The organism is Pseudomonas sp. B15(2017) (genome assembly GCF_002113215.1).
GTDB lineage: Bacteria > Pseudomonadota > Gammaproteobacteria > Pseudomonadales > Pseudomonadaceae > Aquipseudomonas.
This window is the reverse complement of sequence record NZ_NEJZ01000003.1, coordinates 284,319-489,017: the sequence shown is the minus strand read 5'-3', so window position 1 is coordinate 489,017 and position 204,699 is coordinate 284,319. Positions and strand designations below refer to the sequence as shown.

At 60.9% G+C, this 204,699-nt stretch carries 198 protein-coding genes, 1 other RNA gene and 1 pseudogene (1 of these 200 cut by a window edge); 83 read left to right on the top strand and 117 right to left on the bottom strand.

Annotated features, from left to right (window positions below):
* Positions 1-182 precede the first annotated feature (182 nt).
* The 3 genes from CAF73_RS07770 to CAF73_RS07760 all read right to left on the bottom strand — a co-directional run bounded on the left by CAF73_RS07770 (position 183) and on the right by CAF73_RS07760 (position 2,899).
* On the bottom strand, positions 183-1,154 hold the full coding sequence (locus tag CAF73_RS07770) for a thymidylate synthase (RefSeq protein WP_011336420.1): 972 nt from the start codon (positions 1,152-1,154) through the stop codon (positions 183-185).
* Between the two features lie 50 nt (positions 1,155-1,204).
* Positions 1,205-2,020 carry a prolipoprotein diacylglyceryl transferase gene (lgt, locus tag CAF73_RS07765; protein WP_007953463.1) on the bottom strand — a complete coding sequence of 272 codons (816 nt, stop codon included), beginning with the start codon at positions 2,018-2,020 and terminating at the stop codon, positions 1,205-1,207.
* A 96-nt stretch (positions 2,021-2,116) separates the two neighbouring features.
* Positions 2,117-2,899, bottom strand: coding sequence for a sulfite exporter TauE/SafE family protein (locus CAF73_RS07760; protein ID WP_085702385.1), 783 nt, complete (start codon positions 2,897-2,899; stop codon positions 2,117-2,119).
* 131 nt (positions 2,900-3,030) lie between these two features.
* On the opposite strand from CAF73_RS07760, the gene CAF73_RS07755 reads away from it, so the two are divergent.
* Complete coding sequence (locus tag CAF73_RS07755; RefSeq protein WP_085702384.1) at positions 3,031-3,777, top strand: NRDE family protein; 747 nt, start codon at positions 3,031-3,033, stop codon at positions 3,775-3,777.
* A gap of 54 nt (positions 3,778-3,831) precedes the next feature.
* Here CAF73_RS07755 and ptsP read toward each other — a convergent pair whose 3' ends face one another.
* Together ptsP and CAF73_RS07745 are read right to left on the bottom strand one after the other, a co-directional pair.
* The gene (gene ptsP / locus CAF73_RS07750) at positions 3,832-6,111 is read right to left on the bottom strand and encodes a phosphoenolpyruvate--protein phosphotransferase (RefSeq protein ID WP_085697894.1); all 2,280 of its coding nucleotides are present in this window, start codon (positions 6,109-6,111) and stop codon (positions 3,832-3,834) included.
* A 22-nt stretch (positions 6,112-6,133) separates the two neighbouring features.
* The gene (locus CAF73_RS07745; RefSeq protein ID WP_053163553.1) at positions 6,134-6,613 is read right to left on the bottom strand and encodes an RNA pyrophosphohydrolase; all 480 of its coding nucleotides are present in this window, start codon (positions 6,611-6,613) and stop codon (positions 6,134-6,136) included.
* Between the two features lie 143 nt (positions 6,614-6,756).
* Here CAF73_RS07745 and CAF73_RS07740 point away from each other — a divergent pair, with 143 nt between their 5' ends.
* Positions 6,757-7,413 (top strand): HAD family phosphatase, encoded by a 657-nt coding sequence (locus tag CAF73_RS07740; protein ID WP_085702383.1) that lies wholly within the window; start codon positions 6,757-6,759, stop codon positions 7,411-7,413.
* 118 nt (positions 7,414-7,531) lie between these two features.
* Here the strand turns inward: CAF73_RS07740 and CAF73_RS07735 are convergent, their stop codons facing one another.
* Positions 7,532-7,957, bottom strand: a complete 426-nt coding sequence (locus CAF73_RS07735) for a DUF2269 family protein (RefSeq protein WP_085702382.1) — start codon at positions 7,955-7,957, stop codon at positions 7,532-7,534.
* Positions 7,958-7,996: 39 nt separating this feature from the next.
* Positions 7,997-9,511: a threonine ammonia-lyase, biosynthetic gene (ilvA, locus tag CAF73_RS07730; protein ID WP_085702381.1), complete on the bottom strand. Its 1,515-nt coding sequence runs from the start codon at positions 9,509-9,511 to the stop codon at positions 7,997-7,999.
* Positions 9,512-9,659: 148 nt separating this feature from the next.
* Here ilvA and rpiA point away from each other — a divergent pair, with 148 nt between their 5' ends.
* Complete coding sequence (gene rpiA, locus CAF73_RS07725) at positions 9,660-10,334, top strand: ribose-5-phosphate isomerase RpiA (protein WP_085697898.1); 675 nt, start codon at positions 9,660-9,662, stop codon at positions 10,332-10,334.
* Positions 10,335-10,481: 147 nt separating this feature from the next.
* Here the strand turns inward: rpiA and CAF73_RS07720 are convergent, their stop codons facing one another.
* The 4 genes from CAF73_RS07720 to CAF73_RS07705 all read right to left on the bottom strand — a co-directional run bounded on the left by CAF73_RS07720 (position 10,482) and on the right by CAF73_RS07705 (position 14,738).
* Positions 10,482-11,399, bottom strand: coding sequence for an SdiA-regulated domain-containing protein (locus tag CAF73_RS07720; protein ID WP_085702380.1), 918 nt, complete (start codon positions 11,397-11,399; stop codon positions 10,482-10,484).
* 118 nt (positions 11,400-11,517) lie between these two features.
* Positions 11,518-12,441 (bottom strand): SdiA-regulated domain-containing protein, encoded by a 924-nt coding sequence (locus CAF73_RS07715; RefSeq protein ID WP_085702379.1) that lies wholly within the window; start codon positions 12,439-12,441, stop codon positions 11,518-11,520.
* A 196-nt stretch (positions 12,442-12,637) separates the two neighbouring features.
* The gene (locus CAF73_RS07710; protein WP_085697901.1) at positions 12,638-13,303 is read right to left on the bottom strand and encodes a fumarylacetoacetate hydrolase family protein; all 666 of its coding nucleotides are present in this window, start codon (positions 13,301-13,303) and stop codon (positions 12,638-12,640) included.
* Positions 13,304-13,343: 40 nt separating this feature from the next.
* On the bottom strand, positions 13,344-14,738 hold the full coding sequence (locus tag CAF73_RS07705; RefSeq protein ID WP_085702378.1) for an FAD-binding oxidoreductase: 1,395 nt from the start codon (positions 14,736-14,738) through the stop codon (positions 13,344-13,346).
* Positions 14,739-14,942: 204 nt separating this feature from the next.
* Here CAF73_RS07705 and serA point away from each other — a divergent pair, with 204 nt between their 5' ends.
* Positions 14,943-16,172 carry a phosphoglycerate dehydrogenase gene (gene serA, locus CAF73_RS07700; RefSeq protein WP_007953487.1) on the top strand — a complete coding sequence of 410 codons (1,230 nt, stop codon included), beginning with the start codon at positions 14,943-14,945 and terminating at the stop codon, positions 16,170-16,172.
* A 61-nt stretch (positions 16,173-16,233) separates the two neighbouring features.
* Here serA and CAF73_RS07695 read toward each other — a convergent pair whose 3' ends face one another.
* Positions 16,234-16,659, bottom strand: coding sequence for a DUF4399 domain-containing protein (locus CAF73_RS07695; RefSeq protein WP_007953489.1), 426 nt, complete (start codon positions 16,657-16,659; stop codon positions 16,234-16,236).
* 132 nt (positions 16,660-16,791) lie between these two features.
* Here CAF73_RS07695 and CAF73_RS07690 point away from each other — a divergent pair, with 132 nt between their 5' ends.
* Positions 16,792-17,376, top strand: a complete 585-nt coding sequence (locus CAF73_RS07690; RefSeq protein ID WP_085702377.1) for a transporter substrate-binding domain-containing protein — start codon at positions 16,792-16,794, stop codon at positions 17,374-17,376.
* A 118-nt stretch (positions 17,377-17,494) separates the two neighbouring features.
* On the opposite strand, the gene CAF73_RS07685 is transcribed toward CAF73_RS07690, so the two are convergent.
* Together CAF73_RS07685 and CAF73_RS07680 are read right to left on the bottom strand one after the other, a co-directional pair.
* Complete coding sequence (locus CAF73_RS07685; RefSeq protein ID WP_085702376.1) at positions 17,495-17,980, bottom strand: DUF523 domain-containing protein; 486 nt, start codon at positions 17,978-17,980, stop codon at positions 17,495-17,497.
* 1 nt (position 17,981) lies between these two features.
* Positions 17,982-18,614, bottom strand: a complete 633-nt coding sequence (locus CAF73_RS07680; RefSeq protein WP_085697905.1) for a 2OG-Fe(II) oxygenase — start codon at positions 18,612-18,614, stop codon at positions 17,982-17,984.
* Between the two features lie 108 nt (positions 18,615-18,722).
* Here CAF73_RS07680 and CAF73_RS07675 point away from each other — a divergent pair, with 108 nt between their 5' ends.
* Complete coding sequence (locus CAF73_RS07675) at positions 18,723-19,475, top strand: DUF2059 domain-containing protein (RefSeq protein WP_085697906.1); 753 nt, start codon at positions 18,723-18,725, stop codon at positions 19,473-19,475.
* A 101-nt stretch (positions 19,476-19,576) separates the two neighbouring features.
* On the opposite strand, the gene CAF73_RS07670 is transcribed toward CAF73_RS07675, so the two are convergent.
* Positions 19,577-20,530 carry an alpha/beta hydrolase gene (locus CAF73_RS07670; protein WP_085702375.1) on the bottom strand — a complete coding sequence of 318 codons (954 nt, stop codon included), beginning with the start codon at positions 20,528-20,530 and terminating at the stop codon, positions 19,577-19,579.
* A gap of 359 nt (positions 20,531-20,889) precedes the next feature.
* Between CAF73_RS07670 and CAF73_RS07665 the strand changes: the two genes are divergently transcribed.
* Together CAF73_RS07665 and CAF73_RS07660 are read left to right on the top strand one after the other, a co-directional pair.
* Complete coding sequence (locus CAF73_RS07665) at positions 20,890-21,468, top strand: DUF6436 domain-containing protein (protein ID WP_085702374.1); 579 nt, start codon at positions 20,890-20,892, stop codon at positions 21,466-21,468.
* A gap of 103 nt (positions 21,469-21,571) precedes the next feature.
* Positions 21,572-23,983, top strand: a complete 2,412-nt coding sequence (locus tag CAF73_RS07660) for a penicillin acylase family protein (protein ID WP_085702373.1) — start codon at positions 21,572-21,574, stop codon at positions 23,981-23,983.
* Between the two features lie 7 nt (positions 23,984-23,990).
* On the opposite strand, the gene CAF73_RS07655 is transcribed toward CAF73_RS07660, so the two are convergent.
* Positions 23,991-24,956: a GlxA family transcriptional regulator gene (locus tag CAF73_RS07655; RefSeq protein ID WP_085702390.1), complete on the bottom strand. Its 966-nt coding sequence runs from the start codon at positions 24,954-24,956 to the stop codon at positions 23,991-23,993.
* A 190-nt stretch (positions 24,957-25,146) separates the two neighbouring features.
* On the opposite strand from CAF73_RS07655, the gene CAF73_RS07650 reads away from it, so the two are divergent.
* Positions 25,147-25,788: an HD domain-containing protein gene (locus tag CAF73_RS07650; RefSeq protein WP_085702372.1), complete on the top strand. Its 642-nt coding sequence runs from the start codon at positions 25,147-25,149 to the stop codon at positions 25,786-25,788.
* 142 nt (positions 25,789-25,930) lie between these two features.
* Here CAF73_RS07650 and CAF73_RS07645 read toward each other — a convergent pair whose 3' ends face one another.
* The 8 genes from CAF73_RS07645 to CAF73_RS30445 all read right to left on the bottom strand — a co-directional run bounded on the left by CAF73_RS07645 (position 25,931) and on the right by CAF73_RS30445 (position 34,749).
* Positions 25,931-26,821, bottom strand: coding sequence for an ABC transporter permease subunit (locus tag CAF73_RS07645; RefSeq protein WP_085696933.1), 891 nt, complete (start codon positions 26,819-26,821; stop codon positions 25,931-25,933).
* The gene (locus CAF73_RS07640) at positions 26,818-27,699 is read right to left on the bottom strand and encodes an ABC transporter permease subunit (RefSeq protein WP_234206559.1); all 882 of its coding nucleotides are present in this window, start codon (positions 27,697-27,699) and stop codon (positions 26,818-26,820) included. Before CAF73_RS07640 ends, CAF73_RS07645 begins: the two co-directional genes overlap by 4 nt.
* 35 nt (positions 27,700-27,734) lie before the next feature.
* Positions 27,735-28,877, bottom strand: a complete 1,143-nt coding sequence (locus tag CAF73_RS07635) for an ABC transporter ATP-binding protein (protein WP_085689847.1) — start codon at positions 28,875-28,877, stop codon at positions 27,735-27,737.
* A 72-nt stretch (positions 28,878-28,949) separates the two neighbouring features.
* On the bottom strand, positions 28,950-30,047 hold the full coding sequence (locus CAF73_RS07630) for a polyamine ABC transporter substrate-binding protein (protein ID WP_085696931.1): 1,098 nt from the start codon (positions 30,045-30,047) through the stop codon (positions 28,950-28,952).
* Between the two features lie 187 nt (positions 30,048-30,234).
* Positions 30,235-31,347 (bottom strand): polyamine ABC transporter substrate-binding protein, encoded by a 1,113-nt coding sequence (locus CAF73_RS07625; protein WP_085696930.1) that lies wholly within the window; start codon positions 31,345-31,347, stop codon positions 30,235-30,237.
* 171 nt (positions 31,348-31,518) lie between these two features.
* Positions 31,519-32,883 carry an aspartate aminotransferase family protein gene (locus tag CAF73_RS07620; RefSeq protein ID WP_085696929.1) on the bottom strand — a complete coding sequence of 455 codons (1,365 nt, stop codon included), beginning with the start codon at positions 32,881-32,883 and terminating at the stop codon, positions 31,519-31,521.
* Positions 32,884-32,939: 56 nt separating this feature from the next.
* On the bottom strand, positions 32,940-34,298 hold the full coding sequence (locus CAF73_RS07615) for a glutamine synthetase family protein (protein WP_085696928.1): 1,359 nt from the start codon (positions 34,296-34,298) through the stop codon (positions 32,940-32,942).
* Between the two features lie 94 nt (positions 34,299-34,392).
* On the bottom strand, positions 34,393-34,749 hold the full coding sequence (locus tag CAF73_RS30445) for a gamma-glutamyl-gamma-aminobutyrate hydrolase family protein (protein ID WP_234206126.1): 357 nt from the start codon (positions 34,747-34,749) through the stop codon (positions 34,393-34,395).
* Positions 34,750-35,027: 278 nt separating this feature from the next.
* Between CAF73_RS30445 and CAF73_RS07605 the strand changes: the two genes are divergently transcribed.
* Both CAF73_RS07605 and CAF73_RS07600 read left to right on the top strand, forming a co-directional pair.
* Positions 35,028-36,404 (top strand): glutamine synthetase family protein, encoded by a 1,377-nt coding sequence (locus CAF73_RS07605; RefSeq protein WP_085702371.1) that lies wholly within the window; start codon positions 35,028-35,030, stop codon positions 36,402-36,404.
* A gap of 118 nt (positions 36,405-36,522) precedes the next feature.
* A complete protein-coding gene (locus CAF73_RS07600) occupies positions 36,523-37,149 on the top strand; it encodes a TetR/AcrR family transcriptional regulator (protein WP_085702370.1) in 627 nt (208 codons plus the stop codon).
* A gap of 177 nt (positions 37,150-37,326) precedes the next feature.
* Here CAF73_RS07600 and CAF73_RS07595 read toward each other — a convergent pair whose 3' ends face one another.
* The 11 genes from CAF73_RS07595 to argE form a co-directional block, all read right to left on the bottom strand.
* Positions 37,327-37,542, bottom strand: coding sequence for a molybdopterin-binding protein (locus tag CAF73_RS07595; protein WP_065259896.1), 216 nt, complete (start codon positions 37,540-37,542; stop codon positions 37,327-37,329).
* 27 nt (positions 37,543-37,569) lie between these two features.
* A complete protein-coding gene (gene ssuB / locus CAF73_RS07590; protein ID WP_085702369.1) occupies positions 37,570-38,376 on the bottom strand; it encodes an aliphatic sulfonates ABC transporter ATP-binding protein in 807 nt (268 codons plus the stop codon).
* Positions 38,373-39,155, bottom strand: a complete 783-nt coding sequence (ssuC, locus tag CAF73_RS07585; protein ID WP_085702368.1) for an aliphatic sulfonate ABC transporter permease SsuC — start codon at positions 39,153-39,155, stop codon at positions 38,373-38,375. Before ssuC ends, ssuB begins: the two co-directional genes overlap by 4 nt.
* Positions 39,156-39,164: 9 nt before the next feature.
* Complete coding sequence (gene ssuD / locus CAF73_RS07580; RefSeq protein WP_011336452.1) at positions 39,165-40,313, bottom strand: FMNH2-dependent alkanesulfonate monooxygenase; 1,149 nt, start codon at positions 40,311-40,313, stop codon at positions 39,165-39,167.
* 25 nt (positions 40,314-40,338) lie between these two features.
* Positions 40,339-41,319, bottom strand: a complete 981-nt coding sequence (locus tag CAF73_RS07575) for a sulfonate ABC transporter substrate-binding protein (RefSeq protein WP_085696922.1) — start codon at positions 41,317-41,319, stop codon at positions 40,339-40,341.
* 90 nt (positions 41,320-41,409) lie between these two features.
* Entirely contained in the window at positions 41,410-42,003 is a 594-nt protein-coding gene (gene ssuE, locus CAF73_RS07570) for an NADPH-dependent FMN reductase (protein WP_085696921.1), read from the bottom strand.
* Positions 42,004-42,351: 348 nt separating this feature from the next.
* Positions 42,352-42,990, bottom strand: coding sequence for a peroxiredoxin (locus CAF73_RS07560; protein ID WP_085702366.1), 639 nt, complete (start codon positions 42,988-42,990; stop codon positions 42,352-42,354).
* Positions 42,991-43,297: 307 nt separating this feature from the next.
* The gene (locus tag CAF73_RS07555; protein WP_085702365.1) at positions 43,298-44,650 is read right to left on the bottom strand and encodes an OprD family porin; all 1,353 of its coding nucleotides are present in this window, start codon (positions 44,648-44,650) and stop codon (positions 43,298-43,300) included.
* A 417-nt stretch (positions 44,651-45,067) separates the two neighbouring features.
* Positions 45,068-46,396: an OprD family porin gene (locus tag CAF73_RS07550; RefSeq protein ID WP_085696917.1), complete on the bottom strand. Its 1,329-nt coding sequence runs from the start codon at positions 46,394-46,396 to the stop codon at positions 45,068-45,070.
* A gap of 553 nt (positions 46,397-46,949) precedes the next feature.
* On the bottom strand, positions 46,950-48,248 hold the full coding sequence (argA, locus tag CAF73_RS07545) for an amino-acid N-acetyltransferase (protein ID WP_085696916.1): 1,299 nt from the start codon (positions 48,246-48,248) through the stop codon (positions 46,950-46,952).
* A gap of 135 nt (positions 48,249-48,383) precedes the next feature.
* Positions 48,384-49,532 (bottom strand): acetylornithine deacetylase, encoded by a 1,149-nt coding sequence (gene argE / locus CAF73_RS07540; protein ID WP_085702364.1) that lies wholly within the window; start codon positions 49,530-49,532, stop codon positions 48,384-48,386.
* A gap of 156 nt (positions 49,533-49,688) precedes the next feature.
* Here argE and CAF73_RS07535 point away from each other — a divergent pair, with 156 nt between their 5' ends.
* Positions 49,689-51,059, top strand: a complete 1,371-nt coding sequence (locus tag CAF73_RS07535) for an inorganic triphosphatase (protein WP_085702363.1) — start codon at positions 49,689-49,691, stop codon at positions 51,057-51,059.
* A gap of 150 nt (positions 51,060-51,209) precedes the next feature.
* Here the strand turns inward: CAF73_RS07535 and CAF73_RS07530 are convergent, their stop codons facing one another.
* Complete coding sequence (locus CAF73_RS07530; RefSeq protein ID WP_007951785.1) at positions 51,210-51,680, bottom strand: Lrp/AsnC family transcriptional regulator; 471 nt, start codon at positions 51,678-51,680, stop codon at positions 51,210-51,212.
* Between the two features lie 126 nt (positions 51,681-51,806).
* On the opposite strand from CAF73_RS07530, the gene CAF73_RS07525 reads away from it, so the two are divergent.
* From CAF73_RS07525 to CAF73_RS07515, 3 genes are all read left to right on the top strand, one after another.
* Positions 51,807-52,145: a hypothetical protein gene (locus CAF73_RS07525; protein ID WP_085702362.1), complete on the top strand. Its 339-nt coding sequence runs from the start codon at positions 51,807-51,809 to the stop codon at positions 52,143-52,145.
* Between the two features lie 90 nt (positions 52,146-52,235).
* Positions 52,236-54,020: a GspE/PulE family protein gene (locus tag CAF73_RS07520; RefSeq protein ID WP_085702361.1), complete on the top strand. Its 1,785-nt coding sequence runs from the start codon at positions 52,236-52,238 to the stop codon at positions 54,018-54,020.
* A 69-nt stretch (positions 54,021-54,089) separates the two neighbouring features.
* Positions 54,090-54,407, top strand: a complete 318-nt coding sequence (locus tag CAF73_RS07515; RefSeq protein WP_085702360.1) for a DUF2388 domain-containing protein — start codon at positions 54,090-54,092, stop codon at positions 54,405-54,407.
* Positions 54,408-54,510: 103 nt separating this feature from the next.
* On the opposite strand, the gene gcvP is transcribed toward CAF73_RS07515, so the two are convergent.
* From gcvP to CAF73_RS07465, 10 genes are all read right to left on the bottom strand, one after another.
* Positions 54,511-57,384 carry an aminomethyl-transferring glycine dehydrogenase gene (gene gcvP, locus CAF73_RS07510; protein WP_085702359.1) on the bottom strand — a complete coding sequence of 958 codons (2,874 nt, stop codon included), beginning with the start codon at positions 57,382-57,384 and terminating at the stop codon, positions 54,511-54,513.
* 134 nt (positions 57,385-57,518) lie between these two features.
* A complete protein-coding gene (gene gcvH / locus CAF73_RS07505) occupies positions 57,519-57,902 on the bottom strand; it encodes a glycine cleavage system protein GcvH (protein WP_085702358.1) in 384 nt (127 codons plus the stop codon).
* Between the two features lie 49 nt (positions 57,903-57,951).
* Positions 57,952-59,034 (bottom strand): glycine cleavage system aminomethyltransferase GcvT, encoded by a 1,083-nt coding sequence (gene gcvT, locus CAF73_RS07500; protein ID WP_085696909.1) that lies wholly within the window; start codon positions 59,032-59,034, stop codon positions 57,952-57,954.
* Between the two features lie 157 nt (positions 59,035-59,191).
* Positions 59,192-60,808: an iron ABC transporter permease gene (locus tag CAF73_RS07495; RefSeq protein ID WP_085702357.1), complete on the bottom strand. Its 1,617-nt coding sequence runs from the start codon at positions 60,806-60,808 to the stop codon at positions 59,192-59,194.
* Positions 60,809-60,964: 156 nt separating this feature from the next.
* On the bottom strand, positions 60,965-61,969 hold the full coding sequence (locus CAF73_RS07490; protein WP_085696907.1) for an extracellular solute-binding protein: 1,005 nt from the start codon (positions 61,967-61,969) through the stop codon (positions 60,965-60,967).
* Between the two features lie 137 nt (positions 61,970-62,106).
* Entirely contained in the window at positions 62,107-63,324 is a 1,218-nt protein-coding gene (locus CAF73_RS07485) for a 2-octaprenyl-3-methyl-6-methoxy-1,4-benzoquinol hydroxylase (RefSeq protein WP_176247713.1), read from the bottom strand.
* Between the two features lie 9 nt (positions 63,325-63,333).
* Positions 63,334-63,819 (bottom strand): DUF4442 domain-containing protein, encoded by a 486-nt coding sequence (locus CAF73_RS07480; RefSeq protein WP_085696905.1) that lies wholly within the window; start codon positions 63,817-63,819, stop codon positions 63,334-63,336.
* Entirely contained in the window at positions 63,812-64,999 is a 1,188-nt protein-coding gene (ubiH, locus tag CAF73_RS07475) for a 2-octaprenyl-6-methoxyphenyl hydroxylase (RefSeq protein ID WP_085702355.1), read from the bottom strand. Before ubiH ends, CAF73_RS07480 begins: the two co-directional genes overlap by 8 nt.
* Positions 64,996-66,330: a Xaa-Pro aminopeptidase gene (gene pepP / locus CAF73_RS07470; protein ID WP_085696903.1), complete on the bottom strand. Its 1,335-nt coding sequence runs from the start codon at positions 66,328-66,330 to the stop codon at positions 64,996-64,998. Before pepP ends, ubiH begins: the two co-directional genes overlap by 4 nt.
* A gap of 27 nt (positions 66,331-66,357) precedes the next feature.
* Complete coding sequence (locus tag CAF73_RS07465; RefSeq protein ID WP_085696902.1) at positions 66,358-66,918, bottom strand: YecA family protein; 561 nt, start codon at positions 66,916-66,918, stop codon at positions 66,358-66,360.
* 125 nt (positions 66,919-67,043) lie between these two features.
* Here CAF73_RS07465 and CAF73_RS07460 point away from each other — a divergent pair, with 125 nt between their 5' ends.
* From CAF73_RS07460 to CAF73_RS07445, 4 genes are all read left to right on the top strand, one after another.
* Positions 67,044-67,253: a TIGR02449 family protein gene (locus tag CAF73_RS07460; protein ID WP_007940359.1), complete on the top strand. Its 210-nt coding sequence runs from the start codon at positions 67,044-67,046 to the stop codon at positions 67,251-67,253.
* On the top strand, positions 67,250-67,567 hold the full coding sequence (locus CAF73_RS07455) for a cell division protein ZapA (protein WP_007951811.1): 318 nt from the start codon (positions 67,250-67,252) through the stop codon (positions 67,565-67,567). The genes CAF73_RS07460 and CAF73_RS07455 overlap by 4 nt, the downstream gene beginning before the upstream one ends.
* Positions 67,568-67,597: 30 nt before the next feature.
* A non-coding RNA gene (ssrS, locus tag CAF73_RS07450) (6S RNA) lies at positions 67,598-67,776 on the top strand.
* A gap of 80 nt (positions 67,777-67,856) precedes the next feature.
* Positions 67,857-68,462, top strand: a complete 606-nt coding sequence (locus CAF73_RS07445) for a 5-formyltetrahydrofolate cyclo-ligase (RefSeq protein ID WP_085696901.1) — start codon at positions 67,857-67,859, stop codon at positions 68,460-68,462.
* 35 nt (positions 68,463-68,497) lie between these two features.
* On the opposite strand, the gene CAF73_RS30140 is transcribed toward CAF73_RS07445, so the two are convergent.
* Complete coding sequence (locus tag CAF73_RS30140; protein WP_007911192.1) at positions 68,498-68,653, bottom strand: hypothetical protein; 156 nt, start codon at positions 68,651-68,653, stop codon at positions 68,498-68,500.
* Between the two features lie 197 nt (positions 68,654-68,850).
* Here CAF73_RS30140 and CAF73_RS07440 point away from each other — a divergent pair, with 197 nt between their 5' ends.
* The 4 genes from CAF73_RS07440 to CAF73_RS07425 all read left to right on the top strand — a co-directional run bounded on the left by CAF73_RS07440 (position 68,851) and on the right by CAF73_RS07425 (position 74,222).
* Positions 68,851-69,300, top strand: coding sequence for an EVE domain-containing protein (locus CAF73_RS07440; RefSeq protein ID WP_085696900.1), 450 nt, complete (start codon positions 68,851-68,853; stop codon positions 69,298-69,300).
* 121 nt (positions 69,301-69,421) lie between these two features.
* Entirely contained in the window at positions 69,422-70,387 is a 966-nt protein-coding gene (locus CAF73_RS07435; RefSeq protein ID WP_085702354.1) for an HlyD family secretion protein, read from the top strand.
* The gene (gene rbbA, locus CAF73_RS07430) at positions 70,384-73,104 is read left to right on the top strand and encodes a ribosome-associated ATPase/putative transporter RbbA (RefSeq protein ID WP_085702353.1); all 2,721 of its coding nucleotides are present in this window, start codon (positions 70,384-70,386) and stop codon (positions 73,102-73,104) included. The genes CAF73_RS07435 and rbbA overlap by 4 nt, the downstream gene beginning before the upstream one ends.
* Positions 73,104-74,222: an ABC transporter permease gene (locus CAF73_RS07425; protein WP_085702352.1), complete on the top strand. Its 1,119-nt coding sequence runs from the start codon at positions 73,104-73,106 to the stop codon at positions 74,220-74,222. Before rbbA ends, CAF73_RS07425 begins: the two co-directional genes overlap by 1 nt.
* A 16-nt stretch (positions 74,223-74,238) precedes the next feature.
* Here CAF73_RS07425 and CAF73_RS07420 read toward each other — a convergent pair whose 3' ends face one another.
* Positions 74,239-74,646, bottom strand: coding sequence for a flagellar basal body-associated protein FliL (locus CAF73_RS07420; RefSeq protein WP_027610485.1), 408 nt, complete (start codon positions 74,644-74,646; stop codon positions 74,239-74,241).
* Between the two features lie 150 nt (positions 74,647-74,796).
* Here CAF73_RS07420 and CAF73_RS07415 point away from each other — a divergent pair, with 150 nt between their 5' ends.
* Positions 74,797-75,774: an NADPH:quinone oxidoreductase family protein gene (locus tag CAF73_RS07415; RefSeq protein ID WP_085696896.1), complete on the top strand. Its 978-nt coding sequence runs from the start codon at positions 74,797-74,799 to the stop codon at positions 75,772-75,774.
* 51 nt (positions 75,775-75,825) lie between these two features.
* Here CAF73_RS07415 and CAF73_RS07410 read toward each other — a convergent pair whose 3' ends face one another.
* Positions 75,826-76,434: an energy transducer TonB gene (locus CAF73_RS07410; protein ID WP_085702351.1), complete on the bottom strand. Its 609-nt coding sequence runs from the start codon at positions 76,432-76,434 to the stop codon at positions 75,826-75,828.
* Between the two features lie 326 nt (positions 76,435-76,760).
* On the opposite strand from CAF73_RS07410, the gene glpT reads away from it, so the two are divergent.
* Entirely contained in the window at positions 76,761-78,110 is a 1,350-nt protein-coding gene (glpT, locus tag CAF73_RS07405) for a glycerol-3-phosphate transporter (protein ID WP_085696894.1), read from the top strand.
* On the opposite strand, the gene CAF73_RS07400 is transcribed toward glpT, so the two are convergent.
* From CAF73_RS07400 to CAF73_RS07370, 7 genes are all read right to left on the bottom strand, one after another.
* Positions 78,086-78,754 (bottom strand): gamma-glutamylcyclotransferase, encoded by a 669-nt coding sequence (locus CAF73_RS07400; RefSeq protein WP_085696893.1) that lies wholly within the window; start codon positions 78,752-78,754, stop codon positions 78,086-78,088. The two genes, glpT and CAF73_RS07400, sit on opposite strands and share 25 nt — an antisense overlap.
* 197 nt (positions 78,755-78,951) lie before the next feature.
* Positions 78,952-79,920, bottom strand: coding sequence for a CDP-6-deoxy-delta-3,4-glucoseen reductase (locus tag CAF73_RS07395; RefSeq protein WP_085702350.1), 969 nt, complete (start codon positions 79,918-79,920; stop codon positions 78,952-78,954).
* A complete protein-coding gene (gene ubiD, locus CAF73_RS07390) occupies positions 79,920-81,386 on the bottom strand; it encodes a 4-hydroxy-3-polyprenylbenzoate decarboxylase (RefSeq protein WP_085696891.1) in 1,467 nt (488 codons plus the stop codon). Before ubiD ends, CAF73_RS07395 begins: the two co-directional genes overlap by 1 nt.
* 80 nt (positions 81,387-81,466) lie before the next feature.
* Positions 81,467-83,422, bottom strand: a complete 1,956-nt coding sequence (locus CAF73_RS07385; protein WP_085702349.1) for an acyltransferase family protein — start codon at positions 83,420-83,422, stop codon at positions 81,467-81,469.
* 134 nt (positions 83,423-83,556) lie between these two features.
* Positions 83,557-84,816 carry a transcription termination factor Rho gene (gene rho / locus CAF73_RS07380; protein ID WP_007951825.1) on the bottom strand — a complete coding sequence of 420 codons (1,260 nt, stop codon included), beginning with the start codon at positions 84,814-84,816 and terminating at the stop codon, positions 83,557-83,559.
* A gap of 249 nt (positions 84,817-85,065) precedes the next feature.
* Positions 85,066-85,398, bottom strand: coding sequence for a thioredoxin TrxA (gene trxA, locus CAF73_RS07375; protein ID WP_085696889.1), 333 nt, complete (start codon positions 85,396-85,398; stop codon positions 85,066-85,068).
* 120 nt (positions 85,399-85,518) lie between these two features.
* Positions 85,519-86,226 (bottom strand): FadR/GntR family transcriptional regulator, encoded by a 708-nt coding sequence (locus tag CAF73_RS07370; RefSeq protein WP_007951828.1) that lies wholly within the window; start codon positions 86,224-86,226, stop codon positions 85,519-85,521.
* A gap of 256 nt (positions 86,227-86,482) precedes the next feature.
* Between CAF73_RS07370 and CAF73_RS07365 the strand changes: the two genes are divergently transcribed.
* From CAF73_RS07365 to ppx, 5 genes are all read left to right on the top strand, one after another.
* Positions 86,483-87,268, top strand: a complete 786-nt coding sequence (locus tag CAF73_RS07365) for a transporter substrate-binding domain-containing protein (protein ID WP_085702348.1) — start codon at positions 86,483-86,485, stop codon at positions 87,266-87,268.
* 21 nt (positions 87,269-87,289) lie between these two features.
* Complete coding sequence (locus CAF73_RS07360) at positions 87,290-87,970, top strand: amino acid ABC transporter permease (protein WP_085702347.1); 681 nt, start codon at positions 87,290-87,292, stop codon at positions 87,968-87,970.
* Positions 87,967-88,617 (top strand): amino acid ABC transporter permease, encoded by a 651-nt coding sequence (locus tag CAF73_RS07355; RefSeq protein ID WP_085696886.1) that lies wholly within the window; start codon positions 87,967-87,969, stop codon positions 88,615-88,617. The genes CAF73_RS07360 and CAF73_RS07355 overlap by 4 nt, the downstream gene beginning before the upstream one ends.
* The gene (locus tag CAF73_RS07350; protein ID WP_085702346.1) at positions 88,604-89,341 is read left to right on the top strand and encodes an amino acid ABC transporter ATP-binding protein; all 738 of its coding nucleotides are present in this window, start codon (positions 88,604-88,606) and stop codon (positions 89,339-89,341) included. The genes CAF73_RS07355 and CAF73_RS07350 overlap by 14 nt, the downstream gene beginning before the upstream one ends.
* Positions 89,342-89,587: 246 nt before the next feature.
* Complete coding sequence (gene ppx, locus CAF73_RS07345; RefSeq protein WP_085696885.1) at positions 89,588-91,090, top strand: exopolyphosphatase; 1,503 nt, start codon at positions 89,588-89,590, stop codon at positions 91,088-91,090.
* Positions 91,091-91,157: 67 nt separating this feature from the next.
* On the opposite strand, the gene ppk1 is transcribed toward ppx, so the two are convergent.
* A complete protein-coding gene (gene ppk1, locus CAF73_RS07340; protein ID WP_085696884.1) occupies positions 91,158-93,383 on the bottom strand; it encodes a polyphosphate kinase 1 in 2,226 nt (741 codons plus the stop codon).
* Between the two features lie 18 nt (positions 93,384-93,401).
* Positions 93,402-94,415, bottom strand: coding sequence for a porphobilinogen synthase (gene hemB, locus CAF73_RS07335; protein WP_085696883.1), 1,014 nt, complete (start codon positions 94,413-94,415; stop codon positions 93,402-93,404).
* A gap of 208 nt (positions 94,416-94,623) precedes the next feature.
* Here hemB and CAF73_RS07330 point away from each other — a divergent pair, with 208 nt between their 5' ends.
* A complete protein-coding gene (locus tag CAF73_RS07330) occupies positions 94,624-95,280 on the top strand; it encodes a DedA family protein (protein ID WP_085702345.1) in 657 nt (218 codons plus the stop codon).
* On the opposite strand, the gene CAF73_RS07325 is transcribed toward CAF73_RS07330, so the two are convergent.
* The gene (locus CAF73_RS07325; RefSeq protein ID WP_085696881.1) at positions 95,261-96,496 is read right to left on the bottom strand and encodes a sterol desaturase family protein; all 1,236 of its coding nucleotides are present in this window, start codon (positions 96,494-96,496) and stop codon (positions 95,261-95,263) included. The genes CAF73_RS07330 and CAF73_RS07325 overlap by 20 nt on opposite strands.
* Before the next feature lie 115 nt (positions 96,497-96,611).
* Between CAF73_RS07325 and elbB the strand changes: the two genes are divergently transcribed.
* Complete coding sequence (gene elbB, locus CAF73_RS07320; RefSeq protein ID WP_085702344.1) at positions 96,612-97,280, top strand: isoprenoid biosynthesis glyoxalase ElbB; 669 nt, start codon at positions 96,612-96,614, stop codon at positions 97,278-97,280.
* A 139-nt stretch (positions 97,281-97,419) separates the two neighbouring features.
* Here elbB and CAF73_RS07315 read toward each other — a convergent pair whose 3' ends face one another.
* Together CAF73_RS07315 and CAF73_RS07310 are read right to left on the bottom strand one after the other, a co-directional pair.
* Complete coding sequence (locus tag CAF73_RS07315; RefSeq protein ID WP_085696946.1) at positions 97,420-97,875, bottom strand: YaiI/YqxD family protein; 456 nt, start codon at positions 97,873-97,875, stop codon at positions 97,420-97,422.
* A 4-nt stretch (positions 97,876-97,879) separates the two neighbouring features.
* A complete protein-coding gene (locus CAF73_RS07310) occupies positions 97,880-99,775 on the bottom strand; it encodes an FTR1 family protein (RefSeq protein ID WP_085702343.1) in 1,896 nt (631 codons plus the stop codon).
* A 151-nt stretch (positions 99,776-99,926) separates the two neighbouring features.
* On the opposite strand from CAF73_RS07310, the gene CAF73_RS07305 reads away from it, so the two are divergent.
* The 5 genes from CAF73_RS07305 to CAF73_RS07285 all read left to right on the top strand — a co-directional run bounded on the left by CAF73_RS07305 (position 99,927) and on the right by CAF73_RS07285 (position 104,658).
* Complete coding sequence (locus CAF73_RS07305) at positions 99,927-101,300, top strand: COG3014 family protein (protein ID WP_085696878.1); 1,374 nt, start codon at positions 99,927-99,929, stop codon at positions 101,298-101,300.
* Positions 101,301-101,502: 202 nt separating this feature from the next.
* Positions 101,503-102,897, top strand: a complete 1,395-nt coding sequence (locus tag CAF73_RS07300; protein WP_085606055.1) for a COG3014 family protein — start codon at positions 101,503-101,505, stop codon at positions 102,895-102,897.
* A 15-nt stretch (positions 102,898-102,912) separates the two neighbouring features.
* Positions 102,913-103,287: a YcfL family protein gene (locus CAF73_RS07295; RefSeq protein ID WP_085696877.1), complete on the top strand. Its 375-nt coding sequence runs from the start codon at positions 102,913-102,915 to the stop codon at positions 103,285-103,287.
* A gap of 36 nt (positions 103,288-103,323) precedes the next feature.
* Entirely contained in the window at positions 103,324-103,911 is a 588-nt protein-coding gene (lpoB, locus tag CAF73_RS07290; protein WP_007951848.1) for a penicillin-binding protein activator LpoB, read from the top strand.
* 3 nt (positions 103,912-103,914) lie between these two features.
* The gene (locus tag CAF73_RS07285) at positions 103,915-104,658 is read left to right on the top strand and encodes a penicillin-binding protein activator LpoB (RefSeq protein ID WP_085696875.1); all 744 of its coding nucleotides are present in this window, start codon (positions 103,915-103,917) and stop codon (positions 104,656-104,658) included.
* A gap of 60 nt (positions 104,659-104,718) precedes the next feature.
* On the opposite strand, the gene CAF73_RS07280 is transcribed toward CAF73_RS07285, so the two are convergent.
* The 3 genes from CAF73_RS07280 to abc-f form a co-directional block, all read right to left on the bottom strand.
* Positions 104,719-105,351, bottom strand: a complete 633-nt coding sequence (locus tag CAF73_RS07280; protein WP_064600316.1) for a LysE family transporter — start codon at positions 105,349-105,351, stop codon at positions 104,719-104,721.
* A 115-nt stretch (positions 105,352-105,466) separates the two neighbouring features.
* Positions 105,467-106,048, bottom strand: a complete 582-nt coding sequence (locus CAF73_RS07275) for a mechanosensitive ion channel family protein (RefSeq protein ID WP_011336505.1) — start codon at positions 106,046-106,048, stop codon at positions 105,467-105,469.
* The gene (gene abc-f, locus CAF73_RS07270) at positions 106,048-107,958 is read right to left on the bottom strand and encodes a ribosomal protection-like ABC-F family protein (protein ID WP_085702342.1); all 1,911 of its coding nucleotides are present in this window, start codon (positions 107,956-107,958) and stop codon (positions 106,048-106,050) included. Before abc-f ends, CAF73_RS07275 begins: the two co-directional genes overlap by 1 nt.
* Positions 107,959-108,008: 50 nt before the next feature.
* Between abc-f and CAF73_RS07265 the strand changes: the two genes are divergently transcribed.
* Positions 108,009-108,470: a TIGR02444 family protein gene (locus CAF73_RS07265; RefSeq protein WP_085696873.1), complete on the top strand. Its 462-nt coding sequence runs from the start codon at positions 108,009-108,011 to the stop codon at positions 108,468-108,470.
* Here the strand turns inward: CAF73_RS07265 and CAF73_RS07260 are convergent.
* Positions 108,467-109,687 carry an AlgP family protein gene (locus CAF73_RS07260; protein ID WP_085702341.1) on the bottom strand — a complete coding sequence of 407 codons (1,221 nt, stop codon included), beginning with the start codon at positions 109,685-109,687 and terminating at the stop codon, positions 108,467-108,469. The two genes, CAF73_RS07265 and CAF73_RS07260, sit on opposite strands and share 4 nt — an antisense overlap.
* 192 nt (positions 109,688-109,879) lie before the next feature.
* Between CAF73_RS07260 and CAF73_RS07250 the strand changes: the two genes are divergently transcribed.
* On the top strand, positions 109,880-110,545 hold the full coding sequence (locus tag CAF73_RS07250; RefSeq protein WP_085702340.1) for an FKBP-type peptidyl-prolyl cis-trans isomerase: 666 nt from the start codon (positions 109,880-109,882) through the stop codon (positions 110,543-110,545).
* Between the two features lie 59 nt (positions 110,546-110,604).
* Here CAF73_RS07250 and CAF73_RS07245 read toward each other — a convergent pair whose 3' ends face one another.
* The 7 genes from CAF73_RS07245 to CAF73_RS07215 all read right to left on the bottom strand — a co-directional run bounded on the left by CAF73_RS07245 (position 110,605) and on the right by CAF73_RS07215 (position 117,005).
* Positions 110,605-111,063 (bottom strand): Rsd/AlgQ family anti-sigma factor, encoded by a 459-nt coding sequence (locus CAF73_RS07245; RefSeq protein WP_007951863.1) that lies wholly within the window; start codon positions 111,061-111,063, stop codon positions 110,605-110,607.
* 185 nt (positions 111,064-111,248) lie between these two features.
* Positions 111,249-111,800: a disulfide bond formation protein B gene (locus tag CAF73_RS07240; RefSeq protein ID WP_085696870.1), complete on the bottom strand. Its 552-nt coding sequence runs from the start codon at positions 111,798-111,800 to the stop codon at positions 111,249-111,251.
* 220 nt (positions 111,801-112,020) lie between these two features.
* On the bottom strand, positions 112,021-113,259 hold the full coding sequence (locus CAF73_RS07235) for a heme biosynthesis protein HemY (RefSeq protein WP_085696869.1): 1,239 nt from the start codon (positions 113,257-113,259) through the stop codon (positions 112,021-112,023).
* The gene (locus tag CAF73_RS07230) at positions 113,256-114,398 is read right to left on the bottom strand and encodes a uroporphyrinogen-III C-methyltransferase (RefSeq protein ID WP_085696868.1); all 1,143 of its coding nucleotides are present in this window, start codon (positions 114,396-114,398) and stop codon (positions 113,256-113,258) included. The genes CAF73_RS07235 and CAF73_RS07230 overlap by 4 nt, the downstream gene beginning before the upstream one ends.
* A gap of 16 nt (positions 114,399-114,414) precedes the next feature.
* A complete protein-coding gene (locus tag CAF73_RS07225; RefSeq protein WP_085696867.1) occupies positions 114,415-115,182 on the bottom strand; it encodes a uroporphyrinogen-III synthase in 768 nt (255 codons plus the stop codon).
* Positions 115,179-116,120, bottom strand: coding sequence for a hydroxymethylbilane synthase (gene hemC / locus CAF73_RS07220; protein ID WP_085696866.1), 942 nt, complete (start codon positions 116,118-116,120; stop codon positions 115,179-115,181). The genes CAF73_RS07225 and hemC overlap by 4 nt, the downstream gene beginning before the upstream one ends.
* A gap of 138 nt (positions 116,121-116,258) precedes the next feature.
* Entirely contained in the window at positions 116,259-117,005 is a 747-nt protein-coding gene (locus tag CAF73_RS07215; protein ID WP_085696865.1) for a LytTR family DNA-binding domain-containing protein, read from the bottom strand.
* Positions 117,006-117,479: 474 nt separating this feature from the next.
* Here CAF73_RS07215 and argH point away from each other — a divergent pair, with 474 nt between their 5' ends.
* Positions 117,480-118,874 carry an argininosuccinate lyase gene (gene argH / locus CAF73_RS07210; RefSeq protein WP_085702339.1) on the top strand — a complete coding sequence of 465 codons (1,395 nt, stop codon included), beginning with the start codon at positions 117,480-117,482 and terminating at the stop codon, positions 118,872-118,874.
* 126 nt (positions 118,875-119,000) lie between these two features.
* Here the strand turns inward: argH and CAF73_RS07205 are convergent, their stop codons facing one another.
* Positions 119,001-119,660 (bottom strand): glutathione S-transferase family protein, encoded by a 660-nt coding sequence (locus CAF73_RS07205; protein WP_085702338.1) that lies wholly within the window; start codon positions 119,658-119,660, stop codon positions 119,001-119,003.
* A gap of 123 nt (positions 119,661-119,783) precedes the next feature.
* On the opposite strand from CAF73_RS07205, the gene CAF73_RS07200 reads away from it, so the two are divergent.
* The 3 genes from CAF73_RS07200 to CAF73_RS07190 all read left to right on the top strand — a co-directional run bounded on the left by CAF73_RS07200 (position 119,784) and on the right by CAF73_RS07190 (position 123,534).
* Positions 119,784-120,068 carry a hypothetical protein gene (locus tag CAF73_RS07200; RefSeq protein ID WP_085702337.1) on the top strand — a complete coding sequence of 95 codons (285 nt, stop codon included), beginning with the start codon at positions 119,784-119,786 and terminating at the stop codon, positions 120,066-120,068.
* Between the two features lie 181 nt (positions 120,069-120,249).
* Positions 120,250-120,495, top strand: coding sequence for a TIGR02647 family protein (locus CAF73_RS07195; RefSeq protein ID WP_085696861.1), 246 nt, complete (start codon positions 120,250-120,252; stop codon positions 120,493-120,495).
* Positions 120,496-120,690: 195 nt separating this feature from the next.
* Positions 120,691-123,534 carry a class I adenylate cyclase gene (locus tag CAF73_RS07190; RefSeq protein ID WP_085702336.1) on the top strand — a complete coding sequence of 948 codons (2,844 nt, stop codon included), beginning with the start codon at positions 120,691-120,693 and terminating at the stop codon, positions 123,532-123,534.
* Between the two features lie 6 nt (positions 123,535-123,540).
* Here the strand turns inward: CAF73_RS07190 and rnk are convergent, their stop codons facing one another.
* The 3 genes from rnk to cyaY form a co-directional block, all read right to left on the bottom strand.
* The gene (gene rnk / locus CAF73_RS07185; protein WP_085696859.1) at positions 123,541-123,951 is read right to left on the bottom strand and encodes a nucleoside diphosphate kinase regulator; all 411 of its coding nucleotides are present in this window, start codon (positions 123,949-123,951) and stop codon (positions 123,541-123,543) included.
* A 128-nt stretch (positions 123,952-124,079) separates the two neighbouring features.
* The gene (locus CAF73_RS07180) at positions 124,080-124,304 is read right to left on the bottom strand and encodes a DUF1289 domain-containing protein (protein ID WP_085696858.1); all 225 of its coding nucleotides are present in this window, start codon (positions 124,302-124,304) and stop codon (positions 124,080-124,082) included.
* A 4-nt stretch (positions 124,305-124,308) separates the two neighbouring features.
* Entirely contained in the window at positions 124,309-124,641 is a 333-nt protein-coding gene (gene cyaY / locus CAF73_RS07175) for an iron donor protein CyaY (RefSeq protein ID WP_085696944.1), read from the bottom strand.
* A gap of 239 nt (positions 124,642-124,880) precedes the next feature.
* Here cyaY and CAF73_RS07165 point away from each other — a divergent pair, with 239 nt between their 5' ends.
* From CAF73_RS07165 to CAF73_RS07140, 6 genes are read left to right on the top strand one after another with little or no spacing between them, the layout of a single operon-like run.
* Complete coding sequence (locus CAF73_RS07165; RefSeq protein ID WP_085696945.1) at positions 124,881-125,054, top strand: lipoprotein; 174 nt, start codon at positions 124,881-124,883, stop codon at positions 125,052-125,054.
* Positions 125,055-125,063: 9 nt separating this feature from the next.
* Complete coding sequence (gene lysA, locus CAF73_RS07160) at positions 125,064-126,311, top strand: diaminopimelate decarboxylase (protein ID WP_085702335.1); 1,248 nt, start codon at positions 125,064-125,066, stop codon at positions 126,309-126,311.
* Positions 126,312-126,315: 4 nt separating this feature from the next.
* Positions 126,316-127,146, top strand: coding sequence for a diaminopimelate epimerase (gene dapF, locus CAF73_RS07155; protein WP_085696856.1), 831 nt, complete (start codon positions 126,316-126,318; stop codon positions 127,144-127,146).
* Between the two features lie 13 nt (positions 127,147-127,159).
* Positions 127,160-127,885, top strand: a complete 726-nt coding sequence (locus CAF73_RS07150; RefSeq protein WP_007951894.1) for a DUF484 family protein — start codon at positions 127,160-127,162, stop codon at positions 127,883-127,885.
* Between the two features lie 2 nt (positions 127,886-127,887).
* Positions 127,888-128,787, top strand: a complete 900-nt coding sequence (gene xerC / locus CAF73_RS07145) for a tyrosine recombinase XerC (protein WP_085702334.1) — start codon at positions 127,888-127,890, stop codon at positions 128,785-128,787.
* On the top strand, positions 128,784-129,488 hold the full coding sequence (locus tag CAF73_RS07140) for an HAD family hydrolase (RefSeq protein ID WP_085696854.1): 705 nt from the start codon (positions 128,784-128,786) through the stop codon (positions 129,486-129,488). The genes xerC and CAF73_RS07140 overlap by 4 nt, the downstream gene beginning before the upstream one ends.
* A 65-nt stretch (positions 129,489-129,553) precedes the next feature.
* On the opposite strand, the gene sutA is transcribed toward CAF73_RS07140, so the two are convergent.
* The 4 genes from sutA to glnK all read right to left on the bottom strand — a co-directional run bounded on the left by sutA (position 129,554) and on the right by glnK (position 132,336).
* Positions 129,554-129,880, bottom strand: coding sequence for a transcriptional regulator SutA (gene sutA / locus CAF73_RS07135; protein WP_007951900.1), 327 nt, complete (start codon positions 129,878-129,880; stop codon positions 129,554-129,556).
* Positions 129,881-129,982: 102 nt separating this feature from the next.
* Positions 129,983-130,408: a secondary thiamine-phosphate synthase enzyme YjbQ gene (locus CAF73_RS07130; RefSeq protein ID WP_085696853.1), complete on the bottom strand. Its 426-nt coding sequence runs from the start codon at positions 130,406-130,408 to the stop codon at positions 129,983-129,985.
* A gap of 214 nt (positions 130,409-130,622) precedes the next feature.
* On the bottom strand, positions 130,623-131,960 hold the full coding sequence (locus tag CAF73_RS07125) for an ammonium transporter (protein WP_007951904.1): 1,338 nt from the start codon (positions 131,958-131,960) through the stop codon (positions 130,623-130,625).
* A gap of 37 nt (positions 131,961-131,997) precedes the next feature.
* Entirely contained in the window at positions 131,998-132,336 is a 339-nt protein-coding gene (gene glnK / locus CAF73_RS07120) for a P-II family nitrogen regulator (protein ID WP_002555808.1), read from the bottom strand.
* Between the two features lie 398 nt (positions 132,337-132,734).
* Between glnK and CAF73_RS07115 the strand changes: the two genes are divergently transcribed.
* Both CAF73_RS07115 and CAF73_RS07110 read left to right on the top strand, forming a co-directional pair.
* Positions 132,735-132,995: an accessory factor UbiK family protein gene (locus tag CAF73_RS07115; RefSeq protein WP_011336527.1), complete on the top strand. Its 261-nt coding sequence runs from the start codon at positions 132,735-132,737 to the stop codon at positions 132,993-132,995.
* 394 nt (positions 132,996-133,389) lie between these two features.
* On the top strand, positions 133,390-133,917 hold the full coding sequence (locus CAF73_RS07110) for a Bro-N domain-containing protein (RefSeq protein ID WP_085696852.1): 528 nt from the start codon (positions 133,390-133,392) through the stop codon (positions 133,915-133,917).
* Here CAF73_RS07110 and CAF73_RS07105 read toward each other — a convergent pair.
* Positions 133,912-134,181 (bottom strand): HigA family addiction module antitoxin, encoded by a 270-nt coding sequence (locus tag CAF73_RS07105; protein ID WP_085702333.1) that lies wholly within the window; start codon positions 134,179-134,181, stop codon positions 133,912-133,914. The genes CAF73_RS07110 and CAF73_RS07105 overlap by 6 nt on opposite strands.
* A gap of 495 nt (positions 134,182-134,676) precedes the next feature.
* On the opposite strand from CAF73_RS07105, the gene CAF73_RS07100 reads away from it, so the two are divergent.
* Entirely contained in the window at positions 134,677-136,170 is a 1,494-nt protein-coding gene (locus CAF73_RS07100) for a YifB family Mg chelatase-like AAA ATPase (protein ID WP_085702332.1), read from the top strand.
* A 105-nt stretch (positions 136,171-136,275) separates the two neighbouring features.
* On the opposite strand, the gene CAF73_RS07095 is transcribed toward CAF73_RS07100, so the two are convergent.
* Positions 136,276-138,252 (bottom strand): methyl-accepting chemotaxis protein, encoded by a 1,977-nt coding sequence (locus CAF73_RS07095; RefSeq protein ID WP_085696849.1) that lies wholly within the window; start codon positions 138,250-138,252, stop codon positions 136,276-136,278.
* A 184-nt stretch (positions 138,253-138,436) separates the two neighbouring features.
* Positions 138,437-139,357: a LysR substrate-binding domain-containing protein gene (locus CAF73_RS07090; protein ID WP_085685856.1), complete on the bottom strand. Its 921-nt coding sequence runs from the start codon at positions 139,355-139,357 to the stop codon at positions 138,437-138,439.
* A 158-nt stretch (positions 139,358-139,515) separates the two neighbouring features.
* Here CAF73_RS07090 and CAF73_RS07085 point away from each other — a divergent pair, with 158 nt between their 5' ends.
* On the top strand, positions 139,516-140,910 hold the full coding sequence (locus CAF73_RS07085) for a NorM family multidrug efflux MATE transporter (RefSeq protein ID WP_085702389.1): 1,395 nt from the start codon (positions 139,516-139,518) through the stop codon (positions 140,908-140,910).
* 42 nt (positions 140,911-140,952) lie between these two features.
* On the opposite strand, the gene CAF73_RS07080 is transcribed toward CAF73_RS07085, so the two are convergent.
* Positions 140,953-142,623: a bifunctional diguanylate cyclase/phosphodiesterase gene (locus CAF73_RS07080; RefSeq protein WP_085696847.1), complete on the bottom strand. Its 1,671-nt coding sequence runs from the start codon at positions 142,621-142,623 to the stop codon at positions 140,953-140,955.
* 264 nt (positions 142,624-142,887) lie between these two features.
* On the opposite strand from CAF73_RS07080, the gene rep reads away from it, so the two are divergent.
* Positions 142,888-144,897 (top strand): DNA helicase Rep, encoded by a 2,010-nt coding sequence (gene rep / locus CAF73_RS07075; protein WP_039765244.1) that lies wholly within the window; start codon positions 142,888-142,890, stop codon positions 144,895-144,897.
* A gap of 57 nt (positions 144,898-144,954) precedes the next feature.
* A complete protein-coding gene (locus CAF73_RS07070; protein ID WP_075946495.1) occupies positions 144,955-145,527 on the top strand; it encodes a xanthine phosphoribosyltransferase in 573 nt (190 codons plus the stop codon).
* Between the two features lie 67 nt (positions 145,528-145,594).
* On the opposite strand, the gene CAF73_RS07065 is transcribed toward CAF73_RS07070, so the two are convergent.
* From CAF73_RS07065 to dadA, 6 genes are all read right to left on the bottom strand, one after another.
* Positions 145,595-147,517, bottom strand: a complete 1,923-nt coding sequence (locus CAF73_RS07065) for an acetyl-CoA hydrolase/transferase C-terminal domain-containing protein (protein WP_085702331.1) — start codon at positions 147,515-147,517, stop codon at positions 145,595-145,597.
* Positions 147,518-147,653: 136 nt separating this feature from the next.
* Positions 147,654-148,070: a cytochrome c5 family protein gene (locus CAF73_RS07060; protein WP_039765242.1), complete on the bottom strand. Its 417-nt coding sequence runs from the start codon at positions 148,068-148,070 to the stop codon at positions 147,654-147,656.
* Positions 148,071-148,251: 181 nt separating this feature from the next.
* A complete protein-coding gene (locus tag CAF73_RS07055; RefSeq protein WP_003229444.1) occupies positions 148,252-148,800 on the bottom strand; it encodes a cupin domain-containing protein in 549 nt (182 codons plus the stop codon).
* Between the two features lie 88 nt (positions 148,801-148,888).
* Entirely contained in the window at positions 148,889-149,962 is a 1,074-nt protein-coding gene (gene alr / locus CAF73_RS07050) for an alanine racemase (protein WP_085702330.1), read from the bottom strand.
* A gap of 95 nt (positions 149,963-150,057) precedes the next feature.
* Positions 150,058-150,411: a RidA family protein gene (locus CAF73_RS07045; RefSeq protein WP_085696845.1), complete on the bottom strand. Its 354-nt coding sequence runs from the start codon at positions 150,409-150,411 to the stop codon at positions 150,058-150,060.
* The gene (dadA, locus tag CAF73_RS07040) at positions 150,383-151,687 is read right to left on the bottom strand and encodes a D-amino acid dehydrogenase (RefSeq protein WP_085696844.1); all 1,305 of its coding nucleotides are present in this window, start codon (positions 151,685-151,687) and stop codon (positions 150,383-150,385) included. Before dadA ends, CAF73_RS07045 begins: the two co-directional genes overlap by 29 nt.
* Before the next feature lie 154 nt (positions 151,688-151,841).
* On the opposite strand from dadA, the gene CAF73_RS07035 reads away from it, so the two are divergent.
* Positions 151,842-152,330: an Lrp/AsnC ligand binding domain-containing protein gene (locus CAF73_RS07035; RefSeq protein ID WP_003177284.1), complete on the top strand. Its 489-nt coding sequence runs from the start codon at positions 151,842-151,844 to the stop codon at positions 152,328-152,330.
* Positions 152,331-152,334: 4 nt separating this feature from the next.
* Here the strand turns inward: CAF73_RS07035 and CAF73_RS07030 are convergent, their stop codons facing one another.
* Entirely contained in the window at positions 152,335-152,688 is a 354-nt protein-coding gene (locus tag CAF73_RS07030) for a YkgJ family cysteine cluster protein (RefSeq protein ID WP_085696843.1), read from the bottom strand.
* Between the two features lie 145 nt (positions 152,689-152,833).
* Here CAF73_RS07030 and CAF73_RS07025 point away from each other — a divergent pair, with 145 nt between their 5' ends.
* Positions 152,834-154,144 carry an FAD-binding oxidoreductase gene (locus CAF73_RS07025; protein ID WP_085696842.1) on the top strand — a complete coding sequence of 437 codons (1,311 nt, stop codon included), beginning with the start codon at positions 152,834-152,836 and terminating at the stop codon, positions 154,142-154,144.
* 108 nt (positions 154,145-154,252) lie between these two features.
* Here CAF73_RS07025 and CAF73_RS07020 read toward each other — a convergent pair whose 3' ends face one another.
* Positions 154,253-154,498, bottom strand: a complete 246-nt coding sequence (locus tag CAF73_RS07020) for a DUF1127 domain-containing protein (protein ID WP_085696841.1) — start codon at positions 154,496-154,498, stop codon at positions 154,253-154,255.
* Between the two features lie 179 nt (positions 154,499-154,677).
* Between CAF73_RS07020 and CAF73_RS07015 the strand changes: the two genes are divergently transcribed.
* Positions 154,678-156,099, top strand: coding sequence for a PLP-dependent aminotransferase family protein (locus CAF73_RS07015; RefSeq protein ID WP_085702329.1), 1,422 nt, complete (start codon positions 154,678-154,680; stop codon positions 156,097-156,099).
* On the opposite strand, the gene CAF73_RS07010 is transcribed toward CAF73_RS07015, so the two are convergent.
* The 8 genes from CAF73_RS07010 to CAF73_RS06975 all read right to left on the bottom strand — a co-directional run bounded on the left by CAF73_RS07010 (position 156,096) and on the right by CAF73_RS06975 (position 165,222).
* Positions 156,096-156,623: a hypothetical protein gene (locus CAF73_RS07010; protein ID WP_085702328.1), complete on the bottom strand. Its 528-nt coding sequence runs from the start codon at positions 156,621-156,623 to the stop codon at positions 156,096-156,098. The two genes, CAF73_RS07015 and CAF73_RS07010, sit on opposite strands and share 4 nt — an antisense overlap.
* A 13-nt stretch (positions 156,624-156,636) precedes the next feature.
* On the bottom strand, positions 156,637-159,060 hold the full coding sequence (locus CAF73_RS07005; protein WP_085702327.1) for a fimbria/pilus outer membrane usher protein: 2,424 nt from the start codon (positions 159,058-159,060) through the stop codon (positions 156,637-156,639).
* The gene (locus CAF73_RS07000; RefSeq protein WP_085696837.1) at positions 159,060-159,770 is read right to left on the bottom strand and encodes a fimbria/pilus chaperone family protein; all 711 of its coding nucleotides are present in this window, start codon (positions 159,768-159,770) and stop codon (positions 159,060-159,062) included. Before CAF73_RS07000 ends, CAF73_RS07005 begins: the two co-directional genes overlap by 1 nt.
* 101 nt (positions 159,771-159,871) lie before the next feature.
* Positions 159,872-160,522 carry a DUF1120 domain-containing protein gene (locus CAF73_RS06995; protein ID WP_085696836.1) on the bottom strand — a complete coding sequence of 217 codons (651 nt, stop codon included), beginning with the start codon at positions 160,520-160,522 and terminating at the stop codon, positions 159,872-159,874.
* Between the two features lie 221 nt (positions 160,523-160,743).
* Positions 160,744-161,286, bottom strand: coding sequence for a hypothetical protein (locus tag CAF73_RS06990; protein ID WP_085702326.1), 543 nt, complete (start codon positions 161,284-161,286; stop codon positions 160,744-160,746).
* 13 nt (positions 161,287-161,299) lie between these two features.
* A complete protein-coding gene (locus tag CAF73_RS06985; RefSeq protein ID WP_085702325.1) occupies positions 161,300-163,723 on the bottom strand; it encodes a fimbria/pilus outer membrane usher protein in 2,424 nt (807 codons plus the stop codon).
* A complete protein-coding gene (locus CAF73_RS06980) occupies positions 163,723-164,430 on the bottom strand; it encodes a fimbria/pilus chaperone family protein (RefSeq protein WP_085702324.1) in 708 nt (235 codons plus the stop codon). The genes CAF73_RS06985 and CAF73_RS06980 overlap by 1 nt, the downstream gene beginning before the upstream one ends.
* 129 nt (positions 164,431-164,559) lie before the next feature.
* On the bottom strand, positions 164,560-165,222 hold the full coding sequence (locus CAF73_RS06975; RefSeq protein WP_085696832.1) for a DUF1120 domain-containing protein: 663 nt from the start codon (positions 165,220-165,222) through the stop codon (positions 164,560-164,562).
* A 344-nt stretch (positions 165,223-165,566) separates the two neighbouring features.
* On the opposite strand from CAF73_RS06975, the gene CAF73_RS06970 reads away from it, so the two are divergent.
* Positions 165,567-167,135: a phospholipase D family protein gene (locus tag CAF73_RS06970; protein ID WP_085702323.1), complete on the top strand. Its 1,569-nt coding sequence runs from the start codon at positions 165,567-165,569 to the stop codon at positions 167,133-167,135.
* A gap of 21 nt (positions 167,136-167,156) precedes the next feature.
* Here CAF73_RS06970 and CAF73_RS06965 read toward each other — a convergent pair whose 3' ends face one another.
* Positions 167,157-168,302, bottom strand: a complete 1,146-nt coding sequence (locus CAF73_RS06965; protein ID WP_085696830.1) for an MFS transporter — start codon at positions 168,300-168,302, stop codon at positions 167,157-167,159.
* A gap of 183 nt (positions 168,303-168,485) precedes the next feature.
* Positions 168,486-169,979 (bottom strand): aldehyde dehydrogenase, encoded by a 1,494-nt coding sequence (locus tag CAF73_RS06960; protein ID WP_085696828.1) that lies wholly within the window; start codon positions 169,977-169,979, stop codon positions 168,486-168,488.
* Between the two features lie 235 nt (positions 169,980-170,214).
* On the opposite strand from CAF73_RS06960, the gene CAF73_RS06955 reads away from it, so the two are divergent.
* Both CAF73_RS06955 and CAF73_RS06950 read left to right on the top strand, forming a co-directional pair.
* Positions 170,215-170,577, top strand: coding sequence for a cupin domain-containing protein (locus CAF73_RS06955; RefSeq protein WP_085696827.1), 363 nt, complete (start codon positions 170,215-170,217; stop codon positions 170,575-170,577).
* Positions 170,578-170,658: 81 nt separating this feature from the next.
* Positions 170,659-170,874 (top strand): hypothetical protein, encoded by a 216-nt coding sequence (locus tag CAF73_RS06950; protein WP_085696826.1) that lies wholly within the window; start codon positions 170,659-170,661, stop codon positions 170,872-170,874.
* Positions 170,875-171,029: 155 nt separating this feature from the next.
* On the opposite strand, the gene rpmG is transcribed toward CAF73_RS06950, so the two are convergent.
* From rpmG to CAF73_RS30135, 3 genes are all read right to left on the bottom strand, one after another.
* Positions 171,030-171,185, bottom strand: a complete 156-nt coding sequence (gene rpmG, locus CAF73_RS06945; RefSeq protein WP_003177274.1) for a 50S ribosomal protein L33 — start codon at positions 171,183-171,185, stop codon at positions 171,030-171,032.
* Between the two features lie 11 nt (positions 171,186-171,196).
* Entirely contained in the window at positions 171,197-171,430 is a 234-nt protein-coding gene (gene rpmB / locus CAF73_RS06940; protein ID WP_003229474.1) for a 50S ribosomal protein L28, read from the bottom strand.
* A 199-nt stretch (positions 171,431-171,629) separates the two neighbouring features.
* Positions 171,630-171,797, bottom strand: a complete 168-nt coding sequence (locus tag CAF73_RS30135; RefSeq protein WP_176247712.1) for a hypothetical protein — start codon at positions 171,795-171,797, stop codon at positions 171,630-171,632.
* A gap of 79 nt (positions 171,798-171,876) precedes the next feature.
* Here CAF73_RS30135 and CAF73_RS06935 point away from each other — a divergent pair, with 79 nt between their 5' ends.
* Positions 171,877-173,463: an ABC transporter substrate-binding protein gene (locus tag CAF73_RS06935; RefSeq protein ID WP_085696825.1), complete on the top strand. Its 1,587-nt coding sequence runs from the start codon at positions 171,877-171,879 to the stop codon at positions 173,461-173,463.
* 36 nt (positions 173,464-173,499) lie between these two features.
* Here CAF73_RS06935 and radC read toward each other — a convergent pair whose 3' ends face one another.
* Positions 173,500-174,174, bottom strand: a complete 675-nt coding sequence (radC, locus tag CAF73_RS06930) for a DNA repair protein RadC (RefSeq protein ID WP_085696824.1) — start codon at positions 174,172-174,174, stop codon at positions 173,500-173,502.
* A 135-nt stretch (positions 174,175-174,309) separates the two neighbouring features.
* Between radC and coaBC the strand changes: the two genes are divergently transcribed.
* The 7 genes and pseudogenes from coaBC to CAF73_RS06895 all read left to right on the top strand — a co-directional run bounded on the left by coaBC (position 174,310) and on the right by CAF73_RS06895 (position 179,588).
* Positions 174,310-175,518, top strand: a complete 1,209-nt coding sequence (gene coaBC, locus CAF73_RS06925) for a bifunctional phosphopantothenoylcysteine decarboxylase/phosphopantothenate--cysteine ligase CoaBC (RefSeq protein WP_085696823.1) — start codon at positions 174,310-174,312, stop codon at positions 175,516-175,518.
* A gap of 5 nt (positions 175,519-175,523) precedes the next feature.
* Positions 175,524-175,979, top strand: a complete 456-nt coding sequence (gene dut / locus CAF73_RS06920) for a dUTP diphosphatase (protein ID WP_085702322.1) — start codon at positions 175,524-175,526, stop codon at positions 175,977-175,979.
* 262 nt (positions 175,980-176,241) lie between these two features.
* Positions 176,242-177,618: pseudogene (locus CAF73_RS06915) on the top strand (phosphomannomutase/phosphoglucomutase); the annotation flags it as partial.
* A 24-nt stretch (positions 177,619-177,642) separates the two neighbouring features.
* Complete coding sequence (gene argB, locus CAF73_RS06910) at positions 177,643-178,548, top strand: acetylglutamate kinase (RefSeq protein ID WP_007954443.1); 906 nt, start codon at positions 177,643-177,645, stop codon at positions 178,546-178,548.
* Between the two features lie 202 nt (positions 178,549-178,750).
* Positions 178,751-178,963: a hypothetical protein gene (locus CAF73_RS06905; RefSeq protein ID WP_085702321.1), complete on the top strand. Its 213-nt coding sequence runs from the start codon at positions 178,751-178,753 to the stop codon at positions 178,961-178,963.
* A 161-nt stretch (positions 178,964-179,124) separates the two neighbouring features.
* A complete protein-coding gene (locus CAF73_RS30440; protein ID WP_256574641.1) occupies positions 179,125-179,391 on the top strand; it encodes a hypothetical protein in 267 nt (88 codons plus the stop codon).
* Positions 179,392-179,402: 11 nt separating this feature from the next.
* Positions 179,403-179,588: a hypothetical protein gene (locus CAF73_RS06895; protein ID WP_371918963.1), complete on the top strand. Its 186-nt coding sequence runs from the start codon at positions 179,403-179,405 to the stop codon at positions 179,586-179,588.
* Between the two features lie 64 nt (positions 179,589-179,652).
* Here CAF73_RS06895 and pyrE read toward each other — a convergent pair whose 3' ends face one another.
* The gene (pyrE, locus tag CAF73_RS06890) at positions 179,653-180,297 is read right to left on the bottom strand and encodes an orotate phosphoribosyltransferase (protein WP_007954442.1); all 645 of its coding nucleotides are present in this window, start codon (positions 180,295-180,297) and stop codon (positions 179,653-179,655) included.
* A gap of 82 nt (positions 180,298-180,379) precedes the next feature.
* On the opposite strand from pyrE, the gene CAF73_RS06885 reads away from it, so the two are divergent.
* A complete protein-coding gene (locus CAF73_RS06885) occupies positions 180,380-181,159 on the top strand; it encodes an exodeoxyribonuclease III (RefSeq protein WP_007920349.1) in 780 nt (259 codons plus the stop codon).
* 80 nt (positions 181,160-181,239) lie between these two features.
* Here CAF73_RS06885 and gltS read toward each other — a convergent pair whose 3' ends face one another.
* The 3 genes from gltS to rph all read right to left on the bottom strand — a co-directional run bounded on the left by gltS (position 181,240) and on the right by rph (position 183,957).
* Positions 181,240-182,448, bottom strand: a complete 1,209-nt coding sequence (gene gltS / locus CAF73_RS06880) for a sodium/glutamate symporter (RefSeq protein WP_085702320.1) — start codon at positions 182,446-182,448, stop codon at positions 181,240-181,242.
* 388 nt (positions 182,449-182,836) lie between these two features.
* Positions 182,837-183,205, bottom strand: a complete 369-nt coding sequence (locus tag CAF73_RS06875) for a DUF4870 domain-containing protein (protein WP_085696819.1) — start codon at positions 183,203-183,205, stop codon at positions 182,837-182,839.
* A 29-nt stretch (positions 183,206-183,234) separates the two neighbouring features.
* A complete protein-coding gene (gene rph, locus CAF73_RS06870) occupies positions 183,235-183,957 on the bottom strand; it encodes a ribonuclease PH (protein WP_003229494.1) in 723 nt (240 codons plus the stop codon).
* Positions 183,958-184,224: 267 nt separating this feature from the next.
* Here rph and CAF73_RS06865 point away from each other — a divergent pair, with 267 nt between their 5' ends.
* The 6 genes from CAF73_RS06865 to CAF73_RS06840 all read left to right on the top strand — a co-directional run bounded on the left by CAF73_RS06865 (position 184,225) and on the right by CAF73_RS06840 (position 189,542).
* Complete coding sequence (locus tag CAF73_RS06865; RefSeq protein ID WP_085696818.1) at positions 184,225-185,088, top strand: YicC/YloC family endoribonuclease; 864 nt, start codon at positions 184,225-184,227, stop codon at positions 185,086-185,088.
* A 13-nt stretch (positions 185,089-185,101) separates the two neighbouring features.
* Positions 185,102-185,722, top strand: a complete 621-nt coding sequence (gene gmk / locus CAF73_RS06860; RefSeq protein ID WP_085696817.1) for a guanylate kinase — start codon at positions 185,102-185,104, stop codon at positions 185,720-185,722.
* A 168-nt stretch (positions 185,723-185,890) separates the two neighbouring features.
* On the top strand, positions 185,891-186,160 hold the full coding sequence (rpoZ, locus tag CAF73_RS06855) for a DNA-directed RNA polymerase subunit omega (protein ID WP_065258182.1): 270 nt from the start codon (positions 185,891-185,893) through the stop codon (positions 186,158-186,160).
* A 57-nt stretch (positions 186,161-186,217) separates the two neighbouring features.
* Positions 186,218-188,323: a bifunctional GTP diphosphokinase/guanosine-3',5'-bis pyrophosphate 3'-pyrophosphohydrolase gene (gene spoT, locus CAF73_RS06850; RefSeq protein ID WP_085696816.1), complete on the top strand. Its 2,106-nt coding sequence runs from the start codon at positions 186,218-186,220 to the stop codon at positions 188,321-188,323.
* Between the two features lie 24 nt (positions 188,324-188,347).
* On the top strand, positions 188,348-188,728 hold the full coding sequence (locus CAF73_RS06845; protein WP_085685905.1) for a RidA family protein: 381 nt from the start codon (positions 188,348-188,350) through the stop codon (positions 188,726-188,728).
* A 73-nt stretch (positions 188,729-188,801) separates the two neighbouring features.
* Positions 188,802-189,542 (top strand): hypothetical protein, encoded by a 741-nt coding sequence (locus CAF73_RS06840; protein WP_085696815.1) that lies wholly within the window; start codon positions 188,802-188,804, stop codon positions 189,540-189,542.
* A gap of 63 nt (positions 189,543-189,605) precedes the next feature.
* On the opposite strand, the gene CAF73_RS06835 is transcribed toward CAF73_RS06840, so the two are convergent.
* Positions 189,606-190,463: an NAD-dependent epimerase/dehydratase family protein gene (locus tag CAF73_RS06835; RefSeq protein WP_085702319.1), complete on the bottom strand. Its 858-nt coding sequence runs from the start codon at positions 190,461-190,463 to the stop codon at positions 189,606-189,608.
* Between the two features lie 188 nt (positions 190,464-190,651).
* Here CAF73_RS06835 and exbB point away from each other — a divergent pair, with 188 nt between their 5' ends.
* From exbB to CAF73_RS06805, 6 genes are all read left to right on the top strand, one after another.
* Positions 190,652-191,605: a tonB-system energizer ExbB gene (gene exbB / locus CAF73_RS06830; RefSeq protein WP_085702318.1), complete on the top strand. Its 954-nt coding sequence runs from the start codon at positions 190,652-190,654 to the stop codon at positions 191,603-191,605.
* 6 nt (positions 191,606-191,611) lie between these two features.
* Positions 191,612-192,040: a TonB system transport protein ExbD gene (gene exbD, locus CAF73_RS06825; RefSeq protein ID WP_064379836.1), complete on the top strand. Its 429-nt coding sequence runs from the start codon at positions 191,612-191,614 to the stop codon at positions 192,038-192,040.
* A complete protein-coding gene (locus CAF73_RS06820) occupies positions 192,037-192,786 on the top strand; it encodes an energy transducer TonB (RefSeq protein WP_085702317.1) in 750 nt (249 codons plus the stop codon). Before exbD ends, CAF73_RS06820 begins: the two co-directional genes overlap by 4 nt.
* A 276-nt stretch (positions 192,787-193,062) precedes the next feature.
* Positions 193,063-193,992, top strand: coding sequence for a hydrogen peroxide-inducible genes activator (locus tag CAF73_RS06815; protein ID WP_064379831.1), 930 nt, complete (start codon positions 193,063-193,065; stop codon positions 193,990-193,992).
* Positions 193,993-194,001: 9 nt separating this feature from the next.
* The gene (recG, locus tag CAF73_RS06810; protein ID WP_085702316.1) at positions 194,002-196,077 is read left to right on the top strand and encodes an ATP-dependent DNA helicase RecG; all 2,076 of its coding nucleotides are present in this window, start codon (positions 194,002-194,004) and stop codon (positions 196,075-196,077) included.
* A 79-nt stretch (positions 196,078-196,156) separates the two neighbouring features.
* The gene (locus tag CAF73_RS06805; protein WP_085702315.1) at positions 196,157-197,557 is read left to right on the top strand and encodes an aminoacyl-tRNA deacylase and HDOD domain-containing protein; all 1,401 of its coding nucleotides are present in this window, start codon (positions 196,157-196,159) and stop codon (positions 197,555-197,557) included.
* Between the two features lie 120 nt (positions 197,558-197,677).
* Here the strand turns inward: CAF73_RS06805 and CAF73_RS06800 are convergent, their stop codons facing one another.
* Positions 197,678-198,064 carry an SCP2 sterol-binding domain-containing protein gene (locus CAF73_RS06800; RefSeq protein WP_085696809.1) on the bottom strand — a complete coding sequence of 129 codons (387 nt, stop codon included), beginning with the start codon at positions 198,062-198,064 and terminating at the stop codon, positions 197,678-197,680.
* Positions 198,065-198,651: 587 nt separating this feature from the next.
* Between CAF73_RS06800 and CAF73_RS06795 the strand changes: the two genes are divergently transcribed.
* Positions 198,652-199,029 (top strand): DUF6124 family protein, encoded by a 378-nt coding sequence (locus CAF73_RS06795; RefSeq protein WP_085702314.1) that lies wholly within the window; start codon positions 198,652-198,654, stop codon positions 199,027-199,029.
* 500 nt (positions 199,030-199,529) lie between these two features.
* Here CAF73_RS06795 and CAF73_RS06785 read toward each other — a convergent pair whose 3' ends face one another.
* The 5 genes from CAF73_RS06785 to CAF73_RS06770 all read right to left on the bottom strand — a co-directional run.
* On the bottom strand, positions 199,530-200,129 hold the full coding sequence (locus tag CAF73_RS06785; protein WP_085702313.1) for a lysozyme inhibitor LprI family protein: 600 nt from the start codon (positions 200,127-200,129) through the stop codon (positions 199,530-199,532).
* Positions 200,130-200,240: 111 nt separating this feature from the next.
* On the bottom strand, positions 200,241-200,486 hold the full coding sequence (locus CAF73_RS29650) for a hypothetical protein (RefSeq protein WP_139834818.1): 246 nt from the start codon (positions 200,484-200,486) through the stop codon (positions 200,241-200,243).
* A 53-nt stretch (positions 200,487-200,539) separates the two neighbouring features.
* Positions 200,540-201,448 carry a type IV pilus biogenesis/stability protein PilW gene (locus CAF73_RS06780; protein WP_085702388.1) on the bottom strand — a complete coding sequence of 303 codons (909 nt, stop codon included), beginning with the start codon at positions 201,446-201,448 and terminating at the stop codon, positions 200,540-200,542.
* Positions 201,438-204,575, bottom strand: coding sequence for an EF-hand domain-containing protein (locus tag CAF73_RS06775; RefSeq protein WP_176247710.1), 3,138 nt, complete (start codon positions 204,573-204,575; stop codon positions 201,438-201,440). The genes CAF73_RS06780 and CAF73_RS06775 overlap by 11 nt, the downstream gene beginning before the upstream one ends.
* A gap of 18 nt (positions 204,576-204,593) precedes the next feature.
* Positions 204,594-204,699 carry the end of a tetratricopeptide repeat protein gene (locus tag CAF73_RS06770; RefSeq protein ID WP_085702312.1) on the bottom strand. It continues 914 nt past the right edge of the window, so only the last 106 of its 1,020 coding nucleotides appear in the window; the start codon falls outside the window, past its right edge; the stop codon is at positions 204,594-204,596.

Sequence of the window (204,699 nt, the reverse complement as noted above, 5' to 3'; positions counted from 1 at the left end):
GAAATCTCCCACGGATCTGTACTGCGCCAACAGTCAGAATCGAGCCTTGTCCCTCCTCCTCCCTTCAAGTACCAGCATACAAGCGAGCTTGCTCGCGAAGGCGGAGTGTCAGTTGGTAAAAATATCGACTGACCCGACGCTTTCGCGAGCAAGCTCGCTCCCACAGTTTTTTACATTGCCTGTCAGACCGCCATCGGCGCGGTCATCGGCGCATGGTGCTCGTAGCCTTCCAGCGAGAAGTCGCTCGGCTCTACCAGCTCCAGCCACTCCGGCTGATACACGCCCGTCTTGGCAAATTCCGGCACACGATCCGAAATCTTCAGCTTCGGCATGGCGAACGGCTCGCGCTTGAGCTGTTCGTTGAGCATGTCCAGGTGGTTTTCGTAGACGTGGGCATCACCGATGAAATAGGTGAACCAGCGCGGCGTGTAGCCGGTCAGGCGACCGATCAGGCTCAGCAGCGCGGCGCCTTCGGTGAGGTTGAACGGCGTGCCCAGGCCCAGGTCGTTGGAGCGGATGTAGAGGGTCAGAGAGATCTCTTTGGTCTCGACATTCGGGTGGAACTGGTACAGCAGATGGCACGGCGGCAAGGCCATTTCATCGAGCTGGGCGCAGTTCCAGCCGTGGAACAGGATGCGGCGGCTGCCCGGGTCCTTGATGATCGTGTCGACGCACTGGCGCACCTGATCGATGGCTTTGTACAAGACCACGTAGGCCTGGCCGTCTTCTTCGCCCTGGGCAATCTGCTTGTAGCCGTTGCTCAGGGTCTGTTCGATGGCGGCGGTGTTGCTCAGCGGAATCTGCTTGTAGGCCGGCCATTTGCGCCATTGCACGCCGTAGATTTCGCCGAGGTCGTCTTCACCCTGGCGGAACGGGTTGGCCAGCCACTGGGCGTTTTCGTTGGCGTTCTGATCCCAGACCTTGCAGCCCAGCGCACGGAATTCGGCGGCGTTGTTCACGCCACGCAGAAAGCCGCACATCTCGCCGATGGCCGATTTGAAGGCCATCTTGCGGGTGGTGATCGCCGGGAAACCTTCCTGCAGATCGAAGCGCAGCATGGCGCCCGGAAAGCTGATAGTGTTCACGCCGGTACGGTTGGCCTGTTTGGTGCCGTTGTTGATGACGTGCGACACCAGATCGAGATATTGCTTCATGAGTTACCTGTGTCCTTGAGCCCCGGCAAACATCGCCGGGGTTCGAATGTTTAAGCTGTCGGTGCAACCGGCGCCGCCGGGGCGCGGTGGTAGGCCAGCCAGATCAGGAACAGCCCGCCGATGATCATCGGTACGCAGAGTACCTGCCCCATGGTCAGCCAGTTCCAGGCCAGATAGCCCAGTTGCGCGTCCGGCACGCGAACGAATTCGACGATGAAACGGAAGATGCCGTAGAACAGCGCGAACATGCCGGAGACCGCCATGGTCGGCCGGGGCTTGCGCGAGAACAGCCAGAGGATCAGGAACAGCGCCACGCCTTCGAGCGCGAACTGATACAGCTGCGACGGGTGACGCGGCAGTTGCGCCGGGTCGCTGAACGGCGGAAACACCATGGCCCACGGCACGTCGGTGGCCTTGCCCCACAGCTCGGCGTTGATGAAGTTGCCGATGCGCCCGGCGCCCAGGCCGATCGGCACCATCGGCGCCACGAAGTCCATCAGCTGGAAGAACGACTTGCCGTTACGCTTGCCGAACCACAGCGCGGCCAGCATCACGCCGATGAAACCGCCGTGGAACGACATGCCGCCCTTCCACACCTCGAAAATCAGCGTCGGGTTGGCGATGTAGGCGCTCAGGTCGTAGAACAGCACATAGCCCAGACGTCCGCCGACAATCACCCCCATCGACAGCCAGAACACCAGATCGGAGAGTTTCTCCTTGGTCCAGGTCGGGTCGAAACGGTTGAGCCGGCGCGATGCCAGCAACCACGCGCCGCCGATGCCGACCAGGTACATCAGGCCGTACCAGTGGATTTTCAGCGGACCGATGGCCAGGGCCACCGGATCGATCTGCGGGTAAGGCAGCATTGCGACTCCTCGTTAGCATTCAAATCTTCAAAAATTCCCGGGCGACGCTGTCACCACAGGATTAACCCAGGATTGCGACCTGCCAAAACAGACGGTTCAGAACAAAAAGCTCAAGCCCACGCAAAACAGCAAAGCCGCGAACAGCCGTTTCAGCAACTTCGGCGACAACCTGTGCGCCAGCCGCGCGCCGAGACGGGCGAATACCATGCTGGTCAGGGCAATGCCGAGCAGCGCCGGCAGATACACAAAACCGAGACTATGAGCCGGCAGTAACGGATCATGCCAGCCCAGAATCATGAAACTTATTGCACTGGCCACGGCAATCGGCAGGCCGCAGGCCGACGAGGTCGCCACCGCCTGCTGCATCGGTAGGCTGCGCCAGGTCAGGAACGGCACGGTCAGCGAGCCGCCGCCGATCCCGAAAATCGCCGACGCCCAGCCGATCACACTGCCGGCCACGGTCAGACCGAGTTTGCCCGGCACCGTTCGGCTGGCCCTGGGTTTGACATCCAGTGCCAACTGCGCCGCGATCACCAGGGCAAACACACCGATGATCTTTTGCAGGTTGGGCCCGGAGATCGCCTCGGCGGTCAGCGCACCGAAACCGGCGCCGAGCAGGATGCCGACGGTCATCCAGCGGAAGATCGGCCAGCGCACCGCGCCGCGTCGATGATGTTCACGCACGGCGTTGACCGAGGTGAAGATGATCGTCGCCAGGGACGTGCCGACCGCCAGATGGGTCAGGATCGACGGATCGAAGCCCTGCAAGGTGAAACTGAACACCAGCACCGGCACGATGATGATCCCGCCGCCCACTCCGAACAGCCCGGCCAATACGCCCGCACAGGCGCCGAGCGCCAGATAGAGCAGAAATTCCATGACTGCCTCCCAAGGCGCGTCCCCAAAACCGGAGCGGCATGGTAACGGATGGATACCCTTCGGCTCCACTGGCGATGGATGCACGGACAATGTCTGCGTAGAGTGGGCAAAAAACACACAAGGACCACCTTATGTGCCTGATCGTTTTCGCCTGGCGGCCGGGGCATGCCCAGCCGCTGATCGTTGCGGCCAACCGCGACGAGTTCTACGCCCGGCCCAGCCTGCCGCTGGCGCAGTGGCCCGAGTCGCCGCATGTTCATGCCGGTCGGGATCTGGAGGCTGGGGGCACCTGGCTCGGCCTGGGCGCCAACGGTCGTTTTGCGGCGCTGACCAACATTCGCGATCCGCATCAACCGCCGGCCCGACGCTCTCGGGGCGAGCTGGTGGCGGGATTTCTGACCGGAAACCTGTCGATCGATGACTATTTGTCCGACGTTGTCGCCCGCTCCCCGGAATATGCCGGCTTCAACCTGCTGCTGGGCAATACCAACGAGCTGTGGCATTTCAATGCGCGGTCATCGGAACCGGTGATGTTGCAGCCCGGCGTTTATGGTTTGTCCAACGCCGGGCTGGATACGCCATGGCCGAAACTGCTCAAGGCCAAGGCAGCGTTGAGTGGCGTGCTGGATGATCCGCAGCCCGAGCGGTTGTTGGCGTTGTTGGGGGATGCGCAAACGGCGCCGTTTGCCGAGCTGCCGGATACCGGCGTGGGGCTGGCGACCGAGTCGTTGCTGTCGAGTGTGTTTATTGCCAGCCAGAGCTACGGGACACGGGCGAGTACGGCGTTGATTGTGCAGGCTGACGGGACGCGGCGGATGGTGGAGCGCAGTTTCGGGCCGTATGGCGGGCACTTGGGGGAAGTGGAAATTCTGATTTAGGCGTTGCTATACGGGCGCCATCGCTGGCTTGCCAGCGATGAGGCCCTCAGAATTTCAGAGCGGGTTGGCTGCCGCCGGATTGACCATCTTCGCCAACCCGAGTTTCTTCAACGCCAGTTGCAGCGAGCTGTGGATCACCTGCGGGTTGTCGATGGTCATCAACTCCGCCAGCAGTTCCTTGGCCTTGCTCAGGTTGATCTGGCGCAACATCCATTTCACCTTCGGCAGGTTGGTGGCGTTCATCGACAGGCTGTCGAAGCCCATCGCCATCAACAGCACCGCCGCCGCCGGGTCACCGGCCATCTCGCCGCAGATGCTCACCGGCTTGCCTTCGGCATGGGCGTCGCGCACCACGGTTTGCAGGGCTTGCAGCACCGCCGGGTGCAGGTAGTCGTAGAGATCGGCGACCCGCGGGTTGTTGCGATCCACGGCCAGCAGGTACTGGGTCAGGTCGTTGGAGCCGACCGACAGGAAGTCCACCATCCGCGCCAGCTCTTTGGTCTGGTAAACCGCCGCAGGAATTTCGATCATCACACCCACTGGCGGCATCGGCACGTCGGTGCCTTCGTCGCGCACTTCGCCCCAGGCACGGTGAATCAGGTGCAGCGCTTCTTCGAGCTCGTGGATGCCGGAGATCATCGGCAACAGGATCCGCAGATTGTTCAGGCCTTCGCTGGCCTTGAGCATCGCGCGGGTCTGCACCAGGAAGATTTCGGGATGATCGAGGGTGACGCGGATCCCGCGCCAGCCGAGGAACGGGTTGTCTTCCTTGATCGGGAAGTACGACAGCGACTTGTCGCCGCCGATGTCCAGGCTGCGCATGGTCACCGGTTGCGGGTGGAACGCGGCAAGCTGCTCGCGGTAGATCGCCAGTTGTTCCTTCTCGCTCGGGAAGCGCTGGTTGATCATGAACGGCACTTCGGTGCGGTACAGACCGACGCCTTCGGCGCCACGCTTCTGCGCCCGCGCCACGTCTGCCAGCAGGCCGGTGTTGACCCACAGCGGCATGCGGTGGCCGTCGAGGGTCACGCACGGCAGGTCGCGCAGGGAGTCGAGACCCAGCGCCAGTTGCTTCTCTTCTTCCACCACCTCGGCGAACTGCTTGCGCAGCACATCGCCGGGGTTGGTGTAGACCTCGCCGCGATTACCGTCGACGATCAGTTCGATGCCGTCGACCTTGGCATACGGCAGGTCGACCAGGCCCATTACCGTCGGGATGCCCATGGCCCGGGCCAGGATCGCGACGTGGGAGTTGCCCGAACCGAGTACCGACACCAGACCGACCAGCGTGCCTTCCGGCACCTCGCCGAGCATTGCCGGCGTCAGTTCTTCGCTGACCAGAATGGTCTTTTCCGGATAGACCAGGTTCTGCTGACGCTCTTCCTGCAGGTAGGCGAGCAGGCGACGGCCCAGGTCCTTGACGTCCGACGCCCGCTCACGCAGGTATTCGTCGTCCATCAATTCGAAACGGTTGACGTGATCGGTCACGACCTGGCGCAGCGCGCCCTGGGCCCACTGGCCGGTCTTGATCACGGTGGTGATTTCGCTGCCCAGCGAGGCATCGTCGAGCATCATCAGGTAGACGTCGAACAGCGCGCGCTCTTCCGGACGCAGCTGGGTCGCCAGTTTGGCCGACAACGCACGCATGTCGGCCCGCACGCCTTCGATGGCGGTCTTGAACAGCGCGAGTTCCGCGTCGATGTCGGTGATGGTCTTGTCCGGCACCACGTCCAGATCCGCCGGCGGCAGCATGACCACCGCGGTACCGACCGCCGCACCCGGCGAACCCGGCACGCCGACGAACTTGGCTTCCTGGATGCCCTTGCCCTGACGGCCAAGGCCACGGATCGAGCCGGTAGCCTCGGCGTGAGCGATGACGCCCGCGAGTTGCGCGCTCATGGTCACGAGGAAGGCTTCTTCACCTTCATCGAACTGGCGGCGTTCTTTCTGCTGGATGACCAACACGCCGACGACGCGGCGGTGGTGAATGATCGGCGCCCCGAGGAACGAGGCGTAGCGCTCCTCGCCGGTCTCGGCGAAGTAGCGGTAGCGCGGGTGATCCGCGGCGTTTTCGAGGTTCAGGGGTTCTTCACGCGTGCCGACCAGGCCGACCAGACCTTCGTTGGGTGCCATGCTGACCTTGCCGATCGAGCGCTTGTTCAAGCCCTCGGTGGCCATCAGCACGAAGCGGTTGGTCTCTGGATCAAGCAGGTAGACCGAGCAGACCTGGCTGCCCATGGCCTCTTTGACGCGCAACACAATAATCCCCAACGCCGCCTTGAGATCCTTGGCGGAGTTAACTTCCTGGACGATCTTGCGCAGCGTATTGAGCATGGCTCGGGGTCGAACTCCGTCGTCAGTCGCGCGCTAAAAGGCGCGGGGCAAGCTCTTTGAGAGCGCGGCGATACACTTCGCGCTTGAATGTCACCACCTGGCCCAACGGATACCAATAACTGACCCAGCGCCAGCCATCGAACTCCGGTTTACCGGTCAAATCCATCCGCACCCGCTGCTCGTTGGAGACCAGGCGCAGGAGAAACCATTTCTGTTTCTGGCCGATGCACAGCGGTTGGCTGTGGGTTCGCACCAGACGTTGCGGCAAACGATAGCGCAACCAGCCCCGGGTACAGGCGAGAATTTCAACATCTTCGCGTTCCAGGCCAACTTCTTCGTTCAGCTCGCGGTACAAGGCGTCTTCCGGCGTCTCCTCGGGATTGATTCCCCCTTGCGGAAACTGCCAGGCATCTTGATTGATACGGCGAGCCCATAGCACCTGGCCGGCGTCATTCGTCAGAATGATCCCGACATTAGGGCGGAAACCATCGGGGTCGATCACGGCAACAACCTCGCAAACGCATGTCGCCGCATTGTTCCACAAAGGTTGTGAAGGCGGCAACGAAGGTTCCGAGCTTATGTGCACTCTTGTGAAAAGACCGTATTCTTGTGGCCTTTTTACTGACTTTTCAGCGGGTAACTGCAATGCGCCTGGCTTTATTCGATTTGGACAACACCCTTTTGGGCGGCGACAGCGACCACGCCTGGGGCGATTATCTGTGCGAACGCGGCTTCCTTGACCCGATCGCCTACAAGACGCGCAATGACGAGTTCTACCAGGATTACCTGGCCGGCAAACTGGATAACGCCGCCTACCTGAACTTCTGCCTGGAGATTCTTGGCCGCACCGAGATGGCCGTGCTTGAGCAGTGGCACAACGATTACATGCGCGACTGCATCGAACCGATCATGTTGCCAAAGGCCGTTGAGTTGCTGAACCAGCACCGCGACGCCGGCGATAAGCTGGTGATCATCACCGCCACCAACCGCTTCGTCACCGCACCGATTGCTGCGCGCCTGGGCGTCGAAACCCTGATCGCCACCGAATGCGAGATGCAGGACGGCCGCTATACCGGACGCAGCACCGACGTGCCGTGCTTCCGTGAAGGCAAGGTGACGCGCCTGAACCGCTGGCTGGAAGAAACCGGGCATTCGCTGGAAGGCAGCTATTTCTACAGCGACTCGATGAATGACCTGCCGCTGCTGGAGCAGGTGGTGAATCCGGTCGCAGTCGACCCGGATCCGAACCTGCGGGCCGAAGCCGAGAAACGCGGCTGGCCGGTAATCAGTCTGCGCGACTGACTACGCCTTCGTCGGAACGCCGCCCGGACCAAGCCCGCCCCAACATTGGATCTGTGTCGCACACAATCCCCTGTGGGAGCGGGCTTGCTCGCGATTGGGGTCGACTCGATCCCGGGCCTTAAACCGGCTTGGCGCCCATCAAACCGGCAATCGCGATAAAGCAGACCAGCCCGAACAACGCCAGCCCCAGACTGAACCGGCCCACGCCGCCCGGCGCCTTGCGCAACCGGTTCAAGCGCACCAGCAGCCAGAACCACGCCAGTGCGGCCACGGTGTACAGCACGCTGGAAGCCAGAACCCACGTCTGCCCCAGCGGCCAGCCCACCAGATGCACCATCCACCAGCCGGTGAACGGCATGCTCACCAGCGCCAGTACGATCAACAACCAGACAAACAGCCATGGCCGCTGCAACGTGCGGCTGCCCGCCGTCGCATCACCGTTGCGCCGTGCGCGCCAGACGCCTGTTCCGAGGCCCAGCGCACCGAGCAGCAACACCGCGGTCGCCAGCATGTGCGCCGCTTTCAGGGCGGTTAACGTTTCCATGATCCGATTTCCTTATGGCCTGCCCATCAGCGTAGCCGTTCAGCCAAGAAACAGCTTATAGGCCGGGTTGTCGCTTTCGTCCCAGTACGGGTAGCCGATTTCCTCAAGGGCTGCGGGCACCAGATGACGTTCGTCGTGGGGCACTTGCAGGCCCGCCACCACACGGCCGTCCGCCGCACCGTGGTTGCGGTAGTGGAACATCGAGATGTTCCAGCGACCGCCGAGTTTGTTGAGGAAGTTGAACAGCGCACCCGGACGCTCCGGGAACTCGAAGCGCAGCACCACTTCATCGACCACGTGCGCCGCACGTCCGCCGACCATGTGACGGATGTGCAGCTTGGCCAGCTCGTTGTCGGTCAGGTCGAGCACCGGGAAACCCTGCTCGGTCAGGCTCGCCAGCAACGCACTGCGCGGGTCGTTGTCCGGGTGCGTCTGCACGCCGACGAAGATGTGCGCTTCGCTGCCATTGTTATAGCGGTAGTTGAATTCGGTGATCTGGCGCTTGCCGATGGCCTCGCAGAATGCCTTGAAGCTGCCGGCCTTCTCCGGGATGGTCACGGCGATGATCGCTTCACGACCTTCACCCAGCTCGGCGCGCTCGGCGACGTGGCGCAGACGGTCGAAGTTGACGTTGGCCCCGGAATCGATGGCCACGAAGGTCTGGCCGCTGACGCCGCGCTGCTCGACGTACTTCTTGATACCGGCCACGCCCAGGGCGCCGGCCGGTTCGGTGATCGAACGGGTATCGTCGTAGATGTCCTTGATCGCCGCGCAGATTTCGTCGGTACTGACGGTGATCACTTCGTCGACGTAATCCTTGCAGATGTCGAAGGTGTGCTGGCCGATCTGCGCCACTGCCACGCCGTCGGCGAAGATGCCCACGGTCGGCAGCACCACGCGCTCGCCCGCAGCCATTGCCGCTTGCAGGCAGTTGGAGTCGTCGGGCTCGACGCCGATGACCTTGATGTCCGGGCGCAGGTATTTCACATACGCCGCGATGCCGGCGATCAGACCGCCGCCGCCCACCGGAACGAAGATCGCATCCAGCGGCTGCGGGTGCTGACGCAGGATTTCCATCGCCACGGTGCCCTGCCCGGCAATGGTGTGCGGATCGTCGTACGGGTGGATATAGACGTAGCCTTTTTCATCGACCAGTTTCAGCGAGTAGGCCAGCGCTTCCGGGAAGGAATCGCCGTGCAGCACCACCTTGCCACCACGGGAGCGCACGCCTTCGACCTTGATTTCCGGGGTGGTCTTGGGCATCACGATGGTCGCCTTCACGCCCAGCACTTTCGCCGCCAGGGCCAGGCCCTGCGCGTGGTTGCCCGCCGACGCGGTGACCACGCCACGGGCGCGCTCTTCGTCGCTCAACTGGGTCAGCTTGTTGTAGGCGCCGCGAATCTTGAACGAGAACACCGGCTGCAAGTCTTCGCGCTTGAGCCAGATGTCGTTGCCCAGCCGCTCGGAGAGCTGGCGGGCGTTCTGCAGCGGCGTTTCTACGGCAACGTCATAAACGCGCGAGGTGAGGATCTTCTTGACGTACTGTTCGAGCATCGGAAAGCATCACTGAGCGGGTTGGGCAGGGCCAACGAGTCTAACCCGGCTTTTGGGCGCACGACCACACGAATCCAGAGGTTTTAGCCCGGCTTGAGGCTATAATGCCGGCCTTTCCGTTCTTACCTTGCCCGCTTCCGGAGCCCGCATGACCCAGGATCAACTCAAACAGGCCGTGGCCCAGGCCGCCGTCGACTTCATCCTTCCGAAACTCGACGACAAGAGCATCGTCGGCGTCGGCACCGGCTCCACCGCCAACTGCTTCATCGATGCCCTGGCCCAGCACAAGGGCGCATTCGATGGCGCGGTCGCGAGCTCCGAAGCCACCGCCGCGCGCCTCAAGGGCCACGGGATTCCGGTGTACGAGCTGAACACCGTGAGCAACCTGGAGTTCTACGTCGACGGCGCCGATGAAAGCGACGAACACCTGAACCTGATCAAGGGCGGCGGCGCAGCACTGACCCGCGAGAAGATCGTCGCGGCCGTGGCCAAGACCTTCATCTGCATCGCCGACGCCAGCAAACTGGTGCCGGTGCTGGGCGCGTTCCCGCTGCCGGTGGAAGTGATCCCGATGGCCCGCAGCCACGTGGCCCGCCAGCTGGTGAAGCTGGGCGGCGACCCGGTCTACCGCGAAGGCGTGCTGACCGACAACGGCAACATCATCCTGGACGTGCACAACCTGCAGATCACCAATCCGGTGGAGCTGGAAGCGCAGATCAACGCGATCGTCGGCGTGGTCACCAACGGCCTGTTCGCGGCACGCCCGGCGGATCTGTTGTTGCTGGGTACTTCCGAAGGTGTGAAAACACTGAAGGCTGAATAAGCCGAAACTACCCACATCTTTGTGGGCAGATGAAAAAACCTGTGGGAGCTAGCTTGCTAGCGATAGCGGTGTGACAGTCGACATGTTTGGCGACTGACCCTCCCTCATCGCGAGCAAGCTCGCTCCCACAGTGTTTTGGGGTTTTGGTTAGTTCTGCGCAGGCCTCTTGAAGACGTAGAACAGATTCGGCTCACTCACCAGATACAACGTCCCGTCGTCATCCATCGCGATACCTTCCGCCTGCGGCACGGTTTTCTTCAGGCCCTGTCGACCACCGCTCAACGACATCGTGCTCAACGGGCGCCCGTCCACATCCAGTTCCAGAATCAACCGCGATTCATCGGACAGAGCCAGCAAATGGCCGCTGCGCTCGTCGTATTGCAGGCTCGACAGATCTCGCACGAACATCCCGGCATCGCGTTTGGGATTGTTGATTACGTGTACCGCGTAGGATTTTTCCGGGTTGAAGTGCGGAAAACCGTGCACTTCATAGATCAGCATCGGGTCCCGTTCCTTGGCCACGAACAGGCGCTTGCCCACCGAGTCGTAAGCCAGACCTTCAAACCCCTTGTTGCCGCTCATGTGCACACCAAGGGTCATCTGCTCGGCGTCCGCCGCATCGAGGAACGTAGTGTCGTGCTCCAGATGGATCTTGATCAGCCGTTGCTGGCGCTCATCGGTGATTACGTAGGTATCGGCGCTGATGAACTCCACCGCCTCCGGATCGCCGAAGCCGATCAAGGCAACACGGCGCAGGATCGTGCCATCCAGTGACAGCTCGATCAGCTCGGCATTCTTGTTGGTCACGGTGAACAGGCTCTTGCGCACCGGATCGTAGGTCAGCGCCGAGACGTCGTCGTTCAGTCCGTCAATGACCTTCGCTTCGATCGCTACCCGATATTGATCCAGCCCGATGGCCTCGCTGTTCATCGGCTGCCAGAGCGTATGCAGGTTGAACCAGGCACGCTCGAACAGGCGCATGTATTGGCCAATCGCAATCAGCGCGATCAGGGCAATCACCGACAGGATGATGAACAGAGGCTTGGGACGGGCAAGTCGACGCATTCGGGGCAGGCTCGGAATCAAAACAGGCGGATGAAATATCACGCCTGTCTGAACTGAAGCTTAATGGCCACTTGCCTCAAGCCACAACTCCACAGATCTGCAATTGCTGCGGGAGCAATTACTTCTGCTTTTCGAAGCGGTAGAACAGGTTCGGCTCGCTGACCATGTACAGCGTGCCCGCCTCGTCCATGGTCACGCCTTCGGCGCGGGGAATGGTGTTCTTCAAGCCGTTGAAACCGCCGAGCAGGGTCATGAAGCTGACTTGTTCGCCCTTCTCGTCCAGCTCCAGCAACAGGTGCGAATCGGCGGACAGCACCAGGGTGTGACCGGTGCGCGGGTCAATCGCTAATGCTGAAAGGTTGCGCAGGTCCAGCTCATCGCTGTCGAGTTTCTGCTTGTCGCCTTTGAGCGTCTGGCTGCCGTCGCTTTTCCAGGTGAACAGCGCAGGCGGACGCTCCTCGCCCAGCAGCAGTTGCTGATTGCGAGCGTCCCAGGTAATGGCTTCGAAAGCTTTGTTCTGGTCTTTCGACGGGCCGAGGTCGTATTTGGGGAAATCGTCGCGTTTAAGCTCACGGGTGTCAGCATCGACCTTGACGATGGAGAGCATATGCGCGCGCTCGTCGACAATCGCCATCAAGCCGTTTTCCATCACCGTCAGGCCTTCCGGATTGCTCCAGCCCACCAGCGGCATCTTGCGCAGCACGTCGCCCTGCAGAGTCAGCTCGACCAGAAACGGGTTCTTGCCCATCACCGAAAACAGGGTTTTGGTCTGCGGGTTATAGGACAGGTCCGAAGCTTCGTCCTTCTCCATGCCAGGCAGCAGTTTGGCGTCGATGACCGCCCGGTAGTCCGGAAGCCAGACGCTTTCCTGCTTCTCGGTCGAACTCTCGAAGCGCTCCAGCACCCACAACAGGCCACGGTCATCCCAATGCATGGCAAACGCCAGCCCGTACGTAGCGGCGGCTACCAACAATAGCCAGGAATACCAGCGCAGGGCGAAGCGTGAACGACGAGCGGGTTTGAGCTGAGTTTGAGATGACATCAAAGGACGCGTTCCGAAAATTCAGGCTACGGGTAATAGCACAAAGAGGCCGGCTCAGACGCCAGAATGACCGGAATTATCCGGACTAAATGTGAAAAAAACGGCAAATGGCCGGAACGCCTTATGTGTTTGCGAGCTGAAACACACAAACAAATGTGGGAGCAAGCTCGCTCCCACATTTTTTTCAGAGTTGCCGTCAGCGAACGCTGCTGGTGAAGCGACTGGCGCCCGGCAGTTCCAGCACGATTTCATCGCCAACGTTCAGCGGACCGACGCCCACCGGTGTGCCGGTGAGAATCACGTCACCGGCCTGCAGCGAGAAGCAGCCGGCCATGTGCTGGATCATCGGCACGATCGGGTTGAGCATCGCGCTGCTGTTGCCGTCCTGGCGCACTTCGCCGTTGATGGTCAGGCGAATGCCGATGTCGGTCAGGTCGGAAAAGGTACTGCCGACCACAAACGGTGCAATCACCGCCGCGCCGTCGAACGACTTAGCGATTTCCCACGGCAGCCCTTTCGACTTGAGCTCGGCCTGCTTGTCGCGCAGGGTCAGGTCCAGCGCCGGGGCGAAACCGGAGATCGCGTCCAGCACTTCTTCACGGCTCGGCTTGGTCGACAGTGGCTTGCCGATCAACACAGCGATTTCCGCTTCGTAATGCACCGAGCCACGCTCGGTCGGAATGCTGAAACCGCCTTCCAGCGGTACCACGCAACTGCCGGGTTTGATGAACAGCAACGGCTCGGTAGGCACCGGGTTGTCCAGTTCCTTGGCGTGTTCGGCGTAGTTACGGCCGATGCACACCACTTTTCCCAGCGGAAAATGAATCCGCGTACCGTCGACATACTGGTGCTGATAGCTCATTACCGACTCCTGCCTTCATTGATTCATCAGGGATTGCCAATCAAACCGCGAAGATCTTGCCCGGGTTCATGATGCCGTTCGGGTCGAACACCGCCTTGACCGCTTTCATGTATTCGATTTCCACCGGCGAGCGGCTGTAGGTCAAGTAGTCGCGTTTGGTCATGCCCACGCCATGTTCGGCTGAAATCGAACCGTTGTACTTCTCGACGGTTTCGAACACCCACTTGTTGACGGTGGCGCACTTGGCGAAAAACTCGTCCTTGCTCAGGTTGTCCGGCTTGAGGATGTTCAGGTGAAGGTTGCCGTCACCGATGTGGCCGAACCAGACAATTTCGAAATCGGGATAGTGTTCACCGACGATCGCGTCGATTTCCTGCAGAAATGCCGGGACTTTCGAGACGGTGACCGAGATGTCGTTCTTGTACGGCGTCCAGTGGGAAATGGTTTCGGAAATGTATTCGCGCAACTTCCACAGGTTCTGCAACTGGGTTTCGCTCTGGCTCATCACGCCGTCCAGCACCCAGCCCTGCTCCACGCAATGCTCGAAGGTTTCCAGCGCGGTATTGGCCACTTCTTCGGTGGTCGCCTCGAATTCCAGCAAGGCATAGAACGGGCAGTCGGTTTCGAACGGCGCCGGGACGTCTCCACGGCCCATGACCTTGGCCAGGGCCTTGTCGGAGAAAAATTCGAACGCGGTCAGGTCGAGCCGGCCCTGGAATGCGTGCAGCACCGGCATGATCGAATCGAAATCAGCCGTGCCGAGGACCATCGCGGTCAGGTTTTTCGGCGAACGGTCCAGGCGCATGGTCGCCTCGACCACAAAACCCAGTGTGCCTTCGGCGCCGATGAACAGCTGCCGCAGGTCATAACCGGTGGCGTTCTTGATCAGGTCTTTGTTCAGTTCCAGCACATCGCCCTTGCCAGTCACCACTTTCATGCCTGCGACCCAATTGCGGGTCATGCCATAGCGAATGACCTTGATCCCGCCGGCATTGGTGCCGATATTGCCGCCAATCTGGCTGGAACCTGCCGAGGCGAAGTCGACCGGGTAGTACAAGTCATGTTCTTCGGCGGCATTCTGCAATTGCTCGGTGACCACGCCCGGCTGACAGACGGCGGTGCGGTCGGTGAGGTTGATATCGAGAATCTGGTTCATGTAGTCGAACGACACGACCACTTCGCCATTGGCGGCCACGGCGGCGGCGGAAAGCCCGGTGCGCCCGCCCGACGGCACCAGCGCCACTTTATGTTCGTTGGCCCAGCGCACGACGGCCTGCACCTGCTCGATGGTCTTGGGGAACACGATGGCGCTGGGCGCCGGGGCGAAATGCTTGGTCCAGTCCTTGCCATAAGCGTTCAGGGAGTCGGCATCGGTCAGGACCTTGCCAGGCTCGACCAGGGTCTTCAGTTCATCAATCAGGGCAGGATTGGTCATCGACGGAACTCTCGAACAATTCATGGTCATCCTGAGAACGCTTCACGTCGCAGGAATGAGTGATTAGCGGGGTGGCTATGCTAGCATACCGACCCCGCAGGCCAGTGCCCCAGGCCGGTTCTGCGGTGACGGCTTTCTTGTCGTCCAGGTCAATGTCTGTTGACCATTTCCTGCCATTTTTCTCCGGGATACAGGTTTACGCAGATGAGCAAGACTTCTCTCGATAAGAGCAAGATCAAGTTCCTTCTTCTCGAAGGCGTCCACCAATCGGCTGTCGACGTCCTCAAGGCGGCGGGCTACACCAGCATCGAATACCTGACAGGCTCCCTGCCGGAAGCCCAGCTCAAGGAAAAGATCGCTGACGCTCACTTCATCGGCATTCGCTCGCGCACCCAGCTGACCGAAGAGATCTTCGATCACGCCAAGAAGCTGGTCGCTGTCGGCTGTTTCTGCATCGGCACCAACCAGGTTGACCTGGAAGCGGCCCGCGAGCGCGGCATCGCCGTGTTCAACGCGCCGTACTCCAACACCCGCTCCGTGGCCGAGCTGGTGCTGGCCGAAGCGATCCTGCTGCTGCGCGGCATCCCTGAGAAAAACGCTTCCTGCCACCGTGGCGGCTGGATCAAGTCCGCAGCCAACTCCTTCGAGATCCGTGGCAAGAAACTGGGCATCGTCGGTTACGGCTCGATCGGTACTCAGCTGTCGGTCCTGGCGGAAGGTCTGGGCATGCAGGTGTTCTTTTACGACACCGTGACCAAGCTGCCACTGGGCAACGCGACCCAGGTCGGCAACCTGCACGAGCTGCTGGGCATGTCCGACATCGTCACCCTGCACGTTCCGGAAACCGCTGCGACCCAGTGGATGATCGGCGAGAAGGAAATCCGCGCCATCAAGAAGGGCGGCATCCTGATCAACGCTGCACGCGGCACCGTGGTCGAGCTGGATCACCTGGCCGCCGCGATCAAGGACAAGCACCTGATCGGCGCCGCCATTGACGTGTTCCCGGTCGAGCCGCGCTCCAACGACGAAGAGTTCGAAAGCCCGTTGCGCGGCCTGGACAACGTGATTCTGACCCCGCACATCGGTGGTTCCACCGCTGAAGCGCAGGCCAACATCGGTCTGGAAGTAGCAGAAAAACTGGTCAAGTACAGCGACAACGGTACCTCGGTATCGTCCGTGAACTTCCCGGAAGTGGCCCTGCCGGCTCACCCTGGCAAGCACCGTCTGCTGCACATCCACGAGAACATCCCGGGTGTGATGAGCGAGATCAACAAGGTCTTCGCCGAAAACGGCATCAACATTTCGGGTCAGTTCCTGCAGACCAACGAGAAGGTCGGCTACGTGGTGATCGACGTCGACGCCGAGTACTCGGAACTGGCGCAAGAGAAGCTGCAACACGTCAACGGCACCATCCGTAGCCGCGTGCTGTTCTGATCCGGCGCTGAGCGACAAAAAAGGGAGCCTTCGGGCTCCCTTTTTCATGCACGCGAGAACGTCATTCGACGTTGACGGTGATCTTCTTCGACACGATCGGCGGATCGAACGCCATGTGACCGCTGTCACCCAGCTCCAGTTGCAGGGTGTGCTTGCCCGGCGCGAGTTTGATGTCGGCCTGGGTCTGCGCCTTGCCGAAATGCATGTGGTTGGCGTCGGTCGGTACAACGGAGCCGGCCGGAACGATTTCCTTGGCATCGATCAGCAGATGGTGATGACCGGTGTTCTTGGTGACGTCACCGGCCGGCGCCAGCGCGATGTCCTTTACACCGAACTTGACCGTGAAGGTCTGCGGAACCGTGGCTCCGTCCTCGGGAGAAACGATGAACACTTCGGCGCCCTTCGGTGCCGGAGTGGCCGCACTGGCCAGTACCGAAACACCCATCAGCACACCGGCCAACGCTGCACGTGACATAAAGCTTTTCATTTTCTTCTCCAGTTTTTCCGTAAAATCCGCACGGTCATGACAACTTCATGACCATTCGTTGTCGAAGGCACTCGACAACCATAGCAAAGCGAGCCTGGAAAACAGGCCGATATCGATTTCAAAGGAGTGACCATGCGTTTTCTGCCTGGCCTGATCTGTCTGCTTCCCCTTCTGAGCCCTCTGGCTCACGCCGAACTGATTGATGACGTCAACGACCGTGGCGAGTTGCGCATAGCCCTTGAGGCTAATACACCGCCCTTCAATTTCAAGGACGGCGACACGCTCACGGGGTTCGAGGTCGAGCTTGGGCAACTGCTGGCCAACGAACTGGATGTGCGGGCCGACTTCATCGTCACCGACGAAGCCGATCTGCTCCAGGGCGTCGAAAGCGGCAAGTACGACGTCGCGCTCAACCACATAGCACTGACACCTGAGCTCAAGGAACGTTTCGACATGAGCGAGCCTTACACGCAGGTGAATGCACAATTGCTGGCGAAAAAGGACGAGCAGCCCCGGCCGATGGTACTGGCCCAGACACTGACCGAAGAGAAACCGAAGGTCGGGCCGCCGGTGGATCTGGCGATTCCGTTTCAGAAGGGTAACCCGGCGTTCCACGCAAGCCTGGAAAATGCCTTGCAGCGGATCAGGGCGGATGGGCGGCTGGAAGCGTTGTCGAAAAAGTGGCTGAGCGTGCAGGCCTCTGAAGACCTGAAGTGAACACAACTTCCATGTGGGAGCGAGCTTGCTCGCGAAAGCGGCCTGTCAGCCACCGATATCGGTACTGACAATACGCAATCGCGAGCAAGTTCACTCCCACAGTGTTGTAGGTGTGTGATTAGTCGAGTTGTGTCAGCGCTTGTGCAGCCTGCGGCAATTCGAGCTCGCTGAAGACCTGCACTCCATGGCGCTTGAGCAACGCTGCAGTAACCCCCTCGCCACTCACCTTCACCCCACTGAACGTCCCGTCATAGGTCAACAGGTTTCCGCACGAAGGACTGTTGGCCTTGAGCACCGCCACCCGAATCCCGTGCTTGTGCACCAGCGCCAACGCCTGCCGCGCGCCGTCGAGAAACTGCGCGCTGACATCTTCGCCCTCGGTGGTGATCACCGAGGCGAGTCCGTCCAGTACTTCGCTGCCCTGCCCGCCCGGAATCTCTGCCGCCGCTCGTGGCGTCGGCAAGCCGCCGGCGACCTCCGGACACAACGGCACCACGCGCCCTTCGGCAATCCACTGTTCCAGCAGATCGAACGGCCCGCTGGCCCCACCGTCATAACGCACGCGATGGCCCAGCAGGCAGCGACTGACCAGAATCCTGTGCATCTCAGAACGGCTCGTTGCCACGGCGGCGGAACCAGCCTGTCAGCGACAGCCGCTCGCGCTGTGCCGGCAGAACCTCGTGGGGGACTTCACCGGAGAGAAACACCACCAGACAACCGCCCGTAGGCTGTACGTCATGAACGCGGTCGTTCTCCAGGTACATGCGCAGCTGCCCGCCATCCTCCGGCAACCAGCCGTCGTTGAGGTAGATCACCGCCGAGACCATGCGTCGGTCATCGTCGCGGAAACGGTCGACATGCTTGCGGTAGAACGCGCCCGGCGGGTACAGGGCGAAATGGCATTCGAAATCTTCCAGACCGAGGAACAGTCCGCGATTGAGGGCCTCGCGCAAACTGTCCATCAGGTTCAGATAACGGTCGCTGGCCTCGGCCTGGCCGGGATCGATCCATTGGATATGGTCGCCGCGAATGCCCTCGCGAACCTCAGAAAACGGCCCGCGTCCGACGCCCGCCGGCGCCAATTCACCTTCGGCGTCACGTTTGCGGCACTCGGCCGCCAGCGCGCGGGTCAAATCCGCAGGCAGGAAAATGTTCTGCTGCGACCAGCCGCGCTCGGCCAGGTCGTCGACGATACGTAACAGCAGCGGGTGATCAGAGGATATTTGCATGGCGCGCATAGTATGCCTGCGGCAAGAAATCCGACAGAGCCACGCGGCGGCTTGATACGAATTCTCGACAAGTACTGGCACCGCACGGAGAATAGTCGGCTGCCGACAGGAGTCCTTATGCGCCGTTTGCTTTTTTCACTGTTGATGTTCTGCGTTTTGCCCGCCTGGGCGGACGACCACGACCAGTTGTACAAGGTCGCTGGCTGGCCAGAACAACGCGCGCATTTCAACGACGCCCTGAGTGCCGCGCAGCAGCGTTACCAGAACAGCCTGCCGCCCGCGGTGTTTCAAGCGCTGGTGAACAACAGCAACCAGCGCTTCGCCCCCCAGGCCGTGGATCAACGCGCCGAAGCGCAACTGCGCAAGAACCTCGCCGATCCGCAACCGGCCCTGTCGTTCTTTCAGTCACCGCTGGGCAAGAAGATCGTCGCCGCCGAGCTGCTGGCGACCCGCCGCGATCAACTGGCGAAAAACGCCAAGGGCCTGCCGAAGATGCCGGCCAGCGACAGTCGTTTGCTGATCATCGGCCACCTCGCCCAGGCCCTGCCCGCCCGTGAAGCCGGTGCCGAAGTCAGTCTGGCGATTGCCGGCGTGGCGGCGGACAGTCTGAGTTCGATGATCCCCGGCCTGCTCGGCGGCGGTCAGGCCCAGGGCATGTTGAACGGTCAGCGCCAGCGGCTGATGGATCAGATCGGCGCCGACCTGAACAACACGCTGCTGTACGTCTATCGCGACCTGTCGGATGAAGAGCTGGAAGAGTTCGCGACCTTTGCCGAATCCACTGAAGGCAAGGCCTACTATCAGGCCGCGCTGGCCGCGATCCGCGCCGGGCTGGCCGTCGGCCAGAGCACCTCGAACCTGAATCAATAAATCTCTGCTGCCTGACCGACCGCCTTCGCGAGCAAGCTCGCTCCCACAAAGGATTGCGATCTATTGTGGGAGCGAGCTTGCTCGCGAAGGGGCCCTCAGGATCACGAGTGATACCGGCCTTTGATCCGCTTGCTCAGAAACTCGAAATACTCCTCGCGCATTTCCGCCGTTTCGTTGGCCAGGTGATGGCGCGCGTCGGCCAGCAACAAAATCTGCGGCCGGTCGAACTTCCACTTCATCACTTGCAGGTTGTGCTGCCAGTCCACGGTCATGTCCGCCTGGCCCTGCACGATCAGTGGCCGGCGCGGACTTTTCTTCGCGTATTCCACCCGGTTGATCCAGCGTGACAGCGCACCGACCCACGCGGTCGGCAGACGCTTGGGCTGCAACGGATCGGCCTGCAGGAACGACAGGAAATCCGGGTCGTTGGAGTTTTCGCTGAAACGTCGGGCGATGCCCCTGACAAAGGGCCGCAGCAGGTAGTAACTGAACTGCGACCAGCCCCAGGCGCGCGGCCGCACCAGCGGCGCCAGCAGAATCAACTGCCCTTGGGCCGGGCTGTTTTCACCATGGTTGAGCACATGATCGACAATGATCGCCCCGCCGGTGCTTTGCCCGCACAGGTGCCATGGCTGCGGCAACGCAATCGAGCGCGCCTCGGCGAACAGGCCTTGCAGCGCATCCTGATATTCGGCGAAATCACGGATGCTAGCCCGCTCGCCGCTGGACAGACCATGCCCCGGCAGATCGCAGGCAATCACGGCGAAGCCCTGATCCAGCGCCCACTCGATCACATGCCGGTACAGGCCGGTGTGGTCATAAAAACCGTGCACCAGAAACAGCGTGGCCTTGGCCGTTTCCGCCGGCCACCAGCAATGACTGACCAGTTGATAGCCATCAATGTCGAACCGGCCCATTCCTCGCCAGACATCACGCTCCGGAAAGTCGGTCTTGTAGAACCGCTGATAAGCCTTCGCCTCCTCGGACAACGGCTGCCACTCGGCCAACGGCTTGAGGCTCGCGCGCAGATGATCGGGATCGAAAGCAACAGACATGGGCAATTCCAGAACGGTAAACAGACTTTATCGGCCTGCGATATTCATCTGTAGAAGCAAGCATGGCAAGCTTGGGGGCGCTCTCGACTGATTTCCCCACCGCGTTGTCGCCTTAAAGCGAGCCAGGCAAGGCGCAGGCCGCGGGGAATGGTGTTCCCTTTCCAAGGCCTGCAACGCAGGCTGGCTCGCTTTAAGGCACAACACGAAGGGCCGGGCCTGCTGTTGTGCAGGGCTGCTTTGCTCGAAGCTTATTTGGAACAACCAAACCGCGCTTCTCGCGCCTTGCCCTGCACAACAGCAGACCCGGCGCGGCGGGGAAATCAGTCGAGAGCGCCCCCAGCCTCTGAGGAACCAAATCCATGCGCCCGCCCTACCGCACCGCACTGTTTGCCAGCCTGCTCGCCATCGTGTGTGCCGGCGTGCTGTGGGCCGCGTACGACTGGTTTCAGGGCCGCTACCTGCGGGCCTTCAGCGAGCACACGGCAGTGTTCTCCGGCGACCCGTTGCGCCTGCCCGACGACCTCGCCGGCCCCGGCAACATCCGTCTGGTGCACTTCTGGGATCCGGCCTGCCCGTGCAACGTCGGCAATCAACAGCACCTGACCGAGATGGTCGAACAGTTCGGCCCCAAGGGCGTCGAGTTCTTTGCCGTGCAGAAGGCCGGCAGCCACGGCCAGTTGCCCGCCACGCTCAGCAATCTCAAGACCATCGCGGTATTGCCCGGCGCCGAACAGATTCCCGCGAGCCCCGCCGTAGCGATCTGGGATCGCAGCGGCAAACTGGCGTATTTCGGGCCTTACAGCGAAGGGCTGACCTGTAATTCCAGCAACAGTTTTATCGAACCGATCCTGCGAGCCTTGAGTGACGATCGTCCGGTCAATGCCACCCATACGCTGGCGGTTGGTTGCTACTGTCCGTGGCCGGCAGAGACGAAGTAAGGCATTCCGGACATTTCAAGGACGGCGATGCGCAGCACACGAAGCGTGTGCTAATTGTTTGCAGCCCGCACGGGCGGCAATCCCGAATGCACAAGGAGTCACCATGAAACGCGTCTTCACCGTTCTTGCCTTGCTCATCGTTGTCCTGCTCGCCGCCGGCGGGTGGTATGTCTACAGCAAGCAACCGACGCGTCAGGGCCAGGTGGAACTGCGCAACCTGCAAGGTTCGGTGACCGTGCGTTACGACGAGCGCGGCGTGCCGCACATCCGCGCCGAAAACGAGGCCGACCTCTACCGCGCCCTCGGCTATGTGCACGCCCAGGATCGCCTCTTTCAGATGGAAGCCATGCGCCGTCTCGCCCGGGGCGAACTGGCCGAAGTGTTCGGACCAAAACTGCTCGACACCGACAAACTGTTCCGCAGCCTGCGCATCCGCGAGCGCGCCGCCAGTTACGTGGCCGGCCTCGACAAGCAGTCACCGGCGTGGAAGGCCCTGCAAGCCTATCTGGACGGCATCAATCAATATCAGGACTCGCACGCCGCCCCTGTCGAGTTCGACGTGCTGGGCATCCCCAAGCGGCCGTTCACCGCCGAAGACAGCATCAGCGTCGCCGGCTACATGGCTTACAGCTTTGCCGCCGCGTTTCGCACCGAACCGCTGCTGACCTACGTGCGCGATCAACTGGGCGCCGACTACCTCAACGTCTTCGACCTCGACTGGCAGCCCAAGGGCGTGCTCGCCAAGGGTCACGCCGGCATGGCGTCGGCCCTCGCCGCCGAAGACTGGAAAGACCTGAACACCCTCGCCCGCGTCAGCGAACAGGCGCTGATCGATAACGGCCTGCCGCAGTTCGAAGGCAGCAACGCCTGGGTGATCGCTGGCAGTCGCAGCAAGAGCGCCAAGCCCTTGTTGGCCGGCGACCCGCATATCCGTTTCTCGGTACCGTCGGTGTGGTACGAAGCGCAGCTGTCGGCGCCGGGCTTTGAACTCTACGGCCATCATCAGGCGCTGGTGCCGTTTGCGTTCCTGGGGCACAACCTGGATTTCGGCTGGAGCCTGACCATGTTCCAGAACGATGACCTGGACCTGATCGCCGAGAAGGTCAATCCGGACCACCCGGATCAAGTCTGGTATCGCGGCCAGTGGACCGACATGGTCAAGACCGAGCAGCAGATCGCGGTGAAAGGCCAGGCCCCGGTGACCATCACCCTGCGCCAGTCGCCCCACGGCCCGATCGTCAACGACGCCCTCGGCAGCGCCGCCGGGAAAACCCCGATTGCGATGTGGTGGGCATTTCTCGAAACGCCAAACCCGATCCTCGAAGGTTTCTACCAGCTCAACCGCGCCGACACCCTGGCCAAGGCTCGCGCCGCTGCCGCCAAGGTGCAGGCGCCGGGGCTGAACATCGTCTACGCCAACGCCAAGGGCGATATAGCGTGGTGGGCCTCGGCACTGTTGCCCAAGCGTCCGGCCGGGGTGAAGCCTGGCTTCATTCTCGACGGCAGCAGCAATCAGGCGGACAAGGACGGCTACTTCCCGTTCAGCGCCAACCCGCAGGAAGAGAACCCGGCGCGGGGCTATATCGTCTCGGCCAACTTCCAGCCCGTGTCGCCGACCGGCATGGAGATCCCCGGTTACTACAACCTCGCCGACCGTGGCCAGCAGCTCAACCGCCAGCTCGCCGACAAGAGCGTGAAGTGGGACAACGAGGCCAACCAGAAACTGCAACTGGGCACCACCACCGGTTATGGCCCGCGTCTGCTGGCGCCGTTGCTGCCGGTACTGCGTGAAGTGGCGGGCAATCCCGCCGAGCAGAAGCTGATCGAACAACTGGCCCAATGGCAAGGCGACTATCCGCTGGATTCGGTCAGTGCGACGGTGTTCAACCAGTTCCTGTTCAACCTTGCCGACGCGGCGATGCGTGATGAGCTGGGCAATGACTTCTTCGAGACCCTGCTGTCGACCCGAGTGATCGATGCAGCCCTGCCCCGGCTCGCGGCGAATGCCGATTCGCCGTGGTGGAACAACCGCAGCACGCCGGCCAAGGAAACCCGCGTCGACACCGTACGCGCCGCGTGGCAGGCGAGCATGGCGCACCTGAAGTCGACTCTCGGCGATGATGCGTCCGGTTGGCAATGGGGCAAGGCGCACGCGTTGACCCATGGTCATCCGCTGGGGCAGCAGAAGCCGCTGGATCGCATTTTCAACGTCGGCCCGTTCGCTGCACCAGGCTCCCATGAAGTGCCGAACAATCTCTCGGCGAAAATCGGCCCGGCGCCATGGCCGGTGACTTACGGCCCGTCGACGCGGCGGTTGGTGGACTTCGCTGATCCGGCTCACAGCCTGACCATCAACCCGGTCGGCCAAAGCGGCGTGCCGTTCGACAGTCACTATGACGATCAGGCGGAGGCGTATGTGGACGGGATGTATGTGCAGGCGCATTTCAGTGATGAAGAGGTAACGGCGAATACGCGCAGTACCTTAAAGCTGTTGCCGGCGCGAGCGGCGCAATAAGCGCCGCTCAAACCATCGCCGCAAAATTCAGCCGGAATTGCTGCGGCGTCACCCCCAGCCGCCGGTTGAACACGCTGCGCATGTGTTGCGCATCGCGAAACCCGCATTGATAGGCCACCGTCTTCAGCGGCGCCGTGGTGCTTTCGAGCATCACCCGCGCCGCATCCACCCGAGCCCGTTCGACGAACTCCGCCGGGGTGACTTTCGCCTCTCTCGCAAACACCCGGGAGAAATTCCGCGCACTCATGTTCGCCGCATTCGCCAGGTCGGCGATGGTCAGGTCGCCGGTGAGATTGGCCAGCACATACAGCTGCACCCTCGCCACCGCCGACGTAGGCTCTGCATGGGGCGCGAGAAACGGGCTGAACTGCGACTGCCCGCCCGAGCGCTGGGTAAACACCACCAGCCGCTTGGCCACGCTCAGCGCCACCTCGGCCCCGTAGTCACGCGCCAGCAGGTACAGCGACAGATCGATCCCCGCCGTCACCCCCGCCGAGGTGTAGAGCTGGCCATCCTCGACGTACAACCGATCCGCCTCGACCCGGCTCGACGGACACAACTGCGCCAGTGCTTCGGCGTCGTTCCAGTGCGTGGTGATCGTGCGCCCGTTCAGCAATCCCGCACGGGCGAGCATGAACGCGCCGTTGCAGATCGAGCCAAAACGCCGCGCCCGTCCACAAGCCTCACGCAGCCAGGCATCGAACGTCTCGCCGAAATCCAGAAACGGCAACTGTGGCCCGCCCGCCACCAGCAGCAAGTCATAAGCCTCCTGCACTTCGCTGAAATGCCGATGCGCGCTCAGGGTCAGCCCGTTGGAACACGCCATCGACCCGCGCTCAACGCCGATCACCTCAAGCCGGTAATGATCCTCTGGTGCCAGGAAGCGGTTGGCCTCGGCAAACACGTCCATCGGCCCGCTGACGTCCAGCGCCTGCACGCCGGGGAACACCACAATGGCGACGGTTTTGTTCATGGTGATGTGGGCTCCCGGGGAATGACGGATCAGCGCCAACCCTAGCCAATCCTCACCGCAGAAGCGAGCTGGCACGATTTGCAGGTGCAATGGCAAGGATCGCAGCCATGGATCGATTGTCCGGTTTTGCCCCCGGGAACAGACTTTCTCCATCAGCGCCACGACGGCGTTTTCGACGAGGAAGCTCAACATGACCACGACCATCGCCGGTATCCGGATCCCCGACAGCGCCCTCGCCCGGGCCACCACCGAATACATTCGCGACATCGAATCCGACCTGCTTTACCACCACTCGCGCCGGGTGTTTCTGTTCGGCGCCTTGAGCGGCGAACGCAAGCAACTGGCCTATGATCCGGAGCTGCTGTACGTCGGCGCGATGTTCCACGACCTGGGGCTGGTCGAAGGTCACCGCAGCGATGACGAGCGTTTCGAAGTCGATGGCGCCAACGCAGCTGCCGAATTTCTCAAGCCATACGGCTTGAGCGATGACGACATCGAGCAGGTCTGGCTGTCGATCGCCCTGCACACCACGCCGGGGGTGCCGAAGCATTTGCGTCCGACCGTGGCGCTGGTGACGGCGGGTGTCGAGATGGATGTGCTGGGCATGGACTACGCGGCGTTCACCACGGTGCAGCGCGAGGCAGTGGTGCATGCGCATCCGCGGGGCGAAGGCTTCAAGGAGTGCATCATCTGCGCGTTTGCCGACGGCTTGCGTCATCGTCCGCAGACCACGTTCGGCAACGTGAAAACCGATGTGCTGAAAGATCAGATGCCGGGGTTCAAGCCGATGAACTTTGTCGAGGTCATCCGCAGTTCTCCTTGGTCGGCCTAAAACCAACTGTGGGAGCGAGCTTGCTCGCGAAGGGGGCGTATCTGCCAACATGGATGTTGAATGACACACCGCTTTCGCGAGCATGCTCGCTCCCACAGTTTGGATTGGGGTTGATCACAGAGTTGTGATCAACCCCACTGGCTCAAGCCGCTTCCGGCGTCGGCGCCCGGCGCACGTCCGGTTGCTTCCACGAATCCGCAGCGCCTTCTTCGATGGCTTGCTGGATCGCTTTCTTGCGGGCTTCTTCGGCACGGCGGCTGAAGAACCAGACCAGGAAGGTCACCAGCGACACCGCCAGCAGAATCAGGCTGGCCACGGCGTTGATCTCCGGCTTCACGCCCAGACGCACCGCCGAGAACACCTCCATCGGCAGGGTCGTCGAACCCGGGCCGGACACGAAGCTCGCCAATACCAGGTCATCCAGCGACAGGGCGAACGACATCATGCCGCCCGCAGCCAGCGACGGCGCGATCATCGGGATGGTGATCAGGAAGAACACCTTCCACGGACGCGCACCGAGGTCCATCGCCGCTTCTTCGATCGACAGGTCCAGCTCGCGCAGACGCGCCGACACCACCACCGCCACGTAGGCCGCACAGAACGTGGTGTGGGCGATCCAGATGGTGACGATGCCGCGCTCCTGGGGCCAGCCGATCATCTGCGCCATCGCCACGAACAGCAGCAACAGCGACAGACCGGTAATCACCTCAGGCATGACCAGCGGCGCGGTGACCAGGCCGCCGAACAGCGTGCGGCCCTTGAAGCGGGTGATGCGGGTCAGCACGAAGGCTGCCAGCGTACCCAGCGCCACGGCGGCAACCGCGGTGTAGCAGGCGATTTCCAGCGAACGCACCACCGAGCCCATCAGTTGGGTGTTGTCGAGCAGGCCGACGTACCACTTCACCGACCAGCCGCCCCAGACCGTCACCAGTTTGGAGGCGTTGAACGAGTAGATCACCAGGATCAGCATCGGCAGGTAGATGAACAACAGGCCGAGCACCAGCATCAGGCTGGAGAAACGGAAGCGCTTCATTCTTTACCCTCCATTTCCTTGGCCTGACTGCGGTTGAACAGGATGATCGGCACGATCAGGATCGCCAGCATCACCACCGCCAGGGCGGACGCCACCGGCCAGTCACGGTTGTTGAAGAACTCTTGCCAGAGCACTTTACCGATCATCAGGGTTTCCGGGCCGCCGAGCAGTTCCGGGATCACGAACTCGCCCACCACCGGGATGAACACCAGCATGCAGCCGGCGATGATGCCGTTCTTGGACAACGGCACAGTGATTTTCCAGAAGCTGTTGAAGGTGCTCGAACCCAGGTCGGACGCAGCCTCCAACAGGCTCGGATCATGCTTCACCAGGTTGGCGTACAGCGGCAGGATCATGAACGGCAGGTACGAATAGACGACGCCGATGTACACCGCGAGGTTGGTGTTGAGGATCTGCAGCGGCTCGTCGATCAAGCCCATGCTCATCAGGAAGCCGTTGAGCAGACCGTTGTTGCTGAGGATGCCCATCCACGCATACACGCGGATCAGGATCGCGGTCCAGGTCGGCATCATGATCAGCAGCACCAGCACCGTTTGCACTTCCTTGCGGGCGCTGGCGATGGCGTAGGCCATGGGGTAGCCGATCAACAGGCACAGCAACGTGCTGAAAAACGCCATTTTCAGCGAGCCGAGGTAGGCGGCGATGTACAGCTCGTCGTCGCCGAGCATCGCGTAGTTGCCCAGGTTCAGCAGCAGTTGCAGCTTCTGTTCGGCGTAGGTGTAGATCTCGGTGTACGGCGGGATGGCCACGTCCGCTTCAGCGAAGCTGATCTTCAGGACGATGAAGAACGGCAGCATGAAGAACAGGAACAGCCAGATGAACGGGACCCCGATGACCAGTTGACGGCCACCGGGAATTATTCGATTGAGCCGGCGTTTGAATTTGCGCATGTTCATGAGCGAAGTACCACGCCGCTGTCGTCTTCCCACCACACGTAGACCTGATCGCCCCAGGTCGGACGTGCGCCACGGCGCTCGGCGTTGGCCACGAACGACTGCACCAGCTTGCCGCTCGGCAACTCGACGTAGAACACCGAGTGACCGCCGAGGTAGGCGATGTCATGCACCTTGCCGCTCGACCAGTTGTACTCGCAGGTCGGCTGGTCGGCGGTGACCAGCAGTTTTTCCGGACGGATCGCGTAGGTCACGGACTTGTCCTGCACCGAGGTGCTGATGCCGTGGCCGACGTAGATCTGCCGGTCGAGGTCCTTGCAGGTGATGGTCGCGTGGCCTTCGGCGTCGTCGATCACCTCGCCTTCGAAGATGTTCACGTTGCCGATGAATTCGCAGACCAGACGGCTGGTCGGGGTTTCGTAAATGTCGATCGGGCTGCCGATCTGGGCGATCCAGCCCAGGTGCATGATCGCGATGCGCTCGGCCATGGTCATGGCCTCTTCCTGGTCGTGGGTCACCATCACGCAGGTCACACCCACGCGCTCGATGATCTCAACCAGCTCAAGCTGCATCTGCGAACGCAGTTTCTTGTCCAGTGCACCCATCGGTTCATCGAGCAGCAGCAGTTTCGGCCGCTTGGCCAGCGAACGCGCCAATGCAACACGCTGACGCTGGCCGCCGGACAACTGGTGCGGCTTGCGCTTGGCGTACTGGCTCATCTGCACCAGTTTGAGCATCTCGGCCACGCGGGCGTCGATCTCGGCTGCCGGGATCTTGTCCTGCTTGAGGCCGAACGCGATGTTCTGCGCCACGGTCATGTGTGGGAACAAGGCGTACGACTGGAACATCATGTTGATCGGTCGCTCGTACGGCGGCATGTCGGTGATGTCGACGCCGTCGAGGAAAATGCGCCCCTCCGTGGGCCGTTCGAACCCTGCCAGCATCCGCAGCAGAGTGGATTTGCCCGATCCCGAACCGCCGAGCAGGGCGAAGATCTCGCCCTTCTTGATTTCCAGGGACACATCGTCCACGGCAACCGTCTCGTCGAACTTCTTCGTGACCCGGTCGATTTTGACCAGCACCTGTTTCGGTGTCTGATCGCCCTCGAGGGCTTTCTTATAGGCGCCGGAGGCAACTGCCATTTACAAAACTCCCAGAAAAAAGAGTGCAGTTCGCCCACGCAAGACGAACCCAGGATAGTTTGTACGTTGAAGCTATTTACCCGACTTGACCTTGGTCCAGCTGCGGGTCATCAAACGCTGAATGTTCGGCGGCAGCTCGATCGACACGTAGGTCTTGTCGAGTACGGCCTGCGGTGGATAAACCGACTCGTCGGTGCGGATGGACTGCTCCATCAGCTTGTCCGAACCCGGGTTGGGGTTGGCGTAACCGACGTAATCACTGACCTGGGCGATCACCTCAGGTTTCAGCAAATAGTTGATGAAGGCGTGGGCCTCTTTGACGTTGGCCGAATCCTTCGGAATCGCCAGCATGTCGAACCACAGCGCGCCACCTTCTTTCGGGATCGAGTAGGCGATGTTCACGCCTTTCTTGGCTTCTTCGGCGCGGTTCTTCGCCTGGAAAATGTCGCCGGAGAAACCGATGGCCACGCAGATGTCGCCGTTGGCCAGGTCGCCGATGTATTTCGAAGAATGGAAGTAGGTCACGTAAGGACGCACCGCCAGCAACTTGGCCGTGGCCTTCTCGTAATCCTTTGGATTGGTGCTGTTGGCGTTCAGGCCCATGTAGTTGAGCACGGTCGGCATCATTTCATCGGCCGAATCGAGGAACGCCACGCCGCAGCTGTGCAGCTTCTTGATGTTCTCCGGCTCGAACAGCACGCTCCAGGAATCGATCTTGTCGACGCCGAGGACTTCCTTGACCTTGTCGACGTTGTAGCCGATGCCGTTGGTGCCCCACAGGTACGGCACAGCGTACAGGTTGCCCGGATCGTTCTGCTCCAGGCGCTTGAGCAGCACCGGATCGAGATTGGAATAGTTCGGCAACTGCGCCTTGTCGAGCTTCTGGAACGCGCCCGCCTTGATCTGCTTGCCGAGGAAGTGGTTCGACGGCACGACCACGTCGTAACCGGTCCGCCCGGCGAGCAGCTTGCCTTCCAGGGTTTCGTTGGAGTCGAACACGTCGTAGACCGGTTTGATCCCGGTTTCTTTCTGGAAGTCGGCCAGAGTGGTCTCGCCGATGTAATCCGACCAGTTATAAATATGCACAGTACCGGCGGCTTGGGCACCGACAGCGAACGTCAGGCCGGCGGCAGCCAGCAAGGCATTGCGCAAAGAAGAAAAAATAGGCAAGTGGAGGTCCTCTGATTTAGTTGGGCCCAAGTTGCCCCGTGCTGCATGACAGTCACGGTTGCCCGGCAACAAAACCGGCGCGCAACTTACCTTCGAAAAACCGTTCCAGCAAAACTTTCTGTCATTTAATTGCACCGCTGGCCGCCCGGATGAAGGCGACGGCCAGCGATGACTGCTTCAAACCGGCTTATTTACCGGATTTGATCTTGGTCCAGCTGCGAGTGATCAGACGCAGGGTGGCTGCGTCCAGATCGCTGATCGCATAGAGCTGCTTCTTCACTTCAGCCGAAGGGTAGATGCTCGGATCGCTGGTGATTTCCTTGTCCACCAGCGCCGTGGCCGCCTTGTTGCCGTTCGGGAAACGCACGGCGTTGGTGATTTCGGCCATCACTTTCGGCTCGAGCAGGTAGTTCATGAACTTGTAGGCGGCTTCGACGTTTTCGGCATCCTTGGGAATGGCGACCATGTCGTAGAAAGTACCGGCACCTTCTTTCGGAATGGTGTAGGCCAGTTTGACCTTGTCACCGGCTTCCTTGGCGCGGGTCTTGGATTGTTCCAGGTCACCCGAGTAACCGACCGCCACGCAGATGTTGCCGTTGGCCAGGTCCGAGATGTACTTCGAGGAGTGGAAGTAGGCAATCGAAGGACGCACTTTGAGGAACAGGTCCTCGGCGGCTTTCAGGTCAGCCTTGTCTTTGCTGTTGGTCGGTTTGCCCAGGTAGTGCAAAGCCGCCGGAATCATTTCGGTCGGAGCGTCGAGGAAGCTCACGCCGCAGCTTTTCAGCTTCTCGATGTTTTCAGGCTTGAACACGATGTCCCAGGAATCGATCTTGTCGATGCCCAGCGCGGCCTTGACCTTCTCCGGGTTGTAACCGATGCCGATCGAACCCCACATGTACGGGAACGCGTGCTTGTTGCCCGGGTCGCTGGCGTCGCCAACGGCCTTGAGCAGGTCTTCGTCGAGGTTCTTCCAGTTCGTCAGCTTGGACTTGTCCAGTTCCTGATAAACGCCGGCCTTGATCTGCTTGGCCAGGAAGTTGTTGGAAGGCACCACGATGTCGTAACCGGACTTGCCGGCCAGCAGCTTGGCTTCCAGGGTTTCGTTGCTGTCGAAAACGTCATAGACGACCTTGATGCCCGTCTCTTTTTCGAAATTGGCAACCGTGTCCGGCGCGATGTAGTCGGACCAGTTGTAAACGTGCAACACCTTGTCGTCCGCCTGAACCGCACCCGCCATCACGCCCATCAGGGACATGGCGAGCAGAGTCTTGCCAGCGAGCTTTTTGCCTAATGCCTTCATGCGTTAATGCTCCAAATTTTCTTTTTTGAACCACTTTGTTCAGCGGCCGAACCCGGACAACTGGAACCGCGACTAGTCTGGCAAGATCCGAGGCGGTCTTTCAAGAAAAGACCAGCCTTTCTGACAGTTCCGAGCGACTTCGCAACAGCTCCATCGCTCTGAGCCTAGCACTTAGCCCTGCAACGCACTCAGGGTCAGATCCAGGCACTTGCGTGCCTTTGTAACCAGCTCGTCGATCTCCGCCTTGCTGATCACCAGCGGCGGCGCGATGATCATGGTGTCGCCCACGGCACGCATGATCAGCCCGTTGTCGAAGCAGAACTGGCGGCAGATCATGCCCACACCCTTGCCTTCGTAACGCTTGCGAGTGGCCTTGTCCTGCACCAGCTCGATGGCCCCCAGCAGACCGACCCCGCGCACTTCACCCACCAACGGGTGATCGTTCAGTTCGCGCAGACGTTTCTGCAAATACGGTGCCGTTTCTTCGTGGGCGCGTTCGATGATTTTCTCTTCGCGCAGAATCCGGATGTTTTCCAGACCCACCGCCGCCGCCACCGGGTGACCGGAGTAAGTGAAGCCGTGGTTGAAATCGCCGCCCTCGTTGAGCACCGCCACCACTTCGTCACGCACGATCAGGCCACCCATCGGGATGTAGCCGGACGTCAGGCCTTTGGCGATGGTCATCATGTGCGGCTTGAGGTCGTAGAAATCACTGCCGAACCATTCGCCGGTACGGCCGAAACCGCAGATCACTTCGTCAGCCACGAACAGGATGTCGTACTTGGCGAGGATTTCCTTGATGCGCGGCCAGTAGGTGTCTGGCGGAATGATCACGCCGCCGGCGCCCTGGATCGGCTCGGCAATGAAGGCACCGACGTTGTCCACGCCGACTTCGAGAATCTTCTCTTCCAGCTGATTGGCCGCCCAGATCCCGAACTCTTCCGGGGTCATGTCGCCGCCTTCGGCAAACCAGTACGGCTGGGCGATGTGGACGATGCCCGGAATCGGCAAGTCGCCCTGTTCATGCATGTAGGTCATGCCGCCCAGGCTCGCGCCGGCCACGGTGGAGCCGTGGTAGCCGTTCTTGCGGCTGATGATGACTTTCTTGTTCGGCTGGCCCTTGATCGCCCAGTAGTGGCGAACCATGCGCAGCATGGTGTCGTTGCCTTCGGAGCCGGAACCGGTGAAGAACACGTGGTTCATGCCTTCCGGCGCCACGTCGGCGATGGCCTTGGCCAGTTCCAGCGCCGGCGGGTGCGCGGTCTGGAAGAACAGGTTGTAGTAAGGCAGTTCGCGCATTTGTCTGGCGGCCGCATCGGCCAGCTCATCGCGTCCATAACCGATCGCCACACACCACAGACCCGCCATGCCATCGAGGATCTTGTTGCCCTCGCTGTCCCACAGGTACACGCCCTTGGCGTTGGTGATGATCCGTGGACCCTTTTCTTTCAGCTGCTTGAAGTCGCTGAAAGGGGCCAGGTGGTGATCGCTGCTGAGGGCTTGCCACTCACGGGTTTGCGGGTTGTTGCTGGTCATGCCAATTCTCCTTGTTATCGGTGAAGGCGCGGCGGCTGGCCACCGCGCCCGGCGTATCAGACGGCGAAGAGCAGGTATTCACGCTCCCAGGAACTGATCACGCGCTTGAAGTTTTCATGCTCGGCCCGCTTGACCGCGACGTAGCCGGTGATAAAGGTCTTGCCCAGATATTTCTCGATGGTCGCGCTGTTTTCCATGCGCTCCAGGGCGTCCTCGATGGTCAGCGGCAGGCGCAGGTTGCGGCGCTCGTAACCACGGCCCACGACTGGCGCGCTCGGGTTGATGCCTTCGACCATGCCGATGTAGCCGCAGAGCAGGCTTGCGGCAATCGCCAGGTACGGGTTGGCGTCCGCGCCCGGCAGACGGTTTTCCACCCGACGGTTCTGCGGGCCGGCGTCCGGGACGCGCAGGCCCACGGTGCGGTTTTCTTCGCCCCACTCCACGTTCACCGGCGCCGAGGTGTCCGGCAAGAAGCGGCGGAACGAGTTGACGTTCGGAGCGAACAGCGGCAGCAATTCAGGGATCAGCTTCTGCAAGCCACCGATGTGGTGCAGGAACAGCTGGCTCATGGTGCCGTCGTCATTGGAGAACACGTTCTTGCCGGTCTCGATGTCGACGATGCTCTGGTGCAGGTGCATCGCACTGCCCGGCTCGCCGGTCATCGGCTTGGCCATGAAGGTCGCGGCCACGTTGTGCTTCAGCGCGGCCTCACGCATGGTGCGCTTGAACACAAGAATCTGGTCGGCCAGCGACAACGCATCGCCGTGACGGAAGTTGATTTCCATCTGCGCCGTACCGTCCTCGTGGATCAGCGTATCGAGGTCCAGCTCCTGCAATTCGCACCAGTCGTAGACGTCTTCGAACAGCGGATCGAATTCGTTCGCCGCTTCGATGGAGAACGACTGGCGACCGATCTCCGGACGTCCGGAACGGCCGACCGGCGGCTGCAACGGATAGTCCGGGTCGTCGCTGCGCTTGGTCAGGTAGAACTCCATTTCCGGCGCCACGATCGGCTGCCAGCCCTTGTCGGCATAGAGTTTCAGGACTTTTTTGAGGACGTTGCGCGGCGACAGCTCGATCGGGTTGCCTTGCTTGTCGTAGGTGTCGTGGATCACCTGGGCGGTCGGCTCGATGGCCCATGGCACCAGGTACACGGCGTTCTGGTCGGGACGGCAGATCATGTCGATGTCGGCCGGGTCGAGCAGTTCGTAATAGATGTCGTCTTCGACGTAGTCGCCGGTCACGGTCTGCAACAGAACGCTCTCTGGCAGACGCATGCCTTTTTCGGCGATGAACTTGTTGGTCGGCGAGATCTTGCCCCGGGTGATGCCGGTCAAGTCGCCGATCATGCATTCGACTTCTGTGATCTTGTGGTCTTTCAACCAATCGGTGAGCTGGTCGAGGTTGTTACTCATAAATGCCTCTGGGCTGAGTCTCCTGACAGATGTCAGGCAATGTTTGACGCACCAGGCGTCGCGTTAAAGGGCCTTGCTCGCGCGCAGTGCCGGCTTACGCCTGGCACCGCGCATAGACAATGAAGGAGGAGCTTACCTGCCCTTTACGCTGGTGTTGCATTTCCTGTGCACATTCCGGGTGTGCAGAATCACGGGCACGGCGACGGACGCGATGCAGGCCGGGAGCGGGAAAGAGATCTATATTGAAAGTAGAACCGTTAAAGAGGATGCCCTCGCACACGTCCGGAATATCGGACGCTGCCGCTCGATCTGCCATGGGCAGGGAGATCGCTGGCACGTTGCAGGCCTTGCGGGCCGCGCTGCGGACGGACGTGTCGCCACTGATGTGATAAGCATGCAGACCGGACTGCAAAGAGCAGTCGGTGACGCCGATTAACGGCAGGCGAGACATGAAGCACCCCGGTATTATTGCTGTTATGGGTTTGACCCGAGCTTAGCCTTGTTCATTTTTTTACACAACACCCCCGTAAAAAATACAACACGGCCTGCTCAAGCCTGCGGGTGGCGCGTCCTTCACGGATAAAAAAATGCCCCAAAGTGCCCCATAAATGCCCTCGTGGCGCTTTTTCAGGGCAGAAAAGGCCTCGCTTGACTTCGGCAGGCCGTTCGGGTTGACTGAAACCAGAAAAGATCAATGATTGATATTTTTAACAACAAAGGTGTTGCATCATGTCGGTACCCCCGCGTGCCGTTCAGCTTAACGAAGCGAACGCGTTCCTTAAGGAACATCCTGAGGTTCTGTACGTTGACCTTCTGATTGCGGATATGAATGGTGTGGTGCGCGGCAAGCGCATCGAACGCACCAGCCTCCACAAGGTTTACGAGAAAGGCATCAACCTGCCGGCCTCTCTATTTGCTCTGGATATCAATGGTTCGACGGTGGAAAGCACCGGTCTGGGCCTGGACATCGGCGACGCCGACCGTATCTGCTATCCAATCCCCGATACCCTGTGCAACGAGCCATGGCAGAAGCGCCCGACCGCGCAACTGTTGATGACCATGCACGAACTCGAAGGTGACCCTTTCTTCGCCGATCCGCGCGAAGTGCTCCGTCAAGTTGTTGCAAAGTTTGACGAGCTTGGCCTGACCATCTGCGCCGCATTCGAACTCGAGTTCTACCTGATCGACCAGGAAAACGTGAACGGCCGCCCTCAGCCGCCACGCTCGCCGATCTCCGGCAAACGTCCGCACTCGACCCAGGTCTACCTGATCGACGACCTCGACGAGTACGTCGACTGCCTCCAGGACATTCTGGAAGGTGCCAAAGAGCAAGGCATCCCGGCTGACGCCATCGTCAAGGAAAGTGCCCCGGCGCAGTTCGAAGTGAACCTGCACCACGTCGCCGACCCGATCAAGGCGTGCGACTACGCAGTCCTGCTCAAGCGTCTGATCAAGAACATCGCCTACGACCATGAAATGGACACCACTTTCATGGCCAAGCCGTACCCGGGCCAGGCAGGCAACGGTCTGCACGTCCACATTTCGGTTCTCGACAAACAAGGCAAAAACATTTTTGCCAGCGAGGATCCCGAGCAGAACGCCGCGCTGCGTCACGCGATCGGCGGTGTGCTCGAGACCCTGCCCGCGCAGATGGCTTTCCTCTGCCCGAACGTCAACTCCTACCGTCGTTTCGGCGCACAGTTCTACGTGCCCAACTCGCCGAGCTGGGGCCTGGACAACCGCACCGTGGCCCTGCGCGTACCGACCGGCTCCGCCGACGCGGTCCGTCTGGAACACCGCGTGGCCGGCGCCGACGCCAACCCGTACCTGCTGATGGCATCGGTGCTGGCGGGCGTGCACCACGGTCTGACCAACAAGATCGAGCCACCGGCCCCGACCGAAGGCAACAGCTACGAGCAGAACGAGCAGAGCCTGCCGAACAACTTGCGCGATGCCCTGCGCGAGCTGGACGACAGCGAGGTGATGGCCAGGTACATCGATCCGAAATACATCGATATCTTCGTCGCCTGTAAAGAGAGCGAGCTGGAGGAGTTCGAACACTCCATCTCCGACCTCGAGTACAACTGGTACCTGCACACCGTTTAAGCGGATTGCAGCAAACGAAAACGCCGTTGGCTTCTCAGCCAGCGGCGTTTTTTTATTGGCCTCTGTGGCAGAGATTCAAGCTCTGCGTACAATGCCCGCTGCCCCGCAGGAGACTTTCATGACGCGTCCCGCCCCCGTCCGCAAACCCCGTGCCCGCAGTCAGGCGCGGATCGATTCGATACTCGACGCCGCACGCACGCTGCTGGCCGCCGAGGGCGTGGCGAGCCTGTCGATCTACAGCGTGGCCGAGCGCGCGCAGATTCCGCCCTCCTCGGTCTACCACTTCTTCGCCAGCGTCCCGGCGCTGCTTGAAGCCCTGACGGCGGACGTGCACGCAGCCTTCCGCGCCTGCCTGCAAGCGCCGATCGACCACGCCGCCCTGCGCAACTGGCGTGACCTGTCGCGGCTGGTCGAAGAGCGGATGCTGCAGATCTACGGCGAGGATGCCGCCGCCCGGCAACTGATCCTCGCGCAACACGGTCTGACCGAAGTCACCCAGGCCGACCGCCAGCACGACCTCGAACTCGGCGACCTGATGCACAAGCTGTTCGATCATCACTTCGAACTGCCGCGCCTGCCGGATGACGTGGATGTGTTCGCGCTGGCCATGGAACTGGGCGACCGCGTCTACGCCCGTTCGGTGCAGCAGCATGGGCAGATCACCCCGCGCATGGCCGAAGAAGGGATGCGGGTGTTCGATGCCTATATCGGGCTGTATCTGCCGCCCTATCTGCCCAAACGCTGAGACATGATCGTTCCCACGCTCTGCGTGGGAATGCCTCTGGGGACGCTCCGCGTCCAGTGACGCGGAGCGCCACGGGCTGCATTCCCACGCGGAGCGTGGGAACGATCACTCGACCGCACTGACCATAAAAAACCCCGAAGGGCTCACACCCTTCGGGGTTGTTTTTTACTCACAGACTTACAACTTGGCGATGGACACCTCGGTGGATTTCACGAAGGCGATCACTTCGCTGCCGACCTCCAGCTCCAGTTCCTTGACCGAACGGGTGGTGATCACCGACGTGACGATGCCGGAAGCGGTCTGCACGTCGATTTCCGACAGCACGTCGCCGAGAACGATCTCCTTGATCGAGCCTTTGAACTGGTTGCGTACGTTGATGGCTTTGATAGTCATGGCATTGATTCCTGTCGTTTGCTTGAGTTATTGAGCCCAACGCAGTTGCGTCGGCAAGGGTGAAACGGGTTCCGGCGCCGGCGGCTCGCCGGGCAGGGACAACACACGATTGAGTACTTCGGTTTCCAGCGCGGCCAGGCGATGTGAGCCTCGTACCCGAGGGCGCGGCAGCTCTATTGGCAGATCGAGACCGATTTCGCCGTCCTCGATCAGAATCACCCGGTCGGCAATCGCCACCGCTTCGCTGACGTCGTGGGTCACCAGCAACACGGTGAAACCATGTTGTTGCCAGAGACGTTCGATCAGTTGCTGCATCTCGATCCGGGTCAGCGCATCCAGCGCACCCAGCGGCTCGTCGAGCAGCAACAGACGCGGTTGATGAATCAGCGCCCGAGCCAGCGCCACGCGCTGCTTCTGCCCGCCGGACAGCGCCGCCGGCCACTCATTGGCGCGATCGGCAAGACCGACTGCATCCAGCGCCTGCAAGGCCTGCGGGCGCCAGTCGCCCTTGAGGCCGAGACCGACGTTGTCGATGATCTTTTTCCACGGCAGCAGCCGCGCTTCCTGGAACATCAGCCGGGTGTCATCCCGGGCATCGCTGAGCGGTGCAGCACCCGCCAGCAGATCGCCGCCGGTGGGTTGATCGAGGCCGGCCAGCAAGCGCAGCAAGGTGCTTTTGCCGCATCCGCTGCGCCCGACCACAGCGACGAACTGCCCCGCCGGAATGTGCAGATCGATGTCTCGCAGCACCTGCCGCGCGCCGAAGGTCTTCTGCAGGTTGCTAACCACCAGCGGAATCCCGCGCAGCAGGCGTGGAGGTTGTTGAGCCGTCATGCCGCACCTCCTTTGGCCACTTGATAGGCCGGATGCCAGCGCAGCCAGACGCGCTCAAGTCCCCGGGCCGCGAGATCGGCCAGCTTGCCGAGCACCGCGTACAGCAGAATCGCCAGCACCACCACGTCGGTCTGCAAAAACTCCCGGGCGTTCATCGCCAGGTAACCGATGCCGGAACTGGCAGAAATGGTTTCCGCCACAATCAGCGTCAGCCACATGAAGCCAAGGGCGAAGCGCACACCGACCAGAATCGAAGGCAGCGCGCCCGGCAGAATCACCTGCCAGAACAGGCTGAAACCGGACAGGCCATAACTGCGCGCCATCTCCACCAGCGCCGGATCGACGTTGCGGATGCCGTGATAGGTGTTGAGGTAGATCGGGAACAACGTGCCCAACGCCACCAGAAAAATCTTCGCCGACTCGTCGATGCCGAACCACAGAATCACCAGCGGAATCAGCGCCAGGTGCGGCACGTTGCGGATCATCTGCACCGAGCTGTCGAGCAGACGCTCGCCCCACTTCGACAGACCGGTGATGAACCCCAGCACCAGGCCGATGCTGCCACCGATGGTGAAGCCCAGCGCGGCGCGCCAGCCGCTGATTGCCAGGTGCGTCCAGATTTCGCCGCTGCGCACCAGACTCACGCCGGCTTCGATCACCGCCACCGGTGCCGGCAGAATCCGCGTCGACAACCAACCGGCCGACACCGACAACTGCCACACCCCCAGCAACAACACCGGCAACGCCCAGGGCGCGAGGCTGTGGATAAATTTCTTCATGGCAGCGCCTCAGCTCTGGGACGCGGCTTTGGGAAGAATGTCGTTGGCCACCATCTCGCCGAACGGGCTGACGTAACCGGCGCTTTTCGGCAGTTCCGGGCGCTCGACGTCGAGGTGCGGAAACAACAGCTCGGCCACGCGATAGGATTCTTCGAGGTGTGGATAACCGGAGAAGATGAAGGTATCGATGCCCAGATCCGCGTATTCCTTCACCCGTGCCGCCACGGTCGGGCCGTCGCCGACCAGCGCCGTACCGGCACCGCCGCGCACCAGACCGACGCCGGCCCACAGGTTCGGGCTGACTTCGAGGTTGTCGCGGCTGCCGCCGTGCAGCGCGGCCATGCGTTGCTGACCGACCGAATCGAACCGCGCCAGCGAGGCCTGGGCACGCTTGATGGTGTCGTCGTCCAGATGAGAAATCAGACGATCCGCCGCTTGCCAGGCTTCGGCGTTGGTTTCCCGCACGATCACATGCAGCCGGATGCCGAAGCGTACGGTGCGGCCGAGCTTGGCAGCCTTGGCGCGAACCTGTTCGATCTTCTCGGCGACTGCCGCGGGCGGCTCGCCCCAGGTCAGCACCATTTCCACTTGCTCGGCGGCCAGATCCTGCGCGGCTTCCGACGAGCCGCCAAAGTACAGTGGCGGACGCGGTTGCTGGATCGGCGGATAGAGCAATTTGGCGCCCTTCACGCTGATGTGCTCGCCGTCGTAATCCACGGTTTCGCCCTCCAGCACACGGCGCCAGATCCGGGTGAATTCCACCGAGGCCTGATAGCGCGCTTCGTGATCGAGGAACAGACCGTCACCCGCCAACTCTTCCGGATCGCCACCGGTCACCAGGTTGAACAGTGCACGGCCGCCGGACAGACGATCCAGGGTCGCGGCCTGACGCGCCGCCACCGTCGGGGAAATGATCCCGGGGCGCAGGGCGACGAGGAATTTCAGACGCTGGGTCACCGGGATCAGCGAGGCCGCCACCAGCCACGAGTCCTCGCAGGAACGGCCGGTGGGAATCAGCACGCCGCCGAAACCCAGTCGATCCGCCGCTTGCGCGACCTGTTGCAGATAACCGTGGTCGACGGCGCGGGCGCCTTCGGCGGTGCCAAGGTAATGGCCGTCGCCGTGGGTCGGCAGGAACCAGAAGATGTTGAGGCTCATGGAGTGGTCTCCTTGGGGATTCGAATTACTGGGCCTGGGTGGCCGAGCTTTGGGCCACAGCGGCCGGTGGGGTCCAGATCACGTCCTTGATGCTCAGCGGCTTGGGAATCAGCTTGAGCTGGTAGAAGGTGTCGGCGATTTTCTGTTGTGCGGCGACCACTTCCGGGGTCAGGAACAGCGCGCCATAGCCCTGGCGTTTCACCGAGGTCAGGGTGATGTCTGCCGGCAGGCCGAGCAGCGGCGACACCTGTTGGGTGACGTCTTGCGGGTTGGCTTTGGACCACTCGCCGACGGCGCGCACTTCGTCCACGAGGGTCTTGATCACCTCGGGATTTTTCTGTGCATAGGGTTTGGTCGCCAGGTAGAACTGGTGGTTGTCGACGATGCCTTTGCCGTCACGCAGGGTGTGCGCTTGCAGCTGTTTCTCGGCGGCAGCCTGGTAGGGGTCCCAGATGACCCAGGCGTCGACGCTGCCACGTTCGAACGCGGCGCGGGCATCGGCCGGCGGCAGGAATACGGTTTGAATGTCGGTGTACTTGAGGCCGGCGTCTTCCAGCGCACGCACCAGCAGGTAGTGAACGTTGGAGCCTTTGTTCAGGGCGACTTTCCTGCCCTTGAGATCCGCCACCGATTTGATCGGCGAATCTTTCGGCACGAGGATCGCTTCGCTGTTCGGCGCTGGTGGCTCGTAGGCGACGTAGAGCAGGTCGGCACCGGCTGCCTGGGCGAAGACCGGTGGGGTTTCGCCGGTGACACCGAAGTCGATCGAGCCGACGTTCAGGCCTTCCAGCAATTGCGGGCCGCCGGGGAATTCAGTCCATTGCACGTCGACGCCTTGGGCGGCGAGGCGTTTTTCCAGGGTGCCCTTGGCTTTGAGCAGCACCAGGGTGCCGTACTTCTGATAACCGATTCTTAGCGTCTCGGCTTGAGCTTGAGTGATGGCGCCGAAGGACACAGCCGCAGCAAACAGAGCGACCAGACCACGACGCAAAAATACAGTGCGCATAGCGCTCTCCTTTTTTGCTGTTGGGTTTTGGCTGCACCTGCTTGCCCGTTGGCGGGCGAGTAAGGCCAGTACTTCAAATTTCGATGTGGCTCAAATGCTCCAGCGAGCACTCAACAAACGTTCGTTCAACAACCCCGGCTCCAGTGGCTTCGGCCGACGGGCCATGGCGCTGACAAACTGGTCCAGCGCTTCATGCAACCGCTGCTCCAGCGCCGGTGCCAGCTGCGCCTGGGCACTGCCCTCGCCGTAGGCGATCTGGCTGTCCTCGGCAAAAATACCTTGCAGCATTTCCTGGGCTTTCAATGCCGACAGCACAGGTTTGAGGGCGTAATCGACCACCAGCATGTGGGCGATGCTGCCGCCGGTGGCCATCGGCAAAACAATCTTGTGGTTCAGCGCACGTTCGGGCAGCAGATCCAGCACGGTCTTCAGAGCGCCGGAAAACGACGCCTTGTACACCGGCGTGGCGATCAGCAGGCCATCGGCGTTTTCAATCTGTTGCAGCAGGTGGAGCACCTTCGGGCTGTCGAAGCGGGCGTGGAGCAGGTCTTCAGCCGGAAAGTCCCGCACCTGATAACTCACCACTTCCACCCCTTGCTGCTGCAACCAGCGTTGCGAGCGCTCCAGCAACACCCCGGAGCGGGAACGTTGACTGGGACTGCCACCGAGTGAGACGACCAGCATTCAGAAGATTCCTTGCGCGTTACAGGCGATTCGCGGGTTGCGGTCTCGCTTCAATGACAGTGACCTTACCAGCTCATTTATATATCCATAAATCATATTTATTCATTTGGTTATTCTCTAAAGAGATATGTATTTCACTTTCCTGCGGGCAAAAAAACAGGCCGTGAAAACGGCCTGAAACCCTGCATCGTGTTCGTACTAATCGCTCCCTAGCACTGATGATCGTTCCCACGCTCTGCGTGGGAATGAATCCATGGACGCTCCGCGTCCACTGTGACGCAGAGCGTCACGGGCGGCATTCCCACGCGGAGCGTGGGAACGATCTGCAACGAGGTGTGCCCGGTCAGATCACTTGTTCGGCTGTGGGGTCAGGCGCAGATACGGTTTCACCGCGCGGTAGCCCTTCGGAAAGCGTTGCTTGATTTCGTCTTCGTCCTTGAGCGACGGCACGATCACCACGTCTTGCCCGTCCTGCCAGTTGGCCGGGGTGGCCACCTTGTAGTTGTCGGTGAGCTGCAGCGAATCGATCACCCGCAGAATCTCGTGGAAGTTGCGCCCGGTGCTCGCCGGGTAGGTGATGGTCAGGCGGATCTTCTTGTTCGGATCGATCACGAACAGCGAACGCACGGTCAGGGTGTCGTTGGCGTTCGGATGGATCAGATCGTACAGATCGGAGACCTTGCGATCGGCGTCGGCCAGGATCGGGAAGTTGACGATGGTGTTCTGGGTTTCGTTGATGTCTTCGATCCACTTGTGGTGCGAATCCACCGGATCGACCGACAGCGCAATGGCTTTCACGCCACGTTTGCTGAACTCATCCTTGAGCTTGGCAGTGAAGCCCAACTCGGTGGTGCAGACCGGGGTGAAGTCCGCCGGGTGAGAAAACAGCACGCCCCAGCTATCGCCCAGCCATTCGTGGAAACGAATCTTGCCGGCGCTGGAATCCTGTTCGAAATCGGGGGCGATATCGCCAAGTCTGAGGCTCATGGTGCGGCTCCTGATGAGTTGTTGGAGACCTCAACTGTAGCTCGGGATTTGTTCTTCTGAAAAAGAATAAATAACGAGATATTTATATCGTTATTGAATATTAAACATCTGTTCACTGGACGCCCCGCAGCATCGCGACGAACATCGCCCACAAGGTTCGAGAAGGCCTTGAGTTGCTGTAAAGAGGGGAACATCGGGAAAGGCTTACGGGGGTGAGCCGGACCCGAAACGCAAAAGCCCCGTCCGGCGCGATGCCGGACGGGGCTTTTTTACATCGGGCTTTTTACATCAGTGCAGGAGCGCGCTATTACAGCAGCGGGATCGAGTAGCTGACGATCAGGCGGTTTTCGTCCTGGTCACGCTGACCTGGAATGTCGTTGCGCCAGGTAGCGTTTTTCCACATCAGACCCAGGTTTTTCAGCGGGCCTTCTGGTACCACGTAACCAACAGTCAGGTCGCGTTCCCACTCGGAAGCACCGGTACCGTTCTCCCGACGGTTGGAGCCTACGGTGTCGATGTCGTCACCGCGCAGGTAAACCACACCGGCAGTCAGGCCTGGCAGGCCGACTTTGGCGAAGTCATACGAGTAGCGAGCTTGCCAGGTTTTCTCGCCGGCACGACCGAACTTCTGGATCTGCATGTCGGTGATGGTGTAGTTCGACGAACCGTCGCCCTGGTTCAGCCAAGGGAAGTCGGAGCTGCCGTTGGAAACCTGGTAGCCGCCACCAAAAGTGTGACCCTCAACGGTGTACAGGAACAGGCCGCTGTACAGGTTGTTGTCGATCGGGCCTTTGCCGCTGACGTTGCCAACATAGTTACCGTTGCCGAAGTAGGCCGCGGTGTTGTTGTTGGCGCCATCGTCGCTGCTGTGGAAGTAACGGAAGTCAGACTTCAGCACGCCCGGGCCGATTGCCCAGTTGTGAACCAGACCCAGGAAGTGTTGCTTGTAGAAGTCTTCCAGGTTGCCGTAGTAGTACTGGGCAGTCAGGTCTTTGGTGATCTTGTAGTCACCACCGGCGTAGTAGAACTTGTTGCTGTTGGCTACGCGAGCATTCGCACCGCCGATGGACAGGTTCTCGTTGTTGCTGGAGTTACGACCTTTCACAGCTTCGATTTGACCAGCGACCAAAGTCAGGTCCTTGATCTCGCCGGAAGTGATCTGACCGCCCTGCCAGGTTTGTGGCAGCAGACGGCCATCGTTGGTCACGATAACCGGGTTCTTCGGCTGCAGAGTACCCAGCTTCAGTTCGGTCTGGGAGATCTTGGCCTTGGCAGTCAGGCCCAGGCTGGAGAAATTATCAACCGCTTCACCGTTGGACTTGCTTGGGAACACGGTGCCGCCGTAAGAAGCGCCAGTGGCGCCGTTAGTGCCGCCACCCGAATCCAGACGAACGCCCAGCAGGCCGATAGCATCAATACCGAAGCCTACGGTGCCTTGGGTGTAACCGGAGATGAAACGCAGATCGAAGCCTTGGCCCCATTCTTCGTTCTTGCTCTGCACGCCGGAGGCGGTTTTGGCAGCGCTGTCGCGGTTGTCAGTGTTGATGTAGAAGTTACGCAGCCCCAGGGTGGCCTTGCTGTCTTCGATGAAACCGGCGGCGCCTGCCTGCTGCGCCAAAACCCCTACGGCCACGGCCAGGGCCAAGGTGGACTTGTTCATGTTTCGCTCCTCTCGTTTCTATTTCTTTTGCTTTTTTTTGCTGTCGGCTCCGGATCAATTGCCCGAAAACCTGGAACACCTAACGCTGCGGATCTCTTAGCCCCGTCAAAGCCGCGGAAGCATACCTCGTCATAATCTCGAAAAGAATTGTTCCACTCTTTTTAAGAACGTCGAGACATATACAAACGCGCGACAGAATCGAGGTATCGGCTCAAACGCCGATTCCTGAACCCTTTAGATTGTCGAGGGACAAAAATGCCAAAACACCGCAGCGCATTCCGGACATCGGACGGTCTACTCTAGACTGACGCCGAAAAACACAAAAAGAATAAAAAACACTCAATAAGTAACATTCAGGAATATGGAATAAAAGGCAAAAAAAACCTTGCCGAGCGGCAAGGTCTTTTTCAGCATTTTTTACAGGAAGCTATAGGTGTAGTTGAAGATCAGACGGGTCTGATCCTGATCGGCAATATTGATCTGGCTGCCACGATAAACACCATTGCGCAGTGTCACGCCGAAGCCTTTGAGTACGCCCTCTTGAACGGTGTAATCAATACGCATGTCTCGCTCCCACTCGGACATGTCGCTACCGGTACCGTTCGTTGCCTTGATGTTTTCGCCATGCAGATAAGCGATCGAGGCTTTGAGGCCCGGTACGCCCAGACCTGCGAAGTCATAGGAATACTGTCCGAAGGTAGTGTTTTCACCGGCACGGACAAAACCGTTAACCATGGCGTCAGTGAACAAATAGAAACTGGTTCCACCGGCACCTTCAGGACGACCGTTGCCATCCACCACGTTGCCTTGGTTCAAGTAGACGAAACCACCGTCATCGTTGACGCGTTGATGGCCGAGCAAGAACGCGTTGCCACCCAAGGTGTATGTGAACATGGCGCTCCAGGTCTTGTTATCGACCTCGCCCGGGTTCCTGGCATAACCACCGTTGTTATTGAAGCGGTAGCCTGCTTCCCCGTTCTTGCCATCGGAGCTGCTGTCAAAATAGCGGATATCGGTCTTGAACGACTGGTTGGTGCCGATCGGAAGAACATGCACCAGGCCGAAGAAGTTCTGCTTGTAATAATCCTGCAGGTTGGAGTGGTAGTACTGCAGGGTCAGGTCTTTGGTGACCTTCCAGTCGGCGCCTGCATAGCGGAACTGATTGCTGTCCTGCGTACCACCAGCCACTGCCAGGCCAGTGCTGTTTGTCGAGGCACGACCCACTGCATGCTCGAGCTGACCGGCGTTGAAGGTGACGTTGTCGATTTCCTTGGAGGTGACCGTGCCACCCTCGAAGGTTTGAGGCAGCAGGCGGCTATCGTTCGCGACCAGAATCGGCAAGTTAGGTTGCAGAGCACCACCCAAGTGAGCTTCGGTCTTGGACAGACGTGCCTTGACGTTACCCGCTATGCGGCTCCAGGAATGTGTTGCCGAGCCGTCGGAATCACTTGGGGAGAACGTGTTGCTGTCCGGGTGGTGCCCACGTCCACCATCCAGGTGAATGCCGCTGATCGCCTGCACATCCAGACCAAACCCGACCGTGCCCTGAGTGAAACCGGAGAGGTAATCGAACTTGAAGCCCTGCGCGGTCTCTTTCTGATCGGCGCCGCCATCACGGTTATCGTTGTTGTAGTACATGGTGCGGGAGCTCAGGGAAGCCTTGCTGTCTTCGATGAAACCCGCGGCACCTGCCTGCTGCGCCAATACCCCAAAGGCCACAGCCACGGCCAAGGTGGACTTATTCATTGTCAAGCTCCTCTCGTTTCTAATTCTTGTTTTCCCGGCCCGGATCGACGCCCGAGTCCCAAGGTTAGCGATTAGCGCCAGAGCGTGACCCACAAGTCAATCGTAACCATGTGTGTCTACGACCATAGTCTAATCTCCGGTTTTTGGTCCATGCAGTTTCATGAGTTCGTCATGAATCCGAAAAGAATTGATGTCTTCTTTTCTAATACCCTTTAGGAATTTAAACACCGCGTTTAAAGGCTCGAGTGCTCCCCACGCGAACGCGACGATCAATTTCTGAAGAGTATTTGAATCACCCTGTCGAGAGTGATTTGTGCTGAAGCAATCCGGAAACATTTCCATCACAACAACCGCCAACCCGCGCAATATCCAGATCAATTGTTACAGTTTGTGTATCGGGATATTTTTTTCACGCACAACGCATCCGCCTTGCCGAATTGACCTGGCTCGATGCAGCAATTGTGTTCAGTGACGTTGAATCAGGAGGAGTACTGCAGAAAGCGGCTGAGTGGGGAGCTTGCGGCCTGCATCAGCTGCCCCACAGCCTGATGAGTCAAAGCGTCTTTTCGAAGATCTTCGAATTGCGCTGATAGTTATAGAGCGAAGCCCGCGCCGCCGGCAGGCGCTCGACGCTGCTCGGTTCGAAACCGCGCTCGCGGAACCAGTGGGCCGTGCGGGTGGTGAGGACGAACAGGGTCTTCAGGCCCTGCGCCCGGGCGCGGGTTTCGATGCGCTCGAGCAGTTCGTCGCCACGACCGCCATGGCGATACTCGGGATTCACCGCCAGGCACGCCAGCTCGCCGGCATCCGAATCGGCAATCTGATACAGCGCCGCACAGGCGATGATCATTCCTTCACGCTCGACCACGCTGAACTGCTCGATTTCACGCTCCAGCACTTCACGGGAGCGACGCACCAGAATCCCCTGCTCCTCCAGCGGGCTGATCAGATCGAGCAAGCCGCCGACATCTTCAATAGCCGCCTCGCGCACCAGTTCGAATTGCTCCTGGGCCACCAGCGTACCGCCACCGTCACGGGTGAACAGTTCGGTCAGCAGCGCACCGTCCTCGGCATAACTGACGATATGGCTGCGCGCCACGCCGCCACGACAGGCTTCGGCGGCAGCATCCAGCAGTTCCGCCTGATAGTTGCTGCCCAGACGCTGCAAGTGCGCCGGCACCTGTTGCGGGCGCAGCTCACGCACCAGTTTGCCGTTTTCGTCGATCAGACCGGGGTCGGCACCGAACAGCAGCAGCTTGTCGGCACCCAGATCGATCGCAGCACGGGTCGCCACGTCTTCACAGGCCAGGTTGAAGATTTCACCGGTCGGCGAATAGCCCAGCGGCGACAGCAGCACGATGGAGCGCTCGTCAAGCAGGCGGTTGATGCCCTTGCGGTCGACCCGGCGTACTTCGCCGGTGTGGTGATAGTCGACACCTTCCAGCACGCCGATCGGCCGTGCCGTCACGAGGTTGCCGCTGGCCACCCGCAGACGCGAGCCCTGCATCGGCGACGAAGCCATGTCCATCGACAGGCGCGCTTCGATGGCGATGCGCAGCTGACCGACCGCGTCGATCACGCACTCCAGCGTCGCGGCATCAGTGATGCGCATGCCGTGGTGGTAGTGCGGGGTCAGGCCGCGGGCGGCGAGACGGGTTTCAATCTGTGGGCGAGAACCATGAACCAGCACCAGCCGCACGCCGAGGCTGTGCAGCAGCACGATGTCGTGGACGATATTGCCGAAATTCGGATGCTCGACGCCGTCGCCCGGGAGCATGACGACGAAGGTGCAATCGCGGTGAGCATTGATATAGGGAGACGCGTGGCGAAGCCAATTGACGTATTCGGGCATGAACCTGGGCCTGTAATAAATAGCAGCCGGAAAAGGGGCGAAACGGAAAACGCACAGCGGGCTGATGGTTATCGTCGGAACAGGCTTGGCGACACGCGCGCTCTCCTCATGAATACGGGTGGGTGTGTGGGCAATTTATACAGCTTTGAGACAGTAATGTTCGATCAACTGCCGCAATAGATGCACGGTAGGCTGCAAACGTGACATTTCGAGGTACTCGTCCGGCTGGTGCGCACAAGCGATGTCGCCGGGACCGAGGACGATGGTTTCGCAGCCAAGGCGCTGAAGATAAGGCGCTTCGGTGCCGAACGCTACCGCTTCGGCCGTGTGGCCGGTGAGTTTTTCGGCAATTCGCACCAGTTCCGCGTCTTCGGCCTGCTCGAACGGCGGCACTTCGGGAAACAGCGGTGCGTAATCGATCTTCACCTGATGGCGTTCGGCGACCGGATTGAGCCTGTGCAGAATCTCGCTGCGCAAGACCTTGGGGTCCATCCCCGGCAGCGGCCGCAGGTCGAACTCCAGTGAACACTGGCCGCAGATGCGGTTGGGGTTGTCGCCACCGTGGATACAGCCGAAGTTCATGGTCGGCTGCGGCACGCTGAACTGCGGGTTGTTGAATTCGCGCTGCCACAACAGGCGCAGGCCGCGCAGTTCGCCGATGGCGTCGTGCATCGCTTCGAGAGCGCTGAGTCCCAGACGCGGATCCGACGAATGGCCGCTCTGCCCGAGGATATCGATGCGCTCCATCATGATGCCCTTGTGCATGCGGATCGGCTTGAGCCCGGTCGGCTCGCCGATCACCGCCGCCCGGCCCAGCGGCCGCCCTGCTTCAGCCAGCGCCCTGGCACCGGACATCGAGCTTTCTTCATCGCAGGTGGCAAGGATCAGCAGCGGTTGCTTGAACGGCTGGTCGAGCAGCGGTTGCACGGCTTCGATGATCAGAGCGAAAAAGCCCTTCATGTCGCAACTGCCGAGGCCGACCCAGCGGCCATCGACTTCGGTGAGTTTCAGCGGGTCGGTTTTCCACAGCACATCGTCGTACGGCACCGTGTCGCTGTGCCCGGCCAGCACCAGCCCGCCGGGGCCGCTGCCGAAACTGGCGAGCAGGTTGAATTTGCCGGGGCTGACCTGCTGGATGTCGCAAGCGAAACCGAGGTCGCCGAGCCAGCCCGCGAGCAGGTCGATCACCGCCCGGTTGGACTGATCGAGGCCCGGCTGGGTGCAACTGACCGACGGCGCGGCGATCAGTGCAGCGAACTGGTCTTGCATGGACGGCAAAGGCATCGCTGACTCCAACTCCCGGATTGAGGTTCATCATAGAACCATCCGGCGCCGAGAATAAACCGCCGCAAAGCGTAGGAAGGTTCAGTCCTGTACACTGCACGACCTTGGCAGCCACACATTCCCCCGGCTGCGCTCCCGATCCTGGATTTTCCGGCCATGCAGAAAGAAACCGAAATCAAACTCCGCGTCAGCCGCGAAACCCTCGCCGCCCTGCGCGAGCACCCTCTCCTGAAAAAACGCAACAAAAGTGGCTGGGAACGCCGTGAGTTGATGAATCAATACTTCGACACGCCCGAGCGTGACCTGGCCCGGGCCAAAGTTGCCCTGCGCCTGCGCAAGGACGGCGAAGAAGTGATTCAGACCCTCAAGACCCGTGGCCAGAGCGTCGCCGGCCTGTCCGAGCGTAACGAGTACGACTGGCACCTGCCCAAAGCCAAGCTCGACGTGAAGAAACTCGACGGCGAGTGCTGGCCCGAGTCCCTTGCCGAGCTGGACAAGAAAACCCTGAAGCCGATCTTCACCACCGATTTCGTCCGCGAACGCGCCGAAATCGCCTGGGGCCGTGGCAAGACCAAAGTGGTCATCGAAGCCGCGCTGGACTTGGGCCACGTGGTGGTCGGCAAGCAGAAAGAAGAAATCTGCGAGCTGGAACTGGAACTGCGCGAAGGCGAACCTGCCGCACTGCTGGAACTGGCCGCCGAACTGGCCGAAACCCTGGCCCTGATGCCGTGCGACATCAGCAAGGCCGAGCGCGGTTATCGCCTGTACGACGCCAACAGCTACTCGCTGAGCCTGCCGGCGCCGGTCATTACCGCCGAAACGCCGCTGGACGACGCCTTCGCCGCCCTGGCCTGGCACTTGCTCGGCAGCAGTCAACGTCTGGCCGAACAGTATCGTTTCAACGGTCACTGGCGCCTGCTGCAGGACTGGGTCGAGAACCTTGCGGAAATGCGCGCCCTGCTGAGCAGCCTCGGCCAGGCCGCGCCCCGTCAGTCGACCCACGACTTGCGCGTTGCGTTGGATGCACTGCTGGAAGACTGGCGCCCGCTGGTACAGGTCGGCATCGAAGACGAAGACGTGCGCAAAGCCGCGCCGGAGCAGTTCCTCGAAGAACTGGAAGACCCGCGCTGGGGCCTGTTCTCGCTGAACGCTTCGCGCTGGTTGCTGGCCCGCACCTGGACGGCTGACCGCAACACCCGTGGCAATCGCCAGGGTGCCGCGCAGTTGCAAAGCTGGCTGCCGCGCCTGCTGGGCGAAGAAGCCACTTCGCTGCAATTGCAGCGTTATCAGCAGCAACCGGAAGATCTGGCCGAGCAACTGCCGCGCATCGAGCGCATCCAGGTCTGGCTGCACCACGCGCGCAACGTGCTGGACATCCCGGAAATGGATCGTCTGTACGGCGAGCTGAACAAACTGGCGCAACTGGCCAACGAGCCGACCATCACTGACGAACTGCTCGATGCACGCAAGCATCAGGCGATTGCGGTGTACCAGAATCGCGCCTGGAAAATGCTGCTGCGCATGTAACACCGCCATCGCCAGCAGACTGTGATCGTTCCCACGTCGAGGCGTCGAACCGTCTGCGTGGGAATGCCTCAATGGACGCTCTGCGTCCGCTTTGGGACGCGGAGCGTCCCGGGCTGCATTCCCACGCAGAGTGTGGGAACGATCATCAAATCAGCGCAGTACCGGCAGGCTCGTCGTCGACTTGATCTCCGACAACGCCACAATCGAATTCACTTCCTGAATCCCCGGCACCAGCGACAGCTTCTCGAAGAAGAATCGCTCATACGCCTCGATATCCGCCGCGACGATCCGCAGCAGGAAATCCACCGCCCCCATCAGCACATAACACTCCAGCACTTCGGGAAAGCCGCGAATCGCCTCGGTGAACTCAGTGAAGTTCGAGCGCCCATGGGCGTTGAGTTTGATCTCGGCGAAGATCTGCGTGTTCAGGCCGATCTTCTTGCGATCGAGCAAAGTCACCTGACCCCGAATGATCCCCTCCTCCTTCATCCGCTGAATTCGCCGCCAGCAGGGCGACTGCGACAGACCCACCTGTTCGGCAATCTGTGCGCTGGACAGGGAAGCGTCCTCTTGCAGCAACGCGAGAATGCGTCGGTCGTAGCTGTCCAGCTCACTGTGCATAAATAATCCTCGGAATCAGCCAATAGCGAATTGATCCAGCCGATCAATCGCGGAATCGGCTCATCTTAGATAAGAAATGCCCGGCATCGAATGTAAAAATTTCTCCACTGACTCCGGAGACCTGCCATGCCACACCTCGAAGCCGTCAACACCCCCGCGCCCCGTGCCGATGTGTGGAACGCCAGCAACCCTCATTGCCTTGCGCAATACCGGATCCTGGCCGAGGCCGAGCCGGATGTGCTGGTGCGGGTGCTGAACCTGTTCGGCTTGCAGTTCCTCACCCCGGAACAGGTCAATGTCCAGCGAATGGACGATTTGCTATCGATCGACATCGTCATGGGTGGCCTGAGCTGGCACCGCGCCCAGGTGATCGCGGAAAAACTTCGTAACCTGATCAGCGTCTGCTCGGTAAACCTGCAAAACCCCGACGCGGCGTGGGATGCGCCGGCGCAGGCGACCGGCTGACAAGAGCCGAAACGTCTTCGTCGGGTAGTGGCCCAACGGTCGGCGGGGCCACGACTATCCTTTGCGCACTGTCGTTCAAAAGGAGTCCGCATGCCCGTTCAACTTGCCACTCAGGACCGCTGGCTGGATCTCAATGAGGTACTGCGTGAACTGGTCGCCCAGGGTTTCATCTGCCAGGACTCGGCCGAGCAGGCGCTGAATGCCCGGCGCCGGCATGCCGCCCACGGTCAGAAGCACCCGCTGGAATTCATCGCCAGCCAGCAACTGGACGACCTCAGCCGTCCGGGCAAACACCTCGACCTGGAAAGCCTGACCCTGTGGCTGGCGCAGCAGGCCGGCCAGCCGTATCTGCGGATCGATCCACTGAAGATCAACGTCGCCGCCATCACACCGCTGATGTCCTATGCGTTTGCGCAGCGCCACAAGATCCTCGCGGTGTCGGTCGACCGCGACGCGGTCACTGTGGCCAGCGCCCAGCCCTACGTCAGCGGCTGGGAGGCGGATCTGACTCACGTCCTGAAACTGCCGATCAAACGGGTGGTGGCCAACCCCGCCGACATTCAGCGTTTCAGCGTCGAGTTCTTTCGTCTCGCCAAATCGGTCAGCGGCGCCAGCAATGCCGATGCGCAGGGCGGCAATCTCGGCAACTTCGAGCAACTGCTCAATCTCGGTGCCAGCGATCAGGAACCCGACGCCAACGACGCCCACATCGTCAATATCGTCGACTGGCTGTTCCAGTACGCCTTCCAGCAGCGGGCCAGCGATATCCACATTGAGCCCCGGCGCGAGCAAGGCACGGTGCGCTTTCGCATCGACGGCGTGCTGCACAACGTCTATCAATTTCCGCCGCAGGTGACGATGGCCATCGTCAGCCGCCTGAAAAGCCTCGGCCGGATGAACGTTGCCGAGAAGCGCAAACCCCAGGACGGCCGGGTCAAGACCAAGACCCCGGACGGCGGCGAAGTCGAGCTGCGCCTGTCGACCCTGCCCACCGCGTTCGGCGAAAAAATGGTGATGCGGATCTTCGACCCGGAGGTGCTGCTCAAGGATTTCGACCAGCTCGGGTTTTCCGCCGACGACCTGCGGCGCTGGCAGGACATGACCCGCCAGCCCAACGGCATCATTCTGGTCACGGGCCCGACCGGTTCGGGCAAGACCACCACGCTCTACACCACACTGAAAAAACTGGCGACCCCGGAGGTCAACCTCTGCACCATCGAGGATCCGATCGAGATGGTCGAGCCGGCGTTCAACCAGATGCAGGTCCAGCACAACATCGACCTGACCTTCGCCGCCGGCGTGCGCGCGCTGATGCGGCAGGATCCGGACATCATCATGATCGGCGAGATCCGTGACCTAGAGACCGCCGAAATGGCAATCCAGGCGGCATTGACCGGGCACCTGGTGCTCTCGACCCTGCACACCAACGATGCGCCGAGCGCCATCAGCCGCCTGCTGGAACTCGGCGTGCCGCATTACCTGATCAAGGCCACCGTGCTCGGGGTGATGGCGCAGCGACTGGTACGAACCCTGTGCCCGCACTGCAAGGCGCCGCTGACTCTGGACGAAGAAGACTGGCAAACCCTGACCCGGCCGTGGCAGGCGCCGCTGCCGGGCAATGCGCAACGGGCCATCGGTTGCCTGGAATGCCGCGACACCGGTTATCACGGTCGTGCCGGGGTCTACGAAATCATGCAACTGAGCGACAGCCTCAAGGCCTTGATCAGCACCGACACCGATCTCACCGCGATCCGCCGGCAGGCGTTCAAGGAAGGCATGCGCAGCCTGCGATTGTCCGGCGCACAGAAAGTCGCGGCAGGGCTGACAACCCTTGAGGAAGTGTTGCGGGTGACACCCCAGAGCGAGCAGAAATAGCCGCTCACGGAACCGGATCGGGGAAACGGCGATCCAACCGGTTATTCAACACCAGTGGAGTCACCCAACATGCATCTCAAACTTGCTGTCGCCACCCTTGCCCTGCTGTCTCTGCCTGTTGGTTCGGCAATGGCCGACAGCTTTTGGCGTAACGTCATTTCGTCCGGTGCCACCACCGGCTCGACCTACCTGACCTTCAAGGATCACAAACTGATCGTTGCCGCCCAGGACGATGCCGGCAGCTTCGTCGCCAGTGACGGCGGTATCCGTGGCCCGTACCTGGAAGCGGCGATGCAGAAAGTCCGCGCCGACAATCCGGGCCTGCAGGCAACGGACATGGAACTGGCGAACGCGATTCTGGCGAAGAACGCCGTGGCGTCGGAATAACTTTCCGGACAGACAAAAATGCCGCTCACACGAGCGGCATTTTTGTGCCCGCAGTTTCCGGTTCGCCCTGACCCGCTCCCACGGTCGAGGCATACGCGAAAGATCAGCGGTAATCGTCCACCGGCACGCAGGCGCAGAACAGGTTGCGGTCGCCGTAGACGTTATCGACCCGGTTCACCGCCGGCCAATACTTGTGCGCCTTGGTGTGAGCATCCGGCGTGATGCCCTGCTCGATGCTGTAAGGCCGATCCCACACGCCGGTGATATCGGCCAAGGTGTGTGGCGCCCGCTTGAGCGGGTTGTCTTCGGCCGGCCAGTTGCCGTTCTGCACCTCGGTGATTTCTGCGCGGATGCTCAGCATGGCGCCGATGAAGCGATCCAGTTCGGCCTTGGACTCACTTTCGGTCGGCTCGACCATCAGGGTGCCCGGCACCGGGAACGACATGGTCGGCGCGTGGAAGCCGTAATCCATCAGGCGTTTGGCGACGTCTTCCTCGCTGATGCCGGTGGCGGCCTTGAGCGGCCGCAGATCCAGAATGCATTCGTGGGCGACCCGCTCGTTGCGCCCGGTGTACAGAACGGGGAAAGCGCCGGACAGGTGCTGCGCCAGGTAATTCGCCGCGAGGATCGCCACTTCGCTGGCGTCCGCCAGTTGCGGCCCCATCATCGCGATGTACATCCAGCTGATCGGCAGAATGCTCGCACTGCCCCATGGGGCGGCGCTGACCGCTCCATTCTGCGGTTGCGGCCCGTCGATCGGAATCACCGGATGGTTGGCAACAAATGGCGCCAGATGCGCACGCACGCCAATCGGCCCCATGCCCGGCCCGCCTCCGCCATGGGGAATGCAGAAGGTCTTGTGCAGGTTCATGTGTGATACGTCGGCGCCGATGTCCGCCGGCCGCGCCAGCCCGACCTGGGCGTTGAGGTTGGCGCCGTCCATGTACACCTGGCCGCCGTGCTTGTGGATAACTTCGCAGATTTCGTTGATGCCTTCCTCGTACACGCCGTGGGTCGACGGATAGGTCGCCATCAGGCACGACAGCCTGGCGCCAGCCTCGGACGCCTTGGCTTTCAAATCTTCCAGATCAACGTTGCCGGCCTCGTCGCACTCGACAATCACCACGTGCATCCCGGCCATCTGCGCCGAGGCCGGGTTGGTGCCGTGGGCCGAGGAAGGAATCAGACAAATATCCCGCCCGCCCTGCTGGCGGCTCTCATGGTATTTGCGGATCGCCAGCAACCCGGCGTACTCGCCCTGGGCGCCGGAGTTGGGCTGCATGCAGATCGCATCGAACCCGGTGATCGCGCACAGCCAGCGCTCCAGCTCTTCGATCATCAGCGTGTAACCGACAGCCTGCTCCCGGGGAACGAACGGGTGCAGATTGGCGAACTGCGGCCAGGTGATCGGGATCATCTCGCTGGTGGCGTTGAGTTTCATGGTGCAGGAGCCCAGCGGGATCATCGACTGGTTGAGCGCTAGATCCTTGTTTTCCAGTTGCTTGAGGTAGCGCAGCATCTCGGTTTCGCTGTGGTGGGCGTTGAACACCGGGTGGCGCAGGTACGGCGTGCTGCGTTGCAGCGTGTCGGGAATGCCGGAGACCAGCGTTTCGCCGTCGAGATCATCGACGCTCAACCCGTGATCGGCGCCCAGCAGCACATCGAACAGCCTGGCCACGGTGGTTTCATCACAGGCCTCGTCGAGGCTCAGCCCCAGTTGGCCACGACCGAGGATGCGCAGGTTGATCTGCGCGGACCGGGCACTTTCAATGATCGCGGTTTGCGCCCCGCCGACGTCCAGCGTGAGGGTGTCGAAGAAGTGTTCGTTGAGGCGCTTGATGCCATGGCGTTCAAGTCCGGCGGCGAGAATGCAGGTCAGCCGGTGCACGCGCTGGGCGATTCGTTTCAGTCCTTCCGGGCCGTGATAGACCGCATAGAAACTGGCGATGTTGGCCAGCAACACCTGGGCGGTGCAAATGTTCGAATTGGCTTTCTCCCGGCGAATGTGCTGCTCGCGGGTTTGCAGGGCCATGCGCAGCGCGACGTTGCCACGGGCATCTTTCGACACGCCGATGATCCGCCCGGGAATTGCCCGTTTGTATTCCTCGCGACTGGCGAAAAACGCCGCGTGCGGGCCTCCATAACCCATTGGTACACCGAAGCGCTGGGATGAGCCGAACACCACGTCCGCACCCAGTTCGCCCGGCGGGGTCAGCAGCAACAGGCTGAGCAGATCCGCCGCCACGCAGGCCAGCGCCTGCTGCGCGTGCAGGTGGTCGATCAGCGGCCGCAGGTCGCGAACTTCGCCGTGGGTGTCGGGGTATTGCAGCAGCGCGCCGAACACCTGGTGCTGCTTCAAGTTATCCACAGTGTCGACGATCAGCTCGAAACCGAAGCCTTCGGCGCGGGTCTGCACCACGGAAATGGTCTGGGGATGACAGTTTTCGTCGACGAAGAACAGATTGCTTTTTGACTTCGCCACCCGCTTGGCCAGAGCCATGGCTTCCGCGGCGGCAGTGGCTTCATCGAGCAGGGAGGCGTTGGCCAGTTCAAGGCCGGTGAGGTCGATGGTCAGTTGCTGAAAGTTGAGCAACGCTTCGAGCCTGCCCTGGGCGATTTCCGGTTGGTAAGGCGTGTAGGCGGTGTACCAGCCGGGATTTTCCAGCACGTTACGCAGGATGACGGTCGGCGTCAGGGTGCCGTGGTAGCCCATGCCGATCAGGCTGGTCCAGACCTGATTCTGTTCGGCATAACCGCGCAGCTTGGCCAGCGCCGCCTGTTCGTCCAGCGCCGGCGGCAGGTCCAGCTCGCGGTTGAGGCGAATGCCCGGCGGCACGGTCTGTTCGATCAGTTCGACCCGGCTGCCGAGGCCGAGGCTGTCGAGCATCGCCTGCTGCTCGGCGGCATCCGGGCCGAGGTGGCGGCGCAGGAAGGCATGGGGATCGCGTAACTGGCTCAGGGATGGCAACTGGGACATGACGGGCTCTCTCTTGGCTGGCGGCTCGGCGTCAATGCAACACGGTCAAACCAGCATAGCAGCCACCCCGACGGCAAAAGTCCCGGGCAGAAAAAAGCCCCGACGGGTCGGGGCCTTGGGATCTGGCCTGCAGCTTATTCGCCGATGGCGGCCTTGTAGGCGGCAGCGTCGAGCAGTTTGTCCAGCTCGGACTTGTCGCTTGGCTTGAGCTTGAAGATCCACGCGGCGTACGGATCGTTGTTCAGCTCTTCCGGCGAACCGGCCAGGTCTTCGTTGACGGCAATCACTTCGCCACCAACCGGGGAATAGATGTCGGAAGCAGCCTTGACCGATTCGACGACGCCGGCGGCATCACCGGCGGCGAACACCTTGCCCACTTCTGCCAGCTCGACAAACACCACATCACCCAACGCTTCCTGGGCGTGATCGCTGATGCCCACGGTGACAGTGCCGTCGGCTTCCAGGCGCGCCCATTCATGACTTTCGGCAAAACGCAGTTCAGCTGGGATGTTGCTCATGCTCGGTGTCCTCAAGAAATTGTCAGCGGTCGTGCCCGCCGGAAAAGGTTTAGATCAAGGTTTTGCCGTGACGGACAAAGGTCGGTTTGACCACGCGTACCGGATACCACTTGCCACGGATTTCCACTTCGGCGCGGTCGGCAGTCGCCATCGGTACACGCGCCAGGGCAATCGACTTGCTAAGCGTAGGAGAGAAACTACCACTGGTGATCTCTCCTTCGCCAACATCTGCGATACGAACCACCTGATGCGCACGCAAAACCCCGCGTTCCTCAAGCACCAGGCCGACCAGTTTGTGCTGCACGCCGGCGGTTTTTTCCGCTTCCAGCGCATCACGTCCGATGAATCGGCGCGTGGCCGGTTCCCAGGCGATGCTCCAGGCCATGTTCGAGGCCAGTGGCGAAACGTCCTGATGGATGTCCTGACCGTAGAGGTTCATCCCCGCTTCCACCCGCAAGGTGTCGCGAGCGCCGAGGCCAATGGGAGAAATGCCGGCGCCCACCAGATCGTTGAAAAATCCCGGAGCCTGATCGGCCGGCAGGGCGATTTCCAGACCGTCCTCACCGGTATAGCCGGTGCGCGCAATGAACCAGTCGCCGTCGACGTGGCCTTCAAAAGGCTTGAGCATCTGGATCAGATTGGCGCGGGACTGGGTCACCAGTTCGGCAATCTTGTGCCGGGCATGGGGGCCTTGAATGGCGAGCATCGCCAGCTCGGAGCGTTCGTGCATTTGCACATCGAAGCTGCCCAACTGTGCCTGCATCCAGGCCAGATCCTGATCGCGGGTGGAGGCGTTGACCACCAGGCGATAACCGTCCTCGAGACGGTAGACGATCATGTCGTCGACGATACCGCCGCGCTCGTTGAGCATGGTGCTGTACAACGCACGGCCGGGGCTGTGCAGACGTTCGACGTCGTTGGCCAGCAAATGCTGGAGCCAGACCTTGGCCTGGGGGCCGGTGACATCGATCACGGTCATGTGGGAAACATCGAACACCCCGCAATCGCGACGCACTTCGTGATGCTCCTCGACCTGCGAGCCGTAATGCAGGGGCATGTCCCAACCGCCAAAATCGACCATCTTCGCGCCAAGGGCGAGATGCAGGTCATACAGAGGCGTACGCTGTCCCATGGGTTTCTCCTTCCGGGCGTGGCGAAGGTGCGGAACGCTGCTGCACGGATCGGAAAACCCCGTAAAAAAGGGCTTTCAGCCGATTTCAGCGACAGGGTCTGTCAGACGGACCGCACCGAATGCCGCGCATTGTAGCCGCATGATTCAGGACTCACTACTAAGTGTTTCGATGCGCCGAGCGGCGAATAAGTCCGACAACCGGCAACAGACCGACCAGCACCAGGGTCAATGCCGGCAGCGACGCCCTCGCCCATTCGCCTTCGCTGGTCATTTCGAAGATCCGCACCGCCAGCGTGTCCCAGCCAAACGGGCGCATCAGCAGGGTCGCGGGCATTTCCTTGAGCACATCGACGAACACCAGCAACGCGGCGCTGAGCGTGCCGGGCAGCAACAGCGGCAGATACACTTTGAAAAACAGTCGCGGCCCACTGACACCCAGGCTGCGTGCCGCTTCAGGCAAAGAAGGCCGTATACGCGCCAGACTGCTTTCCAGCGGCCCATAGGCCACCGCCACGAACCGCACCAGATACGCCAGCAGCAACGCCGCCAGACTGCCCAGCAGCAAGGGTTTGCCCGCACCGCCAAGCCAGCCGGACAGTGGAATCACCAACTCCCGATCCAGATAACTGAACGCAAGCATGATCGACACCGCCAGCACCGAGCCCGGCAAGGCATAACCGAGATTGGCCAGACCGACCGCAGAGTTGATCGTCCGGGTTGGCGCCAGACGCCGGGCGAACGCCAGCAACATCGCAACGCCGACCGTGATCAGCGCCGCCATGCCGCCCAGATATAACGTGTGGAGAATCAGCCCGGCGTAGCGCTCATCCAGATCGAATCGCCCGCGCTGCCAGAACCACACCACCAGTTGCAGCACCGGAATGACAAACGCACAGGCGAACACCAGACCGCACCAGCCGCTCGCCGCCCAGGCCTTTGGCCCGCGCAAGTGATACAGCGCCTTGACCCGTGGTCGCTCGTTGCTTGCCCGATTGGCGCCGCGCGCGCGACGTTCGCCGTACAGCACCAGCATCACCACCAGCAACAACAGGCTGGCCAGTTGCGCGGCGCTTGGCAGGCTGAAGAAGCCATACCAGGTCTTGTAGATCGCGGTGGTGAAGGTGTCGAAGTTGAACACCGAGACCGCACCGAAATCCGCCAGGGTTTCCATCAACGCCAGCGCTACACCGGCACCGATGGCCGGCCGCGCCATCGGCAATGCCACGCGCCAGAACGCCTGCCACGGCGACTGGCCGAGCACTCGCGCGGCTTCCATCAAGCCCTTGCCCTGCGCCAGGAACGCGGTGCGCGCCAGCAGGTAAACGTAGGGATAAAACACCAGCACCAACACCAGAATCACGCCACCGGTGGAGCGCACTCGCGGCAGGCGCAGGCCGCTGCCGAACCATTCGCGCAGCAGGGTCTGCACGGGACCTGCGAAGTCCAGCAGGCCGACGAAGACGAACGCCAGCACGTAGGCCGGGATGGCGAACGGCAGCATCAGCGCCCAGTCGAGCCAACGTCGTCCGGGGAATTCGCAGAGGCTGGTGAGCCAGGCAAGGCTCACGCCGATCAGCGTCACACCGACACCGACGCCGAAGACCAGCGTCAGCGTATTGCCCAGCAGGCGCGGCATCTGGGTTTCCCACAGGTGCGACCAGATCTGCTGATCGATGGTTTGCCATGAGAGCAGGAGCACGCTGAGAGGGAGCAACACCAACGCGGCGATGGCGAAGACGATGGGGTACCAGCGGCGTTGGGCGGGGTGGGCCAATGAAACAGTCTCGTTCAAATGTGTGTGCCCACGCTTTGCGTGGGCACACATCCTGTGACGCTCCGCATCACGCTATCGTTGATGCGACGCAGAGCGTCGGGGCCTGCATTCCCACGCAGTCGGTTCGACGTGGGAATGATCAAAAAAAGTGAAAACTCAGTTCCAACCCGCCCGATCCATCATCCGGATCGCTTCAGCCTGACGCTTGCCCGCCACTTCAACCGGCAGCGTATCAGCCACGAACTCCCCCCAAGCCGCCACTTCGTCCGAAGGCTTCACCGCCGGATTCGCCGGAAACTCCTGGTTCACATCGGCAAAGATCTTCTGCGCTTCAGGCGTGGTCATCCACTCGACCAGCGCCTTGGCCGCTTCCGGGTGTGGTGCGTGTCTGGTCAGGCCGATACCCGACAGATTGACGTGTACACCGCGATCCGCCTGGTTTGGCCAGAACAGTTTCACCGGCAGTTCCGGCTTCTGCTTGTGCAGGCGCCCGTAATAGTAGGTGTTGACGATGCCGACGTCGCACTGGCCGGCGTTGATCGCTTCCAGCACCGCGACGTCGTCGGAGAACACGTCGGTGGACAGGTTGTTGACCCAGCCCTTGAGGATCTTCTCGGTCTTCTCGGCGCCGTGCACTTCGATCATGGTGGCGGTCAGCGACTGGTTGTAGACCTTCTTCGCCGTGCGCAGGCACAGGCGGCCTTCCCAGTTCTTGTCGGCCAATGCTTCGTAAGTGGTCAGTTCACCCGGTTTCACCCGTTCGGTGGAATAGGCGATGGTCCGGGCGCGCAGGCTCAGGCCGGTCCAGGCGTGGCTGGACGAGCGGTATTGCAGGGGAATGTTGGCGTCGATGGTTTTCGAGGTGAAGGGCTGGAGAATGCCCATCTGCTCGGCCTGCCAGAGGTTGCCGGCATCGACGGTCAGCAGCAGGTCGGCGGTGGCGTTCTCGCCTTCGGCCTTGATCCGCTGCATGAGCGGCGCTTCCTTGTCGGTAATGAACTTGATCTTCACCCCGGTCTTGGCGGTGTAGGCATCGAACACCGGTTTGATCAGTTCATCGATACGCGAGGAGTAGACCACCACCTCGTCGGCGGCCTGGGCGGCAGTGCTGCCGATCAGGGTCAGGGCCAGTGCGGTCAGAACACGCTTGGATGCCAACATGGGAGCGGTCTCTCGGTCGGGAAAAGTGGCCCAAATGATAAGGACTCACATTTGCGAGCTCAATCGAACACTTTCCCAAGGAGTTACCAGATGTTGCACAGCCCGAAACTTCCGGCGCCGTCAGCCTCAATAGAGCACTAAGGTTTAGCCAGGACTGGAAGGTCCCCAGTCAGCCCCAATGCTTCACGCACAAACAGCGCCTTGGCCTCTGGCATCTGCTCGACGATTTTCAGGCCGGTGTTGCGCAACCAGCGCAATGGCAATGGATCGGCCTGGAACAACCGCTCGAACCCCTCCATCGCCGCCATCAGTGCCAGGTTGTGCGGCATGCGCCGGCGCTCGTAGCGGCTCAGGACTTTCACGTCCGCCAGGCGTTCGCCGCGTTCGTGCGCTTGCAGCAGCACTTCAGCCAGCACGGCGGCATCGAGGAAGCCGAGGTTCACGCCCTGCCCCGCCAACGGGTGAATGGTGTGCGCCGCATCGCCGATCAGCGCCAGGCCTTCGGCCACGTAACGTTTGGCGTGGCGTTGACGCAGCGGCACGCACAGGCGCGGGTCGGCGCTGATGACTTCGCCAAGGCAGCCTTCGAACGCTCGCTCCAGCTCACGGCAGAAATCCGCTTCATCCAGCGCCATCAATCGCTCGGCCTCGCTCGGCGTGGTCGACCAGACGATCGAGCACCAGTCCTGCTGACCGTTACGCTCAAGCGGCAGAAACGCCAGCGGCCCGTGATCGGTGAAACGCTGCCACGCGGTCATCCGGTGCGGTTTGCTGCTGCGCACGCTGGTGACGATGGCGTGATGCAGGTAATCCCACTCACGGGTGGCGACGCCGGTCAGACGGCGCACGGCGGAATTGGCCCCGTCCGCCGCAATCACCAGCGGTGCGCGCAAAGTGCGGCCGTCGGCCAGGGTCAGCAGCCAGTCGTCACCGGAGCGGCGCATCTGCTCCAGCCGCGCGTTGGCCAGCAGGCCCATGTCGCAATCGTGCAGACGGTCGAGCAAGGCATCCTGGACCACGCGGTTTTCGACGATATGCCCGAGCACATCGGCGTGTACGCTGCTGGCCGAGAAGTGAATCTGGCCGGTGCCGCTGCCGTCCCAGACGTGCATGTCGGTGTAAGGGCTGCTGCGTCGGTTGACGATGCCGTCCCACACGCCGAGGCGATCGAGGATGCGCTGGCTGGCCGCCGACAGTGCGCTCACCCGTGGCTCGAACGGCGCGTCGCCATTGAAGGGTTTGACGCTCAACGGGCTACCGTCGAGCAACAGCACTTCCAGTCCGCTGCCCTGCAACGCCAGCGCCAGGGCACTGCCGACCATTCCGGCTCCGACAATCAGCACATCCGCGCGCATTTCCATGCTTTAAGCCTGTCTCGCTGGCGGCTTGAGCCGCACGTAAAGGGTTTTACCGACCCGCGCCACCAGGTTGCCGGCGCCGTCATGAATATCGACCTGCAACTGCGGCAGGTACTTTTCGCCACTGGCGGTCTGCCGACGGATCTCGTCGAGCAACGTGTCGTCGATGTGGAACCGGGCGAACACCGGGCCTTTGCCTGGCGCTATGAAATCAATGTCAGCGGCCTTGTCCCAGACGATGTACCGCGAGCCGAGGTTTTCCATGAGCATCAACATGAAGAACGGATCGACCATCGAATACAGACTGCCGCCGAACTGGGTGCCGACATAATTGCGGTTGTACCAGCCCAGGCCCATCGAGACCTGAATGTCCCGAAAGTCATCGCTGATGTGCTTCACCCGGACACCCGCGCCGAAGTATGGCGGGTAGAACGTCATGATCCAGCGCATCAGCCGCGCCTTGCCAAATAGTTTGATCAGCCACTCACGCATCCGGCCGCGTCCCCAGCCCCATGGCCTGACGGGCGAACCAGCGTTTGGCCGGCGGCAGCAGATCGAGGCCGAGCAGGCCGATGTTGCGTCCCAGTGATACCAGCGGCTGGGTACTGCCGAACAGCCGCGTGACCTGATCGGAGAAGCCGACGGTGAGGTCCTGATCGAGACGCTGACGCTCGCGATAAGCCTGCAACGTGGCGAAATCCCCCAGCGGTTTGTCGCTGGTCAGCAGCGCGGCGGCCAGCGCATCGGCATCGCGCAGGGACAGGTTGAAACCCTGCCCGGCAATCGGGTGCAGACTGTGGGCGGCGTTGCCGAGAACGGCCAGATGCGAACGCACCTGCTCTTCGGCTTCCACCAGCGCCAGGGGGTACAGATGCCGTGCGCCGACCTGTTTCAGGGTGCCGAGGCGATAACCGAACACGCCTTGCAGTTCGCTGAGGAAATCCCGCTCGCTCAGGTCCGCCAGACGTTGCGCGTCCATGCCCAGACGGGTCCAGACCAGCGCGCAACGGTTTTCCGGCAGCGGCAGCAGCGCCATCGGGCCTTCGTCGGTGAAGCGTTCGAACGCCATGCCGTTGTGGGCTTCGCTCGGGGTGATGTTGGCGATCAGTGCGCTCTGGTTATAGGGGCGCTTGCGTACGTTGATGCCCAGTTGCTCACGCAGACCGGAACGGCCGCCATCGGCGAGCACCGCCAGATCGCACTCGACCGTGGTCTCATCGTTGAGGGTCAGGCGATAGCCGTCCGGCAACGGTTCCATGCGGGAGACTTCTGCCGGGCAGCGCCAGCTGATCACGTCTTTGTCGAGGTGCTGCCACAGGCACTGACCGAGCCAGGCGTTTTCCACTACATAACCAAGTGCCGGAACGCCCTCTTCCATCGCCGACAGGCGAGCGGTGGAAAAGCGCCCACGGTCGGACACGTGAATCTGTTTGATCGGCTCGGCGCGGCGGGAGATTTCCTGCCACACGCCCAGCCGCTGATAAATCTGTCGCGAGCCGAAGGACAGCGCCGAGGAACGCGCGTCGTAGCTTGGCTGCCAGGTGTTCCCGGGGGCGAACGGTTCGATCAGCACGATCTTCCAGCCACGGGCCTTGGCCCCGGCCTGCAAGGCCAACGCCAGACTGGCGCCGACCAGACCGCCACCGATGATTGCCAGATTGACCCGGCTCATGCCGCGCAGGTCCGTGCTTGCGCCATCAGGGCTTCGATCTCGGCGACGGTTTTCGGCACGCCGCCGGTCAGGATTTCACAACCGCTCTTGGTCACTACCACGTCATCCTCGATGCGCACGCCAATGCCGCGCCATTTTTTCGCTACGTTCTGATTGTCCGGGGCGATGTAGATGCCCGGCTCCACGGTCAGCGCCATGCCGACTTCCAGCACCCGCCATTCACCGCCGACCTTGTACTCGCCGACGTCATGCACATCCATCCCGAGCCAGTGGCCGGCGCGGTGCATGTAAAACGCCTTGTAGGCCTCGGAGGCGATCAATTCGTCGACTTCGCCCTGCAACAGCCCCAGCTTCACCAGCCCGGCGGTAATGACCCGGACCGTGGCTTCGTGCGCCTGGTTCCAGTGTTTGTTTGGAGCGATTTCGGCGAACGCTGCTTCCTGCGAGGCCAATACCAATTCGTAGATCGCTTTCTGCTCGGCGGAAAACTTGCCGTTGACCGGCCAGGTGCGGGTGATGTCGCTGGCGTAGCAGTCGATTTCGCAGCCAGCGTCGATCAGTACCAGATCGCCGTCCTTGAGCAACGCGTCATTCTGCTGGTAATGCAGGATGCAGCTGTTGCGCCCGGCAGCGACGATCGAACCGTAGGCCGGCATTTTCGCCCCGCCCTTGCGGAACTCGTAATCGAGCTCGGCTTCGAGGCTGTACTCGTACAGGCCGGCACGGCTGGCCTGCATTGCCCGGATGTGGGCCTGGGCGGAAATCCGCGCCGCTTCGCGCATCACCTTCACTTCTGCCGCCGATTTATACAGACGCATGTCGTGCAGCAGGTGATCCAGGGCAACGAATTCGTTCGGCGGCTGGGCGCCGAGATGCGCCTTGGAACGAATCACGTTGATCCAGTCCATCAGGTGGCGGTCGAACTCCGGGTTGCTGCCCATGGCCGAATACACCCGGTCGCGGCCTTCAATCAGGCCCGGCAGGATGTCGTCGATGTCGGTGATGGGGAAAGCGTCGTCGGCGCCAAAATCGCGTATCGCGCCTTCCTGGCCGGCGCGCAGACCGTCCCAGAGTTCGCGTTCGGCATTGCGTTCACGGCAAAACAGCACGTACTCGCCGTGTTCGCGACCGGGCATCAGGACGATGACCGCCTGTGGCTCGGGGAAACCGCTGAGGTACTGGAAGTCGCTGTCCTGGCGATAGACATGCTCGACGTCGCGGTTGCGGATGGCGACCGCGGCGGCAGGCAGGATCGCGATGCTGTTGGGTTCCATCTGCGCCATCAGCGCCTTGCGGCGCCGGGCGTATTCCGCTTTCGGGATATGGATCATGGGCAGATGGCTTTCCCTGGCACGCGATCAGTGCAGCGACGGCTTGGCCGCTGGCGGCACGTCGGCCTTTTTGGTTTCGGAGAACAGCAGCAGCGGCGCTACACGCAGGTACTCCATGACTTCCATATAGTCGCTTTCGCCGTCTTCGGACTCTTCCAGTGCGTCTTGCACCTGGGAGATTGCTGCAAGATCCTGCAACACTTCGGTGGCTTCGGTACTCAGCATGCTGCTGTCGCGGCAGTTCAGGCCGAAACCGGTGAGGAAGCCCTGGCACCATTCGCCCAGCGCGGCGGCGCGCTCGGTCAGCGGAGCGTCATCGTTCGGCAGCAGCAGAACCACGGTGATATCGTCGCCGGTGAGTTCGCTCTTGACCATCTCCTGCAGACCGATCAGCGCGTTGCGGACGTTGTCCTGCGGCTCGCTTTCGAGCAGCTCGGCAGCATCGATCAGCCATTCTTCGGCATTGAAGCCGGCGCCGGCGCAACTGCGACCCAGCAACAGGCCGTGCAGTTCGGCAGGCGAAACGGAGTGACCGCTGGAATTGAGCAGGGTGGCAAAGCCTTGGTACGGGGAATTCTGAATGGGCATGGGCAGCTAGGCGCCAGACGGCGCTATGTCTAGAATGAAGGCCTTGTATCCTACATCGACAGACTCGCCAAGACCATTAAAGGCTGTCCGCCAGCCAAACCCATCAGACCGAATCAGTGGACACAATGGAAGACACCGACCTGCAAGCGCTGATGGCCAGACTCGAACTGCTGATTACCCGAGTCGAGCAACTAAAAAGTCAAAATGCACTCTTACTTGCTCAGGAAAAGACCTGGCGCGAGGAACGCGCGCACCTCATTGAAAAAAACGAAATCGCCCGGCGTAAGGTCGAATCGATGATTTCGCGCCTCAAGGCCCTGGAGCAAGACTCATGAGTTCAAGCAATAGCGTTACCGTGCAGATCCTCGACAAAGAGTATTCGATCATCTGTCCCCAGGAAGAGCGCAGCAATCTGATCAGCGCCGCCCGCTACCTGGACGGCAAGATGCGCGAGATTCGCAGCAGCGGCAAAGTCATCGGCGCCGACCGCATCGCCGTGATGGCCGCGCTGAACATCACCCACGATCTCTTGCACAAAGAAGAGCGTCCGGACATCCAGGCCAGCGGTTCGACCCGTGAACAGGTGCGTGACTTGCTCGATCGTGTCGATCTGGTGCTGGCCGACGATCCGGACATCAGCAAGGGCTGATTCACCAGGCCGCTTGAGTTATACTCGCCGCACTCCCTGGGGTGCTTGCCAGTTGACGATGTCCCTGAGCCGATTTGCACTACCCTGGGGGTTGCACGTTGGGCTGGTGTGCATGTCCGCCAGACGGAAAGCCTTAAAGCCTACTGCATCCTCCACCTTGAACTCTCGGGTTCAAGGGCTAAGTCGACAGCGGCTCATCCGGGGAGCCTGATTCGAATCCGATGCCGGTGCATGCCGGCATCGGATTTTTTATGCGTACGTTTTCGTCCCATCCTGCCGAAGCCGAACCATGACCGAACCCGCGTTGCTGCCCCGCCCCCAACTGCGCCGCCTGCTGCGCAAGGCCCGCCGCTCTCTGACGCCAAGCCAGCAACGCCAGGCCGCCGAAGGCCTGTACAAGCAACTGGCACAAGACCCGCACTTTCGCCGGGCCAAACACATTTCCCTGTACCTGCCCACCGACGGTGAAATCGACCCGCGCCTGTTGCTGCGCGCGGCCCAGCGGCGTGGCAAGAAAACCTACCTCCCGGTGCTCAGTGCCTGGCCGAGGACCAAAATGGTCTTTCAACAGATCCGCCCAGGCGAAAAACTCAAGCCCAACCGTTTTCGCATCCTTGAGCCGCGCGCCAATCTGGCCCGTCAGCGCAAGGTCTGGGCACTGGATCTGGTGTTGTTGCCACTGGTGGGATTCGACGATGTCGGCGGGCGCCTGGGCATGGGCGGCGGATTCTACGACCGCAGCCTGGCGTATCTGGCCCGACGCCAGAACTGGCGCAAGCCTACACTGCTGGGTCTGGCCCATGAATGTCAGAAAGTCGGACGTCTCGCGCAAGCGAGCTGGGATGTACCGTTGCAGGGAACGGTGACAGACAAGGCATGGTATTTCGCGGGATAGACGCCCCGCGGATCAGCGGCGTCGAAAAGGCAGTTTCAGCGTTTGAAGGCTGTCGACTGTTGTACTTGTTGCGCCACTTCAATCGGAGCATCGGCCTTGTTGGCCCACAGACTTTGCGCATAACCGGTGGTCACGACGCCCAGACCGAACAAAATAACCAAAGTCCACAGCAAATCCGGTTTGCGTTTCATCGATTGCCCCCCTCAAGGCACATCATCACGATGACAGCAGCGGTTTCCATTCGTAGGCCGTGCAGCAGCGTCAAGCTTTAAAGGCCGGCATTTTGCGACAACGTGAACCGCTGCGCAAATGCTGACGTCAACCGACCGTCGGTTTGTCATAAAATTGCCCGACAACCTGCCCAACGACCGCTTGAGGAGCACACACCATGGCCTACTGGCTGATGAAATCCGAGCCCGACGAACTCTCGATCAAGGGTTTGGAAAAGCTCGGCAAAGCGCGCTGGGACGGGGTTCGCAACTATCAGGCACGCAATTTCCTGCGGGCCATGGCAGTAGGGGACGAATTCTTTTTCTACCACTCCAGCTGCCCGGAGCCGGGAATTGCCGGGATCGGCAAAATCATTCAGGCAGCGTACCCGGATCCCACCGCAATGGATCCGCAAAGCCATTATTTCGACCCGAAAGCCACGCCAGAGAAAAACGCCTGGAGCGCGATTGACGTCGCCCATGTGGAGACGTTCAGCCGGGTCTTGAAGCTGGATTATCTGAAACAGCAGACCGCACTGGCCGAAATGCCGCTGGTACAAAAGGGCTCGCGACTGTCGGTGATGCCAGTGACGGCCGAGCAGTGGGCGGCAGTACTCGGTTTGCGCTGAGAGACCTCGGCCCTTGCGGCTGACATGACTCAGCGCTGCTGCTTCGCCGACATTTGACCGACATCAAGCGATGCCATCGCTTAACCCGTCAGACTGAACGCCCAAGACGCAGGATGCCCTCATGTCAACGCATCGACGCTCCTCTCTGATATACGCCGGCGCCCTCATTCTGTTGTTGATGGCGGCCGGAGGCTTCGGTTACTGGAAGTCCATGAGCAACCGCCTTCCCGAGGGGCTCCACAGCGCAAACGGGCGACTTGAGGCAACGCAAGTGCAGATCGCCAGCAAGACCCCGGGACGTCTCGCCGAGGTCTTGGTCGACGAAGGCGACAAGGTCAGCAAAGGGCAACTGCTTGCGCGAATGGACACCCGAACCCTCGAGGCCCAGCGTAATCAGGCCGAAGCCGAGGTTATCCGCGCCCGCGAGAACCTCGCCGCCGCCCAGGCCAACGTGCAGCTGCGCCTGAGCGAGCAACTGCTGGCCCAGCAAGAACTTGGCCGCTCGCAGTCGTTGTTCAAGCACGGTTTTGTCAGCGCGCAGGTCATCGATCAATTGCAATCAAGGATCGGCACCGCTAACGCTGCTGTGACTGCTGCCCGGGCGCAGGTCGCTGCAGTCAGCGCGGCCATCGGTGCAGCCCAGGCCCAGGTTGCGCAACTGGCCAGCGAGATCGATGACAGCCGTCTGCGCGCGCCGATCGACGGGCTGATCCAGTTGCGCATGGCCGAACCCGGCGAAGTGCTGGGTGCCGGCGGCCGAGTCCTGCTGCTGATCGATCCCGGCGACCAATACATGAATCTTTACTTGCCGGCTTCCGTCGCCGGGCGTCTGGCGGTCGGCGATGAAGCGCGGATCCTGCTCGACGCCCTGCCCGATCAGGCCTTGCCGGCGAAAGTCAGTTTCGTGGCGGCCAAATCACAATTCACACCCAAAGAGGTCGAAACCCGCGACGAGCGACAAAAACTGGTCTTTCGCGTCAAGCTGCGCCTGACCCGACCTGGCGACGTCCCCCAGGCCAAGCCCGGCATGCCCGGCGCAGGCTATGTGCGCACCGCGCCGATCGACTGGCCGGCCAATCTGCAATGAACAGCGTCGCGGTTCACGCGAACGCCATCACTCACCGCTATGGCGAGCGGCAAGCCCTGAATGGCATTGCGTTCGACCTGCCGACCGGTACCCGCTGCGGCTTGATCGGCCCTGACGGCGCAGGCAAATCCAGTCTGTTGGGGCTGATTGCGGGCGTGAAAACCCTTCAGCAAGGGCAACTGGAAGTGCTTGGCGGTCCGATCCAGGATCGCAGCCACCGCAACACGCTGTACGCGCGCATCGCTTTCATGCCGCAAGGATTGGGCGGCAACCTGTACCCGGAACTGTCGATCCGCGAGAACGTGCATTTTTTCGCCACCTTGTTCGGCCTCTCTGCAGACGAAAGCGCCCAGCGCCTGCACAACCTGTTGCTCGCGACCGATCTGCTGAGGTTCGCCGATCGACCAGCCGGCAAACTTTCCGGCGGCATGAAACAGAAACTCGGACTGTGTTGCGCACTGATCCACGAACCGGATCTGCTGATCCTCGACGAGCCGACCACCGGCGTCGATCCGCTTTCACGCCGCAAGTTCTGGGAGTTGATCGACGATGTTCGACGCCAACGACCGCAGCTGACCCTGCTGGTCGCCACGGCCTACATGGAGGAAGCAGAGCAGTTCGAGCATTGCCTGATGCTCGACGGCGGGCGGATGATCGCCACCGGTTTGAGCCGCGAACTGGCCGCTGTAACGCCCAGCGGCAAGCTGGATGACGCCTTTACTCATTTCCAGGGTGACAGCCGTCACACCACTCAACCACTGCAGATCCCGCCTCGCACCGGCAACGCCGATATTGCCATCGAAGCTCATGACCTGACGTTGCGTTTCGGCGACTTTACGGCCGTGGATCACGTCAGCTTCGCCATCGGGCGAGGCGAGATTTTCGGTTTCCTTGGCTCCAATGGCTGCGGCAAGACCACCACAATGAAAGTCCTGACCGGACTGATGCCTGCCAGCGAAGGTAGCGCAACGCTGCTGGGCAATCCGGTGGATGCGAAGGATCTGGCCACGCGCAAACGGGTCGGATTCATGTCTCAGAGCTTTTCGCTGTATGGCGAACTCAGCGTCCGGCAGAACCTTGAACTGCACGCACGCCTGTTCGACTTGCCGAAAACCGAGAGCGCCCAGCGCATCGACGCGCTGATTCAACGCTTCGATCTGCACGGTGTCGCCAATCAATCGTCCGGGGCCTTGCCGCTGGGAATACGCCAGCGCCTGTCACTGGCGGTGGCGGTCTTGCACGGCCCGGAAGTGCTGATTCTGGATGAGCCGACCTCCGGAGTTGATCCCGCGGCGCGAGACGATTTCTGGCGCCTGTTGATCGAGCTGTCCCGTGATCAAGGCGTGACCATTTTCCTCTCCACCCATTTCATGAACGAAGCTCAGCGTTGCGACCGCATTTCGCTGATGCACGCGGGCAAAGTGCTGGCCTGTGACACGCCGACGGCACTGCAACAACAGTTTGGCGGCAAGTCCCTGGAGGCAGCGTTCGTGAGCTGCCTTGAACAGGCTCAGGGCGACGCCGAAACCGCCCCGCCCCCCGAGCCGTCACCGGCCCCGAAAGCGCCGGCCGGTTCCGTCAAGGAACGGGTTTTCAGTTTCGGTCGTCTGACGGCAGTGGCTCGCCGCGAAGGCAAAGAGCTGGTCCGCGACAAAGTGCGCATGGCGTTTGCACTGCTGGGTGCGATTTTCATGATGGTGATTTTTGGCTTCGGGATTTCCCTGGATGTGGAGAACCTGGCCTTTGCCGTGTATGACCAGGATCAAACGCCACAAAGCCGCGCCTATCTGGAGGCCTTTCGCGGCTCCCGCTATTTCGCCGAACAGCCGCCCATCGAAGATCCACAGGCTCTGCACCGTCGGCTGCAACGTTCGGAAATCAAACTGGCGCTGGAGATCCCGCCCGGCTTCGGCCGCGACCTGTACGCCGGGCATCGGCCGGAGGTCGCGGCGTGGCTGGATGGCGGCATGCCCTTTCGCGCCGAGACCAGTCGCAACTACGTCGAGGCCGTTCATCTGGTCAATCTTGAGCAACTTGCCGAACAAAGCAGCCCGGCCTTGACCCTGTCAGCCCCGGCCACGCTGCAGACCCGCTTTCGCTATAACCAGGATGTGGTCAGCGTCAATGCCATCGGTCCCGGCGTGATGGCGCTGATTCTGGCCTTCATTCCGGCGATGCTGACGGCGCTCGGCATCGTGCGCGAGAAAGAGCTGGGCTCAATCACCAACTTCTACGCCACGCCCCTGACCCGCCTCGAATTCCTCCTGGGCAAACAAATGCCTTATCTGCTGGTCAGCCTGGTCAACCTCGCCGTGCTCACGGCCATGAATCGCTGGTTGTTCGGCGTGCCCTTCAAGGGCAGCCTGCCGACCCTTGCGTTCGGCGGGCTTTTGTATGTACTGGCCACCACCAGCATGGGCCTGCTGATTTCAGCGTTCACCCGAACACAGATTGCGGCGATCCTCGGCACCATGATCATCACCAGCCTGCCGACCATTCAGTTCTCGGGTCTGATCGTGCCGCGTTCTTCGCTGGAAGGGGCCGCCGCCGTGATGGGCGTGCTGTTTCCGGCCGGTCACTTCCTCGACATCGCCGTAGGAACGTTCACCAAAGCTCTGGACCTGCGCCAGCTCTGGCCACAATGCCTGGCGCTGGGCGGCTTTTTTATCGGGTTCACCGGTTTGAGCCTGATCATGCTGAAAAAGCAGGAGGCCTGATGCACAAGCTCGCACATATCCTGCGATTGGGCCTCAAGGAGCTGACGAGCCTGCGCCATGACAGCGTACTACTGCTGTTCCTGTTCTATGCCTTCACCGTGGCCATCTATATGCCAGCCGCCGGTTCGGTGATCGGCGTGCATAACGCCAGCGTGGCGATTGTCGACGAGGATCACGGCGCCCTTTCGCGCCAATTGGCCGAAGCGCTGCAACCTCCGGAATTCCAGACGCCGGTACCGCTGCCCTACGAGCAACTGGATGAAGTCATGGATAGCGGCCGATACACATTCGTCATCAACATCCCCGCCAGTTTTCAGACAGACCTGCTCGCGGGTCGCCAGCCAGCCCTGCAGGTCAACGTCGACGCCACCGCCATGAGTCAGGCGTTCATGGGCGCCGGCTACATCAGCCGGATATTTCAACGTGAGTTATTGGCTTACTCAGGCCAGGGTGATGTGCAGACCGGGTCTGCGGTGCAACTGACGACTCGAGCCCTGTTCAATACCAATCTTGAGGGCGGTTGGTTTCTGGCCGTGATTCAGATCGTCAACAACATCACTATTCTGGCGATTGTTCTGACCGGCACCGCGCTCCTGCGCGAGCGCGAACACGGCACACTGGATCATTTGCTGGTGCTGCCGCTGACCGCACTGGAAATCATGCTGGCGAAAGTCTGGAGCAATCTGCTGGTGGTGGTGCTATGCACCTGGCTGTCCCTGGAAGTGATTGTCAAAGGTGCGTTGGGCGTACCTTTATCCGGCTCATTGAGCCTGTTCTTGCTGGTTACGGCCGTTTATCTGTTCGCCAGCACCGCGCTGGGCATATTTCTGGCAACGCTGGCGCGTTCGACACCGCAGTTCGGCCTGCTGGCCATCCCGGTGATTATCCCGATGTTGCTGTTGTCCGGCGGCAGTACACCACTGGACAGCATGCCGCAGTGGTTGCAATGGGTCATGCAAGGGTCACCGTCCACCCACTTCGTCAGCCTCGGCACCGCGATCCTGTTCCGCGACGCCGGGCTGAGCGTGGTGTGGCCTGACTTGCTGGCGCTGGTCGTCATCGGTTTGCTGTTCTTTTTCATCGCCCTGGCACGGTTTCGCAAGAGCCTGGCGTCCTGAACAACCGCGACAACATTTACTGAATGATCAGGTTGTTGAACAACAGATCCTCGACCACCGGCTTGCCGGTCTCGTCATTCATCACTTGCTGGGTCTGCTTCAAGGCTTCCTGACGCAGTTTTTCCTTGCCTTCGATGCTGCCCATCGCTTCGGTGGTTTGCTGAGTGAACAGCGCCACCAGTTGATTGCGAATCAGCGGCTCGTTGGCCTTGACCAGTTTGGTCGCCTCTTCGCCGGTCACCCGCAGTGCCACGTCGGCCTTGTAGACCTTCAGCTTCGGCGTGCCATCCAGCCCGTAGTTGCCCACGAACGGCGGGCTCAGGGTGATGTAGTTGACCTTCGGCGCCTCGCCCTCTTTGGCTTCTTCGGCCAGCGCTGCCACAGGCAGAGACAGGGCCAGCAACAACATGATCCACGCTTTCACAATTCGCTCCTTATCCGGTTTGCGGCCTAGCATAACGACCCGCCGCGCAAGCACAAGCTTATGGCGGACTATCAGGGCCGGGCATGCTCGTTGACCCGTTGACTGCCACACCTACACTTATCGGCCATCACTCCCAAAGGAATAGCCCTGATGAAAGCCGTGCTGTGCAAAGCCTTCGGCCCTGCCGAATCGCTGGTGCTGGAAGACGTCGCCAGTCCTGTCGCCAAGAAGAACGAAATCCTGCTGGACGTGCACGCCGCCGGGGTCAACTTCCCGGACACGCTGATCATCGAGGGCAAGTACCAGTTCAAGCCGCCCTTCCCGTTCTCCCCGGGTGGGGAAGCCTCCGGCGTGGTCAGCCAAGTGGGTGAAAAGGTCAGTCACCTGAAGGTCGGCGACCGGGTCATGGCCCTGACGGGCTGGGGCAGCTTTGCCGAGCAGGTCGCAGTGCCGGGCTACAACGTGCTGCCGATCCCGCCGTCGATGGATTTCAACACTGCCGCCGCGTTCAGCATGACCTACGGCACGTCGATGCACGCCCTCAAACAGCGCGGCAACCTGCAACCGGGTGAAACCCTGCTGGTACTCGGTGCCTCCGGCGGCGTTGGTCTCGCCGCCGTGGAAATCGGCAAAGCCATGGGCGCCCGGGTGATTGCCGCCGCCAGCAGCGCGGAAAAACTCGCCGTCGCCAAGGCTGCCGGTGCTGACGAACTGATCAACTACAGCGAAACCAGCCTCAAGGACGAGATCAAACGCCTGACCGACGGCCAGGGCGCCGACGTGATCTACGACCCGGTCGGCGGCGACCTGTTCGACCAGGCTATCCGCGCCATCGCCTGGAACGGCCGCCTGCTGGTCGTCGGCTTCGCCAGCGGACGCATTCCCGAACTGCCGGTCAACCTCGCCCTGCTCAAGGGCGCGGCGGTACTCGGCGTGTTCTGGGGTTCCTTCGCCCAGCGCCAGCCGCAGGACAACGCCGCAAACTTCCAGCAACTGTTCGGCTGGTTTGCCGAGGGCAAGCTCAAGCCGCTGGTGTCGCAGGTCTACCCGCTGGGCAATGCCGCGCAGGCGATCAATGATCTCGGGCAGCGCAAGGCTGTGGGCAAGGTTGTCGTCAGCGTGCGCTAAACGGAAAAAGCTGTCTGGTCATGTACCTGACCAGACAGGCATGCACTGTTCTCATAAAACCTTGCGAATGTCTTCCGGCAGAAGGGTGACGTATTTAAGGCCTGGACTCTTTTGGCAGCGCGTCACAATGCTGGGAACACGCTTGTTCATTTTGGCAACCATGGCCAGGCGTTGCTCCATCGGGATCTGTCCCTGGAAAAACGTATTTGCCAGATAACCGCGCACATAATGAAACGGTGCAGCATCCACCCAGGCATGTCTTGGATAGTGCGCCAGCAAACTGTTGAACTCGCGGCATTTGAGATCCTTCAGCCACAGATTGACACCGTCGGGAGAGTCGAATCCGAACGTCATCGGGGCGATTATTTCCTGCTCTGGCGGGCGTTCTCCTTCAACAGTCCACGGTTTAAAGCGCCATTGCGCCAGCGCTTTTTTGACCGCATCGGACAGTTCGGCATGATCGCTTTTCAAAATGCCGACCTTACTCACCGCTCCGTCTGCACTGACGGTAAAGCTTACTTTGACGCCTCCGGTAAACCCGGCCCGTTGCAGCCCCGGAGGGTAGATTGGTTTCGGATGATGTTCCGGAATCAAAAATACCTCGGCCGCCCAGGTACTGCCCGCCACCAACAGCAAAACCAACAACGTACACCAGCGCATGATTCCTCCCCTCGCGACCCGAATGCCCGATCAGGCATCTGCGAAAAGGTTAAGGCGCGCCCCTCCAAAATAGAACGTCGCCGCTTCTGCGTTGCAAGCAGGAGATTTCCTCAAAACTTGCCCTACGTCTCGCTGAAACCCTGCAGGAAGCCGCCGAAGTAACCTTTCCCACAGCGCCCCTCACTTATATCTGAGCGACATGTTCATAAAGGAACGTGCGACTTCCAACATTTCCACTGTTTTGTCGATGGGAAGCGGTGCTATTTTCGGTAACGAAACTGTAACATTCGCATCCGCAGTCAAAACAAGAAATCTGGAGCTCTTGAATGTTTGCTTTCTTTCGTCCTGCCGCACATCAGGCTCCATTGCCTGAAGAAAAAATCGACAGCACCTACCGACGCCTGCGTTGGCAGATCTTCGCCGGCATCTTCTTTGGCTACGCGGGTTACTACCTGCTGCGCAAGAACTTCTCGCTGGCCATGCCGTACCTGATCGACGAAGGCTACAGCCGTGGCGATCTGGGCCTGGCGATGTCGGCGATCGCCATTGCGTATGGCTTGTCCAAGTTCCTCATGGGCCTGGTCTCCGACCGCTCCAACCCGCGTTACTTCCTGCCCTTCGGCCTGCTGGTATCGGCCGGGGTCATGTTCATTTTCGGTTTCGCGCCTTGGGCAACGTCCAGCGTGACCATGATGTTCATCCTGCTGTTCATCAACGGTTGGGCCCAGGGCATGGGCTGGCCGCCGAGCGGACGCACGATGGTGCACTGGTGGTCGCAGAAGGAACGTGGCGGCGTGGTGTCGGTGTGGAACGTGGCGCATAACGTCGGGGGCGGCCTGATCGGCCCGCTGTTCCTGGTCGGCATGGGCCTGTTCAACGACTGGCACGCAGCGTTCTACGTTCCGGCCGCTGTTGCTCTGGCGGTAGCGGTGTTCGCGTTCGTGACCATGCGCGACACCCCGCAATCGGTTGGCCTGCCGCCGATCGAGAAGTACAAGAACGACTATCCGGAAGGCTACGACGCCAGCCACGAAGACGAATTCAGCGCCAAGGAAATCTTCGTCAAATACGTGCTGCGCAACAAAATGCTCTGGTACATCGCCATGGCCAACGTCTTCGTTTACCTGCTGCGCTACGGTGTACTGGACTGGGCGCCGACCTACCTGAAGGAAGCCAAGGGTTTCACTGTAGATAAAACCTCGTGGGCCTATTTCTTCTACGAATGGGCGGGGATTCCAGGCACGCTGCTGTGCGGCTGGATGTCAGACAAGATCTTCCGTGGCAACCGTGGCCTGACCGGCATGGTGTTCATGGCGCTGGTGACCGTGGCGACCCTGGTTTACTGGCTGAACCCGGCCGGCAACCCGACCATCGACATGATCGCGCTGTTCTCCATCGGCTTCCTGATCTACGGCCCGGTAATGCTGATCGGCCTGCAGGCGCTGGAGCTGGCACCAAAGAAAGCCGCCGGTACTGCTGCGGGCTTCACCGGTCTGTTCGGGTATCTGGGTGGTTCGGTCGCGGCCAGTGCAGCGATGGGCTACACCGTGGACCATTTCGGCTGGGATGGCGGTTTCGTGTTGCTGGTGGGCGCTTGCCTGCTGTCGATGGCCTTCCTGGCCCCGACCCTGTGGCACAAGCAAGTCGCCAGTCAGACCCGCGAAGCAGTCGCCTGATCGGCCTTTGACCTGCAGCGCTTGAGCCGCGCCTCCAGATTCCGGTCTGGCATGGCGTGGCTGCGCAGGGCGTGAGCGGTCTGCTCGACATAATCGCGAGTCGTGCCGTAACGCCCGCAAGCGCTTTCGAACACCTGGCTCAGCACATGATCCGGCAAGTTGCCGGCATAGCTGGGCAGGTGTCGCTCCAATACGAATCCCAAGGCCTGAACCTGGCTGCCATCTTCGAGTCGGCAGTTGAGCCAGTGTGGGCGATAGGACGGGAACGGCATCTCGCGCTTCCACAACGCATACAGCGCGCTGTCCAGGTTGTCTTCCGGCAACCGGTAGGCGAAGCCGCTGCACGAACCGCCCCGGTCCAGACCAAAGACCAGACCCGGCATTTCCGGCGTGCCGCGATGCTCGTGGGACCACAGGTACAAGCCACGATGGTAGCCATGCACTCGACCGCGCACACGCTCGACGGCGGTGCATTCCGGCCGCCAGATCAGCGATCCGTAGGCGAACAGCCACACCGGCCCGCCCTTGTGGCGCGCCATGGTCGATTGCATGGAAGCGAGAAGTTGTTCGTGCGTCAGCTGCGGCCCGAGATCGAGCCGCGGAGGGTAAGCCAGGTTCAGAAAAGCGTTCTCAATGGCGCTCATGGCGAATAGCGTTCAGCTCCCCGCGGGTGAAGAATTACTTAATAGAACGCACCGCTGTAACAATAAGGCACATATGTTTTAAAGCAATTGGAGTGCCATGGCACAGTTCTTAATTTATTGCCTGATTGATATATAACCTACCGGCATTTATGCAATTACATAAATACCGATCGGCTATATAGAGAGTTATAAAGAATTCAGGAACGGGGCGCGTAAGCGAACACATCCGCACGCATCTGATGGGCATCCATCCCCGCTTCCACCAGCGCATCCAGCGTGCCGTAGACCATGGCCGGCGAGCCGCTGGCGTAGACGTGCAGCGGTTTCAGATCGGGAAAATCCTCACACACCGCCTCATGCAACATGCCGCAGCGCCCTTCCCAACCGCATTGATCACTGACGACCTTGTGCAGGAACAGGTTGGGCAACTTCAGCCATTCGTCCCAATGTTCGATTTCGTAGAAGTCTTCCGGGCGACGCACGCCCCAGTACAAGTGCACCGGCTGTTTGAAGCCGTTGGCCCGGCAATGTTCGATCAGGCTGTGGATCTGACCCATGCCGGTGCCGGCGGCGATCAGCACCAGCGGCCCGTCCGGCAATTCCGCCAGATGGGTGTCGCCGAACGGCAGTTCGACCCGCACCATCGGGTTGCGCCTGAGCTGATCGATCAGGTTCAGCGCACTGGATTCGCGCGCCAGCACATGGATTTCCAGATCGCGCCCGCCGTGGGGCGCCGAGGCCATGGAGAACGCCGACTTCTCGCCGTTCTCGCGCTCGATCATCAGGTACTGACCGGCGTGATAGCGCGGCGGCTTGCCGGCCGGTGCCCGCAGGCGCACACGAAAGGTATCGCCACCGACGTCCCGGCATTCGATGACCTGACACGACACACTGCGCACGGGCAGTTCTCCCAGCGCGAGCACGCCATCCCACAGCACGATGCAGTCTTCCAGCGGCTCCGCTATGCAAGTGTAGAACTCACCGTGGTCGTGCACCTTGCCGGCCTGTTCGACCCGGCCTTCCACCAGCAGCGCCGCACACACATGGCAATTGCCGTTGCGGCAGCTCTGCGGGCATTCATAGCCCAGGCGCCGCGCACCATCGAGAATCCGCTCTCCGGGCCGTATCTCGAGCACCGCTCCGGAGGGCTGCAGGGTTACACGCATCAATCTATTCCTAACTGATTCCAGATGGCATCGATCCGTTGGGTGACGGCATCATCCTTGACGATGACGCGGCCCCACTCGCGAGTGGTTTCGCCCGGCCACTTGTGGGTGGCATCCAGGCCCATCTTCGAGCCGAGCCCCGACACTGGCGAGGCAAAGTCGAGGTAGTCGATCGGCGTGTTGTCGATCATCACCGTGTCGCGCTTGGGGTCCATGCGCGTGGTGATGGCCCAGATCACGTCGTTCCAGTCACGCGCGTTGATGTCGTCGTCGGTGACGATAACGAACTTGGTGTACATGAACTGTCGCAAAAACGACCAGACACCCAGCATCACGCGCTTGGCATGGCCCGGATACGCCTTCTTCATCGTCACCACGGCCATGCGGTACGAGCAGCCTTCCGGCGGCAGGTAGAAGTCGGTGATCTCCGGGAACTGCTTCTGCAGGATCGGCACGAACACTTCGTTCAACGCCACGCCGAGAATCGCCGGCTCATCCGGCGGACGGCCGGTGTAGGTGCTGTGGTAGATCGGTTTGATCCGGTGGGTGATGCGCTCGACGGTGAACACCGGGAAGCTGTCGACTTCGTTGTAGTAACCGGTGTGGTCGCCGTACGGGCCTTCATCGGCCATTTCGCCCGGATGGATCACGCCTTCGAGGATGATTTCAGCGGTGGCCGGCACTTGCAGGTCGTTGCCACGGCACTTCACCAGTTCTGTGCGGCTGTCGCGCAGCAGACCGGCGAAGGCGTATTCGGAGAGGCTGTCCGGCACCGGGGTGACCGCGCCGAGAATGGTCGCAGGATCCGCACCGAGGGCCACGGACACCGGGAACGGCTGACCCGGATGCTTCTCGCACCACTCGCGGAAATCCAGCGCGCCACCCCGGTGGCTGAGCCAGCGCATGATGACCTTGTTGCGGCCGATCACTTGCTGACGGTAGATGCCGAGGTTCTGCCGATCCTTGTTCGGGCCCTTGGTGACGGTCAGGCCCCAGGTAATCAGCGGTGCCACGTCGCCCGGCCAGCAGGTCTGCACCGGTAACATCGCCAGATCGACGTCGTCGCCTTCGATGACCACTTCCTGGCACGGCGCGTCTTTGACGACTTTCGGCGCCATCGCAATGATCTTGCGGAAGATCGGCAGCTTCGACCACGCATCCTTCAAGCCCTTCGGCGGCTCCGGCTCCTTGAGGAACGCCAGTAGCTTGCCGATTTCGCGCAGCTCGCTGACCGACTCGGCGCCCATGCCCATCGCGACCCGCTCGGGAGTGCCGAACAGGTTGCCGAGCACCGGAATGTCATGGCCGGTCGGTTTCTCGAACAGCAGCGCCGGGCCCTTGGCCCGCAGCGTGCGGTCGCACACCTCGGTCATCTCCAGCACCGGCGAGACGGGAATCTGGATGCGTTTCAACTCTCCGCGCTGCTCAAGCTGCTGCACGAAATCCCGAAGATCCTTGAATTTCATTGACGATGGCACCCTCAAAATAGGCGTACATCCTACCTGCTCTGACGGGCAAACAGCAGCCCGTCAGCGTCAGGCCTCGCTCAATTGTGGCTCGTACCCAGCAGCAGAGGCGCAAACAGCGGGCTCAGCCGGGAGCTCCCCGCGTCCGAAAGATGATCCTCATCCTTGTACTGCGAATGACCGTTGACCTCGATGCTGCAGACGCCGTTGGCGCACATCAGCGGCGTTGGATCGATCACGTGCACACCCGGATCAGCGGCGCTCATTGAGTCGAACAGGCTGCTGAGGAAATGCTGGCGCGCCAGATGTTCCTCAAGCGGACGACCCAGCCCTTCGGCTGACCTTCCGATCCGCGCCAGGCTGGTCAAGCGGTTGACGATGCCTTTGCGTTGCAGCGGCACCTCCTTGAACAGCCAGACTTGCGCCCCCGTCGCTCTCAATGCGGCAACTCGCGCTTTCAGCGCTGCGGCCATGCGTTGCTCGGCCTGGACGGTATCGTCTTGCGAATTGAGCAGCACCTTCTTGTCGCCGTCTTCGCGGCCATACACGTAAAGGCTCCAGTTGGACGCCAGCACCACATCCTTGATGCCGAGACTGCGCACGCGTTCCATGGTCCGTTCGTTGAAATCCTTGCAGCGCTGACGCGGGTCGTCGCTGAGAATCGGCGGGCACGCGCTCATGCTGTACAGCCAAACCGGACGCCCCTCGCGACGGGCATTATTCTCGATAGCCGGCAGCAAGGCGGCGGCGTGGCTGTCGCCCCAGAACAATTGCGTGGCCGGAACATCCCCACTGCCACCCACCAGACAGGCCTTGTCCAGCTCTTTATCCTGAGTCACCAACATGCATTTCATCTGCCCCGCATGCCACTCACGGGACTGTGCATACTCCAGCGCTTTACCGGTCAGACGTTGAGGGACGCCACCGGCGGAACGGATCGCTGACCCCGTCGCCACAAGTGCAACGATGGCCGCCAGACTGCCTGCCAGCACTGCATTACGCGAGGCGAGCAAGCGTTTTTCGCGAAACGGCAGCTCGATATAGCGCAGACTCAGCCAGGCCAGACCCAGCGCCAAGGCTATCCAGCCGATTGCTTCAACAGGCTGAATGCCATCGATGGAAATCGCGTTGGCATAGACAAACACAGGCCAATGCCAAAGATAGAGCGAATACGAAAGCAAGCCGACCCAGACCAACGGCCGCAGACTCAAGAGCCGCCCGGTGAGGCTCGCACCTTGCGCGCCCGACCAGATCAACGCCGTCGTCCCCAGTACCGGCAACAAGGCTGCCCAACCCGGAAACACGGTGGACTTGTCAAAAGTGAACACCGCAACCAGTACTGCCACCAGACCGGCCAGCCCCACAGCCTGATACAACCAGGGACGCACCGCCTGTTTCGGCGCCGGCATGACCGCGAGCATCGCGCCGCAGAGCAACTCCCAGGCCCGGGTAGGCAGCGAGAAGAAGGTGAATTCCGGCTTGTGTCCGATGTTGGCGATGTTCAAGCCGAACGATACCAGCAACACGGCGAACAGCATCCAGCGCCAATGGCGGAAATAGCGGATCAGCACCGCCATCAACAGCGGAAAGAAGATGTAGTACTGTTCTTCTACCGCCAGCGACCAGGTGTGCAGCAGCGGCTTCAGATCCGAGGCTGGCTGAAAGTAGCCGTCCTCTCGCATGAACAGAATGTTGGAGATGAAAAGCGACTGATAGCGCACTGTTCGCCCGAGTTCGGCGAAGTCCTTGGCCGTCAGCAGCAACCAGCCAAATGCCAGCGTCACCAGCATGACCACACTCAGGGCAGGAATGATGCGACGGGCACGGCGTGCCCAGAAATCAATGAAGCTGAAGCGCTGAGAGCTGATTTCGCGGAACAGGATCGTTGTGATCAGGAAGCCGGAAATGACGAAAAAAACGTCAACCCCGACAAAGCCGCCACTGAATGTACTGAATCCGAAATGAAACAGTACGACCGGAATAACCGCCAGAGCTCGTAATCCGTCGATATCACGGCGATTGCCAAACGTGTGCATGATCTTTCTCGTTCTGGATACAGAGTCCTTGGAAAGCGCGAAAGTTATCAGCCACGTACATTTCAATCCAGATACAAATAATCCGTTGCAAAAAAAAGCGCCCTTATAGGGCGCTTTATTCAAACAACAGCGAATTACTTGCGCTTCATCGACAAGAAGAATTCGTCGTTGGTCTTGGTCGTTTTCAGCTTGTCGACCAGGAACTCGATGGCCGCCACTTCGTCCATCGGGTGCAGCAGTTTGCGCAGGATCCACATACGCTGCAGCTCATCGTCGGCAGTCAGCAGCTCTTCGCGACGGGTACCGGACTTGTTGATGTTGATGGCCGGGAACACACGTTTCTCGGCGATACGACGGTCCAGTGGCAGCTCCATGTTGCCGGTGCCCTTGAACTCTTCGTAGATCACTTCATCCATCTTCGAGCCGGTTTCAACCAGCGCGGTGGCGATGATGGTCAGCGAGCCGCCTTCTTCGATGTTGCGCGCGGCGCCGAAGAAACGCTTCGGTTTCTCCAGGGCGTGGGCATCGACACCACCGGTCAGCACCTTGCCGGAGCTCGGGATCACGGTGTTGTAGGCACGGGCCAGACGGGTGATGGAGTCGAGCAGAATCACCACGTCCTTCTTGTGTTCGACCAGGCGCTTGGCCTTCTCGATCACCATTTCAGCCACTTGTACGTGACGGGTCGGCGGCTCGTCGAAGGTCGAGGCAACCACTTCGCCGCGCACGGTGCGCTGCATTTCGGTCACTTCTTCCGGACGTTCGTCGATCAACAGCACGATCAGGTGAACTTCAGGATTGTTACGGGCGATGTTCGCCGCGATGTTCTGCAGCATGATCGTTTTACCGGCCTTCGGCGGTGCAACGATCAGACCGCGCTGGCCTTTGCCGATCGGGGCGCACAGGTCGATCACGCGACCGGTCAGGTCTTCGGTGGAACCGTTGCCGGCTTCCATCTTCATGCGCACGTTCGGGAACAGCGGAGTCAGGTTCTCGAAGAGAATCTTGTTCTTCGCGTTCTCAGGACGATCGAAGTTGATCGTGTCGACCTTGAGCAGGGCGAAATACCGCTCGCCTTCCTTCGGAGGGCGGATCTTGCCAACGATGGTGTCACCGGTGCGCAAGTTGAAACGGCGGATCTGGCTCGGCGAGACGTAGATGTCGTCAGGGCCGGCGAGGTAGGAAGCGTCAGCGGAGCGCAGGAAGCCGAAGCCGTCCTGGAGAATCTCCAGCACGCCATCACCGGAGATTTCCTCACCGCTTTTAGCGTGCTTTTTCAGCAGGGAGAAAATCACGTCCTGCTTGCGCGAACGGGCCATATTTTCTATGCCCATCTGTTCGGCCAATTCGAGCAGTTCGGTAATCGGCTTTTGCTTGAGTTCAGTCAGATTCATATAGGAATGACGTAATCATTTATGGAGGGGGGAAATTAAGCTTTTGGCTTAATGAGGCCGCGCCGCGGAGAAGGCGACAGGATCGCGTACTTATTCGAAAAGGAGTGCGTCGGCGACGGCTAGCAGGGGGCAGTGGAGAAACCAGTGCGGGGCCGAATGTATCACCTGAGTTTCGGAGCGTCTAGCCCTGAATACGCAAAAAGCCCCGCAAATTGCGGGGCTTTTCAAGGACAGTCTTTACCGCAACGCTTAGATGTTGGCGTCGAGGAAAGCTTTCAGCTGAGACTTCGACAGCGCGCCGACCTTGGTCGCTTCCACGTTGCCGTTCTTGAACAGCATCAGGGTTGGAATACCACGCACGCCGTGCTTGGCAGGGGTTCCCTGGTTTTCGTCGATGTTCAGTTTGGCAATGGTCAGCTTGCCTTCGTATTCCTCTGCAATCTCGTCCAGAACCGGAGCGATCATTTTGCAAGGGCCGCACCATTCAGCCCAGTAGTCGACCAGGACAGCGCCTTCGGCCTTGAGTACGTCGGCTTCGAAGCTAGCGTCGCTAACGTGTTTGATCAGATCGCTGCTGCTCATGGAATTCTCCAGGTTGTAAGCAAAAAAACGTGGCCCATCATAGCCGCCCTTCCCTTGTTCAGGAAGCCGCAGATGATTGAGTCTTGCTATGGCACCAGATGAGTTTGGGTATAGCTCAAGTCACGCGCTGGCGGGGGCAATGAAGGAAATTCCGGTGCGCAGGGCCGCGTTGCGCACGTGTTCCTGCATGGCTTTCTGCGCGGCGGCAGAGGCCCGGCGAGCCAGGGCGCGGAGGATCTTGCGGTGTTCCTGCCAGGTTTCCATGGCCCGCTCGGCGCGGATGAACGGTAGTTTCTGGCTCTCCAGAAAGATGTCGGCACTGGCGGTAAGGATGCTCAGCATCGCCTGATTGCCGCTGGCCAGCAGGATCCGCCGGTGAAATTCGAAATCCAGTTTCGCCGCCGCCTCGAAGTCGCCGGCGCGCAGCTGCTCGCGCATGGCCGCGACGTTGTCTTCCAGTTCGTCCAGATCAAACGTGCTCAGCGTCACCGCCGCCAGACCGGCCGCAAACCCTTCCAGCGCATAGCGCAATTGAAAGATTTCCAGCGGCGAAGCCTGGGCTGCAAACGGCCACGCCGGCGCGCCCTCGCCGCGCGGCAATTCCACCGGCGCCTGCACGAACACGCCTTTGCCCGGCTGGATGCTGACCACGCCCAGCGCACTCAAGGACGACAACGCCTCACGCAGCGACGCGCGACTGACACCCAACTGAACCGCCAGATCCCGTTGCGAGGGCAGCGCATCGCCGGGGCCGAAGCCCTGCTCGGTGATTAGTTTGCGGATCGCTTGCAGCGCCACTTCGGGTACGGCGCGGGAGATCGAGTTCATGGTTTTCCAGACGAACCAGGCCAAGGTGCGGCCAGTTGTAAAGCTATTCGAGGCATCAGGCAAGTCGTGCCCCAGCGGGGTTCGACAGGGCGCGTCGATGCGCTATCGCAGTGCGAAACCCGATCCGACTGTTCAGACCAGTAAGACCGAACAAACCCGCTAAACCCGTGGCTTTGCGGGGCCGAACCTCTGTCTTGGCACGGCCCATGCTCTGTCCGATCGCACATTTCACTTCCCGCCGATCCGGAGATTGTCCATGACGAAGCGTTACAGCGCCCTCCTCGCCGCCCTGTTTGCCGGTCTGATGCTGAGCCAGGCCCCCGCCTATGCCGACGGTCTGGATGACGTGGTCAAGCGCGGCACCTTGAAAGTCGCCGTGCCTCAGGACTTCCCGCCTTTCGGTTCGGTCGGCCCGGACATGAAGCCGCGCGGCCTCGATATCGACACTGCGAAACTGCTGGCCGAGCAGCTCAAGGTCAAACTCGAACTGACCCCGGTCAACAGCACCAACCGCATTCCATTCCTGACCACCGGCAAGGTTGACCTGGTGATTTCCAGCCTCGGCAAAAACCCCGAGCGCGAGAAGGTCATCGATTTTTCCCGCGCCTATGCGCCGTTCTACCTCGCCGTGTTCGGTCCGCCGGACGCAGCCGTCAACACTCTCGACGACCTGAAGGGCAAGACCATCAGCGTCACCCGTGGCGCCATCGAAGACATCGAGCTGACCAAGGTCGCTCCCGAAGGCGTGACCATCAAACGCTTCGAAGACAACAACTCGACCATCGCCGCCTACCTCGCAGGGCAAGTCGACCTGATCGCCAGCGGCAACGTGGTGATGGTCGCGATCAGCGAAAAGAACCCGAAACGCGTCCCCGCGCTGAAAGTGAAACTCAAGGATTCGCCGGTCTACGTCGGCGTGAACAAGAACGAGCCGGCGCTGCTGGGCAAGGTCAACGAGATCCTGGCCACTGCCAAGGCTGACGGCGCGCTGGAAAAGAATGCGCAGACCTGGCTCAAAGAGCCGCTGCCGGCCGACCTCTGACCGGCGCCGCGGGAGACTTTAATGGCCTATCAGTTCGATTTCTTGCCGGTGGTGGAAAACACCGACCTGCTGCTGCGCGGGGCGTTGTTTACCCTTGAGCTGACGGCCATCGGCGCGCTGCTCGGGGTTGGCGTGGGCATCGTCGGAGCGCTGGTGCGGGCGTGGAAGATCCGTCCGTTCTCGGCGATCTTCGGCGTGTACGTGGAGCTGATCCGTAACACGCCGTTTCTGGTGCAGCTGTTCTTCATTTTTTTTGGCCTGCCGTCCCTCGGCGTGCAGATTTCCGAGTGGCAGGCGGCGGTGCTGGCGATGGTGATCAACCTCGGTGCGTATTCGACCGAGATCATCCGCGCCGGCATCCAGGCAATTCCGCGCGGGCAGCTGGAAGCCGCGGCGGCATTGGCGATGAGCCGCTTCGAAGCGTTCCGTCACGTGGTGCTGCTGCCGGCGCTGGGCAAGGTCTGGCCGGCGCTGAGCAGCCAGATCATTATCGTCATGCTCGGTTCGGCGGTGTGTTCGCAGATTGCCACCGAGGAGTTGAGCTTCGCCGCCAACTTCATTCAGTCGCGCAACTTCCGCGCCTTTGAAACCTACGCCCTCACCACCCTCATTTATCTGTGCATGGCGCTGTTGATCCGTCAGTTACTGAATTGGCTCGGCCGGCGCTACCTGTCCAAAAGTAGCGCAAGGAGCAGCCAATGAGCGACTTCACGTTCTGGGACATCCTGCGCAACCTGCTCACCGGCCTGCAATGGACGCTGGCGTTGTCGCTGGTGGCGTTCATCGGCGGCGGGGTCGTCGGGTTGCTGATCCTGATCATGCGCATCTCGAAAAACCCGCTGCCCAGCAGCATCGCCCGCACCTGGATCGAACTGTTCCAGGGCACGCCGCTGTTGATGCAGCTGTTTCTGGTGTTCTTCGGCGTGGCACTGGCCGGGGTCGAGATTTCGCCGTGGATGGCGGCGGCGATTGCCCTGACGCTGTTCACCAGCGCCTATCTGGCGGAGATCTGGCGCGGCTGCGTCGAGGCGATTCCCAACGGTCAGTGGGAAGCGTCGTCGAGCCTGGCGCTCAATCCGCTGGAGCAACTGCGCTACGTGATCCTGCCGCAGGCGCTGCGCATCGCCGTGGCGCCGACCGTGGGCTTCTCGGTGCAAGTGGTCAAGGGCACCGCCGTGACCTCAATCATCGGCTTCACCGAACTGACCAAGACCGGCGGCATGCTCGCCAACGCCACCTTCGAACCGTTCATGGTCTACGGCCTCGTCGCCCTGGGCTACTTCCTGCTCTGCTACCCCTTGTCCCTCAGTGCGCGCTACCTGGAAAGGAGACTGCATGCCTCTGCTTAGAATTTCCGCTCTGCATAAATACTACGGCGATCACCATGTGCTCAAAGGCATCGACCTGAGCGTCGAGGAAGGCCAGGTGGTGGCGATCATCGGTCGCAGCGGCTCGGGCAAATCCACCCTGCTGCGCACCCTCAATGGCCTGGAATCGATCAACGACGGCGTGATCGAAGTCGACGGCGAATACCTCGACGCTGCCCGCGCCGACCTGCGCAGTCTGCGGCAGAAAGTCGGCATGGTGTTTCAGCAGTTCAACCTGTTCCCGCACCTGACGGTGGGCGAAAACGTGATGCTCGCGCCGCAAGTGGTGCAGAAAGTGCCCAAGGCCAAGGCGCAAGAACTCGCGCGGCGGATGCTGGAACGTGTGGGTCTGGGCGAGAAGTTCGATGCCTTCCCGGAGCGTCTCTCCGGCGGCCAGCAACAGCGCGTGGCGATTGCCCGGGCGCTGGCGATGTCGCCGAAGGTGCTGCTGTGCGACGAGATCACCTCGGCGCTGGACCCGGAGCTGGTCAACGAAGTGCTCAACGTGGTCCGCCAGCTCGCCAAGGAAGGCATGACGCTGATCATGGTCACCCACGAAATGCGCTTCGCCCGGGAGGTCGGGGACAAACTGGTGTTCATGCATCAGGGCAAGGTGCACGAGGTGGGCGATCCGAAAGTGCTGTTTGCCGATCCGCAGACGCCGGAACTGGCGAATTTCATTGGCACTGTGGAAGCAACTGCCTGAAACGGCCTGCTACCCGATCATTCCCACGCTTTGCGTGGGAATGCAGCCCGGGACGCTCCGCGTCCCAAAAGCGGACGCAGAGCGTCCATTGAGGCATTCCCACGCAGAGCGTGGGAACGATCAGCGTCATTGACCGCGCAGCGGTCACTGACTTTATGCGCTGAATCAAGGGTTTGAACCCTGCGCGTTGGCGGCAGCGTTTGATCGTGGCACGATGGCGGGGTTATCGACCGAGACCCCCTGACCATGCCCCAATCCCAAGCCAAGAATCTGTCCCTGATCGCCGCGATCGACCTGGGCTCCAACAGCTTCCATATGGTCGTGGCCAAGGCCCAGAACGGTGAAATCCGCATTCTCGAGCGGCTCGGAGAAAAGGTTCAACTGGCCGCCGGCATCAACGATGAGCGTCAGCTCAACGAAGAGTCCATGCAGCGCGGGCTCGACTGCCTCAAGCGCTTTGCCCAACTGATCAACGGCATGCCCCTGGGCGCCGTGCGGATCGTTGGCACCAACGCCCTGCGTGAGGCGCGCAACCGTGGCGAATTCATCCGCCGCGCCGAAGAAATCCTCGGCCATCCGGTGGAAGTCATCTCCGGTCGTGAAGAGGCGCGCCTGATCTACCTGGGCGTGTCCCACACCCTCGCCGACACACCGGGCAAGCGTCTGGTCGCCGACATCGGCGGCGGCAGCACCGAATTCATCATTGGCCAGCGTTTCGAACCGCTGCTGCGCGAAAGCCTGCAAATGGGCTGCGTGAGCTTCACCCAGCGCTATTTCAAGGACGGCAAGATCACCCCGGCCCGCTACGCCCAGGCGTACACGGCGGCGCGCCTGGAAATCATGAGCATCGAACACGCCCTGCACCGCCTGACCTGGGATGAGGCCATCGGCTCCTCGGGCACCATCCGCGCCATCGGCCTGGCGCTGAAGGCCGGCGGCCATGGCACCGGCGAAGTGAACGCCGAAGGCCTGGCGTGGCTCAAGCGTCGCCTGTTCAAGCTTGGCGATGTCGACAAGATCGATTTCGAAGGCATCAAGCCTGACCGCCGCGCGATCTTCCCGGCGGGCCTGGCGATTCTTGAGGCGATCTTCGATGCTCTTGAACTGCAACGCATGGATCACTGCGAAGGCGCACTGCGTGAAGGCGTGCTGTACGACCTGCTGGGCCGCCATCACCACGAAGACGTGCGCGAACGCACCCTGACCTCGCTGATGGAGCGCTACCACGTCGACCTGGAACAGGCCGCGCGGGTCGAGCGCAAAGCCCTGCACGCCTTCGATCAAGTGGCCGTGGATTGGGAGCTGGACGACGGCATCTGGCGCGAACTGCTGGGCTGGGCGGCGAAAGTGCACGAAGTCGGGCTCGACATCGCTCACTATCACTACCACAAGCACGGTGCCTACCTGATCGAGCACTCGGACCTCGCCGGCTTCTCCCGCGAAGACCAGCAAATGCTCGCCCTGCTGGTGCGCGGCCACCGCCGCAACATCCCCAAGGACAAGTTCGCCGAGTTCGGCGACGACGGCGACAAGCTGATCCGTCTGTGCGTGCTATTGCGTTTCGCCATCCTGTTCCACCACATTCGTGGCACCCAGGCGATGCCGCAGGTTGCGCTGCATGCCAACGGCAACCACCTCGACGTGGAATTCCCGGAAAACTGGCTGGATGAAAACCAGCTGACCCAGGCCGATTTCGGGCTTGAAGCCGAATGGCTGACGCGGGTGGGGATTGTTCTGACCGTTCACTGAGTGGCAAGTCAGGCGCAAAAAAGGCGATCCGGATGGATCGCCTTTTTTATTTCTTTGAAACCTGCGGTCAGCTGCTCACCGGCAGAATCGGGCTGCCCAACCGCTCCAGCAACGTCGCCTGCGCACTGCGCGGGTTCTGGTTGCCGGTCGGCGTGTTGCGGATGTAGCGGCCGTCCGATTGCAGACTCCAGCTGTGGGTGTTGTCGGTCAGGTACAGCTCCAGCTCTTTCTTGACCCGGGTCAGCAGCTTCTTGCCCTCAACCGGGAAGCAAGTCTCGACGCGCTTGTCGAGGTTGCGCTCCATCCAGTCGGCGCTGGAGAGGAACATCTGCTCCTCGCCACCGTTGAGGAAGTAGAACACCCGGGTGTGCTCCAGGAAGCGGCCGATGATCGAGCGCACGTGAATGTTGTGCGATACCCCGGCGATGCCCGGACGCAGGCAGCACATGCCGCGCACCACCAGATCGATGCGCACGCCGGACTGGCTGGCCTTGTACAGCGCGCGGATGATCTTCGGATCGGTCAGCGAGTTGAACTTGGCGATGATGTGCGCCGGTTTGCCGTCGAGCGCAAATTGCGTCTCGCGGGTAATCATGTCGAGCATGCCCTTCTTCAGGGTGAACGGCGCATGCAGCAGCTTCTTCATGCGCAGCGTCTTGCCCATGCCGATCAACTGGCTGAACAGCTTGCCGACGTCTTCGCACAAGGCATCGTCCGAGGTCAGCAGGCTGTAGTCGGTGTACAGACGGGCGTTGCCGGCGTGATAGTTACCGGTGCCGAGGTGCGCGTAACGCACGATCTCGCCGGCCTCGCGACGCAGGATCAGCATCATCTTGGCGTGGGTCTTGAAGCCGACCACGCCGTAGATCACCACCGCACCGGCCGCTTGCAGACGGCTGGCCAGTTGCAGGTTGGATTCTTCGTCGAAACGCGCCCGCAGCTCGATGACCGCCGTCACTTCCTTGCCGTTACGCGCGGCGTCCACCAGCGCATCGACGATTTCCGAGTTGGCGCCGGAACGGTACAGGGTCTGGCGCACCGCCAGAACATGCGGATCCTTGGCAGCCTGGCGCAGCAGGTCGACCACCGGGGTGAACGATTCGAACGGGTGCAGCAGCAGGATGTCCTGCTTGCTGATCACGCTGAAAATGTTCTCGCTGTTTTGCAGCAGTTTCGGGATCTGCGGCGTGAACGGCGTGTATTGCAGTTCCGGATGGCTGTCCAGCCCGGTGATGCTGAACAGACGCGTCAGGTTCACCGGACCGTTGACCTGGTACAGCTCGGTCTCGCTCAGGTTGAACTGCTTGAGCAGGTAGTCCGACAGGTGTTTCGGGCAAGTGTCGGCGACCTCCAGGCGCACGGCGTCACCGTAACGACGGGAGAACAACTCGCCACGCAGGGCGCGGGCCAGGTCTTCGACGTCTTCGGAATCGAGCGCAAGGTCGGCGTTTCGAGTCAGACGGAACTGGTAGCAGCCTTTTACCTTCATGCCCTGGAACAGGTCATCGGCGTGAGCGTGGATCATCGACGACAGGAACACATAGTTGTCACCAGGGCCGCCGACTTCTTCCGGCACCTTGATGATCCGCGGCAGCAGGCGCGGCGCCGGGATGATCGCCAGACCGGAATCGCGCCCGAAGGCGTCGATACCTTCGAGCTCGACGATAAAGTTCAGGCTCTTGTTCACCAGCAACGGGAACGGGTGCGTCGGGTCGAGACCGATCGGGGTGATGATCGGCGCGATCTCGTCGCGGAAATAGCGGCGGACCCAGGTCTTGAGCTTGGTTGTCCAGTTGCGCCGACGGATGAAGCGCACCTGATGCTTTTCCAGCTCGGGCAACAGAATGTCGTTGAGAATCGCGTACTGGCGGTCCACGTGACCGTGCACCAGCTCGCTGATGCGGGCCAGGGCCTGATGCGGTTGCAGGCCGTCAGCGCCGGCCTGTTCACGGGCGAAGGTAATCTGTTTCTTGAGGCCGGCGACGCGGATCTCGAAGAATTCGTCGAGGTTGCTGGAGAAGATCAGCAGGAACTTCAGCCGCTCCAGCAACGGGTAGGACTCGTCCAGCGCCTGTTCCAGCACGCGGATGTTGAACTGCAGTTGCGACAATTCACGGTGGATGTACAGGCTGCTGTCATCCAGGCCGGGAATCGCGATCGCCGGTGCCGCCGCGGCAGGCTCGGTTGCCGGCGCGGGTGGCGCAGGCTCCAGTTCCGGCGGGGTTTCGGTAATCTGCTCGACCACGGGTTGAGCTTCTTTTACGGCAACTTCAGTGAGTCCTTCGGTATTCATCGAATGTTCCTGGGAGGGCTATTTCTGCTCTCGTAACAATTGAGCGGCACGGACAGCAAAGTAAGTGAGGATGCCATCAGCGCCGGCACGTTTAAAGGCGGTCAGGGATTCGAGGATCACGCCTTCACTCAACCAGCCATTCTGGATCGCCGCCATGTGCATGGCGTATTCACCGCTGACCTGATAGACGAAGGTCGGCACTTTGAAGGCATCTTTTACCCGGAACAAAATGTCCAGGTACGGCATGCCGGGCTTGACCATGACCATGTCCGCGCCTTCAGACAAATCCGCGCCCACTTCGTGCAGCGCTTCGTCGCTGTTGGCCGGGTCCATCTGATAGGAGGCCTTGTTCGCCTTGCCCAGGTTCGCGGCCGAACCTACCGCATCGCGGAACGGGCCGTAATAGGCGCTGGCGTACTTGGCCGAGTAGGCCATGATCCGCACATTGACGTGACCGGCCAGCTCCAGCGCTTCGCGGATTGCCTGGATGCGGCCGTCCATCATGTCCGACGGGGCAACCACCTGGGCGCCTGCAGCGGCATGAGACAAGGCTTGCTTGACCAGCGCATCGACAGTGATGTCGTTCTGCACATAGCCTTCTTCATCGAGAATGCCGTCCTGACCGTGAGTGGTGAACGGGTCGAGGGCAACGTCGGTAATCACGCCCAGCTCGGGGAATCGGTCACGCAGGGCGCGGGTAGCGCGCTGGGCGATACCTTGCGGATTCCAGGCTTCGGCGGCGTCGAGGGATTTGAGCTCCGGCGGGGTGACCGGGAACAGCGCCAGCGCCGGAATCCCCAGTTCGACCCATTTGGCGGCCTCTTCCAGCAGCAGGTCGATGGTCAGGCGCTCGACACCGGGCATCGAGGCCACGGCTTCGCGGCGGTTTTCACCGTCGAGCACGAACACCGGCAGGATCAGGTCATCGACCGTCAACACGTTCTCACGCACCAGTCGCCGGGAAAAATCGTCACGGCGATTGCGACGCAGACGGGTGGCAGGGAACAGACGGTTGGCTGGGGTAAAGCTCACGGCAGACTCCTGAGCCCGCGCAAACCGGCGAGCGTGACAGTTATAGATGGCCATTATGACGGTCGTATGACAGTTATGTGCACCCCTGCGACAGGTAGTCGCTTTCCATTGTCCGTGTAGGAAATGTTCACGTCGAGACACATTTCGACACTTTCCTGAATGTGTCCGAAGGGTTAGGCTGCGCGTTCATTTCGCCAGCACCCAGACAATGCTCCAACAATTTCTGCATGACTTCGGCTACTTTGCCCTGTTTCTCGGGACGTTTTTCGAAGGCGAAACCATCCTGGTGCTCGCGGGCTTCCTCGCGTTCCGTGAATACATGGACATCAAACTGGTGGTGGTCGTGGCGTTCTTCGGCAGCTATGCCGGGGATCAGCTGTGGTACTTCCTGGGCCGCAAACACGGACGCAAATTGCTGGCGCGCAAACCGCGCTGGCAGATGATGGGCGACCGCGCGCTGGAACACATCCGCAAGCACCCGGACATCTGGGTCCTGAGCTTTCGCTTCGTATACGGCCTGCGCACGGTGATGCCAGTAGCGATCGGCCTGTCGGGCTATCCGCCGGGACGTTATCTGCTGCTCAACGGTATCGGCGCCGCGATCTGGGCAACCGCCCTGGCCGCTGCCGCCTACCACTTCGGCGCTGTGCTCGAAGGCATGCTCGGCAGCATCAAGAAGTATGAGTTGTGGGTACTGGGCGCACTGCTGGTGCTCGGCCTGGGCCTGTGGCTGCGCCGCCGGTTCAAGAATGCCCGGCTGGCGAAAAAGGTCTACGAGGAAGAACAGGCCGAGCAACTGGCCAAGGCCGAACAGCACAAAGCCGACATGGCCAAGGCTGCCGACCCTAAGACGCCAGCCGAGTAAGTCGCTGGCGGCAGCAATACAGCCCGATGCCGCTGAGCAGGCTGTAACTGAGCAGGCCGACCCATATCCCCGGGCTGGCCGGCCACAGCCCGACCAGCGGCGCCAGCCACACCAGCGGCAGGTTCGATGCCAGCCGCAGCGCTTCCAGCCTTCCCGCCCACGGGCGATTCTCCAGGGCCACGCCCAACACGAACAGACCGAACGCCACCGCGCTCCAGCCAAGCAGCAATGCAGCGGTGGACAGACTGTGTTCCAGATTCATCAGGTAACTGCCCAGCGCCACGTACACGCCGAACTGCAACCCCACGTACCACTGCCGACGGCTGTCCAGCGCCACCTCGAATTTGCGGAACTGACGCAGGTCCGGCTTGCTCATCGGGTACTTCGCCGCGACGTCCGCCGGACGCCAGCCGGTGCGCATGAACCAGATCCTAATTTTGTCCCACGTGCGCTCGGCCCGACGCGCGTCCTCCCACAGCTGCGCGTAGAACTGCAGGTTGGCCCACAACGGATTCCAGCTCGCCAACGGCGTGGTCACGCCAAAAATCACCGGTTCATTGTCGTCCTCTTCCTGGAACGAGCCGAACAGACGGTCCCAAATAATGAACACCCCGCCGTAGTTGCGATCCATGTAGAGAGCGTTCTGTGCATGGTGGGCCCGATGATTGGACGGCGTGACGAAGCACCACTCGAACCAGCCGAGCTTGGGAATATGCCGGGTGTGGACCCAGAACTGATACAGCAGATTCAGCGCCGCAACACTGACGAACACCAGCAGCGGCACACCGAGTACCGCCATCGGCAGGTAGAAAATCCAGCTCAGCAGAAACCCGGTGCTGGTCTGGCGCAAGGCGGTAGAAAGGTTGTAGTCCTCGCTCTGGTGATGCACCGAATGCGCGGCCCAGAGGATGTTGCGTTCATGGCCCATGCGATGCAGCCAGTAATAGCAGAAGTCATAGAGAACAAAGGCCAACACCCACACCCAGACGCTGTCCGCAGGCAACCTGACCAGCGCCAGATGCTCAAGGGCAAACGCATAGGTCACCAGGCCAACACCCTTGGTCAGCAGGCCGGTGGTGGTCGACAACACGCCGGTGCTGATGCTGTTCACCGCATCGGCCAGGCGATAGTTGCTCACCCCGCGCCAGCGGTCGGCGATGAGTTCGGCCGCCATCAATACGAAGAAAAACGGCACCGCATACAGAATGAAGTTCATGACGTGCCCTGGTCGAAATCTGTAGCACAGATCCTAGGTGTAGCCGCGGCTGCACCCTATGGCAACGAGCGACAAATTAGTGGACATTTAACGCCATGAATCTGGAGAGAAACCCATGAGCAAAAAAGTTGCAGTGATCTTGTCCGGTTGCGGCGTGTACGACGGCGCCGAGATCCAAGAGAGCGTCATCACCCTGCTGCGCCTCGACCAGCGCGGCGCTCAGGTGCAGTGCTTCGCCCCGAACATCGCGCAATTGCATGTGATCAACCACCTGACCGGTGAAGAAATGCCCGAGTCGCGCAACGTGCTGGTGGAATCGGCACGCATCGCCCGGGGCAACGTCAAGGACCTGGGCGAGGCCGATGTCGAGGACTTCGATGCGCTGATCGTGCCCGGCGGTTTTGGTGCAGCGAAGAACCTGTCGAACTTCGCCAGCGAAGGCGCCGGCTGCACCGTACAGCCGGAAGTGCTGGCGCTGGCCGAAGCCTTTGCCGAAGCGGGCAAGCCTGTCGGCCTGATCTGCATCTCGCCCGCGCTGGCCGCGAAAATCTATGGCCCGGGCGTGACCTGCACCATCGGCAACGATGCCGACACGGCCGCCGCCATGAACAAGATGGGCGCCACCCACGAAGACTGCGCGGTGACCGACATCATCGAAGACAAGGCGCGCAAACTGGTGACGACCCCGGCGTACATGCTGGCGCAGACGATCAGCGAGGCGGCTTCGGGGATCAACAAGCTGGTGGATCGGGTGCTTGAGCTGACCCACGAAAACGACGCCTGACCGGCGATAGCGATCGTTCCCACGCTCCGCGTGGGAATGCAGCCTTGGACGCTCCGCGTCTGCATTGCATCGGCGGTGAGGCTGGGACGCGGAGCGTCCCGAGAGGCATTACCACGCAGAGCGTGGGAACGATCAATGTTCAGGTTTTGCGGGTGAGCCTGGTGAGGATCCGATCCAGCGCGTTGGCAAACGCCTGCTTCTCCCGGTCACCGAACGGTGCCGGGCCGCCGCTGACCTGGCCCTGTTCACGCAAGTCGGTGAACAGGTTGCGCGTCGCCAGCCGCTCAGCCATGTTCTGCGCGTCGAACTCCTTGCCTCGCGGGTCCAGCGCCGCCACACCCTTCTTCACCAGCCGGTCGGCCAGCGGGATGTCGCTGCAGATCACCAGTTCGCCCGGCACCGCGTGTTCCACCAGATAATCATCCGCCGCATCCGGGCCACTCGGCACCACGATCAGCTTGACGATCGCCAGCGCCGGTTTGCTCTGCGGCTGCCCCGCCACCAGCACCACCTCGAAGCGGCGCTTGAGGGCAAACTTCACCACCAGCTCTTTAGCCATCTTCGGGCAGGCGTCGGCATCGATCCATACGCGCATCATCTCAGGCCGCCACCCGGCGCTTTTCCGCCACCCGGCTGCGACCGTAGAGCACGATGATCGCCGCAATCGCCACGGCCTGCGCCGTCAGCGAATAGGCATCGGCGTGAATCCCCAGCCAGTCGAAATCGAAGAACGCCACCGGCCGGGTGCCGAAGATCCCGGCTTCCTGCAACGCCTTCACGCCGTGGCCGGCGAATACCACCGACAACGCGCAGAGCAGCGCCGCGTTGATGCTGAAGAACAGCGTCAGTGGCAGTTTTGCCGAACCGCGCAGGATCACCCATGCCAGACCGAACAGCAGCACCAGCGCCGTCGCGCCGCCGGCGAGTACCGCGTTATGCCCGGCGGGACCGGCCTGCAACCACAGGGTTTCGTAGAACAGGATCACTTCGAACAGCTCGCGGTACACCGAGAAGAACGCCAGGATCGCGAAGCCGAAACGCCCGCCGCCACCGACCAGGCTCTGTTTGATGTAATCCTGCCAGGCCGCCGCGTGGCGACGGTCGTGCATCCACACGCCAAGCCACAACACCATGACACTGGCGAACAGCGCCGTGGCGCCTTCGAGCAGTTCACGCTGGGAGCCGCTGACATCGATCACGTACGCCGCCAGCGCCCAGGTGCCAAGGCCCGCCAGCAGCGCCAGACCCCAGCCGATGTTGACGCTGCGCACCGCCGATTGCTGGCCGGTGTTGCGCAGGAACGCGAGGATCGCCGCCAGCACCAGAATCGCTTCCAGACCTTCGCGCAGCAGAATCAGCAGGCCGGAAATGTAGCTCAGCGACCAGCTCAGACCGTCGCTGCCCAGCAGACCGGCAGATTCCTTGAGTTTGGCCTTGGCCGCGTCCAGACGCTGCTCGGCCTGCGCCACCGGCAAACCGTCCTGCAGCGATTGCCGATAGGCCATCAGGGATTTTTCGGTGTCTTTACGCACGTTGGCATCGACGTTGTCCAGCGAGCTTTCGACCAGTTCGAAGCCTTCCAGATACGCCGCCACCGACAGGTCATAGGCTTGATCGTGCTCACCGGCACGGTACGCCGCCAGGCTGTTGTCCAGCGTCGCGGCGGTGTAGTCGAGCAACTGCGCCGGGCCGCGCTTGACTTGTGGCGGCTGCGCCCGTTGCACGCGGAAGATCGCAGCGGCTTCAGCGCCCTCGGCAGCCTGCACTTCGGCCGGAGTCTGACGGGCAAGGTCGGCGATGTTGTAGGTCTTGTCGGATTTGGCCGTGGCCGGATCGGCGCTGAACTGTGCGATATAGGTCGCCAGGTCCCAGCGCTGACGATCATCCAGTTGATCGGCGAAGGCTGGCATGTCAGTGCCTTCGACGCCCTGACCGAGGGTGCTGTAGATCGCATACAGACTCAGGTGATCCATCCGCGCGGCGTCGCGCAGATTGGCCGGCGCCGGCGTCATGCCAAGGCCCGCCGGGCCGTCACCGGCACCCGTGTCGCCGTGGCACACCGAGCAGTTTTGCGCGTAGAGCGGCGCGCCACGGATCGGATCAGGCGTGATGATCGGGGCCTGGCTGACTTCATAAGCCACCGCCAGTTTCGCCCCCAGTTGCCGGGCCTGACGGGCCACGTCCGCGCCGTCCTGTTTCGCCGTGATGGCGGCGTGCAAGGCAGTGACACCCTGTTCCAGCGCCGCCTTCTCAGGTTTGGCCGGCAGGCCGGCGATCAGCCCTTGCAGCACTTGGGTGAATTCCAGCTGCTCGCGGTATTCACCGTCGTCGATGACCTTGCCAGCCTGCACCGTCGGCGGGTAATCGGCGCTGATGTAATCGAGCAGGTGCAGCGCTTGCGGTGCGCCTTCCACGGTGTCGGCCAGCAGATTGAAGCTGCTCAGCGCGCACAACGGGAACACCAGCCAGGCCAGGAATCGGGACGCGGCAGTCATGAATGAGTCTCAAGTGGAAATGCGAAGTTACATATTGTTCACGTCGAGGGAGCCTGACTCAAGCTTTCTCTCCAATCGCCGGCACTTGGCCATCGCCCGCCCATATAATCCGACACCTCCCGCCTTACTGTTCAAGGAAGAGCTGCACTCCATGCGCCAATGCCTGCTGTTCCCGATGTTAATCGGCACGCTCCTGCTACTTAGCGGATGCGCCGCTTACCGCAATTACGACCTGGAAATGCAGCAAACCAACGACCGGCTGATGCTCGGCGACTATCAGGGCGCACTGGATGTGCTGGAGTGGCACAACCCCTGGGAAGACAAGGACCTGCTCTACTACTTCGAGAAGGGTTCGATTCTCAGCTTCGCCAACGCACGCCCGCAGAGCCAGAAAGCCTGGCGCAGCGCCGACCGGATGGTGTTCCAGCGCGAAGAAGCCGTGCCTTCCGCCCCCATGAAGCTGCTCAACCGGTTTGCCTATGAAATGGGCACCATGCTGGTCAACGACAAGCTCAGTCGCTACGAAGGCTATGACTACGAAAAAGTCATGCTGACCACACAGATGGCCCTCAACCAATTGGGTGAAAGTGATTTCGACGGCGCCCGGGCAGACATCAAGAAGACCCACGAACGTGAAGCACTGATCGCCCGTCAGCGGGAGCGCCAGTATGAAGAGCTTGAGGAACAGGCCAAAGCTCAAGGCATCGTCGTGCAATACAAGGATCTGCAGGGCTATCCCGTCACTACCCTGGATGCGCCGGCGGTGATTGAACTGAAAAACGGTTACCAGAGTGCTTTCAGCCATTACCTGGCCGGGTTCACCTATGAAGCGCTGGGTGAACGGGATCTGGCCGCACCGGGTTATCGCCAGGCGATCGAGTTGCGCCCAAACACGCCCTTCCTCGAACAGGCGTTGCGCAATCTCGACAAACCGCCGGCCAAGGATGATGAAAGCGATGTTCTGATCGTCGTCCAGAGCGGTCTGGCGCCGGCCCGCAGCTCGGTAACGGTGCCGATCCCGGTGCGGCTCAATGAAAATCTGGTCATTACCGCGCCGATCTCGTTTCCCATTCTGGTGCCGGACACCGTCACACCGGCGTTCGACCACATCCTGGTGGATGGCCGCAAGCGGCGGCTGACCATGATCAACAGCGTTACCGACATGGCATTCCGTACGTTGCGCGACGACATGCCGGCGATCATTTCCCGGGCGATGTTTCGCGCCAACATGGCCGCCATTTCCCAGGCGCAGGAAAACGAGCGCAATCCGGCCAAGGCCTCGCTGGTCGTCACCGAGCACGATCCCTTTGAGGAGGCCGATACCCGAACGTGGCGCACGCTCCCCGACAAGACACTGGTGGCACGCATTCGACTGAAGAAAGGCGATCATCGATTCAATGCGCCCAATGCGCCCGGAGCGTCATCGGTCATCCTGCGCATCGACCGCGATCACCAGTTGGTCAACCTGCGAGTTCTGAGAGATGTCGCCAACGTAATCGGCAATGCCAGATTGCCGGATAAGTAATGGCACCTAACTAACCAGTGCAATTAAAAAGCTATTACATAGCCAGCATCGCCCGCTTATAATGCCGCGCCCGCGCTATCGCGATGCGGCATTAAAGCTCCTCTTTTTATGAGGAATTGGCAGGAGGCCAATGCCACTGTCGATCGGTCCCAGCAGCCCGACCCGCACCCGAGGCTGTCGCTACTCATGGAAGAAGTACCCCATGGCATTCCGCGCTCCCACTCTGATCGCGCTCAGCGCCGTCACCCTGCTGTCCGGCTGTTCGGCGTTTCGCAACTACGATTCCGAACTGGCCCAGACCAACCAGCAACTGGCTACCGGCAACGTCGACGCCGCCCTGACCCTGCTGGAAAAGAACAACACCGGCCCGGACAAGGACCTGCTCTATTACTTCGAAAAGGGTGAATTGCTGCGCGCCAAGGGCGATCTGTCCGGCAGCCAGAATGCCTGGACCAGCGCCGACCAGGTGGTGGGCAAGTGGGAAGACTCGGTCAAGCTCGACACCGACAAGTACCTGGCCCAGTTCGGCAGCTTCCTGGTCAACGACAAGGTGCGCCGCTACGAAGGCTACGACTACGAAAAAGTCATGCTGACCACGCAGATGGCCCTGAACCTGCTGGCGGTCAATGATTTCGACGGCGCCCGTACCGCAATCAAGAAGACGCACGAACGTGAAGCGGTGATCGCCGACCTGCGCGACAAGGAATACCTCAAGAGCGAAGAGGAAGCCGAAAAAGAAGGCATCAAGACCGAATACAAGGACTTGCAGGGCTATCCGGTCGCCAGCCTCGACGCGCCGGAAGTGGTCGGCCTGAAAAACAGCTACCAGAGTGCGTTCAGCCACTACCTGGCCGGTTTCGTCTATGAAGCCCTGGGCGAGAAAGACCTGGCTGCGCCGGGCTATCGCAAGGCTGCCGAGCTGCGCCCGAACACCCCGCTGCTGGAGCAGGCGCTGGTCAACCTCGACAAGCCGGTCAAGAGCGACGACAGCGACATCCTGATCGTGGTGCAAAGCGGTCTGGCGCCGGCCCGCGATTCGATCCGCGTGCCGTTGCCGCTGCCAATCTCCAACAACGTAGTGATCACCCCGCTGTCGTTCCCGATCATCAAACCTGACACCTCCACCGCGACCTTCGCGCAGATCGGCGTCGATGGCCAGCAGGTCGACCTGACCGCACTGAACAGCACCACCGCCATGTCCCGCCGCGCGCTGCGCGATGACATGCCGGGGATCATCCTGCGCACCACCGTGCGCGCGATCACCAAAGGTGTGGCGCAAAAGAAGATCAACGAAACCAACCCGCTGGCCGGTCTGGCGGTCGGTATTTCTTCAGCTGTGCTCGAAGGTGCCGATACCCGTACGTGGCGCACCCTGCCGGACACCACACAAGTGGTCCGTCTGCGCCTGAAAAAGGGTGAGCACCAGGTTACTCTGCCGAGCGCCGTCGGGGGCTCTCAGGTCAAGGTGACCGTCGATCAGCGTTACCAGGTGATCACCCTGCGCGCCGTCGGCAATCAGGTGTTCGCCGCCGGCCTCGCCGCCCACGTCACCCCGAGCGCTGGCGCCACCGCCGTGGCCAGCCTCAAACAACCTTAAGAACGGAGTCTTTGCATGCGCCTCAAACTCATCGCCGTCGCCGCCTTCGCCCTTCTGGCGAGCGGCTGCGCCACCCCGCCACCGCCGGAGCCGGGCAGCGCCGCGAGCAAGGTCGTGGCCATGGGCCCGCAGAAACACATCGTGGTCGGCGCGATGCGCGTGGCCCGCGAAAACGGTTTCATGACCGTCAACGTGCAGTTGAGCAACACCCTCAACAGCAACAAGACGTTCTACTACCGCTTCGCCTGGCTCGGGCCGGAAGGGTTCCCGATCGCCGAAGAAGAAGTCTGGAAGAGCCAGATGATGTACGGCGCCCAGACCAGCTTCATCCAGGGCATTGCCCCGACGCCGAAAGCCGTGGACTTCCGTCTGGAACTCAAGACGCCTTAAGCCCGACACCCTATTTCCGATTCAGAGACCATTCCCATGTTTGCACGCTTTTCCTTCATCGCCGTCCTCGCCCTGCTGGCCTCCGGTTGCGCCAACACTTCGCCGACCCTGGGCAGCAAGAACATCAGCTACGGCGACACCAAGGCCGTTGAAACCGTGACCAACGAGTTCGGCTCCACCGACCTGCAGATGATCGCCGAATCGATGACCCGTTCGCTGGCCCAGTCCGGCATCCTGCAGGGTCGCCCTGTGGTGCAGGTCTACGACGTGAAGAACAAGACCAGCGAATACATCGACACCCGCGAAATCACCACCAGCATCAAGACCCAGCTGATGAAGTCCGGCACCGCCCGCTTCGCCAGCGACAACACTGCGATGCAGAGCCAGGTCGACCAGCTCAAGCTGCAAAATCAGAGCGGCCTGTACAAGAAGAGCACCGTGGCCAAGACTGGCAACATGATCGCCGCCAAATACCGTCTTGAAGGTTCGATCAGCTCGATCGTCAAGCGCAGCAGCGACTACAAGGACGTCTTCTACAAATTCAGCCTGCAACTGATCGACGTTGAAAGCGGTCTGGCCGAGTGGATGGACGAAAAAGAGATCCGCAAAACCACGGAGCGTTAATCGATGCGCGCATGGATTGGCATGATGGCCCTGGCTTGCGCGTTCAGCGTGCAGGCGGCCCCGAAAGTCGCGGTGACGGATCTGGCGTACCAGGAACGTGTGGAGCAATACATCCACATCGTTTCGGCACAGAACAATTACCGCGAAGGTTATTACAGCGCCAGTGGGTCTTCGAGCTACAACGAGCTCGAAGCCACCACCAGCTACATCGAACAGACCGAACTGCGTAAATTCACCGGTGACATCAAGGGTGAAATCCTGCGTACCGGCATGTTCCAGCTGGTGCAGGGCACGCCGTACACCGCGTCCTCCAAGGGTGACGTCTACGACGTGATCAAGCGGATCAAGGCCGGCAACTTCAAGGGTGCCGATTACGTGCTGTTCGGCACTGTATCGGACATCGACTTCACCCAGGACGTGAACGAGCTGGCGAACACCGACAGCTACTCCGCCGTGCTGGGCCTGACGCTGGTGGCTGACTTCAGCCTGATCAACACCAAGACCTACGAAATCACCTCGGCGTTCACGGCGATGGGTGAAGCGCAGGACACCAAACTGGTGAACCACCGCGACATCAAGATCTCGCTCAACCGCCCGCGGGTGGTGCGTGACGTGTCGAAGGCGCTGGGCGAAGACGTGGCCGGGCAACTGAGCATGCAGCTCGGCGGTGGCGGTTACGAGCAGCCGCGTGAGCCGCAGCAACGTAACAATCTGCCGCGTGATACGGCGCCAGTGATTCTGCGCTGATTAACAGTCGGAAACGAAAAAGGCGACCTGCAAAGGTCGCCTTTTTTGTGCCTGTACGCTTTACGCAGCAGCTTTGCGCAACGTCGCCATGAACGCCGCGGCGCCAATGAACAGCCCGGCAAACGTGCGGTTCATGCGTCTCTGCTGAGTCGGTGTGCGCAACAGGCGCAGCACCTTCGAAGCCAGACCGGTGTAGCCGGCCATGACGATCAGGTCGACCGCAATCATGGTCACGCCGATCACCACGTACTGGATCAACAGCGGCGCATGCGGATTGATGAACTGCGGCAGCACCGCCAGCATGAACACCAGGGCCTTGGGGTTGCTGATGTTCACCAGAAAGCCACGGAACACCAGGGCCAGCGGTTTGCCGATCGGCCGGACCGCCGCGTCGTCACTCATGTCCATCGGCAGTGCGCGCCACTGCTTGATCGCGAGATAAACCAGGTAGGCGACACCGAACCATTTGATCGCGTGGAACGCGGTGGCCGAAGCGGTGAGAATCGCGCCGACACCGGCGCCGACGATGGCGATCTGCACAGCCAGGCCGATCTGCAGGCCCAGGGCATTCCAGTAGCCGCGCCAGAAACCGTATTGCAGGCCGCTGGACATCGACGCAATGGCGCCGGCGCCCGGAGAAAGGCTGATCACCCAGCAGGCGGCAAAAAACGCCAGCCATGTTTGAAGCTCCATCGCACACCTCGACTTCGGACTCGTGACAATCCTCAAAGCTAATGCGGATTTGGCTGGATGACTACCGATTTTTTGCAGGATGTTGCGGCCGCCGACCAACGTGGCCGGCGCGCGATCACTTTTCGAAACCGCTGGACGGGAACACATCCGTGCCGCGCCAGCGTCGCACCGAACGCTGGAAGAACAGGCTGTTGGGCACTTGCACCATGGCGCTGCCGGTGCCGAGTTCTTCGGCTTCGATCAAGGTGGTGTAGAGCAGATTGATCGCTACCACCCGACCTTTGACGCCGGGCTTGTCGGTGGTGTCCACCAGTTCGACCACGTCGCCGAGACGAAACGGACCGACGGTGAAGATCAGAATTGCGCAGAGCAGGTTCGACAGCACGCTCCACATCGCGAAAAAGGCCACCGCCGCCACCGCGACGAAGCCCGACAACGCAGTCCAGAGCACCGTGGCCGAGACTCCAAGGCGTTCCAGCACGAAGATCAGCGCACTGCCCATGATCAGCCAGCGCAGACCGCCGCGCAGCGGCATCAGCAGCTGCGGCGGGAACGGATACTTCTCGCCCAGGCGGGTCAGGAATCGGGCGACGACACGCTGGGCGAAGTAGCCGGCCAGCAGGATCAGCAGAATCTGCACGCCGAGCCAGATCGGCTCGACCCACATGGCCGGCAATGGAAGTTTGAAGGCTTCCATCAGGACAACGCCTCCAGCTCCGCCTGCATGCTTTCCAGCGTTTCCAGGGCTTGCATCCACGCTTCTTCAAGTTCGCCTTCGCGGACTTTCAGCTTGGCCTGCTCGGCCAGCAGGTCACGCAATTCGCTCTTGCGCGCCGGCTCGTAGATGTCGCTGTCGCCAAGGCTGGCATCGACCTTCGCCAGCTTCTCGTGCAGCTTGCCGAGCTCGGCTTCGAGCTTGTCAGCCTCGCGCTTGTGCGGCGCCAGTTGCTGACGCAACGCAGCGGCGGCCTGACGCTGGGCCTTCTTGTCAGTCTTGTCCGGATTGACCGGCGTGTTGCTGACCGGGGCGTTGCGCTGGCGGTATTCGACCAGCCAACGAGCGTAATCCTCAAGATCGCCGTCGAACTCTTCGACCTTGCCGTCCGCGACCAGGAAGAAGTTGTCGGTGGTGCTCTTGAGCAGATGCCGATCGTGGGAAACCACCAGCACCGCACCACTGAATTCCTGCAACGCCATGGTCAGCGCCAGGCGCATTTCCAGATCCAGGTGGTTGGTCGGTTCGTCGAGCAGCAACAGGTTCGGCCGTTCCCAGGCGATCAGCGCCAGGGCCAAACGGGCCTTTTCGCCACCGGAGAAATTCAGCACCGGCTCGTCGATCCGCGCACCGCGGAAGTCGAAACCACCGAGGAAGTCGCGCAGGGTCTGCTCGCGCTCGGTTGGCGCCAGACGCTGCAAGTGCAGCAACGGGCTGGCCTTGGCATCCAGAGAGTCGAGCTGATGCTGGGCGAAGTAGCCGACCACAGTGTTCTCACCGCGAGTCAGGCGCCCGGCCAGTGGTTCGAGTTCACCGGCGAGGTTCTTGATCAGCGTGGACTTGCCCGCACCGTTGGGGCCGAGCAAGCCGATTCGCGCGCCGGGGGTCAGTTGCAGCTTGACCTTCTCCAGCACGGTTTTCTCGCCATAACCCAGGCGCGCATCAGACAGGTCGATCAGCGGGCTGGAGATCTTGGTCGACTCGCGAAACACGAAGTCGAACGGCGAATCGACGTGGGCCGCCGACAGTTCCTCCATTCGCTCCAGCGCCTTGATCCGGCTCTGAGCCTGACGGGCCTTGGTGGCCTGGGCCTTGAAGCGGGCGATGTAGCTTTCCATGTGCGCACGTTGCGCCTGCTGCTTCTCGTAGGCCTGTTGTTGCTGGGCCAGACGCTCGGCACGGGCGCGCTCGAATGCGGTGTAGCCGCCACGGTAGAGCACCAGCTTGCGCTGATCGACGTGGGCCACATGATCGACCACTTCATCGAGGAAATCACGGTCGTGGGAAATCAGCAGCAAGGTGCCGGGGTAACTTTTCAGCCACTCTTCGAGCCAGATGATGGCGTCGAGATCCAAGTGGTTGGTCGGTTCGTCGAGCAGCAGCAGGTCTGATGGGCACATCAAAGCCTGCGCAAGGTTCAGACGCATCCGCCAGCCACCGGAGAAATCTCCTACCTGACGATCCATCTGCTCGTTGTTGAAACCGAGCCCGGCGAGCAACTTGCGCGCTCGCGCATCGGCGGTGTAACCATTGGCGCTGTCGAGTTCGGCGTGCAGGCGCGCCAGCGCGGTGCCGTCGTGGGCCTCTTCGGCTGCCGCGAGCTCGCGCTGCACTTGGCGCAGACGCAGGTCACCGTCGAGCACATAGTCGACCGCCAGGCGTTCGAGCGTATCGACCTCCTGGCGCATGTGGGCGATACGCCAGTCGGCCGGCAGCAGACAGTCGCCCGAGTCCGGGTGCAACTCACCGCGGAGCAAGGCGAACAGGCTGGATTTGCCGGCGCCGTTGGCACCGATGAGGCCGGCTTTCTGGCCGGCGTGCAGGGTCAGCTCGGCGTCTTCTAGCAGACGTTGCGGGCCACGCTGTAAAGTCAGGTTCTGAAGTCGGATCATAATGGCGGCGGAGTCTACCAGCTTCCCCCGCAACTGGCGCGAGTAGCACGATGTCCTCTGACCTGTGGAGCTTTGCCCTTGCCGTCTACGCCCGTCCTGGCGTGGAGGATGCCTGCCTGCGCCTGCAATCGGCGGGAGCCAACGTGTGCCTGATGCTATGCGGCTTATGGCTGGAACAACGCGATGTGACCTGTGACGAGGTGCGCGCCCGGCAGCTTGTGGAACTGACAGAGCCCTGGGACCGGGAAGTGGTCCAGCCGTTACGCGCATTGCGCACGCAGTGGAAAACCCTGGCCGACACCGATCCGGTGCTCAAGGGCATGCGCGAGCAGATCAAGGGACTGGAGCTGGAGGCGGAGCGTGCACTGCTGTCGCGACTTGAAGGCGCCGCGCAAGGCTGGAAGCGTGACTCCAAGGAATCGAGTGACTGGCTGAACGTGCTGGCCGGCCCGGCGGCCAACCTGAACCGCGACGCGCTGCAAGTGCTGCGCGTCGCGGCGACCGGCGCTTAGGAAGCGCTGGACGGATTGCTGGCGACGCTCGACACCGGCGCCGGGGATGGCGTGGTTGCGGTGGTCGAGGTAGTGGCGGCCGGTGCCGGTGCTGCAGTCGGAGCCGGGGTTGCCGGTGCGGCAGGTTTGGCAGCAGGCGCAGTGGCAGGTTTTGCTGCAGCTGGTTTTGCTGCTGGCTTGGCGGCAGCTGGCTTGGCAGCGGCAGGTTTTTTCACCGCAGGTTTTGCAGCAGGTTTCGCTGCTGGCTTGGCGGCCGGTTTGGCAGCGGTCGCTGGCTTGGCTGCGGTGGTTGCAGGCTTCGCGGCGGCAGCCGGTTTGGCGGCTGGTTTGGCAGCGGGTTTTGCCGCAGCTTTTGCCGCAGCTTTTGCCGCAGGTTTCGCCGCCGCTTTGGCAGCAGGTTTCGCAGCAGGCTTGGCAGCGGTTTTCGCCGCAGGCTTGGCAGCAGCAGTTTTGGCGGCTGGTTTGGCAGCGGCTTTAGCGGCTGGTTTTGCTGCCGGCTTTGCAGCCACTTTGGTGGCTGGCTTGGCAGCAGGTTTCGCAGCGGCAGTGCTTGCCGGAGCGGCCTTCGCAGCAGCGGTTTTCGCCGCAGGTTTGGCAGCTGGTTTTGCAGCAGCCGGCTTGGCAGCAGCTGGTTTGGAAGTCGCTGGTTTGGCTGCTGTGGTTTTGGCCGCAGGTTTAGCAGCGCTGGCGGCTGCAGGTTTCTTCGCGGCTGGTTTTGCAGCGGCTTTCACTGGCGCTTTTGCCGGGGCTTTGGCCGGTGCTTTTGCAGCAGGTTTGGCAGCCGCTTTTTTCGCAGGCGCCGCTGCCGGTTTGGCCGAACGCAGGGATAACGCCTTGCCGACGGCCTCTTGAACACGACCGACACCCTGGGCCAGTTTCAGGCTTTCCTGGGCATCGCGCTTGAGTTGCAGAATGTAGCTGCGGGTATCGGACTGACGCTCCTTCAGGGCATCAAGCAGATCTTCGAGTTCCTTCACGGCAGCCTTGGCCTTGGTCTGCGCCTTGGCTTTACCGGCCGCTGCTGCGTCCTGCAATTTGGTGCGGGATTTGTGCAGCTTTTCTTGTGCCTTGCCGCGCTGCTTTTCCAGTTTGGCGAGCAGTTTTTCAGCATCAGCCAAGGCTTGGGAGCAAGCGTTTTCCAGATGCTCGAGCAAGCTGCCCGAGAGTTGTTGGAGTAAATGCAACGGAGTGTTTACAGGCTTCTTGGTGGCCGACATGGTTTACCTCCTGGCTGACGTGAGTGCGGCTCATACTAGACCTCTGCTGCTACCGCCGCTAGGGCATGTTGACAGTATCGAAAGCACTCGGTTGCAGGCTTGCGAAAAACTTCTGCGCATTGGCAAAAGCAGTTCACCGTTGCAGACGTTCGCGCTGGCATAATCCACCGCAATTCAGGACGGAGAGTGCCCATGTCGCGCTACCTTTTTTTATCCCTCTGCATGATTTTTTCCTTGGCGCAGGCCGAGGAAAAAAACACTGCAAACGATGCCCACGATCTGGCTTACAGCCTGGGTGCCAGCCTCGGTGAACGGCTGCGCCAGGAAGTGCCGCAGCTACAGATCCAGGCGTTGATCGAAGGTCTGCAACAGGCCTATCAAGGCAAACCGCTGGCACTGAGCGAGGCACGCATCGAGCAGATTCTGGCCGATCACGAATCGCAGACAGCCGAGCAGGCAGCGATGCCTTCGACTGAAGCCGCGATGGAAAACGAGCGACGTTTTCTCACCGCCGAAAAAGCCAAACCGGGTGTGAAGGAACTGGCCGACGGCATCCTGCTGACTGAGCTTTCGCCGGGGAACGGCACGAAGGCCGGCCCGGATGGAAAAGTGCAGGTGCTGTATATCGGCCGACTGCCGGATGGCACCGTGTTCGATCAAAACACACAACCACAGTGGTTCAATCTCGACAGCGTGATCGCCGGCTGGCGCACGGCGCTACAGAACATGCCCGTGGGCGCGAAGTGGCGTCTGGTGATTCCGTCGGATCAGGCTTATGGCGCTGACGGTGCCGGCGACCTGATCGCGCCGTTTACACCGTTGGTGTTCGAAGTGGAATTGCGCGGCGCGACCAGTTGATCGCCCAATAAAAAACGGTGCGCCTGGGCGCACCGTTTCTGATTCTTGCGAGGCTGGATTCAGGCCTGAACCGAATCCTCTTCCTTGTGTGCGGTATGCAGCACTTCGATCAGGCAGTCTTCCAGTTCGAAGCGCTCGTGGAGCAGGCCGCCCAGCTCCTTGAATTTCTCCGCAACGCATTTGCCTTCATCGCAAAGGTCGTTGAATGCGAGCAGCTTTTCGGTGATGACATCGATCCGTGGGTAGATCGTCTCGGCCAGTTCCAGGCCGCGCTTGTCGTTGAAGGCCTTGGCCTCGCCCGTCAGCTGTTCGTAGATCTCGAAGTGGCCGGCCGAGACGTAATCGACCAGCACGCCGCAGAACTCCTGCAAGGGCTTTCGATCCTCGGACAGCGCCTGAGGCTTGGCGCCCAGCTTGTCATAGGCAGCGATCAACTCCTCACGCTCCTGCAGCCAGCGGTCGATCAGCAGATGAACTCCACCCCAGCGTTCCTGAGCATTCTGACAACTTTCGAGCATGGCGATCTCTCTTCCCTTGTGGGTCATGCTGCTCTACACCCGCGCCCCTTCTTGTGGCTAATGCTTTGAGAGGCGGCCAGGCAGAGCGTCATCGAGCAACACAATTCCAATGACACGTGCGGGCCAGATTATGCCCGCACGACTATGGCTTCAAGGTACGCAGGAGAGAAAGTTCATACAAGTGTTTAATCCCTGACCAGCGCCGGGTGCGACGGTTGGCCGCGCAGCGGTCGCTGCAAAGCCATCCAGACCTGTCGCAGCAACTGATAAAAAGCCAGGATCGACATCCCCACAAAAAACAGCAGACTCCACTCCGGAATGCTCAGATCGAACAGCGTCCAGGACAATTCCGCGCAATCGGCGGTGTCGTTGAACATGCGCATCAGTGCGCACAACCACGGCAGGCTGCTGAACATCTCTTCCGGCCCGGGCCCGCAATGCGCCAGTCTTTGCAGGGAATCACTTTGCAACAGCACTTGCCGCCAGGCCGCCGTCATGCCGCCAAGACTGGTCAACAATGCCATCACCCAATACAGCGACAGACCGACACGTTGCGGCCCATGGATCGCAGCCATACCACAACAAAGGGTGAGGACACTCATGAACAGACGCTGGACCAGACACAGGCTGCAAGGCACCAGACCGACCGCGTATTCGAGGTAATAGGAAGCTCCCAGGGCCAGAATCCCCGCAGTGAAAGCCATAAAGAACAGGGAGCGTGAGCAGGCCAAAGACATGGCTTATCCGTAAAAATAAAGACAGGCAGTTACGGTAGAGGAAAGCGCCTCGGGCTTTCAAGGCAGGTCACTGGCGACACTTCATCAGAAGTGTAGGGAAATCCCGACAAGCACAGAAGGATTCGGTGCAGTCCACTGTAGGACTTTGCTCAGGAAGGGATTTACGGGTAACTATTCAGTCACCGGAAGAAAAAGGAGGAGCATCGCTCCTCCTTTCTGATCACGCTCGAACAGCTACGGGTAATGGCGCAGCCAGCAGGCGTTCATCCAGCATCCCGAGCCCTTCCTGGAACAGCAGATTGCTGCGCTCGGTGTCACCCAACCGGGCCAGCAGGCGAGCCAACTCGGCGCAGGCCTCCGGATTACGCTGCACTCGCAGGCTGCTTTCCAGATAATCCCGCGCCTTGCCCCACAGACTGGCTTGCAGGCACAAACGCCCCAACGTCAGCAGCAGGCTGGCGTCGCCCGGATGATCCTTGAGCCAGCCTTCAGCCGCCTGCAACTGACGCGCCGGATCACTGCCGCGCACCAGACCGTAAAGGCGTGCCAGATGGCTGTCGTACTTGCGCTTGAGCGCCGTGCGCAGCACTTCTTCCGCTTCGACCTGGGCACCCAGTTGGCGCAACTGCTCGGCGTAGGCCAGCACCAGCGCCGGTTCCTGGCGCTGGGCAGAAGTCAGCTGCTGCCAGGCTCGGTTGAGCGACTGCAAACCGACTGCGCCATCCTCTTCACGCTGGGCCGCCAGGGACAGATTTTCTCCCCAGGCGCGACGCTCGAGCTCGGTCAGTTCAGCCGGTGGCAGGACTTTGTCCTTGCGCAGCTCCGGCAACAGCCGGATCACGGACGACCAGTCACCGCGCTGCTGATGCAGGCGCTGCAACTGACGCAAAGTCTGGACATTGTGCGGATGGCGCTCGTGCATCGCCTGCAAAGTGACCAGCGCGCCATCGGTATCGCCACGATCGGTCTGCAACTGCGCATGGCTGAGGGCGATCGCCAGCTCGGCCTGCGGCTGACGCTCGAGGGCGCGCTCCAGCAGGCGATCGCTTTCCTCGTAGTGGCCTTGTTCGTTGGCGGCGCGAGCGGCGCCCAGGTAATACAGCAACGGTTGACGCTCGGCTTCGGCGGCCCGGTAAAGGTGGCGCTGGGCACTGGCCCAGCGACCTTCGGCCAGGTCGAGCTGACCATGCTCGATCGCCACCTGCACACGGCGACTGCGGTTGCGTCGCGACCATGGATTGACCACGCCGCCGGAGGTCAGCACCAACTCGACCAGCGCCTTGATGCCCCAGACCAGCAGCCACAGCACCGCGACCACCGCCAGGGTTGCCCACAGGCTCGATTCATAACGAAAGCTTTTGTAGGCGACCAGCACGTAACCGGAATGCTCGGCAATCGCCAGGCCCAGCGCCGCCGTTGCCGCGATCACCAGAAACACGATCACATACAGGCGCTTCATGGTGTCGCCTCCTGAGCGGTGCTCGCGGCCGGTTTGGCGAAGGGTTTCACTGATTCCTCGGCGTTGACGTTACGGCGCTCCAGATACGCCTGCACCGCGCTCAACGTTCCGGCGAGATCCGGCGTGTTGACGGTAACCGGTTGCTTGCTCAGTTCCGCGACCTGCTCGAGCATGATTTTGCTCTGCGGGTTGTCCGGATTGAAGTTGCCGGTGAGGACGTCACGCGCTTCGGCCAGGGCCTGGGTGTAAACCGGCGCCTGGCCGTTGAGCGCAGCCCATTGCGCCTGCTCGAGCGAAAGGCTCAGGGCCAGACGCACCTGACTCAGACTCTGGCCAGCAAGCAGCGGCCGGACGTTTTTGTCAGCGTTGAAATCGATGCGGATGTAACGCGAGATCTGATCCCACCACTGCGCCCAGCGACTGGCGCCATCGCCGTCGGAAGTCAGGCCCAGCAGCGAATCGCCGCGATCCTTGTATTCCGGCGCCAGCTCGGTGAGACCGACGACCTGATCGCGCAAGGCGCCCAGGCGCAGAAACAGCCCGGTGCGATCCGGCTGTTCGGTACTGCGCAGCGCCACAAGGGTTTTCGCCACTTGCTCGCGGGCGGCGAACGAACCGGGATCATTCTGCTCACGCAGGATTTCGTCGGCACCCTGCACCAGTGCCTGAGCGCTGCTGATGTCCTGCAGGGCGGAAAGACGCAGACTGGCCAGACGCAGCAAGTGTTCGGCCTCGGCCAGACGCCAGTCCTTGCGGCTGGCGCCGAGGACGGTTTCCAGACGCTGATTGAGGCGCTGCTGATCGCCCTGAAGCTGGGTCACCAGACGCTGGCGATCGGCAAGTTCATCGGCGCCGGGCAATTGCCCGAGACGCTCAGTCAGTCGTTGCTCGTTGAGCTTCAGGGTCTGTGCCTGATCGTTCAACGCTTGAACCTGACTCAATTGATTTTGAGTGTTGGCCTGCAGGTGTCGCACCTGCCAGACACCCCAGCCACCCACCGCAACACCGGCGGCGCCGAGCAGCAGCGCGAGAATGGCCAATCCGTTGCCTCGGCGCGGTTCGGCGGCCGGTGGCGGTGCATCAACCGGTGCATCGATCACAGGTTGAACGTCATCTTTAGGCAAGGTTGTTTCGCTCACGTATCCATCCTTTGCATTAGAGAACGGGCACGGGATGCTCCCGTAACGCCGTCAGCAAAGCCGCGGCACTCGCGCCGCGACAATCCACAACTGTTCGGGCCCCGGCGGCACTGGCCTGCTCGGCAACCCTTGGGCTTGGAACAAACAACGGCAACTGCGCAAGCACAGGCCAGGTATCGCCGGCCAGTTGGCGCAGGTGCTCGAAACCCTGTCCACTGCTGACCACCAGCCCGTTCAGGCGTTCCGCTGCAATCCTGCGAGGCAGCTCCTGCGGCGCATAGTCCGGCAGGTCGCGACGGTACAACTCCAGATATTCGACACTAGCACCAAGCGCGCGCAGGCGCTCGGCCAGCAATTCGCGTCCGCCCTCCCCGCGCAGGATCAACACCTGCGAACCGGGTACGGCCACCGCCGCCAGAAGACGCGGCAATTGCAGCAAGGCTTCGCTGTCGTCGCCCGCGTCCGGGAAGCTCACATCCAGCCCCCGATCCCGAAGGATCGCGGCGGTCGCTGCACCCACGCTGAACCATGGCATCGTCGGAGTCGACAGACCCAGAGAATCGAGCAGATCCACCGCGATCCGCGCCGCCGGCTTGCTGACCACGATCACGGCGCTATAACGCGGCAGTTGCGTGATCGTGTGGCGCATTGTGTCAGAGACCGGCAGTGGCGCAATTTCCAAAAGCGGCAGACAGCTGCTGAAAAACCCTTGTTCGGCCAGCACGGCGGCGAGCGCCGAACAGTCCTCCGCCGGGCGCGTCAGCAGCAGGCGCCAGGCGGTCACTCGTGACCTGCCTCGCCGTAGACTGCCTTGAGAATATCGTCGGCGCCCTGGCTGAGCAGGTCTTCGGCCACCTGCACGCCCAGCGTCTGGGCTGCGGCACGCGGCGCACGGGCCTGTGCGCTGAGCAGCTTGCCGCCGCTCGGTTCGCCCACCAGACCGCGTAGCCACAATTGATCGCCTTCGAGCACGGCGTAGCAGGCGATCGGCACCTGGCAGCCGCCATTCAGATGTTTGTTGAGGGCACGCTCGGCCGTGACACGGTCAGCGGTGTCGGCGTGATGCAGGGGTGCGAGCAGGGCATGGATTTCCGTGTCGGCACTGCGGCACTCGATACCGACGGCGCCCTGGCCACCGGCCGGCAGGCTGTCGTCGACGCTGATGGCCGAGGTGATGCGGTCTTCGAAACCAAGACGGATCAGACCAGCTGCCGCGAGGATGATCGCGTCGTACTCGCCGGCGTCAAGCTTGGCCAGACGGGTGTTGACGTTGCCGCGCAGGAAACGGATCTCCAGATCCGGACGACGGGTCAGCAACTGCGCCTGACGACGCAGGCTGGAGGTACCGACGATGCTGCCGGCAGGCAATGCATCGAGGCTGGAATATGCATTGGAGACAAACGCGTCACGCGGATCTTCGCGCTCGCAGATGCAGAACAGACCGAGGCCTTCGGGGAAATCCATCGGCACGTCTTTCATCGAATGCACGGCGATGTCGGCTTCGTTTTCCAGCAGCGCGGTTTCCAGTTCTTTAACGAAAAGGCCCTTGCCGCCGATTTTCGACAGGGGCGAATCAAGCAGCTTGTCGCCACGACTGACCATGGGCACCAGCGTCACCAGCAGGCCCGGGTGGGCTGCTTCCAGACGAGCTTTGACGTATTCGGCCTGCCAGAGGGCCAGAGCACTTTTGCGGGTGGCGATGCGGATTTCGCGAGAGGACATGGATCAATCCGTACTGAATAGATACGGCGGATAATAACAGCTCAGCCAAATCCACTTTGACCTGAATCAGAAACGGCGTGGCCTCCCTGGCCTGCAATGCCTGGTGAAAAGAACGAAGAACCGCCCGGAGCCTGCGGCCTAAAGCCCCTGCATCATTTTGCGCACGCCCGCCACATGCCGGCGGCTGACGATCAGCGCGTCACCGTTCAGACCCTTGAGGAACAACTGGAAGTGGCCCAGCGGTGTGCGTTGCAGTCGCTCGATGCGGTCGCGGGCGACCAGCGCGTTGCGGTGGATCCGCACGAAGCGCTCGCCGAATTCGTCTTCCAGTGCCTTGAGCGGCTCATCCAGAAGAACTTCGCCGGCTTCGTGGCGCAAGGTCACGTATTTGTGGTCGGCAATGAAGTACACCACCTGATCCAGCGGGATCAGTTCGATGCCTTTACGGGTGCGGGCGCTGATGTGGCTGCGCGGGCCGTTACCGCTTTCGGCGGCAGGACGGGTCAGGGCCGAGAGCTGGGCCCGGTTGGGACGTTCAGCCCGTTTCAGGGCGTCATGCAGATGTTCGGTTCGCACGGGTTTCACCACATAGCCCACGGCGCTGGCCTGAAGGGCTTCCACGGCAAATTCATCGGGACCTGCGCAAAACACCACGGCTGGCGGGGTCTCGCGTTCGCACAGACGGGCAGCCACCTGCAGGCCATCGAGGCCCGGCATGCGAATATCGAGCAGCACGATATCCGGCTTGTGGCTGTCGATCAGCGCCAACGCCTCTTCGCCATTGGTGGCGCTAGGCTCCAGGACTGTGTAGCCCTCGAGCTCGCTCACCATTCGGGCGAGGCGCTCGCGGGCCAGTGGTTCGTCATCAACGATCAGGACATTCATATTGCGCTGGATTCCTGCGTGAGTCTCGCACAAGGATAGCGTAGACAAGTGGAGTGACGTCCGTCACCGCGATCCACGCTAAGACTAGCGCGAGCGTCAAAAAGTGCCGTACGTCGGCCGGCAATATTTGCCGACACGTGCAACGTACCGACTGACGCCCGTCGCCGACTGCGTTTTACGCAGGGTATGCCAATGGCCAATACACCCACCCCTCTCTCTTCTTATAGTCGGTGGCCGGACCTTTGCGCGATCCGCCGCCACGTCGACCCCTATGTCCTACTGTAGACGCTCGTCAGGCCGATATTGCTCAATCGAAAAATATCCTTGCGCAAATCCCCCGCAGACACCGGCGACTATGGAGGAGGACATGAGAAAAAAACGTATCGACCAGTGTCAGCGACAGGATTGGCAACCCTGTTATTATCCGCGCCAGCGTTTCACGCCTTCTTTCTTCAAGCCGATACGAGCGAATTCATGAGCACTGACAAGACCAATCAGTCCTGGGGCGGCCGCTTCAGTGAACCCGTCGACGCCTTCGTCGCCCGCTTCACCGCCTCCGTCACTTTCGACCAGCGCCTGTATCGCCACGACATCATGGGCTCGATCGCCCACGCCACCATGCTGGCCAAGGTCGGCGTGCTGACGGATGCCGAGCGCGACAGCATCATCGATGGGCTGAAGACCATCCAGGGCGAAATCGAGGCCGGCCAGTTCGACTGGCGCGTCGACCTCGAAGACGTGCACATGAACATCGAAGCACGCCTGACCGACCGCATCGGCATCACCGGCAAGAAGCTGCACACCGGCCGCAGCCGCAATGACCAGGTCGCCACCGACATCCGCCTGTGGCTGCGTGACGAGATCGACCTGATCCTGAGCGAAATCACCCGCCTGCAAAAAGGCCTGCTGGAGCAGGCCGAGCGTGAAGCCGCGAGCATCATGCCGGGTTTCACCCACCTGCAGACCGCTCAGCCTGTGACCTTCGGGCACCACATGCTGGCCTGGTTCGAAATGCTCAGCCGCGACTACGAGCGCCTGGTCGACTGCCGCAAGCGCACCAACCGCATGCCGCTGGGCAGCGCCGCGCTGGCCGGTACCACCTACCCGATCGACCGCGAATACACCGCGCAACTGTTGGGCTTCGACGCCGTCGGCGGCAACTCGCTGGACAACGTGTCCGACCGGGACTTCGCCATTGAATTCTGCTCCGCCGCAAGCATCGCGATGATGCACCTGTCGCGCTTCTCCGAAGAGCTGGTGCTGTGGACCAGCGCGCAGTTCCAGTTCATCGATCTGCCGGACCGCTTCTGCACCGGCAGCTCGATCATGCCGCAAAAGAAAAACCCCGACGTGCCGGAACTGGTACGCGGCAAGACCGGCCGTGTGTTCGGCGCCCTGATGGGCCTGCTGACCCTGATGAAAGGCCAGCCACTGGCCTACAACAAGGACAACCAGGAAGACAAGGAACCGCTGTTCGACGCCGCCGACACCCTGCGCGACTCGCTGCGTGCCTTTGCCGACATGATCCCGGCGATCAAGCCCAAGCACGCGATCATGCGCGAAGCGGCGCTGCGCGGTTTCTCGACCGCCACTGACCTCGCCGACTACCTGGTACGCCGTGGCCTGCCGTTCCGTGATTGCCACGAGATCGTCGGCCACGCGGTGAAGTACGGCGTCGACACCGGCAAGGATCTGGCGGAAATGAGCCTGGAAGAACTGCGTAAGTTCAGCGACCAGATCGAGCAGGACGTGTTCGCCGTGCTGACCCTGGAAGGCTCGGTGAATGCCCGTGACCACATCGGCGGCACAGCGCCGGCGCAGGTCAAGGCTGCCGTGATTCGCGGCCAGGCGTTGATCGCCAGCCGCTAAAAGCCAAAAGCATCGCTGGCAAGCCAGCTCCCACAGGTTCAGTGTCGAACATGCAATTGTGTTTCAACTGAAAACCCTGTGGGAGCGGGCTTGCCCGCGATGACTGATTTCAGAACGCTACAATTTCTACTTTTTGGCCGCGATCATCGCCAAAAACGCCGGCATCTCCGCATCCTTGTCCGCCTCGATCTTCTGCACGTGCGGATTCTGCTCAAGCCGCTCCAGCAGCGCCCTGGCCTTCGGCATCTCCGCCAGCAAATCCAGACCGAACAGCTTGTGCCCCACCGCAGCCGCCAGCGGCACGCTGTAGAGGAAGTACAAATCCGCAATGCTCAGGCTGTCGCCCGCCACATACGGGTCGAACTTGCCGTGACGTCCCAGCGCCGCAAAACCCAGCAGCAATTCAGCCTTGGTTTTCTCTTTGATCGCCTCCGGCAGCGCCGTACCGAAAAACGCTTCGCCATAACAGGCACGGGCCGGCAGCTCGATATACAGCTCGATTTCCTTGGCCACTGCCAGCACCTGGGCACGGGCGAACGGCTCGGTCGGTAACAACGGGACACCCTGCTGACTGCTTTCGAGGTATTCGAGCATCACCATCGTTTCGTTGATGTAACCGCCTTCGGCCCCCAGCACCGGAACCTTGCCGCGCGGGCTGATGGCCAGAGATTCAGGCGTCGGCGTCGGGTAGAACGTGACCTCTTCGAACGGCAGGCCTTTTTCCAGCAGCGCCAGTTTGACCATGTTGTAGTAGTTGCTGACGGAGAATCCATAGAGCTTGAACATTACATGGCCTCCAGGCCGTGCGGGGTGGGCAGTGCCTGTTTATAGATCGCCCGGGGGATTCTCGCCAGCAGCATCACGCCGCTGAATGCGGGTAAACTGGCGCCTTTCCTTGAGGAGCCTGCCATGAGCGAGCCGACTGACATCGACAATGATGAAGAAGAGTTCACCGAATCGACGCTGATCGAAGCGATCGAGAACCAGATCGAAAGCGACAACCCGCCAGCGGCCAAGGCAACCTTCAACAAGCTGACGCTGGTCGGCTACGAGCGCGAAGACATCCTGAACCTGATGGCCCATGTGCTGGCCTACGAAATCGATTCGATGCTCGACGATGACCGCGCGTTCGATACCGAATGGTACGAAACCGCGCTGCGCGCATTGCCGGAACTGCCACCGGAAAAGCAGTAACCGGTCTCGCCCTGTGGGAGCAGGCCTGCTCCCACACAATTTGTCATCCATCTCCACGGCCTTCTTTCGACCCCTGACTACACTGCGGGACAAAAACCCTGACACGCGCACTGGACAGGCCGCGCCGGCAGGTTCACCTTAGGGGCGCTGTCGTCCAATTACTAGAAAGTCTGGAGTCCTTATGTCGCTTACCCCTGAGTTGGTTGCCGAACTGGAAGTCCTCGCACTCTTCAACCTGGACAGTTCCCAGGAAGGTCTGAAAATTCATCAGACCGCTGCCCCGAAGCACATTGCCGCCGCACAACGCCTGTTTGAAAAAGAACTGACAGACCAGCCTGATGGCGGTTACCTGACCAGCCTCGGTCGCGATGCCGCACAAAACGTGCAAACCGTACTGACGATTCTCAAAGAGCAGCAAAACGCCTGATCCTCCCGACTTTGCCCACGGAAACCCCTGCCACGGGATTTCCGCGGGCCAGCCATGAACGTTGCCCACCGCCCAACGTTGGAAATCTGACGTCAAAAAAACAAATTCAGCTTAAAACTCCTGCTGCTCAGGCGCTAAACTCCCGGACACCCGAGACCCCTTGCCTCCGAGCCCTGCGCGCCGGTTTGAGCCGACATGACCCGCACCCATGAAATCCGCCCCGACCTGGACGAAGGCATCGACCGCAAGGTACTCAGCCAGCTACGTGCACGTTTTCTGAAACTCAATGAAGGTCGCCTGAACCGGGCACTGGAAGGCCTGTCGACGCGCCAGCAAAGTGTGCTGACGCTGCTGCCGCTGTTTTTTCACGTCAATCATCCGCTGTTGCCCGGTTATGTCTCGGGCGGTACGCCGGCCGGGCTGTCGAATTACGAACCGGACGCCGACGCGCTGGCCGAAGCCCAGCGCCTGACCCGCTCGTTCTCCTACAAACCGCGTCACGGCAGCAACCCGCCTCGACCGATTCATGGGCTGTTCCTGATGGGCAGCCTCGGCACGCTGGCCCAGGCCGATCAGAGCGACATGGACGTTTGGGTCTGCCACGCCCCCGACCTGAGCGACAGTGAACTGGCCGAACTGCGCAAGAAATGCCAGTTGCTCGAAACCTGGGCTGCCAGCCAGGGGGCAGAAGCGCATTTCTTCCTGATCGACCCGGTGCGCTTCGTCAAAGGCGAACGCGACACCCAGCTCAGCTCTGAGGATTGCGGTACCACCCAGCACTATCTGCTGCTGGACGAGTTCTATCGCACCGCGATCTGGCTCGCCGGGCGCACGCCGATCTGGTGGCTCGTGCCGGTCTACGAAGAACGCGCCTATGACGCGTACACCCACACCCTGATTTCCAAGCGGTTTATCCGCAACGATGAAACCCTCGACCTGGGGCCGATGGCGCACATTCCGCCGGGCGAGTTTGTCGGCGCCGGGCTGTGGCAACTGTTCAAGGGCATCGAATCGCCTTACAAGTCGGTACTCAAGCTGCTGCTGACCGAGGTTTACGCCAGCGAACATCCACAGGTGCAATGCCTGAGCCTGCGCTTCAAGCAGGCCGTATTCGCCAACCGGCTCGACCTCGACGAGCTGGACCCGTACATGGTGGTTTACCGGCGGATCGAGGAATACCTCACGGCGCGCAACGAACCGGAGCGTCTGGAACTGGTGCGCCGGGCGCTGTACCTCAAGGTCAACCGCAAGCTCACCGGCAACACCCGCACCCAGAGCTGGCAGCGTTCACTGCTGGAACGACTGGCCAGCGAATGGCATTGGGACCAGCGGCAACTGGCACTGCTCGACAGCCGCAGCCAGTGGAAAGTCCGCCAGGTCAGCGCCGAGCGCCGGGCGCTGGTCAACGAGCTGAATTACAGCTACCGCTTTCTGACCCAGTTCGCCCGCACCGAACAGACCGTCAGCCTGATCAACAAGCGCGACCTCAACGTTCTCGGCCGGCGCCTGTACGCCGCGTTCGAACGCAAGGCGGACAAGGTCGAGTTCATCAATCCCGGCATCGCCCCGGATCTGGCCGAAGACACCCTGACCCTGGTGCAATCGCCGAACAAAAAGGAACCGGGCCAAACCCAGTGGGGCCTGTACAACGGCAGCCTGACGGCGCTGGAGTGGGAACATTTCGCGCCGATCAAGCGCAGCCGCGAGTTGCTGGAACTGCTGACCTGGTGCCACCGCAACGGCGTGATCGACAGCAGCACCCGACTGGCCCTGCACCCCGGCACCAGCGACCTGAGCGAATTCGAACTGTTCAACCTGCTCGGCAGCCTGCAACAGAGCATCGCCCTGCCCTTGTCGACCGTTGCCGAAGAACCGCTGCTGCGCGCCGCCGTGCCCAGCGAAGTGCTGATGCTGGTGAATGTCGGGGTCGACCCGCTCAAGCATCACCGCGACCTGAACATCCTGATGACCACCGAGCGTACCGATTCGCTGAGCTACGCCGGTGTGCGCGAGAACCTGGTGCTGACCCTGGATCAGGTCACGCTCAACAGCTGGAACGAGGTACTGGTCAACCGCTTTGACGGTCCGCATGCCTTGATGGACTGCCTGCGCGATTACCTCAACAACCTGCCGCGCGGACCGCAACAACCATCGCTGCGAGTGCGTTGCTTCTGTCACAATCGCGCGCAATTCATCGCCCGCCGGGTGGAAGAAATCGTCGACACCGCGCAGACACTGCTGTTAAGCGATTTGAATCACCGCTACCTGATCCAGGTGCAGCAGCACTATCACGTGCTGGAACTGGTGCCGGGCCAGGTCAGCCATGTGGCCCTCGCCACCCTGCCGGCGCTGCTTGATTACCTTGGTGAGGAACAGCCGCGCTACAGCCCGCTGCACCTGGATCCGATGGCGCTGGAAGACCACGACCTGGCGCTGATCCTGCCGATGGGCCAGCCCGAATGCATTCAGGTGTTCTACCGGCTCACCGAACAAACCGCCGAACTGTACGTACTCGACGAGTTCAACGCGCTGTGGCAGCAGCACTTGCCCTATCACGACGAGCAAAGCCTGTTGGTGCCGTTGCAGCGATTCCTGCAATCGATCCAGTTCCGCCGCGAAGCACTGCTGCCGATGGACTCGGGCCACGCCGTCAGCCTTGAAATCTTGTATTACCAGTTATTGCCATCAGGGCCGGGACGCGCGCGACGGGTCGAAATGCGCCCGGCGCCGCAGACGCCGGTCAACAAACCGTTCTACGACGTGCAGGCGATCGTCGGTAAAGCCGCACCCGGCGAAGTGCAGGTCACGCTGTATTGCAATCAACGGGAATTCAGCGAGCTGGAACATGGCGACCAGCTGTTCAGCGTGGTCGCCCGGGAGATCGTCGGGCAGCGCCGGGAAACCGAGCGCTACCGCTGCTACATCACCGACCTCGACCTGTCGGGTGTGATCGGTGACGGGCAGAGTTCAAGCAATCTGTATCTGCGTTACAAGGCCGACCTGGAACGCTCTCTGAACGAGGCGCTCGAGCAGGTCTGAGGCGGGTTATTCCGGGAAGTCGCCGCCGTTGGCCGGCTGCGACTCGACTTCCAGCAAGGTCAGTTTCAAGGTCTTGCCGCCCGGTGCCGGCCAGTCGATGTGCTGACCGACTTTGAGGCCCAGCAGCGCACTGCCGACCGGGGCCAGGATCGAGACTTTGCCTTCGTCGGCGTTGGCGTGCTTCGGGTAGACCAGGGTCAGGTGGTAGTCCTTGCCACTGCTTTCTTCACGGCAGTGCACACGGGAATTCATCGTCACGACATCGGCAGGCACTTCATCGTGACCGACCAGGGTATCGGCGCGGTCCAGTTCGGTTTGCAGCGCGATCACGCCCGGCAGCGAGTCATCCAGGCTGTCGATCAGGCGCTCCAGACGTTGCACGTCCAGACGGGTAAGGGTGATGGAAGGTGCGGTCATGATCCGGGCAGACTCCTTTCTTCTGCACACAAAAAAAGCAAAACCCCGCCAAAAAAGACGGGGTTCTCACCAGGCCTCGATGGGTTGAGGCGTTTCCGGACACTATCACAGCTCAAAAAATATACAAGCTACGCTCCGGCGAGCTGCCGGCGCTGAGCCGCCTGCGCACAAATCACGCGACGGCGCTCGTCATCGGCCGAACGCCACTCGCGGATGTCTTCGACATGGCGCATGCAGCCGCGGCAGACCTTCTGCTCATCCAGCCGACAGACGCCGGTGCACGGCGATGGCACGGCCGGGCTGACGTTGCTGTAGAGCGGCTTCGGCGGACGGACGGGCGCGGTATCAGTCACGAAATCACAGGCCTTCGAAATCGAATTCGGTGCCGGCCTGCTGCTTGACGATGCGCTCCAGCATTTCGCCCAGCTGCTCTTCGCTCTTGTCGCACATCCAGCGTTCGCTTTCTTCGTCGTAGTCGAAGTGGAAACCACCGGACACCGCGGCCAGCCACAGCTGACGCAACGGTTCCTGACGACTGAAGATCAGCTGGGTGCCGTTCTCGAACTTGACGGTCAGCACACCGGCCGAGTTCTCCATGTCGATGTCCATGTCGCTGTCGTCGAAGATGTCTTCCAGTTTTTCCTGGGTTTCATCGACCAGATCGTGGAAACGGGCTTCGGACAAACTCATTGCGGCAACCTCAAAAAATGTCTGATCAGGCTCAAGCGCCGCAAGATACGGACGCTGCCGGCCGATTGCAAAGGATAACGACCAAGCGCCCTGCCCGGCGACGAAATATCCACCCGCCACGCGGGAAAAGTTTCCGCGCCGCAGCCCGAGCCCCGCCGGACGGGAGTTCCGTCGCATAGGCAAGCTGCCGGGTGGCCGGTATACTCCGGCGCAATTAACGCATATTCAAGGATTTCGCCATGAAGCGCCTGATCTCTTCCATCGCTGCGATCGTCGCGGTTGCCTGCCTCGTTTCGGCTTGCGGTCAGAAAGGCCCGCTGTACCTGCCCGATGAAGATCAGGACCCGGCCGAGCAAGCCCAGTCTTCGCAAAAGCAGCCTGTCTCCAAGGCACACAAGCACGACGTTTACTAAGGGATCGCCATGGACGCTTTTAACTACCGTGGCGGGGAACTGTTCGCGGAAGGTGTGGCGCTGTCCGCCATCGCCGATCGCTTCGGCACACCGACCTACGTCTACTCCCGCGCCCATATCGAGGCCCAGTACCTGGCCTACGCCGATGCGCTGGCCGGCATGCCGCACCTGGTCTGCTTCGCGGTCAAGGCCAACTCCAACCTCGGTGTCCTGAATGTCCTGGCCCGCATTGGCGCCGGCTTCGACATCGTCTCCCGTGGCGAACTGGAACGCGTACTGGCCGCCGGCGGCAGCCCGGACAAGATCGTGTTCTCCGGCGTCGGCAAGACCCGTGACGACATGCGCCGCGCGCTGGAAGTCGGCGTGCATTGCTTCAACGTCGAATCCACCGACGAGCTCGAGCGCCTGCAGCTGGTCGCCGCCGAGCTGGGCGTTCGCGCGCCGATCTCGCTGCGCGTCAACCCGGACGTCGATGCCGGCACCCACCCGTACATTTCCACCGGTCTCAAAGAGAACAAGTTCGGCATCGCCATCGCTGACGCCGAAGACGTGTACGTGCGTGCCGCGCACCTGCCGAACCTGGAAGTGGTCGGCGTTGACTGCCACATCGGTTCGCAACTGACCTCCCTGCCACCGTTCCTCGATGCCCTCGACCGCCTGCTGGATCTGGTCGATCGCCTCGGCGATTGCGGCATCCACCTGCGCCACATCGATCTCGGTGGCGGCCTGGGTGTGCGTTATCGCGATGAAGAGCCGCCATTGGCCGCCGATTACATCAAGGCCGTGCGCGAGCGTCTGGTCGGTCGCGACCTGGCACTGGTGTTCGAACCGGGCCGCTTCATCGTCGCCAACGCCGGCGTGCTGCTGACCCAGGTCGAGTACCTCAAGCACACCGAGCACAAAGACTTCGCCATCGTTGACGCGGCCATGAACGACCTGATCCGCCCGGCGCTGTACCAGGCCTGGATGGACGTGACCCCGGTCAAGCCACGCGAGACCGCTGCGCGTACCTACGACGTCGTCGGCCCGATCTGTGAAACCGGCGATTTCCTCGCCAAGGAACGTGAACTGGCGCTGGAAGAAGGCGATCTGCTGGCCGTGCATTCGGCCGGTGCCTACGGTTTCGTGATGAGCTCCAACTACAACACTCGCGGCCGTGCCGCTGAAGTGCTGGTGGATGGCGATCAGGCTTTTGAAGTGCGTCGCCGCGAGACCGTGGCCGAGCTGTTTGCCGGCGAAAGCCTGCTGCCGGAGTAACCCCATGCTGCTGCGTTTTACCAAGATGCACGGCCTGGGCAACGACTTCATGGTCCTCGACCTGGTCAGCCAGCACGCGCACATTCAGCCCAAGCACGCAAAAATGTGGGGCGACCGGCACACCGGCATCGGTTTCGACCAGTTGCTGATCGTCGAGGCGCCGAGCAATCCGGACGTGGATTTCCGCTACCGGATCTTCAATTCCGACGGCTCCGAAGTGGAGCAGTGCGGCAACGGTGCGCGCTGCTTCGCCCGCTTCGTGCTCGACAAGCGCCTGACCGCCAAACGGAAGATCCGCGTCGAGACCAAGGGCGGCATCATTGAACTGGACGTGCGTAACGACGGCCAGATCGGCGTGAACATGGGCGCCCCGCGTCTGGTGCCGGCGGACATTCCGTTCCAGGCGCCGGAGCAGGCCCTGAGCTATCAGGTCGATGTCGACGGTACGCCGGTCGATCTGGCGGCGGTGTCCATGGGCAACCCCCATGCGGTGCTGCGGGTCAGCGATATCAACACTGCACCGGTGCATGAACTGGGGCCGAAAATCGAACACCATCCGCGCTTCCCGGCACGGGTCAACGTCGGTTTTCTCCAGGTCATCGATCGCCATCGCGCGCAACTGCGCGTGTGGGAACGCGGCGCCGGGGAAACCCAGGCCTGCGGCACCGGTGCCTGCGCTGCTGCTGTAGCGGCGATCAGTCAGGGGTGGATGGATTCGCCACTGCTGATCGACCTGCCGGGCGGGCGTCTGTCCATTGAATGGGCAGGCCCCGGCCAACCGGTGTTGATGACCGGCCCGGCAGTGCGCGTATACGAAGGACAAGTGCGTCTTTGAGTGAGCAGAAGCCATGACCGATAAGCCTCAGGTACCCGCCCGACAATCCGGTGAATCAGCGTCCGAGAGCCTGGAGGCGGCAGCGGTTGCCGCGTACCTGGAGGCTCATCCGGACTTCTTCGTCGAGCATGAAGAACTGCTGCCGTCCCTGCGCATCCCCCATCAACGCGGCGATACCGTCTCGCTGGTGGAGCGTCAGATGGCCATTCTGCGCGACCGCAACATCGAGATGCGTCATCGCCTCTCGCACCTGATGGACGTCGCCCGGGACAACGATCGCCTGTTCGACAAGACCCGTCGCCTGATCCTCGCCCTGATGGACGCTGCCACTCTGGAAGACGTGGTGATCAGCGTCGAAGACAGCCTGCGCCAGGATTTCCAGGTGCCCTTTGTCAGCCTGATCCTGCTCGGCGACAACCCGGCCCCGGTCGGTCGCTGGGTGACCCACGCCGATGCGCAAACCGCCATCGGCGGCCTGCTTACCGAAGGCAAGAGCGTCAGCGGCAGCCTGCGTGAACACGAGCTGGACTTCCTGTTCGGCGAAGAGCAACGCAAGCAGATCGGCTCCACCGCCGTAGTCGCCGTCAGCCATCAAGGCATCCACGGGATTCTGGCTATCGCCAGCCGTGATCCGCAGCACTACAAGAGCTCGGTCGGCACGCTGTTCCTCAGCTACATCGCCGAAGTCATGGGTCGCGTGCTGCCACGGGTCAACAGCTCCCTGCGCTCGGTACGCTGAGCATGGAACGACAACTGGACGCTTACTGCGAACACCTGCGCAGTGAGCGGCAGGTGTCGCCGCACACGCTGTCAGCCTACCGCCGCGATCTCGATAAAGTCCTCGACTGGTGCAACAAACAGAACATCGGCAGCTGGCAGGCACTGGATATCCAGCGTTTGCGCAGTCTGATCGCCCGCCTGCATGCCCAGGGCCAGTCCTCGCGCAGCCTGGCGCGCCTGCTCTCGGCGGTGCGCGGGCTCTATCACTATCTGAACCGCGAAGGCCTCTGCGATCACGATCCGGCCACCGGCCTGGCACCGCCCAAAGGCGAGCGCCGCCTGCCGAAAACCCTCGACACTGACCGCGCCCTGCAACTGCTTGAAGGTGCTGTGGAGGACGATTTTCTCGCGCGGCGCGATCAGGCGATTCTGGAGTTGTTCTATTCCTCCGGCCTGCGCCTGTCGGAGCTGACCGGGCTCAATCTCGATCAGCTCGATCTGGCCGACGGCATGGTTCAGGTGCTGGGCAAGGGCAGCAAGACGCGCCTGTTGCCGGTCGGCAAAAAGGCCCGGGAAGCGCTGGAACAATGGCTGCCTTTGCGGGCGCTGACCAATCCGGCGGACGATGCCGTGTTTGTCAGCCAGCAAGGCCGACGTCTCGGCCCGCGCGCGATTCAGGTGCGGGTCAAACTGGCGGGCGAGCGCGAACTGGGACAGAACCTGCACCCGCACATGCTGCGGCACTCCTTCGCCAGCCACCTGCTCGAATCCTCCCAGGACCTGCGCGCGGTGCAGGAACTGCTCGGCCACTCGGACATCAAGACCACCCAGATCTATACCCACCTGGACTTCCAGCATCTGGCGGCGGTCTACGACAGCGCCCATCCACGGGCCAAACGCATGAAAGGCGACGATTCATGAGTATCCAGTTGATCACCTTCGACCTCGACGACACCCTGTGGGATACCGCCCCGGTGATCGTCAGCGCCGAAGCGGTTTTGCGCGAATGGCTGAGCGAACATGCGCCGAATCTGGGCGCGGTGCCGGTGGAGCATCTTTGGTCGATCCGCGAGCGGGTGCTGGCCAACGAACCGGGACTCAAGCACCGCATCAGCGCGCTGCGCCGGCGAGTGCTGTTCCATGCGCTGGAGGAAGCCGGGTACGCCCACGGCGAAGCGTCGGAACTGGCAGACAAGAGTTTTGAAGTGTTTCTGCATGCGCGGCACCAGATCGAGGTGTTCCCGGAGGTCGAGCCGATCCTGGAAACCCTCGCCAAGCACTACGCCCTCGGCGTGGTCACCAACGGCAACGCCGATGTACGTCGTCTCGGGCTGGCGGACTACTTCAAGTTCGCGTTGTGCGCCGAAGACATCGGCATCGCCAAGCCGGATGCGCGACTCTTCCACGAAGCGTTGCAACGCGGTGGCGTGAGCGCCGAAGCCGCCGTGCATATCGGCGATCATCCCGGGGATGACATCGCCGGGGCGCAGCAGGCCGGTCTGCGAGCGATCTGGTTCAACCCGGCCGGCAAGGTCTGGGAAGCGGAACGCCTGCCGGATGCCGAGATTCGCAGCCTGACCGATCTGCCCGCGGTGCTCGCCCGCTGGAACAGCCGCCGCTAGATTTCTTTCGCCCATGAAAAAGCCCGCAGCGACGGCGGGCTTTTTCAGCAAGCAAGCGGCACGCCTCAGATAGGGCGGCTGCCGTACTTGTTGTCCGGCTTCTTGGGCGGATCGGCGACCACGTTGGCCTCCACTTCCTGAACCTTGCCACCGCGCGCAAGGAACTCTTCCATGGCCTTGGCCAGGGCATCGCGCTCCTTGTTCTTGGCTTCGATGCTCGGCAACTCGTCGACCGATACCGCAGCCTTGGCCTTGCCTTTGGCAGCCGGGGCCGGCGTATCGTCACCGCCATCGTCTTCAGCAACGTCTTCCGCTGCTGCTTCCAGACCGTCTTCGGCCTCGTCTTCGTCGCCTACTTCGAGGTCGTCGTTTTCCAGATCATCGTCGCTCATGTTCTACCTCATGACTTGCGAAAAGCAGATTAGTTATAGACCAGCTTTAGCGACTGTCGAAAGTCGCCGGAAAAAAATCGGTAACCATTGGTGACCAACGGTTTATGCCTCTTCACCGTGCAAGGTGGCGAGGACTTTACGGGCACCGCCATGATCACGGTGCTCGCCCAGGTAAACGCCTTGCCAGGTGCCCAGTGCCAGTCGGCCCGCCGTTATCGGCAAACTGATCTGACAGCCCAGCACGCTGGCCTTGAAGTGCGCCGGGAGGTCGTCCAGGCCTTCGTCGTTATGCTCATAGCCGTCTGCTCCTTGTGGGATCAGACGATTGAAAAATCGTTCGAAGTCGCGACGTACCGCCGGATCGGCGTTCTCGTTGATGGTCAACGACGCCGAGGTATGCTGCAGCCACAAATGCAACAGACCGACCCGGCATGCCTTGAGTTCGGGCAGGCCGGCGAGCAACTCGTCCGTCACCAGATGAAAGCCCCGGGGCCGCGCCCGCAGGGTTATCAGAGTCTGTTGCCACATACAGTTCTCCGCACGTTCGGGGCGCATTCTAGCGCGCTCTGGAAAAAAACAAAGGCCCTGATGTTCCTTCAATGATGTAAGCCTTTGGCCGCAGAAAAACACTCGTCGTAAACACGACCAAAGCCGTACGAAAAATCCTTTCAGCTATATCAGGGAAGACAAATTCCAGACAAAAAAATGCCCGGCAAGCCGGGCAAGTTTTTGCGGCGCGTGCTTACAGGTTGTAGCCGCGCTCGTTGTGTTGTGCCAGATCCAGGCCGACCGATTCTTCTTCCTCGGTCACGCGCAGACCCATCACGGCATCCAGCACCTTGAGGATGATGAAGGTCACGATCGCGGTGTAGATCACGGTGAAGCCGACGCCTTTGCACTGAATCCAGACTTGTGCGGCGATGTCGGTGACGGTGCCGAAGCCACCCAGCGACGGAGCGGCGAACACACCGGTGAGGATCGCGCCGAGGATACCGCCGATACCGTGCACGCCGAAGGCATCCAGGGAGTCGTCATAACCGAGTTTGCGTTTCAGGGTGGTGGCGCAGAAGAAGCACACCACGCCCGCTGCCAGACCGATCACCAGTGCGCCCATCGGGCCCACGGTGCCAGCGGCCGGAGTGATCGCAACCAGGCCTGCAACCACACCGGATGCGATACCCAGTGCGCTTGGTTTGCCGTGGGTGATCCACTCAGCGAACATCCAGCCCAGTGCGGCAGCGGCGGTCGCGATCTGAGTCACCAGCATCGCCATGCCGGCGGTGCCGTTGGCGGCTGCGGCGGAACCGGCGTTGAAGCCGAACCAGCCAACCCACAGCATCGCCGCGCCCATCAGGGTGTAACCCAGATTGTGTGGCGCCATCGGGGTGGTCGGGAAGCCTTTGCGTTTACCCAGTACCAGGCAGGCAATCAGACCGGCCACACCGGCGTTGATGTGCACCACGGTGCCACCGGCAAAGTCGAGTACGCCCCAGTCCCACATCAGGCCGCCGTTGCCGGACCAGACCATGTGCGCGATCGGTGCATAGACCAGGGTGAACCAGATGCCCATGAAGATCAGCATCGCGGAGAACTTCATCCGCTCGGCGAACGCACCGACGATCAGCGCCGGGGTGATGATCGCGAAGGTCATCTGGAAGGTGATGAAGACCGCCTCGGGGAACAGCGCCGCCGGGCCGGTCAGGCTCGCTGGCGTGACACCGGCCAGGAACGCCTTGCCGAATCCACCCACGAACGAGTTGAAGTTGACGACGCCTTGCTCCATGCCGGTGGTGTCGAACGCGATGCTGTAGCCATAAATGACCCACAGGACGCTGATCAGGCCGGTAATGGCGAAGCACTGCATCATCACGGAAAGAATGTTTTTCGACCGGACCATACCGCCGTAGAACAGCGCGAGGCCGGGAATGGTCATGAACAGTACGAGGGCTGTGGAGGTGAGCATCCAGGCGGTGTCGCCGGAGTTCAGGACTGGAGCTGCCACTTCGTCTGCCGCCATGGCCAGGCCGGGCATTACGATAGACAACAGGGCTCCTAGCCCTGCGAATTTACGCAGAGTCATATTGTTTTCTCCTGGGGCGTTGGGTTTGTGGCGGCGTTTAGATCGCGTCGGTATCGGTTTCGCCGGTACGGATGCGGATCGCCTGTTCCAGATTGACCACGAAGATCTTGCCGTCACCGATCTTGCCGGTGTTGGCAGCCTTGGTTATCGCCTCGATAACCCGATCCAGATCCTTGTCGTCGATGGCAACGTCGATTTTCACCTTGGGCAGAAAATCGACCACATACTCCGCGCCGCGATACAGCTCGGTGTGACCCTTCTGCCGACCGAAGCCTTTGACTTCAGTAACGGTAATGCCCTGCACGCCGATTTCGGACAGCGACTCGCGCACGTCGTCCAACTTGAACGGCTTGATGATGGCAGTGACTAGCTTCATGAAACTCTCTCCCGAATTGGTGGACTTGCCCCAGGAAAACAAACCCGACTCAAGTCTAAGCGCAGTGCCTGGCTTTGTAACGCTTCGTTGTCGACGCCAGCTAACCGCTCCAGACGAAACTCCCCGCTCCGTCTGCCGCACTGCATTCGTCACAGCGACTGCATCAGTGCATGGGTCGAAGGTGACTAAGCAGAAAGCTTGCCATCTCGCCAAAAACCCCTGATTTCAATCCCTTGGCCGCTGTCGCAGATGCCATCACCCAAATGGCACTCGGGATACGCACAACAACGGTGCGCGGCCGTGCATCCAGTTGCGCGAAAAGCGTGCATCCGTGCCTGCGTCAATGACTATAGACACTGCGTGATACACTGCCGGCCATTGTTTCCAGGACATATCCCATGCTCGCGCCCAAAGACTTCCTCGACGCCCTGAGCGGCACCGCCTCCCGCCTGTTCAGCGGCGATACGCCCTTGCCAAAAGCCGAAATCGAAAGCCAGTTCAAGATGCTGCTGCAAAGTGCCTTCAGCAAACTGGACCTGGTGAGCCGCGAAGAGTTTGACAGTCAGATGGTGGTGCTGGCGCGCACTCGCGCCCGGCTCGAAAGCCTTGAGGCGAAGGTGGCTGAATTGGAAGCGAAGCTGACGCCGCCGGCTGAGTAACACCTCGTGTCTTTGTGAAAGCGGCCCCTGTGGGAGCGGGCTTGCCCGCGAATGAAGGTCGGAACGACCTTTCTGCGATTCAGGATTCGCTATCGACTCTCGGCAGAATCCTACAGTTTGCAACCCCGCCATCCGATTGCGTCGTGAAGCCCTGATTCCTAAGCTCACCCAATGCTGAATGTTCAGCACTGGGTTTGGCGACCCGGAAAGCTTAAGGCGCACGACAACCATGATGGCGGCTGTGTTTACCGCCACATCGAGTCATGGCGGTTGTGCGTGGGAGACCTTCGGGTCTGCCGGGTTCCTTTTGCTCCGGTTCGCCAACCCGCGTACGACTGCCACCCAATTGTTTGGCGACAATTGAGGGCAGCCCTAAAGCAAAAGGAGCTGTTCAATGAATAACGAAGAGACGTATCTCACTCCTCAGGTTTTCACTCGCCACAAACTCCCCCTCCACGCCCTGCTCATCCAGAACCAACCCTGGTTCTCCGCCCGCGACCTGGGCCGCCTGCTGCACATTTACCTCAACGAACGCATGCTGCGAAAACTCGACCCCGACCAATACCAAACCCGCAAAACCCTGATCCACAATCAGATCGAAAACACCCTCCTGATCAGCGAATCCGGCATCTACGCCCTCCTCGTCTACCACTACTGCCCCGAATACCGTGCCCTGCGCGAATGGCTCACCCATCAAGTCATCCCCACCCTGCGCGACGCCCAGCACCCCACCACAAGCGAACGCCCACAGCTAAGCCTGCTGAATTGGCCCGAGATGTCGTTGAGTTTGCTGCACTGGAATAACCAGCCGTGGATTCGGTTGCAGGATGTGCCGTTGATGGTGGTAGAACGGGAAATGCTAAAGCGCCCAGAACCGGGCACTTGGTGGAAGAGGGCTTCGCGGATGCTGCAATCGCTATAGGCCCGCATGCCGGAGCTGGGCCCTGCGTAAATCGTAAGTCGACTGAAGACTCATCCAGAACTCAGGCGGGGTGTTGAGGTGAATTGCCAGTCTGATTGCCAGATCGGCGCAGATCCTGAGCTGGCATTTCACAAGCTTCTCGATCTCGGTTTCAGGCCAGTTCGTGGGCATGGCCAAGTCCGTGACCGTCATGCCCAACGGCTCCATGAACTCCTTATTCAGAACCTCGCCGGGATGAATCGAGCGCATACCATTGCGGTTCATTTTTCGCCTCCAGAGGCTGCATTGAGCGGCCAAACTGGAGCACCCGACTTTGCAATACAAGACCGTCGAGTCGCTTTCACTAGCGTCCTACAACTATTAGGGCATGCCCCTACAAAAATCGGCGTCTACGCCTGGTTATGCAGTCCTTACACCTGTCATTACATTGGCAAACGAAAATGCACCCATCAGGAAGGAGGTCTCTGTGAAGGATAAAAAGAGAAAGACAAAGCTACTTCAGGTTGTTGAACTACACCTCGAAGCACTTCGACTGGCTGGAAATTTGTCAGCCAATCAACGGAGGTTTATTGAAGTTGCCGTTACGTGCGGACCTGAGCTTGAGCCAAGTGGTCTGTTAGCAGGCAGAAGATGAATGCATAGGCCCGCACAACCGCTTTCTGATACGTCTTGTAAACCTCTACTCAAACGCTAGAACCCCGCTCAACTACCCTTAAAAAACCCGCAGGAAGCGGCCCCGATTCAACACAAGGAACGACCATGTCCCTCGCCATCGTCCACAGTCGCGCCCAGATTGGCGTGGATGCTCCCGCTGTCACCGTCGAAGTCCACCTGGCCAACGGCTTGCCCTCGCTGACCATGGTCGGCCTGCCCGAAGCGGCGGTGAAGGAAAGCAAGGATCGGGTGCGCAGTGCGATCATCAATTCCGGGCTGCAGTTTCCGGCGCGGCGGATCACTCTGAATCTGGCGCCGGCGGATCTGCCCAAGGATGGCGGGCGGTTCGATCTGGCGATTGCGCTGGGGATTCTGTCGGCGAGCGTGCAGGTGCCGACGTTGACGCTTGATGACGTGGAATGTCTGGGTGAGCTGGCGTTATCCGGCGCTGTGCGGGCGGTGCGCGGGGTGTTGCCTGCGGCGCTGGCAGCGCGCAAGGCCGGGCGGACGCTGGTGGTGCCACGGGCGAATGCCGAGGAGGCTTGTCTGGCTTCGGGACTGAGGGTGATTGCGGTGGATCATCTGCTGGAGGCCGTGGCGCATTTCAATGGACATACACCGGTCGAACCCTATGTCTCGGACGGGCTGATCCATGCCGCCAAACCCTATCCCGACCTGAATGAAGTACAGGGCCAACTGGCCGCCAAACGGGCGCTGCTGATTGCCGCCGCTGGCGCACACAACCTGCTGTTCAGCGGGCCACCCGGGACGGGCAAGACGTTGCTGGCCAGTCGATTGCCGGGGTTGCTGCCACCGCTGGCCGAGAGTGAAGCGCTGGAGGTGGCGGCGATTCAATCCGTCGCCAGTGGAGCGCCGCTGACCCATTGGCCGCAGCGCCCGTTTCGCCAGCCGCATCACTCGGCCTCCGGGCCGGCACTGGTCGGTGGCAGCTCAAAACCGCAACCCGGCGAAATCACCCTCGCCCATCACGGCGTGCTGTTTCTCGATGAGCTGCCCGAGTTTGATCGCAAGGTGCTGGAGGTTCTGCGCGAACCGCTGGAATCCGGCTGCATCGTGATCGCAAGGGCCAAGGAACGGGTGCGGTTTCCCGCGAGATTCCAACTGGTCGCGGCGATGAATCCCTGCCCCTGTGGATATCTGGGCGAACCAAGCGGCAAGTGCTCCTGCACACCGGACATGGTGCAGCGCTATTGCAACAAACTGTCGGGGCCGTTGCTGGACCGGATCGATTTGCACCTGACAGTAGCGCGGGAGGCGACAGCGTTGAACCCTGCCGTGAAACCGGGAGAAGACAGCGCCAGCGCGGCCACATTGGTCGCCGAGGCCCGCGAGCGTCAGCAAAAACGCCAGGGCTGCGCCAATGCGTTTCTCGATTTGCCGGGGCTGAAGAAGCACTGCAAGTTATCCACAGCCGATGAAGCCTGGCTGGAGACGGCGTGCGAAAGACTGATCTTGTCGTTGCGCTCGGCGCACCGGTTGCTCAAGGTGGCGAGGACATTGGCGGATCTGGAGAAATGCGCGGATATCAGTCGCGAGCATCTGGCCGAAGCGTTGCAATACCGGCCGGCGACTCAGTAAATGCCGCGATGGTGGTGGGCCAAAACGCGAGCAGGCTCGCTCTCACAGGTCCTACAAGAAGCCTGGGGAAGCGAGCCTGCTCGCGATAGCTACTTCAAAGAGGCCTCAACGGAAGCGGTCGACCTCCTGGCGCAGGTCGGCTGCCAGGCCTTCCAGTTCCTTGGCGGTGATTGCCAGGTTGGACACCACCTCGCGCTGCTCGCTGTTGGCCATCGCGATGCTCTGCAGGTTGCTGCTCAACAGCGTCGCGGTGCTGCTCTGTTCCTGGGTCGCGGTGGTGATCGCGGCAAATTGCTGGCCTGCCGAACGGCTCTGCTCATCGATCCGCGCCAGCGCCGATGCGACGTTGGCGTTACGCGACAGGCCTTCCTGCATCAGCACGTTGCCTTGTTCCATGGTGCTGATGGCGTTGCCGGTTTCCTGCTGGATGCTATGGATCATGCCGGAGATTTCATCGGTCGCCTGACGAGTGCGCGACGCCAGATTGCGCACTTCGTCGGCCACCACGGCAAAACCCCGACCCTGTTCACCGGCACGGGCCGCTTCGATGGCGGCGTTGAGTGCCAGCAGGTTGGTTTGTTCGGCAATCGAGGTGATCACGCTGACGATGCCGCCGATTTCCTGGGAGCGCTGACCCAGCGTGTTGATCACGGTCGCCGTGGTGTTCAGTGCGCCGGCAATCTGCTCCAGCGAGGACGACGCTTCTTCCATCGACGTGCGACCGATCTGGGTCTGCTGAGCGTTTTCCTGGGCCAGACGCTGGGTGTTGCCCATGTTGTCGGCAATGTTCAGCGACGTGGCGGAGAACTCTTCAACCGCACCCGCCATGCTGGTGATTTCGCCAGACTGCTGCTCCATGCCTTCATAGGCGCCGCCAGACAGGCCGGACAGCGCTTGAGCCCGACGGTTGACCTCTTCCGAGGCGCGGCGGATGTGCTCGACCATGGTCGACAGTGCCTGGCTCATCTGGTTGAAGGCGCGGGCCAACTGGCCGATTTCGTCATTGCTCGACACGCTCAGACGCACGCTCAGATCACCGGCACCCAGGGCTTCCGCCTGACGTACCAGATCACCCAAAGGCGCCAGTTTGCTGCGCAGCAACCAGACCACGGAGCCGACCGCCAGCAACATTGCCAGCAGACTGCCGATGGCCAGTTGGGTACCCACGCTCCAGGTCACCGCGCGAATCTCGGCCTTCGGCATGCTCGCCACCACCGACCACGGGCCGCCTTCGAACGGCACGGCAATGCTGTAGAAGTCTTCGGACTTGTCGCTCCAGAACCGACCTTTACCCGGCGTTTTCGCCAGATCATTGATCACAGGAACCGCTTGATCCAGCGCCTGCACGCCAGCCGGCGCCACCAGCCATTGGTTCTTTTCGTCCAGCAGTGCCAGCGAGCCGGTCTGGCCGATGCGGAAGCGCTTGAGGTTTTCGAACTGGGCGTTCTGCGCGTCGGTGTAATCGAAGCCGACGAACAACACAGCAATCACCTTGCCGCTGCTGTCACGCACCGGGGTGTATTGAGTCATGTAGGAGCGATCGAACAGCAAGGCGCGGCCAACATAACCCTGCCCCGCCATCAACTTCGCGTAGGCCGGGTGAGCGTGATCGAGCAAGGTGCCGATGGCGCGACTGCCATCCTGCTTGGTCAGCGAGGTGCTGACCCGCACGAAGTCTTCGCCGCTGCGCACGAACAGCGTGGCGACACCCGCCGTCATCTGCTTGAACTCGTCGACTTCCTTGAAGTTGTTGTTCAGCACTTCGCTGCCCAGATGCAGGCCTGGGGTCTGGGTGCCAGCGACGTTGACCGGCTCGCCCGGATGAATGCTCAGGCCGGCGCTGAAGCGCTTCTCGAACAATCCGCTCAGGCGCTGGGTGCTTTCACGCAGCGTGCCGTGGAAAGTGCTCAACTGATCGGCGAGCAGGCGTGCCTCGCTGGCCAGGTGTTCTTCACGAGTGGCGAGGTTGGCGGTGTCCAGCGAACGCAGGGCGAACACCGTACTGCCGCTGATGACAATCGCCAGTATCACGGCGAGCGCGAGGCCCAGCTGCGAGGCGATCCGAGCGCGAGGTTGAGACATGGACAGCTCCTGGCCGAGCCACGGGATCCTCCTTGATCCTGACTCGGAAATTTTTCTAATAGTGGGGGTGAATCGTGGATACCGGCACGACGGTTCCACATGCACGTATTCGGCGGTAAAACCGAATACTTGAGCGAATAGCAGGGTTATGGCGAAAGGCCGGCATTGTGCAGGCTCGAACGTTTCAGCTCAAGCGTGTGACCGCCGGCAGCGTCATGGCGCGGACTTCGCCTTGCAGGAAGTCGCTCAGGCGGCGCAAACGTTCACCTCCCGGACGGGTTTTTGGCCACACCAGGTAATAATTCAGTCCGCTGGCGACCGCCGTCGGCCACGGCAGACTCAGGCGTCCTTGCGCGACATCCTCGGCCACCATCAGCAAATCCCCCATGGACACACCGTAACCCCGGGCCGCCGCAATCATCCCGAGTTCCAGGGTATCGAACACCTGCCCGCCCTTGAGTGACACCTGATCCGACAACCCCATGTGTTCCAGCCAACTGCGCCAGTCCCGGCGATCCGGCGTCGGGTGCAGCAATTCGGCGCTGGCCAGCCGTGCAACGTCCCAGGGCTGGTCGTTGAGCAGGTTCGGCGCGCCGACCGGAATCAGTTCCTCTGGAAACAGCAGGCTGGCTTCCCAGTCCGGCGGGAAATGCCCGTCACTGAGCAACACTGCGCAATCGAAGGGCTCGTTGTTGAAGTCCACCGAATCCACGTCCATCCAGGCGCTGGTCAGTTGTACCTCGTTGCCCGGCTGCAGATGGCGGAAGCGACTGAGCCGCGCCAGCAACCAGCGCATGGTCAGGGTCGACGGAGCTTTCATGCGCAGGATGTCATCTTCGGCGCGCAAGGTATTGCAGGCTCGCTCCAGGGCGGCGAATCCCTCGCGGATACCCGGCAGCAGTAGGCGCGCCGACTCGGTCAGTTGCAGATTGCGACCGCTGCGATGGAACAAGCGGCAGGCGAAATGCTCTTCGAGTGTGCGGATGTGCCGGCTCACCGCACTTTGCGTGATTGACAACTCTTCGGCGGCCCGCGTGAACGAACTGTGACGGGCCGCCGCTTCGAATGCGCGCAGGGCATACAAGGGTGGAAGACGACGGGACATGCACAACGCTCCAATGGCGGGATTGCGCCAACTTAGCAGAATCGTCGCAGGATGAGTTTTAATCATGCCACCCATCCTTTTTATCCCTTTGTGCAACCCGCACCAAACCCTGAGAATCGACGGTCTCCTGCTCCCTCTTTTATATGGATGTGAACACCATGCAGCGTCCTGTGCGTACCGAACTCTGGGCCATCCTGCGGCTGGCGGGGCCGTTGATTGCTTCGCAGTTGGCGCACATGCTGATGGTGCTGACCGACACCCTGATGATGGCGCGCCTCAGTCCCGAAGCGCTGGCCGGAGGTGGTCTGGGCGCAGCCAGTTATTCGTTCGTGTCGATTTTCTGCATCGGCGTAATCGCGGCGGTCGGTACCCTGGTGGCGATTCGTCAGGGCGCCGGCGACATCATCGGCGCCGCCCGCCTGACTCAGGCCGGGCTATGGCTGGCGTGGCTGATGGCACTCGGTGCCGGGTTGCTGTTATGGAATCTGAAACCGGTGCTGTTGCTGTTCGGCCAGACCGAGACCAACGTCAACGCCGCCGGGCAGTTTCTGATCGCCCTGCCCTTCGCCCTGCCCGGCTACCTGAGTTTCATGGCCCTGCGCGGTTTCACCAGCGCCATCGGCCGGGCAACACCGGTGATGGTCATCAGCCTCGCCGGCACCGTGGCCAACTTCCTGCTCAATTACGCGTTGATCACTGGCATGTTCGGCCTGCCGAAACTGGGCCTGACCGGTATCGGTCTGGTCACGGCAATTGTTGCCAATTGCATGGCACTGGCGCTGGCCTGGCACATCCGCCGGCATCCGGCCTATAACGCCTACCCGCTGCGTGAAGGCCTGTCGCGGCCGAACCGGCAGTACCTGAAAGAACTCTGGCGCCTGGGTCTGCCGATTGGCGGCACCTACGCGGTAGAGGTCGGGCTGTTCGCCTTCGCGGCGCTGTGCATGGGCACCATGGGCAGCACCCAACTGGCGGCGCATCAGATTGCGCTACAAATCGTTTCGGTGGCATTCATGGTGCCGGCGGGGATGTCGTATGCGATCACCATGCGCGTCGGCCAGCATTACGGCGCCGGGCAATTGAGCGATGCGCGGATGTCCGGGCGGGTCGGTATCGTCTTCGGTGCAGTGGTGATGCTGGGGTTTGCGATGGTGTTCTGGCTGCTGCCGAATCAGCTGGTCGGTTTGTTCCTCGACCATAACGATCCGGCATTTGCCGAGGTGATTCGTCTGGCCGTGAGCCTGCTGGCCGTGGCGGCGTGGTTCGAGCTGTTCGACGGCACACAGACGATCGCCATGGGCTGCATTCGCGGGCTCAAGGATGCCAAGACCACGTTTCTGGTCGGGCTCGGCTGCTACTGGCTGATCGGCGCGCCGTCGGCATGGCTGATGGCGTTCCATCTGCACTGGGGGCCGACCGGCGTTTGGTGGGGTCTGGCGCTGGGACTGGCCTGCGCGGCAGTGAGCCTGACGCTGGCATTCGAATGGAAGATGAAGCGGATGATTCGCCTTGAGCCGCAAGTTCAAGGCTTCAAGATCGCTCAGCCCGAGTGAGTTTCCCTGAGGGAGCAAGCTTGCTCCCACAGGTATTTGAGGCTAAACCACGATACCCAGCGGCGGCTGACTGGCATCAGCCACCAGATACTCAACCAGCTCGGCCAACGGCAGCGGCTTGCTGATCAGATACCCCTGCACCTGATCGCAACCGAAACCGCGCAACAGATCCAGTTGCTCGCGGGTTTCCACCCCTTCGGCCACCACTTCCAGGTGCAGGTTGTGCGCGAGGTTGATCATCGCGTGCACCAGTTTGCGGTTTTCTTCGCGTTGCTCCATGCCGCCGACGAAACTCTTGTCGATCTTCAGCAAGGTGATCGGCAGGCTGTTGAGGTGCACGAACGACGAGAACCCGGTGCCGAAGTCATCCAGCGAAAAACGCACGCCGAGGCGACCGAGCGCGTCCATGGTCTGCTTGACCAGATCGCTGCGGCGCATCACGGCGGTTTCGGTCAGTTCGAATTCCAGCCATTGCGCCTCGACACCGCGCTCGGCGATCAAGCGGCTGAGCGTCGGCAGCAACTGGCTATCCTGAAACTGGCGGAACGACAGGTTGATCGCCATGTGCAGCGCCGGCAGACCGCGCTCGCGCAACGCCTGCATGTCACGCAGGGCCCGGGAAATCACCCAATAACCCAGCGGCACAATCAGGCCGCTCTGCTCGGCCAGCGGCACAAATTCGCTCGGCGCAAGCAAGCCGCGCTCACTGTGACGCCAGCGCACCAGCGCTTCGAGGCCGACGATCTGGCCATCCTGCAGATTCAGACGCGGCTGGTAATGCAGCTCCAGCTCATCGCGGCGCAAGGCCCGGCGCAGCTCGCTTTCGAGGTCGGCCATGCTCCGCGCGTTGCGGTTGATCCGTTCGTTGAAGATGTGAAACGTGCAGCCCTGGGTGCTCTTGGCCTGTTGCATGGCGATGTGCGCATGCCACATCAGCGGATCGGCGCCGCCCTGGGCCCGGGCATGAGCGATGCCGAGGCTGGAACCGATCAACAGGCTTTCGCCATCGACCCAGTAAGGTTCGGCCAGGGCTTCGGTGATGCGTTCGGCCATCCATTCCGCCCGTTGCGGGGCGCGGCGGGTGTCGATCAGCAGGGCGAATTCGTCGCTGCCCAGGCGTGCCAGTTGATCGCCGACTTCCAGCTGACTTTTCAGCCGTGCGACGACTTGCAGGATCAGGCGATCGCCGGCCTGATGGCCGAGGGCGTCGTTGGCGTGGCGGAAGTTGTCGAGATCGAGGTGGCCGAGGGCCAGGCCGCGACCGTCGTTTTCGGCGAGGCGCGCCGTGAGCAGGGTCTGGAAGCCCTGGCGGTTGGCGATGCCGGTCAGCGGATCCTGTTCGGCCAGGCGTTGCAGGGTGTTTTCCAGGACGCCGCGTTCGCGCACATGCCGCAGGCAACGCCGGAGCATGCCGGCATCGAGGGCATCGAACACCAGCCAGTCGCTGACGCCATCGGGCGCGGTCGCCGGCTCCTGTTCCAAAAGCAATACCGTCGGCAGGCTGCAACGGCCGGGCGCCGGCTGCAACGCGGGAACGGTCAACAACACCGCGTGGCGGTTGTCTTCGAACAGGCTGCTGACCGACTCCCAGTTCGGCGCGCTGATCAGCACCGCCGCACTCCCCAACGGAGCCAGACACTCGCGCAATAACGCTGTCCACGCTGGCTCTTCGGCCAGTAGCAGCAAACGCAAGGGTTCGACAGGCGTAGTCAAGCTGACTCCCTAGACTCTGCAATGATGTGGGCGGCGGGCATTATGCCGTTGCGGCAACCAATGACCAAACGACAACGGATATCAAAACGTTATTTTGTGTCACGAATGAGAACATTAGCCGCAAAATCACCGCGCATCCTGCGTGAAAGTAACAAAACCGGCAAATTTCAATCGCGTGCTGCGTCACAAGTCGGAGAGAGCAGCACAAATCGCTGAGCCTGTTAAAATGCCGGCCCATTTCGTCAACGACTCCCGAATTTCCGTATGTCCCGACTCAATCCCCGGCAGCAAGAAGCCGTGAACTACGTCGGCGGCCCTCTATTGGTGCTCGCCGGTGCTGGCTCCGGCAAGACCAGCGTGATCACGCGCAAGATTGCGCACCTGATCCAGAACTGCGGCATCCGCGCCCAGTACATCGTCGCCATGACCTTCACCAACAAGGCCGCGCGCGAGATGAAGGAACGGGTCGGCACCCTGCTGCGCCCCGGCGAAGGTCGCGGCCTGACGGTCTGCACCTTCCACAACCTGGGCCTGAACATCATCCGCAAGGAACATGAACGGCTGGGCTACAAACCCGGTTTCTCGATCTTCGACGAAACCGACGTCAAGTCGCTGATGACTGACATCATGCAAAAGGAATACGCAGGCGACGACGGCGTCGACGAGATCAAGAACATGATCGGCGCCTGGAAAAACGACCTGATCCTGCCGGCCCAGGCCCTGGAAAACGCCCGCAACCCGAAGGAACAGACTGCCGCCATCGTCTACACCCACTACCAGCGCACGCTCAAGGCGTTCAACGCGGTGGACTTCGACGACCTGATCCTGCTGCCGGTGAAACTCTTCGAAGAGCACGCCGACATCCTCGAAAAGTGGCAGAACAAGGTGCGTTACCTGCTGGTGGATGAATATCAGGACACCAACGCCAGCCAGTACCTGCTGGTGAAAATGCTCATCGGCAAGCGTAACCAGTTCACCGTGGTGGGCGACGACGACCAGTCGATCTACGCCTGGCGCGGCGCACGGCCGGAAAACCTGATGCTGCTCAAGGACGACTATCCGTCCCTGAAAGTGGTGATGCTGGAGCAGAACTACCGCTCCACCAGCCGCATCCTGCGTTGCGCCAACGTGCTGATCTCGAACAACCCGCACGAATTCGAGAAGCAGCTGTGGAGTGAGATGGGCCACGGCGACGAGATCCGCGTGATCCGCTGCCGCAACGAGGACGCCGAAGCCGAGCGCGTGGCGATGGAAATTCTCAGCCTGCACTTGCGCACCGACCGCCCGTACAGCGATTTCGCGATCCTCTATCGCGGCAACTACCAGGCCAAGCTGATCGAGCTGAAACTGCAGCACCATCAGGTGCCGTACCGTCTGAGCGGCGGCAACAGCTTCTTCGGCCGCCAGGAAGTGAAAGACCTGATGGCCTACTTCCGCCTGATCGTGAACCCGGACGACGACAACGCCTTCCTGCGGGTGATCAACGTGCCGCGTCGGGAGATCGGTTCTACGACCCTGGAAAAACTCGGCAACTACGCCACCGAACGCAAGATCTCGATGTACGCCGCCACCGACGAACTCGGCCTGGGCGAGCATCTGGACAGCCGCTTCACCGATCGCCTGTCGCGCTTCAAGCGTTTCATGGACAAGGTGCGCGAGCAGTGCGCCGGCGAAGACCCGATTTCGGCGCTGCGCAGCATGGTCATGGACATCGACTACGAGAACTGGCTGCGCACCAACAGTTCCAGCGACAAGGCCGCGGACTACCGGATGAGCAACGTCTGGTTCCTGATCGAAGCCTTGAAAAACACCCTGGAAAAAGACGAAGACGGCGAAATGACCGTCGAGGATGCCATCGGCAAACTCGTTCTGCGCGACATGCTCGAACGTCAGCAGGAAGAAGAGGACGGCGCCGAAGGCGTGCAGATGATGACTCTGCATGCGTCCAAGGGCCTGGAATTTCCTTACGTGTTCATCATGGGCATGGAAGAGGAGATCCTCCCGCACCGTTCCAGCATCGAAGCCGACACCATCGAAGAAGAACGCCGACTGGCCTACGTGGGCATCACCCGCGCGCGCCAGACCCTCGCGTTCACCTTCGCCGCCAAGCGCAAACAGTACGGCGAGATCATCGACTGCGCGCCCAGCCGCTTCCTCGATGAGCTGCCGCCGGACGACCTGGCCTGGGAAGGCAACGACGACACACCGACCGAAGTCAAAGCCGTGCGGGGCAATAGCGCATTGGCAGATATACGCGCGATGTTAAAGCGCTAGAATTGACCACTTTTTTAAAACCTTAGGGCGCACAAGGCGCCAACAGAGGACAGCTTCATGGAAGCCCTGCACCAGAAAATCCGCGAACAAGGCATTGTGCTTTCCGACCAGGTCCTGAAGGTCGACGCCTTCCTGAACCACCAGATCGACCCGGCCCTGATGAAGCTGATCGGCGACGAATTCGCCACGCTGTTCAAGGATTCGGGCATCACCAAGATCGTCACCATCGAAGCGTCGGGCATCGCCCCGGCGATCATGACCGGTCTGAACCTCGGCGTGCCGGTGATCTTCGCCCGCAAGCAACAGTCCCTGACCCTGACTGAAAACCTGCTGTCGGCGACGGTCTACTCGTTCACCAAGAAGACCGAAAGCACCGTGGCCATCTCCCCGCGTCACCTGACCAGCAGCGACCGCGTGCTGATCATCGACGACTTCCTGGCCAACGGTAAGGCCTCCCAGGCGCTGATCTCGATCATCAAACAGGCCGGCGCCACCGTCGCGGGCCTGGGCATCGTGATCGAGAAATCGTTCCAGGGCGGCCGTGCGGAACTGGATTCGCAGGGTTATCGCGTCGAGTCGCTGGCTCGCGTGAAATCGCTGGCGGGCGGCGTCGTGACCTTCATCGACTGATCACTGACTCAACTGCGCCGCAATACTTGTGGGAGCGAGCTCGCTCCCACAGTGTTTTGTGTAGCGGTTACTGCGCGGTGGCCTTCAGGCCCGTAAGCAACAACCGCTGAAACAGGTCTTCCTTCAGGCCTTCCGGGTGGGTCAGCTGCATGCGCGCCAAATGCTCCGGATACAACGAAGCCTGCGGCGCATCCAGCGCGGCCTTGCCCAGTTCCAGAATCTCGGTCAGCTTGAATTTGCTCTTGAGCCAGTTCAGCGCCCGTAACAGATCCTTCTCGACCTCAGTGAAATCACAGCCCAGCGGATATTCCGGAAACAGGTTCGGATGCCGTGCGGCAATCGCCTTCAAGCGTTGTGGGGTGTTGTCGGTAAAGCGCGGATCGAGACGGAAATCCTTCGGCAGCTTGCCGACCTTCTGCGCCTGTTCGATCAGGCCTTGCTGGAAGCGCGAGTCGCTGATGTTCAACAGCGCCTCGATCACCACCGCATCCGATTTGCCGCGCAGGTCGGCGATGCCGTACTCGGTGACGACGATGTCACGCAGGTGCCGTGGAATCGTGCAGTGGCCGTACTCCCAGACAATGTTCGAACTGACATCGCCGCCGGACTCGCGCCAGCTGCGCAGCAGCAGAATCGACCGCGCATCGTGCAGCGCATGGCCCTGGGCAACGAAGTTGTACTGCCCGCCAACGCCGCTGAGCACCCGCCCGTCTTCCAGTTGATCCGCCACCCCGGCGCCCAGCAGGGTCATGGTGAACACGGTGTTGATGAAGCGCGCATCGAGGCGTTGCAGGCGCTTGAGCTCTTCCTGACCATACAGCTCGTTGATGTAGCTGATACGGGTCATGTTGAATTCGAGGCGTTTGCTCAGCGGCAACTCGCGCAAGCGCTCATAGAAACTGCGCGGCCCGAGGAAGAAACCACCGTGAATCGACAAGCCGTCGGTTTGCGCCGCCTCGTCGAGAGTCCCGGCGTTGGCCTGCTCCTGAGTCTGCACATCCGGGTAGACCTTGCGCCGGATGATCCCGGCTTCGGCCAGCACCAGCAGGCCGTTGACGAACATTTCGCTGCAACCGTACAGGCCCTTGGCGAACGGCTCGATGCCGCCCTCGCGTTCGATCAACTGTGCCCACTGGCTGAGGTTCACATCGCTCAGCAAGTGCTTGTACGAGGCGTTGTCAGCCTGACGCGCCAGCAACGCAGCGGTCAGCGCATCGCCCATCGAACCGATGCCGATCTGCAAGGTGCCGCCATCGCGCACCAGGGTGCTGGCGTGCAGACCGATGAAGTGATCCTGAAACCCGACGGGCATGTTCGGCGTGGAAAACAGCGTGCTGCTGTCCTTTTCATCGATCAGCAGGTCGAAGTTGTCGATATCGACTTCGGCATCGCCCGGCATGTACGGCAACTCGGTATGTACCTGGCCGACCAGCAGAATGGTCTCCCCCGCTGCCCGGCGTTTGGCGATCATCGGGAACAGGTCGAGGGTGATGTCCGGGTTGCAGCTCAGGCTCAGGCGATCGGGATGTTCGCTGCTGCTGGCGAGCAACTGCGCCACCAGGTTCAGGCCGGCGGCATTGATGTCGCGGGCCGCGTGGCTGTAGTTGCTGCTGACGTAATCCTGCTGGGCCGGCGCACTGTTGAGCAGGCTGCCGGGCTGCATGAAGAACTGTTCGATGCGAATGTTGGACGGCAGGCTGTCGCGGTGCAGGTCGGCGAGGAAGTCCAGCTCCGGGTAATCGCCAAACACCCGCTCGACGAAGGGTTCGATTAAGCGCTTCTGCAACCCATCGCCCAATGCCGGACGGCCGAGGCACAGGGCGGTGTAGATCGTCAGTTGCCGTTCGGGCAAACCGGCGATGCGGCGGTACAGCGCGTTGACGAAGGGGTTGGGTTTGCCCAGCCCCAGCGGCAGGCCCATGTGGATATGCGCCGGCAACCGCGCCAGTACGTCGTCCACTGCCTGTTCGATCGAACACAACTGCACCATCTGAAGCCTCCTGCCCGTTCCGTGAATAGAGGTACGACCGAGATTGCCGGTTGTTTGCTGCAAAGAACAGCCTCAGGCCCAAATCGCGCGTACAAAAAAACCGTCCGAAGACGGTTTTTTTCGTCGAAAGCGCGGCTTATTTCAGGCCGGACATCTTCTGGATCGCGCCCTTCAGCTCTTCATCGGAGCAGTCGGCGCAGGTGCCTTTCGGTGGCATGGAGTTGATGCCGGTGATGGCCTTGGCCAGGATGCCGTCGAGGCCGCCCTGGTGATCGGCGCGCTCTTTCCAGGCCGCGGTGTCACCGATTTTCGGTGCGCCCAACAGGCCGGAGCCGTGGCAAGCGTTGCAATGTTTGGCAATCACTTCGTCCGGCGTCTTGGCACCGCCACCGCCGCCTGCCGAAGCAGCGACTTCCATCCCCTTGCACTCTTGCCCTTGAACACACACCTGGCCGACCGGCTCGAGGCGTTTGGCAATGTCGTCATTCGTCGCAGCTTGAGCGCTGACAGCCCAGAGGGCCAGTACGGTTGCTGGTGCAGCCAGCATTTTCATAATTAGGTTCACGCGTTCACCCTCAATGGTGGCTATTCACGCCTGCGGCCACGGTTCGCAGGCGGGCGCAAGTATAGCGGTTAGCCCGCTTCACTGAAACAACCCCAAAGTCGAAGGGGTTATATCGCGCTGTGGAACAACGGTTCGGGTGCCTTCGCCGTGTGGCCTGGCGCCTCTTTGTTTAAAAATTCGCCGGCGTGGCTGCGCTGATTAGTCGCGCCGGCGCATCGAACGGATTACGGAAACGATGCGGCTTGGTACTTTCAAAGTAGTAGCTGTCGCCAGCTTCGAGGATAAAAGTTTCAAGACCCACCACCAGCTCCAGGCGCCCTTCCACCAGAATCCCGGTTTCCTCGCCTTCGTGGGTGAGCATTTCTTCGCCGGTATCGGCGCCCGGCGGATAGATTTCATTGAGGAACGCGATGGCCCGGCTCGGGTGCGCGCGACCGACCAGTTTCATGGTCACGGCGCCGTCGGAAATGTCGATCAGCTCGTTGGCCTTGTAGACGATCTGAGTCGGTTTTTCCTGCAGGATCTCTTCGGAAAAGAACTCGACCATGGACATGGGAATCCCGCCCAGAACTTTCCTCAGCGAACTGATCGAAGGGCTGACGCTGTTCTTTTCGATCATCGAAATGGTGCTGTTGGTGACGCCCGCGCGCTTGGCGAGTTCACGCTGAGACAGTCCTTTGAGCTTGCGGATCGATTGCAGTCGTTCACCGACGTCCAAGGTGGGAGCCTCCTGATGCTGTAGAAATATTGAGCGTTATCATGGCGACAGCGTTCAGTATTTACAACACTTGGGCCCCGCTTGCGCTTCAACCCTCGGAATAGAGCCTTGGCACCCGACGCAGGTTGCAGAAGATCTGGTACGGAATGGTGTCCGCCCACTTCGCCACGTCGCTGGCGAGGATGTTTTTGCCCCACAGCTCGACAGTCGAACCGAGGCCGGCTTGCGGCACGTCGGTCAGGTCGATGCACAGCATGTCCATCGACACCCGGCCAAGAATGCGGCTGCGCTGGCCGGCCACCAGCACCGGCGTGCCGGTCGGCGCCTGACGCGGATAACCGTCGGCGTAACCCATGGCAACCACGCCGATGCGCATCGGTTTGTCGGTGATGAATTTGGCGCCGTAGCCCACCGGCTCACCGGCCGGCAGTTCGCGCACGCTGATGACTTTCGACTCCAGCGTCATCACCGGTTGCAGACGCTCGGCCACGGCGTTGGCTTCTTCGAACGGGGTGGCGCCGTAGAGCATGATGCCCGGGCGCACCCAGTCGCTGTGAATCTGCGGCCAGCCCAGCACCGCCGGCGAGTTGCGCAGGCTGACTTCAGCCGCCAGGCCCTGACGTGCCGCTTCGAACACCGCAACCTGATCGGCGCTGCTCTGCTCGTGCAGCTCATCGGCCCGGGCGAAGTGGCTCATCAGCACGACTTTCGCCACCTTGCCGCTGGCCAGCAAACGCTGGTAAGCCGCCGGGTAATCCTTCGGATGCAGGCCGACACGGTGCATGCCCGAATCAAGCTTCAGCCACACGGTGATCGGTTTGCTCAATGCCGCCTGCTCGATTGCTTCGAGCTGCCACAGCGAATGCACCACGCACCAGAAATCGTGCTCGACGATCAGCGCCAGTTCGTCCGCCTCGAAAAAGCCTTCGAGCAACAGCACCGGTGCACGAATCCCGGCAGTTCGCAGCTCCAGCGCTTCTTCGATGCACGCCACCGCGAAGCCGTCCGCTTCAGCCTCCAGCGCCTGGGCGCAACGCACTGCGCCATGGCCGTAGGCATCGGCCTTGATCACCGCCAGTGCCTTGGCACCGGTAACTTCACGGGCGATACGGTAGTTGTGACGCAGGGCTTGAAGGTCGATCAGGGCACGGGCAGGACGCATGGCAGCAGACTTCTTGGCGGTCATGGAAATAAAAACCGGCGCTGGCTGACGGCGTGAACCGCCAACAGCACCGGGAGAGGGATCTTTACAACGGGTTACGGTAATGCAGCGACGATGGAGATCTCGACCAGGATGCTCGGCTTGGCCATCTTCGCTTCCACCGTGGCGCGGGCCGGGGCGGCTCCCTTGGGCAGCCACTGGTCCCACACCGAGTTCATGCCGGCAAAGTGCGCTTCGATGTCCTTCAGGTAGATCGTCGCCGACAGCAGATGCTGCTTGTCGGTGCCGGCCAGATCGAGCAGACGCTCGATGTTGGCGAGTACGTCGCGGGTCTGCTGTTCGACACCGGCATTGAAGTCATCGCCGACCTGCCCGGACAAATACACCGTACCGTTGTGGCTGACGATCTGACTCATGCGCTCATTGGTGAGCTGGCGCTGGATTGCCATGCTTTGCGGACTCCTGGGTGGTGTTGCCATAACGGGAAATATCGAGGCCTTCGGCGCTGATTTGAGGTTTTTTCTTCGCCATCAGGTCGGCCAGCAAGCGACCGGAGCCGCACGCCATGGTCCAGCCGAGGGTGCCGTGACCGGTGTTCAGGAACAGGTTCTTGAACGGGGTGGCACCGACGATCGGTGTGCCATCCGGGGTGGTTGGGCGCAGGCCGGTCCAGAAACTCGCTTCGGCCAGATTGCCGCCCCGAGGATAAAGGTCGTTGACGATCATCTCCAGGGTTTCGCGCCGGCGCGGGTTCAGCGACAGGTCAAAACCGGCGATCTCCGCCATGCCGCCGACGCGGATGCGGTTGTCGAAACGGGTGATCGCGACCTTGTAGGTCTCGTCGAGAATGGTCGACGTCGGGGCCATGTCCGGATTGGTGATCGGAACGGTCAGTGAATAGCCCTTCAACGGATACACCGGGGCCTTGATACCCAGCGGCTTGAGCAGTTGCGGCGAGTAACTGCCGAGGGCGAGTACGTAGCGGTCGGCGGTTTCCAGCTTGCCGTCGATCCACACGCCGTTGATGCGGTCGCCGGCGAAGTCGAGGCGCTGGATGTCCTGACCGAAACGGAATTCCACACCCAGTCTGGTGGCCATTTCAGCGAGGCGAGTGGTGAAGATCTGGCAGTCACCGGTCTGGTCGTTCGGCAGGCGCAGGGCACCGGCGAGGATGTCGGTGACACCCGCCAGAGCCGGTTCGACGCGGGCAATGCCGGCGCGGTCGAGCACTTCAAACGGCACGCCGGACTCTTTCAATACGGCGATGTCCTTGGCGGCGTTATCCAGTTGCGCCTGGGTGCGGAACAACTGAGTCGTACCGAGGCTGCGGCCTTCGTAGGCGATGCCGGTCTCGGCGCGCAATTCGTCCAGGCAGTCACGGCTGTACTCGGACAGGCGGACCATGCGCTCCTTGTTCACCGCGTAACGGTTGGCGGTGCAGTTACGCAGCATCTGCGCCATCCACAAGTATTGGTCGATGTCGGCAGTGGCCTTGATCGCCAGCGGCGCGTGACGTTGCAGCAGCCACTTGATGGCCTTGAGGGGCACGCCCGGCGCAGCCCACGGCGAGGCGTAGCCCGGCGAGACCTGGCCTGCGTTGGCGAAACTGGTCTCCATGGCCGCGGCGGGCTGCCGGTCGACCACCACCACTTCAAACCCGGCACGGGCCAGATAGTAAGCACTGGCGGTACCGATGACGCCGCTACCCAAGACCATAACGCGCATTTTTGTATCCCTCTCGCGGCGTGCCGCGTACGTCTGTTGTTAGAGCAATGATGCGCGCAGTGTAAAAAAGATTCGCCAGTGCTTTTCACTGTATAAGCGCCTATATTTGGCGACAATTCTCGGCAAAAACCCTTTTCACGGAGGCGCATCCCCTATGCGTACCAACACTCAGACCAAACGTGAGCTGGACAAGATCGACCGCAACATCTTGCGGATTCTGCAGGCGGACGGGCGGATTTCATTCACCGAACTGGGCGAGAAGGTCGGGCTCTCCACCACGCCGTGTACCGAGCGGGTGCGGCGCCTGGAGCGTGAGGGAATCATCATGGGCTACAACGCCCGCCTGAATCCGCAGCACTTGAAGGGTAGCCTGCTGGTGTTCGTCGAGATCAGCCTCGACTACAAATCCGGCGATACTTTCGAAGAGTTCCGACGTGCGGTGCTGAAGTTGCCCCACGTGCTGGAGTGCCATCTGGTGTCAGGGGATTTCGACTATCTGGTGAAGGCACGGATTTCCGAGATGGCCTCGTACCGCAAGCTGCTGGGCGACATCCTGCTCAAGCTGCCGCACGTACGTGAATCCAAGAGCTACATCGTGATGGAAGAAGTGAAAGAGAGCCTGAGCCTGCCGATTCCGGACTGAACGCTCAGACCAGCACCTGTCGGTTTTCCGCCATGTACTCGAACACCTGCTTCTCGACCCTCGGGTGAATCAGCTCCACCGGCCGCCGGCCGTTGGGGCACGGCAAGGTCTGGGTCGTTCCGAACAACCGACAGATCAACGGCCGCTCGTCATACACCGTGCAGCCATTCGGCCCCAGGTGCACACAGTTGAGTGCTTCCATGGCCGCGTCCTGCTCGGCGCGCGTCTTGCGCGGGAGGCGGGACATTTCCTCGGGTGAGGTGGTCACCGGCCCGCAACAGTCATGGCAGCCTGGCACGCACTCGAACGTGGGAATCTGCTGACGCAGGGTGCGGATTTTCTGACTGTTGCAGCTCATTGCAGCATTAACCGGAGCGAAATAGGCGGCAATTGTGCCGCAAAAGCCGTGTTCCAGACACCACGGGCCGACCAATGTTGCCCGGCCTCGGGCCTGCGGCTTATGCTCCGTCAAATTTTCTCGACACCCGCTCAGGATGACGCCCATGAATGCCCGCGCCCAAGCCACCGCGAGCCAGCACCACGTTGCCTCTTACTACGCCGCCAGCAGCCTGCCGCAACCCGACCATCCGGTGCTGCAAGGTGAACTGATCGCCGACGTGTGCGTGGTCGGTGGCGGTTTCTCCGGGCTGAACACCGCGCTGGAATTGGCTGAACGGGGCTTGAGCGTGGTGCTGCTGGAAGCGCACCGGATCGGCTGGGGCGCCAGCGGTCGCAACGGCGGGCAACTGATTCGCGGGGTCGGTCACGGCCTCGATCAGTTCGCCAACGTGATCGGCGCCGACGGCGTGCGGCAGATGAAACTCATGGGCCTGGAAGCGGTGGAAATCGTCCGCCGGCGCGTCGAGAAATTTCAGATCCCCTGCGACCTGACCTGGGGTTACTGCGACCTCGCCAACAAACCCTCCGACCTGGAAGGTTTTGCCGAAGACGCCGAAGAGCTGCGCAGCCTCGGTTATCGCCATGAAACACGTCTGCTGCAGGCGAACGAGATGCACACCGTGGTCGGCTCCAGACGCTACGTCGGCGGCCTGATCGACATGGGTTCCGGTCATTTGCACCCGCTGAACCTGGCACTCGGCGAAGCCGCCGCGGCGCAGCAAGCGGGGGTGAAGCTGTTCGAGCAATCGGCGGTGACCCGCATCGATTACGGCCCCGAAGTCCGCGTGCACACCGCGCAAGGCTCGGTGCGGGCAAAAACCCTGGTACTCGGCTGCAATGCCTATCTCAACAATCTGAATCCACAACTCAGCGGCAAGGTGCTGCCGGCCGGCAGCTACATCATCGCCACCGAACCGCTGAGCGAGGAGCAGGCCCACAACCTGCTGCCGCAGAACATGGCGGTCTGCGACCAGCGAGTGGCGCTCGACTACTACCGGCTCTCGGCGGACCGGCGCCTGCTGTTCGGCGGCGCGTGCCATTACTCCGGGCGTGACCCGAAGGATATCGGCGCGTACATGCGGCCGAAGATGCTCGAAGTCTTTCCGCAACTGGCCTCGGTGAAGATCGATTATCAGTGGGGCGGGATGATCGGCATCGGCGCCAACCGTCTGCCGCAGATTGGCCGGCTCGCCGACCAGCCGAATGTGTATTACGCCCAGGCCTATTCCGGTCACGGCGTGAATGCCACGCACCTGGCGGGCAAGCTGCTGGCCGAGGCCATCAGCGGCCAGCACGGCGGTGGCTTCGACCTGTTCGCCAAAGTGCCACACATCACCTTCCCCGGCGGCAAGCATCTTCGTTCGCCGCTGCTGGCGTTGGGGATGTTGTGGCATCGATTGAAAGAGTTGGTGTGAGATCGTTCCCACGCTCCTGCGTGGGAATGCATCCAGTGACGCTCTGCGTCACAGCGGACGCGGAGCGTCCGGGGCGGCGTTCCCACGCAAAGCGTGGGAACGATCCCTCTAAATCCGCCAGAACGGCTTCAACCCCTCCTCCAGCGCCTGTTCGCGGGTCAGCCCGATATCCTTGAGCTGTTCCGGCGTCAGGCGCAGCAACGCCTTGCGCGTGTGCAGACGATGCCAGAACAGACCCCAGCGACTCAGGCCGGACGGTGCGTTGCGCAGGATCTCATTGCGCGCGTTGTCCTGTTGCCCAGCCTCCAGTTCCTGACTGTGTAACGTCAGCCGCACATCGCTCAAGCCGTTCATTTTTGTCGCTCCTGTTTACTTGGGTAGCCAGAGATTCCATGATGCGCGGGCGAGCAAAAGCATTACAGATTCAACACATCTGTATTATTTCCATACAGATTTGTTGTTCCCGAGACTGAATTGTCGATTTACGCCGCATCTGTACTGGTTTTTCGAATCATCTGCATCGAGGCAGTGCCATGACCCTGTACGTGAACCTTGCCGAACTGCTCGGCACCCGCATCGAACAAGGCTTCTACCGTCCTGGTGATCGCCTGCCGTCGGTGCGCGCCCTGAGCGTGGAACACGGGGTCAGCCTGAGCACGGTGCAGCAGGCCTACCGGATGCTGGAAGACAGCGGACTGGCCACGCCCAAACCCAAGTCCGGGTACTTCGTGCCGGTCGGTCGCGAGTTGCCGGAACTGCCGGCGGTCGGGCGTCCGGCGCAACGGCCTGTGGAGATTTCCCAGTGGGATCAGGTGCTGGAACTGATTCGCGCCGTGCCGCGCAAGGACGTGGTGCAACTCGGTCGCGGCATGCCGGATATCTCGTCACCGACGATGAAACCGCTGCTGCGCGGTCTGGCCCGTATCAGCCGCCGTCAGGACATGCCCGGTCTGCATTACGACAACATCCACGGCACCCTCGAACTGCGCGAACAGATCGCCCGGCTGATGCTCGATTCCGGCTGCCAGTTGAGCGCCAGCGATCTGGTGGTCACCACCGGTTGCCACGAAGCGCTGTCCACCAGCATCCACGCGATCTGCGAGCCCGGCGACATCGTCGCGGTGGATTCACCAAGCTTTCACGGCGCCATGCAGACCCTCAAGGGGCTGGGCATGAAAGCGCTGGAAATCCCCACCGACCCGCTCACCGGCATCAGCCTCGAGGCCTTGGAACTGGCGTTGGAGCAATGGCCGATCAAGGTCATCCAGCTCACGCCCAACTGCAACAACCCGCTCGGCTACATCATGCCGGAGTCGCGTAAACGCGCCCTCCTCACCCTGGCCCAGCGCTTCGATGTGGCGATCATCGAGGACGATGTGTATGGCGAACTGGCCTACACCTATCCACGTCCGCGCACGATCAAATCCTTCGACGAAGATGGCCGTGTCTTACTGTGCAGTTCGTTTTCCAAGACTCTCGCGCCGGGGCTGCGCATCGGCTGGGTCGCGCCCGGTCGCTATCTCGAACGGGTGCTGCACATGAAATACATCAGCACCGGATCTACAGCCCCACAGCCGCAGATCGCCATCGCCGAATTTCTCAAGGCCGGGCACTTCGAGCCACATTTGCGGCGGATGCGCACGCAATACCAGCGCAATCGCGACATGATGATCGACTGGGTGACCCGATATTTCCCGGCCGGCACCCGCGCCAGCCGACCGCAAGGCAGCTTTATGCTCTGGGTCGAATTGCCGGAAGGTTTCGATACGCTGAAACTGAATCGTGCGCTGCACGACCAGGGCGTACAGATTGCCGTCGGCAGCATCTTTTCCGCCTCCGGCAAGTACCGCAATTGCCTGCGCATGAACTACGCGGCCAAACCGACAGCGCTGATCGAAGAGGCGGTGCGCAAAGTCGGCGCGGCCGCGATCAAGCTGTTGGCCGAGGCCGATTAATCCACCGTAAAGGCGCCCTGACCTTCAAACCGCACCGGTTCGACGGGGCGGCTTGAGGCGTCATCCACCCGCGCATCAAGTTCCATCTCCACTTCCAGCAGACTGCCCCGGGCACCGGTGTCCGCCCGCCACGGGACGACGCGGATCCCCGGGCGCAGAACATCGCCTTCGACCGATTGACCGCTGTCCAGCCGCCAATGCACCGCCACACCATCGAGACGCACTGCCACGATACGCAGTTGCAGCGTGCCCGCCGCCCAACGGAAACGCTGCGGATCGGCCGGGGGCGCGACAAATGCCCAGCGCATCAAGCGCACGTCGGGGCACTGCACCCGCAAATGCACGCTGCGCAGGCCGAAGCCCGGCCCCCGGCCATCGAGCGCCGTGCGTTGCAGCAGGTCGGCGCGCGTTGCGCTACCCAGGTTGATGCTCGCCGGCGACAGGCTCGACTGACACGTTTCGGCACCTGACGCCGGTTCAACTACCAGGCACAGCAACACGACCAGAAACAGCAGAAATTTCATCAGATGCACTCGTTCAGGACAGTTCGGCCGGGGCGCAGGTGGCATCGACCCGCTCGATCAGTGCGCTGTCTTCAGGGGATTCGGAAAGCGGGAAACGCAACGTGCACCGCGTGTTGTCAGGGAGCTGCACATGCAGGCGCTGACCCGCTTTTGCGTCAGGCAGAAAAATCGTTCCGCCGTCCTGGACCGTTGTCAGGTAGCGGCCCTGTTCATCGTGAACACTCAACCCCTTGGCCAGCCATTGCCGGTCGACGGTCATGGCGTTGAGCAACAGGCGCCGGACCGTGACGAGCGAGAAGTCCAGATGCTGCACCGATCCGCGGGCGGGCTGCACCTGCTTCACCCCGTCGAGCACTTCAACGTTGCGCGACAGGCTGCGCGGGTCGACTTCCAGCCGTGCGGTCGACCAGGCCGGCAGGCTCGCCGCGACTGCGTGGCCCGAGCCATCGGTCCAGACCGGACCTTGAGGCGTGTGCAGTTTCACGCCCGATCGGTCACCGGCCTTGAGAACGCCGAAGGTATCGCGCAGGGGATAGGGCGACAACGTTGCGCCATCGCGATGCAGCGCTACACCACCGCGCAGCCCCACGTCGTAATCGGTCGCGCCGGATCGCTGGCCGACGCCTGCGTCGAGGCTGGTGTAGCGCGGCAGTGCATTGAAGCGCACGCCATAACTGGCCGCAGTCTCATCGCGGTATTCAGCGTTGGCGTTGTAAGCCAGGTTCTCACCCAGTACGTCGCTGACGGCCACGCCCCGGCGCAGGCCGGATCGATCATCACGGCGCAAATAACCCCGCAACCTTCGCTGGCCTCCGAGCGCCATTCCCAGCGTCAGGTAGGCGGAGTTGCCCAGGCGATCGGGCGCCGCATCGCCAATGGCGCGTTCCAGGTTCAACGACAGGCTGATGCGCTCAGGCCATGTGCGAGACCACGACAGGCCAAGACGCGACTGCGCCGGTTCACCCTGGGTCGAATAGCGTGACCAGGTCGCCCCGAATGCGCCCCATTGATCCGCCGACCCCGTGACAGAAAAAACCAGGTGATCGCGACCGGGGGATTCGGCGCGGTGAAGGTCTTGATCCCAACCGGTGTCAGACAGCGTGCGAAAGTTCCGGCTCTGGCGCACCGCAACCAGACTCGTCGACAGGCTCTCGGACAACGGCGCACCGAGCGTCAATTGCGTCTGGCTGCCCCTCACGCCACGGGAGCGTTCATCGGACAACACCTGCTTCACGCCCAGTGCGTAGCCACCGGCCCACTGCCGTTGCAGGCCCCAGCCAGCCGACAGGTAGTCGGTTGCCCCCAGTACACCGGCGGTCAGTCGGGTGGCCTGTTGCCAATCCCAATCCTTGCTGATCGCGGTGAAAGAAGGTGTCGGTCGGTCGTCCGAGCCCAACCGTCGCACCGTACCCAGCGCAAAGTTGAACCCGCTCGGCCCGGCCCATTGCGCTTCGTGAAGGCTGGCCGCCGGCACGCGCAAGCGCCGCGCCTGCCCATCCTGTTCGTGGACGGTCACGTCCAGATCAATCCGGTTGCTCAGCAACGGCAGCGCTCGCAGCGTGAACGGCCCACTCGGCACCATGGTGGTGTAGATCATCACGCCGTTCTGCCGGACTTCGATGCGAGCCGGCGAATAGGCAACGCCCTCCACTTGCCCGCGCGCACCGTCCTGAGCCGTTCGCAACTGAGCGAATGCCGCTTCCGGCACGATCTGCACACCGTCGAACGACTCACCGGCAAACAAGGTCGATGCGAGATTCAATTGCCCGATCTGCAGACTGGCCTCGGCGTCCTCCAGGGTTCGCGCACCGTAGGCATACAAGTGCTCGAACCGCGAGTTGCCGGAAGTCGACGTATAGGACTGCCGGCTGCGCAGCACCCAGTCACCGGCATTCAGGCCGACCTCCGAGCCCAGGCTCTGAAACCTGTCGTCCCGGCCTTCTTGCTGGCTGCCGACCAGCAACGCGTCGTAGTTGAAAACGCCGGCCGTACCGCCATGAGCGAAATTGATGGGCGCACGCGCCGGCAACATCAGGCTGTCGGTCGGCACCAGCAGATCAATCAGCTCGCGCCCCGGATCCAGTTGCGCGACCGCTTCGGGAAATCCCTCCGTCAGCGTCATGCATTGTTCCGGTTGCAGCCCGGCCATCGAAGCTGGTGGACGCACGCCCGCAGCGTTCATCCACTGGGTGTGCAAACACAATTCGCCGCGCTCGTTGAATGTCATCCGTACACGGCCTCTGGCCTGCCCGTTGACCTCAAGCGCCACGGAATGCTCGCCTTGGGTGAAACGCGGCGCCTCACGAAAGTACGCCGCCAGCGCAGGATCGATGCCGCGGTCTCTCAACACGCGGGCGTCGAACTCCAACGGTTCGGCCGCCAGCGCGGTGCCGTTGGCCGCGATCAGCAACACGCCCCAACGAGCGCAGACCTTCATCAGCGAGTAACCGGCGCGTCGTAATGGTCGACCGCAAAGCCGTAAGTCGTGGCCGGGAAAATCCTGACCGCCATCGTCTGGGTCGAGGTGTGCAGTGGCAGCTCAGCGTGCAAGCGCTCACCGGGCAGGATGTAGGTCTTGGGCAGATTCACCGAACGGGTGCCCGGCAAAGGCACAATGGTTTTCGCCAGTCGGACCACATAGGGGCTCGGATTGACGACCTGCACACCCGAGGCGTCCATTGACCAGGTCAACCGTTTCCATGGCTCGCGCTCGATCGGCAAACCGGCAGGACGCAGAATCACCGGCAGGTTCTGGCGTACACCGAGAGCAACCCGCGCTCCGGCGGCGTCACTGGTCGGGCTGATCCCCTCGAAGATTACCCGCTTCAGGCGCTCGGTCTTCAACGGTTGCCGGTTTTGCAGAATGAATCGCACTTGCTGAATGCCGCCCGGCTCGACCCGGGCAATGGGCGGGGTGAAGATCAGCAGTACGTCGTCACTGTCTTCGATGTTTTCAACGGTGGTGTGCAGCAATGCGGGATGCGTGTCGGTATTGCGCACATTCATCACCGCTTCACCCATACCCTCTTCCACCAGCAGCACCGGCGTCTGCGGAACCATTCCGGCGGCATGGGCCAGCGGCATTGAAAACCATGCGGACAGGCACAGCAGTGCCGTCTTCAGAGCAGACTTGAAAGAAATGAGCATCGGGATAATCCGTGAAATCCTGAATGCGATCCGGCAGGCGCCGGATCGCGCTCGCGTGTACCCGCCAGTCCCGGTGCCTGAGGGACGCCGGGACGCGGCCGTCAGAGGTAGAACATGTCGAACGTCACGGAGCCGTCCAGCGGGATTTCGTTGGCAATCGGCAGGGCGTTGCTTGGGCCGATGATCGGCAGCAGATGCATCGGGAAACCGTGGTGGCGGGCAGCGACCGGACCGGTCGCGGCACTGGCGCCCCACGAGTACAACTGCGGCGCATTGCTGACCAGCGTACTGTTCGGCACACGCCATGCCGGGGCCGCCAGCGTCCGGGTCAGCAATGTCTGGGCATTGCCGTCGGTCTCTGGAATACCGTGACGCAAGGCGAAACCACCAATACGCGTACCGCCGATTTCGCCCAGCCCGTAAAACAGCGCCGGATCGCTCTGGCCAGTACCATCACTGATGCCCGGCAGTTTGGTGCCGGCGCGGTTGTCACGCACAGACACTTCCACGGGCGCCGGCGCATCGCAATTGATGTGCAGGGACACATCGCGACCGGGCAACAGGGTCTGGGTGGTCGGATTCAGCGTCGCCGCCGAAATCTTGCGCAGGTCCACCGTGCTGCCACCGGCAAATGCCGGAATGCAGGAGGTCGGGATAATGGTGCCGATGACATTCAGGTCAACGCTTTCTGCCATTGCGATTGTTGGCAGCAGCGCCGCCGCCAGTACTGCAAGACGGTATGTCTTTTTCATAAGCCGTAATCTTCCATTTGATTGACAGTTCAGTCCCTGCAAACCAGGTATGTAATTAAGCGGGATGATGATTGCGGCTTATGAGAGATAAATCTGTAGGAAACGGGAGCGCTCAAATAGTGAAATTACGACTGGTTGAATAGGCAATTTGTACTCAGTGGCGGAATCCTACATTTCTGTGGCGAGATGCTTCGTACCGCCATGCCTCCCGAGTCCGAGTTTCAGTACGCGTTAAAGCGCACATCGATCTCGAACCGGGTCAGATCGGCAACCCGGGTCTGCGCTGACCCGACCCGCCCTTCAAGTTCCACTTCAACGTCCATGCGCTGACCTTCCAGTGCAACCCCCGCCCGCGCTGGAATCAGGCTTTGCCCGGCGGGCCAGACGGCCACTCCGGAGGCGACACCCGGTTCAAAGCCAAGCCACTGCACGGCTTTGCCATCCACCCGAACAGCCAGCACATGGACCCTCAACGTCCCTGCGCCAAACCGATAGTCCACGGCATCCGCGGCCGGCGCCGCCAGATCGAGTCGCAGCGCAGCTGGCCGTTCACATTGAACGGTGATCTGCACCCGCCGGCGCCCGAAACTCAACAGGTCATTTTCCAGGGGCTGTTGCAGCAACTGGCCGCGCGTCATCGCACCAAAATCGATGGAAGGCTGCCCCAGCCTGACTGCACAGCCCGACTGCGCCTGTGCCGGCTCGGCGGTGCACACGGTACTCAGCAACGCCAGACCTATCGTGGCGTTATTCAAACGATGCATGGTGACTGACTCCTTAAACCGCGTGGCAGGTGGCATGCGCTGTTTCGTACAGTGCTTGCGTATCGGGTTGTTCGCCGAGGCTGTAGGCCAACCGGCAGCGACTGCCATCGGGCAGCACCACGTGCAAAATCGTGTCTGGCCGGGCATCGGGCAGAAAGATCGTGCCGGCCTCCAGTACGTTGGTGATGTACTGCCCCTGCGCGTCGAAAACAGCTCCGCCCTTGCGCAAAAGAACGTTATCGGCGGTGCGCGCCTGCAACAGCAGACGACGTGCGGTGACCATGTCGAACGCCAGATACGCCACCGCGCCACGTCCGGCTTCGACTTCCTGAAAAGCGTTGTGCACATCGATGTTGCGCCCCAGGCTGGCCGTGTCGAGCTCGACGCGGCCTCTGCTGTATGCCGGCAGACTGGCCGCCACGGCGTGCCCGGAATAGTCGGTCCAGACCGGGCCGCGCGGGGTGTTCAACTTGACGCCCGCGCTGTCACCGGCCTTGAGCAAGGCGAAGGTTTCGCGCAGCGGATAAGGCGACAAAGTCACGCCGTCACTGTGTACCAGCGCACCGCCGCGAAGGCCGATGTCATAGTTCCGGTTGCCGGCGCCGCTGCGGGAATAGCCCATGTCCATCTGACTGTAACGGGGCAAAAGGTTGACCCGCCCGTTGAACCCGGCGCTGCCGTCATCCGGTCGCTCGGCTCCGATGCTGTAGGCCAGGGTGTCGCTGAGTTGTTCATTGAAGCGCAGACCGCTACGCGTACCGCTCACGTCGTCGTTGCGCACATAACCGTTCAACGTCTGGCGCCCGCCCAACGGCAGACTGACACTCAGATAGGCCGCGGTGCCACGAGCATCGTTGGAGGCCCCGGCGACATCCCGTTCAACCGTAAATGTCACATTGGTCCGCCGAATGCTCTGCGACCAGGCCAGGGCGACTCTGGAAGTGGCCGTCCCGTCGAACATGGAAAACCGCGAGTAACTGGTGGAAAAGCCTCCGTACAGCGGACTGCTGGTGCTGAGGTTTGCCGTCAGTTGATTGCGTACTCGCTGGAACGGTCGCTCATTGCGCGAATCCCAAGTGGTGTCCGACAGTGTGCGAAAACCCTGGGTTTGTCGGGTCAGCGCAACACTTGTCGACAACCTTTCATTCAGACGACCGCTGGCGGTCCACTGCAATTGCGTGCCGGACACAGCCTGATCCTGTGCCCGGGAAATCACCTGCCGGCCACCGAGTACCCAGCGATCGCCGACGCCGCCCTGCAATGCCCAGCCCAGCGACTCATAACCCGTACCGAACATGGCGCCGGCCGTGATCTGCCCGCGCGGCCCCCACAGCCAGTCCTTGCTGGCTGAAACGAAGGACGGCGCATCACGCTCGTCACCGGCATAGCGCCGCACCTGCCCGGCGGCCAGCGCATAACCTGCCGCCCTGCCCGTCATTGCACCTCGCAACTGCGTCGCCGGCACAATGAAACGCCGTTGCTGGCCGTCCTCTTCATGCACCGTCACTTCCAGATCCACGCTCTGGCTGAGCAAGGGCAATCCCACCAGCGTGAACGGCCCACCAGGCACCACGGTGGTGTAGATCAGCGCACCGTTCTGGGTCACTTCGATCCGCGCGGCGGAATAGGCAATGCCTTCAACCCGCGCACCGGCGCTGTCATCGTCCAGCGCCATCAGGGCCAATTCCGGTTGCACCTGCAACCCGTTGAACGCTTCACCGGAAAACAGCGGCGAGACCATGTTCAACTGACCCAGTTGCAGGTTGGCCCGGTAGCGTTCCGAGGTGTGCGAGGCGTAGGCATACAAATGCTCGAGACGATCCTGTCCGTCGAACTCGCTGTACACCTGGCGGCTGCGAAACGACCAGTCCGCCGTATTCAGGCCCAGCTCGGCATTCAGATTGCGAAATTGCGAAGACTGACCGGCGAAACGACTGTCCAGCAGCAAGGCGTCGTAGTTGAACAGGCCTGCCGTGCCACCGTTGAGGAAACTGCGACCGGCCGGGCGATCAGGCACCAGCGCATCGGTGGGCAACAGCAATGCGATGTGCTCCTGCGTCGGATCGACCTGTACCACCGCGTCCGGAAAATACCGGGCGAACAGCTCGCATCCCGATCCGCCCGCCGGTTCGAGGCGATGCGCCAACCGGATGCCGCCCCGCTCCAGAAGGGACGGCGTGAAACACAACTCACCTTCGGCATCGAACGCCACCTGCACCCGCCCCTTCGCAACCCCATTGACCGACAGCGCGACGGCCTGCACGCCCTCGCGAAAACGCGGTGCCTGGCTGAAATATTCGGCCAGACGCGGATCCAGCCCACGGGACTTGAGCACGTCCTGGTTGAACTGCACGGGCAGACCCTCGGCGCTTCTGGCGACACCGGCGGTACCGAGAGCGATGATCAACGCCGCACCGGCCAGACAACTTCGATGCATTAATCCGTCACCAAAGGAGCATCGAAGTGCGCAATGGCGAAACCGTAGGTGGTCACTGGAAACAGCCGCACCTGAAGTGGCGCATGACTCGGATCAGGCGTTCCGCTCAAGGTCAGTTGCTCGCCGGGCAGCACATAGGTGCGACCCAGATCCATCTCCTTCCGGCCCGGCAGCAGCGTCACCGAATGGCCCAGCCGCACCACGTACGGGCTGGGATTGCGCACCTGGATGTCTGCGCCTTGTCGCGACCACACCAGATGCTTCCAGGGCTCGCGGTCGACCGGCAGATTCGCCGGACGCAGAATCACCGGAATGTTCTGCCGCACGCTCAGACTCACTTGCGCCTTGCCCGTCGAGTCCTGCGGCGCGATGCCCTCGAAGATCACGCGCTTCAGACGCTCAGTCTTCAAGGGTTGTGCGCTGCGCAGAATGAAACGCACACGCTGCGTCGCACCAGCCTCGACCCGTGCGACCGGCGGGGTCAGCAACAGCAATGACTCGGTGTCTTGCGGCACGTCTTCGACAGACGTGTGCAGCAGCGCGGGATGCGACTCGCTGTTGAACACATTGATGCCGGCCTCACCCACACCTTCGTCGAGCACGACGACAGGCGTCTCGGGAACCATTCCCGCCGCCCGGATCGAGCCGGGCACCCACAAGGAAACCAGCAGCACACTGGCGATGGCTTTTCGCAAAAAGGCGTTCATGACGTTGTCCACGGGCGAGCGCGCAGCCGGCATCCATGCCGGGCCACAGGCCAGCCGATTACATTGATTGGAACGGACAGGCCCGGAAGCGACCGGTGCCTGTCGATTAGTTGCGCGTTGCGCGCGGTGTCAGAGGTAGAGCAGCTCGAACGTTGCCGAGCCATTGAGCGCGATGTCAGAAGTGATCGGCAGGTTCACCGACGGGCCGATGACCGGCACCAGCGTCATGGGAAAGGTGTGCACGACGCCCGGCGTCGGGCCTGCGGCCAGGGATGCGCCCCACGAATAACGAAGATTGCCGCCCTCGGCATTCTTTCCCACCAGCGTTGCAGTATCCGGAGAGTCCCAGTTGGTCATGCCCCCTTGCTTGTACATGATCATCGACGGCTTGCCATCGACTGTGGGGGTACCGTATCGCAGGCCGTAACCACCGATCTTGGTGCCTGCCACCTCGCCGATTCCGTAGATGTACAACGCCCAATCGGTGCCATCGATGACGATACCTTGCAGTTGGGTATGGGCCTGATTGTCATGCACCTTGATGGCCATGGGCGCGGAGGCCGAGCAACTTACATTCAGCGTGACATTGTGGTTGGTCAGTTCGGTCTGACTGTCGCGGTTCAGTGCCGCGGCGGAAATATTCCCCAGATCCACCGTGTTACCGCCGGTGAAGGCCGGCGTACACGTGGTCGGGATGATTTTGCCGGTAATGGTCAGGTCTGCACCGGCGGCCATGGCCAGTGCCGGACTCAGGGCACTTGCGACAGCGATTGCACGAAAGGTCTTGCGCATGAAAATTCTCACTCCATAAGAATCGAAAGATGACGGCCAGCTGCGCTTCTTCTGCTGAAAAACAGGAAATTTCCTGCCTCAGAATCAGCGCCGCCATTATTCAGATTGCTTCCTGACAGCGATGTAAGGCGAGGGAGTAATGCGCGCTGGAAAAATCGCTGTGGGGTGTAGCTGATGTGAGCCGGAAAAATCCTCAAATTGTTTAAGAAAAGGCGTCCTGCCGACAGTCATAAGCTACAAGCCGCTCTGTTTCAGGGATCGGATTAACTGCCCTCTCGAACAGGCAACAGGCGGCGTGCACCGTGCCATACTCCAGACCTCGCCCACACCCGGAACCATCCGACTTGAGCTCCAGACACTTCCTGCCGCTTGTACTGCTGCCCGCCCTGGTTCTCGCCGGGTGCGCCTCACTGGATGTCCCGCGCGAACCGAGCCAGGCATTGCCCGCCTCCGACTCCGCGTTCGGCCGTTCGATCCAGGCTCAGGCTGCGCCCTACAAGGGCCAGTCCGGCTTTCGCCTGCTGTCCAACAGCACCGAAGCGTTCACCGCCCGCGCCGAGCTGATCCGCAACGCTCAACGCAGCCTCGACTTGCAGTACTACATCGTCCATGACGGCATCAGCACCCGCATGCTGGTGGAAGAAGTGTTGAAGGCTGCCGACCGTGGCGTGCGGGTGCGAATCCTGCTGGACGACACCACCAGCGACGGCCTCGACCTGATCATTGCGACTCTGGCAGCGCATCCGCAGATCCAGATCCGCCTGTTCAATCCGCTGCACCTGGGGCGCAGCACCGGCGTGACCCGGGCGGCGGGACGCCTGTTCAACCTGTCGCTGCAACACCGGCGGATGCACAACAAGTTGTGGCTGGCGGACAACAGCGCGGCCATCGTCGGCGGGCGCAATCTGGGCGACGAATACTTCGATGCCGAGCCCAACCTGAACTTCACCGATATCGACATGCTCAGTGTCGGGCCGGTCGCCGAGCAGCTCGGGCACAGTTTCGACCAGTACTGGAACAGCGCCCTGAGCAAGCCGATCGACGAGTTCCTTTCCAGCAAACCATCAGCCAAAGACCTGCAGAACACCCGCACGCGCCTGGAAGAATCCCTGGAAGAAACCCGCAAACAGAATCATGCGCTGTATCAGCAGTTGATGACCTACCGCACCGACCCGCGCATGGATATCTGGCGCAAAGAACTGATCTGGGCCTGGAACCAGGCGCTGTGGGACGCGCCGAGCAAGGTGCTGGCCAAGGATGAACCCGATCCGCAATTGCTGCTGACGACCCAACTGGCACCGGAGCTGACGGGTGTCAGCAAAGAACTGATGATGATTTCCGCCTATTTCGTGCCGGGGCAGCCAGGGCTGGTTTACCTGACCGGCCGCGCCGATGCCGGCGTAGCGGTGAGCCTCTTGACCAACTCGCTGGAAGCCACCGACGTGCCGGCGGTGCACGGCGGTTATGCGCCCTATCGCAAGGCGCTGCTGGAACATGGCGTGAAGCTCTACGAACTGCGGCGCCAGCCTGGGGATAACTACGGCAGCGGCCCGCACCTGTTTTACAGCAAGTCCTATCGCGGCTCGGATTCGAGTCTGCACAGCAAGGCGATGATCTTCGACGGCAAAAAATCGTTCATCGGCTCGTTCAATTTCGACCCGCGCTCGGTACTGTGGAATACAGAGGTCGGTGTGCTGGTGGACAGCCCCGAACTGGCGGCTCACGTGCGCGAGCTGGCCTTGCAGGGCATGGCGCCAGCACTGAGTTACGAAGCCAAACTGCAGGACGGAAAAGTGGTGTGGGTCACCGAGGACAACGGCCAGATGCACACGCTGACCAAGGAACCGGGCAGTTGGTGGCGACGCTTCAATGCGTGGTTCAGCACCACCGTGGGACTGGAGCGGATGCTGTAGCAGCCCGCTCCAACCGGCACATCAAGCGGGCTCCGGCACCTTGCCGAACGCCCCTTGCCGCGACAACAGAATCACCAGCCCGAACGCCCCGGCCGCCATCAGCCACGGCAACGCGTGACCGCTGATCCACTGGCTGCCCGCGCCCGCCATCAACGGCCCGATCAGGCAACCGACGCCCCACAGCTGCGCGACATGCGCATTGGCGCGCACCAGCGCATCGTCGCGGTAGCGCTCGCCGATCAGGATCAGCGACAGGGTGAACAAGCCACCGGCACTGGCGCCGAACAGCACCCACAGCGGCCAGATCAGCAAAGTGTCGAGCAGCATCGGGATCGCCAGACTCGACAGCATCAGCACCACGGCGCAGCCGGTGAACAAAGTCCGGCGCGACAGGTAGTCGGCCAACGCACCGATGGGCAATTGCAGGAGCGCATCGCCCACCACCACGGTGCTGACCATCGCCAGCGCAATCTCTGCGGTGAAACCCTGTTGCAGGCAATACACCGGCAACAGCGTCAGGATCATCGCTTCGAACGCGGCGAACAGCGACACCGCCCAGGCGATCGCCGGCAGTTCACGAGCGAAACCCCACAGATCGCCGAAGGTCACGCTGCTGGCCTCGCTGCTTGGTGCGCCGCTGCGGCCCAGCAGCAGAAACGGCGAAGCGATCAGCAGACCGACACCCACCCAGAAACCGTAATCGTGATCGGTGCCGAGTGCGCCCAACAGCAACGGACCGGACAGTTGGCTCAACGCGTAACTGCTGCCATACAGCGCGACCAATCGCCCGCGCCAGTGCTCGACCACCAGTTGATTGATCCAGCTCTCGCCGAGAATAAACACGATGGTCAGGGCCACGCCGATCATCAGCCGCAGCACCAACCAGATCGGGTAGCTCGGCAGCAACGCCAGCAGGCCGATGGACAGCGCCCCGGCCCACAGACACAGGCGCATCAGGTTCGCCGTACCGAAGCGCGCCGCCAGATGACTGGAGATCTTCGCCCCCAGCAACACACCGATGGCCGGCATCGCCGCCATCACACCGATGGCGAACGAGCCGTAGCCCCAACCCTCCAGACGCAACGACACCAGCGGCATGCTGACGCCGAGGGCCAGACCAACACTCAAGACAGACGCCAACACGGCGAAATACGTAGCCCAACGCATGGTCCACGCTCCTGTGGATAATTTTTATGTGCACCACAAAACACTGTGGGAGCGAGCGTGCTCGCGATAACGGTTTCACATTCAGCCGATGTGCTGATGGATACACCACTAACGCGAGCAAGCTCACTCCCACAGGGATCTTTGTATCGTTCGGGGCCCGCCTGAGCAGGCTCCGTCAACGGTTTACAGCTTGATCCAGGTTGCCTTCAGCTCGGTGTATTTGTCGAACGCGTGCAGCGACTTGTCGCGACCGTTGCCCGACTGCTTGAAGCCGCCGAACGGTGCGGTCATGTCGCCGCCATCGTACTGGTTGACCCACACGCTACCGGCACGCAGGGCCTTGGCGGTCAGGTGCGCCTTGGAAATGTCCTGAGTCCAGACCGCTGCCGCCAAACCGTAAGGCGTGTCGTTGGCGATGTTGATCGCTTCCTCGGCGGTATCGAAGGCAATGACCGACAGCACCGGGCCGAAGATCTCTTCCTGGGCAATCTTCATCGCGTTGCTTACGCCGTCGAAGATCGTCGGCTCGACGTAGGTGCCACCGGTTTCCTGAAGGATGCGCTTGCCGCCGGCCACCAGTTTGGCGCCGTCGGTGTGTCCCGACTCTATGTAGGACAGCACGGTGTTCATCTGCTGGGTGTCAACCAGCGCACCCACGTTGGTGGCCGGATCCAGCGGGTTGCCCGGTTTCCAGGCTTTCAGCGCCTCGATCACCATCGGCAGGAATTTGTCCTTGATCGAACGCTCGACCAGCAGACGCGAACCTGCGGTGCAGACTTCGCCCTGGTTGAAGGCGATGGCGCTGGCGGCGGATTCGGCGGCGGCTTGCAGGTCCGGCGCATCGGCGAACACGATGTTCGGGCTCTTGCCGCCGGCTTCCAGCCACACGCGTTTCATGTTCGATTCGCCGGAATAGATCATCAGTTGCTTGGCGATCTTGGTCGAACCGGTGAACACCAGGGTGTCGACATCGTTATGCAGCGCGAGCGCCTTGCCGACGGTGTGCCCGTAGCCCGGCAGAACGTTCAGCACGCCTTTCGGAATACCGGCTTCAACGGCCAGTTCGGCGATGCGGATGGCGGTCAGCGGGGATTTTTCCGACGGCTTGAGGATCACCGAGTTACCGGTCGACAGGGCCGGGCCGAGTTTCCAGCAGGCCATCATCAGCGGGAAGTTCCACGGCACGATGGCACCGACTACGCCCACAGGCTCGCGGGTTACCAGACCCAGTTGGTCGTGTGGGGTGGCGGCGACTTCGTCGTAGATCTTGTCGATCGCTTCACCGCTCCAGCTCAGGGCTTGGGCGGCACCCGGTACGTCGATGTACAGCGAATCGCTGATCGGCTTGCCCATGTCGAGGGTTTCGAGCAGGGCCAGTTCTTCGGCGTGCTGCTTGAGCAGGCCGGCGAAACGGATCATGGCGGCTTTGCGTTTGGTCGGCGCCAGGCGCGACCAGACGCCGGAATTGAAAGTGGCGCGGGCGTTTTCCACGGCACGCTGGGCGTCGGCGGCGTCACAGCTGGCAATCTTGCCCAGCAGACGGCCATCGACCGGGCTGATGCACTCGAAGGTCTCGCCGGAGACGGCATCGGTGTACTCGCCATTGAGGTAGGCGCGGCCTTCGATCTTCAGGTCGCGGGCGCGTTGTTCCCAGTCGGCACGAGTCAGGGTGGTCATTCGAGTGTCCTCCTCTTGTTCAATACGAGCGCCGCGATCGTCGCGGTCGTCCTCAGGAATACTGCCCGGCCAGCCTGCTTTTCGGCCCAAGGCACCCGCCACCCTAAACCAGCGGCCGGGGTTGTTTCAATATATTTGACATAAGGCAGCTATACAGCCTTGCGGCGTTCAATTTAATCAACATAGACTTTGACCCTTTCACGCCACCGCGCCGTCATCACGGGAGAAAACAACAATGAACATCCAGAACGTCGTCGACATCAGCCTGACCATGGACCAGGCCGAACGCTACCGCCCGGACCCGGCCAAAGTGCTCAAGGGTGATCCCGAGCAGGCGGTGTTCAATCAGTACGACAGCCCCTGCGGGCAAATGGGCGTTGGCGTGTGGGAAGGTGCGGTGGGTCAGTGGACGGTGAACTACACCGAGCACGAATACTGCGAAATCCTGCAAGGCGTTTCGGTGCTGCGTGACGGCGAAGGCAATGCCAAGACTCTGCGTGTCGGCGACCGCTTCGTGATTCCGGCCGGTTTCCGTGGCACCTGGGAAGTGCTGGAGGCGTGCCGCAAGATTTATGTGATTTTTGAAGACAAAAAATAAATATATATCGCACGGAGTGCCGGAGAAGAGTGAAAAATCCTGACGTCCACAAAGGACATTCAATCATAACGATATGAAAACATGACTCAGGAAAACGCATTTCAACTGATCAGCCATCTGATCGGTACTCCCTTTGTACCGGCCGTCAGGGCCTACATCAAAGAACTCACCGGCTACTCCGTCAAAGATCCAGACGAACAGGAACAGGAAAAGGAAGATCTTGAAAACGTCGAGACCCTGATCGTCGACCTCAACCCCATGCGTGGAATTATCTGGTTCAATCTGAACCGAAAATGATCCGACGGATTTGAAACTCCCCCTCTCAAGAAGGCCTGCACCGAAAGGTGCAGGCCTTTTTTGTGGATCAGGATCACGGCAGCGACGACTTTTCGGCAACAAAAAAGGCCCGTATCGTGAGATACGGGCCTTTTTCGTAAGTCGGGAAAAATCAATTACTTGATTTTGCCTTCCTTGTAGATCACGTGCTTGCGAACAACCGGATCATATTTCTTGATCTCGATTTTGTCCGGGGTAGTACGCTTGTTCTTGTCGGTAGTGTAGAAGTGACCAGTACCGGCGCTCGAAATCAAACGAATCAATTCACGCATGATTAGCTCCCTTAAATCTTGCCGTCGCGACGCAGCTCGGCCAGCACAACGCTGATGCCACGCTTGTCGATGATACGCATGCCTTTGGCGGAAACGCGCAGGCGTACGAAACGTTTCTCTTCTTCAACCCAGAAGCGGTGATGCTGCAGGTTCGGCAGGAAACGACGACGGGTTTTGTTGTTTGCGTGGGAAATGTTATTCCCGGTTACCGGACCCTTACCGGTAACTTGACATACTCTAGACATGCCTCAGCCCTCTAAAACCACATGCCCAACCCGGCATGGGTTGGCCGCTTAATCTCTAGTCATTGTGGCGCCAGGCGCCGCGATTCTTTAGAGGTCTTACCGGCTACACCTACAAGCGAAGGAACCGGGCCCCTAGAAAAGAGCGCTGCTTTATACCAGAAAGACCACGGAGCAACAACTTTCCGTGTGCAAAGAATGGTCAAAAAGCCGCGTTTTCTGCCTGCAGACGCCTTGGATAAAGGCTGCCGGCAATTTTTACCATTCGTCGAAGAAAATCGATAATACCCGCTGTCGAGACTTTTCCTGCCGTCTCTTCCGACAAATCCTCAGCCGCGAAGCCGCGAAAATGCAAAAAGGGGATAGTCATTTGCAATCGCGACCACTAGGGTAGGCCTTTTCCAGACTGCACTTGCAGATGGGCCTTCGATCTGTAAAGGAAGCCGACCATGCGCCTCGCTGCCCTCCCCCTGCTCTTCGCCCCGCTGTTACTGAGTCCACTGGCCCAGGCCGCCGCCCTGAGCGTATGCACCGAGGCCAGTCCCGAAGGGTTCGACGTGGTGCAGTACAACTCGCTGACCACCACCAACGCCTCGGCCGATGTGCTGATGAATCGCCTGGTGGACTTCGACACCGCCAGCGGCAAGGTCGTCCCGAGCCTGGCCGACAGCTGGGAAGTCAGCACCGATGGCCTGACTTATGTCTTCAAGCTGCACCCGCAGGTGAAGTTCCACAGCACCGAGTACTTCAAGCCGACTCGCGAACTGACCGCCGAAGACGTCAAGTTCAGCTTCGACCGCATGCTCGACCCGGCCAACCCGTGGCACAAAGTCGCCCAGAGCGGTTTCCCTCATGCCCAGTCAATGCAACTGCCAACGCTGATCAAAAAGATCGACGCACTGGATCCGCTGACCGTGCGCTTCACCCTCGATCACCCGGACTCGACGTTCCTCGCGACCCTGAGCATGGGTTTCGCCTCCATTTATTCTGCTGAATATGCCGACAAACTGCTGAAGGCTGGCGCGACCGACAAATTGAACAGCCAGCCGATCGGCACCGGCCCGTTCGTGTTCAACCGGTTCCAGAAAGACGCTTCGATCCGCTACAAGGCCAACCCGGACTACTTCCGCGGCAAACCGGCAGTGGATCCGCTGATCTTCGCCATTACCCCGGACGCCAACGTGCGCCTGCAAAAGTTGCGGCGTAATGAGTGCCAGATTGCCCTGTCACCCAAGCCATTGGACGTACAGGCCGCAAAAGAAGAACCGACGCTGAAAGTCGAAAAGACTGACGCGTTCATGACCGCATTCGTCGGCATCAACAGTCAGCATCCGCCGCTGGACAAGCCGGAAGTGCGCCAGGCGATCAACCTCGCTTTCGACAAGGCCAACTACCTTAAAGCCGTGTTCGAGGACACCGCCGAAGCCGCCAACGGCCCATATCCGCCGAACACCTGGAGCTACGCGAAGAACCTGCCGGGTTACCCGCACGACGTGGACAAGGCCAAGGCATTGCTGGCCAAGGCCGGGTTGAAGGACGGTTTCCAGACCACCATCTGGACGCGCCCGTCCGGCAGCCTGCTCAACCCGAACCCGAGCCTCGGCGCACAACTGCTGCAATCGGATCTGGCGGAAATCGGCATTCAGGCGGAAATCCGCGTGATCGAATGGGGCGAGCTGATCCGTCGTGCCAAGGCTGGCGAGCATGACCTGCTGTTCATGGGCTGGGCCGGTGACAACGGTGATCCGGACAACTTCCTCACCCCGCAGTTTTCCTGCGCGGCGGTGAAGTCCGGCACCAACTTCGCCCGCTACTGCAATGCCGACCTGGACAAACTGATCAGCGCCGGCAAGACCACCAGCGAACAAGGTGTGCGCACCAAGCTGTATGAGCAGGCGCAGGCGCAGATCCAGCAGCAGGCGCTGTGGCTGCCGCTGGCGCATCCGACGGCGTATGCGCTGACGCGCAAGGATGTGCAGGGTTATTCGGTGAGCCCGTTCGGTCGGCAGGATTACTCCAAGGTCACCCTCAAGTAATCCGCCCCGGCTTGCAGCGACTGCAGTCGCTGCAAGCTACATCCAGCCACACTCCGCCATCGACAGTGGTTCCCCGTCACCAACGATGAAGTGATCGAGCACCCGCACGTCGATCAGCTCCAAAGCTTTCTGCAAGCGTTTGGTCAATAATCGGTCAGCCTGGCTGGGATCGGTGTTACCTGACGGATGGTTATGGCACAGGATCAGGGCCGCCGCGTTATTGGCCAACGAGCGCTTCACCACTTCGCGGGGATGCACCGCCGTATTGTCGATCGAGCCGCGAAACAGCGTCTCGAAGGTCAGCACTTGATGTTTGGAGTCGAGAAACAGGCAACCGAACACTTCGTGCGGCTCGTGGCGCAGCATCGCCTTGAGGTAATCGCGGACCACCTGTGGATTCTCCAGCGCCGTTTTCTGCCGCATGCGCTCGGCCAGATGTCGCCGCCCCATCTCCAGCACAGCCTGCAGTTGGGCAAACTTCGCCGGCCCCAGGCCCAATTGCTCGCTGAACGCCCCGAGATCAGCCTCCAGCAACGCCCGCAGGCTGCCGAACTGATTCAACAAGTGTCGCGCCAGATCCACCGCGCTTTTACCGGATACGCCGGTTCGGAGAAAAATCGCCAGCAATTCGGCATCGGAAAGACTTCCCGAGCCCTGTTCCAACAGCTTCTCCCGCGGCCTTTCCGCCGCCGGCCAATCGCGAATACTCATACACGTTCCTTGTCTGTGGGCGCCGCTGTTCCATAGCGGTCGCTGTGATATCGTAGCCCATCTTTTTTGCGGGCGAATTCACCCTGGGGAGGGGGTTTCGCCACGCATGTCACCAACGAAATGAAAGGCAGACCTATGCAGCGGCTGTATCGGAAACGCATCGTTCTGGGCGTCGGCGGCGGCATTGCTGCCTACAAGAGCGCCGACCTTGTGCGCCGCCTGATCGATCAGGGCGCCGAAGTGCGCGTGGTCATGACCCGTGGCGGCAGCGAATTCATCACCCCGCTGACCATGCAGGCCCTGTCCGGCCACCCGGTTCACCTGGATCTGCTCGACCCGGCCGCCGAAGCGGCGATGGGCCACATCGAACTGGCCAAGTGGGCCGATCTGGTGCTGATCGCCCCGGCCACCGCCGACCTGCTGGCCCGTCTGGCTCAAGGCATTGCCAATGATTTGCTGACCACGCTGGTGCTGGCCACCGACGCCGTTGTCGCGGTCGCTCCAGCGATGAACCAGGCCATGTGGCGCGACCCGGCGACCCAGGCCAACCTGCAACTCCTTGAAAGCCGTGGCCTGAAGACCTTCGGCCCGGCCTCCGGCAGCCAGGCCTGCGGCGACGTCGGCATGGGCCGCATGATGGAAGCCACCGATCTGGCCCAGCTCGCGGCGGACTGCTTCCAGCGTCAGGCACTGACCGGCAAGCATGTGGTCATCACCGCCGGCCCGACCCAGGAAAACATCGACCCGGTGCGCTACATCACCAACCACAGCTCCGGCAAAATGGGCTTCGCCCTAGCGGAAGCGGCGGTGGAAGCCGGCGCCCGCGTCACGCTGATCAGCGGCCCGGTGCACCTGCCGACGCCGGATCGCGTCACCCGTATCGACGTGGTCAGCGCCCGCGACATGCTCGCCGCGTGCGAAGCCGCGATCCCTTGCGACATCTTTATCGCCTCGGCGGCGGTCGCGGACTACCGTCCGGAAGTCGTCGCCCCACAAAAATTGAAAAAAGATCCTACGAGCGGTGACGGCTTCGTCCTGCAAATGGTGCGCAACCCGGACATCCTGGCCACCATCGCGACCCGTTCCGACCGTCCGTTCAGTGTCGGCTTCGCCGCCGAGACCGAACACCTGCTCGACTACGCTGCACGCAAGCTGAAGGACAAGAATCTCGACCTGATCGTCGCCAACGACGTCGCCAACCCGAGCATCGGTTTCAACAGCGAAGAAAACGCCTGCAGCGTCATCGACCGTGGGCTGCACGCCACGGTTTTCGCCCAGACCAGCAAGAGCAAGATCGCTCGCCAGCTCGTCACCTTTATCGCCGAACGTCTGAACCAGGTTTAATTTACATGCACGCTTTGCAAGCCAAGATCCTCGACCCACGCATCGGTACCGAATTCCCGCTGCCGCAATACGCCACAACGGGCTCCGCCGGCCTCGACCTGCGCGCCATGCTGCAAGAGGACATCGTGATCAAACCGGGTGAAACCGTGCTGATCCCTACCGGGCTGTCGGTGTACATCGGCGATCCGAACCTCGCCGCGTTGATCCTGCCGCGCTCGGGCATGGGCCATAAGCACGGCATCGTGCTGGGCAATCTGGTCGGCCTGATCGACTCCGACTACCAGGGTCCGCTGATGGTGTCCTGCTGGAACCGTGGCCAGACCGAATTCACCATGCCGGTCGGCGAGCGTCTGGCGCAGCTGGTGTTGGTGCCGGTGGTGCAGGCGCACTTCGAAATGGTCGAAGAGTTCGTCGAAACCGAGCGTGGCGCTGGCGGTTTCGGCCATTCCGGCACCAAGTGATCGATTAGAAATCCATCGTGGCGAGTGCGTGTTGCTTGCCACGAAATTCAAAATGTCATCTGCAAGGTTTAGCGCCGAAAATCAAGGCATTGGCAGGCCAAAGCCACGCCGGACAAGGCGTCATGGCCCTTTCACACCACGAACTCTCTGTGAAAACCGCCGTCATACCCTTCAGTTTGAGCTTGCCGTCGAATGAATCGCCGGCGTGTCCAGCCACTTTCGAGATGGAGCATTTTCGCAGATGAGCACCCCCGCCCAAGTCGCCCCGAAGCTTCCCGACAGCATCTTCCGCGCCTACGACATTCGCGGCACCGTGCCGGAATTCCTCAATGCCGAAACCGCCTACTGGATCGGCCGCGCCATTGGCTCCCAAAGCCTGGCCCAGGGCGAACCGAACGTATCCGTTGGCCGTGACGGCCGTCTGTCCGGCCCCGAACTGGTCGCAGAACTGATTCGCGGTATCGCCGAAAGCGGTTGCCACGTCAGCGACGTCGGCCTGGTGCCGACCCCGGCGCTGTACTACGCCGCCAACGTGCTGGCCGGCAAATCCGGCGTGATGCTCACCGGCAGCCACAACCCGTCGAACTACAACGGCTTCAAGATCGTGATCGCCGGCGACACCCTCGCCAATGAGCAGATCCAGGCCCTGCACGAGCGTCTCAAGACCGGCAACCTGAGCAGCGGCACGGGCAGCGTGACCCAGGTCGAAATTCTCGACCGCTACACCACCGAAATCGTCCAGGACATCAAACTGGCCCGGCGCCTGAAAGTCGTGGTCGACTGCGGTAACGGCGCGGCCGGCGTGATCGCCCCGCAACTGATCGAAGCGCTGAACTGCGAAGTCATCCCGCTGTTCTGCGAGGTCGACGGCAACTTCCCGAACCACCACCCGGACCCGGGCAAGCCTGAGAACCTCGTCGACCTGATTGCCAAGGTCAAGGAAACCAAGGCTGACATCGGCCTGGCCTTCGACGGCGACGGCGACCGCGTCGGCGTGGTGACCAACACCGGCACCATCGTGTTCCCGGATCGCCTGCTGATGCTGTTTGCCCGTGACGTGGTGGCGCGCAACCAGGACGCGGAAATTATCTTCGACGTCAAATGCACCCGCCGTCTGATCCCGCTGATCAAGGAATATGGCGGCCGGCCGCTAATGTGGAAGACCGGTCACTCGTTGATCAAAAAGAAAATGAAACAATCCGGCGCGCTGTTGGCCGGCGAAATGAGCGGGCACATTTTCTTCAAGGAGCGCTGGTTCGGTTTCGACGACGGCATTTACAGTGCCGCACGGCTGCTGGAAATCCTCAGCAAGGAAAAATCTTCGGCCGAGGAGCTGTTCGCGACCTTCCCGAACGATATTTCCACGCCGGAAATCAATATCCATGTGACCGAAGAGAGCAAATTCAGCATCATTGATGCACTGCACGATGCGCAGTGGGGCCCAGGCGCCGACCTGACCACCATTGACGGCGTGCGGGTCGACTACGCCAAAGGCTGGGGCCTGGTGCGTGCGTCCAACACCACACCGGTGCTGGTGCTGCGCTTCGAGGCCGATGACGAGGCGGAACTGCAGCGCATCAAGGCTGTGTTCCATGCCCAACTGAAACGCGTTGCACCTGATCTCCAACTACCGTTCTGATTGCTGATTCACCCGGAGCCCTGAATGACCCTCGAACGCGATGCCGCCGCCAACACTGCCAAGGTCCTGTCCGAAGCGCTGCCTTACATCCGCCGATACGTCGGCAAGACGCTGGTGATCAAATACGGCGGCAACGCGATGGAAAGCGAGGAGCTGAAAACCGGCTTCGCCCGCGACATCGTGCTGATGAAGGCCGTGGGCATCAACCCGGTCGTGGTTCACGGCGGCGGCCCGCAGATCGGTGATCTGCTCAAGCGCCTGTCGATCGAAAGCCATTTCGTCGACGGCATGCGTGTCACCGACGCCGCGACCATGGACGTAGTGGAAATGGTCCTCGGCGGCCAGGTCAACAAAAGCATCGTCAACCTGATCAACCGTCACGGCGGCAGCGCCATCGGCCTGACCGGTAAAGACGCCGGGCTGATTCGTGCGAAGAAGCTCACCGTCACCCGCCAGACCCCGGAGATGACCCAGCCGGAAATCATCGACATCGGACATGTGGGCGAAGTGGTCGGGATCAACACCGAACTGCTGAACCTGCTGGTCAAGGGCAACTTCATCCCGGTGATCGCGCCGATCGGCGTGGGTGAAAACGGCGAGTCGTACAACATCAACGCCGACCTGGTGGCCGGCAAGGTTGCCGAAGCACTGAAAGCCGAGAAGCTGATGCTGCTGACCAACATCGCCGGCCTGATGGACAAGTCGGGCACCGTACTGACTGGCCTGAGCACTCAGCAGGTCGACGACCTGATCGCCGACGGCACCATCTACGGCGGCATGCTGCCGAAGATCCGCTGCGCGCTGGAAGCGGTTCAGGGCGGTGTCGGCAGCTCGCTGATCATCGATGGCCGCGTACCGAACGCGATCCTGCTGGAAATCTTCACCGACACCGGTGTGGGCACGCTGATCAGTAATCGCAAGCGTCCCTGATCGCTGAAAGATAAAAGATCGCAGCCTGCGGCAACTCCTGCAAAAACGAATTTCGCGCGTATGAAATTTCTGCAGGAGATGACGAAGCCTGCGATTTTTTTGTGCCCGAAAGAAATATCCGACGCACATCAACGAAGCGTCCTACATCGCGAAAGCAGCAATCTTCATAGGATCTTCCCTGAATTCACAGGAGATCTTCCCCATGCAAAAAAACCACGTACCGTATGGCAGTGACGTTTCAGCAGGCACCTACAAATGTGCAGACTGTGGACGCCAGTACTCCAATCAATCGAAAACCTCGCTTCCGCCCTGCCCTGACTACCAACCCAGCACCCACGTGCTCAATGGCTGGAACATCTTGAGCGGTCAGGGCGATGCAGTGGCAGATCCGTATCCGGATCAGTCTTCCAAATAATCGTGGAGAACTGAATCATGCAGATCTCATTCACGATCGACGCCGACGCTTTCGAGCAGGAGTAAAAGGAACCGGTCAAAAAAACCCTGCGCATCGGCGACGCGGAAATTGCCCACGCTCTTCAGCGTATCGCCAAGGCCAGCCTGACCGAGTACCTGAAAATGCTGGTCGAGGGCGGCATGCCCAGCCGGGCCGACGAAGCCAGGCAGGATCGTCTCCTTTACCTGATTCAAAGCTACTTCGGGCAGACATTACCGACCGAATCGCAAATCTCGACCATTTTTCAACTGACCCAGAGTCAGAGCAAAACCTTGCTGAAGAACACCGTATCGCGCTTTCGCAATCAGCTCGATGACATCCTGCAGCAGAGCATGCGCGCAGTCGCCAGAAGATCAAAAACGCCTTTTACTGGCGTGCGCTACCACTGACGTGCGCCTTTGTGGCGCTGTTTTACGTCAATCTGCCAGCCGCCGTGCGCATTATCGACAGCAGCACACTGGATCTGTGGGACTTCGATGTTGATCGCACGCTGTACGTGATGGTGGTTGGGGCGCTGCTGGCATTTGCGTTGACCAATACGATCCTGACGCTGAAATTGCTTAAAAAATGGCACATGCTGCGTTAGCTGAAAACCAAAAGACCCCGCTCAGCCTGACTGAGCGGGGTCTTTTTTTGCCTGGAAGAAGCGATCAGACGCCGAACTGGGCGCGATAGGCTTCAACGGCTGGCAGGTGCTGCTTGAGCTGCGGATCGTCAGCCAGGAATTCCAGCACCTGATTCAGCGAAACGATGCTGATGACCGGGATGCCGAAATCACGCTCGACTTCCTGGATTGCCGACAGCTCACCGTTGCCGCGCTCCTGACGGTTCAGGGCGATCAGCACGCCGGCAGCCTTGGCGCCGTCCTGGGAAGCAATGATCTGCATCACTTCACGGATCGCGGTGCCGGCAGTGATCACGTCGTCGATGATCAGCACCTCACCGGTCAGTGGTGCACCGACCAGGCTGCCGCCTTCGCCGTGAGCCTTGGCTTCCTTGCGGTTGAAGCACCATGGCAGATCACGGTTGTGGTGTTCGGCCAACGCCACGGCAGTGGTTGCCGCCAACGGGATGCCTTTGTAGGCCGGGCCGAACAGCACGTCGAACGGAATACCGCTCTCGGCGATGGCTGCGGCGTAGAAACGGCCCAGCTGTGCCAGCGCGGAGCCCGAGTTGAACAGGCCGGCATTGAAGAAGTAAGGACTGGTGCGCCCGGACTTCAGGGTGAACTCACCGAAGCGCAAAACGCCGCGATCGATGGCAAAACGAATGAAATCGCGCTGATACGCTTGCATGAAAAAAACCCCAAATACCACGGATTTAGCTAATTAGCTTGACGCCGTGTATCATACACGCACGCGATTTTTGGGGCCATTTATGCGGATCATCAGTGTGAACGTCAATGGTATTCAGGCTGCAGTCGAGCGCGGTTTGCTCAGTTGGCTGCAGGCACAGAATGCCGACGTCATCTGCCTGCAGGACACCCGTGCCTCCGCCTTTGAACTGGACGACCCAGCCTTCCAACTGGACGGCTACTTCCTTTATGCCTGCGATGCTGAAGTCCCTGCCCAAGGCGGCGTGGCTTTGTATTCGCGGTTGCAACCGAAGGCTGTCATCAGCGGTCTCGGCTTCGAGACGGCCGACCGCTACGGGCGCTACCTGCAAGCAGATTTCGACAAAGTCAGTATTGCCACCTTGCTGCTTCCTTCGGGGATGAACGGCGATGAAGACTTGAACCAGAAGTTCAAGCTCATGGACGACTTCGGCAAGTACCTGGACAAACAGCGGCGCAAACGTCGCGAGTACATTTATTGTGGCTCGCTGTACGTCGCGCAGCAGAAGCTCGACATCAAGAACTGGCGCGACAGCCAGCAATCTCCGGGCTTCCTGGCGCCAGAACGCGCCTGGATGGACGAGATTGTCGGCAACATGGGCTATGTAGACGCCCTGCGCGAAGTCAGCCGCGAAGGCGACCAGTACAGCTGGTGGCCGGACAACGAACAGGCCGAGATGCTGAATCTGGGCTGGCGTTTCGACTACCAGATCCTGACCCCGGGCCTGCGGCGCTTCGTGCGCAGCGCACGCCTGCCGCGTCAGCCACGGTTCTCGCAGCACGCGCCGCTGATCGTCGACTACGACTGGACGCTGACCATCTAAGCGTCGTTTCGCAGTAAAAAAAATGCCCGTATCGCAGGATACGGGCATTTTTTTTCTTCAGACCCAGGCTGGAACGCGCGTCAGACCGCGGCGAAGAACGGCAGCGCCAGATACAACTTGATCACTATGACGTTGATGATATCGATGAAAAAGGCACCCACCATCGGTACGACCAGAAACGCGATCTGCGAAGGCCCGTAACGCTGCGTCACCGCTTGCATGTTGGCGATGGCGGTAGGCGTCGCACCGAGGCCGAAACCGCAATGCCCGGCCGCCAGCACTGCCGCATCGTAATTGCGGCCCATGATCCTGAACGTCACGAACACCGCGAACAGCGCCATGACCAGCGTCTGCACGGCCAGGATAATGAAGATCGGCAACGCCAGGGCTGCCAGATCCCACAACTTGAGCGACATCAGCGCAATGGCCAGAAACAGCGACAGACTGACGTTGCCCAGCACCGAGACTTCCCGCTCGAATACCTGATACAGGCCAAACGCCGAGAGGCCGTTACGCAACACGACGCCCACGAACAAGACACAAACGAATGTCGGCAACTCGAATGCCGTGCCGTGCAGCAGCCCGTTCAGGACATTGCCCACCAGCAGGCTGACCGCGATCAGCGCCAGTGTTTCGATGAACGAGAACGGCGTGATCGAGCGCTCCCTGTTCGGCTGCTCGAACCCCTTTGGCAGACGCGGCGCCTCCTGCGCATGACAACCAGGCACCTCGACACGTTTGATAAGCAGACGGGCAACCGGCCCACCGATCAGACCACCCAGTACAAGACCGAATGTCGCCGAGGCCATCGCCAGCTCTGAGGCAGAAGCCAGACCGTATTTCTCGCTGAATACCGTTCCCCACGCGGCACCGGTTCCATGACCACCGGCCAGTGTGATGGAACCCGTCAACAGCCCCATCAGCGAGTCAAGCCCCAGCAATGTGGCGAGTCCGATGCCCATGGCGTTCTGCAGGATCAGGAGACCGGCGACCGCTAGTATAAATATCCCTACTACGCGGCCGCCCTTCTTGAGGCTGGCGAAGTCCGCACTCAGACCGATAGTGGCAAAAAACGCCAGCATGAGCGGTGCCTGCAGCGAGGTATCGAATCGGACTTCTATATCGAGCGCTCGCAATACCAGAAGAACCACAGCAACCAACAGGCCACCCGCAACCGGTTCGGGAATATTGAAATTGCGCAGTACACCAACACGGGTAACAAGACCACGTCCCAGCAGAAGTACAAGAGAAGCGGCCACGAGCGTGCCGTAGAAATCGAGCTGAATCATCTGGTTTATTCTTGGCTATATATTCGCAGGCGAACTTTTCCCTGGTTACGCCTCACGAATCGGCTGGCTGTTTCAACACTGGAAACACTGAAATTCAAGAGCCTTCGATGGTCTGAATATATCGAAATATTTCTGAAGGAATATGACGTGCGGCAACCTTAACAAGCGCAAAGTCATGCTGCCAATGCCCATTGGCCGCATCGAGGCATTACAGTTGTGACTAAAAATGTAAGACCGATGAATATATAAAATTTCTTTTGCCATTCATCGTAGACAGATTATTCCTACAAGGAACTCAGGTTTATTAAGTTGCAAAAAAAGCCCTGGCAGGCCAGGGCTTTTTAAATATGCAGAATTGATTATTCCAACATGCACCTTCGGCTGAATGCTATTTGATCAAGCGCCAGGTAAACGGATAACGGTACGGAAAACCTTCATTGGCTTTTACGCCACCGATGATTGTCAGCACCAGCGCCGCAATGGCCAGCAGGCCGAACAGCACGAACCCGATGATCACCAGCATCAGTACGAAGCAGATCATCGAAGCAATCGCCACGGTGATCTGGAAATTCAGCGCTTCCTTGCCCTGGGCGTCGATGAACGGATCGGTCTCGCGCTTCATCTGCCACAGGACCAGTGGCCCGATCAGCGTTCCGAACGGAATCCAGATCCCCAGCAAGGCGGACAAGTGACAAAACATCGCCCATTGGCGAACCTCCTGGCTCGGCTTGGGCAACAACTCTTGCTCATCACTCATCTCGTCCTCCTTGCGGGTTGCGAACCTGCTCAGTCGGCCAGCGCAGCCTTTTGCAGTTCGAAGATCTCGTTCATGCCTTTCTTGGCCAGTTCCAGCATCGCGTTCAGCTCTTCAGGCTGGAACGGCGCGCCTTCAGCGGTGCCCTGCACTTCGATGAAACCACCGGTGCTGGTCATCACCACATTGAGGTCGGTCTCGGCGGCGGAATCTTCAAGATAGTCCAGATCCAGCACTGGCTCGCCCTGGTACATGCCAACAGATACGGCACCGATCATTTGCTTGAGCGGGTCGCCACCTTTCAGGCCGCCGCGCTTCTTGATCACTTTCAGTGCATCGACCAGCGCAACCATGGCGCCGGTGATCGACGCGGTACGGGTGCCACCGTCGGCCTGGATCACGTCGCAGTCGACGTACAGGGTGACGTCGCCCAGCTTGGACATGTCCAGTGCAGCGCGCAGGGAACGGCCGATCAGGCGCTGGATTTCCAGGGTGCGACCGCCCTGCTTGCCACGGCTCGCTTCACGCTGGTTACGTTCACCGGTAGCACGCGGCAGCATGCCGTATTCGGCGGTCAGCCAGCCCTGGCCCTGACCTTTAAGGAAACGCGGCACGCCATTTTCAACGCTGACGGTGCAGATGACTTTGGTATCACCGAATTCGACCAGTACGGATCCCTCGGCGTGTTTGGTGTAGTTGCGGGTAATGCGGATCGAGCGGAGCTGATCGGCAGCGCGACCACTTGGACGTTTCATAGGAGATACCTGTACTGGGGACGGAAAACTGCGGAGCATTATAGAGCCGCACGCCGCGCCTGGGCACTCGTTAAAAAATCCCGCCGACGACCGAAGGCCCTGAAACGCGCTTCGCCGACGGCCTGCAGCCCTTTGTCACACCGTGTGTTTGGGCGCATCTGCCGCACTGCGCTACAATCCTGCGCCTTTGCTGCCAGTCGGCTTAAATTCATTGATATCGAGCTGCGGAGCTTCAATTCGCGCCGATCTGTATCGCGAGGTCACCCCATGGTGCACAGCATGACCGCCTTCGCCCGCGTCGAAAAAGCCGGCGTTCAGGGCACCCTGAGCTGGGAGCTGCGCTCGGTCAACAGCCGCTACCTGGAACCCCATCTACGTCTGCCGGAATCGTTTCGCGACCTCGAAGGCGCCGTCCGCGAAGCCCTGCGCCAGGGCCTGTCGCGCGGCAAACTGGAGTGCACCCTGCGCTTCACCGAAGAAAGCGCCGGCAAGCCGCTGCAAGTGGATCGCGAGCGCGCCGCGCAACTGGTCGCTGCGGCCGAAACCGTCGCCAGCCTGATCAAGAACCCGGCGGCGCTGAACCCGCTGGAAGTGCTGGCCTGGCCGGGCGTACTGGTCGCAGACGCCACCGACCCGCAAGCGCTGAACGCCGAGGCGCTGGCCTTGTTCAATCAAGGCTTGAAAGACCTCAAGGCCGGCCGCGAGCGCGAAGGCGCAGAGCTGGCACGCCTGATCAACGATCGCCTGACCGCCATCGAAGAAGATGTGGTGACCCTGCGCGAACTGGTTCCGCAGATGCTTGCCACCCAGCGCCAGAAAGTCCTCGACCGTTTCGCCGACATGAAGGCCGAACTGGACCCGCAGCGCCTGGAACAGGAAATGGTCATCCTCGCGCAAAAAAGCGACGTGGCCGAAGAACTGGATCGCCTGAGCACTCACATCATCGAAGTTCGCCGGGTGCTGAAATCCGGCGGTGCCGCCGGCCGGCGCCTGGACTTCCTGATGCAGGAGCTCAACCGCGAAGCCAACACACTGGGCTCCAAGGCCTTCGACCCGCGCAGCACCCAGGCGGCGGTCAACCTCAAGGTGTTGATCGAGCAGATGCGCGAACAAGTGCAGAATATTGAGTAAGGCTATCCCCGACATGACCCACAGTACCGGCACCCTGTACATCATTTCCGCCCCCTCGGGCGCGGGCAAAAGCAGTCTGGTCAAGGCCCTGACCGACGCCAAACCGGAAATCCGTGTCTCGATTTCCCACACTACCCGCGCCATGCGCCCGGGCGAAGTGGACGGCGTGAACTACCACTTCGTGACCCGCGAAGAGTTCGTGAAGATGGGCGAGCACGGCGATTTCCTGGAACGCGCCGAAGTTTTCGGCAACTTCTACGGCACCTCGCAAAGCCGCCTGCAGCAGACCCTGGACGAAGGCCATGACCTGATTCTGGAAATCGACTGGCAAGGCGCGGAACAAGTGCGCAAGCTGATGCCGCAGGCCCGCTCGATCTTCATTCTGCCGCCATCGCTGCAGGCCCTGCACCAGCGCCTGACCAACCGTGGCCAGGACAGCGACGAGATCATCGACGGCCGGATGCGCGAAGCGGTCAGCGAGATGAGCCACTACGTCGAATACGACTACCTGATCATCAACGACGATTTCGCCCACGCGCTGGATGATCTGAAGGCGATTTTCCGCGCCAACCAGCTGCAACAGAAACGCCAGCAAGTGCGTTTTGGCAAATTGCTGGCTGAATTGCTGGGCTGAAACAGCACTTCACAAAACCGCTGCAAGAGCTTTACATTGGTGCTTGCAGCGCGTTGAAGAGTCTGGTCAAAAAATCAGCGCTTCCCTAATCGCTGGTGTTTTTTTAAACTGCCGAGTCCGCTCGCCCAACCGGGCAGCGCGCATATTGCATTCGCTCCGAGGAATACCATGGCCCGCGTAACCGTTGAAGACTGCCTAGAACACGTGGATAACCGCTTTGAGCTGGTCATGCTCTCTACCAAGCGTGCCCGTCAACTGGCCACCGGCGGCAAAGAGCCGAAAGTGGCATGGGAAAACGACAAGCCTACCGTCGTCGCCCTGCGCGAAATCGCTGAAGGTATCGTGACTCCCGAATTCATCGCCGCCGAAGAAATTGTCACCGAAGACCCGGTCTTCGCTGCCTTTGCTCCAGAGGACGAGTCCAACGAGGCCGTTTAAGCCTATGCCTGGTCGACGTAGCAAGGCGCGGGATCACAGCTTGCGGCAGGAGTCATCATGCCGAGCATAGACGCCCTCGCCGATCGAATATCGACCTACCTCGGTCAGGACCAGGTCAATCTGGTCCGCCGAGCGTATTTCTACGCCGAACAAGCCCACGACGGCCAACGCCGCCGCAGCGGCGAGGCGTATGTCACGCATCCTCTTGCCGTGGCGAACATTCTTGCCGACATGCACATGGACCATCAGAGCCTGATGGCCGCGATGCTGCATGACGTGATCGAAGACACCGGTATCGCCAAGGAAGCGCTGCAAGCGCAGTTCGGCGAGACCGTGGCCGAACTGGTCGACGGGGTCAGCAAACTGACCCAGATGAACTTCGAGACCAAGGCCGAAGCCCAGGCGGAAAACTTCCAGAAAATGGCCATGGCCATGGCGCGCGACATTCGCGTGATCCTGGTCAAGCTCGCCGACCGCCTGCACAACATGCGCACCCTGGAAGTGCTGTCCGGCGAAAAGCGCCGGCGCATCGCCAAGGAAACCCTTGAGATTTATGCCCCCATCGCCAACCGGCTGGGCATGCATTCGGTACGCATCGAGTTCGAAGACCTCGGCTTCAAGGCCATGCACCCGATGCGTTCCGCGCGGATTTACCAGGCGGTCAAACGCGCCCGCGGCAACCGCAAGGAAATCGTCAACAAGATCGAAGAGTCCCTCGGCCATTGCCTCGCCATCGACGGCATCCAGGGCGAAGTCAGCGGTCGCCAGAAACACCTCTACGGCATCTACAAGAAAATGCGCGGCAAGCGGCGGGCCTTCAACGAGATCATGGACGTCTACGCGTTCCGGATCATCGTCGACAAGGTCGACACCTGCTACCGCGTACTGGGTGCCGTGCATAATCTGTACAAACCGTTGCCGGGCCGCTTCAAGGATTACATTGCGATTCCCAAGGCCAACGGCTATCAGTCGCTGCACACCACGCTGTTCGGCATGCACGGTGTACCGATCGAGATCCAGATCCGTACCCGCGAAATGGAAGAGATGGCCAACAACGGCATCGCCGCCCATTGGCTGTACAAATCCAGCGGCGACGAACAGCCGAAAGGCACTCACGCCCGCGCCCGTCAGTGGGTCAAAGGCGTGCTGGAAATGCAGCAACGTGCCGGCAACTCGCTGGAATTCATCGAAAGCGTGAAGATCGACCTGTTCCCGGACGAGGTCTATGTGTTCACGCCCAAAGGCCGGATCATGGAGCTGCCCAAAGGCTCCACGGCGGTCGACTTCGCCTACGCGGTGCACACCGACGTCGGCAACAGCTGCATCGCCTGCCGGATCAACCGTCGTCTCGCACCGCTGTCCGAACCGCTGCAAAGCGGTTCCACGGTCGAGATCGTCAGTGCCCCCGGCGCGCGGCCGAACCCGGCGTGGCTCAACTTCGTGGTCACCGGCAAGGCGCGAACCCACATCCGCCATGCGCTGAAACTGCAACGCCGCTCCGAATCCATCAGCCTCGGCGAGCGCCTGTTGAACAAGGTGCTCAACGGCTTCGACAGCGCGCTGGAACAGATTCCGGCCGAGCGCGTGAAGGCGATGCTCACCGAATACCGCCTCGAACTGATCGAAGACCTGCTCGAAGACATCGGCCTGGGCAACCGCATGGCCTATGTCGTGGCACGCCGCCTGCTCGGCGAAGGCGAGCAATTGCCAAGTCCGGAAGGCCCGCTGGCGATTCGCGGCACCGAAGGTCTGGTCCTCAGCTATGCCAAATGTTGCACGCCGATCCCGGGCGACCCGATTGTCGGCCACCTGTCGGCGGGCAAAGGCATGGTCGTGCACCTGGAAAACTGCCGCAACATCAGCGAAATCCGCCACAACCCGGAAAAATGCATCCAGCTTTCGTGGGCCAAGGATGTCACCGGCGAATTCAACGTCGAACTGCGCGTCGAGCTGGAGCACCAGCGCGGCCTGATCGCCCTGCTGGCCAGCAGCGTCAACGCAGCCGACGGCAATATCGAGAAAATCAGCATGGACGAACGCGATGGTCGCATCAGCGTCGTCCAGTTGGTGGTCAGCGTCCACGACCGTGTGCACCTGGCCCGCGTGATCAAGAAACTGCGCGCCCTGACCGGGGTGATCCGCATCACCCGCATGCGCGCATAACTCAAACAATACAAGGAGTCATACATGACCAAGACTGTTATCAGCAGCGACAAGGCCCCGGCCGCCATCGGTACTTATTCCCAGGCGATCAAGGCCGGCAATACCGTTTACATGTCGGGTCAGATTCCCCTCGATCCAAAAACCATGGAACTGGTCGAAGGCTTCGAAGCCCAGACCGTCCAGGTGTTCGAGAACCTGAAAGCCGTGGCCGAAGCCGCCGGCGGTTCGTTCAAGGACATCGTCAAGCTGAACATCTTCCTCACCGACCTGAGCCACTTCGCCAAGGTCAACGAGATCATGGGCAAGTACTTCGACCAGCCTTACCCGGCTCGCGCCGCCATCGGCGTGGCAGCCCTGCCGAAGGGTTCGCAGGTTGAAATGGATGCCATTCTGGTCATCGAGTAATGCGCCATGGCGCGGTCCAACACACCGCGCCGACCGCTCTGCGGTAAAGAAAAGGTTTTGAAAGGATTCCACCATGCGCAAAGCGCTTGCTCTCTCGCTGCTCGCCATTTTCCTCGGCGGTTGCGCCAGCAACCCTGCCGACCGTGACATCAGCGGCACCTGGATCAATCAGGTCGCCATCGATGCCGCTGCCAAGGGCGGCCCCCTGCGCGAAGCGCTTCAGGCTTACGGCCCGAATCTGGAGTGGGACGTCAACACCAAGGCCGGCCAGGCCCGCTATACCAACGGTTTCGAAAACGTCGAAGGTCGCTTGCTCGGCGAACAGTCCGGCGTCTGGAAAGTCGACTTCTATGGCAGCTCCGCCAGCGAGCTGAAACGTGATGGTGGCCAACTGCAACAAGCCGCCAACGAAAACGAACCGGAACAAGTCTTCGACCGCGCGCAAATTCCAGTGCCGGACGGCGCACCGATCGGCGCCAGCTTCGAACGCGCGCTGTATTCCGCTTATCTGGGCGGCAACTGGACGATCACCAGCGGCCAGGGCGAAGGCGCCACCGTGCAGTTTCAGGCTGACGGCCAAGTCTCCGGTCTGCCGGGTGCCGACCGCTATGCCCTGTGCCTCGCGGGCGATTGCGCGTCGATGAGCAGCGGCAACGACAGCATGTGGTTGCAGCAGAACGGCCAGGGCAACAACTGGATCTTTGTGCGCAAGGGCAAAGAGCTGGAAATCCTGCAGGCCGTGAATACGGCGCTGGCGGACGAACAACCGCAGTTCACCCCGGGTGAGCGCAAGTGGTTGCTTGAGAAGCAGTGATCTGCGCTTGAGACAAGAAAGGCGGAAGCAAGCCATTGCTCCCGCCTTTTTTATGTCCGCAAGTCAGCAGCGACCTTCAAGAATCGCGGCATACCCCTCGCGATAACTCGGATACTTCGGCACCCAGCCCAACGCCTTGGCCCGTGCATTGCTGCAACGCTTGCTGCCGGTACGACGCACACTCTCGTCTTCCGACCATTCGGTGACGCCCAGATACTCGCGCAGCCACGCCACCACCTCGGCGAGCGGCGCCGGCGCATCGTCCACGCCGATATAGATGTCATCCAGCGCCACGCCCTTGCGATCCGCGTCCAGCAGATAAGCCATCAACCCCGCCGCATCATCGGCATGGATGCGATTGCCATACAGCGGTGGGTCAACCGCCACACGATAACCACGGCGTACCTGGGTCAGCAGCCATTCACGTCCCGGGCCATAAATGCCGGTCAGGCGTACGATGCTCGCGGGAATGCCGCTGTTGAGCGCAACCTGCTCGGCTTCCAGCATCAACCGACCGGAATAACCCGCGGCAACGGTTTCGGATTTTTCATCAACCCATTCGCCGTTCTGCTGCCCGTAAACACTGCTACTGGAAACGAACAGCAACCGATCAGGCTGTTGCCCGTAATCGTTCAGCCAACCCAGCACATGCTGCAAACCCTGCACATATGCCGCGCGATAACCGGCCTCATCGTGATCGGTGGCCGCCGCGCTATACACCAGGTAATCGATAGCGCCCACCGGCCAGGTCGCCGGGCAATCCTCATTGAACAAGTCACCGGCCACACCGATAACGCCCTCCGGCAAACGTGAAACATCCCGGCGCAGGCCGTATACCTGGAAGCCGGCAGCCAGCAATTGCGTGGCCAGACGGCTGCCGACATCACCGCAACCGGCGATCAAAACAGAAGGCGCGGACATCAAAAATCTCCCATCGGAAAGCGACAGACTAGCCTCGGCAAAGGACGAGCGGCTAGCAATGAAGGAAAAAAAGCAACTCTATTACTTTTGTTAACAAGAATTACTTGCAATAATGCACGCCACTTTTGTTCTCGGCCTCACGAGGCCTGGAAGAGCATCACCGTTTTTCTATCTCAGGTCCGGCCAGCATGACACGCATTCAAAACTCCGCTTCGCCAACCAACCGACCTCGCGCCTGGGGCGCCGTGGCTGCTCTGTTGCTCAGCCTGATGCTGGCACCAGTTGCTGCATTCGCTGACGCACAAGCCCCGGCCGCGCCAGCCGCCACCGAGCAGAGCGCTCCGGCCGCCGCACCTGCCGCGACCGATCCGGTGCAGGCCGTAGAGGCCAGCGCAGCCGATGCACCGGAAGTCCTCGAAGCCGACAACAGCCTGGGCATGGCCCATGACCTGTCGCCATGGGGCATGTACCAGAACGCCGACGTCATCGTTAAAGCCGTGATGATCGGCCTGGCCATCGCCTCGATCATCACCTGGACCATCTGGATCGCCAAGGGCTTCGAGCTGATGGGCGCCAAACGCCGGCTGCGCGGTGAAATCGCCCACCTGAAAAAAGCTGCCTCCCTAAAGGAAGCCAGCGCTACCGCGGCGAAAGAAGGCACGCTGGCCAACCTGCTGGTACACGACGCCCTGGAAGAAATGCGCCTGTCGGCCAACGCCCGCGAGAAAGAAGGCATCAAGGAGCGCGTCAGCTTCCGCCTCGAGCGTCTGGTTGCCGCCTGTGGCCGCAACATGAGCAGCGGCACCGGCGTCCTCGCCACCATCGGCTCCACTGCGCCGTTCGTCGGTCTGTTCGGTACCGTGTGGGGCATCATGAACAGCTTCATCGGCATCGCCAAAACCCAGACCACCAACCTTGCCGTCGTAGCACCGGGCATCGCTGAAGCGCTGCTGGCTACCGCACTGGGTCTGGTTGCCGCGATTCCTGCCGTGGTCATCTACAACGTCTTCGCCCGCTCCATCGCCGGTTACAAGGCTCAGGTGTCCGATGCGTCGGCTCAGGTTCTGCTGCTGGTCAGCCGCGACCTCGACCACCAGCCTGAGCGCAACAGCTCGCAACCGCACATGGTGAAAGTGGGGTAATCGGCCATGGGCCTGCATTTGAAAGAAGGCGCAGACGACGATCTGGCCGAGAACCACGAAATCAACGTCACGCCGTTCATCGACGTGATGCTGGTGCTGTTGATCATCTTCATGGTGGCCGCTCCGCTGGCCACCGTGGACATCAAGGTTGACCTGCCTGCCTCCACCGCCAAACCGGCACCGCGGCCGGAGAAACCGGTATTCCTCAGCGTGAAGGCTGACCAGCGCCTGTTCATCGGCGATGACGAAGTGAAAGCCGAAACCCTCGGCGCCGCACTCGACGCCAAGACCCAGGGCAAGAAAGACACGACGATCTTCTTCCAGGCCGACAAAGGCGTGGATTACGGCGACTTGATGAGCGTGATGGATAACCTGCGCGCCGCCGGTTACCTGAAGGTCGGTCTGGTCGGACTCGAGAGCGCAGTCAAGAAATGATCACGACGCGCCATAAGCTGACGCGTTACAGCGGTAGCCTGGCCGTGGTGCTGGGTGTTCACGCGCTGGCCATTGCGCTGGCGCTGAACTGGAACGCCCGCCCGCCCATCGAATTGCCGCCGCAGGCAATGATGGTCGAGCTGGCACCGGTTCCGGCCCCGCCACCGCCCGCTCCGCCGAAAGTCGTCACGCCACCGCAGCCACCGGCTCCGGTTGAAGAACTGCCGATCCCGAAACTGGCCGAAGCGCCAAAAGCCGAGATCGCGGTGCCCAAGCAAAAACCAAAACCCAAGCCAAAGCCGCAACCGCCCAAGCCGGTTGAGAAGAAACCGGAGCCTGTGAAGGAAAAACCTTCCGAGGAAAAACCGGCGGAGCCTCAGCAGACCCAGGCGCCGACGGAGAAATCCGCCCAGCCGGCACCGGGCCCGTCGCCTGCACAATTGGCGGCCAAGGCCAGTTGGCAAGGTACCCTGCTTGCGCATCTGGCCAAGTACAAAAAGTACCCGGCCAGCGCTCAGGCACGGGGCAAGGAAGGTTTGAACCGGTTGCGTTTCGTGGTTGATGGCGAAGGCAACGTGCTGTCGTTCGAACTGGTGGGCCGTTCCGGCAACGCCGATCTGGACCGGGCCACCCTGGAAATGATCCGCCGCGCCCAGCCGCTGCCCAAGCCACCGGCCGACATGCTGACCAATGGCGCAATCGAAATCGTTGCGCCGTTTGTTTACTCGCTGGAACGCCGCCGCTAGAAGACACCGCAAAACCTGTGGGAGCGAACTTGCTCGCGAAGAGGCCTGTCAGGCAACGCTGCTTCGTCTGATACACCGCTTTCGCGAGCAACCTCGCTCCCACAGGGTTCTGCGACAACCGGACGAACCCGACACAAAGGCACCCAAAGGTGCCTTTGTCATATCTACCAACGGCAAACCGGCATTGCCCGGTGTCGCATTCATCACTCAGTCTGATAACGTGCGTCTATCGATTGCAGCCGGTATGCTTGGCCCGCATCTTCATGGACGCTTGCTATGACTCTCACAGAATTACGCTACATCGTTACCCTCGCCCAAGAGCAGCATTTCGGCCACGCGGCCGAGCGTTGCCACGTCAGCCAGCCGACCCTGTCGGTGGGCGTGAAAAAGCTTGAAGACGAACTCGGTGTGCTGATTTTCGAGCGCAGCAAAAGCGCCGTGCGCCTGACCCCGGTCGGCGAAGGCATCGTCGCTCAGGCGCAGAAAGTGCTGGAGCAGGCCCAGGGCATCCGCGAACTGGCCCAGGCCGGCAAGAACCAGCTGACCGCCCCGCTGAAAGTCGGCGCGATCTACACCGTCGGCCCGTACCTGTTCCCGCACCTGATTCCGCAACTGCACCGGGTCGCCCCGCAGATGCCGTTGTACATCGAAGAAAACTTCACCCACGTGCTGCGCGACAAACTGCGCAACGGCGAACTGGACGCGATCATCATCGCCCTGCCGTTCAACGAAGCCGACGTGCTGACCCTGCCGCTCTATGACGAGCCGTTCTACGTCCTGATGCCGGCCCAGCACCCGTGGACGCAAAAAGAATCCATCGACGCCGCCCTGCTCAATGACAAGAGCCTGCTGCTGCTCGGCGAAGGCCACTGCTTCCGCGATCAGGTGCTGGAAGCCTGCCCGACGCTGACCAAGGGCAACGACGGCGCCAAGCACACCACGGTCGAATCCAGCTCGCTGGAAACCATTCGCCACATGGTCGCCTCCGGCCTGGGCATTTCGATCCTGCCGCTGTCGGCGGTGGACAGCCATCACTACGCCCCGGGCGTGATCGAAGTACGTCCGCTGTCGGCACCAGTGCCGTTCCGTACCGTGGCCATCGCCTGGCGCGCCAGTTTCCCGCGGCCGAAAGCCATCGAGATCCTCGCCGACTCCATTCGCCTGTGCTCGGTCGCCAAACCTGCCGCGCCGGTCACGGCCGGTTAAGCCAGAGTCATGACTGAGCTGTCGCAGGTCTCGGTCACCGCACTCAAGGGTGTCGGTGAAGCCATGGCCGAGAAACTGGCCAAGGTCGGCCTGGAGAACCTCCAGGACGTGCTGTTCCACCTGCCGCTGCGTTATCAGGATCGCACCCGCGTGGTGCCGATCGGCGCGTTGCGGCCGGGACAGGACGCTGTGGTCGAAGGCACCGTCAGCGGTGCCGACGTGGTCATGGGCCGGCGTCGCAGCCTCGTCGTGCGTTTGCAGGACGGCACCGGCGGCCTGAGCCTGCGCTTCTATCACTTCAGCAACGCGCAGAAAGAAGGCCTCAAGCGCGGCACGCGGATTCGCTGCTACGGAGAAGCCCGGCCCGGTGCCTCGGGGCTGGAGATTTACCACCCGGAATACCGCGCCATTAACGGCGACGAGCCGCCGCCGGTGGATGAAACCCTGACCCCGGTCTACCCGCTGACCGAAGGCCTGACCCAGGCGCGCCTGCGCCAGTTGTGCACGCAGACGTTGACCCTGCTCAAACCGGCCACCCTGCCCGACTGGCTGCCGACCGAACTGGCCCGCGACTATCAACTGGCGCCGCTGGCCGACGCGATCCGCTACCTGCACAACCCGCCCGCCAATGCCGACGTCGACGAACTCGCCCTCGGACATCACTGGGCCCAGCATCGCCTGGCCTTCGAAGAACTGCTGACCCATCAGCTATCGCAGCAGCGCCTGCGCGAAAGCATGCGCTCCCTGCGCGCGCCGGCGATGCCGAAAGCCACCAGACTGCCGGCGAAATACCTGGCCAACCTCGGCTTCAACCCGACCGGCGCTCAGCAACGAGTCGGCAACGAAATCGCCTACGACCTCAGTCAGCACGAACCAATGCTGCGGCTGATTCAGGGCGATGTCGGCGCGGGCAAAACCGTGGTCGCCGCCCTCGCTGCGCTGCAAGCGCTGGAGGCCGGCTATCAGGTAGCTCTGATGGCGCCGACCGAGATCCTTGCCGAGCAGCACTTCATCACCTTCAAGCGCTGGCTCGAACCATTGGGCATCGAGGTGGCGTGGCTGGCCGGCAAGCTCAAGGGCAAGAACCGCGTGGCCGCGCTGGAACAGATTGCCGGTGGCACACCGATGGTGGTCGGCACCCACGCGCTGTTTCAGGACGAAGTGCAGTTCAAGAACCTCGCGCTGGTGATCATCGACGAACAACACCGCTTCGGCGTACAGCAACGTCTGGCGCTGCGGCAGAAAGGCGTCGGCGGGCGCATGTGTCCGCATCAACTGATCATGACCGCCACGCCGATTCCGCGGACGCTGGCGATGAGCGCCTACGCCGACCTCGACACCTCGATCCTCGACGAACTGCCGCCCGGGCGAACCCCGGTCAACACCGTGCTGGTCACCGATACCCGCCGCGTCGAAGTCATCGAGCGGGTGCGCAGCGCCTGCGCCGAGGGCCGTCAGGCCTATTGGGTGTGCACGCTGATCGAAGAGTCCGAAGAGCTGACCTGCCAGGCCGCCGAAACCACTTTCGAAGACCTGACCGCCGCCCTCGGTGAGTTGAAGGTCGGGCTGATCCACGGCCGCATGAAACCCGCCGAGAAAGCCGCCGTTATGGCCGAGTTCAAGGCCGGCAACCTGCAACTGCTGGTCGCCACCACCGTGATCGAAGTCGGCGTGGACGTGCCCAACGCCAGTCTGATGATCATCGAAAACCCCGAACGCCTCGGCCTTGCGCAACTGCACCAGTTGCGCGGTCGCGTCGGTCGGGGCAGCGCAGTCAGCCATTGCGTGCTGCTCTACCATCCGCCGCTGTCGCAAATCGGCCGCCAGCGCCTGGGCATCATGCGCGAGACCAACGACGGTTTCGTCATTGCCGAAAAAGACCTCGAACTGCGCGGCCCCGGCGAAATGCTCGGCACCCGCCAGACCGGCCTGCTGCAATTCAAGGTCGCCGACCTGATGCGCGACGCCGATCTGCTGCCCGCCGTACGCGATGCCGCCCAAGCGTTGCTCGAACGCTGGCCCACCCACGTCAGCCCGTTGCTCGACCGCTGGCTGCGACACGGGCAGCAATACGGCCAAGTGTGAGCACCGTCGCAGTTTCTCAAAGCTCGTTCCAACCAAGCTGGTTATACTCCAGCAATTGTTTCAAAAACGGATACAGACCATGACCGAAGCTGCTCTCGCCCCCGAATCCCCGCACGCTCCGTCTGTTATTCGGCTGCTGCTCAACAAGCTGGGCGTCGCCTACGAAGAAGTGCTCGACCACCACGGCCTCAACGCCTCGCGCAAAGTGCAGGCCGTTTTGCTGGACGACGCGGTCGGTGCGCTGATGGTGCTGTTTCCACAGAGCCAGTTGCTGGATCTCAACCGCCTCGCCGAACTGACAGGCCGTCGCCTGACCGCCGTGTCCACCGAGCGCCTGGAAAAGATGCTCGGCAAACACAGCCTGAGCCTGCTGCCGGGCCTGCCGGCGCTGACCAGCTCGCCGTGCCTCTACGAAGAAAGCCTGCTGCGTGAACCGAAGTTGCTGATCAACTCCGGCGAGCCGGGCCTGCTGCTGGAAATCGCCAGCGACGACTTCAAGACCATGCTGACCAAGGCCAGCGCCGCCAACTTCGGCGAAGCCCTGAGCAGCATCCGCCCGAACCTCGACCGCCCGGACGATGACCGCGAGGAAATCACCCAGGCCGTACAGGCGTTTACCGCGCGGCGCATCCAGCAGCGTCTGGAAGCGACCATCGAGATTCCGCCACTGGCCGAAACCGCACAAAAAATCATCAAGCTGCGCGTCGACCCGAACGCCACCATCGACGACATCACCGGCGTGGTCGAAACCGACCCGGCGCTGGCTGCGCAAGTGGTGAGCTGGGCGGCGTCGCCGTACTACGCGTCGCCGGGCAAGATCCGCTCGGTGGAAGACGCCATCGTGCGCGTGCTGGGCTTCGATCTGGTGATCAACCTGGCTCTGGGCCTGGCCCTCGGCAAGACCCTGAGCCTGCCGAAAGACCACCCGCAACACACCACGCCGTACTGGCAGCAGTCGATCTACACCGCCGCCGTCATCGAAGGCCTGACCCGCGCCATGCCGCGCGCCCAGCGTCCGGAATCCGGCCTGACCTACCTCGCCGGCCTGCTGCACAACTTCGGCTACCTGCTGCTGGCCCACGTGTTCCCGCCGCACTTCTCGCTGATCTGCCGGCACCTGGAGGTCAACCCGCACCTGTGCCACAGCTACGTCGAGCAACACCTGCTGGGCATCAGCCGCGAACAGATCGGCTCCTGGCTGATGCGCTACTGGGACATGCCGGACGAACTGGCCACCGCCCTGCGCTTCCAGCACGACCCGAACTACGACGGCGCCTACGCCGAATACCCGAACCTCGTCTGCCTGGCCGTGCGCCTGCTGCGCAGTCGCGGCATCGGCTCCGGCCCGGATGAAGACATTCCGGATGCGCTGCTGGAACGCGTTGGCCTGACTCGCGACAAGGCCAATGATGTGGTCAGCAAAGTACTGGAAGCCGAAGTCCTCCTGCGCGAACTGGCTTCGCAGTTCAGCCAGGCCTGATTTGCGCCTATAAAAAAGGCCCCACACTCAACCGAGTGTGGGGCCTTTGTATTTGATCGTTCCCACGCTCTGCGTGGGAATGCAGCCCATGACGCTCCGCGTCACAGCCTCACGCAATACTCAAGCAGCCTTCGGCTTGGCCTTCCTCGGCTTCAAATACTTCATCAACCCCTGAAACCACATCACCAGCGCCGGATTGCCCTTGAGCTGGATGGTCTTGTCCTGAATCCCCTGCATGAACGCCAGCTGCTTGTTTTTGGCCTGCATCGTGGCAAACCCGAACGCCGCGTCTTTAAAGGCAATCGCAAACGCCGGCTCCGCCACCACCCCGGACTTGCTGGTAATGCGCTGGTCCTTCACCACGAAATGCCGCGCCACCTTCCCGTCCAGAGTCTGCAGCTGAAACACCAGATCCTTGTCACCCAACTGCTGCTGGAACGCAGGATTTGTCCGACTGGCCTTACCCATCAACAGACCCAGCATCCACAGAAGAAAACGAAATTTCATGCGCACAGCCTCAAAAGGAAAATGAACGGCCGGGGGAGTGTAAGGGATTCGGACGGATTCGCCACTATCCTGGATTGATAGAAGACGATGCAGGGCTTTTCTCGCATGATGACTACCAAGTCACGATTTCCGCCCCACAACCTGATCGTTCCCACGCTCCGCGTGGGAATGTCTCCCGTGACGCTCCGCGTCACACCATCCCCCCGTCCTACACCTGAAGAAACACATTCCTGTAGGAGCTGCCGAAGGCTGCGATCTTTCGGTCTGCTGCCCCGCAAACCTATGGGAAATTTCCTGCGAAGCGCCGGGATACCTATGAACTAGGCAGGCTGGGACATCACCGATAGCCTCTGTGTGTCACCGCAAAATCGGTGACTCGGACGTGCAAGTCCGGTTCAGGTGCACAATCGCAATGGCATTTCGCCGAGCGTTTTCCTATGCTCGCGGATCGTTATGGCGGCTGTGCGTCGGAGACTCTTGAGTCTGCCGGCCACCTGGACCGGTCTTGCACACCAACGCACAGCTGCCACCTATTTCGAAGTGCAAAGCGAATGGGTGTCGGCCTCACAATTCCAGGAAGCTGCGCAATGATCAAACCAACACCCAATCCCCCCGAAATTCCAGAAAACCCGGAAACCTCCCCTTACGAATCCCTCGATTCAAAGAAACTCCACGAAGCCGCCGAACGCGCCCTCGACCACCACTTCAAACCCAGAGCCACACGCCCCAAACGCCTGGGAGGCCTGTTCGCCCTCTGCCCCAACGCCGACGCCGAAGCGCTCATGGCCAATGCCTCCGAAGACCTCCTGTCCATCAGCGCCTTCGCCGCCAACCTGGCCGACGACCTCGACGGCCCCCGCCGCTCAATGGCGCTCGGCCTGAGCAGAATGGCGGACGGCGTGCGGTTAATGGTGGAAGGCACGCTCGATCACATTGAGTTTCGGGAGTATCAGGCCAAGCCGTAGCTGAATTGCGGGCGGAAAAAAGGGGACGTTGAGTCCCCTTTCGAAACTATCCGTTCTTACCATTGGCAACCGGTCTCAGGTGTCGCCTCCATGGTGATGTCTTGATCGAACGAGTATTGCTTGCCCGATTTGTAATTCCTGTAGTGCATCGAATTCACCCTCGCACCCTGAGTTGCCATCTCATATTCTCCAGTCACCACACCGTCAGAAACTTCTACCCACGTCGTCGTGAACTGATGAGGGCCCTCCTCAGTCATGACCTCGTCCTCGGTGTTCCGATAGACAAGGGGGATAGCTTTCTTCGACTTGCTATACCTGACACCTGCGCCGCCCCATTTGGTGACAGTGTCGAAATAGGTTCTGAATTCAAAGTTGATGTTTTTTCCATCAAGTGAGCGAAAGCAGAAACCCGCGTTGAGACTTCGCTATGGGCGGCAAGCGGAGAAAGACACAGCAACGCAACAAAGAACATTGAGGCAGTTTTCAAACCGTTCATTCCTTCAACGATTAAGAGGTAATTGAAAGCGCATGCGCACTGCGCAGTTAGCGATGTCCTCCCGGAACACACGCTCACTCATTTCGCAGTGTCCATCGACGTATTGCCGCCACAACGGATCGTCGAAGTTGTCACCCCCCAATCGTTCCATCGAAGCCGTCAGACCTTTTTCTCGATCCTGCCCCGCCATGGCCGATGCAGCTTTATAAAAACCGTCCAGGGGTAACCCAGTCTGCAGAGCAACCAATTCCCCCAACCGGGCATTGCTTGTTTGCACCAGGCACCCAAGCCTTTCGATGGGCGCCTCTGCACCGGGCAAGGCCGACTGATAGACATCCTCGCAATACGCCTCTTTGAAGCGCACCCACTTCTTTTGCACATCAGTCAGTTTCTTCTTGTCGGTCGGCGCCAAACCGACCAGCGCTTTCTTGTATTGCTCATTCAGCACTGCATCGACTTTCTCGAAAGACTGCTGACCGCAAATGATCAAATCGGGATTGGAAAAGCTGTCGGGATTGCAGGTTTCCTGAGCATGCGCAGGAACCAGCAAAGCAGCCAAAGAAACACCCGCGACCAGTTCAAGGAACGTCTTGAGTTTGATCATGATCCGGATACTCCAGAGCTGCGCTCAGCAACCCGAGCAGGAATCTTCGAAGCCTTTCCTGCTTCCGACATGCTCGATGCATATTGCTTGTACGCCGGCACCGCGCGCTCTTTATCGTTCATAGCCCATTACTGTCCGAAGCGGTTTCAAGCAAAAACGGGACGAATTTGTTTTCGCAAAATCGAGCGCAACAAATAAATCCGCCCCCTTTAACTCACCGACAACAGTCGTTTCACTTCGCATCCCTTCATTGATGAATTGCAATCCAATACCCCGCAAAAAAAAACGGAAGAACCAACCGGACAATTCAATTTGAAGTCCCTTGGCAGAAACCCCATCAAACGACAGCGCTGCCAAGGCCCAGCCATGACTGGTGAGCCTTAATAAAGAGTAATCTGCAACTTCTTCTATTACTGCGCCGTAGCGCGCTGCCTCGCCCGATCAGGAACCTTGGCTTGCTTGCCATCTTCGTTCATGAGTTCGATGTACACCTTGTAGTTTTTTTCTGCGGATGCTTGATCACCTTCCGCCCAATAGGCATCTGCCAGATTAAGATAGGCGACTGTCCGCCTAGGACTTTCTGAAATAACTTTTTTCAAGAGCCAAATTGCGTCGTTGTTGAAGCCTGCCTGCTGCCAAAAAAATGCTACGTCATTGAACACTTGCTGGCTGGCAGAAGAATAACCATACTCACCAATGTAGCGTTCAATAAAACTACGCTTCGGAAAATCAGCAAACCTGGACTCATCCTTATAAAGGCGCGATGTAGCATTTTTGAACTCAATCAACAGCTCTTCTTTTATTTTTTTTTCCACGCCGGAAACCAATTGTAACTTACTCAAGCAATCAGAACTTTCACATTTCTGCGTTTCGTCATGCTCAAGTACCGAATAGCAATATGGTTGCGGCTGCCCCGCAGAGCCAGGACCTTTCTGCAGATATATAAGGCCATCATCATTTGTATTGATTGATTGACAATAAGGAACCACACCAAAAATATCAGGTACTCCGGACCTGTTTTTACCAATATCTACACTACTTACGATCTTGCTCGCATCAAGTGTTTGCACCTTTCCGTTAGAACTAAGTATCCAGAAGCTGTTTTCCTGAGAGCTACAGTCACATTCGCAACTCAATATATAACTTTGGCTCCTGATATCAAATTTCGCCTTCGGAACGCCATCAGAACCACAGAAGTTCTCCGATATAGCCACAGAACAAATATTGGTATCAGGATCGCATACTAATTTTTTGCTTTCGCTCCACGCCGGTGAAGAAAACAAAATCAAAGTAATAAACCAGCGGAATTTAAAGCTCACAAATATCACCCTCAACGATTATTCCGTAATTACCGTTTTCTCGCGTGGCCGTATTGCCACTCATTGTAGCGGTATATTTTTGTCCTTGAATGATCCCCATCCGACGACTGAATGCATCAGCCCTGTAGGCCGTCGCCGCTTTTTCTGCTCGTTTTTTACATACAAAAATCAGTAGTTCTTTCTGAGTTGTAATATTGGCGCTTGGGAACTCAGTTCTAATAAGCTGTTCCGCCTTCGAAAGGTTGTTCTGCTGAACACACAAATCGTATAGCGCACAGTACGTCCGTAGCTGAATCTTCACCATCAAATTCGGTGCCAATTCGCGCATCAATTTGATGCAAGACGTCACATTGTCATTGTATTTCGCCGCATGATTCAGCTGAATCTTCTGAAACGCCTCGACTTCGCCAATTTTTTTAAAGGCCGACTTCCACCCCGCGTTGTTGTTGGCGATCACTCCCGACGCCCAACTCATTTGGGCAGTCGTATCCGCAGAGTTCAGCGAAGTTATCAATGCCTGGAAATTCATGTTGGCGCCAAAGCATCCATCAAAAGTAGCTTGATCCGCTCCCCGCATCTCCAACAAAACCGGCCCCAAAGTACCCTGCCCAAAGTTCCACTGAATAACACCGAAAGACATTCCTTGACCGTCGAAGTTACCCGCCAGTGCCTCATAATCCAGCTTGCTCTTTCCTTCGTATCCGGAGGAAACCAATAGGGCAATTTCTTTCGCCTTGCTGAGTGGGATACAAGCAGCTGACAGCGCGTTCGCTACAAATGCAATCGAATGAAAATGCCATATCAAATCGGTACTGATGGCAGCCTTTTCTTTCAGATCATCCCAAAATACATAGCTGCTGATCCTTTCTTTTTCATGCTTCAGTGTCTTCGGAGCATGCTCAAGCTCTGTATCGAGCCGGCTCCATTTGGGAGCATCTGCTTTCGCTTTCCACTCGGTCGGATGATGGGCCACCAGCCTGGACCATTGCGAGCGCGTGTCTGGGTTTTTCAAAGCCTCGGCCAACTCGGTCGGATCGACGTCCCCGCTCTTGTCTTTATCGATCTTCGCAAACAGATCCTGAAAGAACGCAGGCATGTCTTTCGGATCGAGAAATCCGTCCGCTGTCGCATTGGTTTCTTCGACGATCTGAAACCCCAGCTTTTCCCAATCATGCTGAGTGATGATTTGTGCACCGGCTTTCTTGACCAGGCCGTTGACCGCCTGAGCATTGTCAGTGACGGTCACATCGTAGTAATCGTCGGTACCCACTTTAATGACCGGGGCCTTGTTCAAATCAACCGCATGTTCCGTTTTCAGCACCGTACTATCCGTCGCAGGTGCTTTTTTCTTCAACTCACCTCCGGCCGGCAAATACAGATATTGCTTGCCGATCTTCAGCCCAGCCGTATTCTTGAGGAAGTCTTTTATGTCGGCTTCGGCAGTAAATATCTCGACGTGTACTTGATACTTACTCGCTACACCGCCATCTTCGCCGGTCAGATTTTCAGTCAATCCCAGATAGCCAATCGGATCTCCCGCCTTGATACCGGTACTGGCAGATTCTACAGAATTGAAGCTACTCGGGATTACATCCCAGGCAACGTGGTCGTTTTCCACAATCGCCCAAAAGCTGGGAGGAAGGCTTCCCGCCCCTGCCAAACTACCACTGCTGGTACACTTCGCCATTCGGCGAATTGTCCCGGAAACATTGAGATTCAGAACCTCTTTGCTTTCAAACTCCACCGTACTATGAGGGGTAAGTTGCAGCGAGCCCATCTTGGCACCGGCGGCCTGTCCATTTTGGGGCGAGACCGGATCTTGATAAAGTTCCAATCTCTTCAATGCGGTTCCCTTCACCTTGCCTTGCCAATATTTGGGCTTTAAACGCTCCGGGATCGGGTCTGCCAGCCATATACGTGCGGGTTTGGAGTTTTTGTAGGGCTCTCCATCTTTCAAGTACGCGAACCAGACCTCTTTGCCAGCTTCGCGAACTTTGTGGCCACTTTTTTTAACGCTACCTGACAGGATTTTCCCTTTCGCATAGGTAACGTTGCCTAAGTCCTTTTGATCCAATATCTCAAGTTTGGTCCCCGCAACGAGCTTTCCGACGTTCTGTATGCTGCTGGATTCAGGGAAATCGTCGTAAGCGTTGAAGTCACTTACTTTCATGGTCACTTTAGGCTTTGGAGTTTCTTCCTCAGTCAGCGGATAACGCTTGAAGGGCAGAAGGTGCATGTACAAGCTGTAGAAATTAAGCTTGTTTTGCTTGCCTTTATTCGGTCCTTCTTCTGGGTTTGGTGCAGATTTGTACTCATGTCGCACCAAACAAAACGAGTTGGAATACTTAAGTTTTTTCTCATTTTCGCCGAATGTGGACTCCAAATAATCTTCGTTAAGTCGGTAGGCCACAACTTCACCGTCGGCCATACACCGAATTGGTTCGTTCAAAATGCATTGAGGAGCGCTGGCATTGCTGATGTGAATGCCGCCGTGCCAAAACTTGTTGCTGCCCAGCAGGTAGTGGCCAGCAGTTTCAGCCTCTAGGGCTTTGTATACTTCATCTGCTCCAGTGAACTGCTTACCATCTGGTTTTCTAAATGGATATTGAAAACTCATCAATGGTGCAGCCCCCGCAGCTGCCGGTGCGGGAGCGGGAGCGCCCCCCCCCGTCCGAGTCGACTCCTTAACCCTTAAAAATTTTGTAGGGACTGGCCAGTACCAAGCCTTCCCAACGGCACCGAATTTGGCAGTGGCTGGTCCAGAACTTTGTGCTCCGAAGAATTCTCCAAACTCAGAATCCAGCGTACTGTCATAACTTTCTACAATACCTGTATGGTTTAACGTCTTGTTTTGATGATTTGACGTGGCATTAATCCAGAGTACGATATCTCCCCGCTTCACATTAGCCGGGCTTATCACATCGTAATATTTGAGCGCTTCCTGGCTATTAAGCCCGGCGGTATTCTGATAAGGAACTTCGTAGCCCGCCCCCGTCAGCAACAAGTTAACCATATGAGAACAGTCGACAATTTTTTTACCATTCTCTACAGCGTAACCATCCCCGCCCTCCTTATAGCTATAATTCGCGCTGGTGTAATTTCCAGATAAATCCAGTGGCTCTGTCATTTCTGCTTCCTGCAATAATCAATAGCAATAGCTGGCTTTAGCAATTCCAGCAGGCTGCTTATTCAGACGTTCCAAATGTGCGATAGACCCTTTGCTGCCTTTTTGGGCAGCGAGTTGGTAGCAG

Coding starts and splice junctions, on each gene's coding strand:
- CAF73_RS07770 (WP_011336420.1), bottom strand. CDS start 1,154: ATGAAGCAATATCTCGATCTGGTGTCGCACGTCATCAACAACGGCACC.
- lgt (WP_007953463.1), bottom strand. CDS start 2,020: ATGCTGCCTTACCCGCAGATCGATCCGGTGGCCCTGGCCATCGGTCCG.
- CAF73_RS07760 (WP_085702385.1), bottom strand. CDS start 2,899: ATGGAATTTCTGCTCTATCTGGCGCTCGGCGCCTGTGCGGGCGTATTG.
- CAF73_RS07755 (WP_085702384.1), top strand. CDS start 3,031: ATGTGCCTGATCGTTTTCGCCTGGCGGCCGGGGCATGCCCAGCCGCTG.
- ptsP (WP_085697894.1), bottom strand. CDS start 6,111: ATGCTCAATACGCTGCGCAAGATCGTCCAGGAAGTTAACTCCGCCAAG.
- CAF73_RS07740 (WP_085702383.1), top strand. CDS start 6,757: ATGCGCCTGGCTTTATTCGATTTGGACAACACCCTTTTGGGCGGCGAC.
- CAF73_RS07735 (WP_085702382.1), bottom strand. CDS start 7,957: ATGGAAACGTTAACCGCCCTGAAAGCGGCGCACATGCTGGCGACCGCG.
- ilvA (WP_085702381.1), bottom strand. CDS start 9,511: ATGCTCGAACAGTACGTCAAGAAGATCCTCACCTCGCGCGTTTATGAC.
- rpiA (WP_085697898.1), top strand. CDS start 9,660: ATGACCCAGGATCAACTCAAACAGGCCGTGGCCCAGGCCGCCGTCGAC.
- CAF73_RS07720 (WP_085702380.1), bottom strand. CDS start 11,399: ATGCGTCGACTTGCCCGTCCCAAGCCTCTGTTCATCATCCTGTCGGTG.
- CAF73_RS07715 (WP_085702379.1), bottom strand. CDS start 12,441: ATGTCATCTCAAACTCAGCTCAAACCCGCTCGTCGTTCACGCTTCGCC.
- CAF73_RS07710 (WP_085697901.1), bottom strand. CDS start 13,303: ATGAGCTATCAGCACCAGTATGTCGACGGTACGCGGATTCATTTTCCG.
- CAF73_RS07705 (WP_085702378.1), bottom strand. CDS start 14,738: ATGACCAATCCTGCCCTGATTGATGAACTGAAGACCCTGGTCGAGCCT.
- serA (WP_007953487.1), top strand. CDS start 14,943: ATGAGCAAGACTTCTCTCGATAAGAGCAAGATCAAGTTCCTTCTTCTC.
- CAF73_RS07695 (WP_007953489.1), bottom strand. CDS start 16,659: ATGAAAAGCTTTATGTCACGTGCAGCGTTGGCCGGTGTGCTGATGGGT.
- CAF73_RS07690 (WP_085702377.1), top strand. CDS start 16,792: ATGCGTTTTCTGCCTGGCCTGATCTGTCTGCTTCCCCTTCTGAGCCCT.
- CAF73_RS07685 (WP_085702376.1), bottom strand. CDS start 17,980: ATGCACAGGATTCTGGTCAGTCGCTGCCTGCTGGGCCATCGCGTGCGT.
- CAF73_RS07680 (WP_085697905.1), bottom strand. CDS start 18,614: ATGCGCGCCATGCAAATATCCTCTGATCACCCGCTGCTGTTACGTATC.
- CAF73_RS07675 (WP_085697906.1), top strand. CDS start 18,723: ATGCGCCGTTTGCTTTTTTCACTGTTGATGTTCTGCGTTTTGCCCGCC.
- CAF73_RS07670 (WP_085702375.1), bottom strand. CDS start 20,530: ATGTCTGTTGCTTTCGATCCCGATCATCTGCGCGCGAGCCTCAAGCCG.
- CAF73_RS07665 (WP_085702374.1), top strand. CDS start 20,890: ATGCGCCCGCCCTACCGCACCGCACTGTTTGCCAGCCTGCTCGCCATC.
- CAF73_RS07660 (WP_085702373.1), top strand. CDS start 21,572: ATGAAACGCGTCTTCACCGTTCTTGCCTTGCTCATCGTTGTCCTGCTC.
- CAF73_RS07655 (WP_085702390.1), bottom strand. CDS start 24,956: ATGAACAAAACCGTCGCCATTGTGGTGTTCCCCGGCGTGCAGGCGCTG.
- CAF73_RS07650 (WP_085702372.1), top strand. CDS start 25,147: ATGACCACGACCATCGCCGGTATCCGGATCCCCGACAGCGCCCTCGCC.
- CAF73_RS07645 (WP_085696933.1), bottom strand. CDS start 26,821: ATGAAGCGCTTCCGTTTCTCCAGCCTGATGCTGGTGCTCGGCCTGTTG.
- CAF73_RS07635 (WP_085689847.1), bottom strand. CDS start 28,877: ATGGCAGTTGCCTCCGGCGCCTATAAGAAAGCCCTCGAGGGCGATCAG.
- CAF73_RS07625 (WP_085696930.1), bottom strand. CDS start 31,347: ATGAAGGCATTAGGCAAAAAGCTCGCTGGCAAGACTCTGCTCGCCATG.
- CAF73_RS07620 (WP_085696929.1), bottom strand. CDS start 32,883: ATGACCAGCAACAACCCGCAAACCCGTGAGTGGCAAGCCCTCAGCAGC.
- CAF73_RS07615 (WP_085696928.1), bottom strand. CDS start 34,298: ATGAGTAACAACCTCGACCAGCTCACCGATTGGTTGAAAGACCACAAG.
- CAF73_RS30445 (WP_234206126.1), bottom strand. CDS start 34,749: ATGTCTCGCCTGCCGTTAATCGGCGTCACCGACTGCTCTTTGCAGTCC.
- CAF73_RS07605 (WP_085702371.1), top strand. CDS start 35,028: ATGTCGGTACCCCCGCGTGCCGTTCAGCTTAACGAAGCGAACGCGTTC.
- CAF73_RS07600 (WP_085702370.1), top strand. CDS start 36,523: ATGACGCGTCCCGCCCCCGTCCGCAAACCCCGTGCCCGCAGTCAGGCG.
- CAF73_RS07595 (WP_065259896.1), bottom strand. CDS start 37,542: ATGACTATCAAAGCCATCAACGTACGCAACCAGTTCAAAGGCTCGATC.
- ssuB (WP_085702369.1), bottom strand. CDS start 38,376: ATGACGGCTCAACAACCTCCACGCCTGCTGCGCGGGATTCCGCTGGTG.
- ssuC (WP_085702368.1), bottom strand. CDS start 39,155: ATGAAGAAATTTATCCACAGCCTCGCGCCCTGGGCGTTGCCGGTGTTG.
- ssuD (WP_011336452.1), bottom strand. CDS start 40,313: ATGAGCCTCAACATCTTCTGGTTCCTGCCGACCCACGGCGACGGCCAT.
- CAF73_RS07575 (WP_085696922.1), bottom strand. CDS start 41,319: ATGCGCACTGTATTTTTGCGTCGTGGTCTGGTCGCTCTGTTTGCTGCG.
- ssuE (WP_085696921.1), bottom strand. CDS start 42,003: ATGCTGGTCGTCTCACTCGGTGGCAGTCCCAGTCAACGTTCCCGCTCC.
- CAF73_RS07560 (WP_085702366.1), bottom strand. CDS start 42,990: ATGAGCCTCAGACTTGGCGATATCGCCCCCGATTTCGAACAGGATTCC.
- CAF73_RS07555 (WP_085702365.1), bottom strand. CDS start 44,650: ATGAACAAGTCCACCTTGGCCCTGGCCGTGGCCGTAGGGGTTTTGGCG.
- CAF73_RS07550 (WP_085696917.1), bottom strand. CDS start 46,396: ATGAATAAGTCCACCTTGGCCGTGGCTGTGGCCTTTGGGGTATTGGCG.
- argA (WP_085696916.1), bottom strand. CDS start 48,248: ATGCCCGAATACGTCAATTGGCTTCGCCACGCGTCTCCCTATATCAAT.
- argE (WP_085702364.1), bottom strand. CDS start 49,532: ATGCCTTTGCCGTCCATGCAAGACCAGTTCGCTGCACTGATCGCCGCG.
- CAF73_RS07535 (WP_085702363.1), top strand. CDS start 49,689: ATGCAGAAAGAAACCGAAATCAAACTCCGCGTCAGCCGCGAAACCCTC.
- CAF73_RS07530 (WP_007951785.1), bottom strand. CDS start 51,680: ATGCACAGTGAGCTGGACAGCTACGACCGACGCATTCTCGCGTTGCTG.
- CAF73_RS07525 (WP_085702362.1), top strand. CDS start 51,807: ATGCCACACCTCGAAGCCGTCAACACCCCCGCGCCCCGTGCCGATGTG.
- CAF73_RS07520 (WP_085702361.1), top strand. CDS start 52,236: ATGCCCGTTCAACTTGCCACTCAGGACCGCTGGCTGGATCTCAATGAG.
- CAF73_RS07515 (WP_085702360.1), top strand. CDS start 54,090: ATGCATCTCAAACTTGCTGTCGCCACCCTTGCCCTGCTGTCTCTGCCT.
- gcvP (WP_085702359.1), bottom strand. CDS start 57,384: ATGTCCCAGTTGCCATCCCTGAGCCAGTTACGCGATCCCCATGCCTTC.
- gcvH (WP_085702358.1), bottom strand. CDS start 57,902: ATGAGCAACATCCCAGCTGAACTGCGTTTTGCCGAAAGTCATGAATGG.
- gcvT (WP_085696909.1), bottom strand. CDS start 59,034: ATGGGACAGCGTACGCCTCTGTATGACCTGCATCTCGCCCTTGGCGCG.
- CAF73_RS07490 (WP_085696907.1), bottom strand. CDS start 61,969: ATGTTGGCATCCAAGCGTGTTCTGACCGCACTGGCCCTGACCCTGATC.
- CAF73_RS07485 (WP_176247713.1), bottom strand. CDS start 63,324: ATGCGCGCGGATGTGCTGATTGTCGGAGCCGGAATGGTCGGCAGTGCC.
- CAF73_RS07480 (WP_085696905.1), bottom strand. CDS start 63,819: ATGCGTGAGTGGCTGATCAAACTATTTGGCAAGGCGCGGCTGATGCGC.
- ubiH (WP_085702355.1), bottom strand. CDS start 64,999: ATGAGCCGGGTCAATCTGGCAATCATCGGTGGCGGTCTGGTCGGCGCC.
- pepP (WP_085696903.1), bottom strand. CDS start 66,330: ATGATCCATATCCCGAAAGCGGAATACGCCCGGCGCCGCAAGGCGCTG.
- CAF73_RS07465 (WP_085696902.1), bottom strand. CDS start 66,918: ATGCCCATTCAGAATTCCCCGTACCAAGGCTTTGCCACCCTGCTCAAT.
- CAF73_RS07460 (WP_007940359.1), top strand. CDS start 67,044: ATGGAAGACACCGACCTGCAAGCGCTGATGGCCAGACTCGAACTGCTG.
- CAF73_RS07455 (WP_007951811.1), top strand. CDS start 67,250: ATGAGTTCAAGCAATAGCGTTACCGTGCAGATCCTCGACAAAGAGTAT.
- CAF73_RS07445 (WP_085696901.1), top strand. CDS start 67,857: ATGACCGAACCCGCGTTGCTGCCCCGCCCCCAACTGCGCCGCCTGCTG.
- CAF73_RS30140 (WP_007911192.1), bottom strand. CDS start 68,653: ATGAAACGCAAACCGGATTTGCTGTGGACTTTGGTTATTTTGTTCGGT.
- CAF73_RS07440 (WP_085696900.1), top strand. CDS start 68,851: ATGGCCTACTGGCTGATGAAATCCGAGCCCGACGAACTCTCGATCAAG.
- CAF73_RS07435 (WP_085702354.1), top strand. CDS start 69,422: ATGTCAACGCATCGACGCTCCTCTCTGATATACGCCGGCGCCCTCATT.
- rbbA (WP_085702353.1), top strand. CDS start 70,384: ATGAACAGCGTCGCGGTTCACGCGAACGCCATCACTCACCGCTATGGC.
- CAF73_RS07425 (WP_085702352.1), top strand. CDS start 73,104: ATGCACAAGCTCGCACATATCCTGCGATTGGGCCTCAAGGAGCTGACG.
- CAF73_RS07415 (WP_085696896.1), top strand. CDS start 74,797: ATGAAAGCCGTGCTGTGCAAAGCCTTCGGCCCTGCCGAATCGCTGGTG.
- CAF73_RS07410 (WP_085702351.1), bottom strand. CDS start 76,434: ATGCGCTGGTGTACGTTGTTGGTTTTGCTGTTGGTGGCGGGCAGTACC.
- glpT (WP_085696894.1), top strand. CDS start 76,761: ATGTTTGCTTTCTTTCGTCCTGCCGCACATCAGGCTCCATTGCCTGAA.
- CAF73_RS07400 (WP_085696893.1), bottom strand. CDS start 78,754: ATGAGCGCCATTGAGAACGCTTTTCTGAACCTGGCTTACCCTCCGCGG.
- CAF73_RS07395 (WP_085702350.1), bottom strand. CDS start 79,920: ATGCGTGTAACCCTGCAGCCCTCCGGAGCGGTGCTCGAGATACGGCCC.
- ubiD (WP_085696891.1), bottom strand. CDS start 81,386: ATGAAATTCAAGGATCTTCGGGATTTCGTGCAGCAGCTTGAGCAGCGC.
- CAF73_RS07385 (WP_085702349.1), bottom strand. CDS start 83,422: ATGCACACGTTTGGCAATCGCCGTGATATCGACGGATTACGAGCTCTG.
- rho (WP_007951825.1), bottom strand. CDS start 84,816: ATGAATCTGACTGAACTCAAGCAAAAGCCGATTACCGAACTGCTCGAA.
- trxA (WP_085696889.1), bottom strand. CDS start 85,398: ATGAGCAGCAGCGATCTGATCAAACACGTTAGCGACGCTAGCTTCGAA.
- CAF73_RS07370 (WP_007951828.1), bottom strand. CDS start 86,226: ATGAACTCGATCTCCCGCGCCGTACCCGAAGTGGCGCTGCAAGCGATC.
- CAF73_RS07365 (WP_085702348.1), top strand. CDS start 86,483: ATGACGAAGCGTTACAGCGCCCTCCTCGCCGCCCTGTTTGCCGGTCTG.
- CAF73_RS07360 (WP_085702347.1), top strand. CDS start 87,290: ATGGCCTATCAGTTCGATTTCTTGCCGGTGGTGGAAAACACCGACCTG.
- CAF73_RS07355 (WP_085696886.1), top strand. CDS start 87,967: ATGAGCGACTTCACGTTCTGGGACATCCTGCGCAACCTGCTCACCGGC.
- CAF73_RS07350 (WP_085702346.1), top strand. CDS start 88,604: ATGCCTCTGCTTAGAATTTCCGCTCTGCATAAATACTACGGCGATCAC.
- ppx (WP_085696885.1), top strand. CDS start 89,588: ATGCCCCAATCCCAAGCCAAGAATCTGTCCCTGATCGCCGCGATCGAC.
- ppk1 (WP_085696884.1), bottom strand. CDS start 93,383: ATGAATACCGAAGGACTCACTGAAGTTGCCGTAAAAGAAGCTCAACCC.
- CAF73_RS07330 (WP_085702345.1), top strand. CDS start 94,624: ATGCTCCAACAATTTCTGCATGACTTCGGCTACTTTGCCCTGTTTCTC.
- CAF73_RS07325 (WP_085696881.1), bottom strand. CDS start 96,496: ATGAACTTCATTCTGTATGCGGTGCCGTTTTTCTTCGTATTGATGGCG.
- elbB (WP_085702344.1), top strand. CDS start 96,612: ATGAGCAAAAAAGTTGCAGTGATCTTGTCCGGTTGCGGCGTGTACGAC.
- CAF73_RS07315 (WP_085696946.1), bottom strand. CDS start 97,875: ATGCGCGTATGGATCGATGCCGACGCCTGCCCGAAGATGGCTAAAGAG.
- CAF73_RS07310 (WP_085702343.1), bottom strand. CDS start 99,775: ATGACTGCCGCGTCCCGATTCCTGGCCTGGCTGGTGTTCCCGTTGTGC.
- CAF73_RS07305 (WP_085696878.1), top strand. CDS start 99,927: ATGCGCCAATGCCTGCTGTTCCCGATGTTAATCGGCACGCTCCTGCTA.
- CAF73_RS07300 (WP_085606055.1), top strand. CDS start 101,503: ATGGCATTCCGCGCTCCCACTCTGATCGCGCTCAGCGCCGTCACCCTG.
- CAF73_RS07295 (WP_085696877.1), top strand. CDS start 102,913: ATGCGCCTCAAACTCATCGCCGTCGCCGCCTTCGCCCTTCTGGCGAGC.
- lpoB (WP_007951848.1), top strand. CDS start 103,324: ATGTTTGCACGCTTTTCCTTCATCGCCGTCCTCGCCCTGCTGGCCTCC.
- CAF73_RS07285 (WP_085696875.1), top strand. CDS start 103,915: ATGCGCGCATGGATTGGCATGATGGCCCTGGCTTGCGCGTTCAGCGTG.
- CAF73_RS07280 (WP_064600316.1), bottom strand. CDS start 105,351: ATGGAGCTTCAAACATGGCTGGCGTTTTTTGCCGCCTGCTGGGTGATC.
- CAF73_RS07275 (WP_011336505.1), bottom strand. CDS start 106,048: ATGGAAGCCTTCAAACTTCCATTGCCGGCCATGTGGGTCGAGCCGATC.
- abc-f (WP_085702342.1), bottom strand. CDS start 107,958: ATGATCCGACTTCAGAACCTGACTTTACAGCGTGGCCCGCAACGTCTG.
- CAF73_RS07265 (WP_085696873.1), top strand. CDS start 108,009: ATGTCCTCTGACCTGTGGAGCTTTGCCCTTGCCGTCTACGCCCGTCCT.
- CAF73_RS07260 (WP_085702341.1), bottom strand. CDS start 109,687: ATGTCGGCCACCAAGAAGCCTGTAAACACTCCGTTGCATTTACTCCAA.
- CAF73_RS07250 (WP_085702340.1), top strand. CDS start 109,880: ATGTCGCGCTACCTTTTTTTATCCCTCTGCATGATTTTTTCCTTGGCG.
- CAF73_RS07245 (WP_007951863.1), bottom strand. CDS start 111,063: ATGCTCGAAAGTTGTCAGAATGCTCAGGAACGCTGGGGTGGAGTTCAT.
- CAF73_RS07240 (WP_085696870.1), bottom strand. CDS start 111,800: ATGTCTTTGGCCTGCTCACGCTCCCTGTTCTTTATGGCTTTCACTGCG.
- CAF73_RS07235 (WP_085696869.1), bottom strand. CDS start 113,259: ATGAAGCGCCTGTATGTGATCGTGTTTCTGGTGATCGCGGCAACGGCG.
- hemC (WP_085696866.1), bottom strand. CDS start 116,120: ATGTCCTCTCGCGAAATCCGCATCGCCACCCGCAAAAGTGCTCTGGCC.
- CAF73_RS07215 (WP_085696865.1), bottom strand. CDS start 117,005: ATGAATGTCCTGATCGTTGATGACGAACCACTGGCCCGCGAGCGCCTC.
- argH (WP_085702339.1), top strand. CDS start 117,480: ATGAGCACTGACAAGACCAATCAGTCCTGGGGCGGCCGCTTCAGTGAA.
- CAF73_RS07205 (WP_085702338.1), bottom strand. CDS start 119,660: ATGTTCAAGCTCTATGGATTCTCCGTCAGCAACTACTACAACATGGTC.
- CAF73_RS07200 (WP_085702337.1), top strand. CDS start 119,784: ATGAGCGAGCCGACTGACATCGACAATGATGAAGAAGAGTTCACCGAA.
- CAF73_RS07195 (WP_085696861.1), top strand. CDS start 120,250: ATGTCGCTTACCCCTGAGTTGGTTGCCGAACTGGAAGTCCTCGCACTC.
- CAF73_RS07190 (WP_085702336.1), top strand. CDS start 120,691: ATGACCCGCACCCATGAAATCCGCCCCGACCTGGACGAAGGCATCGAC.
- rnk (WP_085696859.1), bottom strand. CDS start 123,951: ATGACCGCACCTTCCATCACCCTTACCCGTCTGGACGTGCAACGTCTG.
- cyaY (WP_085696944.1), bottom strand. CDS start 124,641: ATGAGTTTGTCCGAAGCCCGTTTCCACGATCTGGTCGATGAAACCCAG.
- CAF73_RS07165 (WP_085696945.1), top strand. CDS start 124,881: ATGAAGCGCCTGATCTCTTCCATCGCTGCGATCGTCGCGGTTGCCTGC.
- lysA (WP_085702335.1), top strand. CDS start 125,064: ATGGACGCTTTTAACTACCGTGGCGGGGAACTGTTCGCGGAAGGTGTG.
- dapF (WP_085696856.1), top strand. CDS start 126,316: ATGCTGCTGCGTTTTACCAAGATGCACGGCCTGGGCAACGACTTCATG.
- CAF73_RS07150 (WP_007951894.1), top strand. CDS start 127,160: ATGACCGATAAGCCTCAGGTACCCGCCCGACAATCCGGTGAATCAGCG.
- xerC (WP_085702334.1), top strand. CDS start 127,888: ATGGAACGACAACTGGACGCTTACTGCGAACACCTGCGCAGTGAGCGG.
- CAF73_RS07140 (WP_085696854.1), top strand. CDS start 128,784: ATGAGTATCCAGTTGATCACCTTCGACCTCGACGACACCCTGTGGGAT.
- sutA (WP_007951900.1), bottom strand. CDS start 129,880: ATGAGCGACGATGATCTGGAAAACGACGACCTCGAAGTAGGCGACGAA.
- CAF73_RS07130 (WP_085696853.1), bottom strand. CDS start 130,408: ATGTGGCAACAGACTCTGATAACCCTGCGGGCGCGGCCCCGGGGCTTT.
- CAF73_RS07125 (WP_007951904.1), bottom strand. CDS start 131,960: ATGACTCTGCGTAAATTCGCAGGGCTAGGAGCCCTGTTGTCTATCGTA.
- glnK (WP_002555808.1), bottom strand. CDS start 132,336: ATGAAGCTAGTCACTGCCATCATCAAGCCGTTCAAGTTGGACGACGTG.
- CAF73_RS07115 (WP_011336527.1), top strand. CDS start 132,735: ATGCTCGCGCCCAAAGACTTCCTCGACGCCCTGAGCGGCACCGCCTCC.
- CAF73_RS07110 (WP_085696852.1), top strand. CDS start 133,390: ATGAATAACGAAGAGACGTATCTCACTCCTCAGGTTTTCACTCGCCAC.
- CAF73_RS07105 (WP_085702333.1), bottom strand. CDS start 134,181: ATGAACCGCAATGGTATGCGCTCGATTCATCCCGGCGAGGTTCTGAAT.
- CAF73_RS07100 (WP_085702332.1), top strand. CDS start 134,677: ATGTCCCTCGCCATCGTCCACAGTCGCGCCCAGATTGGCGTGGATGCT.
- CAF73_RS07095 (WP_085696849.1), bottom strand. CDS start 138,252: ATGTCTCAACCTCGCGCTCGGATCGCCTCGCAGCTGGGCCTCGCGCTC.
- CAF73_RS07090 (WP_085685856.1), bottom strand. CDS start 139,357: ATGTCCCGTCGTCTTCCACCCTTGTATGCCCTGCGCGCATTCGAAGCG.
- CAF73_RS07085 (WP_085702389.1), top strand. CDS start 139,516: ATGCAGCGTCCTGTGCGTACCGAACTCTGGGCCATCCTGCGGCTGGCG.
- rep (WP_039765244.1), top strand. CDS start 142,888: ATGTCCCGACTCAATCCCCGGCAGCAAGAAGCCGTGAACTACGTCGGC.
- CAF73_RS07070 (WP_075946495.1), top strand. CDS start 144,955: ATGGAAGCCCTGCACCAGAAAATCCGCGAACAAGGCATTGTGCTTTCC.
- CAF73_RS07065 (WP_085702331.1), bottom strand. CDS start 147,517: ATGGTGCAGTTGTGTTCGATCGAACAGGCAGTGGACGACGTACTGGCG.
- CAF73_RS07060 (WP_039765242.1), bottom strand. CDS start 148,070: ATGAAAATGCTGGCTGCACCAGCAACCGTACTGGCCCTCTGGGCTGTC.
- alr (WP_085702330.1), bottom strand. CDS start 149,962: ATGCGTCCTGCCCGTGCCCTGATCGACCTTCAAGCCCTGCGTCACAAC.
- CAF73_RS07045 (WP_085696845.1), bottom strand. CDS start 150,411: ATGGCAATCCAGCGCCAGCTCACCAATGAGCGCATGAGTCAGATCGTC.
- dadA (WP_085696844.1), bottom strand. CDS start 151,687: ATGCGCGTTATGGTCTTGGGTAGCGGCGTCATCGGTACCGCCAGTGCT.
- CAF73_RS07035 (WP_003177284.1), top strand. CDS start 151,842: ATGCGTACCAACACTCAGACCAAACGTGAGCTGGACAAGATCGACCGC.
- CAF73_RS07030 (WP_085696843.1), bottom strand. CDS start 152,688: ATGAGCTGCAACAGTCAGAAAATCCGCACCCTGCGTCAGCAGATTCCC.
- CAF73_RS07025 (WP_085696842.1), top strand. CDS start 152,834: ATGAATGCCCGCGCCCAAGCCACCGCGAGCCAGCACCACGTTGCCTCT.
- CAF73_RS07020 (WP_085696841.1), bottom strand. CDS start 154,498: ATGAACGGCTTGAGCGATGTGCGGCTGACGTTACACAGTCAGGAACTG.
- CAF73_RS07015 (WP_085702329.1), top strand. CDS start 154,678: ATGACCCTGTACGTGAACCTTGCCGAACTGCTCGGCACCCGCATCGAA.
- CAF73_RS07010 (WP_085702328.1), bottom strand. CDS start 156,623: ATGAAATTTCTGCTGTTTCTGGTCGTGTTGCTGTGCCTGGTAGTTGAA.
- CAF73_RS07005 (WP_085702327.1), bottom strand. CDS start 159,060: ATGAAGGTCTGCGCTCGTTGGGGCGTGTTGCTGATCGCGGCCAACGGC.
- CAF73_RS07000 (WP_085696837.1), bottom strand. CDS start 159,770: ATGCTCATTTCTTTCAAGTCTGCTCTGAAGACGGCACTGCTGTGCCTG.
- CAF73_RS06995 (WP_085696836.1), bottom strand. CDS start 160,522: ATGAAAAAGACATACCGTCTTGCAGTACTGGCGGCGGCGCTGCTGCCA.
- CAF73_RS06990 (WP_085702326.1), bottom strand. CDS start 161,286: ATGCATCGTTTGAATAACGCCACGATAGGTCTGGCGTTGCTGAGTACC.
- CAF73_RS06985 (WP_085702325.1), bottom strand. CDS start 163,723: ATGCATCGAAGTTGTCTGGCCGGTGCGGCGTTGATCATCGCTCTCGGT.
- CAF73_RS06980 (WP_085702324.1), bottom strand. CDS start 164,430: ATGAACGCCTTTTTGCGAAAAGCCATCGCCAGTGTGCTGCTGGTTTCC.
- CAF73_RS06975 (WP_085696832.1), bottom strand. CDS start 165,222: ATGCGCAAGACCTTTCGTGCAATCGCTGTCGCAAGTGCCCTGAGTCCG.
- CAF73_RS06965 (WP_085696830.1), bottom strand. CDS start 168,302: ATGCGTTGGGCTACGTATTTCGCCGTGTTGGCGTCTGTCTTGAGTGTT.
- CAF73_RS06960 (WP_085696828.1), bottom strand. CDS start 169,979: ATGACCACCCTGACTCGTGCCGACTGGGAACAACGCGCCCGCGACCTG.
- CAF73_RS06955 (WP_085696827.1), top strand. CDS start 170,215: ATGAACATCCAGAACGTCGTCGACATCAGCCTGACCATGGACCAGGCC.
- CAF73_RS06950 (WP_085696826.1), top strand. CDS start 170,659: ATGACTCAGGAAAACGCATTTCAACTGATCAGCCATCTGATCGGTACT.
- rpmG (WP_003177274.1), bottom strand. CDS start 171,185: ATGCGTGAATTGATTCGTTTGATTTCGAGCGCCGGTACTGGTCACTTC.
- rpmB (WP_003229474.1), bottom strand. CDS start 171,430: ATGTCTAGAGTATGTCAAGTTACCGGTAAGGGTCCGGTAACCGGGAAT.
- CAF73_RS30135 (WP_176247712.1), bottom strand. CDS start 171,797: ATGACTATCCCCTTTTTGCATTTTCGCGGCTTCGCGGCTGAGGATTTG.
- CAF73_RS06935 (WP_085696825.1), top strand. CDS start 171,877: ATGCGCCTCGCTGCCCTCCCCCTGCTCTTCGCCCCGCTGTTACTGAGT.
- radC (WP_085696824.1), bottom strand. CDS start 174,174: ATGAGTATTCGCGATTGGCCGGCGGCGGAAAGGCCGCGGGAGAAGCTG.
- coaBC (WP_085696823.1), top strand. CDS start 174,310: ATGCAGCGGCTGTATCGGAAACGCATCGTTCTGGGCGTCGGCGGCGGC.
- dut (WP_085702322.1), top strand. CDS start 175,524: ATGCACGCTTTGCAAGCCAAGATCCTCGACCCACGCATCGGTACCGAA.
- argB (WP_007954443.1), top strand. CDS start 177,643: ATGACCCTCGAACGCGATGCCGCCGCCAACACTGCCAAGGTCCTGTCC.
- CAF73_RS06905 (WP_085702321.1), top strand. CDS start 178,751: ATGCAAAAAAACCACGTACCGTATGGCAGTGACGTTTCAGCAGGCACC.
- CAF73_RS30440 (WP_256574641.1), top strand. CDS start 179,125: ATGCTGGTCGAGGGCGGCATGCCCAGCCGGGCCGACGAAGCCAGGCAG.
- pyrE (WP_007954442.1), bottom strand. CDS start 180,297: ATGCAAGCGTATCAGCGCGATTTCATTCGTTTTGCCATCGATCGCGGC.
- CAF73_RS06885 (WP_007920349.1), top strand. CDS start 180,380: ATGCGGATCATCAGTGTGAACGTCAATGGTATTCAGGCTGCAGTCGAG.
- gltS (WP_085702320.1), bottom strand. CDS start 182,448: ATGATTCAGCTCGATTTCTACGGCACGCTCGTGGCCGCTTCTCTTGTA.
- CAF73_RS06875 (WP_085696819.1), bottom strand. CDS start 183,205: ATGAGTGATGAGCAAGAGTTGTTGCCCAAGCCGAGCCAGGAGGTTCGC.
- rph (WP_003229494.1), bottom strand. CDS start 183,957: ATGAAACGTCCAAGTGGTCGCGCTGCCGATCAGCTCCGCTCGATCCGC.
- CAF73_RS06865 (WP_085696818.1), top strand. CDS start 184,225: ATGGTGCACAGCATGACCGCCTTCGCCCGCGTCGAAAAAGCCGGCGTT.
- gmk (WP_085696817.1), top strand. CDS start 185,102: ATGACCCACAGTACCGGCACCCTGTACATCATTTCCGCCCCCTCGGGC.
- rpoZ (WP_065258182.1), top strand. CDS start 185,891: ATGGCCCGCGTAACCGTTGAAGACTGCCTAGAACACGTGGATAACCGC.
- spoT (WP_085696816.1), top strand. CDS start 186,218: ATGCCGAGCATAGACGCCCTCGCCGATCGAATATCGACCTACCTCGGT.
- CAF73_RS06845 (WP_085685905.1), top strand. CDS start 188,348: ATGACCAAGACTGTTATCAGCAGCGACAAGGCCCCGGCCGCCATCGGT.
- CAF73_RS06840 (WP_085696815.1), top strand. CDS start 188,802: ATGCGCAAAGCGCTTGCTCTCTCGCTGCTCGCCATTTTCCTCGGCGGT.
- CAF73_RS06835 (WP_085702319.1), bottom strand. CDS start 190,463: ATGTCCGCGCCTTCTGTTTTGATCGCCGGTTGCGGTGATGTCGGCAGC.
- exbB (WP_085702318.1), top strand. CDS start 190,652: ATGACACGCATTCAAAACTCCGCTTCGCCAACCAACCGACCTCGCGCC.
- exbD (WP_064379836.1), top strand. CDS start 191,612: ATGGGCCTGCATTTGAAAGAAGGCGCAGACGACGATCTGGCCGAGAAC.
- CAF73_RS06820 (WP_085702317.1), top strand. CDS start 192,037: ATGATCACGACGCGCCATAAGCTGACGCGTTACAGCGGTAGCCTGGCC.
- CAF73_RS06815 (WP_064379831.1), top strand. CDS start 193,063: ATGACTCTCACAGAATTACGCTACATCGTTACCCTCGCCCAAGAGCAG.
- recG (WP_085702316.1), top strand. CDS start 194,002: ATGACTGAGCTGTCGCAGGTCTCGGTCACCGCACTCAAGGGTGTCGGT.
- CAF73_RS06805 (WP_085702315.1), top strand. CDS start 196,157: ATGACCGAAGCTGCTCTCGCCCCCGAATCCCCGCACGCTCCGTCTGTT.
- CAF73_RS06800 (WP_085696809.1), bottom strand. CDS start 198,064: ATGAAATTTCGTTTTCTTCTGTGGATGCTGGGTCTGTTGATGGGTAAG.
- CAF73_RS06795 (WP_085702314.1), top strand. CDS start 198,652: ATGATCAAACCAACACCCAATCCCCCCGAAATTCCAGAAAACCCGGAA.
- CAF73_RS06785 (WP_085702313.1), bottom strand. CDS start 200,129: ATGATCAAACTCAAGACGTTCCTTGAACTGGTCGCGGGTGTTTCTTTG.
- CAF73_RS06775 (WP_176247710.1), bottom strand. CDS start 204,575: ATGACAGAGCCACTGGATTTATCTGGAAATTACACCAGCGCGAATTAT.